At 50.6% G+C, this 230686-nt stretch carries 217 protein-coding genes and 1 tRNA gene (1 of these 218 only partly in view); 124 read left to right on the forward strand and 94 right to left on the reverse strand.

The window, feature by feature from the left end; genetic code table 11:
• The first annotated feature begins 1539 nt into the window (after positions 1-1539).
• The 5 genes from ACYVH9_RS22220 (at position 1540) to ACYVH9_RS22240 (ending at position 12222) form a co-directional block, all read left to right on the forward strand.
• Positions 1540-6870, forward strand: coding sequence for a T9SS type B sorting domain-containing protein (locus ACYVH9_RS22220; RefSeq protein ID WP_460638607.1), 5331 nt, complete (start codon positions 1540-1542; stop codon positions 6868-6870).
• 5 nt (positions 6871-6875) lie between these two features.
• On the forward strand, positions 6876-7865 hold the full coding sequence (locus tag ACYVH9_RS22225; RefSeq protein WP_460638608.1) for a PorP/SprF family type IX secretion system membrane protein: 990 nt from the start codon (positions 6876-6878) through the stop codon (positions 7863-7865).
• Between the two features lie 125 nt (positions 7866-7990).
• Positions 7991-10372: an OmpA family protein gene (locus tag ACYVH9_RS22230; RefSeq protein ID WP_460638609.1), complete on the forward strand. Its 2382-nt coding sequence runs from the start codon at positions 7991-7993 to the stop codon at positions 10370-10372.
• Positions 10373-10411: 39 nt separating this feature from the next.
• Positions 10412-11332: a PorP/SprF family type IX secretion system membrane protein gene (locus ACYVH9_RS22235; RefSeq protein ID WP_460638610.1), complete on the forward strand. Its 921-nt coding sequence runs from the start codon at positions 10412-10414 to the stop codon at positions 11330-11332.
• A gap of 17 nt (positions 11333-11349) precedes the next feature.
• Positions 11350-12222, forward strand: a complete 873-nt coding sequence (locus ACYVH9_RS22240) for a glycosyltransferase family protein (protein WP_460638611.1) — start codon at positions 11350-11352, stop codon at positions 12220-12222.
• Positions 12223-12306: 84 nt separating this feature from the next.
• Here the strand turns inward: ACYVH9_RS22240 and ACYVH9_RS22245 are convergent, their stop codons facing one another.
• Both ACYVH9_RS22245 and ACYVH9_RS22250 read right to left on the reverse strand, forming a co-directional pair.
• Positions 12307-12786 carry a low affinity iron permease family protein gene (locus tag ACYVH9_RS22245; RefSeq protein WP_460638612.1) on the reverse strand — a complete coding sequence of 160 codons (480 nt, stop codon included), beginning with the start codon at positions 12784-12786 and terminating at the stop codon, positions 12307-12309.
• Between the two features lie 163 nt (positions 12787-12949).
• Positions 12950-13168: a hypothetical protein gene (locus ACYVH9_RS22250; RefSeq protein ID WP_460638613.1), complete on the reverse strand. Its 219-nt coding sequence runs from the start codon at positions 13166-13168 to the stop codon at positions 12950-12952.
• 161 nt (positions 13169-13329) lie between these two features.
• On the opposite strand from ACYVH9_RS22250, the gene ACYVH9_RS22255 reads away from it, so the two are divergent.
• Both ACYVH9_RS22255 and ACYVH9_RS22260 read left to right on the forward strand, forming a co-directional pair.
• Positions 13330-14739, forward strand: coding sequence for a DUF1593 domain-containing protein (locus ACYVH9_RS22255; protein WP_460638614.1), 1410 nt, complete (start codon positions 13330-13332; stop codon positions 14737-14739).
• Between the two features lie 85 nt (positions 14740-14824).
• Positions 14825-16687: an ABC transporter ATP-binding protein gene (locus ACYVH9_RS22260; protein ID WP_460638615.1), complete on the forward strand. Its 1863-nt coding sequence runs from the start codon at positions 14825-14827 to the stop codon at positions 16685-16687.
• A gap of 43 nt (positions 16688-16730) precedes the next feature.
• On the opposite strand, the gene ACYVH9_RS22265 is transcribed toward ACYVH9_RS22260, so the two are convergent.
• The 4 genes from ACYVH9_RS22265 to ACYVH9_RS22280 form a co-directional block, all read right to left on the reverse strand.
• The gene (locus ACYVH9_RS22265; RefSeq protein WP_460638616.1) at positions 16731-18122 is read right to left on the reverse strand and encodes a Gfo/Idh/MocA family protein; all 1392 of its coding nucleotides are present in this window, start codon (positions 18120-18122) and stop codon (positions 16731-16733) included.
• Between the two features lie 58 nt (positions 18123-18180).
• Positions 18181-19392, reverse strand: a complete 1212-nt coding sequence (gene chrA, locus ACYVH9_RS22270; protein WP_460638617.1) for a chromate efflux transporter — start codon at positions 19390-19392, stop codon at positions 18181-18183.
• A gap of 254 nt (positions 19393-19646) precedes the next feature.
• Positions 19647-20603, reverse strand: coding sequence for an isopenicillin N synthase family dioxygenase (locus ACYVH9_RS22275; RefSeq protein ID WP_460638618.1), 957 nt, complete (start codon positions 20601-20603; stop codon positions 19647-19649).
• 138 nt (positions 20604-20741) lie between these two features.
• Positions 20742-21452, reverse strand: a complete 711-nt coding sequence (locus ACYVH9_RS22280) for a superoxide dismutase (protein WP_460638619.1) — start codon at positions 21450-21452, stop codon at positions 20742-20744.
• Positions 21453-21651: 199 nt separating this feature from the next.
• On the opposite strand from ACYVH9_RS22280, the gene ACYVH9_RS22285 reads away from it, so the two are divergent.
• On the forward strand, positions 21652-22620 hold the full coding sequence (locus ACYVH9_RS22285; protein WP_460638620.1) for a cytochrome C: 969 nt from the start codon (positions 21652-21654) through the stop codon (positions 22618-22620).
• Between the two features lie 17 nt (positions 22621-22637).
• Here the strand turns inward: ACYVH9_RS22285 and recR are convergent, their stop codons facing one another.
• The 4 genes from recR to ACYVH9_RS22305 all read right to left on the reverse strand — a co-directional run bounded on the left by recR (position 22638) and on the right by ACYVH9_RS22305 (position 26148).
• Complete coding sequence (gene recR, locus ACYVH9_RS22290) at positions 22638-23249, reverse strand: recombination mediator RecR (RefSeq protein ID WP_460638621.1); 612 nt, start codon at positions 23247-23249, stop codon at positions 22638-22640.
• Between the two features lie 80 nt (positions 23250-23329).
• Positions 23330-23608, reverse strand: coding sequence for an ATP-dependent Clp protease adaptor ClpS (locus ACYVH9_RS22295; RefSeq protein ID WP_460638622.1), 279 nt, complete (start codon positions 23606-23608; stop codon positions 23330-23332).
• A gap of 227 nt (positions 23609-23835) precedes the next feature.
• Positions 23836-25140, reverse strand: a complete 1305-nt coding sequence (locus ACYVH9_RS22300; RefSeq protein WP_460638623.1) for a tyrosine-type recombinase/integrase — start codon at positions 25138-25140, stop codon at positions 23836-23838.
• 6 nt (positions 25141-25146) lie between these two features.
• Positions 25147-26148 (reverse strand): helix-turn-helix domain-containing protein, encoded by a 1002-nt coding sequence (locus ACYVH9_RS22305; protein WP_460638624.1) that lies wholly within the window; start codon positions 26146-26148, stop codon positions 25147-25149.
• Between the two features lie 114 nt (positions 26149-26262).
• Between ACYVH9_RS22305 and ACYVH9_RS22310 the strand changes: the two genes are divergently transcribed.
• The 18 genes from ACYVH9_RS22310 (at position 26263) to ACYVH9_RS22395 (ending at position 36506) form a co-directional block, all read left to right on the forward strand.
• Complete coding sequence (locus ACYVH9_RS22310) at positions 26263-26511, forward strand: hypothetical protein (protein ID WP_460638625.1); 249 nt, start codon at positions 26263-26265, stop codon at positions 26509-26511.
• A complete protein-coding gene (locus ACYVH9_RS22315; RefSeq protein ID WP_460638626.1) occupies positions 26481-26840 on the forward strand; it encodes a hypothetical protein in 360 nt (119 codons plus the stop codon). The genes ACYVH9_RS22310 and ACYVH9_RS22315 overlap by 31 nt, the downstream gene beginning before the upstream one ends.
• A 105-nt stretch (positions 26841-26945) precedes the next feature.
• A complete protein-coding gene (locus tag ACYVH9_RS22320) occupies positions 26946-27362 on the forward strand; it encodes a hypothetical protein (RefSeq protein ID WP_460638627.1) in 417 nt (138 codons plus the stop codon).
• 60 nt (positions 27363-27422) lie between these two features.
• Positions 27423-27827, forward strand: a complete 405-nt coding sequence (locus ACYVH9_RS22325) for a hypothetical protein (protein WP_460638628.1) — start codon at positions 27423-27425, stop codon at positions 27825-27827.
• A gap of 1 nt (position 27828) precedes the next feature.
• Positions 27829-28752 carry a hypothetical protein gene (locus ACYVH9_RS22330; protein ID WP_460638629.1) on the forward strand — a complete coding sequence of 308 codons (924 nt, stop codon included), beginning with the start codon at positions 27829-27831 and terminating at the stop codon, positions 28750-28752.
• Between the two features lie 10 nt (positions 28753-28762).
• On the forward strand, positions 28763-29005 hold the full coding sequence (locus ACYVH9_RS22335; protein WP_460638630.1) for a hypothetical protein: 243 nt from the start codon (positions 28763-28765) through the stop codon (positions 29003-29005).
• Between the two features lie 4 nt (positions 29006-29009).
• On the forward strand, positions 29010-29816 hold the full coding sequence (locus tag ACYVH9_RS22340; RefSeq protein WP_460638631.1) for a recombination directionality factor: 807 nt from the start codon (positions 29010-29012) through the stop codon (positions 29814-29816).
• 224 nt (positions 29817-30040) lie between these two features.
• The gene (gene dnaN / locus ACYVH9_RS22345; RefSeq protein ID WP_460638632.1) at positions 30041-31237 is read left to right on the forward strand and encodes a DNA polymerase III subunit beta; all 1197 of its coding nucleotides are present in this window, start codon (positions 30041-30043) and stop codon (positions 31235-31237) included.
• 136 nt (positions 31238-31373) lie between these two features.
• A complete protein-coding gene (locus tag ACYVH9_RS22350; RefSeq protein WP_460638633.1) occupies positions 31374-31652 on the forward strand; it encodes a hypothetical protein in 279 nt (92 codons plus the stop codon).
• Positions 31653-31991: 339 nt separating this feature from the next.
• Positions 31992-32237 carry a hypothetical protein gene (locus tag ACYVH9_RS22355; RefSeq protein ID WP_460638634.1) on the forward strand — a complete coding sequence of 82 codons (246 nt, stop codon included), beginning with the start codon at positions 31992-31994 and terminating at the stop codon, positions 32235-32237.
• Positions 32238-32931: 694 nt separating this feature from the next.
• The gene (locus tag ACYVH9_RS22360) at positions 32932-33327 is read left to right on the forward strand and encodes a hypothetical protein (protein WP_460638635.1); all 396 of its coding nucleotides are present in this window, start codon (positions 32932-32934) and stop codon (positions 33325-33327) included.
• Between the two features lie 9 nt (positions 33328-33336).
• Positions 33337-33621: a hypothetical protein gene (locus tag ACYVH9_RS22365; protein ID WP_460638636.1), complete on the forward strand. Its 285-nt coding sequence runs from the start codon at positions 33337-33339 to the stop codon at positions 33619-33621.
• A gap of 170 nt (positions 33622-33791) precedes the next feature.
• Positions 33792-34034, forward strand: coding sequence for a hypothetical protein (locus tag ACYVH9_RS22370; protein ID WP_460638637.1), 243 nt, complete (start codon positions 33792-33794; stop codon positions 34032-34034).
• Positions 34035-34052: 18 nt separating this feature from the next.
• Positions 34053-34256 (forward strand): hypothetical protein, encoded by a 204-nt coding sequence (locus tag ACYVH9_RS22375; protein WP_460638638.1) that lies wholly within the window; start codon positions 34053-34055, stop codon positions 34254-34256.
• 46 nt (positions 34257-34302) lie between these two features.
• Positions 34303-34497: a hypothetical protein gene (locus ACYVH9_RS22380; RefSeq protein ID WP_460638639.1), complete on the forward strand. Its 195-nt coding sequence runs from the start codon at positions 34303-34305 to the stop codon at positions 34495-34497.
• Between the two features lie 300 nt (positions 34498-34797).
• The gene (locus tag ACYVH9_RS22385; protein WP_460638640.1) at positions 34798-35220 is read left to right on the forward strand and encodes a hypothetical protein; all 423 of its coding nucleotides are present in this window, start codon (positions 34798-34800) and stop codon (positions 35218-35220) included.
• Between the two features lie 128 nt (positions 35221-35348).
• Positions 35349-36287, forward strand: a complete 939-nt coding sequence (locus tag ACYVH9_RS22390; RefSeq protein WP_460638641.1) for a tyrosine-type recombinase/integrase — start codon at positions 35349-35351, stop codon at positions 36285-36287.
• Positions 36288-36326: 39 nt separating this feature from the next.
• The gene (locus ACYVH9_RS22395) at positions 36327-36506 is read left to right on the forward strand and encodes a hypothetical protein (RefSeq protein ID WP_460638642.1); all 180 of its coding nucleotides are present in this window, start codon (positions 36327-36329) and stop codon (positions 36504-36506) included.
• A gap of 113 nt (positions 36507-36619) precedes the next feature.
• On the opposite strand, the gene ACYVH9_RS22400 is transcribed toward ACYVH9_RS22395, so the two are convergent.
• On the reverse strand, positions 36620-37033 hold the full coding sequence (locus ACYVH9_RS22400; protein WP_460638643.1) for a hypothetical protein: 414 nt from the start codon (positions 37031-37033) through the stop codon (positions 36620-36622).
• 272 nt (positions 37034-37305) lie between these two features.
• Here ACYVH9_RS22400 and ACYVH9_RS22405 point away from each other — a divergent pair, with 272 nt between their 5' ends.
• The 12 genes from ACYVH9_RS22405 to ACYVH9_RS22460 all read left to right on the forward strand — a co-directional run bounded on the left by ACYVH9_RS22405 (position 37306) and on the right by ACYVH9_RS22460 (position 43756).
• On the forward strand, positions 37306-38580 hold the full coding sequence (locus ACYVH9_RS22405; RefSeq protein WP_460638644.1) for a hypothetical protein: 1275 nt from the start codon (positions 37306-37308) through the stop codon (positions 38578-38580).
• Complete coding sequence (locus ACYVH9_RS22410; RefSeq protein ID WP_460638645.1) at positions 38561-39325, forward strand: hypothetical protein; 765 nt, start codon at positions 38561-38563, stop codon at positions 39323-39325. Before ACYVH9_RS22405 ends, ACYVH9_RS22410 begins: the two co-directional genes overlap by 20 nt.
• A 20-nt stretch (positions 39326-39345) precedes the next feature.
• Positions 39346-39603 carry a hypothetical protein gene (locus ACYVH9_RS22415; RefSeq protein WP_460638646.1) on the forward strand — a complete coding sequence of 86 codons (258 nt, stop codon included), beginning with the start codon at positions 39346-39348 and terminating at the stop codon, positions 39601-39603.
• A 17-nt stretch (positions 39604-39620) separates the two neighbouring features.
• Positions 39621-40028 (forward strand): hypothetical protein, encoded by a 408-nt coding sequence (locus ACYVH9_RS22420; RefSeq protein WP_460638647.1) that lies wholly within the window; start codon positions 39621-39623, stop codon positions 40026-40028.
• Between the two features lies 1 nt (position 40029).
• The gene (locus tag ACYVH9_RS22425; RefSeq protein WP_460638648.1) at positions 40030-40230 is read left to right on the forward strand and encodes a hypothetical protein; all 201 of its coding nucleotides are present in this window, start codon (positions 40030-40032) and stop codon (positions 40228-40230) included.
• A gap of 9 nt (positions 40231-40239) precedes the next feature.
• On the forward strand, positions 40240-41079 hold the full coding sequence (locus ACYVH9_RS22430) for a nucleoside triphosphate pyrophosphohydrolase family protein (protein ID WP_460638649.1): 840 nt from the start codon (positions 40240-40242) through the stop codon (positions 41077-41079).
• Between the two features lie 33 nt (positions 41080-41112).
• On the forward strand, positions 41113-41862 hold the full coding sequence (locus tag ACYVH9_RS22435; protein WP_460638650.1) for a methyltransferase: 750 nt from the start codon (positions 41113-41115) through the stop codon (positions 41860-41862).
• A 50-nt stretch (positions 41863-41912) separates the two neighbouring features.
• Positions 41913-42305: a hypothetical protein gene (locus ACYVH9_RS22440; RefSeq protein WP_460638651.1), complete on the forward strand. Its 393-nt coding sequence runs from the start codon at positions 41913-41915 to the stop codon at positions 42303-42305.
• The gene (locus ACYVH9_RS22445) at positions 42302-42562 is read left to right on the forward strand and encodes a hypothetical protein (protein WP_460638652.1); all 261 of its coding nucleotides are present in this window, start codon (positions 42302-42304) and stop codon (positions 42560-42562) included. Before ACYVH9_RS22440 ends, ACYVH9_RS22445 begins: the two co-directional genes overlap by 4 nt.
• Positions 42552-42752 carry a hypothetical protein gene (locus ACYVH9_RS22450; protein WP_460638653.1) on the forward strand — a complete coding sequence of 67 codons (201 nt, stop codon included), beginning with the start codon at positions 42552-42554 and terminating at the stop codon, positions 42750-42752. The genes ACYVH9_RS22445 and ACYVH9_RS22450 overlap by 11 nt, the downstream gene beginning before the upstream one ends.
• Before the next feature lie 20 nt (positions 42753-42772).
• A complete protein-coding gene (locus tag ACYVH9_RS22455; protein WP_460638654.1) occupies positions 42773-43144 on the forward strand; it encodes a hypothetical protein in 372 nt (123 codons plus the stop codon).
• Positions 43145-43453: 309 nt separating this feature from the next.
• Positions 43454-43756, forward strand: a complete 303-nt coding sequence (locus ACYVH9_RS22460; protein WP_460638655.1) for a hypothetical protein — start codon at positions 43454-43456, stop codon at positions 43754-43756.
• A 311-nt stretch (positions 43757-44067) separates the two neighbouring features.
• On the opposite strand, the gene ACYVH9_RS22465 is transcribed toward ACYVH9_RS22460, so the two are convergent.
• The 26 genes from ACYVH9_RS22465 to ACYVH9_RS22590 form a co-directional block, all read right to left on the reverse strand.
• Complete coding sequence (locus ACYVH9_RS22465; RefSeq protein WP_460638656.1) at positions 44068-44634, reverse strand: hypothetical protein; 567 nt, start codon at positions 44632-44634, stop codon at positions 44068-44070.
• On the reverse strand, positions 44631-44951 hold the full coding sequence (locus ACYVH9_RS22470; protein ID WP_460638657.1) for a hypothetical protein: 321 nt from the start codon (positions 44949-44951) through the stop codon (positions 44631-44633). Before ACYVH9_RS22470 ends, ACYVH9_RS22465 begins: the two co-directional genes overlap by 4 nt.
• 16 nt (positions 44952-44967) lie before the next feature.
• Positions 44968-45450 carry a hypothetical protein gene (locus ACYVH9_RS22475; RefSeq protein ID WP_460638658.1) on the reverse strand — a complete coding sequence of 161 codons (483 nt, stop codon included), beginning with the start codon at positions 45448-45450 and terminating at the stop codon, positions 44968-44970.
• A 23-nt stretch (positions 45451-45473) separates the two neighbouring features.
• Entirely contained in the window at positions 45474-46169 is a 696-nt protein-coding gene (locus ACYVH9_RS22480; RefSeq protein ID WP_460638659.1) for a hypothetical protein, read from the reverse strand.
• A 57-nt stretch (positions 46170-46226) separates the two neighbouring features.
• Positions 46227-47411, reverse strand: a complete 1185-nt coding sequence (locus tag ACYVH9_RS22485) for a hypothetical protein (protein WP_460638660.1) — start codon at positions 47409-47411, stop codon at positions 46227-46229.
• A 42-nt stretch (positions 47412-47453) separates the two neighbouring features.
• A complete protein-coding gene (locus ACYVH9_RS22490; RefSeq protein WP_460638661.1) occupies positions 47454-48320 on the reverse strand; it encodes a hypothetical protein in 867 nt (288 codons plus the stop codon).
• Positions 48321-48404: 84 nt separating this feature from the next.
• Positions 48405-48875 carry a hypothetical protein gene (locus tag ACYVH9_RS22495; RefSeq protein WP_460638662.1) on the reverse strand — a complete coding sequence of 157 codons (471 nt, stop codon included), beginning with the start codon at positions 48873-48875 and terminating at the stop codon, positions 48405-48407.
• A 57-nt stretch (positions 48876-48932) separates the two neighbouring features.
• Entirely contained in the window at positions 48933-50906 is a 1974-nt protein-coding gene (locus ACYVH9_RS22500) for a hypothetical protein (protein ID WP_460638663.1), read from the reverse strand.
• 81 nt (positions 50907-50987) lie between these two features.
• Entirely contained in the window at positions 50988-51935 is a 948-nt protein-coding gene (locus tag ACYVH9_RS22505; RefSeq protein WP_460638664.1) for a hypothetical protein, read from the reverse strand.
• A gap of 41 nt (positions 51936-51976) precedes the next feature.
• Entirely contained in the window at positions 51977-52552 is a 576-nt protein-coding gene (locus ACYVH9_RS22510; protein WP_460638665.1) for a hypothetical protein, read from the reverse strand.
• A gap of 533 nt (positions 52553-53085) precedes the next feature.
• Positions 53086-54801 (reverse strand): right-handed parallel beta-helix repeat-containing protein, encoded by a 1716-nt coding sequence (locus ACYVH9_RS22515; protein WP_460638666.1) that lies wholly within the window; start codon positions 54799-54801, stop codon positions 53086-53088.
• 214 nt (positions 54802-55015) lie between these two features.
• Positions 55016-57340: a hypothetical protein gene (locus ACYVH9_RS22520; protein WP_460638667.1), complete on the reverse strand. Its 2325-nt coding sequence runs from the start codon at positions 57338-57340 to the stop codon at positions 55016-55018.
• A 5-nt stretch (positions 57341-57345) separates the two neighbouring features.
• Entirely contained in the window at positions 57346-59163 is a 1818-nt protein-coding gene (locus ACYVH9_RS22525; RefSeq protein ID WP_460638668.1) for a hypothetical protein, read from the reverse strand.
• On the reverse strand, positions 59160-64625 hold the full coding sequence (locus ACYVH9_RS22530; RefSeq protein WP_460638669.1) for a tape measure protein: 5466 nt from the start codon (positions 64623-64625) through the stop codon (positions 59160-59162). Before ACYVH9_RS22530 ends, ACYVH9_RS22525 begins: the two co-directional genes overlap by 4 nt.
• A 168-nt stretch (positions 64626-64793) precedes the next feature.
• A complete protein-coding gene (locus tag ACYVH9_RS22535; RefSeq protein WP_460638670.1) occupies positions 64794-65120 on the reverse strand; it encodes a hypothetical protein in 327 nt (108 codons plus the stop codon).
• An 81-nt stretch (positions 65121-65201) separates the two neighbouring features.
• Entirely contained in the window at positions 65202-65939 is a 738-nt protein-coding gene (locus ACYVH9_RS22540; RefSeq protein WP_460638671.1) for a hypothetical protein, read from the reverse strand.
• 12 nt (positions 65940-65951) lie between these two features.
• Complete coding sequence (locus ACYVH9_RS22545) at positions 65952-66485, reverse strand: hypothetical protein (RefSeq protein WP_460638672.1); 534 nt, start codon at positions 66483-66485, stop codon at positions 65952-65954.
• Positions 66482-66952: a hypothetical protein gene (locus ACYVH9_RS22550; protein WP_460638673.1), complete on the reverse strand. Its 471-nt coding sequence runs from the start codon at positions 66950-66952 to the stop codon at positions 66482-66484. Before ACYVH9_RS22550 ends, ACYVH9_RS22545 begins: the two co-directional genes overlap by 4 nt.
• 85 nt (positions 66953-67037) lie before the next feature.
• A complete protein-coding gene (locus tag ACYVH9_RS22555; protein ID WP_460638674.1) occupies positions 67038-68006 on the reverse strand; it encodes a hypothetical protein in 969 nt (322 codons plus the stop codon).
• The gene (locus ACYVH9_RS22560; RefSeq protein WP_460638675.1) at positions 67999-68283 is read right to left on the reverse strand and encodes a hypothetical protein; all 285 of its coding nucleotides are present in this window, start codon (positions 68281-68283) and stop codon (positions 67999-68001) included. The genes ACYVH9_RS22555 and ACYVH9_RS22560 overlap by 8 nt, the downstream gene beginning before the upstream one ends.
• Positions 68235-68528 (reverse strand): hypothetical protein, encoded by a 294-nt coding sequence (locus tag ACYVH9_RS22565; RefSeq protein WP_460638676.1) that lies wholly within the window; start codon positions 68526-68528, stop codon positions 68235-68237. Before ACYVH9_RS22565 ends, ACYVH9_RS22560 begins: the two co-directional genes overlap by 49 nt.
• A gap of 87 nt (positions 68529-68615) precedes the next feature.
• Complete coding sequence (locus ACYVH9_RS22570; protein WP_460638677.1) at positions 68616-69953, reverse strand: PBSX family phage terminase large subunit; 1338 nt, start codon at positions 69951-69953, stop codon at positions 68616-68618.
• The gene (locus ACYVH9_RS22575) at positions 69950-70405 is read right to left on the reverse strand and encodes a hypothetical protein (RefSeq protein ID WP_460638678.1); all 456 of its coding nucleotides are present in this window, start codon (positions 70403-70405) and stop codon (positions 69950-69952) included. Before ACYVH9_RS22575 ends, ACYVH9_RS22570 begins: the two co-directional genes overlap by 4 nt.
• An 8-nt stretch (positions 70406-70413) precedes the next feature.
• Positions 70414-70875, reverse strand: a complete 462-nt coding sequence (locus ACYVH9_RS22580; protein WP_460638873.1) for a GNAT family N-acetyltransferase — start codon at positions 70873-70875, stop codon at positions 70414-70416.
• The gene (locus tag ACYVH9_RS22585; RefSeq protein WP_460638679.1) at positions 70791-71495 is read right to left on the reverse strand and encodes an AAA family ATPase; all 705 of its coding nucleotides are present in this window, start codon (positions 71493-71495) and stop codon (positions 70791-70793) included. The genes ACYVH9_RS22580 and ACYVH9_RS22585 overlap by 85 nt, the downstream gene beginning before the upstream one ends.
• Positions 71474-72055, reverse strand: coding sequence for a hypothetical protein (locus ACYVH9_RS22590; protein WP_460638680.1), 582 nt, complete (start codon positions 72053-72055; stop codon positions 71474-71476). Before ACYVH9_RS22590 ends, ACYVH9_RS22585 begins: the two co-directional genes overlap by 22 nt.
• A gap of 268 nt (positions 72056-72323) precedes the next feature.
• Here ACYVH9_RS22590 and ACYVH9_RS22595 point away from each other — a divergent pair, with 268 nt between their 5' ends.
• From ACYVH9_RS22595 to ACYVH9_RS22705, 23 genes are all read left to right on the forward strand, one after another.
• Entirely contained in the window at positions 72324-73775 is a 1452-nt protein-coding gene (locus ACYVH9_RS22595; protein WP_460638681.1) for an AAA family ATPase, read from the forward strand.
• Between the two features lie 135 nt (positions 73776-73910).
• On the forward strand, positions 73911-74705 hold the full coding sequence (locus tag ACYVH9_RS22600) for a DUF7192 family protein (RefSeq protein WP_460638682.1): 795 nt from the start codon (positions 73911-73913) through the stop codon (positions 74703-74705).
• Positions 74706-74767: 62 nt separating this feature from the next.
• Entirely contained in the window at positions 74768-75343 is a 576-nt protein-coding gene (locus tag ACYVH9_RS22605; protein ID WP_460638683.1) for a hypothetical protein, read from the forward strand.
• A gap of 12 nt (positions 75344-75355) precedes the next feature.
• Positions 75356-75583 carry a hypothetical protein gene (locus tag ACYVH9_RS22610; protein ID WP_460638684.1) on the forward strand — a complete coding sequence of 76 codons (228 nt, stop codon included), beginning with the start codon at positions 75356-75358 and terminating at the stop codon, positions 75581-75583.
• Entirely contained in the window at positions 75580-76191 is a 612-nt protein-coding gene (locus ACYVH9_RS22615; protein ID WP_460638685.1) for a hypothetical protein, read from the forward strand. Before ACYVH9_RS22610 ends, ACYVH9_RS22615 begins: the two co-directional genes overlap by 4 nt.
• Before the next feature lie 525 nt (positions 76192-76716).
• Positions 76717-78180, forward strand: coding sequence for a sodium:solute symporter (locus ACYVH9_RS22620; RefSeq protein WP_460638686.1), 1464 nt, complete (start codon positions 76717-76719; stop codon positions 78178-78180).
• A gap of 24 nt (positions 78181-78204) precedes the next feature.
• Entirely contained in the window at positions 78205-78633 is a 429-nt protein-coding gene (locus tag ACYVH9_RS22625; protein ID WP_460638687.1) for an rRNA adenine methyltransferase, read from the forward strand.
• 13 nt (positions 78634-78646) lie between these two features.
• On the forward strand, positions 78647-79435 hold the full coding sequence (locus ACYVH9_RS22630) for a hypothetical protein (protein WP_460638688.1): 789 nt from the start codon (positions 78647-78649) through the stop codon (positions 79433-79435).
• 100 nt (positions 79436-79535) lie between these two features.
• The gene (locus ACYVH9_RS22635) at positions 79536-80081 is read left to right on the forward strand and encodes a hypothetical protein (RefSeq protein ID WP_460638689.1); all 546 of its coding nucleotides are present in this window, start codon (positions 79536-79538) and stop codon (positions 80079-80081) included.
• Between the two features lie 17 nt (positions 80082-80098).
• Positions 80099-80227 (forward strand): hypothetical protein, encoded by a 129-nt coding sequence (locus tag ACYVH9_RS22640; protein WP_460638690.1) that lies wholly within the window; start codon positions 80099-80101, stop codon positions 80225-80227.
• Between the two features lie 114 nt (positions 80228-80341).
• Entirely contained in the window at positions 80342-81463 is a 1122-nt protein-coding gene (locus ACYVH9_RS22645) for a hypothetical protein (RefSeq protein WP_460638691.1), read from the forward strand.
• A 58-nt stretch (positions 81464-81521) separates the two neighbouring features.
• The gene (locus tag ACYVH9_RS22650) at positions 81522-82424 is read left to right on the forward strand and encodes a hypothetical protein (protein WP_460638692.1); all 903 of its coding nucleotides are present in this window, start codon (positions 81522-81524) and stop codon (positions 82422-82424) included.
• A gap of 49 nt (positions 82425-82473) precedes the next feature.
• Positions 82474-84021, forward strand: coding sequence for a vanadium-dependent haloperoxidase (locus ACYVH9_RS22655; RefSeq protein WP_460638693.1), 1548 nt, complete (start codon positions 82474-82476; stop codon positions 84019-84021).
• A 48-nt stretch (positions 84022-84069) separates the two neighbouring features.
• Positions 84070-86250: a TonB-dependent receptor family protein gene (locus tag ACYVH9_RS22660; protein WP_460638694.1), complete on the forward strand. Its 2181-nt coding sequence runs from the start codon at positions 84070-84072 to the stop codon at positions 86248-86250.
• A 41-nt stretch (positions 86251-86291) separates the two neighbouring features.
• Positions 86292-87347: a cobalamin-independent methionine synthase II family protein gene (locus tag ACYVH9_RS22665; protein ID WP_460638695.1), complete on the forward strand. Its 1056-nt coding sequence runs from the start codon at positions 86292-86294 to the stop codon at positions 87345-87347.
• Between the two features lie 45 nt (positions 87348-87392).
• Positions 87393-87953 carry a carboxymuconolactone decarboxylase family protein gene (locus ACYVH9_RS22670; protein WP_460638696.1) on the forward strand — a complete coding sequence of 187 codons (561 nt, stop codon included), beginning with the start codon at positions 87393-87395 and terminating at the stop codon, positions 87951-87953.
• Positions 87954-88122: 169 nt separating this feature from the next.
• Positions 88123-90921 (forward strand): TonB-dependent receptor, encoded by a 2799-nt coding sequence (locus tag ACYVH9_RS22675; protein WP_460638697.1) that lies wholly within the window; start codon positions 88123-88125, stop codon positions 90919-90921.
• A 1-nt stretch (position 90922) separates the two neighbouring features.
• The gene (locus ACYVH9_RS22680) at positions 90923-92149 is read left to right on the forward strand and encodes an MFS transporter (RefSeq protein ID WP_460638698.1); all 1227 of its coding nucleotides are present in this window, start codon (positions 90923-90925) and stop codon (positions 92147-92149) included.
• Between the two features lie 5 nt (positions 92150-92154).
• Complete coding sequence (locus ACYVH9_RS22685; RefSeq protein ID WP_460638699.1) at positions 92155-92709, forward strand: carboxymuconolactone decarboxylase family protein; 555 nt, start codon at positions 92155-92157, stop codon at positions 92707-92709.
• Positions 92710-92791: 82 nt separating this feature from the next.
• Entirely contained in the window at positions 92792-93349 is a 558-nt protein-coding gene (locus ACYVH9_RS22690; RefSeq protein WP_460638700.1) for a carboxymuconolactone decarboxylase family protein, read from the forward strand.
• A 3-nt stretch (positions 93350-93352) separates the two neighbouring features.
• The gene (locus ACYVH9_RS22695) at positions 93353-94534 is read left to right on the forward strand and encodes a DUF3179 domain-containing (seleno)protein (protein WP_460638701.1); all 1182 of its coding nucleotides are present in this window, start codon (positions 93353-93355) and stop codon (positions 94532-94534) included.
• 289 nt (positions 94535-94823) lie between these two features.
• Positions 94824-96842, forward strand: a complete 2019-nt coding sequence (locus ACYVH9_RS22700) for an alpha-1,4-glucan--maltose-1-phosphate maltosyltransferase (protein WP_460638702.1) — start codon at positions 94824-94826, stop codon at positions 96840-96842.
• Positions 96843-96966: 124 nt separating this feature from the next.
• Positions 96967-97827 carry a response regulator transcription factor gene (locus tag ACYVH9_RS22705; RefSeq protein ID WP_460638703.1) on the forward strand — a complete coding sequence of 287 codons (861 nt, stop codon included), beginning with the start codon at positions 96967-96969 and terminating at the stop codon, positions 97825-97827.
• A 23-nt stretch (positions 97828-97850) separates the two neighbouring features.
• On the opposite strand, the gene ACYVH9_RS22710 is transcribed toward ACYVH9_RS22705, so the two are convergent.
• Positions 97851-98330 (reverse strand): response regulator, encoded by a 480-nt coding sequence (locus ACYVH9_RS22710; protein WP_460638704.1) that lies wholly within the window; start codon positions 98328-98330, stop codon positions 97851-97853.
• 427 nt (positions 98331-98757) lie between these two features.
• Here ACYVH9_RS22710 and ACYVH9_RS22715 point away from each other — a divergent pair, with 427 nt between their 5' ends.
• From ACYVH9_RS22715 to ACYVH9_RS22735, 5 genes are all read left to right on the forward strand, one after another.
• Positions 98758-99135, forward strand: a complete 378-nt coding sequence (locus ACYVH9_RS22715) for a hypothetical protein (RefSeq protein WP_460638705.1) — start codon at positions 98758-98760, stop codon at positions 99133-99135.
• Positions 99136-99207: 72 nt separating this feature from the next.
• The gene (locus tag ACYVH9_RS22720) at positions 99208-99810 is read left to right on the forward strand and encodes a hypothetical protein (RefSeq protein ID WP_460638706.1); all 603 of its coding nucleotides are present in this window, start codon (positions 99208-99210) and stop codon (positions 99808-99810) included.
• 100 nt (positions 99811-99910) lie between these two features.
• A complete protein-coding gene (locus tag ACYVH9_RS22725) occupies positions 99911-101599 on the forward strand; it encodes a maltokinase N-terminal cap-like domain-containing protein (RefSeq protein ID WP_460638707.1) in 1689 nt (562 codons plus the stop codon).
• A gap of 58 nt (positions 101600-101657) precedes the next feature.
• A complete protein-coding gene (gene glgB, locus ACYVH9_RS22730; RefSeq protein WP_460638708.1) occupies positions 101658-103655 on the forward strand; it encodes a 1,4-alpha-glucan branching protein GlgB in 1998 nt (665 codons plus the stop codon).
• A gap of 253 nt (positions 103656-103908) precedes the next feature.
• Positions 103909-104679 carry a hypothetical protein gene (locus ACYVH9_RS22735; protein ID WP_460638709.1) on the forward strand — a complete coding sequence of 257 codons (771 nt, stop codon included), beginning with the start codon at positions 103909-103911 and terminating at the stop codon, positions 104677-104679.
• A gap of 49 nt (positions 104680-104728) precedes the next feature.
• Here the strand turns inward: ACYVH9_RS22735 and ACYVH9_RS22740 are convergent, their stop codons facing one another.
• A complete protein-coding gene (locus ACYVH9_RS22740) occupies positions 104729-105691 on the reverse strand; it encodes an alpha-E domain-containing protein (RefSeq protein WP_460638710.1) in 963 nt (320 codons plus the stop codon).
• A 141-nt stretch (positions 105692-105832) separates the two neighbouring features.
• Between ACYVH9_RS22740 and ACYVH9_RS22745 the strand changes: the two genes are divergently transcribed.
• Positions 105833-106606 (forward strand): NIPSNAP family protein, encoded by a 774-nt coding sequence (locus ACYVH9_RS22745; RefSeq protein ID WP_460638711.1) that lies wholly within the window; start codon positions 105833-105835, stop codon positions 106604-106606.
• A gap of 48 nt (positions 106607-106654) precedes the next feature.
• Here ACYVH9_RS22745 and ACYVH9_RS22750 read toward each other — a convergent pair whose 3' ends face one another.
• The 7 genes from ACYVH9_RS22750 to ACYVH9_RS22780 all read right to left on the reverse strand — a co-directional run bounded on the left by ACYVH9_RS22750 (position 106655) and on the right by ACYVH9_RS22780 (position 112721).
• The gene (locus tag ACYVH9_RS22750; RefSeq protein ID WP_460638712.1) at positions 106655-108073 is read right to left on the reverse strand and encodes a hypothetical protein; all 1419 of its coding nucleotides are present in this window, start codon (positions 108071-108073) and stop codon (positions 106655-106657) included.
• A gap of 14 nt (positions 108074-108087) precedes the next feature.
• A complete protein-coding gene (locus ACYVH9_RS22755; RefSeq protein WP_460638713.1) occupies positions 108088-109050 on the reverse strand; it encodes a hypothetical protein in 963 nt (320 codons plus the stop codon).
• Between the two features lie 101 nt (positions 109051-109151).
• Positions 109152-110510: an ethanolamine permease gene (gene eat / locus ACYVH9_RS22760; protein WP_460638714.1), complete on the reverse strand. Its 1359-nt coding sequence runs from the start codon at positions 110508-110510 to the stop codon at positions 109152-109154.
• Between the two features lie 94 nt (positions 110511-110604).
• A complete protein-coding gene (locus ACYVH9_RS22765; RefSeq protein ID WP_460638715.1) occupies positions 110605-111234 on the reverse strand; it encodes a hypothetical protein in 630 nt (209 codons plus the stop codon).
• Positions 111235-111244: 10 nt separating this feature from the next.
• Entirely contained in the window at positions 111245-111652 is a 408-nt protein-coding gene (locus ACYVH9_RS22770; RefSeq protein WP_460638716.1) for a hypothetical protein, read from the reverse strand.
• Between the two features lie 7 nt (positions 111653-111659).
• Positions 111660-112046 (reverse strand): DUF423 domain-containing protein, encoded by a 387-nt coding sequence (locus ACYVH9_RS22775; RefSeq protein ID WP_460638717.1) that lies wholly within the window; start codon positions 112044-112046, stop codon positions 111660-111662.
• 12 nt (positions 112047-112058) lie between these two features.
• Positions 112059-112721 carry a YggS family pyridoxal phosphate-dependent enzyme gene (locus ACYVH9_RS22780; RefSeq protein ID WP_460638718.1) on the reverse strand — a complete coding sequence of 221 codons (663 nt, stop codon included), beginning with the start codon at positions 112719-112721 and terminating at the stop codon, positions 112059-112061.
• A 163-nt stretch (positions 112722-112884) separates the two neighbouring features.
• On the opposite strand from ACYVH9_RS22780, the gene ACYVH9_RS22785 reads away from it, so the two are divergent.
• From ACYVH9_RS22785 to ACYVH9_RS22825, 9 genes are all read left to right on the forward strand, one after another.
• Entirely contained in the window at positions 112885-113829 is a 945-nt protein-coding gene (locus ACYVH9_RS22785) for a hypothetical protein (protein ID WP_460638719.1), read from the forward strand.
• A gap of 134 nt (positions 113830-113963) precedes the next feature.
• Positions 113964-114344 carry a 30S ribosomal protein S6 gene (gene rpsF, locus ACYVH9_RS22790; RefSeq protein ID WP_460638720.1) on the forward strand — a complete coding sequence of 127 codons (381 nt, stop codon included), beginning with the start codon at positions 113964-113966 and terminating at the stop codon, positions 114342-114344.
• Between the two features lie 2 nt (positions 114345-114346).
• Positions 114347-114598: a 30S ribosomal protein S18 gene (rpsR, locus tag ACYVH9_RS22795; RefSeq protein ID WP_038117645.1), complete on the forward strand. Its 252-nt coding sequence runs from the start codon at positions 114347-114349 to the stop codon at positions 114596-114598.
• Positions 114599-114710: 112 nt separating this feature from the next.
• A complete protein-coding gene (gene rplI / locus ACYVH9_RS22800; RefSeq protein ID WP_460638721.1) occupies positions 114711-115151 on the forward strand; it encodes a 50S ribosomal protein L9 in 441 nt (146 codons plus the stop codon).
• Positions 115152-115233: 82 nt separating this feature from the next.
• Positions 115234-116247 carry a GSCFA domain-containing protein gene (locus ACYVH9_RS22805; protein ID WP_460638722.1) on the forward strand — a complete coding sequence of 338 codons (1014 nt, stop codon included), beginning with the start codon at positions 115234-115236 and terminating at the stop codon, positions 116245-116247.
• A 28-nt stretch (positions 116248-116275) separates the two neighbouring features.
• Positions 116276-117385 (forward strand): Mrp/NBP35 family ATP-binding protein, encoded by a 1110-nt coding sequence (locus tag ACYVH9_RS22810; RefSeq protein ID WP_460638723.1) that lies wholly within the window; start codon positions 116276-116278, stop codon positions 117383-117385.
• Positions 117386-117465: 80 nt separating this feature from the next.
• Complete coding sequence (locus ACYVH9_RS22815) at positions 117466-117732, forward strand: NifU family protein (protein ID WP_460638724.1); 267 nt, start codon at positions 117466-117468, stop codon at positions 117730-117732.
• Between the two features lie 162 nt (positions 117733-117894).
• A complete protein-coding gene (locus tag ACYVH9_RS22820) occupies positions 117895-119580 on the forward strand; it encodes a D-alanine--D-alanine ligase family protein (RefSeq protein ID WP_460638725.1) in 1686 nt (561 codons plus the stop codon).
• A gap of 12 nt (positions 119581-119592) precedes the next feature.
• The gene (locus tag ACYVH9_RS22825) at positions 119593-120387 is read left to right on the forward strand and encodes an SDR family NAD(P)-dependent oxidoreductase (RefSeq protein WP_460638726.1); all 795 of its coding nucleotides are present in this window, start codon (positions 119593-119595) and stop codon (positions 120385-120387) included.
• A gap of 75 nt (positions 120388-120462) precedes the next feature.
• On the opposite strand, the gene pepT is transcribed toward ACYVH9_RS22825, so the two are convergent.
• Positions 120463-121701, reverse strand: coding sequence for a peptidase T (gene pepT / locus ACYVH9_RS22830; RefSeq protein WP_460638727.1), 1239 nt, complete (start codon positions 121699-121701; stop codon positions 120463-120465).
• A 123-nt stretch (positions 121702-121824) separates the two neighbouring features.
• Between pepT and ACYVH9_RS22835 the strand changes: the two genes are divergently transcribed.
• The gene (locus ACYVH9_RS22835) at positions 121825-122364 is read left to right on the forward strand and encodes a hypothetical protein (protein ID WP_460638728.1); all 540 of its coding nucleotides are present in this window, start codon (positions 121825-121827) and stop codon (positions 122362-122364) included.
• A 54-nt stretch (positions 122365-122418) separates the two neighbouring features.
• Here ACYVH9_RS22835 and ACYVH9_RS22840 read toward each other — a convergent pair whose 3' ends face one another.
• The gene (locus ACYVH9_RS22840; RefSeq protein ID WP_460638729.1) at positions 122419-124014 is read right to left on the reverse strand and encodes a peptide chain release factor 3; all 1596 of its coding nucleotides are present in this window, start codon (positions 124012-124014) and stop codon (positions 122419-122421) included.
• Positions 124015-124189: 175 nt separating this feature from the next.
• On the opposite strand from ACYVH9_RS22840, the gene ACYVH9_RS22845 reads away from it, so the two are divergent.
• The 4 genes from ACYVH9_RS22845 (at position 124190) to ACYVH9_RS22860 (ending at position 126158) form a co-directional block, all read left to right on the forward strand.
• Positions 124190-124693 (forward strand): SixA phosphatase family protein, encoded by a 504-nt coding sequence (locus tag ACYVH9_RS22845; RefSeq protein WP_460638730.1) that lies wholly within the window; start codon positions 124190-124192, stop codon positions 124691-124693.
• Positions 124690-124908, forward strand: coding sequence for a hypothetical protein (locus tag ACYVH9_RS22850; RefSeq protein WP_460638731.1), 219 nt, complete (start codon positions 124690-124692; stop codon positions 124906-124908). The genes ACYVH9_RS22845 and ACYVH9_RS22850 overlap by 4 nt, the downstream gene beginning before the upstream one ends.
• 42 nt (positions 124909-124950) lie before the next feature.
• Positions 124951-125541: a class I SAM-dependent methyltransferase gene (locus tag ACYVH9_RS22855; RefSeq protein WP_460638732.1), complete on the forward strand. Its 591-nt coding sequence runs from the start codon at positions 124951-124953 to the stop codon at positions 125539-125541.
• Positions 125542-125624: 83 nt separating this feature from the next.
• Positions 125625-126158: a hypothetical protein gene (locus ACYVH9_RS22860; RefSeq protein ID WP_460638733.1), complete on the forward strand. Its 534-nt coding sequence runs from the start codon at positions 125625-125627 to the stop codon at positions 126156-126158.
• Positions 126159-126248: 90 nt separating this feature from the next.
• Here the strand turns inward: ACYVH9_RS22860 and xerD are convergent, their stop codons facing one another.
• A complete protein-coding gene (gene xerD / locus ACYVH9_RS22865) occupies positions 126249-127145 on the reverse strand; it encodes a site-specific tyrosine recombinase XerD (RefSeq protein WP_460638734.1) in 897 nt (298 codons plus the stop codon).
• Between the two features lie 95 nt (positions 127146-127240).
• On the opposite strand from xerD, the gene aroQ reads away from it, so the two are divergent.
• The 4 genes from aroQ to ACYVH9_RS22885 are packed head-to-tail and all read left to right on the forward strand — an operon-like array spanning position 127241 to position 129710.
• The gene (gene aroQ, locus ACYVH9_RS22870; protein WP_460638735.1) at positions 127241-127681 is read left to right on the forward strand and encodes a type II 3-dehydroquinate dehydratase; all 441 of its coding nucleotides are present in this window, start codon (positions 127241-127243) and stop codon (positions 127679-127681) included.
• Positions 127678-128679 carry an aminotransferase class V-fold PLP-dependent enzyme gene (locus ACYVH9_RS22875; RefSeq protein WP_460638736.1) on the forward strand — a complete coding sequence of 334 codons (1002 nt, stop codon included), beginning with the start codon at positions 127678-127680 and terminating at the stop codon, positions 128677-128679. Before aroQ ends, ACYVH9_RS22875 begins: the two co-directional genes overlap by 4 nt.
• A gap of 3 nt (positions 128680-128682) precedes the next feature.
• Positions 128683-129246, forward strand: a complete 564-nt coding sequence (locus ACYVH9_RS22880) for a MarC family protein (RefSeq protein WP_460638737.1) — start codon at positions 128683-128685, stop codon at positions 129244-129246.
• Positions 129246-129710 carry a pyrophosphohydrolase domain-containing protein gene (locus tag ACYVH9_RS22885; RefSeq protein WP_460638738.1) on the forward strand — a complete coding sequence of 155 codons (465 nt, stop codon included), beginning with the start codon at positions 129246-129248 and terminating at the stop codon, positions 129708-129710. The genes ACYVH9_RS22880 and ACYVH9_RS22885 overlap by 1 nt, the downstream gene beginning before the upstream one ends.
• Before the next feature lie 77 nt (positions 129711-129787).
• Here the strand turns inward: ACYVH9_RS22885 and ACYVH9_RS22890 are convergent, their stop codons facing one another.
• From ACYVH9_RS22890 to ACYVH9_RS22915, 6 genes are all read right to left on the reverse strand, one after another.
• Positions 129788-131473 carry a proton-conducting transporter transmembrane domain-containing protein gene (locus ACYVH9_RS22890; RefSeq protein ID WP_460638739.1) on the reverse strand — a complete coding sequence of 562 codons (1686 nt, stop codon included), beginning with the start codon at positions 131471-131473 and terminating at the stop codon, positions 129788-129790.
• Between the two features lie 96 nt (positions 131474-131569).
• On the reverse strand, positions 131570-132985 hold the full coding sequence (locus ACYVH9_RS22895) for an ATP-binding protein (RefSeq protein ID WP_460638740.1): 1416 nt from the start codon (positions 132983-132985) through the stop codon (positions 131570-131572).
• Positions 132986-133103: 118 nt separating this feature from the next.
• A complete protein-coding gene (locus tag ACYVH9_RS22900) occupies positions 133104-133781 on the reverse strand; it encodes a response regulator (RefSeq protein ID WP_460638741.1) in 678 nt (225 codons plus the stop codon).
• A gap of 751 nt (positions 133782-134532) precedes the next feature.
• On the reverse strand, positions 134533-134862 hold the full coding sequence (locus tag ACYVH9_RS22905; RefSeq protein WP_460638742.1) for a YtxH domain-containing protein: 330 nt from the start codon (positions 134860-134862) through the stop codon (positions 134533-134535).
• A 52-nt stretch (positions 134863-134914) separates the two neighbouring features.
• A complete protein-coding gene (locus ACYVH9_RS22910) occupies positions 134915-135202 on the reverse strand; it encodes a YtxH domain-containing protein (RefSeq protein ID WP_460638743.1) in 288 nt (95 codons plus the stop codon).
• Positions 135203-135637: 435 nt separating this feature from the next.
• Positions 135638-135805 carry a lmo0937 family membrane protein gene (locus tag ACYVH9_RS22915; protein ID WP_460638744.1) on the reverse strand — a complete coding sequence of 56 codons (168 nt, stop codon included), beginning with the start codon at positions 135803-135805 and terminating at the stop codon, positions 135638-135640.
• 487 nt (positions 135806-136292) lie between these two features.
• On the opposite strand from ACYVH9_RS22915, the gene ACYVH9_RS22920 reads away from it, so the two are divergent.
• Both ACYVH9_RS22920 and ACYVH9_RS22925 read left to right on the forward strand, forming a co-directional pair.
• Entirely contained in the window at positions 136293-136658 is a 366-nt protein-coding gene (locus tag ACYVH9_RS22920; RefSeq protein WP_460638745.1) for a response regulator, read from the forward strand.
• A gap of 48 nt (positions 136659-136706) precedes the next feature.
• Entirely contained in the window at positions 136707-138152 is a 1446-nt protein-coding gene (locus ACYVH9_RS22925; RefSeq protein ID WP_460638746.1) for a sigma-54-dependent transcriptional regulator, read from the forward strand.
• A gap of 76 nt (positions 138153-138228) precedes the next feature.
• Here ACYVH9_RS22925 and ACYVH9_RS22930 read toward each other — a convergent pair whose 3' ends face one another.
• Positions 138229-138858 carry a porin family protein gene (locus tag ACYVH9_RS22930; RefSeq protein WP_460638747.1) on the reverse strand — a complete coding sequence of 210 codons (630 nt, stop codon included), beginning with the start codon at positions 138856-138858 and terminating at the stop codon, positions 138229-138231.
• A 311-nt stretch (positions 138859-139169) separates the two neighbouring features.
• On the opposite strand from ACYVH9_RS22930, the gene ACYVH9_RS22935 reads away from it, so the two are divergent.
• The 6 genes from ACYVH9_RS22935 to ACYVH9_RS22960 all read left to right on the forward strand — a co-directional run bounded on the left by ACYVH9_RS22935 (position 139170) and on the right by ACYVH9_RS22960 (position 143648).
• Positions 139170-139619, forward strand: a complete 450-nt coding sequence (locus tag ACYVH9_RS22935; RefSeq protein ID WP_460638748.1) for a response regulator — start codon at positions 139170-139172, stop codon at positions 139617-139619.
• A complete protein-coding gene (locus ACYVH9_RS22940) occupies positions 139603-141066 on the forward strand; it encodes a two-component system sensor histidine kinase NtrB (protein WP_460638749.1) in 1464 nt (487 codons plus the stop codon). The genes ACYVH9_RS22935 and ACYVH9_RS22940 overlap by 17 nt, the downstream gene beginning before the upstream one ends.
• Positions 141067-141336: 270 nt before the next feature.
• Positions 141337-141531 (forward strand): DUF2188 domain-containing protein, encoded by a 195-nt coding sequence (locus tag ACYVH9_RS22945; RefSeq protein ID WP_460638750.1) that lies wholly within the window; start codon positions 141337-141339, stop codon positions 141529-141531.
• A gap of 39 nt (positions 141532-141570) precedes the next feature.
• Entirely contained in the window at positions 141571-141975 is a 405-nt protein-coding gene (locus tag ACYVH9_RS22950; protein ID WP_460638751.1) for a four-helix bundle copper-binding protein, read from the forward strand.
• 364 nt (positions 141976-142339) lie between these two features.
• Entirely contained in the window at positions 142340-142843 is a 504-nt protein-coding gene (locus ACYVH9_RS22955) for a pyridoxamine 5'-phosphate oxidase family protein (protein WP_460638752.1), read from the forward strand.
• Positions 142844-142922: 79 nt separating this feature from the next.
• Positions 142923-143648 (forward strand): DUF3891 family protein, encoded by a 726-nt coding sequence (locus ACYVH9_RS22960; protein ID WP_460638753.1) that lies wholly within the window; start codon positions 142923-142925, stop codon positions 143646-143648.
• 68 nt (positions 143649-143716) lie between these two features.
• Here ACYVH9_RS22960 and glgX read toward each other — a convergent pair whose 3' ends face one another.
• From glgX to ACYVH9_RS22975, 3 genes are all read right to left on the reverse strand, one after another.
• Positions 143717-145813 carry a glycogen debranching protein GlgX gene (gene glgX, locus ACYVH9_RS22965; RefSeq protein WP_460638754.1) on the reverse strand — a complete coding sequence of 699 codons (2097 nt, stop codon included), beginning with the start codon at positions 145811-145813 and terminating at the stop codon, positions 143717-143719.
• Between the two features lie 186 nt (positions 145814-145999).
• Positions 146000-146455, reverse strand: a complete 456-nt coding sequence (locus tag ACYVH9_RS22970) for a ferritin-like domain-containing protein (RefSeq protein ID WP_460638755.1) — start codon at positions 146453-146455, stop codon at positions 146000-146002.
• Positions 146456-146535: 80 nt separating this feature from the next.
• Positions 146536-147222 carry an OmpA family protein gene (locus tag ACYVH9_RS22975; protein WP_460638756.1) on the reverse strand — a complete coding sequence of 229 codons (687 nt, stop codon included), beginning with the start codon at positions 147220-147222 and terminating at the stop codon, positions 146536-146538.
• An 897-nt stretch (positions 147223-148119) separates the two neighbouring features.
• On the opposite strand from ACYVH9_RS22975, the gene ACYVH9_RS22980 reads away from it, so the two are divergent.
• Entirely contained in the window at positions 148120-148317 is a 198-nt protein-coding gene (locus tag ACYVH9_RS22980; protein ID WP_460638757.1) for a hypothetical protein, read from the forward strand.
• Between the two features lie 81 nt (positions 148318-148398).
• Here the strand turns inward: ACYVH9_RS22980 and ACYVH9_RS22985 are convergent, their stop codons facing one another.
• The gene (locus ACYVH9_RS22985; protein WP_460638758.1) at positions 148399-149670 is read right to left on the reverse strand and encodes a lactonase family protein; all 1272 of its coding nucleotides are present in this window, start codon (positions 149668-149670) and stop codon (positions 148399-148401) included.
• Between the two features lie 180 nt (positions 149671-149850).
• Positions 149851-152868: a S9 family peptidase gene (locus ACYVH9_RS22990; protein WP_460638759.1), complete on the reverse strand. Its 3018-nt coding sequence runs from the start codon at positions 152866-152868 to the stop codon at positions 149851-149853.
• Positions 152869-152959: 91 nt separating this feature from the next.
• Here ACYVH9_RS22990 and ACYVH9_RS22995 point away from each other — a divergent pair, with 91 nt between their 5' ends.
• The 4 genes from ACYVH9_RS22995 (at position 152960) to ACYVH9_RS23010 (ending at position 156993) form a co-directional block, all read left to right on the forward strand.
• Complete coding sequence (locus ACYVH9_RS22995) at positions 152960-153637, forward strand: DUF6624 domain-containing protein (protein WP_460638760.1); 678 nt, start codon at positions 152960-152962, stop codon at positions 153635-153637.
• Positions 153638-153722: 85 nt separating this feature from the next.
• Positions 153723-154304, forward strand: coding sequence for a TetR/AcrR family transcriptional regulator (locus ACYVH9_RS23000; RefSeq protein WP_460638761.1), 582 nt, complete (start codon positions 153723-153725; stop codon positions 154302-154304).
• Positions 154305-154311: 7 nt separating this feature from the next.
• Positions 154312-155604, forward strand: a complete 1293-nt coding sequence (locus ACYVH9_RS23005) for an MFS transporter (RefSeq protein ID WP_460638762.1) — start codon at positions 154312-154314, stop codon at positions 155602-155604.
• A 144-nt stretch (positions 155605-155748) separates the two neighbouring features.
• Entirely contained in the window at positions 155749-156993 is a 1245-nt protein-coding gene (locus tag ACYVH9_RS23010) for a lytic transglycosylase domain-containing protein (RefSeq protein WP_460638763.1), read from the forward strand.
• 49 nt (positions 156994-157042) lie between these two features.
• Here ACYVH9_RS23010 and ACYVH9_RS23015 read toward each other — a convergent pair whose 3' ends face one another.
• The gene (locus ACYVH9_RS23015) at positions 157043-158365 is read right to left on the reverse strand and encodes a cryptochrome/photolyase family protein (protein ID WP_460638764.1); all 1323 of its coding nucleotides are present in this window, start codon (positions 158363-158365) and stop codon (positions 157043-157045) included.
• Positions 158366-158551: 186 nt separating this feature from the next.
• Here ACYVH9_RS23015 and ACYVH9_RS23020 point away from each other — a divergent pair, with 186 nt between their 5' ends.
• Positions 158552-159634, forward strand: coding sequence for a complex I subunit 1/NuoH family protein (locus tag ACYVH9_RS23020; protein ID WP_460638765.1), 1083 nt, complete (start codon positions 158552-158554; stop codon positions 159632-159634).
• Positions 159635-159690: 56 nt separating this feature from the next.
• Positions 159691-160965, forward strand: a complete 1275-nt coding sequence (locus ACYVH9_RS23025; protein ID WP_460638766.1) for a DEAD/DEAH box helicase — start codon at positions 159691-159693, stop codon at positions 160963-160965.
• Here ACYVH9_RS23025 and ACYVH9_RS23030 read toward each other — a convergent pair.
• The gene (locus ACYVH9_RS23030; RefSeq protein ID WP_460638767.1) at positions 160962-161897 is read right to left on the reverse strand and encodes a LysR substrate-binding domain-containing protein; all 936 of its coding nucleotides are present in this window, start codon (positions 161895-161897) and stop codon (positions 160962-160964) included. The two genes, ACYVH9_RS23025 and ACYVH9_RS23030, sit on opposite strands and share 4 nt — an antisense overlap.
• A 118-nt stretch (positions 161898-162015) precedes the next feature.
• Here ACYVH9_RS23030 and hemH point away from each other — a divergent pair, with 118 nt between their 5' ends.
• Positions 162016-163089, forward strand: a complete 1074-nt coding sequence (hemH, locus tag ACYVH9_RS23035; protein WP_460638768.1) for a ferrochelatase — start codon at positions 162016-162018, stop codon at positions 163087-163089.
• A gap of 94 nt (positions 163090-163183) precedes the next feature.
• On the opposite strand, the gene ACYVH9_RS23040 is transcribed toward hemH, so the two are convergent.
• The 12 genes from ACYVH9_RS23040 to ACYVH9_RS23095 form a co-directional block, all read right to left on the reverse strand.
• Positions 163184-164188 carry a c-type cytochrome gene (locus tag ACYVH9_RS23040; protein ID WP_460638769.1) on the reverse strand — a complete coding sequence of 335 codons (1005 nt, stop codon included), beginning with the start codon at positions 164186-164188 and terminating at the stop codon, positions 163184-163186.
• Between the two features lie 159 nt (positions 164189-164347).
• On the reverse strand, positions 164348-164938 hold the full coding sequence (locus ACYVH9_RS23045) for a carboxymuconolactone decarboxylase family protein (RefSeq protein ID WP_460638770.1): 591 nt from the start codon (positions 164936-164938) through the stop codon (positions 164348-164350).
• 95 nt (positions 164939-165033) lie between these two features.
• Positions 165034-165588 carry a peroxiredoxin gene (locus ACYVH9_RS23050; RefSeq protein ID WP_460638771.1) on the reverse strand — a complete coding sequence of 185 codons (555 nt, stop codon included), beginning with the start codon at positions 165586-165588 and terminating at the stop codon, positions 165034-165036.
• Between the two features lie 298 nt (positions 165589-165886).
• Entirely contained in the window at positions 165887-168163 is a 2277-nt protein-coding gene (locus tag ACYVH9_RS23055) for an FAD-dependent oxidoreductase (protein ID WP_460638772.1), read from the reverse strand.
• Complete coding sequence (locus tag ACYVH9_RS23060; protein ID WP_460638773.1) at positions 168138-170183, reverse strand: glycoside hydrolase family 2 protein; 2046 nt, start codon at positions 170181-170183, stop codon at positions 168138-168140. Before ACYVH9_RS23060 ends, ACYVH9_RS23055 begins: the two co-directional genes overlap by 26 nt.
• Positions 170184-170214: 31 nt before the next feature.
• The gene (locus ACYVH9_RS23065) at positions 170215-171963 is read right to left on the reverse strand and encodes a sodium:solute symporter family protein (RefSeq protein ID WP_460638774.1); all 1749 of its coding nucleotides are present in this window, start codon (positions 171961-171963) and stop codon (positions 170215-170217) included.
• A gap of 12 nt (positions 171964-171975) precedes the next feature.
• Positions 171976-174483, reverse strand: a complete 2508-nt coding sequence (locus ACYVH9_RS23070) for a glycerophosphoryl diester phosphodiesterase (RefSeq protein WP_460638775.1) — start codon at positions 174481-174483, stop codon at positions 171976-171978.
• 61 nt (positions 174484-174544) lie between these two features.
• Positions 174545-176347 (reverse strand): FAD-dependent oxidoreductase, encoded by a 1803-nt coding sequence (locus ACYVH9_RS23075; protein WP_460638776.1) that lies wholly within the window; start codon positions 176345-176347, stop codon positions 174545-174547.
• A 33-nt stretch (positions 176348-176380) separates the two neighbouring features.
• The gene (locus tag ACYVH9_RS23080) at positions 176381-177547 is read right to left on the reverse strand and encodes a hypothetical protein (protein ID WP_460638777.1); all 1167 of its coding nucleotides are present in this window, start codon (positions 177545-177547) and stop codon (positions 176381-176383) included.
• Between the two features lie 13 nt (positions 177548-177560).
• Positions 177561-178664, reverse strand: a complete 1104-nt coding sequence (locus ACYVH9_RS23085; protein ID WP_460638778.1) for a glycoside hydrolase family protein — start codon at positions 178662-178664, stop codon at positions 177561-177563.
• Complete coding sequence (locus ACYVH9_RS23090) at positions 178661-180136, reverse strand: RagB/SusD family nutrient uptake outer membrane protein (protein ID WP_460638779.1); 1476 nt, start codon at positions 180134-180136, stop codon at positions 178661-178663. The genes ACYVH9_RS23085 and ACYVH9_RS23090 overlap by 4 nt, the downstream gene beginning before the upstream one ends.
• 120 nt (positions 180137-180256) lie before the next feature.
• The gene (locus ACYVH9_RS23095; RefSeq protein WP_460638780.1) at positions 180257-183310 is read right to left on the reverse strand and encodes a SusC/RagA family TonB-linked outer membrane protein; all 3054 of its coding nucleotides are present in this window, start codon (positions 183308-183310) and stop codon (positions 180257-180259) included.
• Between the two features lie 325 nt (positions 183311-183635).
• Between ACYVH9_RS23095 and ACYVH9_RS23100 the strand changes: the two genes are divergently transcribed.
• From ACYVH9_RS23100 to ACYVH9_RS23115, 4 genes are all read left to right on the forward strand, one after another.
• Complete coding sequence (locus ACYVH9_RS23100; RefSeq protein WP_460638781.1) at positions 183636-184655, forward strand: LacI family DNA-binding transcriptional regulator; 1020 nt, start codon at positions 183636-183638, stop codon at positions 184653-184655.
• A 358-nt stretch (positions 184656-185013) separates the two neighbouring features.
• Positions 185014-188337: a SusC/RagA family TonB-linked outer membrane protein gene (locus ACYVH9_RS23105; protein ID WP_460638782.1), complete on the forward strand. Its 3324-nt coding sequence runs from the start codon at positions 185014-185016 to the stop codon at positions 188335-188337.
• 94 nt (positions 188338-188431) lie between these two features.
• A complete protein-coding gene (locus tag ACYVH9_RS23110) occupies positions 188432-189913 on the forward strand; it encodes a SusD/RagB family nutrient-binding outer membrane lipoprotein (protein ID WP_460638783.1) in 1482 nt (493 codons plus the stop codon).
• Between the two features lie 110 nt (positions 189914-190023).
• Positions 190024-190590, forward strand: coding sequence for a phosphonate degradation HD-domain oxygenase (locus tag ACYVH9_RS23115; RefSeq protein WP_460638784.1), 567 nt, complete (start codon positions 190024-190026; stop codon positions 190588-190590).
• Positions 190591-190647: 57 nt separating this feature from the next.
• Here the strand turns inward: ACYVH9_RS23115 and ACYVH9_RS23120 are convergent, their stop codons facing one another.
• Positions 190648-191700, reverse strand: coding sequence for a hypothetical protein (locus ACYVH9_RS23120; RefSeq protein ID WP_460638785.1), 1053 nt, complete (start codon positions 191698-191700; stop codon positions 190648-190650).
• A gap of 275 nt (positions 191701-191975) precedes the next feature.
• Here ACYVH9_RS23120 and ACYVH9_RS23125 point away from each other — a divergent pair, with 275 nt between their 5' ends.
• On the forward strand, positions 191976-192365 hold the full coding sequence (locus tag ACYVH9_RS23125) for a BlaI/MecI/CopY family transcriptional regulator (RefSeq protein ID WP_460638786.1): 390 nt from the start codon (positions 191976-191978) through the stop codon (positions 192363-192365).
• The gene (locus ACYVH9_RS23130; RefSeq protein WP_460638787.1) at positions 192355-193782 is read left to right on the forward strand and encodes a M56 family metallopeptidase; all 1428 of its coding nucleotides are present in this window, start codon (positions 192355-192357) and stop codon (positions 193780-193782) included. The genes ACYVH9_RS23125 and ACYVH9_RS23130 overlap by 11 nt, the downstream gene beginning before the upstream one ends.
• Positions 193783-193786: 4 nt before the next feature.
• Here the strand turns inward: ACYVH9_RS23130 and ACYVH9_RS23135 are convergent, their stop codons facing one another.
• From ACYVH9_RS23135 to ACYVH9_RS23150, 4 genes are all read right to left on the reverse strand, one after another.
• Complete coding sequence (locus ACYVH9_RS23135) at positions 193787-194665, reverse strand: DMT family transporter (RefSeq protein WP_460638788.1); 879 nt, start codon at positions 194663-194665, stop codon at positions 193787-193789.
• A gap of 110 nt (positions 194666-194775) precedes the next feature.
• Complete coding sequence (locus ACYVH9_RS23140) at positions 194776-196338, reverse strand: carbohydrate-binding domain-containing protein (RefSeq protein WP_460638789.1); 1563 nt, start codon at positions 196336-196338, stop codon at positions 194776-194778.
• 147 nt (positions 196339-196485) lie between these two features.
• Positions 196486-198510 (reverse strand): NAD(+) synthase, encoded by a 2025-nt coding sequence (nadE, locus tag ACYVH9_RS23145; RefSeq protein ID WP_460638790.1) that lies wholly within the window; start codon positions 198508-198510, stop codon positions 196486-196488.
• Positions 198511-198632: 122 nt separating this feature from the next.
• A complete protein-coding gene (locus ACYVH9_RS23150; RefSeq protein ID WP_460638791.1) occupies positions 198633-200093 on the reverse strand; it encodes a nicotinate phosphoribosyltransferase in 1461 nt (486 codons plus the stop codon).
• Positions 200094-200408: 315 nt separating this feature from the next.
• Here ACYVH9_RS23150 and ACYVH9_RS23155 point away from each other — a divergent pair, with 315 nt between their 5' ends.
• Entirely contained in the window at positions 200409-202862 is a 2454-nt protein-coding gene (locus ACYVH9_RS23155) for a TonB-dependent receptor (protein WP_460638792.1), read from the forward strand.
• A 331-nt stretch (positions 202863-203193) separates the two neighbouring features.
• Here ACYVH9_RS23155 and ACYVH9_RS23160 read toward each other — a convergent pair whose 3' ends face one another.
• From ACYVH9_RS23160 to ACYVH9_RS23170, 3 genes are all read right to left on the reverse strand, one after another.
• Positions 203194-204381: a phosphoglycerate kinase gene (locus ACYVH9_RS23160; protein WP_460638793.1), complete on the reverse strand. Its 1188-nt coding sequence runs from the start codon at positions 204379-204381 to the stop codon at positions 203194-203196.
• Positions 204382-204590: 209 nt separating this feature from the next.
• The gene (locus ACYVH9_RS23165; protein WP_460638794.1) at positions 204591-205760 is read right to left on the reverse strand and encodes a hypothetical protein; all 1170 of its coding nucleotides are present in this window, start codon (positions 205758-205760) and stop codon (positions 204591-204593) included.
• A 55-nt stretch (positions 205761-205815) separates the two neighbouring features.
• The gene (locus tag ACYVH9_RS23170; protein ID WP_460638874.1) at positions 205816-206805 is read right to left on the reverse strand and encodes a DUF2157 domain-containing protein; all 990 of its coding nucleotides are present in this window, start codon (positions 206803-206805) and stop codon (positions 205816-205818) included.
• Between the two features lie 59 nt (positions 206806-206864).
• Here ACYVH9_RS23170 and ACYVH9_RS23175 point away from each other — a divergent pair, with 59 nt between their 5' ends.
• Positions 206865-208556, forward strand: a complete 1692-nt coding sequence (locus tag ACYVH9_RS23175; protein ID WP_460638795.1) for a VRR-NUC domain-containing protein — start codon at positions 206865-206867, stop codon at positions 208554-208556.
• Between the two features lie 46 nt (positions 208557-208602).
• Here ACYVH9_RS23175 and ACYVH9_RS23180 read toward each other — a convergent pair whose 3' ends face one another.
• Positions 208603-209340: a class I SAM-dependent methyltransferase gene (locus tag ACYVH9_RS23180; RefSeq protein ID WP_460638796.1), complete on the reverse strand. Its 738-nt coding sequence runs from the start codon at positions 209338-209340 to the stop codon at positions 208603-208605.
• A gap of 91 nt (positions 209341-209431) precedes the next feature.
• Here ACYVH9_RS23180 and azu point away from each other — a divergent pair, with 91 nt between their 5' ends.
• The 4 genes from azu to ACYVH9_RS23200 all read left to right on the forward strand — a co-directional run bounded on the left by azu (position 209432) and on the right by ACYVH9_RS23200 (position 213073).
• A complete protein-coding gene (azu, locus tag ACYVH9_RS23185) occupies positions 209432-209902 on the forward strand; it encodes an azurin (RefSeq protein WP_460638797.1) in 471 nt (156 codons plus the stop codon).
• Between the two features lie 283 nt (positions 209903-210185).
• Positions 210186-211211: a Gfo/Idh/MocA family protein gene (locus ACYVH9_RS23190; RefSeq protein WP_460638798.1), complete on the forward strand. Its 1026-nt coding sequence runs from the start codon at positions 210186-210188 to the stop codon at positions 211209-211211.
• A gap of 63 nt (positions 211212-211274) precedes the next feature.
• A complete protein-coding gene (gene nagA, locus ACYVH9_RS23195) occupies positions 211275-212483 on the forward strand; it encodes an N-acetylglucosamine-6-phosphate deacetylase (protein ID WP_460638799.1) in 1209 nt (402 codons plus the stop codon).
• Positions 212484-212701: 218 nt separating this feature from the next.
• Positions 212702-213073: a c-type cytochrome gene (locus ACYVH9_RS23200; protein WP_460638800.1), complete on the forward strand. Its 372-nt coding sequence runs from the start codon at positions 212702-212704 to the stop codon at positions 213071-213073.
• A gap of 59 nt (positions 213074-213132) precedes the next feature.
• Here the strand turns inward: ACYVH9_RS23200 and rlmB are convergent, their stop codons facing one another.
• From rlmB to ACYVH9_RS23220, 4 genes are all read right to left on the reverse strand, one after another.
• Positions 213133-213945: a 23S rRNA (guanosine(2251)-2'-O)-methyltransferase RlmB gene (gene rlmB, locus ACYVH9_RS23205; protein ID WP_460638801.1), complete on the reverse strand. Its 813-nt coding sequence runs from the start codon at positions 213943-213945 to the stop codon at positions 213133-213135.
• On the reverse strand, positions 213918-215306 hold the full coding sequence (locus ACYVH9_RS23210; RefSeq protein WP_460638802.1) for a GWxTD domain-containing protein: 1389 nt from the start codon (positions 215304-215306) through the stop codon (positions 213918-213920). Before ACYVH9_RS23210 ends, rlmB begins: the two co-directional genes overlap by 28 nt.
• A 63-nt stretch (positions 215307-215369) precedes the next feature.
• Positions 215370-216137: a class I SAM-dependent methyltransferase gene (locus ACYVH9_RS23215; protein WP_460638803.1), complete on the reverse strand. Its 768-nt coding sequence runs from the start codon at positions 216135-216137 to the stop codon at positions 215370-215372.
• 161 nt (positions 216138-216298) lie between these two features.
• Positions 216299-217183 (reverse strand): SDR family oxidoreductase, encoded by an 885-nt coding sequence (locus tag ACYVH9_RS23220; protein WP_460638804.1) that lies wholly within the window; start codon positions 217181-217183, stop codon positions 216299-216301.
• Positions 217184-217296: 113 nt separating this feature from the next.
• Here ACYVH9_RS23220 and ACYVH9_RS23225 point away from each other — a divergent pair, with 113 nt between their 5' ends.
• Entirely contained in the window at positions 217297-218430 is a 1134-nt protein-coding gene (locus ACYVH9_RS23225; protein WP_460638805.1) for a trans-sulfuration enzyme family protein, read from the forward strand.
• Here the strand turns inward: ACYVH9_RS23225 and ACYVH9_RS23230 are convergent.
• The 5 genes from ACYVH9_RS23230 to ACYVH9_RS23250 form a co-directional block, all read right to left on the reverse strand.
• On the reverse strand, positions 218427-219287 hold the full coding sequence (locus tag ACYVH9_RS23230; protein WP_460638806.1) for an SDR family oxidoreductase: 861 nt from the start codon (positions 219285-219287) through the stop codon (positions 218427-218429). The two genes, ACYVH9_RS23225 and ACYVH9_RS23230, sit on opposite strands and share 4 nt — an antisense overlap.
• A gap of 142 nt (positions 219288-219429) precedes the next feature.
• Positions 219430-220599: a cysteine desulfurase family protein gene (locus ACYVH9_RS23235; RefSeq protein ID WP_460638807.1), complete on the reverse strand. Its 1170-nt coding sequence runs from the start codon at positions 220597-220599 to the stop codon at positions 219430-219432.
• Between the two features lie 119 nt (positions 220600-220718).
• On the reverse strand, positions 220719-222128 hold the full coding sequence (gene glmM, locus ACYVH9_RS23240; RefSeq protein WP_460638808.1) for a phosphoglucosamine mutase: 1410 nt from the start codon (positions 222126-222128) through the stop codon (positions 220719-220721).
• Between the two features lie 94 nt (positions 222129-222222).
• Entirely contained in the window at positions 222223-223065 is an 843-nt protein-coding gene (locus ACYVH9_RS23245; protein ID WP_460638809.1) for a transglutaminase family protein, read from the reverse strand.
• Between the two features lie 36 nt (positions 223066-223101).
• On the reverse strand, positions 223102-223827 hold the full coding sequence (locus ACYVH9_RS23250; protein ID WP_460638810.1) for a peptidase: 726 nt from the start codon (positions 223825-223827) through the stop codon (positions 223102-223104).
• Between the two features lie 237 nt (positions 223828-224064).
• On the opposite strand from ACYVH9_RS23250, the gene ACYVH9_RS23255 reads away from it, so the two are divergent.
• The 7 genes from ACYVH9_RS23255 to map all read left to right on the forward strand — a co-directional run bounded on the left by ACYVH9_RS23255 (position 224065) and on the right by map (position 227915).
• Complete coding sequence (locus ACYVH9_RS23255; RefSeq protein ID WP_460638811.1) at positions 224065-224739, forward strand: NUDIX hydrolase; 675 nt, start codon at positions 224065-224067, stop codon at positions 224737-224739.
• A gap of 139 nt (positions 224740-224878) precedes the next feature.
• Positions 224879-224950: transfer RNA gene (locus ACYVH9_RS23260), tRNA-Arg, on the forward strand.
• Between the two features lie 262 nt (positions 224951-225212).
• Positions 225213-225536 (forward strand): ArsR/SmtB family transcription factor, encoded by a 324-nt coding sequence (locus ACYVH9_RS23265; protein WP_460638812.1) that lies wholly within the window; start codon positions 225213-225215, stop codon positions 225534-225536.
• 5 nt (positions 225537-225541) lie between these two features.
• The gene (locus ACYVH9_RS23270; protein WP_460638813.1) at positions 225542-226009 is read left to right on the forward strand and encodes an SRPBCC domain-containing protein; all 468 of its coding nucleotides are present in this window, start codon (positions 225542-225544) and stop codon (positions 226007-226009) included.
• Positions 226010-226019: 10 nt separating this feature from the next.
• Positions 226020-226403 (forward strand): DoxX family protein, encoded by a 384-nt coding sequence (locus ACYVH9_RS23275; RefSeq protein ID WP_460638814.1) that lies wholly within the window; start codon positions 226020-226022, stop codon positions 226401-226403.
• A 92-nt stretch (positions 226404-226495) separates the two neighbouring features.
• Positions 226496-227062, forward strand: coding sequence for a DUF4256 domain-containing protein (locus ACYVH9_RS23280; RefSeq protein ID WP_460638815.1), 567 nt, complete (start codon positions 226496-226498; stop codon positions 227060-227062).
• A 91-nt stretch (positions 227063-227153) separates the two neighbouring features.
• On the forward strand, positions 227154-227915 hold the full coding sequence (gene map / locus ACYVH9_RS23285) for a type I methionyl aminopeptidase (RefSeq protein ID WP_460638816.1): 762 nt from the start codon (positions 227154-227156) through the stop codon (positions 227913-227915).
• Positions 227916-227947: 32 nt separating this feature from the next.
• Here the strand turns inward: map and ACYVH9_RS23290 are convergent, their stop codons facing one another.
• The gene (locus ACYVH9_RS23290) at positions 227948-228154 is read right to left on the reverse strand and encodes a hypothetical protein (RefSeq protein ID WP_460638817.1); all 207 of its coding nucleotides are present in this window, start codon (positions 228152-228154) and stop codon (positions 227948-227950) included.
• 286 nt (positions 228155-228440) lie between these two features.
• Here ACYVH9_RS23290 and ACYVH9_RS23295 point away from each other — a divergent pair, with 286 nt between their 5' ends.
• The 3 genes from ACYVH9_RS23295 to ACYVH9_RS23305 form a co-directional block, all read left to right on the forward strand.
• Complete coding sequence (locus ACYVH9_RS23295; RefSeq protein WP_460638818.1) at positions 228441-228821, forward strand: hypothetical protein; 381 nt, start codon at positions 228441-228443, stop codon at positions 228819-228821.
• A gap of 207 nt (positions 228822-229028) precedes the next feature.
• Entirely contained in the window at positions 229029-229781 is a 753-nt protein-coding gene (locus ACYVH9_RS23300) for a carboxypeptidase-like regulatory domain-containing protein (RefSeq protein WP_460638819.1), read from the forward strand.
• A 428-nt stretch (positions 229782-230209) separates the two neighbouring features.
• Positions 230210-230686, forward strand: the start of a protein-coding gene (locus ACYVH9_RS23305; protein WP_460638820.1) for an ABC transporter transmembrane domain-containing protein. 564 nt of this gene lie beyond the right edge of the window; 477 of the gene's 1041 nt are visible here — the first part of the coding sequence; its start codon is at positions 230210-230212; its stop codon lies off the right edge, out of view.

Below are 230686 nucleotides of genomic sequence, written 5' to 3' on the forward strand. Positions count from 1 at the left end.
ACCCTGCAGGCGCGTGTGAGTGGCTCGGTGGGCAGTGTGAGCTACGTGTGGCGGGGCCCTAACGGGTTCAGCGGGACGGGTTCGAGTGTGAATGTAAGCCCTGTAACCAGCAGTGGGAGTTATACGGTGACGGTGAATGATCCTCAGCAGCCGGGCTGTGTAGCCCAGGCGATGGTGGATGTGGTGGTTAACCCGCTGCCGGTGGTGGAGGTAGTTGCAAAAGCAAATCCGAGTTCTTGTATCGATAATAACGATGGAAGCATTACGATTGGAGGACTTGCTGCAAATCAAAATTATCAGATCCGTTATTCGCGCAATAATGGGGAAAGTATATTGCGAACCGGCACTGCGAATAACAATGGACAAGTCACTTTGACCGCACTTGCGGCTGGCTCTTACAGCATAACGATTGTAGCGGGCGAATGCCATACTAATTCGGTAACCGCTTTATTGTCAGCACCCGATTTGCCTGGTAAACCACAAATTTCGGTATCTCCGTCGGTAACAACCTGTATAGGTGAAGCTGTTACCTTAACCGCAACTGGCACTCAAGGAGCAACGTTCCAGTGGACAGGTTTAGGATTGTCTTCATCAACTGGCGCTACCGTATATGTTACTCCGATGATGGCAGGTAATCAATTATATACCGTGACGCAAACTGTTGGTAGTTGTTCAAGCCCAGAAGCTGCTACGGTTACGATAACCGGAATTCAATGTACAACGTGTACGGTAGAGCCACCGGTTATTATCTGTTCAACAACTGATATCTGCCCGGGTGATGCGGTGAAATTATATGCTACAGGTTGTGAAGGGACTGTCGTATGGTCGACACATGAGACTGGGGAGAGTATCGTAGTTACACCCACCGTATCGACTACGTATACGGCCCTATGTAAACTTGCCAATTGCATCAGCGAACCGTCAAAACCGGTCGTTATAAAAGTATCAGATCCACGTCCCCCAACTATTGTTGCCAGCTCGGTTAATGTGTGCATAGGTGGTTCGGTGAGCTTGACGGCAACGGGCTGTGAAGGGAAAGTCATCTGGTCAACGGGAGCAACGGGATCTGTGATTTCGGTAGTTCCAGAAGGTACAACAACCTATTATGCGAACTGCCGGATCCACAATTGTATCAGCGGCCCGTCGCAAAGTATAACCATCCGAACGGGACCGTTGCCAAAACCAATCATTAGCAGTACGCTCAATAGCGTATGTCCTGGCGAAAATAGTACGTTAACGGTGTCGAACTGTACAGGTACGCCAAGATGGTCAACAGGGGAGTCTACGGCGAGCATTGTGGTGTCTCCTCAAGAAACCACTTCTTATTCGGTTGTATGTGTACAAGGGAGCTGCACAAGTCCTCCGTCAGACGCACATGTAATTACGGTGGTGAAGCCTCAGCCCCCTTCGGTTGATATCAGCGCGGATGTAATATGCCTGGGTAGTTCGGTCCAACTGACGGCAATGAACTGTGCTGGAACGGTTGTTTGGTCTCACAATGCTACTGAAGCTAGTGTAAGTGTATCGCCAACGAGTAACATGACATACCGGGCCTATTGTAAAGTGGGTAATTGTACCAGCGAGGCTTCAATACCACTTTCAGTAACAGTAGTTAATCCGGCCGCGCCCATTATCAAATCGGATAAAACGTTGATTTGTGCGGGTGAAACCGTCACGCTGACGGCAGAAGGGTGCGCAAGTGGTCAGGTGATTTGGTCTGATCATTCAACGGGTAACAGTATTACGGTTCGTCCGGGTGCTACGACAAATTATACGGCACAATGCAAAGAGTATGCTTGTGCTAGCACGGCTTCCAACGTAATTACCGTCAATGTTACCAACAGTAACGCGCCGACGCCAACAGTGACCGCTTCGAATGATGTGGTTTGTAGCGGACAAACAGTAACGCTGACCGCAACTGGTTGTGGAACCGGAACGGTGGTCTGGTCGACTAATGCAACTGGAAATACCCTGGTTGTAAATCCGACGCAAACGACGGAGTATCATGCAGCCTGTAGGATGAGCGAGCAATGCAATGGAGCCCCGGCCAAAGTTACGGTTCGGGTCAATACCCCGGAAAAACCGAAGATTCGGGTCTGCAAATGCACCGATGGCCATATCTGTCTGGGTGACGAAATTCTGCTGACGGTTACAGGTTGCTCCGGCGTTCCCCTATGGTCGAATGGAGCGACAACGACGAGTATTCTCGTTTCTCCAAATCAGACAACAGCTTATACCGTAGTTTGCCAAAATCATCCCTGTACCAGTGCGCCTTCGGACGCGTATACGGTAGTAGTGAACACACCAACTTCGCCAGTCGTATGGTCCTCAAAAACAGAAATTGAACCGGGGGAAACGGTAGTACTCTCCGCTTCGGGATGCAGCGGTGGCCAGATCATCTGGTCAACGGGTATGACCGGAAGCAGTATTGAAGTAAGCCCAACCACAACGACAAGCTATTATGCGCACTGTAAAATCAAGGGATGTTTAAGTGATCCTACACCGGTCGTCATTCGAATCAAAGGGGATTGTGATATTCCCGTACCGCAGGTATCCATTTCGACTCCCGTGGTATGTTATGGAGGCTCAGCCACGTTGACCGCAACCGGGTGTACAAACGGTTTGATTGTCTGGTCAACGGGCGAAACCGGTCGTAGCGTTTCGATCCATACTATAATGGCAAATCAGTCCTACTCGGCGATCTGTAAAATGGATCAATGCGAAAGTGGTGCTTCGGCTCCCGTGAGCGTGTCGGTAACCATGCTCAACCCGCCCACCGTTGTTGCTGATAAAACCGTGCTGTGTCCGGGCGAAACCGCAAAACTAACAGCTATTGGTTGTCTGGGTGTCGTTACCTGGTCAACGGGCGCCAGCGGAACCAGCATCGAAATTCAGCCAACAGCTACCACGGGGTACTGGGCAACGTGTGCAATCGGTGATTGCGTCAGTGAGAAGTCGCCATTAAGTACGGTGAAAATCGGAACTCCGGTATCGCCAACGGTTACGGCGAGTAACACGGCAGTTTGTTTCGGAGGAGCGGTAACACTAAGAGCACAGGGGTGCCAGGATGGGTATGTTATCTGGTCCAACAATCAGGTCGGGCCTGAAATAGTCATTACTCCAGCCCTGTCGGCGACGTATTCGGCAGTCTGTTGTTCTTCCAGCGCCTGCAAAAGCGAAAAGTCGAATGATATTGTCGTTAAGGTGTCGCCGAAAGTGGCACGACCAGTAGCCACTAACCTAATTAATCAATGCCCATTGACAACGGCAGATCTGACCAAAGCCGTCAGTGGTACAACGTCTTCAACGGGAGGTATTTTTGAATTCTATACCTCAGCGACACCGGATCCGGCGCAAAAAGTAGCCAATCCAAAATCAGTGGGGGCCGGTACCTATTATGTCGTTGAGAAAACCACAACCGGTTGTTTTAGCCTGTCAAGTCCGATTATGGTGGTGATTATTGACTGCGAGAATGCGGTGTTGTGCACCACCAGCCCAGCTTCCGTGTCGGCGGGGCCAGATGCAACGATCTGTGCTGCAAAAGAGTATAAGCTGAATGGCGCTATAGGAGGTGCTGCTACAAGTGCCGTCTGGACTACCAGCGGTACAGGAACATTCAATAACGCAGCGTTGCTGGATGCAACCTATAGGCCGTCGTTATCGGATGTTCAGGCAGGGTTTGTTAATCTGACATTTACGACCAACGATCCTGACGGTAATGGTCCTTGTCAGGCGGCTCAATCGACCCTGCGACTCACCATTCAGGGGCCAGCTACTCGGCCGACTATTGCGTCGGTAAATACCGTGTTGTGTCATGGTGATTCGGTTGTCCTGAATGCCGCGCCAGACGGTCATAAGTATCTTTGGAATACGCAGGCAACTTCGCAAAGTATTCTGGTCAAAGCCAGTGGAACGTATTCGGTTCAAATTGTCGATGAGAAAGGCTGCACATCGGTTCCTTCCGAAGCGATGGTCATCACGGTCAAAGACCCGATCGAATCGCCGATTGCCCCGATGATGGCGCGTAATACGTGCCCGTCTCATACGGTTAATTTGGCTAAGGTGGTTGAGAATAAGCCATTTACGATGGGTGGTGTTTTTGAATTCCATAGTGGCGAAAATCCAAATTCACCCATTGTGGTGCGGCCCGATTCTGTAGGCCGTGGCGTGTTTTACGCCTTCGAACGAAGCATTTCGGGATGCTACAGTGCCGCGACAATGATTGATGTTTCTATCTTCGATTGTAATACAGATACTTGCCGCTCAGACCTATATGTTACTTATGAGGTAGACAAGCCAGCCCCCAAAGTGGGAGAGATTGTCACTTTTACGGTCAAGCTAGGCAACAAAGGAGCTTGTTCAGCCACCCATAGCGACATCCGGATTATTCTACCAACGGGCTTGGAGCTGGTTTCACCGGGCAATCTAATTGTCGATGCTCACGGGCATCTAGGGGCCTGGGTGTCTGTTCTGTCGGCAAACGAAGAAATAACGTACAAGTATACCGTACGGTTATTGACAAAGGGGCCAATTACAAATCTGGTTGAAATTACGTACCTCGACCAGGTAGATCCAAACCTGGCAGACAACAAGGCGACGGTTACGATCAAAGATGGCACCGCTTCCGAATCAAGAATGGTCGGTGTAGCAAAAGCCCTGAAGGGTGTTCGGCAAAAAGAAGAAACCCTATTCGAGTTTACGTACGAAATCGCGCTTACAAACTTCAGTAACCAGGATGCAACAAAGGTACAGGTGACTGACGATGTACAGTCCGTGTTCGATCCGCATGTAATCGAATCCGTTTCAGTAACCGTTGATAATTCATCAACCCTGAAATTGAATGACAGTTATTCCGGATGGGTTGGCAAGACGCAGCTACTGACTCCCGAAAGTTTTATAAAAGCGGGAACAACGGAACACATTCTATTGAAAGTCAACGTTAGAATGCATCCGGAGGGTAGTCTGACGAAGACTTTCTTCAATCAGGCGTATTTGTTGGCGCAACTGGATGGGACAACCGTCGATGATGCTTCAACGGATGGCGCCTTGGCTGATCCAGATAATGATGGCAACCCGAATAACAACAGCGAGCCAACGCCGGCCCGTTTCGACTCGGCTCCCCTCTCGCAGCTTGGAGTAGCCCTAGCGGTGACGGATGTGAAGCAACAGGCCGATAGCAGTTACAATGTCACCTATAAGATTACCATCAAAAATTACGGTAGCTCGAACCTGACACAAATTCAGTTGTCGGATAGTCTGGTTGCTGGTTTTGAGGACCCGGTTTCTTACAAAGTGGTTGGCCAGCCGATTGTGGGGGTTGGAAGCACGTTAACTCCGAACCCGAATTTCGATGGACGTGGATTATCGTCGCTGCTGGATCGTGAGAAGAGTAGCTTAGCTATTGGTGCTATGGATACGGTACTGGTTACCGTAAACATTCAGCCTAATCAGGCGTCAGGTCCTTTCTATACGCAAATCATTGGGTCTGGCCTCCATGCCGATTCGGTTGTGGTTGATCTGTCGAACAATGGCTTTAACCCTGCACCGTTGGGTAGTATCCCGACCGGCGTTCGGTTTGATCTGCCCCCTTCTTTATTAGGAGCCGCTAAGTTGATTAACAAATTGGAAGATCTCGGTTCGGGCGCTTACAAAATCACCTATACGATAAAAGTCACTAATCTTGGATTTGATGACTTGAACCGGGTGCAGGTGGTTGATAACCTGGCACAGACATTCGGTGATGATGTCCTTATTGGACCTGAGAAGCCCGTCGTGACGGCAGATGCGGGACTGACGGTTGATACAACGTATACAGGCCAAGGAATGTTGACGAATCTGCTGGTCGATTCACTCAGTAGCCTGCCAAGGAATAGTACGCGGAATATCAACCTGACGGTACGCGTTGATGTTCGGAACAGCAAGACGACGAACTACCATAATATCGCCGTGGCAAGCGCTATGGCATTTGATGGCGTGACGATGCTGACGGATACCTCAACGGCTGGTCCGAACGTCGATCCAGACAATGACCTGGATCCGAGGAATAACAGCACGCCCACAACTGTGATACTCTTGGGGCCACCTGTAGCACCAAATATAGGTGTGGCAATGGCGGTAAAAGACACGGCGCGTCAGGCCGACGGCAGCTACAATGTGACTTATCAGATCATTGTTAAGAACTACGGATCGAAGGACTTTACCAATGTTCAGATCAGTGACAACCTGGCGGAGGTATTCAACACAACGACGGGAGCCACTTATCGGGTGCTCGAGTCGCCAAAAGTTGCAATGGGAAGTGAATTGCGAAACCGTGAAGATTTCGATGGAGATGCGCAAACAGAAATGTTAGCATCGGGCAGTAAACTGGGGGCTGGCAAGAGCGATACGTTGCTGCTGGCATTGAATGTAAAAACTGATGGCCGCACCACGCCGTACCTCAATTCGGCCTATGCGATGGCTGTAGCTGGTGCAGATACGCTACGCGATGTATCGACCGACGGTTTTGATCCAGATCCGAACGGAAACAATGATCCGACCGAAAACGAGGAACGTGTTGCAACGCCCCTGATTTTAAATGCCAAACCGGATGAGATCATAATACCCGAAGGGTTCTCGCCCAACAGCGATGGTAAAAATGATTTGTTCGTCATTCGTAATACGGGAGGAGCTACCGTAAGGCTGGAGATTTTCAATCGCTGGGGCCACACAGTTTACCGAAACCTTGATTACAAAAACGACTGGGATGGCACGACAAATACCGGTGTGCGAGTCGGTTCGAGTGGAAAAGGATTACCCGATGGCACGTATTTCTACGTCGTTGAATTGAGTGATGGCCGAAGGTTCATACGGTTTATGACGATTAATCGCTAACAAAAATGATACGCAGTTTTACCAGAAAATTCGGAAAAATAGCACTGCTGCTGGCTTGCACAGTGGGTGCCAAACAGGTTCATGCTCAGCAGGACCACATGTTTTCGCAGTACATGTTCAACATGATGGCTTTAAATCCGGCCTATGCGGGTAGCCGGGAAGTGTTGAGCATGACCGCTCTTTACCGAAACCAGTGGGGAGGGATTGAGGGAGCTCCGCAAACCACAACATTTACCGCCGACATGCCCATCAATCGGGAGCGAATCGGCCTCGGCCTACAATTGTTTAATGACCGGATTGGCGAGTATAGTACTACTGGTGCCTATGCCTCCTATGCTTTTCGGATTAAAGTGGGCAGCCGGTCAACATTGGGGTTGGGTCTTCAGGCCGGGGCCAGCAGCTTTCAGGCCGATTTAACCAAAGTCCGGACGGATCAGGAGGGTGACCAGGCTTTTGCTCAGAACATTTCCAAAATCTTACCCAATTTCGGAACGGGGATTTTCTTAAGCAATGATAAATCATACATCGGCGTTTCGGTGCCGCAGCTAATAAAAAACCGACTGACCGATTATGATTCCGGTTTACAACAAGCGACCCAACGCCGTCACGTCTATGCAATGGCCGGCTTTGTGATTCGACTGAGTCCGGCGCTGAAGTTAAAACCGTCGACGCTGGTGAAATACGTAGAAGGCGCGCCACTGGGTATCGACGGAAACCTGAACCTATGGATTGCTGAACGCGTTGCGGTCGGTGTTTCATATCGCCGAAACCAGTTTAATAGCTACGAAAGCGCACGCATACAAGGTAAGGTCTACGACCAGGATGCGGTTGTTGGTATTGTGGAAGTACAGCTATCGGATCAGCTGCGTTTGGGATACGCTTATGATTACATGCTGAATACCATGCAAACGTTCAAACTACCTTCGCATGAAATTATGCTCCGGTATGAGCTTGGATTTGGAAAAAATAAGATTCTGACTCCCCGTTATTTCTGATACGGTTTTGGTAAATCCATAGTTTGGATTAATCCTCATCCGGCAAGAAAAGATTGTTGTACCATTTTGAAAACGATCCGAATTATGGCCTTTGACAAGCAAGACATGGGCTAATGACTGATTGTATGCGCTGTTTTTACCTGTTGTGTTTTCTGGTATTGGGTTGTTCTAATTTCCTGATGAGTCAGTCGTTATTGAAACAGGCCGACCGCCAGTTTGATCTGTTGGCGTACAACAACGCCATCGGCTTGTATGAGCAGGCGATGAATCGCACAGAATTATCAGAGAATGAACGATTGGCTGCGTTAGCCAAACTCGGGTATAGTTACCGGCAGATTCGGGACATGCCAAATGCTGAACGGGTTTATCGTACACTAACAAATCAGCTTAAGACGCCCGCTGACGAATACATTTCCTGCTATCTCTATTATGCACAGGCGCTGGCTAGCAATGGGAAGTACAAAGAGTCACAGGACGTTTATGAACAGTACAACAAACTCCAGACGGACGATCAACGGGGAAAACGGTTTTCAAAGCTTTACAATGACGTCAGCGTACTGTCGCGCAACGCCGGAAATTACAAAATTGAGTTTCTGCAATTTAATACAACCAAGTCGGAATTCAGTCCGATGTACTACAAGGAAGGCTTGGTTTTTGTTGCGAACAAACGCCAGGGGAATGCGTTAAAACGGGTTTTTAATTGGGACAATTCAACTTTTCTGGACTTATACTACATGCCTGAAGCTCCCGTGGTTCAGGAAACTGTTGCTAGTTTAGGGGGAGGAACAGCCAGTCGCTCTAGAAAAACGTCTCGAACTGAACGGGTTTTGGGCGAAGATGCCTATACGCGTTCGACGGCCAACGACAGCAAAACCTTAGGCTTTTCGATCGGAGCCAATGGGCAGCCTCTTACCATTTCGAACGATGAGGTAACGCCCGGGGCGAGTCGATTCAGCCGGGTCCTCAATACGAAATACCACGAAGGACCAGTTGCGTTTACAAAAGATGGATCCAAAGTTTTTTTTACGCGCAACAATTACAACGATGGGAAATACCGCGAAAGCTCCGACGGTATCAACAAACTGAAGCTATATGTTGCCGAAGAACACAGGGGGACCTGGAGTGGAGCGCAGGAACTGCCCTTTAATAGCGACGAATTTTCGACGGGGCATCCGGCATTGAATCCGAACGATAGACTACTTTATTTTGCCTCTGATCGCCCGGGCGGATTCGGCGGAACGGATATTTATGTGTCCAGACTTGCTGATGGGAAGTGGTCGGAACCGGTCAATTTGGGTGAGAGCATCAATACCAAAGGAAACGAACTGTTTCCATTTGTTGACGATCGGGGCAACCTGTATTTCTCTTCCGACGGGCATCCCGGTTTGGGTGATTTGGACATTTTTTATGCCCAGCTAGTGGGAGGAACGACCCCTAAGTCGGTTGAAAACATCGGAGAACCGTTCAATTCTTCCAAGGATGACTTTGGCATTGTTACCGATGGAGCACGTATGCTGGGCTACATCAGCAGCAACCGGTTGCGAGGAGGGAGCGACGATGATATCTACCGGTTCCGGCGGGAAGGATCCTTGTATACGTGTCGTGAACTCGTTATTCATGTATTCGATGCTTCAACTAAACAACCGCTTGGAAATGCCCGCGTCGATGTTGATCAGCAGGACCTGGAAGACGGGAAGCGGCAGGCACAGGCCGATGCTGAGGGGAATGTCCGGATTTGTCTGGACCCGGAAAGTACTTTTCTGATTTCTACTTCCGTGGACGGCTATCAGTCTAATCGGCTGGGTTTTTCAACCAAAGGATTGTCGGATGATTTGCCGGTTCGGTTGGAAATACCACTCCAGTCCAGTCCGCACGTACCTGGAAAACCGGTAAAAACCGTAGTCCGCGGACGGGTTGTCACTCATTCGGAACGCCAACCTGTCGAAGGTGCTGAAGTGGTGTTACGAAGCCCCTGTGACAGCACGGTTTTGAAAATGATGACCGGTCTGGAAGGAAACTACGAGTTTCTGGTTGATTTAGGATGTGACTATACGATCGAAGCGGTGAAAGAAGGCATGGGAACCGCGGGTGCCCGTATTTTGCCAGGAGAAGAAGCTCCTGCTGAGTTGGTCATGTTTCGTAAAGGTGATGTGATTGAAATCGATCATATTTATTACGATCTCGATAAGTGGGAAATTCGATCGGATGCAGCAGTAGAAATGGATAAATTAGTTGCTTTGATGGCTAGATATCCGGCGATGCGCATCGAGCTGCGATCGCATACCGATAGTCGTGGCTCGGCTGTTTACAACAAAACGTTATCGACAAAACGAGCCAGGGCCGCTGTTGCTTACCTTCAAAAAAACGGTATTTCGTTCCGGCGGATGACAGCGGTAGGGTACGGCGAAAGCCTGCTCCTGAACGAGTGCCGGGATGGAGAGGTGTGCTCCGAAGCCGATCACCAACGCAATCGCCGGACGGAGATAAAAATACTTCAGGTAGAATAGCTTTAATTTGTACCTTCGTACATCCAATCCCCCGTGTGAATGATTCGATCGTTTGTCTGGAAAACCGTCCTTACTCTTGCCTTGATCACGGCTTTTAAACAGACCGCCTGGGCCCAGCGTGAAGTCCTCTATTCGCAATACCTGACGAATCCGTTAACGATCAATCCGGCTTATACCGGCAGTCGCGAAAGCCTGACCATGACGGCCATTTTTCGTCGGAAATGGCTTGCCCTGCGTGGACCGGGTTTTGGGGTTACGCAAAGCTTCGGAGCTGATGGGGCAGTGGGGGGAGGCAAAGTTGGTATTGGACTTCAGGCCCTGAACGATCGGATGGGGCTTTACTCATCGACCGGTTTTTACGGAAGTTTGTCATACCGAATTACCTTACCATCGATGGCGAAGCTATCGTTTGGTGCTTCGGGCGGAATCAATGTATTGCCAATTTATGATCCCGCTACGGCATCCTCGTTTAACCGGGCTATGCCGAGTGTGGGGGCGGGTGTCTATTACGAAGCCGAACGGTTCTGGGCGGGCGTGTCGATGCCCGAATTAGTGACTCGTCCTATTGCTTTGGGGAGTCGGCAAAATCTTCCTGTGCGCTACCAACGCCCACTTTTTATCAACTTCGGGGGACGATTTGACGCGGGCGAAAGTATCGATTTTTTACCATCTATACTGCTAACCCACCAAACAGGCCTTCCGCTCGGGATCGACCTCAACGCTAAAATATGGATTGAAGAGAAGCTTGGGCTTGGGGTGTCGTATCGGGCCAACAACAGCTCCCTCATCAGTACCCTGAACTACTTCGTTCTTCTGGCAGAATACGAGTTGTCGAACAGTATTCGGGTAGGGTATACGTTCAACAGCAACCAGGTCGAGAACCCTTTTTATTTTCAGAAAGGCGTGCACGAACTGGTGTTCCGTTACACCCCGAGTCCGATCAAATTTCAGTATAAATAACCCCAAACGGTCGGTAAATGAAAGTTTCCGGATTTAGCTTCATCCGAAATGCCGTTCGGTATGATTATCCGATTGTTGAAGCGATTCAGTCAGTTTTGCCCCTTTGCGATGAATTTGTGGTGGCAGTCGGGCAGTCTGAAGACGATACCCTGGCGCTTATTCGATCCATTCCTTCAGACAAAATTCGAATTGTGGAAACCATCTGGGACGATTCGTTGCGGGCGGGTGGGCAGGTGCTGGCGGTTGAAACCGATAAAGCCCTGGCGGCTGTAGCACCCGATTCTGATTGGGCGTTTTATATCCAGGGTGACGAGGTGCTGCACGAAAAATATCTTCCTGTTATCCGGGAGGCACTGACAAAATACAAGGAGGACCAGACCGTGGAAGGCCTGTTACTCAATTACCTGCATTTCTACGGATCTTACCGGTACGTCGGCGACTCCCGACGGTGGTACCGTCGGGAAGTTCGCATTGTTCGTAACAACGGTAACATAGCCGCCTACCGTGACGCGCAGGGGTTTCGGACCTATAATAACCGTAAATTAAACGTCAAGCTCATCGATGCGACGCTGTATCACTACGGTTGGGTGAAACCGCCGGATAAGCAAGCCGACAAATTGAGTAATTTTGGCCGGTATTGGCACGACGATGCACACATGGACAGAACACGTCAGGAACTTCAGCACTTCGATTACGGCGAGGTTGATTCGCTGGCGTTATTCGAAGGAACGCACCCCGCAGTGATGCAGCCGCGCATTAAGCGGATGGATTGGCAGTTCGATTTCGATATCCGGCAAAAGAAATTATCCTACAAAAATCGGTTGTTGAAAGCAATCGAAAACCTGATCGGCTGGCGGATTGGTGAGTATCGGAATTACAAACTACTGTAAACAAAAGCTCCTCCGGTTTGGTACCGTACCCTGGGTTTTAAGAAAGCTCAACGGTCTTGGTTGTAAGATAGATAGTGGGGCAGCCTACGCGGCCTTCTTCCGTTTCTTCTCTCGGTGTTTTGTTTCGAGTTTTTCCTGGTGACGCTCCTCAGCTTCTTCTACAGAATGAGAGGCCGTTATTTTCTCGTCTTGTTTTGCTTTTTCTACCAGGATGCAGAAGTAGCGGTGGAGGGCCTGAAGCTCAGCTTCCGAAAGGTCTTCGATATTGAGCAATCGGTTGCTGGCACCGTCGTGGGCTGCAATTAATTCATTTAATTTGAGTTGAATGGCCATGGAATCCTTATTCTGCGATTTCTGGATCAGAAACACCATGAGGAAGGTGATGATGGTGGTGCCGGTGTTGATGATCAACTGCCAGGTGTCGGAATAATGAAAGATAGGACCGGTAACCAGCCAGATGATAATTGTTAGCAGTGCCAGTAAAAAGGCTGCCGAACTGCCGGTAGCTTTGGTGACAACGGTCGAGAAGTGTTCAAATTGGGCAGTGAAGCCTTTCTTTTTCATGGAAAGTTAGTTATGAAGAATAGATGGTAAATACGTCTGAGGGTACCCATATAGCGTGTGTAGGCAACGACACTCGTTCTTAGTCACGTTTGTTTAACAACGTCTAAAATCGGAATTTGGAGCTTCCTCCTCATTAAGATAGCATTAAACTCATTTTGGGACGTCAACGAATCCGGACAGGGCGCGCTGTAGTTGCTGAATCCTGGGATTTTTTGGTGGGTTTGACCGTGGGCGGGACATGGGGTGCTTCGAGCAGATCCGTGGGGCGTCTGGGGGCGGTGGTGGTCTCGTTACGATCCTGCTTATGCTTGCCTTGGCAGGCACTGAGTAGTGTCGAGAGAACAATAAAAGCCGTAAACCAGGAAAAAATAGTGCCTTTCATTAGGGTGAGCCGGAAAGAACTATAGACATAACCGGAACGAAATGGCTTTGTTTCACCGCCAGCGACGGAATTCTGATTTTGTCTGATAAATAAATAATAAGGTAGCTTTTGGATCGCATACACTTTGGTAAGTTTTGAGTCATTATAAACCGTTACTCGGTATGAGATTTTCATTTTACGTTTTTATAACCTCCCTGGTGTTGTTGGCAACTCGAGGCCACGCCCAGCAACCCGCATCGAAATTACGGGTTCTGGTGTTGACTGACATAGAGAATGAACCCGATGATGCCCAGTCGCTGGTCCGTTTTCTGACGTATGTCAATCAGTGGGACGTGGAGGGGTTGGTGGCAACAACTTCTGTGCATCAACGCAGCCGGGTGGCACCAGAACGGATTCGGCGGATTGTAGAGGCTTACGGAAAGGTTCGAAACAACCTGTTGCTGCACGAAAAAGGGTATCCCGAAACCGCTCATCTGTTAAATCTGATCAAATCGGGGGTTCCGAAGTATGGCATGGAAGCAGTTGGCCCGGGCCATGATTCCGAAGGATCGGAACACATCATCGCTGTTGTGGATAAAAAAGACGACCGTCCGGTCTGGGTTCCGGTTTGGGGGGGCGTAAACTGCCTGGCGCAGGCACTCTGGAAAGTACGCCAAACCCGTTCACCGGAGGATGTTGACAAATTTGTGGCCAAGCTGCGGGTGTATACCATTTCTGATCAGGATGATGCCGGGCCCTGGCTTCGGAAAACGTTTCCCAAGCTCTTTTACATCATTAGCCCTGGTTTTCACGCCAGGGGTGGTTATCATTATTCAACCTGGCGGGGCATCAGCGGGGACGGTTTTACGCGAGGGTTTGACGGAGCAGATTCCAACCTGGTTAGTAATGCGTGGCTCGACACGCATATTCGCAAGAACCACGGGCCACTCGGGGCCGAACATCCACATACGGACTTTATCATGGAAGGCGACACGCCAACGTTTCTTTATCTGATTGATAACGGTTTGGGCGATCCCGAACATCCCGACTACGGAAGCTGGGGGGGGCGTTATGAGCTGTACACACCCCGCACGCGGAAGTGGTTTCTTGAACCCGAAACCCGGCCAATCTGGTCGGACACGGAAGATGAGGTACTGGGTCTTGATGGCGCATGGCACAATACGAATAAAGCCACAATCTGGCGCTGGCGAAAAGCCTACCAGCACGATTTTGCGGCCCGGATCGATTGGACCACCAAACCGTACAAGGAAGCCAATCATCCCCCCGTGGCAAAACTGGCTCATGCCCGTCAATTGACGGCAAAAAGTGGGGAAGAGGTCAAGCTGAGTGCTGAAGGGTCCAGCGACCCTGATGGCAACGAATTAACGTACGAATGGATGTACTACCGGGAAGTGGGTACTTACGAAGGCAGCCGGGTTCCGGAGTTGCGGAGTAGCCGCCAGAAGAACGCTCTTTTCAAGGCCCCCAAGGTGGAGAAGCCCGAGACCCTACATTTTATTCTGGCGGTCACCGATACGGGCACGCCCTCGCTAACCCGCTATCAGCGGGTTGTTCTTACGGTCTTGCCTTGAAGTCGGCGATTTTCCGGCAGCGGAGTGAGCTACAACCGGTTACTCAGGGTTAGAACCAATTCGGCGGGGATGGTGTATGTAAAATATGGCCAAATCTTCCATTCCTGATATTCCCGGACGTGCTGCCCGCGAAAGCGCTAAATCCGATTCGCTCTCCTGGAAAGAACGTTTTGTGGCCTTGCGTAACATTCCCGCGTTTTTTCGTATGGTCTGGCAGGCTTCGCCGGGCTTGTTTTTGGGCAATGCGGTTGTCCGGCTGATTCGGGCCGCCATGCCGGCCCTTACATTATACATTGGCAAGCTGATCATTGACGAAGTGGTTCGGCTGTCTGGCCAAAACGGGGGCGATGCGCAGTGGCTCTGGACACTCGTGGCGGTTGAGTTTGGCCTGGCGGTAGTATCAACGGGGTTGGGGCGACTAACGGGTCTCATTGACGGATTGTTGGGCGATCTGGTGACCAATCAAACGTCGATCCGACTCATGGAACACGCGGCAACGCTTGATCTGGAGCAGTTTGAAGATGCGACGTTTTACGATAAGCTCGAACGGGCCCGGCGCCAGACTACGGGTCGGTCGATTTTGTTGTCCGGCGTTTTCGGGCAATTGCAGGAATTGATTTCAATCGGTTTTCTGGCGGCTGGTCTGGCAGTCTACAATCCCTGGTTGCTGATTCTTCTTTTAATCGCCGTAATTCCGGCTTTTATGGGAGACAATTATTTTAACCAGAAAAGCTATTCCCTCTCACGAAGCTGGACCCCCGAACGGCGCGAACTCGATTACCTGCGGTTTGTTGGGGCCAGTGACGAAACCGCTAAGGAGGTAAAAATCTTCGGTTTGTCGAATTTTCTGATCGACCGATTTCGGTACCTTTCGGTGGAGTATTTCCGGAAAAACCGGGTACTGGCCATCCGGCGGGCGGGCTGGGGTACGGTGCTTACCGTGATCGGAACCGTGGGCTATTATGGCGCTTACGTCTGGATTGTGGCCCGGGCCGTCAACGGTACCATCACCATTGGCGATCTGACGTTTATGGCAGGTTCGTTTCGCCAGCTGCGTTCGTCGATGGAAGGTATTCTATTGCAATTCAGTAGCTTAGCTCAGGAAGCTGTTTACTTGCAGGATTTGTTTGATTTCTTCGATATAAAACCGTTGATTCATTCGTCCGAAAAACCGTTGCCCTTTCCGGCGGTGATTCAGAACGGTTTTGCATTTGAAAATGTGGGTTTTAAATACACCAATTCGGATCGTTGGGCACTTCGTAATCTGAGCTTTACGCTGAAGCCTGGTGAAAAACTGGCGCTGGTGGGCGAGAATGGTGCTGGTAAAACGACACTGGTCAAGCTGCTGGCCCGACTTTATGACCCCGCCGAAGGGCGTATATTGCTCGAGGGGCGTGATCTTCGGGAGTATGATCTGATTGATTTGCGTCGAAACATCAGTGTGATTTTTCAGGATTATGTTCGCTTTAAAATGTCGGCAGGAGTCAACATTGCCGTAGGCGATATCGACGAGCGAACCAACCAGCCCCGCATCGAAAACTCGGCACAACGGAGTTTGGCCGATGCGGTTATTGCCAAATTGCCGGGTGGTTACGAGCAGCAACTGGGGCGTAATTTTGGCAAAGGGGTTGAATTGTCAGGTGGGGAATGGCAGAAGGTAGCCTTGGGACGCGCCTATATGCGCGATGCCCAGGTCCTGATTCTGGATGAGCCCACGGCGGCTTTGGACGCCCGGGCCGAATACGAAGTTTTCCAACGGTTTGCCCGGTTGACGGAAGGGAAAACGGCCGTTATTATTTCGCACCGGTTTTCGACGGTCCGGATGGCCGACCGCATTCTGGTGCTGGAAAGCGGTCAACTCCTGGAAATTGGCAGCCATACCGAGTTGCTGGAGAAAGGAGGGCGGTATGCTGAGTTGTTTCAGTTGCAGGCACGGGGCTATCAATAAGCTGAAATTCCTGACAGAGGCTCCTGGTCTATCAGAAATTTCGTTACGCTTCCTTCGGCACAGGACCCCGAAATGTATCTTTGGTCTTAATTTCCGGTAGCTTGACCGGTTTACCTTCCCGGGCCGACTGATAAATGGCCTCCATAATGCGCTGGTCCTGCAAACCTTCTTCACCAGGTGTAAAAGGCTGTTTGTTCTGCATGATGCATTCCGAAAAATGATCCATTTCGGTTGCAAACTGGTTTATTTCGGTGAGTTTAGGGTGTTCCGTGCGCTCAATTTTGCCCTCAGCATGGGAGGTTTGCATCTGAATGCCTTTGTACGGAAAAGCTGGGGATAACTCCATCCAGCCCCGTTCGCCGTAGACGCGATAACGCCGGGCTTCGTGCACACCGTAGTGGGTGGCGCAGTTGGCATATACACCGCTTGGGAACTTCATTTGCCACGACATGAGCTCTTCCACTTCCCGGAAACGTGGATCGTTGGGCGTGCTGTACTGGTAGCCAAACACTTCGATCGGTTCTTCGCCCAGCAAATACCGGATGGTATTCAGGCAGTAAAGTCCGATGTCGGGCAGTGCTCCACCGCCCGCCAGCGCCTTGAGGTGTCGCCAGTGTTGCGGATTGGCCGAATTCTGGTTGTTGACAGCTTCAATAAACTTCACGGTTCCGTATTTCTGCTCCTGCACCATCTGCCGAATCATCCGGTTGTTCGGTTCGTACTGAATCCGGTAGGCCACCATCAGTTTCCGGTCGGCTTTTTTGCAGGCATCGATCATAGCCTGACATTCCTGCACGGAATTAGCCATCGGTTTCTCGCAAAGAATGTGTTTGCCAGCCTGAGCACCCCGGATGGTGTATTCGGCGTGCATGGAATTGGGCAAGACGATGTAAATGGCCTGGACAGCCGGGTTATCTTTCAGCTTATCGTACTCCTGATAGCTGTAGCAATTCTCGGGTTTGATGTCATACTGCTGCGCCACCTTGCGCATTTTCTCGGCACTACCGCTGACCAGCGCTACCACTTTCGATTTTTTGCACTCACCAAAAGCTGGTAAAAGTTCGTCCAGCGATAAATGGCCCAGACCCACGATAGCGTAACCAATGCGCTGATCCTTCGGGAGCGGGGCGGGGGTCTCGGTTTCCCTTTCCGTTTTAGCTTTCCAGGCTTCCAGTTGAATGGGCTCGTCCGCGTTGGCGGGTACTTTTGCGGGCGGTGTTTCCCAGGGCGAAGAGGGTACACGCGCACCATCCGGAGTGTTGTAAACCGTTGTTTGTGATTGGGCGGGCAATTGTCCGGAGCGGCACGAAGCAACCAGACTGCCAACGATTCCGGCGGTGATTCCGCGCCCGGTCCACTGTAAAAATTGCTGACGCGAAACCGCTCCTGCATCATGGCCGTGAAACCATCCCATAAACTGATCAAGTTGTTTCATAAACATAGCGTTGAGAATACGCTACGGGTGAACCGCCTATGTAAGGGCATTGTTCAATTCAGAGTAGAAAGCCGAGAAAAAGGCCGCCAATTATGAGCACGTAGGGCGGAATTCTGGAATATTCCAGCAGCAGGATTGTAGCAACCACCACCAGCACCGATGACCACTGATCAGACATAGGCTGGAAAAGCGAAAAAGCCGCGGCAATGGTAAGTCCGGTGCTGGTTGCGTTAATCCCTTCCAGCGATGCCCGTACGGCGCGGTACCGTTTCAACTGGTTCCAGAAGCGGTATACAAAAAAAATAAAGAAGGTGCCGGGTAGAAAGATACCGGCGGAAGCCATTAACCCGCCCAGGAGCTGACCACTCCAGCCATCGGCGCGGAGGGATAATGCCCCAATATACGAGGCAAAGGAGAATGTAGGGCCGGGAGTGGCCTGAACGATGGCCAAACCTGACAGAAATTCCTGGCGACTGAGGTAGTGTTTGAATTCAACAAATTCGTTGTAAAGGATGGGTGTCAGCACCTGACCGCCCCCAAAAACCAGACTGCCGTTGCGGTAAAAGTTCTCAAAAATCCGGATCGGCATAGACTGCGTAACCGCCCCCAGAATAGCAGCACCGATCAACACGCCCAACCACAGAAAAAAATTAGCCCACTGAATTCGGATGGGTGCTTTTTCCATGATGATTTGCTTTTCGTACGAAAAAGCCGTGGTCAGTCCGCCCACCACCAGCACAACGGGGGTAATGTAAGGCGAAGGAAACGCATAAGCTGTTAAGGTAGAGACAATCGCCAGCACCAGTCCCATTTGGTTATGAATCACTTTTCGGGCAATGCGGTAGCCGGCCACAATCAAAAAGCCGACGGCCATAGGCTGGATAAAGCGGGTGAATGCCAGTGAAATAGAACGTTGCTGTACGTAGTACATCCCGATTGCTACCGAGGTCATAATCAACATGCCCGGCAGCATCCAGACCAGAAGCGTCAGGTAGGCCAGGTTAGGTCCACCGATTTTGAACCCCAGAGCCGTAATGGTTTGGGTAGAAGTGGGACCGGGTAAAATCTGGCAGAGCGCGTTGAGCTCCATGAGTTCTTCCTCTGTCAGGTAACGGCGTTTGGTGACCAGCCGGTCGAGCATCATGGCTAGGTGGACCTGAGGCCCGCCAAACGTAGTACACGCTAGGATCAGAACGTCTTTCAAAAAAATAAGATAGCGTATGCGCCTTACCGGGACGATGGGAGGGTACGTTGGGAGGTAAGAAGCCATACACGAAATTCGTTGTGAACGAGTTATAACAACTCATTCTATATCAGAAAGATGCAATTGCGTTAACTTCCTTTGTTTCGTCGAGTTTAACGATGAGTACTAAACGATTACGTGCTAATAGGATGGCTTACCAAACTGATTGTCTGGTAATTGAAATGAAATTGTCGCTTCGTGAACGGGTGTTTATTGGCTACAAACATCGGTTCATGAAGCGACAAGATAGGACCGTTCAATCGAATTATTGATACCCGTGACTAATTCTTTTTCAGCCCCAATTCACGCAACCGTTCGTCCAGAAAAGCGCCGGCGGTCATATCTTCATAAATTTTAGGGCTTTCAGTCGAAACGCAGCTACCGAGGCAGGTTAGATCCATGTCGGCCCGGGGGTGCATGAAAAACGGAATGGAAAAGCGGGGGCTATTCATTTTTTCGCGGGGCGGATTGACCACGCGGTGGATCGTCGACTTGAGTTTGTGGTTGGTTAGCCGGTCGAGCATATCCCCAACATTGACAATGACCTGGTCGGGCAGGGCCGTGATGGAAATCCACTTGCCGTCGCGTCGCAATACTTCCAGCCCTTCGGCACTAGCGCCCATCAACAGCGTGATCAGGTTAATATCGCCGTGCGCAGCCGCCCGAACAGCTCCTTCCGGAACGAGATTCGGGTCCAGCGGAAAATAGTGAATGGCGCGCAGGATGCTGTCACCGTGATCGACCTTGTCTTCGAAGTAATCTTCTGGCAACTCCAGGTACAGGGCGATGGCCCGCAACAACGTACGGCCGGCCTGTTCGAGGGTGCGGTAGGTAGTCAGCGTATTTTCTTTGAATTGGGGAAATTCGTCGGGAAACACATTATCCGGCATCCCGTTAATGGGTTCTGGCTGTCCAACATGGTAAAACTCCTTCAGATCGGCTACCTTGAAACCTTTGGCGGTTTCCTTGTTTTTGCCGACATACCCCCGCTGACCGTGAAGCTCGGGAAATTCATATTTTTGTTTGATTTCGGTGTCGGCGGCAAAAAACGCTTTTACCGAGTCATACAGCTTGCCGGTCAGCTCATCGGTCAAGCCGTGATTTTTAATGGCAACAAAACCGATGTTGTTGAAAGCTGCTCCCAGATCCCGGACAAACGCTGCTTTCCGCTCCGGATTATCGGAATTAAAATCGGCCAGATCCAGCGACGGAATCTGGTCATATAAGATATCGCTCATGTTGTTGATGGCCTTCGTGTAGTCGACCGCTAAATTACTAAAAAAGGCTTTCAGGTTTACAGCTTTTCGGACGGACGACTGGCTGGTGTGCCTTCTCACCCTGAAAGACTATACGCCTAAAAGCCTGATTTAATGCGTTTACGCCTTCATCGCGGCATTGTATAACTCATTGACTTTGCCCCAATTGACAACGTTCCAAAAAGCCGTTACGTAGTCTGGCCGACGGTTTTGATACTTCAGGTAGTAAGCATGTTCCCACACGTCCAGCCCCAGGATTGGTGTTCCTTTTTTCTCTGCCAAGGCCATGAGCGGGTTGTCCTGATTCGGGGTAGAAACAATTTCGATGTTTTTGCCACTGACGATCAGCCACGCCCAGCCGGAGCCAAACCGTCCGGCAGCGGCCTTGCCGAATTCTTCTTTAAACTTGTCGAAAGAGCCAAATTTCTTATTGATGGCATCCGATAGGTTGCCTGACGGTTGTTTACCACCGCTGGCGCCCAGAATGTTCCAAAAAAACGTGTGATTCCAATGGCCACCACCGTTGTTGCGTACGGCTGCGGGAGTGCTATTGTCGATTTTCTTAACCAGTTCGTCAATCGACAGAGAAGCCATTGAAGAACCCGCAACGGCTTTATTCAGGTTATCGACATACGCCTTGTGGTGTTTGCCGTGGTGAATTTCCATGGTCTGCTTGTCGATGTGCGGTTCCAGCGCCCCAGCGTCAAAAGGAAGTGGGGGAAGCTTGAAGGGCCCCTCTGCCTGGGTAAACCCGGCAAAAGCCGACGATTGTAACGCTTTCAGGGTTAGGACACTGCCAAATGCCATTTTTAAAAACGCAGCGCGATTCATATCCGAATGGTTTGAGGTGAGATACTCGGTTTCTGGGAAAACACGCCCGAAACAGCAATGTTTTCGTTCGGCGCAAAGAAAGCGACTTTTTTGTAACAAATGCTACCCGATCTGGTTTCCGTTCGCTCAAGAGACTGATTTCCGTGAAGGTCAAACCGTTTCGGTTCTTTATTTTTGATTTTCAGTAAACAACAATGAAATGAATCGTTTTGTATTCCTGCTGACCGCAGTCGTTGCGGTTTTTCTGAGTTGCTGCGTGCGTCCGAAAGCATACTCGCCCGTTACGGGTCGAATCCATACCGTCCAGCTTGCTACTTCGCAGGCCCAGCTTGAGCGGGGTCGTTACCTCGCCAATCACGTAGCGGTTTGCATGGATTGCCATTCCAAACGCGATTATAACCGGCTGGCGGGACCAGTGCTGTCTGGAACGTTCGGTGGAGGAGGGGCGGAGTTTGGCAAAAATTACGGATTGCCCGGCACCTACTACGCCCCGAATATTACGCCTTTTGCGCTGAAAGACTGGACCGATACCGAGTTGCTGCTGGCCATAACAGCGGGAGTATCGAAAACGGGGAAACCGTTGTTTCCCCTGATGCCATACGCAAATTACGGACAGATGGCCGAACAGGATGCCACCGCGATTCTGGCCTATCTGCGAACACTCGAACCGGTAGAAAATACTGTGCCTGTCTCCAAAGCCACTGCCCCAATCAAACTGGCTCTGAAAATGATGCCGCACAAAGCCCGTTTACAACCCATGCCTGCGGAAAAGGAGGATGTTTCGTACGGAAAGTACCTGGTCACGATGGCGGGGTGCGCCGACTGCCACACGAAGCGCAGCATGGGCGGTTTAACGAAAAAAGCGGCTTTTGCGGGTGGAACCGAAATAAAGCTATCAGCCGGAACGCTCCGGACAGCCAACATTACGCCCGATGCCGAAACCGGAATTGGCTCCTGGACCAAAAATGATTTTATCCGTCGCTTCAAAACGTACGATCCGGCCACGTTCGATGCTCCTCAAACGGGCGACGGTTTTAATACGGTAATGCCGTGGTCGATGTACGCCGGAATGTCGGAACAGGATCTGGGGGCTATTTATGATTACCTGAAAACCGTTAAGCCCGTTCGGCGCAAAGTGGAGGTCTTTTCGCGTACCCACGGCGATTAACCAGTGGGTACGGAATCTTATTCGTAGCTAATTCGGCTGAGGATACTCCGGCCCAGCGTTACTTCGTCGGCGTATTCGAGGTCACCACCGATGGGTACCCCCCGGGCAATGGTTGAAATTTTAACCGGAAACGCCTTCAGCTTTTTCTGAAGGTAAAAGGCCGTTGTGTCACCTTCCATGGTGGGACTGAGCGCCAGAATGATTTCTTTGATTGTATCGCCGTCCTGATTACGCAGGCGTTCAATCAACGAATCGATTTTTAGATCGCTGGGGCCAACCCCTTCAATGGGCGAAATAATTCCTCCTAAAACGTGGTACATCCCTTTATACTGGGCGGTATTTTCGATCGCCAGCACGTCGCGGGTATCTTCTACAACGCAAAGTAGCGAACGATCGCGTTTATGGCTGGCGCAAATGCTGCAAAGGTCATTGTCGGAAAGGTTATGACATTTCCGACAATGCTTTACCTTCGACCGCATGGCCACGAGTGTATCGGCCAGACTCTGGGTTTGTTCCTCATCCCGCTTCAACAAATGCAGGACGAGTCGAAGGGCGGTTTTTTTTCCAATACCCGGCAATTTCGCCACTTCATTGACCGCGTCTTCAATTAATTTGGAAGGAAATTCCATGCAGGTTTATAATGATGAGTTATGAATTATGAATGATGCATAGGGATCCGCCCATTGTTCATCATTTATAATTCATCATTTTATTTTAAGACTTCGGCGGAAATACCCCGGCGGCATATTTCGTTTCGTTTCGGAACCAGTTCTTCCCACGACCCGTTTTTCACCCGACATTTTCCTTTATAATGAATGATGATCGTGCATTGTTCGGCCTGTTCGGGGGTGTGTTCACAAACATCGATCAGCGTGTCGATGACGTGATCGAATGTATTTACATCATCGTTGAACACCACCAGATTATAGAGTTCAGTATCAATGACTTCTTCCAATACTTCAACGTCGTTTTCTTCGAACGGTTGCATTACACGAATTTTCTTGTTTGATTAGCAAAGATATAACACAAAAAGAGGATGAAACGTCCACTTTCGTTTAAGTTTTTTCGGATCGACGGTTAATAGTCGAATTTTCGCGGTTGTTGATCGAATTTCGAATATTAACTTAGTTTTCATCGAAAAAACTTTATTAACTACTTCTCCGAAAAACGGAAGGTTTACGTCTGTTTGCAACCGAAAATTGTTTCAGTAATGTTTCAGTCGCTGGTACCCGTTTTTTCGGGGCGGTAAATCACATTCGCTTTGTCGGCGTACTGCTGCTTGAACCCGGAGGTGTACCGCTCGGTCGTGCCGATCTTCGAATGCTGGAGCGTGAGCTGAACCAGTCGAATGTCGCCGGTTGCATCCAGAACGTGCTCGGCAAACGTATGGCGTGCCGTGTGAATCGTCATCTTTTCGGAAGGGACTCCGATGTCTTCGGCGATCTTCTTCAGAAGCTTGTTGATGTAGCTGACCTGGGCGCTGGCTTTCTCCTTCAACAGATAGAACGGCATTTCCTTATGCTTCGCCTTCAGGAACGGAAACAGAAAGTCGTCCGGCTGTTTCCCTTCGGTGTACTGGAGCAGCATCGGTAGAATCCGGTCGTCAATGATTACCGTTTTGCCCTTCTCCGACTTGTCGGAAACAAACGAAAACCGGTACTGGTGCTTCGCTACGCCGTCCACCATTTGCCAGCCGCCGTGAAGCTGAGAAACGCGCGCCATGACAATATCACCACCCCGAATGCCGTGGAGGTAATACGAAGCCAGATAGATGTTTCTGACGTGGTAGGGAAGCTTGTCGGGGCGTAGCTCCAGTTCGCCCATGACCCGAAGTTCGGCGGTCGTCAGCCGGAGCCGGTTAGTCGGCACGGATGGCAACGACGTTCCCCGGAGCGGGTCCATGCTGTCGGGCAATTTATTCTGCACAATGAATTCCTGAATGTGCTGATGCAACCGGCGCAGGTACTCCGAAACCGTATTCCGGTGCATGCCTTCGGGGTTTCGTCGGGTCGGTCGGTTCAGCATCCACGTCTCAAGGCTTTCAATGGCCGACCGGGTTAAATCAGCCAAATTAAAATTGTCACGCCCCAGATAGCCGCGCACACACTTCAGAACGGCCTCCGTGTTCCGGGCGGTACCGTTCTGTTTCCGCGCTTTGTAGTGCGCCACCCGGCCAACCAGATAGGCATCGAACGAATCACTGTCGGCGTTTTCGATCCGCCTTTTGATTTGATCGACGGTATAGGGCTCGCCGATCTGAACGAGACTCTTGACGGCATTTTTCCCTTTTTCAAGGTAGGCCGCAATCATGCCGTTGGCGGTTTCGTGGCCGTTGTGGCCGCGCAGAATCCAGTTCTGTTTTTCCGCGCTGGCCTTTTCATTGAAGTATTTCCGGGAAACGTAAACACTCGTTCCGAAGTACTTATGCTTGCGTTGATAGGTAATACGAATCATGACCAGATGCAGACCGGCATCGTTGGCCTTGTCATTCAGAAAGGGAGTAAAAGTAACGTTTGCCATTCGTGATTATATCGGCCCGCCCAGCGACTGGGGAACCCGGAACATAATTTCAATATCCTGCTCGCGAACCTGAATGGTGCCACCCAGGCCGATGTTATAGGACCCTAATTCGAGAATGCCGGTTGTTCGTAGGTTGTTGCTCATAACCTTTTTCAGCAGTAGACTGGGAGCACCCTGAATCTTGATGGCGACCACCCCGGAGGTAATCAGGCCGTACTCTTCGGGTTTCAGCAACAACCCCAACACCTTGAACCCTGCCGGGAGTAACGGCTCCATGTGGTCACTGGCGACCACCTCCAGGCTGTAAGCTTTCTCAAATTCTTCCTCGCTTAGCATATCCTTAACTATATAAGTCGCAGAGTCGGGACGCAACGCCGGAGCGAAGTTCTGCCGTAACTCCGTAATCGCTTCAGCCGAGATTGACCGGCGCATTTCTGCTGTGATGGCGGGGATTCCGCGAAAGTCGGAGCGCTGCAACGGCTCTACCTTCGGCAGTTGAACCGAACTGTCACGATCCCGGCGCGTAGAACCGAATATTTCGGATTCTGTAATGTCCGGGCGAAGCAGCACCCGAAACGCGGCCAGCAGCGAATCGTATACGTTCCGGTGGAACCGTTCGCTGCCGAGGTAGTGGTATACCTGCGTCTTGGAAACCCCCAGCTGATCGGCAAGTCGTTTCTGCGGTATGTCGTTGCGCCGTAAAAAGTTACGGAGCCGTCTTCCTTCGTGCCGCTCACTGCTCGAAATCATATCGTCGGACAGTTTTACGGTTTGAGGAATCTCGTTGTCTGATTCATCCTGCAACCAGTCGATTGTTACACCATCGAGCGTTTTAGCAATCTTATTCAGCGTATCCAGCGAAATCGGCATTCCTTCCTCAATACGCCCCATCGTGCTGGGGGCAATATTTAGGAATTTCGCGAAACGATTTTTATTCATTTTCAGATGTTCGCGAAGAGACACGATTTTTTCATTAACGGTCATAAAGTCAATTAGGTTTTCTGTCATATGCATTTGTCGTTAATAATTATATTAATTTCCTTGCAAGTTATGGAGGGAATATTAATATTCGCAAATATTTTTATTAACGACAATGATAACTTAGCGAACGTTAATGTTTTTATGAAAAAAGTAGCGCAGAATTTTTTGCCACTGGGCAAGATTTTAGGTTTCGGCGTAATTGCTCAACAGGCGGGAGCGAGTTACCAGACGGTTTCGAAGTTCTGCCGGTCGGCCAACAACGAGAAGGCGGCAACGAAGCGCCGGATTTGCGAGGCCATGATTGCCCAGGGGGAACTATTACTCATTGAAATTCAAAACGAGATTAACGAGTTAAAGCAATGGCAGCAGGACTTTCTACCCAAGAATTAAGCACCGCACAGCCGGTTGTGATTGTGCCTTATGAATTGTTTCAGAGGCTTTTAGATCAGGTCGCGGCCCTCGAAAAGGATATTCAGGCAATCCGCACGGAGAATACCCCGCAGTGGCTCACCCGCTCGCAGGCCATGGACTATTTACAATGCGGCCCTACTAAGCTCTGGGCGCTGCACAAAGCAAACGAGATCGAACATTCGACGGTCGGCAGCAAACCGCGTTATAGTCTGCGGTCGTGCGAACGGTATCTACAGGACCGCTCCACCAGCAAAGACGAAATCCACCGCAGGCTCAATTTGTTAATATCATCGAAAAAAAATAGTTAATTTTGTTGCGCCATTGTTAATATTAATATTAACTTTGAAGGGTAATAAAAATACTGACCGCCATGAGACAGCCAGTATTAAGCAATACTCAAACAAAATATAACTATGACAAAGGTAGGCATTTCTCTAGACTCGCGCGAGTACACGGTTTTCTCGCTGCGTCGCGTTCGTGACCTGATCAAATACGCACTGAACGAAGCCAGCGCAGAAGGTATGGAGATCGACTCGGCAGACATTATTGAGTTTACCGACAAGTACGCCGAAATCGCAATTCTTTCCGAAGAAGGGGAGGCAGTCGGCGAGGGAATTGATAGAGCCGTCGTTCACTTCGGCCAGACCGACAAAGAGATTATAGGACGAATCATGGCCGGTTGCCGGACAGCATCGGGCGCTAACGAACGGGCGTTTCGCTCAACGGTTCGCCGGGCCGTACGGAGTTGTAACGAAGAACGCCCGGAGCACTCAGCAGCCGTAATTGAGGCTGCCGGCCGAATTATTCACGGCGCTTTTGCCCGCTCATAAAACACCTCACTGAGCCGCTAATCGGCGGCTCTCACTCACATTCCAAACTTCCTTACCAAGATGGCAACCATGCAATTAGACCGCGAATTGAAGGTCGGCGACCTGATCGAAATCAATCACCCTTCTTTTAACTACAAACGGGGCGTCGTTTGTGAGCTTTACCAGGACTACGAACAACGCGATAAATTCGGGGTGTCGCTCGTTCTGGAAGACTTTACCTTTACGGGCGACTGGACATTCGCTGAACAATGCCGGTGGATGCGGTACATTCGCCCAACGGGTTTGACGTACCACTACAAAAACGAACTGGAGCTGCGTTCGGATATTCGTCGCGGAGTGTTTAACACCTGCTTCAAGGACCCGGAATTTGAGAAGAAAAAGCCGTTCGTTGAGTTTATCGAAAACGTTCTCTTTCCGATCGGAATCCTGCTTTTCCTGTTGTTCACGCTGATTGCCTTCTGCTAAAATGGTCGTTAACGATAAGCCTTTCACGGAGCAGGACGCAATAGATAACCTGCTTTACATCTTCGCCGACGCGGAGGTTCTACTTGTTCAGCCGCGGCTGATCCGCCGAATAGATTCGCTCGACAGTCGGTATTACTACACGGTTGAGCACGGTATGGCGACATTCTACATTTCGACCACCTCGTTCATTAAGAAGGTCATGCCGACATCTCCGCACCTGATCGAGTGGATGAAAAAGCACGGCGAAAAAGCGGATATCCTGCGTGATGAAGCCGCCGACTTCGGAACGCTCATGCACATCTGCTTTGCGGATTACCACCTGAAGGGATTCGATTTCAGCAAAACAACCATTGTTGTTACTGATTACCTGAAAAGCTTGGGATACCAGCTAAAACAGGCCTTAATCGGTGCCTGGGCGAAGCGACTAAACAAAGCAATTGCCAGCTACGCGACGTTTTGCGAAGAGTTCGATATTCAGCCGGTGTTGATCGAAGGAATGTTGGCCAGCGACGAACTCGGAATTGCGGGGTGTCTTGATCTGGTGGCCTATGCGACCGTGAAAGGTGTTCGGAAGCTGGTTAACATCGACTTCAAAAGCGGAGGCATTCACGATTCAGCTAAGTTTCAGCTCGCCATCAATCAGATCCTTTTCGAGGAAAACTTCCCGCATCTGGAAATTGACGAATGCTGGTCGTGGGCGCCGAAGGATTTTAAAGACTCACCAACGTACACGCTGGTCAACCAGTCGAAGAAGAACGTATATACACCAGCGTTGATTGATCATTTCCTTGCCATCTACAACGCACTCTACAAGGGCGAGCTAGAAAACAAGTTAGTTCATCACTTCGACGGAACGATTCGCCCGGGCCGATCAATCGCCGACCACCACCGGGTTTTAGGCATGTCCGATGCCGTAGCCGTCTAATCTCAATTCCATGAAATCCGAACAAACAGACCTCTTTCCGAGATCGGAAAAGCCCACAGTTGTGCCTAAAATCGGAGACATCCACTGGGCATGGACCCGCAATGAGTGGATCGGCTGCAAAATCTACCGCTTCACCGATTCGGGCAAATCCTTCTACTGCTACAACGCCGAGAAGCAGTACGGCAGCTTCCGGGCGATTCCGATCAAAGACTTCCGGCCAGAGCCGAAACATCCAGAACCCCAAAAATTCTAAAGCCATGAGAATTAATCAAGAAGCATTACAGGCACAGGCTAAGACAGACGCAGTAGCACCCGCAAAAAAGCGCACATTGACCGAAGTAGGGCGCATTTCAAACGGCGAGAAAGACCCAGAGCGAGGTTTTCCGCGCTCGACGGATTACTTCATCGTTCGGAGTCGATTCGCGCAAAGAGTAACGGGGTTGTACGGTGAAAAGCCGACCGAACTGCCGATCTTCTTCTATTCGGACGACTTCAACGAGGTATGTTCCGAACGGCTCGAAATCCGTAACGAGCAAGGCAAGCTGTACGGGTACGGCGACGGCGCTACATTCTACATCTGGAACGTCCGGAAAGGTGACTACACGCAAGTAACGACGGCAGAGCGGCCCGATATTATGGCCGCGACGGAAGAGTTCTTAAAATTGAACTTATCGGCTCGGCAGGCCGAAGCCATCAAATGGACGCAGGTGCTGACGATTCGGTTTGTGATCAAAGACATTCCAGTACTGGGCTACTGGCAGTTTACTACCAAAGGCAGCAAAACCAGCATTCCAAACCTGCGGGATATGTTCGACAACTGCCTTCAGACACTTGGTTCGATCCGGTTCTTTCCGCTTCTGTTGACGATCAAGAAGGTCAAATCGAACAATCCGGGGGCCGTGAAGCACTATCCGGTTGTTGACCTGATCCCGCAATTCTCGCTCGAAACCGGCCTGAAAATCTCCGAATACCTGCAACAGCACCCCGAAGTCAATCAGGCCAGGCTAGCGTTGTCAGACCTCTCAAAAGGCACTGGATTGCTCCTGGGCGATGGAACTGAATAGCACCATAGCGGGGGTTGACAGACACGACAAATACCACATTCTCACGCTGCATGCCGACAAGGATCAAACTCTAAAAATAGTCCGTCCGTGGTGTAGCTTGATCTCGTGGAAAGAGCGACAGCTGCCAACGCATAAAGAAAGCAATCAGATGGAGACGCTACTTGAAAAGGCCAGCTCACACCGGGATTTAATCTTTCAAATTTCAAACAATCAACTCAAACAAAATGACGACAACTGAAACAACAATCGACACCTCCGTACTGGTTATTATCAGCAGCCGGGTACTTTCCAACGTTCTGACCGAACTAAAGGCCGTCAAAGCCAGAAATCCGGTTGTTCCGATTCTGGACGACATCTTCTTTATCGTCGGAGAAGCAGATACGGTTACCATTTCGGCGATGGACTTGCAAAACCATTTAGCCATTACGGTTGCGGCCATGACCGACCCCGCCGATGCCGGAAAGAAGTTCCTGATCAACTTCAACTACTTGAATAAAGTAGTAAAAAGCCTGCCAGAACAGCCGATCTCATTGATTATCAAGAACAATCAATTGCAAATCGAGGCACAGCGCGGCAAGTACTTCGTTTACAACCTGAACAACCCAGCGGATTACCCCAAAATTCCAGAACCGAAGGAGGGGGAATTGTCTATTCCAGGGCCGGGCAGATCGGAAAAAGTTGGGCTTTCTTTTAACGCGCAGGATTTGCGTCGAATGCTTGAAATCGCCATTCCGTTCACCACGACGGACGATCTGCGGCCCGCTATGTGCGGAGTGTATATCGGAGCAACCGAGAATAAGCTACAGGTCGTTGCGACTGATGGGCACCGGCTGACCAAACTGGAGGGTGATTATGATGGTAAACCGTTCGGTGTCATTGTGCCGCGAAAAGCCGGAAAACTACTCGCGTCGGTCATTAAGTCGCTAACGATGTGCTACATTGAGTTTCACAAGAATGTGGCCGTGCTCGATACTGGCATGAAACGCCTTGTGTTTCGACTTACGGATGAGCGTTATCCTGACTTCAACAATGCCATTCCGGCGCTGAACCTTTCGACTGCCCGAATTGAGCGAACCGAGTTAATCTATGCGCTCACTCAGGCAACAACCTTCTCCGATTCGGGCAGCATGAATCAGGTGCTTTTCACTTTTTCAACCGATCCCTTGCTCATTATTAGCAGCTCAAACCAGCATATGGGCTATCAGGTCGAGGAATATTTCGAGTACGAGGCGACCGGGGATTTACCTACTCAAATGGCCTTCAATGGGAGGTTTCTATTATCAACCATCAAGGCAATTCGTAGCAAATACATTCAGTTTGATTTGATCCGGAGCAATAGTGCTGCTGTTGTTCGTCCGGTCGAAAAATCCGGTGAAGCATCCGAAAATGAGCTTTATCTGACAATGCCTATTTGTATTTAGACCGGCGTCGAAGCCAGTCTATTAATTCCAGTGCATCATCCGCCGTTTTCCGCACTTTGATAGCTGCACTGAGTTTCAAGCTTTCCGACTAATTCCACATCGATAATTCTTCAACTCTTTTTTAATCACACGTTTTATGAACTTAATCGACCTTCTTAAAAAGAGTCAACTTGAATTGACTCATCTCAATTCTTCCAACGCTGTTTTGATGCGTGACATTAGCCGTGTGTTGACCTCGTACAATTCTGGCGATAAGTACGTCATGTGTATCGACAAGGGCGACGGGCAGTACAATGACGGCCTTACCATCGGGAAAATCTATAAGGTGACTCGCGAAACCGAAACTCAGTTTGCAGTTGGCGACAACTACGCCCGAATCATCCATCATCCGAAAGGCTTATTTCTTGCAGTTTAACAACCGTCCCTTTCTCTATTAGGATACGCTTTTGCCGTATTGGTCACATTTTTTCACAAATATTTTTCACACGTTTTATGGAAACCATATCTAGTCAAGAACCCGAACTTCCCCCAGAGACACGATTCTTCCTAACCTCCTTCGCTCATCCTTCTGGATTTGGCTGTTTTACGACCATGAATGTTCTCGGCAAATTTCCACGACGGACATTTTTACAGGAGCATGCAACAGATGGGCAACTCTACCGACCGAATCAGGTAGTAATTCTGAATATCATGGAATTGTCTAAGGCAGACTACAATTCCTATTCATCTAATCCAGAAAATTAATCGTCCGAAAATGGTAGCACATCACATCCAACGTCAGACAGATCGTCTGTATTTTGAAATTCAGCGACTTCAAATTAAAGTGGCAGGGGGCGAACGTCTTGACGCATACAACGATTTTGAGACACTTATCGGAATCAGAAATAGTTTGGTCTTCCTCAAAGATTTGGTTGCGGAAAACGATTTTGAGCCTACCGACTGCGACATCGCGGTAAGCGAGGAAGGCAATCTATGTCCCGTTCCTAAAACAGTAAACTAATCGTCCGAAAACAAAAAAGCCCGGTATAAGCTACCGGGCCAACGACGCTGCCATTTACGTTTCCATCACAAAAATATCAAATTCAAATCACAAAAACGTCTGAAAAATAGATGTATAATTTTTCAACGTATATAGAACTTTTCAGACGTATAATATGACAAATTCAGTAAATAGCTTGTCTGAAAACAAAAAAGTCAGCATTTCGGCTGACCCTTTGCGGCCAGACTCCCCTGACCTGTGCCTTGCAAGGCGTCGCAAAAATAGGAGAAGAAATCAAATTGACAATTTACCATCTAACAATCGTCCGAATCATGACAATAGCTAGTAAACGACGAAAGATGTATAAGGCCATCGACGCTATGCTTGAACAGATGAAGGTAACTGAGCTTAACAAGCAACCGAAAAACAAACTCAAGGAAAAGGAGCGAATCAACAATCAACGAAAAAGAAGTAAATAAACCGTCCGAAAAACAACATGGGAGCAGTACATCATACTGAGCTTACCGACGTAAGCAAACTGACCAGAAAAGACATTATTCCCTTCTATGTCGATTTGATCTGGCGTGGCACCGATTCCGAGGTGGTCCGAATTAACAACCTAATCCTAACGAAATGGAGTCCAAGTGGCCTTATTTGGATCAAAGAAAAGGCATGGAAAATTGTCGAGAAGCACCAATCTAAATAACGTCCGAAAATGGCAACTAAGAAAGATCGCGAAATGATTTTCAGCAAGTTCGGCGGCAAGTGCGCGTACTGCGGTTGTGACTTGCCGAAAAACTGGCACGTGGACGAGCTATTACCCTGTGTGCGAAATCACCGCTACGACCGCAAGAAGGGGAAATTTGTCCACGACGGCACATTCAGGCACCCTGAACGGCTGAATATCGATAATCAGATGCCAGCCTGCCCATCCTGCAACATCAATAAGCACAGCATGAGCCTTGAAGATTTTCGTCGGCTGATTAGCGGCTTTCTCACCTCCCTGAATCGGGATTCAACACAGTACAAAATCGCAAAGCGGTACGGTTTTATTCAGGAAATTGAAAAGCCGGTTATATTCTACTTCGAACAGTTTCAATCAAGTAACTAATCGTCCGAAATGGAAACTGAAAACAAAAACACCGAAACCCAAAAGGTGAACTCATGCCCGGAATTTCCATATTTCGGCGCATCATACCCAGACGCAACCTGTATCGATGGATGGCTCTGGGACTTAGACCATTGTGACAATAACGGCAACCTGTACGGTGGTGGTGAAGAGCCCTGCCCGTTCTGCAACACCGAAGCGTTCATTGAGCAGAACGAGGATGAAGAAAATACCCGCGAATCGCTTCTGGAGTACATCGAAAAGCTACGGGTTCGATACGACAATCCAAGAAACTAATCGTCCGAATGAAATGGGAAACCAAAAACCGTTCTGGCTATCAATCAAGCCGAAGAATAAATGCTTGTTTAGTCGAAGGAATGGATACATAGGCAAGTTTATTTTCGGCTATTCGGTTTGTCTGCGACTTTTTAACATCACCATCATTTGATAAAACCCTTTAGATACAGATGAAAATAACATTAAGTGATCTAAAAGAGCTTCGTGCTTACTTCGGAGTGCATGATACGACAATGCAAGAGCATATGCTGTACGCAGTTGCAGATAAGCTAGTTAACAAGTTCGAAGAGGTTGAGGATCGAATTGAAGAGCTAAGAACAGAACTCGCCGAAGCTCCACACAATTCGTTTGCACAGGGGCAATTGTCCGGCGAACTAGATTCGCTAAACTGGCTCTTAGATAGAGAACACTAAAAACAAAAACTTCCGAAAATGGAATCAACAGAGCACGTAATTGTAAGCATAAATGATGGGGTTGCCTACGATGTTCGAACGAAATCCTATACCATCCGAGACTACTACTCTTATGTAGGTGATAAAGAAACTCTATGCGACTACGTTGTTGGAATCCTTGATGAATCTGAAGAATATGAAGCCATTCTAAATGATGACGGAACTCTAACCATTCTCAATTAATTCAACGAGTCATTTCATAGCTATGAACCCGTATTCTAACAATCGTATGATATTCATTCAGAAAGGTCAAAAAGCCAGCCAGGTCTACATTCACAATGGAAGTGACGAGGAAAGGCCAGAAAACGAAAAAAAAGTAGTTGTAATTGCGGTTGCAGCTTGGGGAAGCTCTACAATAGAGTTCTCAAAAGAACAAGCTCAGGAATTGGTACAAAAATTAAATAGAGTTATCGAGGAAATGTAGTGTTTTTAACATACAAAAAAGCCCAGTCTACAGCTGGGCTTTTTTGTTCGGCTTTGGATGGGCCAATTTTATGGATTGGGAATTTCAATTCCGGGCGGTACGATTCAAAAACTTCTACAATGAAGCGAGAAAAGTCGAAAAAACATCAATTCGAAAAATATTTTTCTAAAATTATAAGATATGTCTTGCATTATAAAGATATGTCTTATATATTTGTTCATCGGTTAAGCGACCGAACGAGTTGGCAGACTCGTAACGCAAAACCTCTAACGCTGCGCTATCGGCAAAACGGGCTATCCCATGAAATTTACAACTTACTTCTCATCGCATCCGGGCTATGCCATTGAATTGCCCTCAGAAAACCCAGGCATAAACTTTATTGATCGAGTTCGGAGTGAATTAGAGGTGCCTAGTCTATCGGCTGATGTTGTATCGGGCTACATCTCAGGCACTAACTGTGACGCTGACCTTTCTTTAGAAGAAAGTACGGCTCGCGATTCCGGTCATTATTCCGAAAAATCTTCCACCCATGTCAAGGTTCCCAGAGGCTTTTTGAACCAGTTCGTAAAGGTTGAACTTAATACTGTTCGAGACCCCGCAACGGGGGCTATTAATACAGTTAATGGGGTTCAAAAATTGAACAAACAGGCCGTGATAGATGCCTGGGCTGAAGCTGGCTACCCTTTGAGATGGGGATTTGAGGAAACTTCTCAAGATTCTTAAAAAGAGTTGCCCCGGTCGCTGGCAGGCTTCCGGGGCAATAACATGACCGCAAAACCTCTAAATTTTACAATCACCATGAGCAAAGGTATTCTTTTTCTTGATACTGCGCCCGAAATCAATCTCTTCTAATGGAAACGGCATTCTTAGATTATTTTCGTCAGCGCGTTGATGCTATGCAAAACGGAACCATCCTGATCAAAAGAACCGGAAAGCGGTATAGTACCCGGACTCGGGACAGCTACTGGACGGCCTTAAAATGGCTAACGGCCTATCAGCGTTCAACTCAGGTCGTTTTCCCCTCCGACATGGACGAGGCTTGGTTTGATATATTCAAGGGCTATTTGACCCGTCAGGAGTTACGACACAATACGATTTGCACATGCATTAATCGTATCAAATCAATCCTTCGGGCGCAATGCAAAGCCGATAAAATACCCTTCCCAGCTGATGAAGTTCAGATTGCGGAAGAGCTAACTACAAAGGTCTACAACACTGTAGAGGAATTAAAACAGTTGGAGGCAGTTGAGCTTAATAATCGTGCTCTGGAACGAGTTAGGGATGGATACCTGATCCAGTCCGATACCGGTCTGCGCTATAGCGATTTAAGGCGCGTATTAGCCCAGGCCTCTAATTACATCCATGAGGTCGATCAAAGGAAGTTTTTCAGGGTGCGAATGCAAAAAACCGGCGACGAAGTTGTTATTCCGATTTCTGGACGGGCTCAAAAAATTCTGAGTCAGCGTAAATGGAAACTTCAATTGCCTAGTATCCAATACTTCAACCGCCATATCAAGGCTATTGCCGAGGCAGCAAAATTGACAGAGAATGTCGTGGTGAATTTTACGAAGCTAGGGAAACTCCAGCACGAGGAAAAGAAAAAGTGTGAGCTAATGAGTTCACATACCGCTAGACGGTCATTCGCGACGAACGCTTTTTTGGCTGGTTTGCCAGCCATGAAAATTAGACGCATCACCGGGCATCGCACCGAAGAATCATTTTTACGGTACATTCGGGCGAACGGCCTGGAGTCGGCAATTACAATTTCTGATCACCCATTTTTTCGATAAATGCTTATGTTTGTAAGACATAGCAGATAAGCCTAAATTATGACCCCTGAACAGAAGTACAAAATCATTCGGATGCGTCACGAAATCTCAGAGGACGATATGGCCAACTGGTTTGGCTATAAAAACACGACTTCGTTTCGAAACGCAAAACAGGGGAGAAGCCGACTGATTGCGGGGGTGGTAAAGCTTTATGAAAAGCTAAACGGAGAAATAGTGTAGTGAAACTACAACGCAAGAAAATACGACCACCTGAAGGCTTTCACGTTGCACTAATCATGCTCGCCGGAATCGCTCTGGTGGTCGTTCTTATCAAGTTTCTGGGCGGTCACTAGCTACCGCTTCCCCCGAATTTCGGTTACGGTACCGTCCGGCGACGTATCTTTCATCATAATCTCTGTCGCGGTGATCGTGCCGTAATCCGTGCCGTCCTGAATCAGACTGAAGGTATTCGACGTATTCGATGCTGATTTCAGCTCAAGCGTACCTACCTCAATTGTTTCGCTCTCGGTCGGGTCTTTCAGCGTGATCACAAGATCAATGTGATTGTCATCAATACGAGTCGAAACAAACTCGCCGGAATAGCCTTGCGAGGGCAGGTTGATCTCTAACGGCCCCTCTTTGTAATACGTCATCGCGTATTTGCCCGATACGATCTGCGCCGGATTCGTAACGAGGCCGGGTGCGTCTTCTTTCTTACATCCAGCAAACGAAGCGGCCAGAACGAGAACTACGAATATCTTTTTCATAAGGGTATAGTCGTCCAACGTCAAAACTACGAATAAGTAAATCCGCAGGAGAAATAACCTGCAAATTTTTCTTGTCGAAAGTTTGTTAATATTAATGCTAACTATACATTTGCAAAATGGCTGGCAACCATTAATTTGTTTTCGACGTGAACCTGTTAGTACAGCAAGATTCCCCTTGCTGGTGTATAGTGTGCGTCCACGTCCGCACCCCGGAATGCCAACCGGATACACCAGCAAGGGGTTCGTTTTTAACCCTTCAGTAGCAAGTAATAGTGATCATCATCCCCGACATAGTGCGACAAAATCGGCAGCTTTCAGAGAGCGCAAAAGCGTTCTGCGGGGTTTTGATCAACCTGTGCCTGGAAGCGGGCGGGCCGGTCACGCAGTCGAACAACGAACTGGCAAAGCTCGAAAACACTTCGTTTGTGACGGTTTCAAAAAACATCGGTGCACTGGAAGATGCCGGATTTATTCGCACAAGCATCGACAAGGATGCCGGAAACAAACGCTCGATCTGGCTCACCGAAGCACTCGTGAACGCCATCAAAACCGAAAAATTTCCGGCCGCTGGCCTATTAAACAATGCTTTAATAGCCACGCTACCTATTAAAGAAAATATTAACACCCTATTAAAGAAAGTTTTAATAGCTGACGCACCTATTAAAGATAGTTTTAATAGCCTATTAAAGGATTATTTAATAGGTCAAGGTTGTCAATTTGCTGAAAATCAGACCGTTATATTGCCTACTAAAGAAAGCTTTAATAGCCCCACCGAAATTTCAGGGCGAACGCCTATAGAGATATATAAAAAAGAGAATAGAGATAGTATTAATATAAACTCTAAGAATCTTAATGTTAGTATTAATAATAATCTTGGCGTTCAACTCGAAAATGAATCCGACTCGAAACCGGAACCGGCTTCACCGCCTGACCCGATGCGGCCCGGATCACACGCCGTGATTCCGTACATCACGGTCGGACAGCAGCGAATTACTCCCGACGAAATCGGCCTGCTGCTGAAGATTCGAGGTGTGCCGCATGAGCGAACTGCACCGTACGTCGAAGAGAACCGGGGCAAGAACTACAACGACATGGACGAGCTGCGCAATCTGGTTCGCACCTGGCTCCGGGCGCAGAAGCCCGAAAAGTCGAAACCTAAACTCACCATCGAAGAGCAGGTTAAAAATCTTCGCATTGAAATCTCCAAGTACCGACGTGAACATCCGAACCTCTATCCTGACGGATTTTACAAAGACTTTCTCGATTACTGGTCAACGCCCAACAAAGCCGGAACGCTGATCTTACGAGAAACCAAGACCTTCTTCAATATCGGCCAGACGATGGCCTACTCGTACAAAAACATCTACATTCCTAATCTTGAACGCAGTGAAAAACGAAACAACAAATCAGGTGGCAGCAGCAAAGGCGGTGGCGGTGATAAAACCTCAGGACACGTTGACTTTAGCCAGTTCATTACTGGCCGCACAGAAGAAGGGGGTGAACCTGAAGGCGGCATCGTTGACGGAGATGCAGAATTTGTTGAATGAGCTGGTCGATTTACTCGGCATCAAAGTCGCACCGGCCATGAAGCAGCAGCACGACATGAGCCTGTTTAAGCTGGTGGTCTTTATGCAGCAGGAATACCCGACGCTGAAGGTAGAAGAGATATTGCTGGCGTACCGTACCGGCATCAAGGGCGGGCTGCCCGATGGCGACGGTGGTAGCTTCGAGATGTTTGCCGAGTTGAACCCTCGTTCGTTCGGCAAAGTGATGTCGGCTTACAAAAACCTGCTCCGGGAAGAAGCCGAGTCGCTGAGAATTCTGCGGAGCCGGGAAGAGCGCGAGAATCAGAAAGCCTTACCGGAGACGGCTCCCCCGACCCCGGAAGAACAGTACAAAAAGGGGAAATTCCTGTTTGAGAGTGCCTATTACGCGATTAAAGCAGGTAAAGTCTACCGCGACCTGAATAATCTTCTCTATGACTGGCTTTACAGTGCTGGCCGCATTCCGTTTTCGCAGGAACGGAAAGCTGAAATGCTGCAACGAGCGAAGCAGATGGTGCGGAATGAGAAGGCCACAATGGGCGCAACCGGCAACAGCTCTGAACACAAAAAGGCCCGCACACTAGCCGAAATCATCGATACGAACGGAGTTGTCTCTGCTGAGGAAGGCCAAGACCTTTGGAAGCAAATTTACAGCCAGGCGAAGCAAATCGCTTTCGAAACGCTGATCAAGGAATTGATCGAGATGGAGATTACCCCCGAAGAGTTTTTCAGTGAACAAGAACAATAACCAAAAAATGCTCAAACAAAATGGGAATCTATTTGAACATCAAGCAGAGACAAATCCCGGATCAGAAGTTGTACAACTCGATTCGGAACGAGACGTACAAAAAACCGATACCGGATCGGTCTCAGCATTTGCGCTGCGATACGGGGGAAATGCACGATGGAAAGCCCTTCGTCATTCTGGTGGCTCCTGACAAGCTGGAGGCTAAAAAGCTGAAGTATCCCCATCTCAGGGTATTGATTGAAAGCGACGTTCACGATTTTCTTCGGTCAAAACTATGACACTCGGATTCAGAATTATGTTCAAGGGTACTAGCCGCCCGACGAACTTCGAACAGAAGATCCTTTCCGGCTCAAAAATTCACACGATCCGGGAGGATGTAAACAACCGCTGGCGGGTCGGAATGCCGATTCAGTTCGCGGTTGGTGTTCGCACAAAGCATTACCGCAAGTTCATGGATGGCACCTGCAAAGGTCGTCAACTGATCTATATGGAGGCCGTTTCGGGTGGTATTCTCCAAATCGCAATTGCCGACTCTGAAACTTCCGATGCCCGCTGGATGCTGGACGACGAGATTATTGACCTAGCCCGTAACGACGGCTTCGATTCGGTAGAAGAGTTTACGAGCTGGTTTCGGCAGGTTGTCCAGGAGCGGGGCGGTGTGGCCACATTCAAGCTAATTCACTGGACCGATAAACGCTACTGATATGCCGCAACAGCAATACACCATTGATCAGGAGATTCAATGCCTGATCCGCGAAATCGGACTGCGAAAGTCTGTGTACCCCAAGCGTATTGAGTCCGGCAAGCTGAAGCAGGAAAGTGCCGATTACGAGATTGCGGTCATGGAGTCAGCCCTGAACCGTCTGAAAGCTTTACGTTTCCTAATGTCAAATCTTCTTCAATAATCAATTCTAATGGATGCAGTTACACCCATCTTGCCATTGTTTCAAAAGCGTAATGCTTTGAACAAAAAAATGAGGGCTTTAAATCGACTGGCAATTGTCAGGTACGACGAGGCACTGACAGCACTTCGTGAGAAGCTGCTTAAAATGAACTGGGTTCCGATTAAATCTAATGAGTTTTGTGGGCAATACGAGATAGGCAACGACTTCTTGAGTCTACTCGTAGGGATCAAAGCAATTGATCAATCCGAGAGCGCCGGGCGTGGTGGAATGCGACACTATAAATTAAGATCAAAGTTGTTCGACATCACGGGTGAGCATGTGGCATTGTACCGTCGGGGAATGAATGTCGATTCAAATATTCAGAATGAGGCAGAAAATGACCTGGCTCATAAAAATGAAGTCGAAGAATGTAAAACCACAATCGCGCAATTGCGGTCTCAGCTTCAAAGTGCTACAGCAGAAAGGATTCGGGCCTTGAACTTAAATGTATTGTCCGATGAAATTTATGGTATCAATCGAGACAAGGGGTTTTACGATGAAGTACAATCCTTGTCGCATTACATGATGCTGGTGGTTACTGAGGTCAGCGAAGCTGTTGAGGCAGACCGTACGGGCAAATGGGTTGAGGTTGATATTCGATTATTTATGGAGTCAATCAAGAACTTGACAGATAGCCAAAAAATAGAACACTTCAATAACCTTATCAAACACAGGGTAGAGGATGAGATGGCCGATATAATTCTGCGCATCTTGAGCTTCTGCGCTCTGAAGAGTATTGATATTGATGCTCATGTAAGGGCTAAACTCAATTATAACGCCTTGACCGGAAAAAACGGCAAGGCTTACTAGAACCTCAATTTAATTACTCAAACAAAATATCGAATGGAAAAAGTACAGGACGTTTTAGAGGCATGCACCCAGGAGGGGAAGTTGCTCCGACTCCCGGATGTACAACTGGACCCCAAACTTTACCGGAAGTTTGCCAAAGTTTTAGAAGGACTTGGTGGAAAATGGAAAGGCGGTAGTGTGCGGGCGTTTGTTTTCGAACAAGACCCGAGCGATGAATTGAAAAGCCTGCGCGAAGACGGCATTCGTAACATGGCCTCGGAGTATCAGTACTTCCCGACTCCAATGAACATCGCGGCTGAGCTGGTTCAATTGGCCGACATCGAAGCACATCACTCGGTACTGGAGCCATCGGCCGGCACGGGCCATATCTGCAAAGCTGTCTGGAATGTTCACCCAAAAATCAAGATCGACGTTTTCGAACTCTGGGGCCGGAACATCAAAGTAATCCGGGAGCTGATCGAGAAGCGGGCGCCCATGGAGTTTCGTGGTGCTGACTTTCTCAAAAAGGAAGACAACCGACTCTACGACCGAATTATTGCCAATCCACCATTTGCCAAAAATCAGGATATCCTTCACGTTCGCAAAATGTACGCGTGCCTGGCTGACGAAGGCCGACTCGTGGCTATTATGTCTCCGCACTGGAAGTTTGCCAGCGATAAACCGAGTCGGGATTTTCGAAAGTGGATGACTGACGTTGACGGTAATTTCCGTGATCTACCCGAAGGCGCATTTGCAACATCCGGTACAAATGTACGCTCATGCGTCGTCGTAATCGATAATTAGTACCCTTTTCAGTTAGTATTACTATTAATTCCTCAAACAAAATAACTATCATGAAAAAAGTAATCATTGCCATTCTGACCGCTGCCGTTCGCGAAAAGACACCCTGTTCAATCATCGTTAAAGGAAATGGGGGAGTGTTGTACTTGGTCGGGGCTTCAAATGCTAAATCATTGCGATTTGCCACTGAACCAACCGCTGAGTTTACTTCGGTGAGCCTTGATATTATGGAATCGCTCACGTCAGACCCAGCCGGTGCCCTAACGCTCGAATGTGAGGCTGGAGCAATTACGGTTAGTCAGTCTCAGAATGCCTACACAATTACGATCGGTGATACCTCTATCGCTTTTCTGAAGCCGTTTTTGAGTGACCCGTTCACTCCTCCGGCAACGTCAGAGATTCAAAGCAGCCCAGCTGTATCACCACTTTACGCCACCAACCGATGAGGCCCGTAGAATTTCCCGAACAAAATGGAGTTTTGGGACCACCGCAACAGTGGCCGGATGATCAGCCGGAAGTAGTACCACTGCCGGTATTCCGTGATGGCTGGAACGTTATCTCATGCTGGGAGCTAACCGACGACGAAATTGAGGTCATGCGCGTAACGAAGCGTATTTATATTGGGGTTGTTGGGGGACCGTCACAGCCGCCGATCTTTGCTACTGCTCTACCGCCTTTTACGAACGTCGAAGATGGAGAATAACCTGAAAGTTATCCTTATCTACACGGCGGTTCTGCTCACGTTGGCCGCACTTTGCTTTTTCCGTGGACGTCGCCTTGATGTCCACGGAAAGTGGGTAAGAGCCAATTGGTGGTACGATGCTGCGCTGGTGCTCGTCGGAATCTGGATCGCGGCACTTGCATTTTTTGCCTACATTACGTTTTTCTACTGATCCCTCATATGGCTCCATCTATGCAAATCAAGTCCGTCATCGTGAAATACCTCACGGTAAACGGCAAAAGAATAAAGCGGTATTTTTTCGAATGGCACGAACGGAGAAACTTAGGAATGCAGGTGCTCCGGCTGAAGCTCTTCGACTCCGACAGCAATCCGATTGGAAAAGAGCAGAGTGTCAAACTCGAAAAGGTTAAGCAGGTAGGAACGGTCACGGTTGATGGAAAAGAGAGGCCGCACTACGACCGCCCGATCTGGTTCGCGCTGGATATGGATTTCGAGCTACCTGACGCGACATCCTTTGAATACCGAACCGTAAACGTCTTGAAGAAGTCTGACCCGCTGACGGGTATTATTTCGACCGATCGGGAAGACCTACGGGCATTGTGAAAAATTATTTAATAAAAATTATGCGATTATGTTTTGAAAGTTAACTATAATATTAACTTTGTAATCGCTACGCGAATCTCAGTAATGAACATTGGTAAGATTCAGACTGCGTTGCGTGATTTCGTAACGCAGTTTTCTCTACATCGCGGGGAGGTTGTTGGTCACCCTCCGGTCTCATAAGCCGTGACTACGCCGGTTCGATCCCGGCCCCCGCTACAAAAGGTTAAGGGTTTAGGAATAGAAACTGGAAACGCTCCGACGAATTGTTCGGAGCGTTTTTTTGTTATAGATACTTAAACAAAATCTCTTATGAGCACAACAACTACAAATGACATCTGGGAAGGTGTAGATGCAGAAACCGATTTTATCAATGGTGGTGATTTACTGGATTATATGATGAGAGCGCCAGCTCACCGAAGTGTAGATGATATGCGCCAGTTAATAAGCAGAATGGCGATTGAACGTTTTTTTACACTTGAAAAGCCGTGGTATATGATTCCTTCGTTCAGAGCGAACCTGAACAGTAAAGTCGTGGGTGTAACCCATATTAACTCTGATGTAGATCAGAGTACAAAGACCTACACAATGAATCTTTTGCTTGAATTTCTGTAGTCTAAAACAAATTATCTTTACTCATAGTTAAAACGAAAAGCCCCGGCATGACTGTCGGGGCTTTTACATTGAAAAAGGGTGGTATCGTCTGCTGTGCTTATTTCGTTAATGCCGTCGTCGTAGCGGTCACGGCCAGGGTGACAAACAGAATCCTCCAACCCCAGTTTTCAATTCTGGCCCAGTTAAAAGGTGGCTTTGTCGGCGGGGGCGGTGAGTCGTTGGACTTGGAGGCCGTTTTGACGAGCTGTTTTAACTGGAGGTTTGCGCGCCCAAGCTGGGCTATAATGGTGTCTTTCAGAGCGAGGTTCTGCTTATGGAGGTTGATTTCCTGTTCGAGCAGTGCGACCCGGAATTTGGTTTCCAGTGCCAGCCGGGCGCCCTCGGGGGTCAGCGTGACGGAAGCTGGCTTCACTGGCCGTGCCGGGATCAGACGGAATGTATCGATAGACACCTGCTGCGGCTGCTGGTCGATTGAACACTGCGTCGATGTCGCCCTGCAAAGCGTCGTCAGGCAGAGAAATAAGGAAATTATGATACCGAATCGAGTCATTTTGTAGCGATAAGATTTGTGCTTGATGAATCTTGATTTGACGATTCGCGAACGACGTATCCATTTTCAGAAAGACCATTTCGCTATGCAGGGAAATAATCGAGTCCTCCAGATCGGCCTCCCGTTGTGACGTGTAGGCAATTCGGTGGTTGTCGCAACCCCGCAGGGCGTAGAAGATCAGAATGAGCAGGGGGCCGAGGCTGAGCGGAATCGGACTCCAGAACCAGTCCCAGAGGGGCTTTAAAACCATACCGACCCGTTTAGTGATGCCCTGAAAGATGCTGCTCAGGTTCAGGCCGCGAAGAAATGTCCAAATTTTAGTTATCATGGGAAATTGCTGTCGGCCTGATCGCCGGGGGATTTAAGTTTAACCGTGTCTGCAATTCGTTCGGGCTGCCTGGACTCGGGTGTGTCTGGCTCCGGCAGGTCGCCTACATTGTTTTTGCGCTCACGAAGCGACAGCGTTTCCCAGGGGCAGGTTGCGCATTTTTTGTGCTGCGTGTGCAGGCGTGTTGCCCGGTTGTATGCCTTGGCAAACTGGCAGGTGTCGCAACGGTAGATGGCCGTGCTATCGACCTCGGATTTGGCGACCAGTACCGAATCCGACGACCAGTGTTGGTCTTTCGGATCGTGATTGACCTCCACACAGGAGGTCAGCGCACTAATAGATAGGGATGTAATAAGGACGAACGATGCAATAAATGTCCTTCTTGTTCCGAAGCTTTTCATCATAAACTCCTTCTTTGCCGGTGGGCTTTTTGATGGTTGATACTCCCCGGTCGGAGGTGTTTCCTTCGACGGTTTTGCAATACACTGAGCCTTCCTGCCAATCCTCCAGAAGCCCGACGTGCCAACGCGACTGATAATAGAAAACCACGACATCGTTCCGCGTTGGCTTTTTTCCGGGCACCGCCCCGCCAGATCGTGACCAAACGATGTGCTTTTTCTTCCGTGCCCAGTTGCGAGCGAGCGGAGCGTATTCAATGTCCAGTCCCCAGCCTGCCTTTTTAATCGCCCACTCCAGCGACGTGCCGCAGTACGCGGAGTTTGCCGGTAGCTGCTTGTGGTACGTTTGGTTGAACGTTGTAATGCGGGGGTGGTCATTGCGGTTGGTTTTCTCTCGGACGGTGTTTTCGAGCTTCAATACGCCTACAGGATCAAGCCCCTCTACAGGGTCAGGTCTTGTAGGCTGAGCGGAAAGAAATGCAGGAATGCCAAAAAGAAGAGCGTAAACAGAAAGCAGAAAAACATGACGCGACGGGCCGGACCGGGCTGGTCGAGATTCTTCAGGTCGGTATACAGATCGAAGTCTTTGGAGGTCCATCCGTTGAGGTATTTGTAAACTGGTGGAAAAAGCATGAAAAACATTAATACAGAGGCCGCGACGGCTGAAAGGCAGGGGATGACTGCTCCGACAACCTTTTTCAGAAACAGAATCCTGAAATCGCCAATGGCATCAGCCGCTTCCGGGACGTACAGCGACAGGTTGTTGTACCAGGCTGCTGCCATAAACCAAAGCAGTGCGATACTTCCGGCGTACAAAAGCGGCTTCAGGTGGGGGAGGTACCGAATGAGCAATCCGTCGTGCGATTCAACTGCCGGTTCTGGCTTTGCGGGTGTCGCTGCCTCGGTTTTAGGTTCAAGCGCCTGTTCCAGTGCACCCGCCGTTGTTTTGCCGAGCCAGTCGAGCGGATTGAATTCGTTTGCTTTTGCGGCCTGCTGCCGTTCTATTCGCTCCGTGTACCGATCCTGAGGGTGTTTCTCAGGAGCTGGCCAGTAGGCCGCTACCTGTTTTTTTCGACCGAGATAAAGCATCAGCCCCAGAAAGGCCGCGATAGCAAATAGAAATCCACTAAGAAGCATGTTGGTGAAAGATGGGAGCCGGTCAGCTTCGACCGACCGGCTCAGGTGGAGAGTTGATTATTCTTCAGCGTCTGGTTCGACGTTGACGAGTTGCGCCTGAAAAATACCAGTGACCGTCTGCCATCCGCCGTAGGTCTTGTAGTAGCCTGCCGGACGCGTGAACAGACCGAAGCGCGCCGAGGGCGTGAAGACCCATTTCGGGTACTTCGTCGTGTCGTAAGACCGAACCCGAAAGTCAAGGTCAAGCGCGAACGTGTCCGCGTCGTACGGGGCAATCTGGAGGGCTGCGAAGCCGAAGCTGGTCTGAGCGACTTCCTTCTGCTTAACGATGTGAACGTGCTCCAAAATCGTTTGCAAACAAGCCGAGTTCGGACTCATGATCAGGATTTTATCCTGACCCAAGGCGGTGTCAATGGCCGGATCGTAATACCACTCAATCGGCAGCTCGTTGTACATCTTTGCCGCATCGGTGCCCAGGTCATTGATGCCGACGATTTTCTGCTTACGCATGTACGTTACCAGCTTCAGGCCACCAATAACAATCAATTTTCCGTTGATGCCGTGAACGGTTTTGATGTTGCCCAGGAAGTCAAAAAAATCGTCCCGTTTCCGGCCTTCCTTGTCGTACAGGTAAATCTCCGTGGCCGTATTCGTGTTGGTCACGAGGTTGGTACCGATGCCGGAGATGACGGCCGCCAGAGCTGCCGCGTTGATCGGTGACAGCAACCCTTCTTCGACCGAATCCGCGAACTGCGCTCCGATCTGCCCCAGCATTTTGTACTCACCGGCAGACCCGGAAACGTTGTTGTTCAGGCTTTCGAAGTACGATTCGGCTTCGTCCTCCATCGTGGCGAAGTCAATCGTCTTGAACTCGATTTCGTACTCCTTATGAAGCGCGTAATCGACGTTGACGGTTGTGGGGGCTGCCGGACGGTCCAGCCCATTAGCGCCCGGTTGGGTAACCTGACGACTGGATCGCTTGGAGGTCGGCGACCACTGACGGGTGTAATTCAGCGACACCCGGGCGATAATATCTTCTTCGCCCCCGGACCCCTGCACGAACGACATTTTCTGATTCTTGTTCGCGTAGGTGGCACTCATCGCTTCCGTCAGCGTAGCGTTTTGCGGGGAGCGCAGCGCCTGTAACGTACCGATGTTGTTAAACTTGCGGCCATTTTCCATCGTGTGCATGATGGATGCACGAACGATCCGCGCGGGGCCAAGGTTAATGTTGTTTGCCATTTGGCGTTGTGACGGTTAAATGTGAAAAAGTTTGACTAGCTGCTACGCGTCTCCTTTGTCCATTTGTAGATTCCGTCGCTGGGCGGCAGACATTCCAGCTTTTGCAGAGTCGTCGGCGGTAATTACTCCGCCTTTGGGGGTTGGATCGGACTTTTTCGCCCAATCGTACTGGGTAATCGTCAGATCGGCCAGCGTATCGAGTGTGACTGATTTGCCATCCACCAAAAGCGGCTGCTCGGTGCTGTCGGCTCGCATGATCTGGCCGGTAGCGTAATCAATTACCCCTTTCAACTTTTTCTCGCCAACGCCGTTTTTGAGCAGCTCTTCCGCGTCAGCCACGAAGTTGCGCTCGAAGTGACGGTCGCTGGTAACGTCCCGGAGTTTGCCATTCCGAATCGCTTTCGCCAGCAATGACATGTGTACGGCCTGTTGCCGTGCAGTCGTCGCGGCACTTTTCTCTGTTTCGTATACCGACTTTTCGACGTAATCGCCGTTCTGAATTTTGGTTTTCAGGTCGGTAAACTCTTGCTGAAGATCGTTGTAGTTCTTGTCACCGGACTTCGTGCCAAGTTCATCGAAAGCTTTCAGCATGAAAGCGTACTTTTTGTGAGAATCGTTTGCGCCAAACTTGTCGTACTCTTTCTTCTGATCGGCACTTAGCTTCGGAACGAATGTCTTCAGCATCGCATCGATAGGATCGAGGGCTTCGGCTTTCGCGCGACCTTTCACAGTCTTAAAAATCACGTCGTTACCTACGGCTTCGTCGGCGGTGAGCAAACTGGCAAGCAACTTCGTCGCATCCTCATCCGGGTGTTCTTCGTCCAGATTCTCAAAAAGTTTGGTGATCTGGTCGTCGGTCAGGTGGCCGGATTTTTTCAAAAGGTTTTCGAGAAGAATTCTCCGTTTCATTTTGTTTGAGTGTTTCGAGCCGGTGGCTCCAGTAATAAAAAAGTTCGTCAGCTTCGAGTGCACCCGTACCGTCGAACGAAATCGTTATTGGGGGTCTTCGTTGCCCGAATCCTCCTGGGCGGCTTTGATGCGAGCGAGATTGTCCTCGTGCTGCAATTTGGCCTCCTTGTACGCTTTGGAGTTCTTGGCGAGTCCGGAAGTTGCATTCATGAACCGCTCTACTTCAGCCTCTTCCGTTTCCGGCAGCGAATCCTCTTCAACCTCCAATTCGCCCTCTTCCGCAAACGGAATGATGTCGTAATCTTTGCGCTTGCCGGTCGGCGACTTGGGATCGACAACCGTTTTATAGGCGGGCATACCGAGCAATTTAGCCGGGGTGTGGATCGGTTCCCCCGCTTCGTCCCGGTCGATGGATTCCCATCCGGCCACCGTCATGATGACGTTGCGGGGCGGGTCAACTTCCTGAAGTTTCCGGCCCACTTCAACCGTCCGGGGGCCGAACTGAACAACCACCTCATCGTTGGGGAATAGTTGCTCAAAAGTCTTTTTGTCCATAAAAAATCTTATCTAAGTTTATATTAATATTAACTCTCGAAATATATAAAAAACAAATTATTGTTCAACGGTCTGCGTAACATTTTCTAAGTCAACGCCTGGCTGTACTTTCATCTGGGTGGTAGGCGGCATTTCCTCTTTCGCCATCGGCGCGGGACGTAGCTCGCCAATCAAATCTTCGTTGTACCGCTGAAGCGTTTCGTACTGCTGTTTGTCGTCCTTGAGCCAGAAATCGGGATCTTCCCGGAGTGCTCGGCTAACGAGTCCTTCGAAGTTGACCGAGAAGTGGAGTTCAGAAATTGCCAGCCGCGTTTTCGGGTCTTCCGGCTTCATTTTCGTGAAAATCTCGTTCGTCTGGAGTAGCTTTTCCTGATACGTCAGCGTCCGGTGTGGGTCGAACTTCGTCTTCGCCATGTAGCGCCGGTAGTGGTCCGATTGCTCGCCGGTCGTGTACTGAAGCATCTTGATCTCATAGGCGGACACCAGCGCCGAATCGTACTTTTTATCCTTCGCGTTATTCAGCTCTTCACGCGTCAACTCGGCATTTTCGAGGTTAAACCGTACCGGACGTAGTACTTTCGGAATCTGCTCACCGGCCCGACCGGATGGCGCAAACCGAATGGCATCGGCGCACTTATAGCCTTCCTCCAGCAATTCGAGAATGTGATCAGCCTGGGTGTTTAGCTCGCGGTAAAATTCCTCCCGGTCGTACCGTTTCGAGGTACCGGACGTCGCCAGCGGAGTCACGCGAATGAATTGCATGTTCATCGTTGCGTAAGCCTCTTCGGTGTTGCGCTTTAGTTCCTGCACCAATTCTTTAAGCGGCTCAATTGACCGGGGGATGTAGCCACCGGGAGCGCCGTTGGGCGCTTTGCTACCTCCGCCGAAATCCTCGTCTTCGCCACCCGTGACCCAGATCAGTTCCAGTCCGGAACCGGAGCTATTATAACCGGTACCTTTGCACTTGGGGCACTCCTTCACGTCTTTTATGTGGCCGCTTCCGTCGTCTTCGCGCTCCACAATCACACCGGCAGTGCAGCCCGGATAGCCACATCTTCCGGTAGCTCTCCGCCATTCCTGAGATGCAATATGAAAGCTCAGCTCGACAAAAATATCGTTATCGATCTGTTGCGCTTTTCGCACGTAGGGCAGCGAGTCGGAGAGAATGCTGACATGCAGCTCTTCGCCCATATTGTTTTTCTTCGCCCGCTTCTTGCCCAGCTTGAACGCAGGCATCATTTCGCAGTAATGCCGTGGTGGCAGGAAATTACTACCCACGACTCGGCCTAGTTCATCGTAAATATTTTCGTGGCCGAGAACCTGCCAGTTGGCCTCCTTGCGGCCCGAATCGGCATTGACGAAGCGGCCCATTTGCCGGGCAATCGAATAGCTGTCGTGATCGACAAAATACAGCGTAATGCCTTCCTGCTTTTGCACCCCGTTTACATTGATGAAATGCCGCTCGGGACTCATCAGCACGGCAAATTTGCCCTTCCGGTGCATGAAAACGTTTTCGCTGGGAATGACCAAGAACTTCGGCTCCGTATACAGTAGATCAGATTCGGGAAGCTGTTCGGGCAGAATCAGAAAAACCGCGTTCGGATCGTTCACGTAGTCGGGAGCAAACTCCTTGAAAAACCAGTTCACAGCCCCGCCTTCCGGGGAGAATGACGAACTGGTCATGTAGTTTTTCAGCGAATGCTCTTCGTCAATCTCTGTGGTCGGAAACTGGATATCAAAATCGTCCGCCTGACGGATATAATCAAAGGCATTGATGACCTGCGAGCGCAGTCCTAGAAACGGATTCCCCTGCTGCTCGAAAACCTCCTTCCGAAACTTTTTATGTTCTTCGCGTTCTTTCGGACGGTTGATATTCAGGTAGCGCGGGTATTTTTCACCGAATACTTCATTAATCGCTTTTTTGTGCTTGACCGACTCGGGATAGTATTGGTGTAGCAGTGCGCCACCGGGGGCATTGCCACCCGCGCACTGTTGAAGATAGGGGGAAATATCGCGGTTAAATACGAGCATGACAGGGTGAGAATTTGATGCTAAAAGAATGGCATAGTCAATATTAATATTAACTATGCCATGTCAAAAAAAAGGAATCAATTAAGCGGCCTTCTGCACTTCGAAGGTGTAGCTGCCGAAAATGCCGGTTTCGTTCTCGACCGCGACCGTGAATTTGTGGCGACCAGCCGCGAGCGTACTGGCAATGTTCACCTCGCCCGTATTGGTGTCGATGGTCACCGGCAGATTACCGATTGGCTCCTTCGCGTTTTTGAAGATCGAGTACCGGGGCGAGCCCTTTTCCAAGACCGGACGCGTCAACTCGGCAGCCGTGCCGGTAGCGAGCGTAAACCGATTGACGGTACCGGGAACGACGACCGCGCCGGTGACGGTGAACGCGCCAAACGTGTACCGCAATTCTTCCGCTTTTAGCTCGTTGTCTTTGATCCCGAACGTCGGGATCAGCTCGCCCTCTTCGTGGTTCCAGATCAGCGAGAAGCTACCGGCGATGTCGTTACCGAACTCACCCGTCAGCTCGTGACCGATGTTTTTGAAGACGGGATTCTCGGTATCGAAACGAACCACCTGCACAGACTTGTTCGTGAACAGGTACGTGTCGAACGCCTTTTTGCCAGCCCGCAGGGAGTTAAAGAAAGCAATGTTCAGGAACATGTACTTGAAATCAATGTCCACGGTTTCTTTCACTTCGCCGGTTGCGCGTTGCTCCGTACGGGTTCCGTAAGGAATCGGCTCCAGCATTTCTTCCGGCTTCGCTTTCCGACCGTTCACGGTGCCTTCACCGAAGAACCATGCTTTTCCGAGAAAGGTCAGTTCTTTGATCGTTGCCACGAGATTGCTGGCACTGAGCGTGATGGGCGTTTCGCCGGGAATGGTCACTTCTTCGCCAAAATTCGGCAGCGTGTTACGGTCTACCAGTGCCAGCGCGATAAAATTTGATTTGGGGATCATACCCACATTGTCCAACGGAATGCGTACAGACAGTTGTTGCGGGTCGGTGTTTTCAGGCAGAAAGTCAGCCAATGATGACATAAAAAATTGTGGTTTATAAAGTGAAAAAGAAAATACTAAGACTATTTCGTGAACGGGAGCCTGCCCCAGTTTGCCGGATTTAGGTCGCCCGGAAACCGTACCCAGGCGATGTAATTGCCGTTCGGGACATTCTGATAAATATACCGGGTTTCGCCCGCCTGATAGATCATGTTCGGTCGCCACGTCATGTCGAACCCTTCCAGCATGTATTCGACCGGATCATTCGTGTTGTTGATCGTATTGACACTGTTGTTGCCATAATCGATGTGCTTCGTCAGGTAAAACGCCGTCGTGGGCTGTGAATCAACGGCAATAGATTCTTGACGCGAAGTGTATTCGGTGTCGTCTTCGCCCCGAACGTCAATCGTGGCCGTCACGTTTTCGGTGTACGTTTTGGAGGTGGTGCTCGTCCAGCTGCCGCCGTTGTACCTTACCAGTGGATTACCCTTGATTCCCCGAATGTTCCGCACGAAAAGCAGTGTTTCGGCGAATTTCTGAACAATTGTCAGGTCAAACTGAATACCGCCGACAGGGGGAATTTCATATTCCGGGTGGATGATCGCCCCGACACCTTCTGGGTCATAAATAGGGGCTGGCAGGTATCCGTAATTCTTCAAAAATAACTCTGCGGAAACAATTAAGACTTCTCCTTCAGATGTAATAACTGATAGCTCTGTTGGGGTTTTCCACCCCGAAAATCGCACCTTTGAAGCGGAAACAATAACTGGAGTACCCGCTTGATTCCCCTTGGCTGTAATGCAGGCGTAGATCAAATCCCCTGCGGCCAATGGGGATACATTTATGGTGCTGAGTCCAGCAGTGAGCAAGCTCGTTCCAATGAGCTGCTCGCCCCGAAATAGAAGCACCTGCGCGCCATTTGTAAAATTACAAGAGACCTCAACCGATTGAGAATCGGCCCACGCCCCGGATGTAATATGAGCTAGTTGATCCATTTAGATTTTGATGGAATAGGTTCTCCCTAATGGCTTGCCAATGAAAAGCCAGCATTGTCCTGCATTGAACCGAGGCCGGTAAAGTCTCCCGTTGATAGTTACGTTTTTTCGGTAGCCATCCTGAACGTCACCGGCGAGAACAACAATACCATTACCCTCGTCGATTGATTTTATCGTGATTTCCATGTTGCGCTGATTTAATCGCCGATGTCCGTACCTCTGATGTTGAATTTGGTTGCGTTGCCGATCTGGTAGTGGTAGTTATTCTTGACCTGAATGGGGTCAGAGGTGGCGGCTGTCGTATCAATCGCATAGACGGAATAACTGCCGATCCAGTTGGACGATAAGATGCCCCGACCGGAGTTACCCGAAACCGTAATACAGGTTGTTCCGAGCGGAGCCAGCGTAACGGCCTTACGTCCATCCAGTGTGCACCCTTTGATGTTCCAGTTGCGGCAGTCTTGAATCCGCGCGCCGGGCATTCCAAAATCTGCCGTAGCAAGAGTTGTATTGGGAAATGCGTTAGCATTGGTTATCGAAAAGCCCACCACATTAAACATGTAGATACAGGTCATATTACCCTTTTGGTGAGCGATACTGAACTTCGGATTGTTGATTGTTGCCCCGTGGCCCCCGCCGTTGTAGAAAATGGCTCGTTCGCCAGTGTCGTCAAATTTTACGCTGTCAATATCGACCTGAGTGCCTGCCGTAACTTCGAGGCCATAAATGTTTTCGTAGCTGAATACACCGGGAACTGTTTCGACGCCCACGGCATTGCCAATGAATCCCCCTTCTACTTTGATGTTATTGGTCCGCGCCTTGGAGATGCTAATGCCCCGGTTGTCGTAGCCTTTGCCGTGGTTGCCCTTGAATTCTCCATTCTGACAGCCTGCCGCTTCGTAGCAATACTTTACGCCATCACGAACAATGTTGTTGGAAACGATAAAATTGTCGGTGTTATCCATCGAGATCCCCCAAATATGGGCCGAACCCGGCTGTTTACTGCCGGTGATAATGTTGTCGGAGATAATGATGTTTTCGGACTTGCTGTTGGTAAACGCATCACCCCGCCAGACCTCAATGGCCAGGGTGTTATAGGATGTTGGCAAGACAACCCCCGAATAATCGAGGTGATTGCGCTGAACAATGATGTCGCGAGTTTCCCAGTTCGTATTAACACCATCGTGAGCATGGATTTTGATATAATCCCGCAGACAATCTTTGAATTTATTGGAAGTAATCGTCCATCTTTTACAGCCGCCATGCAGGAAGATGGATTCTCCGTTGTTGTTAATAAAACGACAGTTATCGATCACGCCATCAGTACTATTTTTGACGTAAATAGCGTTCCGATTGGCATTGATGAATGTAACATTATCCAGCGTCAGTCCGTTATAGCCAATGTTATACACACAGGCCTTCCCCAATCCGGCCGTCGTGTTCCCCGCTTTATTATAATCCAACACCAGATTCGTGAGTGTCACATTGTGTGCACTAATGTTAAAAATGGAGGAGTTCTGCGAATTGGAAAGCTTGATGGTCGCCCCGTTTCCATCAATATCGCACCGACAAGGTATCTGATTAACCTTATAGGTCTTGAATCGAAATAGCTTAAGCACTCCTTTTCCCTCAACCGCCTGGCTAGCCGCCATTAACTTCGTAGTATCATCCGCAATACCATCGCCAATCAGCCCCGCCCATTCCCCCGAATACACCCCGTCGGAGACAAAGCGTTCGTAGTATTTACCCGTTGGCCCCTGAAAATACAGGAAGTTCTGACCAACGGCTGGTAGTGAACCTGAGCGTTGAACGCAAAGCGACCCGTCCGGATGCAAACAGGCGCTGGCATCCGTGTTGGCAAACTCTGCAATAACCGGCACCTGCGTTACACGCTTGGATAACCCAGCCAGCATGGATGCAGTTGTTTCAGGGTCACTATAAAGGTTTTCGGCCAAATCTTTCCATGTTCCCCGTAGATTACTGGGCTTAATAAGACCTACTGTATTATCAGGAATTTTCTGGTCAACTAAAGCGAAAAACGCTTCTTTTGAAGTCATAATATTAATTTAGTTTATATTAATATTAACTCTCGAAATATATAAAAAATATTACCTTCTGCACTGTCGATCAGGTGAAATCTTCATTAAATGCCGCATCGAATCCTTTTTCCAATGGTTCATTGTAAAATTCGGATACTTCAGTTGGAATTGATTTCAAAACAACGAGTCGCAATCGTTCGCCAGATAATAGACTTAACGATTCTGTACGGTGTAGCATTCGGGCCGTCAGTTCATATCGATTTAAGATTAGATCGTTTTTATAGACTATCAGGTGACGACTTTCGTTTTCGCAACGCACCAGAAGCTCGTAGCTTCCCGGAGTGATTCTTGTCGCGTCACTAATCGGCAGGGTTGTATTGCTATCCTTTAAATAAAAAAGCAAGCCTTCGGCTCCTGAAATCGACTCAATCAAAGCAAATCTCAGTTCGGCACTGAGCGGATAGAAGTCATTCATAGACCGCTCACTTTGCCGCTCTGTTAAGGTTGCTTGTGCCTGTAAAAGCTGCCTGCGACCAATAAACTCCGATTCGGAATATTCCCCGGAGCACAGCAGCGGAATCTCATTGATCGACACGAGGTTGTGTTTTAGTGCTGCCGATAATACCCGGTGAAAGACAGCAGGTTGCGCCGACGTAGTAAGCGTCCGTTGCTGCGTGAACCGGGCCGACTGCCGACGCTCCACCGAATCAATGCCGGTGTAAAGCGTTTCTTGTTGAAACTGCCGGGATTCGCTCAAAAAAGCCGGGATTCGAACTTGCTGCATAAGTCCCGGCTCGCCGTAGTCGTAGCCGAAGATGCTGCGCCCCGACCCCGGAAAATCATCCCCCCAGCGCAGTAATGCCGTATCGCGGGCAAAATCGGTCACCTGGAGGTAATTGCTGACCGCTACGGTCGCTTCGGTTCGCTTATCAGTCAGCAGAAGTTGATACGCTCCGTTTTCCAGAATTTTCGGGATCGATACCGTACAGACAAGCGGCAGCGCCTTCATCCAGACACTACCGTCGATCAGATCGACGGCGGCAATGTTCGCTTCGCTGAGTGCCATGCCGCGCTTGGCGTAGGCTGTCAATTCGCTATTCTGCGGCACCTCGACCGTGAACGGGTGTCCGGTGTAGTCGAGTTTTTCGGCGATGGTCAGCGTGGTATCGTCATCCGTTGCTGTGACGCTCTTGGCTCCGAGAATGAAGACGTTGCCGCGCCGGATCGATGTTCCGATGTACACGCGGTACTGATCCACGGTTGCGGATGGTATAACGACCTTATCGGTCAGTGTGATTCCGGGGGTATTGGTATTGGTGATTGACCGGGAGCCGGGAACGGCTGTCAGAAGCGGTTGTGAGCCTGCCGGAACGGACAGTTTACCCCCGACATTCGCAAAGTAGTTTACGACCGTCGCCACGGTGTCGCCGGGAGCGACCGCATACGAGCGGTTTGTTTGCCCCGGAACGGCAATCTGAAACACGTTTCCGGGTTGGATATCCGCCCCGATGATGACATCGTACAGGTCAGAACCGCCCGAGGTGCTGCTGTAAACAATGGAAATTGTTGGCCGGTTGCGGTTGTTGAGTGCGATGGCCCCCGGCTGTACGCTGTGGATCGGCACGGTTCCCGGCGCAACCTCGATTCGGCCACTAGCGGAAACGCCGAGGCCGGCCAGTACATCGGCGGGAGTCTGCCGGGAGTTGGCCACGTAGGTAACGGCCCCGAGCTTGAAGATATTCCCCGCTTCGATGTCGGTCGAGATCGACACCCGAAAGCTGTCCTTGGCGGCTTTGACCACCGTTCCCGTTTTCTGGGCGCTTACGCTCGGACTGTTGTCGTTGTAGGTACGATTGCGTCCTAGACCGATACCGAGCGGCTGATTGCCCAGACGAAACCGGGGGCCGTGGTACGCCCGGATTAATAGCTCATTGCCGTACCGATCCACCGAAACCGGCGTGTAAGGGTAGTTCTGAAAGTGCTCCTGAATGGCCGCAACGTAGTCGTTCAGGTTAGTTTGTGCGCCGGTAAACGTTCCCAGTACCGGCAGCTTTACCGGCTCGCCGGTGGCCGGATCGGGAGCGGTACCCATAATCGCAAACTGCCGGATTTCCCCCGGCTTCGGAGCGCGGTTGATTCCAATGCGAATACGGCTGCATAGCTCGCCGTCCTGCCGACGCAGAGCACCAGCGTTTTCGGTAACGGCTCCGGTTTTCAGGTTCTTCAGATCGATCCGGGCGAAGTCCAGATCAAGTCCGGCCAGATCAACGCGCGGAACGATGAACTGAAGCATATCCCCCGGCAAAACCGGCATGATGGCGTATTTCTCGGCGGGGGTCAGTCGGTTGGTCGGAAACTCCTTTCCATTCTCCGAAAGGGTAAAGAAGCGGTAAAAATGATCAAACTTTTGCATGGTGGTCAGCAGGCTAAAATGAGTGTTGCAACGGGTCCATCGGCGGTCTGCGACCAACTCGCTTCCATCAATAATCCGGTACAGGTTTGTTCGCCGTCGTGAAATTCGATCCAATCGTTGAGTCGTTCGTATTCAAGCATCGATAGTGACACTGTGACGGTTGCTATCTGATCGCCGATCAAGGGCGGGGCAGGGGCGAAGGTGGTTGATTCGTTGGGAGCGAGTGCTCCCTGAACGGTTTCGAGCGTTAAATTGCCGCAGTAAGTCAAGAACGGCAGCCAGTTCCGCAGGCCATTTTCCGGGCAAAGCTCCGCGTTGTAGTTCGGCGACGTGGTTGCGCGTCCATTCTGATCCACGATGATGATAAACAGATCGTCGTCGTGCGTTTCTTCCTTGCCGGAGCCGGTCGTTTCGGCAAGGAACTGCTTGCGTCGAATTTCTTCAATCAGCGAACCGGATGCTATCAGCGCACTTCTTAGATCAATCGTATTACGAAAGGTCGAATTATCGGTTCGGTAGGAGCGACTGCCGTTGGGTTCAATCGCCGACGTGAGGCCGTTACTCTTCCAGGTACCGAAACCGGTCAAAACTTCTGACGCGACGAATTGCGTATTGACCTTGTAACGCACGTCGGTAATTGACGGCAGAATCGTTGTTCCGGCTTCGTGAAGCATTGTAACCTTGGGTTCGAGCCGGAGCGTTTGCCGGTCTGGGCCGTCGAGTGTTTTTTCGAGGTTAAAGAACCGGTCCAGCTGGTCGAACAGCCACGCAAAATCGATCTTGAACGGACGATTTACGCCCCGCAGATTGGCACCATTCGTTAGGAAAACCGAGCGGCCATCTCCCACCCGGAAGAAATCACTCCGAAAACCGAAACTAGGGCCACAGCGTAACGCAAGTTCTTTCAGGAGATCGTGCGCGTACATTCCGAAACAGGTTGTCTCCGGCAGCGAAACCGGCTCCTGAATGCCCAGGCTTGTCGTTGGTCGGTACGTTGCCGTGAAGGCCGCGTTTGAGCTGGCCGACATCCAGCCAATGGCAACCGACGTGTCGTGTGGCACGGTAATGACGGTATCAACACCCGTAACGATGTGCGACCCCGACTCAATGGCAAACGTTGAAAAGGGTGCCGAGCCGACTACGCGGTTATCTTTCAGGAGTCGGTATCCAAGCGATGCCGAAAACGATACGTCGGTTGTGAAATCGACATCGACCACGCCCGAAATCTGAATCGTTACCGGCTTTCCGGTTTCGTTTTTGTAGATCGGCTCGAACGACAACGGCTGAAGCACCGAGAGCAGCGTTCCGGCAATCGACTGATCTTTATCATCCTTCCGCATCAGTGGTAACGCGTGGGCTACGGGGCCGCTGACGGGGCGGGTTACGGTCGGGCGGCTCAGCACATAGGCAGATTCGGCAGTGATTGGCTGACCGGGCAGCGAAATCGTCTGAGTCGCCGGAACGGAAAACGCGCTCGTAAAGGAAGCCTCCAGTGTTGTGACGGGATTAGAATCTCGAAACGAACAAAAAGCCCGGCCCGGTCGGGATGAATACGTCACAAAGTCTACGTAGGATTCGTAGATCGAACGCCCCTGATCGTCGGCAATGGCAAACGCCACCTCAGCGTTCAGACGGTCACGGCGGTACGCATCCCGCAACGTCCGCACAGACGACGGATCGGAAAACGTCACGTCTCCGAATTTGACATAGCCGATCTTCCGGTAGAAGAACCCCCAGGTGCGGGGGTTCCTGATTTTTTGCAGCGTGAGCGCGTCCAATCCAAGCGGTGGCACCGTTGGGACGGAGTTCAAAAAGACTTTCATCGACTCATTATGTTTGATAAATACATTGTCTGCGACTGCTGGCCTTCGAGGTAGGTGGCGATCCCCTGCTTGTCGATGGTGACATTCAGAAGTTTTTTATTACGCAGTTCACTGGTCAGGCCCGTAAGCAGGTTTTCCACCTGGGATAGATCAATCGTTGTTGTGCCGCCATCGTGCCCGAACAGTTCAGCGGGGGAGGCCATCACCGGCACGGGTCCGAAGCCGCCGAGCAATCCGGGATAGGTTTGCTTCAGACTGTCGATCAGCATCGACCGGCGAACCAGTTCCTCGTTGGTGATTCCACCGAGTTGCTTGTTTTGCTTTTTAGTCATAACCCGTTCTCCTTTATCGAGCCAGGCGGGAACGGTGTCAGTCCCGTTCGGAAAACGGTTTTCGGCATCCACAAACTCGGTACCTTTTGCAAAACCGAGTGAGTTAATATCCCCGATAGCTCCGTTCAGATCATCGATTGCGCTATCGATCTTACCCCGGTTAAATAGATTTCGCTTGCCCCGCAGAATCGCAATCTCAGCCTGCAACTCGGCAACCTTCATGCGTTTCGTTGCTTCGAATATTTCCCGCTGAGCGGCCTTTACGGCTTCTTTGTACTCGGAATTGGCCCCCGACATTTGATTGGTAATCTCACGGTCCTTTTGAGCAATCTGCTCTTTCAGTGCGTTGATGATGGCGGTTGTTTCCTCCTGATTGCGACGGATTAGGTCCTGTGTTTCCTTGTCTTTCTTCGCAATTTCCTCTTTGAGTGCCTTTTGTTCGGCAGCAGCTTCCTTTTCCTTTGCGACGATCTGGTCTTTCAGGATGCTGATTGCATTCGCCGAGTCAGCCTCCAGTTCCTTGATCTTCTTGTTTTCCTCTTCTTTGATTTGCAGGTTCGCGAGGGAAATTTCCTTTGTCTTGTCACCCATCGCGGTCTGATACTCCTTGTGCTTTTCAGCAATGAGCTTATCAAACGCAATGGTAATACGGGCTTTCTCTTCGGCGCTGGCTCCGGCATCGGCGGCTCGCTGCAATTCGCGCTGTTTGGCGGCTTCGAGAGCCGCTACCTCACGAGCTTCACCGGCAGCCAATAATTCCTTCCGGTAAATGTCGTCTTCGGACATCCGAAGAGCTTTGTCGCTGTAAAACTGATCCGTAAGTGCTTTTTGCTTGGCAAGTGATTCGTTGAGAGCCTGAACTTCCGCGTTCTTGGCCTCCTTGAACGCATCCAGTTCATCCCGGACGGCCTGCATTCGCTGCTCGGTAATGTCCTTGAAGACATCGAGATTCTGTTTCAGGATCTTCTCGTGGGCATCACTGGCCGATTTGGCCGCATCGATCTCCTGCTCTTTCGCTGCCTTGAACGCAGCCATCTCTTCCTCTAATGCCTCAATTTTAGCGTCACGAAGCTCCCGCTGCATCTCCAGTTCGCGTTCGATTTTGGCGATGTTCATCGCTTCTTCGCGTTGTAATTTGTCGTACTGGGCTGCAATCATTTCCGAAAGGAACTTCTTGATATTCGTTCCGGCGTTGGCTTGGATTTGGGCAATCTGCTGGGCTGTAGCAAACTCGGCTTCAATCCGATCCCGACCTTCGGCGTACTTCATTTCTTCGGCGTGGTAGGACCGAATCAGGGCTTCTTTCTCGGCATAGGTACCCTTGAAGGTTTCCAGTTCCAGTTGCAGAGCCTCCTGATTCATGCGAATCATGGTGTTGTACATCTGCGCAAACACATCGCGGGTTCGCTGGTAGCCGTCCGCAATCGCCTGGTACGTTTCGGCCACCATTTGATTGTACGCGTCGGCAATCGCTTTCGCGACCTGCGCTACCATGCTGAAAATGCCCATGGTGGCCTCGAACGACTTCATTTTCGTTTCATCAACGACACCCTGCGCTTTGGTAATGTCCAGCTTGGTTTTTTCGATACCAACCCTTGTCTGTTCGATCTGCTCCTGCGAGCGATTCAGACTCGAACTCTGGATGATTTCCAGATGACTAAGTGTCTGCTTCAGTTGATCGACCCGGTTCTGGGCCAGCTGCTCGGTTTTGCCCGAGAGCACATCGACGTTGTTGATGGCCGACAGAATCGCCCCGGCAAACTGCGCCACAATGGGATTGCCTTGCCCGAAGAGATCGAGAATTGATTTGAGTGCGTGTTCCCGGAACTGCCGGTTTTTCTCAATACCCTCGCGTTCGAGTTCTGCGTTCCGCTGCCGGATTTCCTTGACCTTCTGCTCGGTCTGATTGATCAGCTCAACCGTTTTGGTGGCCGTGGCGGTTTCCAACTGCGTCCGGGCCTGTTCGTACTTCAACTGATCCTGATTGCGTTGGTCCAGCGCCTTTTTGTACTCCGCGCTGGATTTCTCCGATGTCAATCGAACCTGATCAAAATACTCCTGCGACTGTTCGTAATTGATCCGCAGTTGCTCCACCGCCTGGGCTTTGATTTCGTCGCTCGCCTTTTTGCCGTACTCCTGAAGCAGTACCAACCGTTCTTCGTGCGTTTTGGCGACTCCGGCTTTTTCCAGAATCTTTTCGGCCTCCAGTCGCTGCACAGTCAGCACTTTGACTTTTTCGTCGTGCTCCAACTGCTTCGCCATCAAATCCTTGAACTTCTCGTCTTCCAGCTTCAGTTGAAGTTCCCGGTGCTGGGGAGCGTATTTATTGATGATTGCCGTAATTTCGTCCTGCTTCTGAGTAACCAGCTTCGAGCTTTTGTTGACGGCTTCGATTTCGGCCTGTTCCTGCTTTTTCAGCAAATCAATTTGCTGCTTGAGCCGCAGCTCGCCCGACTGCGCTTCCAGCTTCTCAATGGCAATATTGGTGGCGCTGACACTTTTGATCTGAAGGTCTGCCTTCAACGCATCGATCTGAGGTTGCGTTTCGGAAATGACCTTTTGAATGCGTCGGGCTTTTTCCTTTTCCGAAAGCTCCAGTTTCTGAATATTGTCGATTCGCTGCTTTTGTTCCAGTTCCAGCAAACGCAGTTGGTCTTCCAGCGTTTTCTCACCCGCCTTGGCTTTGATCTGCATAATCTCGATCTCCGTCTGGCTGATGTGCTTTTTGGTCGTCTCGGCTCCGTCTGCCTGAATCTTGCCAACTTTTTTCTGGGAATTCTCGGTAATCTCCGCGATTTTGTCGGCTTCCTCTTTTTTGAGCTGTTCAATCCGGCTCTTGTTGCCGGCCGATTCCTTGATCTGACGTTCGTAGAAATCTTTCACCTGAGCAACCTGCGCATCTTGCGCGGACTTCTTCGCGTTTGCAATCCGGGTATCGGAGGCCTTCTGCTCTTCTTCGAGCTGTTTCTGGCTCTGCTGATTCGTTCGCAGAACTTCCGCCCCGGCCTTCATCCACTCCGCACTCATGATCGTTGCCAGACCGTGGGGCTGTAGCGTTTTGGAAACCGATGAATGGTAGTCGTGGTACGACTTTTCCAGATGCTTGATGATAGCCGCTGAGTCGTTGCCGTACTGTTTTAACTCCGGCATCTTCTTCACCAGCCGGGCGATTGATTCGGCTTCTTCATCCCACAGCGCCCGTTGTTTGTCAGCGTTTTTCTCGGCGATGTAGCTTTCTTTCGCCAGCGCAATCCGGGTTTTGAACGAATCATTGACCTTGTCGAGAATCCCCTTCAGTTGCTCATTCGTGACCTTCTCCGAGTTGATACCCGTGAAGTATTCGGGGTATTTTGCGACGAGCTGATCAATCGCTTCTTTCCGTCGAACGGTGCCGGTGCGAGCCGCCATTGCGGCCTCGGTAAGCCGATTAAGTTCGGACTGCTCCTTGCGTACCTGAAACTCCTGCTCACTCATTGACTGGGTAACTTCTACCGTAGCAGCATCCAACGTCATAAGTGCGGTAGCAGCTAAACCGACGACGGCCACGATGGCCCCGATCGGGTTGGCAGCCAGTGCCGCCCACAGGGAACGGGCCGCGACCGCCGAAGCGAGTTGAGCGCGGGTAAACCCTTCGGTTGTGCCGGTGATGGCGATGACCGCCAGCCGGTAGGTGCCGGTGGCGAGCGTTCCGGCAGTGGTCAGGCCATTCCAGGCGGTTTGGGCCACCGCTAACGCTTTGGTGGCCACCTCCTGTGCACGAGTTGCGGCTTGCCACGAGATATAGGCCGTCGCGGCGGCTTTGATATAAGCGACGGTGCGCTCAATCGCTTTCTCGGAACCGATAGTGGTATCGATGAGCTGATTCAGCGTCTTGATACCGCTCTTGATCGTATCCTCGTAAAAGTCACCGATCCGTGCTTTGGCAATAAAATACTTATCGGATAAGTTGGCAATTTGCCCGCCGAGCGTTTGAGATTGCAGTGCCATCAAATTGTAATACCGACCGCCGACTTCGCTGGCATCGAATAGCGCCTTTTTCACCATATCGAAGGTGATCGTGTGCGCTTCGGCCATCTTCAGAATTTCCTCGCGCGGCTTCTTCATCGATTCCGCGAGCAGATCGTACAGCGGTACGCCGTTCTCTGCAAACTGGTTAAGCTCCTGCTTCATGAGCTTGCCCTTGCTCTGTACGTCGGTAAACGCCTTTGCAATCCGGGGCAGTCGATCCTCACCCACGACAGCGGCCATGTTCCCGAGCATATTCAGCGTCGGAATCAGCTCTTTCGTTTCAACGCCCAAGCCCTTGAGCATGAACGTGGTTTCGGTCAACGATTCAATCTTGAACGGCGTTGTCTTCGCCAGCTCGATAACGTCCTGATAGACTTTATTTGCTTCCGCTTTCGAGCCGATCATTTGGGTAAGGCCCATGTGGAAGGTATCGAGCTTTGTCTTCGCTTCGATCACTGACTTGCCGAAGTCGATTACCTCATGCACTCCGAAATAGGCGGCTACCAACGTGCGAAACTCCCGCAGAACGTCGCTCTGTTGCCGGATGGCTGTGGCCTGTTCCCGCAGTTCGCCCTTCAACGCCAGCGTCTGCCGGGTCTGTTCACCCCGGATGATGGCGGTTTGCTGCTCCTGCTCCGCCTTTACGGCGATGGTTTGCTGATTGAGAGCCGCCTTCAATTCGGCCAGTGCCTGACTGGCTAACGACCGGGCGAGCGCACTTTGTTCGTTGGCCGATGCCCTAGCGGCAGCGTCACGCTCGGCGGCTCCGGCTTTGGCCGCGGCTGTTTTCTGCGCTTCGGTGGATTTGATTTCGGCAACCTGCTTCTGAGCTTCGGCCTTGATAATGGCCGTTTGACGCTCTTCGTCGGCTTTGACCCGCGCCGTCTGCTGAGCCGATGCATCCTTAACGGTTGTGATGCTGTTTCCGGCCTCTTTCCAGGCACGGTTTAGTCGGTCGAGTGAGGCTTCCTGTTGGGATACGGAATTTTGTAGGCTTGCCGCCTGCTGCTTGATGACCTGTTCCTGTTTCTGGCTCAGTTCGATCAGCGTAAGAAGCTGCTGCTCAACGGTAGGTAGTTCGGAGACGGCTTCGAATCGAAACCGGACGTTTTTGTCTTCCATGCGGGTAGCCTGATAAGTGCCGCCCGCTAAGATAGGGAAATGTTAATATTATTATTTCGACAAAAGCAATAATATTAACTAAGTTTCGATTTGTGAAAAAGTAAGTTAATATTGATATAAAAAAAGGGCGTTATCGCCCTAATTCGATGCTGTATTTTTTGGGTTGATCTAGCTCATGGGTGCCGCAACGGGAATGGAATGGAGTAGGTTTTGGGCTGCGGCCACGAACGCCAGTGATTCGGCATAAGCCAGTGCAGTACGGGGTGACTGCTGACGCTGCGCGAACAGGTCGTACAGCATCGACTTGAAAACACCGTACCATTCCTGATCAGTGTGCGAGTCCGCCAGAAAGATGTAGGACTGCGCAAAGCAATCCAGTGTCAACGTTTCCGGGTCAGCTTGAATGATAGAGATTGCACTAGGGTACTTGAGATTTAAGTAAGAGTTCAGCAAGGCAACGTCACTTTGCTTACGACTGGTAATTTTGGTTTGCATTAATTGGATAGGTTAAATAGCCATTTATTACTTATCTCGATGGGGTGGGGGTATTCTTTTTTCTTTCTAACTCTCTCTTTTTTAACTCGTCACGTCGTCGGGCATCAAGGTAGTTGTGGAACTCTTCGACAGTGAGGTTATCAAATTGTCGAATAAGATTGACGTCTCCTTGCGTGATTGCAAAAGCGAAATCGTATCTCTCCCGAAACCAAGCCTCTCGGACATTAACAGTAGCCTGCTCCAGTCCAATACCTCTTGAAACCGAACCTCGTGGATATAGCTCACGATGTCGTGATTCAACAGCTCGGATAAGGGCACAAACTGCCCCATGGGTGTAGCCAAAAAAAAAGCGTACAATTCGGGGTGCTTGGCGAAGATTCCGATGTTTCGCTTTGTCTTTGCCGGTTCGGGTTTCGCCGGATTTTCGTCTTCGGCAAAATACCAGATCGACGCAATTTCATAAACTTGTTCAATGTCCAGACCGAACGAACGCCGGGCATCAATGCGGTCTTCAATCGTAAGTACTTCCCGTAAGCAATCCTGTGCCGATTCCGGGTCTGCGACCAGATTCAGCATTGCTTTTTTTAGCAAACTTCGCTTCGTCGCCTGGGCGGTATCCATGAGGTCGGTCGTCAGCTTGAGAACGTCATGACTACGCAATAGGTCCGAAAAGGCGTGAAAACGGCCCATGTACAGGTTGATTCCCTGCTGAGTAGCCTGATAGAATTGAACATTGTCACGGATGAAGAATGATCCGTCGGGCAGCTTGGCGGGTTCAATATCCCCCTTCTCCAAAGCGCGTTGAAAGTCTGCTTGCATACTTACTATTTTTCAGACAGAAATATTGAAAAAGGGAGTGCAATTTAGTGAAAATTCTTCTTGCCGTACTCCCATTATTGAGTAATTGAATGAGCGAGCGAACAGGCCGGGGTGCGGGGTGCTGTCTTGGTTGACTGATAATTTCAGGTCGTTTTTTAATACGGAAAGTGTATCATTGTTAAATGACTTCAACTGAGCGCATCTGGCTTGATTAATAGCCATGATTCCGGCACCAAGCTTGTCTGATAATGTAGTCAAAATAATAAGCGTACAATCGACATTAAACGACTGACTGATTGTACTGCCGTACTGGTTAGTAGTGTTGGGGGTTCCGCCCCTGATGACGTGCAGAATCTGAAACTCATAGTCGCTGGTTTCCAGACAGAAAACGCGATCTTCCTCGCCGGGAATAACGAAACCGGCTTTGTTTTCGGATGCGATAAACTTTGATTCGGCAATTCCATTCAACTGAATCCGGGTGTCGGGATTCTGTCGCGTAATGAACCGATCAATCTCTTCAATAGTTTCAAGTAGCATAGCTTTCAATCGTAAAGATTATTAACACTCTCGTAAACGGGTCTGCTGGCACGTTCCCGCTCGTCGGGGGTCATATCGAAGGCGGGGCCGAAATAATCCTCTAAATGCTGGGCAATCTCGGAAGCTCCGTCGTTTTTGAAGCCGACACTAACCCCCTGCGCATCCGAACCAACAATTCCCCAGGCACTCATTAATTCGCCGGTCAGCGTGAAATCGACGTGCTCAACCTGACGCTGTGCTCGCCGACGGCGACGACCGTGAGCGCGGGAGTAGCGCCCTATTCGTTGCCGGGCGCGGGTGGTCATCGTTGTACCCGACGCAGTGCGCCCCGTTGTCTGAATCCGTTCCCGAACCAGATCGGCCCCTAGCTGCGCTGACTGAACCAAGCTGGACTGTGTAGACTGCCGCAGTTGCTGAAGTCGTTCGACTTCCCGACGCAGTGTTTCCAGAAGATTACTTTGTATACCAGTCAGCATATAATTATGATTTACTTATATTATAATTGAGTAATTATAACATTAATTTAACATACAAAACAAATTTTTGTTGAAAATTCACTTATTAAACAAAGCTACCGGAATAGAAACCCGGCTGATCCTGCTCGTTAGCGCATAGACAAACTGACCCGTTGAGTTGCTGAAAAATGAGCTTTGCGGCCTGTGAGACGCGTTTTCGGGCTTCGTCCTTGTACTGCACGATCCGATCTTCGGTATCCATCCGGTTCGTCTGGGTAAACAGGTTAAATTTCGGGCTTGCTATCTTTTCATCGAGCAGCAGCACGGCGCAATAGTAAGCGAACGGCCAGCACAGCTTATCGACAAACCGATCCGCTACGCTCAGAATGTCGCAGGTCAGCGAGGCATCGACGTACACCGCTGCCGGTGATTCGATCAACGACGAACGGGCTTTCAGGCCAGCCAGCGGGAGCATACCCGACTCAATCGTTAGTTCATCGGGAGCACACGACAATTCCAGTTCAAGCAATGTAGTTGCGCTGATGTCAATGCCGATAAACAGATCAAGGCCGCGCCAGTTGACGGAAAACGATTTGTTCACTGCTATGGCATTGTACCCCTCGTTGATCGCCACGGCCTGGCTGAATAATTCCGAACGACCCATCAGGTCGTACACCTTCAGTGTTGAGTTGCCCGACGACTGCGAAAGAAACTCCACGGTGTTGACCCGAATGGCGGCATGACGACCCGAATACGGGGCCGCGATGGCATTGCCCAGATACCGGGCGACTGGCAGCACCGGCAACGCTGATACGGCGGGGCGGGGTTGCTCGGTGGAGCACACGATATGCCGGAAGCTGGCTTGCTTTTGAAGCTCAATTTCAAGGCACGTCGTCAGCCGTTCAAGTGCGACACTCTGAACTTTGGCCCACAACTGCGTAACGGTATCAGCACCTTTGGTGACGGCAGCCGCCAGTTCGGTACTCATTCCGGGCAGCGCATTCACGTACACCTTAGCGGGTTGGTTCTCGGGCGTAACCCCGGACAGGCCGACAGATCGAAGTAATTCACTCATTTTTGGAATACTGTTTAAGGCTTTGAAAACGAATTACTTCTTCTTTGCTCTTGCGCTGAAAATGCGAGCGCAGGTGCCGCTCTGTTTCGTTTAATCCCGGCATACGCTTCTGCCGGTCGGAGTAGGCGTACAGCTGGGTCAGTGAATCATTCAGCAGTCGCAGAGCTTGCAGGCGTTCAGGGGAAGCGTGTACCTGAATCTGCTTGACCAGTAAGATACCGGCCTCAATCAACGTTTTGACGGTTGCGTCGTGCCGTTCGGGATCGAAAACATCCATTCGAATAAGTAGATAAGGCCGTCAGCGAGCAGCGCCAGAAGCTGAATCCACGCCAGCGGAACGACAACGGAAATGATGGGAGCAAGTACCGCCCCGGCCAACAGCATAACCGGGCCGGGGGAGTAACCGGAATCAAGACAGAAAAGGTAGAAGAACAAAGTTTCCAGAGCGCCCATGACAAGGTAGATGCCGATTAAACAGATTAACTCATCGAAACGCCGGAGGAAGGTAAAAAGTTGTTTCATAGAACTTGTTTTGTAAACCGATGGTAATATTAATATTAACTTCGGGTTCTATCAAACATTTCGACCGTAGTTCGGTAAATATTTTTTCTACGCTGCCATTTTCAGGCCCAGACCGTCATAGGTGCTCTTCTCGAACTGGCACAGATCGTAGCGGAACGTATCCCCGGCATGGCCGTAATTGTGCTTGTCGGCATCCTTCTTGTCGAGCGACCCGTTGGAGAGTGCCCGCATCCGTTCGATGTCGTCCAGCAGCAGACCGCACTTTTCTTTGTCGATAATGATCTTCCCTTGGAAGTACGCCAGTAGCGCATTGCAGATAAACCGGCTTGATGCCGTGGACGGGTTCGATTTCGGCACCCGCGAGTAGTTGCAATACTTGTGACCGTACTTGCTGAAGTACGTTTTGATAAGCTCCCAGGCGCTTTTGTTGCCGGTCGTGTAAGCACTGCCGGAGTTGCCCGAACCGTCGCCGGTAAAGTACACCTGATTGTTCTTGAACCGATACGCCAGATCACGACACAGCCCCTCCAGATCGTCGCCACCGTGAATGAGTTGCTGGTATTCGATGCGCTGGCCGTCGAAGTGTTGCGAGATAAGTACCGTGTTCTTGACGTTGAAGTCCCACGACAGGTACACGGGGTAATTCGGGTTGTACTTTGTCTCGCCCTTGTGAATTGTTGGCTTGTAGGCCGTGAAATACGGGTTATCGGGGCGAATGATGCCCCAGCCGCCGAGACCATAAACCCGGTAGTGTTCCGGGTTGTTTTTCTCGTACCACGCCATATCGGCGATGTATTTCGCACCGACGAACGGATTATCCAGAAACGTACTGAAGATGACGGTAACGCGCTCGTCCGGCTTATCATGGAAACGGGCCTTCAACCAATGCCGCTCACTGATCGGGTTGTACGTCAGGTAGATTTGGGGTTGCGACCGAATCCGGTCACTCATGACATTGAACTCGGTTTCTGATAGCTCAGTCGCTTCTTCGACCCAAACCATTGTGATCCCGGCAATGGATTTCATTTTCTCCGGGTTGTCCAGCCCCCGGAAAATAACTACTGAACCGTTGCGGAAGGTGAGCTTCTTCTGCGACTTGTTATAGGTGTAGTCGCGCTTTTCTTTGCGGCCCCAGAACGGAAGCGCCATTTCGAGAAAGAGCGCAACCACCGAGTCGTTCAGTGTTGTTCCGAACTTGCGAATAACGAGTAGCTTCTCCTTTTTCTGCATCAACCGCTTTACGAGATACTGCGCCATCGCGTGAGATTTCCCGGAGCCACCACCACCGAAATTCACCACGTAGTCGGTTTTCGCTCGCTTATCCAGATCGTGGTAAACGCGCAGAAACTTCGCCCGCAACTTGGATACGTCAACGATGGGGCGAATCAGCGTCTGATTCTGATACAGGGGCTTTACGTTGCTCATTGCTCAGGCTGCTCTTCTTCGTCTCCGATTATATCCCAGCCCGGAATTTCGCCACCCTGGCCGCCATTCCCGTTGCCGCTGCTCTCGGTCTGTCCGAGGTACTGCTTACCCAGAAAGATCAGCATCGGCACGGACGGTGCCTGCCGAACGCGTCTTGTCTTGCGCTCAACAACCCGGAAACTACCGTCACGCTGCCGCTCCGACTTCTCATCGGTCAACGTGAACTCGTATCCGTAGGCTTCTTTGAACTGAGCCGCTTTCAGACTGTAATGCGTCTGGGCCTTGATGCTCTGGGCGTAGTCCTGGAACAGTTGCTTCTTTTCGCGTTTGCAGGCTCGGTAAAGCGTTTCCTCATTGAACCCAAGCGCACGAGCAATAGCCGCCCCGGATTCCATGACACGTAGCATCGAATCCACCTTGGCCCAATCTATTTCAATCCGCTTTGCTCCCATGATCGTATTTACTTACCTACATATTTCCAAGACGTGGTAATTCGGTTACTGCTGGTACTGTTGAACTGCGAACTCTTACCCGGTTTGGGGTGCCGCTTCTTGGCCGTGCAGGCCCAGAGCGGGTCTTTTTGCATCTGTCGAATCAGCGCGGGGTGCGTCGTTGTCGTGATCAGCTTCCTACCTTCTCGCGTAATCAAGCTGGCAATGGTGTTGCGAAGTTTGATTCCCAGCCCCAGCCCCTGAAACGAGGGGAGTACCACCGTGCGGTGAATGCGTAAGCAGTTCTTTACGACGGGATGGGGGAACGTCAGCACGGCGGTAAACCCGGCCAGTTGCCCGTTGACGGTCGCGACGAACACCCGCGCCGACTTGTTGAAATCGTGGCTCAGATAGTGATACTTACTAAATGTCGCCCATAGCTCGCCCTTTTGTGCGGGTCGGTCGATCTCGTACAGGTCGATGTCGAACAGAGCTTTCCCGCGCCGTTCACCTCCGGGACGTAAAAGCGCATGGTGTTGGTGTCGAACACCCAATCGGGTTTTAGAAACTCTTCTACGTCGTAATGACAGGTCACGGCGATAAACTGCCGATCGGTCCGGCGAATGGCCTTCTGAACGGCAAACGAACCAGCCTGGGCAACGACGCGGTCAACAACGGACGTAAACTCATCGAAGACGACCAGCTTCTCGGGGCGTAGCAAGGCGTTCGCCAGATCGACCCGCATCTTCTCCCCGTTCGAGAGCACGGAATACGGCTTGAGCCACGACGGGGGAGACGAGAACCCCACGCTGGAAAACATCGTCGTAATGTCCTGCACGGTGCACCCCGTTGGCATATCGTCCAGAATGCTTTTCGCCCGGTACTCGAATGCCGTTACGTAGGCAGCCGGGAACAGTTCTCGGGCTATCGTAGTCTTGCCGGTACCGGATGCGCCGACGATCAAACCAATCTGCCAGCCCGCGGGCGGGTCAATCGTTCCCGTAAATCGTTCGGTAGTCTTGGTGCTCTGTAGATCGAACGTCCCGACGACGGAAGCGACCCGGAACGATTGGCCCGGGTCGGAATACCTTACAATGTCAAAAGCTTGCATGAAATACCGCGTTCAATCAGTTCATTGTACATCTTTTGTTGACTGGCTTCGTCACCCAGTTCAATCTCGATCCGGTACTTGGTTTCGTAGTCGCCACTCCCTTCGTCGCCGTCGTCGTCACCCAAATCCTTAATAGGTCGATCCATCCATTCGTCAAAGGTGGTAGCCTGTTTGATGAAATCGGTGTCGGGCATCGTCGCAATGAACTCATCGAAACCGTCCTTGGTGACTTCGCCGTAATTGGACGAGATTAAGAGAATCATTTTCTTGGCGTGCTCCTGATCGTCGGCCTTTACTTCGACGTAAGGCAGATCAACCCCACCGGGAAACTCCGTGCGCAGCACCCGTAGCCGTTGGTTTCCGTCGAGTGTGTAGGGGTCTCCCGTCTGGGGTTCGAACCAGACGAATAGCGGGAAGAAAAACCCCTCGGTTTCGATGGACTGAACGAGTCTTTTGTAATTCGACTTACTCAGGTCTTTTAGGTTGCCCTGCAAGTCCCAGAGGTCATTCGAACTGATCGTGGGCAATTCCGCGAGTGCGGGGGAAATAGTCAGCTTCATACAATTTTGCGTACCGTTTCGAGTGGTTTTGATTGTCGAAAGATAGGCAATAATAATATTAACTATCGAAAAAAGCCAGCCAGTGCAGATTTAGGAACGAAAATGGCCCAAATCCCGCTGATTTGTCTACAATTCCCGCATTAACAACCGATTGAGTCGAAAAAATAATTTTGGGATTCCCTTGATTTTCCCTTGACATTGTTAATATTGATATTAACTTTGTAGGGTAATCGAAACAATAATATTAACTCAAGCAAAACTAACTGCAATGGAAACTGTAATCACCGCCCCAAAGACTTCAGATGTTCAAATCCTGAACCCAAAAGATTACTCCACGAAAGAAGACTATGCTGTAGCGATGGGATTCCCGAAAGAGACGGGCTGGACTGAAATCTGTGAGACGCTGGGACTGGAACTTGATCCGAAAGGTGGACGTCGGACCCTGTACAATGCCTTCAAAGCTCAGGCGAACATCCCCAACGAAGGAGAAGGTAAAATTGAAAAGAAATCCGTATCCGTTACGGTTCCGGCCAGCACGATTACAGTTATCGACCAACCGCAGCCGGTGAAAGAAGCTGAAGCAACTGAAGAAGTGGCCGAGGTAAAAGGTGAGCCGTTCGAGATTAAGGAGGTAAAGAGAAAGAAGGCGGCTCCGGCTCCGGTTGTTGAAGAAGGAGAGGACGATGAAGTTACCAAAGCCGCCCGGATGTTTGCCGAAGCGTTAGCCAAAGCAAAAGGCAGGTCTCCTGAATTAAACCCAGAGCAGATTCAAAAGATGGTAAACGACAACCTGCGTTCTTTCCGCGAATCGGTGGACGGCCAGATTCAAGAACTCCGCGAGGAAAACGAAGTTGCATTGCCGCACTTGGTAACGAAAATCGTCGAATTGAAGCTTCAAGATGTTGGCGTTACCCGGATTGAGGTAAAACTTGGCGATAAAGAAGCGAAGGAAGTTAAGGGTAAGACCCACAAAGAGTTCAAGAACCTGCTCCAACATGCGGCCATTCGCGATAACGTTATGCTGGTCGGCCCTGCCGGTTCTGGGAAAACTACCGTTTGTCAGCAAGTGGCCGAAGCGTTGGAACTGGCGTTCTATTGCAAGTCGGTTTGTGCCCAGACCTCTAAAGCCGAACTATTAGGCTACTGTGACGCAAACGGCAATTATGTAACCACGGAGTTTCGGAAGGCTTTTGAGGACGGCGGCTTGTTTGTTCTGGATGAAGTAGATGCCGGAAACCCGAACGTGATTGCGGTTCTGAATAGCGCCCTGGCTAATGAGTACTGCGCCTTCGCCGATAAGATGGTGAAGAAACACGAGGATTTTGTTCTGATTGCCTGCGCGAACACCTTCGGCCTGGGTGCGGATCGTCAGTACGTCGGACGCAATCAATTGGATGCCGCAACGCTGGATCGGTTTTCGGTGATTGAGTTTGCTTACGACGAAACGTTAGAACGCGACTTGGCTCCCAATAAATGGTTCTGCAACTTCACCCAGAAACTCCGCAAGGAGCTGGTCGCTGAGCGGGTTGTTATCAGCCCCCGCGCTACGATCTTAGGCGGTCGATTGATCGAAGCCGGTTTTTCTCCCGAATATGCCTTGAAAACCCGCGTTCTGAAAGGTATGCCGGTAGCATTGGCCGAGCGAGTGCAAAAGGTGTTCGGTACATTCTACAACGAACGGGCCGCGAAAGGTTTAGAACTGCCGAATCAGACGAAATGATCCAGACGAAGCCGGGCCAATCAGTCCGGCTTCTTTTCTGATAAATCATTTGGTCGAACGGTTAATATTCACCTTTCATCCTTGTGATTGTTAATATTAATATTAACTTTGTCCTGTACTCAAACAAAGAACAACATGGCAAATATCAAAGACTTCGGCATAGTGACAATTGATGAGATTTGTAATCTTGCCGAAGGCGCGCCCGAGCAGACAAAAGAATTGGGGCGGACCGGAGACCCACGAACGCTGGAGCAATTTTTAAAGCATAGAGATTCCATTAGGCACATTCAGCTTCAAAACGCAACTTCAACCGCTTATGACTATTCAGGAGATTACGTTGATGTTGATCGATACCTTTGTGGTGACCCGGAATGCATGGTAAACTTTAATAGTTACGACGCTCCTAGATTTATTGAGATTGAGGTCATGACCGGAAGGCCGTGGTGGACACCAAACCGGATTGTGTTCGACTACTTCAATTACGTCCTTGATCTGATTGATAAAATTGAGTCAGAAGGTTGTCGATGCCAGATTAATATTACTGGCCATTACATGCTCAATAGCAGAGATAGCCACCAAATCAAATACGCCCTCCCTTATAAAAGCTACGGTGAACCATTGAACATGAGCCAACTGGCCGGACTGCTGCTTAATAATGATTTTTTTACCAATGTAACTGTTCCCGCCCTTGGATTCGGAGACTACTACAATTTTGATTACAGGCTTGTGGCCGGATGCCCGGAATTAATTCAAACCGACGAAAAAATCACCATTCCGTCACTGTATTGGTTCTTGGCAAGTCAAGACACTAAAAGAGAGTTCTTCGCGAATTGGACCCCACAGTATGTGCATAATAAAAGATTTTACCCCGTATTCACGAAGAGTTTTATTTACCGCGAATGGGGCCTCTCTCACCTGCTTTCCGAATAACGACAATACCAGCCCCGGCAGGTCGTCGGGGCTTCTTCTTACCTCAAACAAATATAACTAAGATGTATTTTCACAGTCTAGACTTCATTGTCGGGGAGGTATTCCCGATGCCGAACCCAGCCGGTCTGGGCAATGAGCACTTTATGCTCTGGACGAACACCGAGTTTCTTTCGGTGGCCTATTTCACCCAGAATGCCGATTACGATCTTCCGCTTTGGGATAGCACACCAATGGCGGTCGGCCTTTTCTCGACTCCGCAGACGGTGCCGGTGATTCTCCTGAAAATGGAAGGGGTGGGGGATTTCTGCCACCCGCTGAATATGTACCGACTGATCGGCGACGAACGCGGCCCGTTTCTGAAGCTCGATAAAAAGACCGTCTGTGTGATGCTGGTCGAAGCCGAAACGGGGGTATTGATCAGCATTCGACCGATTGAAATTCACTGGGCGGGTGTTCTTCAGCAGATATGCCGTCACCAGCTCGAAGTCTATGCCAGTGCTGAACAAGTGGAGATCGTCGCGCAGGATTTAATCAACCGGGTTCCGCTTCCTGAAATGTTCCAGGTGGCCGGTCGTCTGAACTGGCTCGATCTTCAGTTTCCGGTAATGAATCCGAAAGTTTCCCCGTCCGACAACTAAACAACAAAGAAAATGCCTAAGATAAAGATAACCTTTCCGGCCATACATTTTGACAGTATTGAAATGGAGGTAACGGATGAACAATGGGAGGATATTCACTATCAGTGGAACCCAGAAGAAAAGGCAAAATTCATTGAAGAACAGAATCAAAAAAGAATAGACCCGGAGATGACCTGGGAGAAATTAATTCTCGATGCTTTTGATGTTGGTTACGCTTCAATAAAGAAGGTAAAGGCGTGAATACGGATGAAAAACTGATTCTTTCGCTATTCGACTATACCGGAGCCTGGGCGCAGCCGTATATCGATGCAGGATATCCGGTTTTGCTCTGGGACAAGCAAATAGAAGGAGACATTCTATTAGAAGATGGCCAGCTTTCGGATACTGCTTGGAAATCATTAATGGGGTATTCTTCAGATGTTTATGGCATTTTAGCCGCCCCGCCCTGCACGTATTTTGCAGCTTCGGGGGCCAGATGGTGGCCACTAATTCCAGAAGAGAGCCTAACGCTCATGATTGCTCTGGCTCAGTTGGTAATGATCTTCGCTGAACACTGTGAAAACCTGAAGTTCTGGGCACTCGAAAACCCAGTTGGACGAATTGAGAAACTAATTCCAGAACTGAAGCCATACCGGCGAATGAGTTTCGATCCGCTTGATTACGGAGACCCCTACACGAAGAAAACAATCCTCTGGGGAAACTTCAACACGAACCTGTACAGTACACCAGCAATTAACCTGTACGGATCAATGATGCACAAGATACCGCCGTCCGTGCCGAACCGCCAGGCTTTGCGGTCTGCAACACCAAAAGGATTCGCCCGGGCATTTTTCAACGCAAACCGATAAAATCTAATGCAAATTGTAATAGGACACGAAATAATAGAGGGGGTTCCCTATATCAATGGCAAAAAAGCAATCTGGGACGAAAGCGAACCGCTTTTTGATTGCTTCAGTCAATGGCGCTGCCCGGAATGCAATGCACACCTTTCGGCCACAAAGCTAATCTGTCTAAATGCCTGCCACCTTTCGGCGGCTGCCTATAGAAGATTTCAAAGAGGCATGGCCGAGGTTTTCAACAGATCGAAATAGAATTTCTTAGTTAGTCTTTGTATTGAGTATATCTGGCAAACCCCGTTGACAAATGTCGGCGGGGTTTCTTACATTTAGAACTCAAAATAGGAGTGTGTTTCAGCAATGTTTCAGTAGAACTTTTGAATACTGCTGAATATCAGTGATATAGGGGCGTATTCCTATTTGATTAGCAAATTTACGAAATTTTGGCTGCTTTTACCACGTTTTTTGCAAGCTGTGGAATAACAGAACTCCCAGAATGATAACCCATCGTTTACCTAAAAAGTTGCCTCCGGCAGTATGAATCCCAACATTGCATTAACCATCCTGATTGCCTATTTTGCCATGCTCATTGTGGTTTCCTGGTATACCGCCAGAGGAGCCGATACGAATACGTTTTTTACCGCTAACCGCCAGACTCCCTGGTACTTGGTGGCATTTGCCATGATCGGTACTTCGCTGTCCGGTGTCACCTTCATTTCGGTGCCGGGCGCGGTGGGTAGCAAAGCGTTTTCCTACTTTCAGGTCATTTTGGGCAATATCGTGGGCTACTACGTCATCGCGATGGTTTTGATGCCACTCTACTACCGGATGAACCTGATTTCCATTTACGGTTACCTGGAAAAACGCTTTGGTTTCTGGTCGTACAAAACCGGTGCCGGGTTCTTTTTGCTGGCCCGAACGGTTGGCTCGGCCATTCGTCTGTACATTGCCGCCGGGGTGCTGCAAATTGCCATTTTCAACAGTTTCGGTATTCCGTTTGAAGTGTCGGTTGCGATTACCATTCTGCTCATTTGGCTGTATACGTTCAAAGGCGGAGTAAAAACCATTATCGTCACCGATACCCTCCAGACCACCTTTCTGGTGACGGCGGTGATACTGACCATTATCCTGATTTCGCGGGAGCTGGGCCTGGGCTTCGGCGAAATGGTTTCTACGATCTCACAAAGTGACTACTCCCAGATTTTTTTCTGGGATGCCAATGATCCGAAAAATTTCTTCAAGCAATTTATTTCCGGAATCTTTATCGCCATCGTTATGACGGGGCTGGATCAGGACCTGATGCAGAAAAACCTGACCTGTAAAAACATCGGTGAAGCTCAGAAGAATATGTTCTGGTTTACGGGTACATTTTCCGTTGTCGTTTTTCTGTTTCTCTCGCTGGGGGCGTTGCTTTACATTTACGCCAATTCGAAAGGCATTGCAATTCCGGCCAAAACCGATAATTTGTATCCCATGCTGGCGCTCGATCATTTCGGCCTGGTCGTCGGCATTACCTTTCTGCTGGGCATTACGGCGGCCACCTACGCCAGTTCCGATTCGGCCCTGACTGCTCTGACTACTTCCTTCTGCGTGGATTTTATGGACGTCGAAAACCGCCCGGAGGTGGAACGGGCCCGGATCAAACATTGGGTGCATATCGGTTTTTCGGTACTGTTTTTTGTGGTCATTATTATCTTCAACCGGCTTAATAGCCAGGATGTCGTAACGGCGGTTTTTGACCTGGCCGGTTATACGTACGGGCCGTTGCTGGGGCTGTATTCGTTCGGGTTGTTCACCAAACGTCCGGTCCGCGATGGCTGGGTGCCGTTGGTGTGTCTGGCTTCGCCGTTGCTGACGCTGTATGTCAATAATCATTCGGCGCAATGGTTCAATGGATACCAATTTGGCTTTGAACGACTGGTGCTCAATGGCGTGTTTACGTTTCTGGGTTTGTGGGCCGTATCACGCAATGCAACTGTTTCAAAAGAAGTGACGGTTTAACCGCTTGATCCGAAAAACCGTTGTATGCAATTTGATCCCGAAAATAATATCGTTCAACTTTGTGGGGCCGGAATGGAGCGGGAAGGTGAAGGAAAGCCGGACGAGGCTTTTCAACTGGTTCAGCGAGCCTGGCGTGAAGCGACCAATGACGTTGAACGATGCATTGCGGCCCATTACATGGCGCGTCACCAAAGTACGGTCATTGATAAATTAGCGTGGGATGAAATTGCGCTCCGGTCGGCTATAAACGTGCAGGAGCAAGACATGCTGGCGGTGTATCCGTCGTTGTATTTGAATATCGGGAAGTGCCATGAAGATCTGAAAGACTTTGACGCGGCCCGCAACAACTATCAGCTGGCCCAGCTTTACGCCGATGAGCTGCCAGATGATGGATACGGAAAAATGATTCGTTCCGGGATTCGGAGCGGTCTGGAACGAACAAGAAATGCATAACAGAAACGAAGCAATGAAACGACTGATCATACTCAGCACGACCCTGGTTTTAGCCGTCAGTTTGGCTTTTGGCCAGAAAACCGTACCTGTAAAAAGCAGCTGGAACAGCACGCCAGCGGCTATCGGAAGCGATTCGCCCGGCGAAGTTTACCTGGACAATTCCAAAATTCACGCTGTGGCAACCAACAACGCCGACAAGCTTTTTCTGACCTTTCAGCTGGACAACGATCAGGACCAGTTCAAGGCCCTGCTGTTTGGCAGCACCATCTGGCTCGATCAGAAGAGTAAGAAAAAATCCCGGCGTGGAATTCAGTTCCCACTGGCGGAAGAAATCGACCCGGCCACGGGCAAGCCATTGGCGTTTGCCGCCCAGACCGGACCGACAGACCGGGGTATGATGATGAAGCAATTAATCAACCGGAAAATTGAAATGAAGCTGATTCACCTGGTGGCCGAGGACGAAATGCTGGTGTCGGCCAGCGGTGATCCCTCCGGTATAACGGGCAAAATTGAAGAGAAAGCCGGGCGGCTGGTTTACCAACTGGCCATCCCCCTGGCGCTGATTGACGGGAAGCCCGGTACGCCACTGGCTATTGCCTTTGAAACAGGGGTACCGGAGCGGCCCAAACAGAAGGCGTCGGATGCCGGTAGCATGACGGGTATGGGAGGAATGTACGGTGGCGGGATGTATGGCGGTGGGATGTACGGTCGGCGCGGGATGTACGGCGGGGGGGGCGGTTTTAGCGGGCCAACCATTTCTTCAACCCGATTTGCATTGTCGGTTGAATTGGCTACTCCGTAAACCCGTGAGCAAGAGGATATCAAGTTCAAAATTTCTACAATAAGTAGAATGTTTTGAAGAATAGTATATATTTGAATAAATTTTTCCAAACTTAAGGGTTGTGAAACGGTTTACATCGCTCGCCTTATTTGTGCTACTGCTCTATCACATGATGGGGCACCTGCTCGTACTGCTTAGTGTGCAGTGGCAGGAGCAGCATGAATTGTCAGAGCGACTGACCGTTTTTTCTTCCGTAGACCACCTGGTTGAGTTCCAGATTCCCCTCCAGAAGCACCCCAACGAGGCCATCCTTACCCAGCAGAAATCCGAAGGGTTTAAATACCGGGGAAGCTATTACGAAATTGTCAATCTCGATGTCTCGGGCGACACCTTACACATTACCGGCTACGTCAACAAGACAAAGTCTTTCTTCCAGCGGGACCTGCTTTCATTCGTAAAAGAACAATTTGCCACCGGTACTTCCGAAACCGCTAAAAAAGCCAATAATCTGCTTAAATTACTTTTAAAGGAATACTCACCCATCAGCCGCGCGCGAACCTGGTTCTTTTTCTACGATTGGACCGAAAAAACCGTGCGTATTCCGTCCTTTGCATCCCTTCTTTTATCCCGGAGTTTGCCGGTTTTTTCTCCTCCCCCTGAAGTGTAGCCTTCTCAGCAGGATGTATGAATCAGTCATGGCCTAAAGCCGTGCGGGTTCGTCGCATACCTACAATTCGCAGTGGATTCCGCAGCTGGTCCAATGCCGCTATTCCTCCGGTGTATTCGCCGGAAGGCTACAGCGATTTGGGTTAGGGAATCCGCTCCGTTACTTGGGCGATTTCGTTGGAGGCTGATGCGATTTTCTCGATCGAATCGGTCATTCACCCTGCGCTTCATTTCAAGGCTATCATCTTTAGAACAGGATCAATGAAAAAACTATACGGTTTTGCGTGGGCATTGCTGTGCCTGTCCATGCTGCATACCCAGGTCGTAGCCCAGGGGTGCGTGGCGGTTCGGCACATGAGCTCGGCCACGCCGGGTACAGCGTCATCAGCTGACTTTTTTAAACAACGCACCGGACACTGGCAGATCAACGCCGGATATCGGTATTTCCGGTCGTTTCGGCACTTTAAAGGCGACGTCGAACAGAAGGAACGGCTGGAACAGAATACGGAAGTAATCAATCTCTCCCACGCGCTCGATCTGGGAATTACCTACCTGGCCACTCCCCGCCTATCGTTTTCGGTTAACCTGCCGATCCAGTACAACGATCGCTCATCGCTCTACGAACATTACGGGAACGCTGTCTCGGCCAATCCTCAACAAAAGCGGTTCCATACGTATTCTCAGGGAATCGGTGATGTTCGGATTTCGGGAAATTACTGGCTGGTTGACCCGCTGAAATACCCTAAAATGAACTTCGCGTTGGGCGCGGGCATCAAACTCCCAACCGGAAATCCGGGCGTAACGGGTGATTTTCACAAGCTGGACAAAGAAAAACGGGATTACGTGATCAACAAACCGGTTGATCAGTCCATTCAGTTGGGCGATGGCGGTGTGGGTTTCAGCCTTGAAGGCCAGGGATACGCACAGATTGCGGGCGGATTGGCGGTTTATGTGAACGGATATTACCTGTTCAATCCCCGCGAAATGAATAAGGTGCTCCGGACCCCCGAAGCCACAACCGTTGATCCCGTAATCGGGTATTTCTCCGTGGCGGATCAATTTGCGGCCCGGTTGGGCTTGAGTCAGACGCTGTCGTTCGTTCCGGGACTGGCCGTCATCCTCGGCGGCCGGGTTGAAGGTGTGCCGTCGTCCGATGTTTTTGGCGGCAGCAGCGGGTACCGCCGACCGGGTTACATTGTATCCGTAGAGCCGGGGCTTACCTACATGCGGGGGAAATTCTCCGCTGCCGCTACGGTTCCGGTGGCACTCTACCGCAACCGGATCAAAAGTTACTACGATAAGCTTGATCCGCAAGGCCTTCGTCATGGTGATGCGGCTTTTGCCGATTATTCGGTTTCAATCTCCTTAAGTCGCTGGTTTTAAGACATTCGAATACGCTTTCCGACATGTATCCACCTGATCTTTCACTTATTTTATAAAAATGAAAAAAATTACTGGTTGCCTGCTGACTATTGCGATGATGGTAGCAGGAAAGTCGATGGCACAAATGCCGCATGATGCAATTTACATGGGAAAAGGGTCGGTTTGTGTGGCGGCTATGTACGGAAAAAGTACTTGGAATGAGTACTGGGAAAACTCGCTCAAACGCTCCAATTCCAATATCGGTACGCATACTACCCAAAATGTCATGTTAATGCCTGCCATCGGGATTGGAAAAGGACTCAACGTGATTCTGAGTTTGCCGTATGTCTGGACCCAGACCAGCGCCGGAAACCTGTTGGGACAGAAAGGATTTCAGGATCTATCAGCCTGGCTGAAATACCGGGTCGTATCAACGCACGGTTTTTCGTTGCACGCGGTAGCCGGGGCGTCGTTGCCGGTCAGCAACTATGTGCCCGACTTCATGCCCATGTCGATTGGGTTACAATGCCGGACATTTTCGGGGCGATTAATTGCCAATTACAAACACCCGGGCACGGGGTTCTACGTGAATGCACACGGGACCTATATGTGGCGCAGTAATATAACCGTTGATCGGGATTCTTACCGGGCCGATAACCGCTTGTATAACACCCATGAAGTTCACGTACCAAATGCGTACGATATGGGATTACGGCTCGGTATTCTGCGAAGAAGCTGGCAAACCGAAGTGTGGGCCGAACGGACCTCCTGTACGCAGGGTGATTTCATCCAGCGGCATGATATGCCATTCCCGACGAACAACATGCAGGCCACCATGGTGGGATGGTACGGTAAGTTTCAACCCAAAAGTATCGGCCTCAACGCCCGGGTGGGCTATGTAACCGAAGGACGGAATGTGGGGCAAAGCACCAGCCTGATGGTGGGCGTTTTGTATCAGTTTAAAGTGTGGAATAAATCATAACAGCTTGTCTAAAACCATCTCAGTCACGAATTCAGTAGCGTAACCTATTATGAAAAAGTATACGAAAAATATCAAATCGGCGGCATTGCTTTTTGGCCTGACAGCCGTGCTGGCGGCCTGTGATAAAACGATTGATGAACCGGTTAGAGATCATTACATTCCGGTTTCCGTGGATGAAAAAGCCGGTAGCTGGAAAACTTACTTGCTTGCCTCATCGTCGGAAATCGCTGTTGCGGCCCCCAAAGCTGTATCTTCTCCGGAATATATTGCTGAATTGGCGAGCTTGAAGCAACAATCTGCCAACCTGACGAAAGAACAACGGGAGGCTGTCGAATACTGGGGCAGCGGGGCCGTTTACCGCTGGAACGAAATTGCCCGCGAACTCGCGGCTCGCTACAACAACCCGCCAGCCTATAACAAAGAAGGAAAATATCCAATTCCCGACGCGAATAATCCGCTGGCAGATCCCAAGTTTCCGTTTGCCAACCCCCCGTACGCATCCCGGGCTCTAGCCTACCTGAGCGTAGCACAGTATGATGCGTTGGTAACGGCTTGGAATTACAAATACAAGTACAATCGGGCTGCTCCTTCTAAAACCGACGCGACGATTCAGACGGCGTTACCGGTTTCGGGGATACCCACCTATCCCTCAGAAGATGCCGTGGTTGCAGCGGCTTCGATGACCATTCTCAAGGCCATGTTTCCGGGCGAAGTCCCTTTTCTGGAGGCTAAACTGAAACAGCACCGCGAAAGCCGCCTGTGGGCCGGTATGAATGTGGAAAGTGATCTGGTAGCTGGTGTCGAACTGGGCAATGCCGTAGCAGCCAAGGTGATGGGCCGGGCCCGAACCGACGGAATGGCGGCCGCCAACAACCAGGCCATGACGGGTGGTATGATCGAGAAAGCAAAAGCACGCGGTTTGCGCGAAGCCTGGGTGAGTCAGGAATTACCGCTCCGTCCGCCCATGCTGCCTACCTATGGAGACGTGTTGCCGTGGAATTTCGACCGGGCCACCGTTGTCGCGCTGCGTGCGGTACCACCGCCAGCGCTCGATAGTCCGGATTTCAAGAAAGACCTTGATGAGCTGAAAAATATTCAGAAGAAACAAACCCGCGAACAGGCACGGATTGCCAACTACTGGGCCGATGGAGCAGGCAGTTACACCCCTCCCGGACACTGGCACCGCACGGCGGCCAATGTAAGTCATGATGCCAAACACAGTGAAGTACGGATGGCGCGGACTTTGGCGCTGCTCGGTACCGCGGAAATGGATGCTGCTATTGTCTGCTGGGAAACGAAATACTATTACTACTATCCGCGTCCTCAGCAATTTGGTGTAAAAACGTCGGTCGGCTTGCCCAACTTTCCATCCTATACGTCGGGGCACTCGACCTTTTCGGGCGCTGCGGCCACCGTTTTAGGCCATTTATTTCCCGACAAAGCCGATACATTCAAGAAGCAGGCTGATGAGGCTTCTGTATCCCGTATTTACGGGCTGATCCACTATCGTTTTGATTGTGAGGTGGGGTTGAAGGCCGGCAACAAAGTGGGTGAGTATGCAATTGCCCGGGCCAAGGCCGATGGGGCCAGTTTTTAACTTAATGGCATTATCATGACGAATTGCCAATACCTTTTGAGTGCATTAATGTGTATCGTTTTTGGAGCGGGCGGGTTACAGACGGTTCGTGGGCAGTCGCAATCCCAGAAACCGTCATCCGATACCCTGCGCAGCCGAACGCTGGAGGAGGTCAATGTGACGGGACTTCGGGAGGGACATACGCAATCGTTGCCGGATGTGCAGGGAACTTACCTGATGGGTGGAAAGCGGAGTGAAGTCATTCGACTGAATGAAACCGACGCCAACATTGCCGAAAAAAATGCCCGGCAGGTGTTTGCCCGGCTTCCAGGATTGTTTGTGTACGACATGGACGGCACGGGTAATCAAATGAACGTAGCCACCCGGGGGCTTGACCCGCACCGGTCGTGGGAGTACAACATTCGTCAGAACGGTATTATCACCAATTCTGATATGTACGGGTATCCGGCCAGTCATTATTCCGCACCGATGGAAAGCATTGATCGCATTGAGCTGGTACGAGGAACGGCTTCGCTGCAATACGGGGCGCAGTTTGGCGGAATGCTCAATTACGTCACCAAAACGGGCGACACCACCCGGCGGTTTGGGTTTGAAACCATTAATTCAGTGGGATCGTACGGTTTGCGAAGCACGTACAACGCCATTGGTGGGCGGATCGGAAAACTGACGTATTACGGTTATTACCACCGGCGGCATTCGGACGGGTATCGTGACAACGCCACGTCCAATGCTCAGGCTCAGTTTGTCAGCCTTCAATATCAGGCCACCCGTCGGCTGCGCCTAAGCGCAGAGCTGGGGCGTTCAGAATACGTCTACCGAATTCCGGGGCCGCTCACGGAAGAAATGTTTGCGCAAAATCCGCGGCAGGCCACCCGAAGCCGGAATTACTTCAACCCCGATATCTGGGTGCCGTCGTTGCGGCTGGATTGGCAGATTACGGACCAGACCCGGCTGATGTGGCTGGCATCGGCCGTACTGGGGTCCCGCAACAGCGTGATGTTTGATGCACTGGCGAACGTGCCGGACACCCTGATTCGGGCTACCGGGCAAGCTCGAAACCGTCAGGTGGATATTGATAAGTTCAATAGCTACACCAGCGAACTGCGGTTGTTACACAATTATGCCATCGGTTCGGTAACTGCTACCGGGGTGGTGGGTGTGCAGGTGATGAACAACGACCTGAATCGGCGGCAGCTGGGACGGGGAACGACGGGTTCTGATTTTGACTTGTCGCTGGTTGCCCCGTTTGGTCGCGATCTGCACATGTACACGAACAACGTAGCGGTTTTTCTCGAAAACCAGTTCCATTTGACCCCGAAACTGACCGTTACGCCGGGAGTTCGGTTCGAAAGTGGACAGACGCGGGTGCGCGGAACCATCAGCTATTACGATCCGCTTCAGTTGCCGAATAACATCGAGCACCGGTTTGCACTCCTGGGCATCAATGCGCAATACCGCTTCAGCCCGGACGTGAAACTCTACGGCGGCTGGTCGCAGGCCTATCGCCCGGTGATATTTAAGGATATTATTCCGACTTCTGTCTATGAGCAGGTGGATAAAAACCTGAAGGATGCGACGGGCTTTAACGCCGAAATTGGCGTGGATGGCTATTGGCAGGGGCTACACGTCAACGTCAGCGCGTTCTATTTGCCGTACCATAACCGGCTGGGAAGCCTGATTCTGACCAACCCGAACGGGCAAAATACCGTGTTCCGGACAAACGTTGGCGATAGCAAAACCAAGGGCGTTGAAGCGCTGGTTGAAACACAATTTGTGAAAACGAGCCAGTTTTCTCTGACGGGGTTCACCTCGACGGCGTATGTAGATGCCCGGTATACGAACGCACGCGTGTCGACAGGAACGGACAACAAAACCATCAACGGAAACCAGGTAGAATCGGCCCCACGCTGGACCAGCCGCAACGGATTGATCGGTCGTTACCGGACGCTCAGCCTGACCGCGCAGTTTAGCTACGTCAGCCAGACATTCTCGGACGCCTTGAACACGCCCGTTGCCTTGCCGAATGGATCAAGAGGGCCAGTTCCGGCCTACGGTATCTGGGATCTGAACGCAACCTGGCGGATCAGCCGACGCTTCAATTTGCGTGGAAGCGTCAATAATCTGTTGAATAAATCGTACTTCACCAAACGTCCGACGTTTTACCCGGGGCCGGGCATCTGGCCATCGGACGGACGGACCGGAGTATTGACGCTTGGAATTAAACTATAAACCGTATGTTGCCGTGTTCGGCGTATTAAACCGTCTCTCGTATGAAACTACAGACCGAATCCGTGGGGAGCATTCCCCGACCTCTTGAACTGATTGCGGCTATTCAGGCTGATCGGCCCGCGTCGGAACTGGATGAATTATACGAAAAAGCCGTTCGGGAGACGTTGCAGGCGCTGGAAAACACCGGTTCGCCCGTCCTTACGGATGGCGAGCAGGCCAAATCCAGCTTTGCAACGTACCCGCTGAATGGCATCGATACGATTGTGCCCGGGGGCATGCGAATCGATTTTGCAGATGGACATTTTCGCCAGTTGCCACTGCTGAAAAAAGCCCCATTCCGCTTTGGGCAATACGCCGATGCATATTTAGCCAAAGCCCAGCAGCTGACGAAACTTCCGGTGAAGCAGGCCGTTATTTCGGCTTCCGCGCTGAGTTTGATCTATCCGCCCGAAGGCATTGATGACTATTCGCAAGCCGAATTTGTGGCTGACCTGCTCGATGAAGCCGAAAAAGACATCCGCCGTTGTCTGGAACAAGGTGCTCACAAGGTTCAGATTGATTTTACGGAAGGCCGGCTGTCACTGAAACTGGACCCGTCAGGCGGTGTTTTGCGGCATTTTATCGCACTCAATAACCAGGTGTTATCCCGGTTTTCGAACGAGGAGAAAGAACGGATTGGGGTTCACGTCTGCCCCGGTGGCGATCATGACTCAACCCACAGCGCCGATGTTGATTACGCCGACTTTTTGCCGGAACTGTTCAACCTGGATGTGCATAATTTCTACCTTCAGCTGGCCAGCGAACCGGATCGGACGAAAGTATTGAAGACAATTCAAACGTATTTGAAACCCAATCAGGTCGTTTTTGTGGGGGTGATCGATGTGCTCAATCCACGGGTTGAAACGCCCGAAGAGGTGAGAGACCGGGTGCTGGAAGCGGCTGAATACATTCCGCTACACCAATTAGGCACCACTGACGATTGCGGTTTTTCGCCTTTCTGCGACGATGTTTCCACAAGCCGGGAAACAGCTTTTGCGAAAATAAAAGCCCGGATTGACGGAACGAGGCTAGCTGAAGAAAAGCTGTTTGCTAATTAAAATTTTGATCACGGTTTCAATCATTCAACTGAAGACGGTACCACCATGCCTCACATTCCGCTTCCTGATCACCTGCCGGGTATTACCGGTTTGCTCGAGTATCGGCTCGATACGGCCATGCCGATCCGGGAACTGACGCAACTCCTGTTGCGCGGTGAATCGACGTTGTCGCCGGGCGAACGCGAGCTGATTGCAACGCTGGTCTCGGCGCGCAATGAAACCCGCTTCTGCACGGCGGCACACACCAAAGCGGCTGATTTGCTGCTGGGTGACGAAGAAACGGCCCGGCAGGTAATACACGATTTTGAAACCGCGCCCATTAGCGAAAAAATGAAAGCGCTACTGGCCATTGCCGCCCTGACCCAGCGGAGCGGTAAAGCCGTAACACCCGAAGCCATCGAACGGGCCAGACAGGCGGGGGCCAACGACCGGGAAATTCACGATACGGTTTTGATCACCGCTCTGTTTTGCCTGTATAACAAATATGTCGATGGAATGGCGACCGTTACCCCAACCGACCCGGCGTATTACCAACGGTTGGGTGAGCGAATCGTTACTGGGTACCGACGGCCGGAAAATGGCTTTCCGACCCCTTTGAAAATGTAAAATTTGAGAGCTTCATAAAATGACAGTCTTTGACAGAGGTATGCCCTGTTCATTCGAAATACGAAGGAGAAAAGAGGCTTCGAACGGAAGCCGCATCTGCATACCCCAAAATAAATCAATCAGCACAGGCATAAAAAGAAGCATTATTAGTTCAGTTTGATCTTATTCCATGAAACATTATATACTATTTTTTACACTGATCGGCTGCTTGCTGACGGTTTTTGCGGGCGATGCTCAGGCGCAGCAAACGCGCTTGGCCGGAACCCTCATCGATGCCGATACCAAAGCTCCGCTGGCCGGGGCCAGTATCATGATCAAAGACCAATTGAGTGGAACCGTTGCCGATGCAAACGGACAATTTTCGTTGCTGACCAACCGGCGCGGTCCCTGGACGCTCGTGGTGACAATGGTGGGGTATGAAAAACAGCAGGTCGCGGTGACGGATGCCGATAAGCCCCTGGCGGTTTCACTGAAAACCAGTACACAGGTCTTGCAGGATGTGGTGGTAGCGGCTTCACGGGTGGAAGAAAGCCTGTTGCAGGCCCCGGTGAGCATTGAGAAAATGGATGCCCGGGCCATTCGGGAAACGCCATCGGCCAGTTTTTACGAAGGAATCAATAACCTGAAAGGGGTTGATATGATCACCAGTGGACTGACCTACAAGCAGATCAATACGCGCGGTTTTGCCAGCACGGGCAACAGCCGGTTTTTGCAACTGATCGATGGCGTCGACAACCAGCCTGCCGGTTTCGGGTTTTCGGTGGGCAACATGTTGGGCCTGTCGGACCTGGATGCGGAAAGCGTGGAGCTGGTTCCGGGCGCAGCATCGGCGCTGTACGGTCCAGCCGCTTTTAATGGAGCGTTGCTGATGCACTCGAAAGATCCTTTTCAGTATCAGGGACTCAGCGCGCAGGCCAAAATGGGCGTCAACCACCTCAACGATCCCAACACCGGTGCCGCTCTGTATCAGGATTACGCCTTCCGGTACGCGAAGGCATTTGCTAACCGGTTGGCATTCAAGGTAAATGTGTCCTATATGCGCGGATTGGACTGGTTTGCTACGGATTATACGGATGTTGATGCTACGACACCTTCGGAACTGAAAGGCCGCAACAATCCGGCCTACAACGGTCTGAATGTGTACGGCGACGAAGTAAACCGGACGATCACCGGCATCGGCAAAGTGGCCCGGACAGGGTATGAAGAACGGTATCTGACCGATTACAATGTTTACAGCCTGAAGCTAAACGGGGCTTTGCATTACCGCATCACACCCAATTTGGAAGCGATTTATTCGTATAATTATTCCAAAGGTACTGCCAATTATACCGGGAGCAACCGGTTTTCGGTCAACGGTTTTTCCTTGCTGCAACACCGGGTCGAACTGCGCGGATCAAACTTTTTCGTTCGCTGGTACACCAACCAGGAAGACTCTCACGACTCGTACAACACCCGTTCGCTGGGGCAGCAAATCAATCGGACGTGGGTGCGCGATTTGAGCGGCAATGTGGTTCCGGCGAATCAGGCCGATGAAATGTGGTTCACCCGCTATACCGCAGCCTACCAGGGCAAAGCACCGGGTGTAACGGCTGCCAGCCACGCAGCCGCCCGCGGCTTTGCCGACCAGGGACGGTATTTGCCGGGTTCGTCGGAGTTTGAACGCGAGAAAGCGCGGCTGGAAGGCATACAGGGATTGGCGGGTGCCGGAATCATGAGCCAGACGAAAATGCACCATACCGACGCGCAGTACAACTTTTCCTCCGCGCTGGAAAAAGCCGGTTTATCGAAAACCGAGGTGCTGGCCGGTGGCAATTTTCGTCAATACAGCCTGTTCACGAACGGTACCTTGTTTGACGACAAAGGCGGTCGAATTCTGTATTATGAATACGGCGCGTTTCTTCAGGCAAGTCAACGGTTTTGGGCCGATAAGCTGAAGCTGACGGTTTCGGGGCGGTACGACAAAAACCAGAACTTTGCCGGTTATTTCACGCCCCGGGCGTCGCTGGTCTTTTCGCCTATGGAGGCCCACAACTTCCGGGCGTCGTTTCAGACCGGTTTTCGGAATCCGACCCCGAGTGATCAGTTCATTAAACTCAACGTCGGACCCATCACAATTCTGGGCGGAGCACCTTCCAACAGCGCAGGCATGAACGTCTACGAAAACTCGATCAACTCGCCAACCGTCGGCGGGTTTGTCAACGGTTTCCTGGCCGATATGCAATCGGGCAAAACGCCCCAGCAGGCGGTGATGGATAACAAAGACAAGCTGCAAAAGTCGAACGTAGCTTACATCAAGCCCGAGAAAGTACAGAGTTACGAGGTGGGTTACCGGGGCCTCATCCATAACCGGCTGGCCGTGGATGCCAACTACTATTTTGGGCAGTACCAGAATTTTATTCTGAACCAGGTCGTTATCCGGCCCGACAGCCCGGTGTTGGGAACCGACGGAAAAATCAACCCGGCGGCTGCTCAGGATATCCTGAATTCGAAGTACCAGGTTTTTCAGCTTTATACCAATGCCAACGATCAGGTGACGGCGCAGGGGGCCACGCTCGGTCTGACCTATTTTGTGCCGGGCGGCTACACTATCGGCGGGAACGGAACCTGGTCTGCTTTCAACCTGAAAGGAGCCAATCCGAACAACATTCCGGCTTTTAACACCCCCCGCTACAAAACCAACGTGACGGTCGGGAACCGGAACATTGCCAAGAACATCGGTTTTAATGTCGCCTGGCACTGGCAGGATTCATTTGACTGGGTGGGCTCGTTCAATGATCTGCGCCCGGGCCGGATTCAGGCCTACCACCTGCTTGATGCGCAGGTAACCTATCGGATGCCAGCGCTGAAAACCGCCCTGAAAGTGGGTGCCAGCAACCTGACCAATCAGTACATTGTGCAGTCCTACGGTTCGCCGGCGGTGGGTGGATTGTATTACATATCGCTGACATTTGATCAAAATATGCGTTGACATGGAAACTGTTCAACACCTTTCTGCCCCGCCAAAAACCGCCTATCGGAACCTGGTTTTTGCGCTCTGTATGCTGGTCTACATCTTCAGCGGTACGGTTTCGACCCTGATGTCGACCTACCTGCCTGTCGTTGTTCGCGAGCTGCTGGGGCAGGCCGATAAAGCCGAACTTGACCGGGTCAGTGCCTATGTGGGAGCTACGTTTCTGTATGGCTGGATGCTGGGGGGCATGAGTTTTGGCTATTTCGGTGACCGGCTCGGGCGCGTTTGCGCGTTGGTGGGGGCGGTGGTGTTGTACGGCGGTTGTACGCTGCTGACGGCACTGGTGTCTAACTGGATGAGCGTTGTTGGGCTGCGGTTTGCGGCAGGTTTCGGAATTGGGGGCGTTCTGGTGCTAACCACCGTCATTGTGGCCGAAATCTGGCCGCAGCGGAACCGGCCCGTAGCACTGGGGATTCTGGCGGTCGCTTTTCCGGTTGGAATCATGCTCTCGGGGCTGGTGAACTATCTACTGCCCAACTGGCGACAGGCTTTCTGGATTGGCGGCCTACCGTTGGTGCTGGGTGGCCTGATCGCGGTGCTTTTGCAGGAACCCGAGCGCTGGCGAAACATTCGCCAGCAACCCGAGACCACGGCCAGTGGTTTGTTTGACCCAGAATACCGTCGGGCGTTGTGGCTGGGTTCGCTGGCGTTCGGGTCCATGCTGGTCGGGTTGTGGGCGGTTTTTTCGTGGGTGCCAACCTGGGTGCAAAGTCTGGTGGTCGGCAATGGGCAGAAGGAGCGCGGATTAGCGATGATGCTGATGGGGGGCGGGGGCGTCGTGGGGGGCATCCTGTCCGGGTTTATCGTCAAAGCCGTTGGCCACCGTCGTACCATGCTGTTTGTATTCGTGGCCTGCTTCGTAATGGTAGCCGTTGTGTTTAAAACCAATACGGAATTTTCACCCGTCGTCTACCTCGAAATTGCCGCGCTGGCTTTGCTTTTCGGAATCAGCCAGGGAACGATGTCTGCTTACTTGCCCGACTTGTTTCCGACTCACCTGCGGGGGCTGGCTACCGGTTTTTGCTTTAACATCGGGCGGTTGGTAACGGCCACAGCGGTCTTTTTTATCGGTACGCTGGTTGCGGTGCTGGGGGGATACGGCTCGGCGATTTTTGCTTTTTCCGGTACGTTTATTCTTGGTTTCATAGCGATTTGGAATAGTCCACAGGAAGTTCATTTTCATTAAAAACGATGGCTCATATACAAGTTCCGGAGGGAGTACCCGGCATTCGCAGTCTGGTGATGTATCGACCGGATACCGGCCAACACCTGTACGCCCTGGTCCAGGCGTTGTTGCGCAACGAGTCGCCGTTGAGCGAAGCCGATCGCGAATTGATGGCCGCCTTCGTTTCGTCCCTGAATGCATGCAATTTTTGCACCCGGAGCCACGCAGCAGCGGCCCGGTTTTTACTTGGGCAGAACGCCGGGCTGGTCGATCAGGTTATCGCCGATTACCAGGCGGCACCCATCAGCGACCAACTGAAAGCCTTGCTGACCATTGCCCGGCATGTTCAGGAGGATGCCCGTACGGTTTCTGATGAACTGGTGGCCGAGGCCCGGCGCCACGGTGCCACCGACCGCGCGATCCACGATACGGTTTTGATTGCGGCCACTTTCTGTCTCTTCAACCGCTACGTGGATGGCCTGGCGACCTGGGCCCCCGATCCGTCGGCTTACGAACTGATGGGGCAGCGCATGGGAACAGTTGGGTACGTGATGCCAGAAAATAGAATTCATAATTCATAATTCATAATAGGTTGGTGATATTCCCTGACTGCGCTGCGGTCAGGGATATATAATTGACAGAATAATTAAACGTACTACCCATATGCCCCATATTCAGTTACCCGAAGGATTGCCCGGTATTCGCGGACCAATGGCGTTTAGTCCTGAAACCGCCAAGCCGCTGAACGATTTGGCCAATGCCTTGCTACAGAGCGACGACGGTTTGACGCGGGCGGAGCGCGAGTTGATTGCTACCTACGTTTCTTCCCAAAACGACTGTTTTTTTTGCCAGACCATCCACGGTGCCGTGGCCAGTCACTATTGGGAAGATGCGGACGGAGAGTTTGTGCAGGCCGTCAAAACTAATTACGAATCGACGGAGATTTCGCCCAAACTGAAGGCCTTGCTGGCCATTGCCGGAAGCGTGCAGAAAGGCGGCAAAAACGTGACGATGGAGCAGGTGCAAACCGCTCGGGAGCGGGGTGCTACTGACAAAGACATTCACGATACGGTTTTGATCGCGGCCGCCTTTTGTATGTTTAACCGTTACGTTGATGGCCTGGCCACCTGGGCCCCCGAGAACCCGGACTTGTACCGGTTTCGGGCCACCAAAATCGCCGAATATGGGTATACGGCGGATGATCACTATATGCCCCAATGAGTTATGATACTTCTGTATATCATCGGAATTTTGCTATTGACGGCGGCTGAGGTTGCAAAGGTTTACTTTATCATGCCCATGCCAGGCAGCCAGGAGGCCAATACAGTTGAGTTGGCGTACTGGATTCACCAGCATATCGGGACGATTCGCGGGCTGGGCTGGCTGCTGCTGGCTTATCCAACGTATCGCCTGCTGTTTGCTTCAAAACCGGTCCGGCCAAAAATTCTGGTAGGGTTGCTGGTTGTGGTCTACGGAACGGTTTATTACCTGTTCAATTTTAAGTTTCTGGCGGAGAAAATGTTTTACCAGCCCAAAGAAACCGTGATGCTGGATCTGAAATCCAGTGTCATTCCGGCGGACAAGGTGGTGCTGGGCCTGGTGGTCAACGGCCAGGCACGGGCGTATCCGATTCAGCTCATTGGGTATCACCATCAGGTTCGGGATACCGTGGGCGGAGAGCAGGTGATGGTCACATATTGCACGGTTTGTCGTACGGGCCGTATTTTTCAACCGCTGGTAGGCAACAAGTCCGAAGACTTCCGGTTGGTGGGCATGGACCATTTTAATGCCATGTTTGAAGACAGAACTACCGGGAGCTGGTGGCGGCAGGTTAGTGGAGAAGCCATTACGGGCCCGCTGAAAGGCGCGGTTTTGCCCAGTTTGCCAACCGAGCAAATGACGCTTCGTGCCTGGGCCGACCTGCATCCCGAAACCCTGGTGCTGCAACCGGATTCGGCGTTCAAAAAACCGTATGAGAACATGGCAACCTATGAACGGGGAAAAAACAAAAGTCAGCTCACCAAGCGCGATAGCCTGGCCTGGCAGCCGAAATCCTGGGTGGTCGGGGTAGAGTGCAATAAGGTGGCCCGGGCGTACGACTGGGGGCAGTTGCAGAAACAAAAAGTTACGAATGATCAGCTGGCAGGTACGCCCCTGCTGCTTATGGTGGCTTCCGACAGCGCCAGTTTCCGGGTCTGGAACCGGCAGGTGGATGGGCAAACGCTGCAATTTGTGACAAACGGGGGGGATGCGCTGCGGGATGTCGAAACCGGGTCCGTCTGGAACCAGCAGGGGATTTGTACGGAAGGAGCGCTGAAAGGAAAACGGTTGGTGCCGGTGCCCGCGTCGCAGGAATACCTGCACTCCTGGGAAACCTTTCATCCCCGATCGTCCCGGTATTTATGACGGACCGAAAAGGTCTTGGAAAAAAGTAGAAACTGACGGGTGTTTGAACCCACCGATAAGTCTTTTTAAAATAGGTGAAATGACCGTAAAGGGCGGGGGCGATGTACCTCCGTCCTTTATTTTTTGCGATTTTAGCGTTCCTGAATAGGAATAACTTTCGAACGAACACTCGTTTGGGAAATTAGGTTATGTTTGTGACGACTTCGTTCATTTATTCATTACAATAGCCTTTTTGACCAGTTTGTCTGCCGGTAGACGACTGTTCACTTCCTAACTATTCAGGTTCTTTATGATCACCCGCACCAAAAAAGCCCGTTCAAACGCTTCGGCTTATAAAGTAGCTAACCTGCCCGCTGATGGCCAGACCCGCGTTGTTATCGAGCGGGTTACCCCCGAACTCGATGGAGGACGTTTCCCGGTCAAAGCCGTTCCCGGCGATACAATTGCCGTAGAAGCTGATATTTTCCTTGATGGGCACGATAAACTGGCGGCCCGGCTGCTGTATAAGCACGCCGACGATTCCGATTGGAGTGAAGTGCCGATGGTTTTTGTGGACAACGACCGGTGGGGAGCTTCATTCCCGGCGGACAAACAAGGTGTCTATTACTACACGATTGAAGGCTGGGCCGATCACATTGCCTCCTGGCAGCACGAGGTTCATCTGAAGGTTGCCGCCGGTCAGCGGCTTTTGAGCGAGCTGAAAGCAGGGGCGGTCTATGTTGAAGGCATGGCGCAACGGGCTGAAGGAGATGATAAGTCGACCCTGGAATGGCTTACCGGCCTGCTAACGGAAGGGGCGGAGGAATACAATGAAATTCAGTACAATCAGGCCATTGAATTTGTACACAGCGAGCAGTTTACAGAGCTGTTCAGCCGGTATCCCGAACGGAAACATCCGTCGCGCTACGGGCGTGAGTTGATTGTTGACGTGGATCGACCCAAAGCGGGTTTTAGTACATGGTACTGTCTTTTTCCGCGTTCGGCGGCACCGGAGCCGGGGCAACACGGTACGTTTCGGGATGTAGAACGGCTTTTGCCACGCATCGAAGCGATGGGTTTTGATGTGCTGTACCTGCCCCCCATTCACCCGATTGGGCACGCCTTTCGGAAGGGGAAAAATAATAATGTGGTAGCCGAACCCGGCGAACCCGGGGTTCCGTACGGGATTGGTTCGGAGCTGGGCGGACACACGGCGATTCACCCCGAGCTCGGTACACTCGATGACTTCAAACACCTCATTGCGATTGCCCGCAACCACGGCATGGAGGTAGCCATGGACCTGGCCATTCAGGTGTCGCCCGATCACCCCTGGGCCAGCGAACATCCGGAATGGTTTAAGAAGCGCCCCGATGGCACGATTCAGTACGCCGAAAATCCGCCGAAAAAGTACCAGGACATTTACCCGGTTTATTTCGAAACCGATGACTGGCGCAGCCTCTGGATCGAAATGAAAGACGTGATGCTGACCTGGGCGTCGTGGGGCGTCCGGATCATCCGGGTTGATAATCCGCACACAAAACCGTTCCAGTTCTGGGAGTGGCTGATTTCGGAAGTGAAGAAGGAATATCCGGATTTGATTTTCCTGTCGGAAGCGTTTACAAAACCGAAGGTAATGCGGCAACTGGCAAAACGCGGTTTTGCGCAATCGTACACCTACTTCACTTGGCGCAACAGCAAATACGAATTGCAGGAATACCTGACGGAGCTGACCCAGAGTGAAATGAAATATTATTACCGACCGAATTTCTGGCCGACCACGCACGACATCAACCCGGGCATTCTCCAGTCGGGTCATGAACCGCAGTTTTTGATCCGGTATCTGCTGGCGGCAACCCTGTCGTCTAATTACGGTATTTACGGGCCTTCGTTTGAATTGATGGAGCACTTGCCGTTTCCGGGCAAGGAGGAATACATCGATTCCGAAAAATACGAGATTCGGCATTGGGACTGGAGCCGGACTAACCGGCTGACGTATCTGATTGGCCTTGTTAACCGGCTTCGGCGGGAAAACCCGGCGTTGCAGCAAACCAATAACCTGACCTTCTGCCGGATCGACGATGACGCGCTGATGGCTTACCTGAAAGTGTCGGGCCAAAACCGGCTACTGATGGTTATTAATACCGACGCTTACAATCGGCGGGCGGGAATGGTACAGGTACCAACCTGGCAATTGGGCATTGGTGACGACCAGGAATATACAGTACATGATTTGCTGACCGGGGCCTATTACACGTGGAAAGGCCAGTGGAATTATGTGGAACTCGATCCGTATTTGCTGCCCATGCATTTACTGAAAATCGAAAGCTAAGCTTTTTTCTCATGGCGTGGAGCAGCCGATGAACGTGTGGGCCGTTGCCTAACTAGTAGGTGTATATTTGCCGGGTGTGATGTTACTTAGAAGTAGAGCCCAAAATCACACATTGGCAAGTAACATGATTCAACAAGCGATTCAATATCCGGAATTAATCAAATACTTAAAGGGATTTAGTAACTATTCGTGGATATATTATTGCGATGGACGCAAAATACTGGTTGCCAAATCCCTCAGCTTTTTTGAGAAAAAACTACCGGATTTTTTTCGAGTCCATAAAACGGCTTTGGTAAATCCGCATTATATTCTGGATTTTGAAGCACCGCCAAGGCATAAAATGTCGGGTGCCATTCATCTGAAAGATGGAGTTACATTACCCGTAAGCCGTCGGCGGTGGCGACAGATCATCGATCCGATCATTCTGGCGATGATGAAGTCGTCGACGGCTTTTCAAGCCGAGAAAAGTGAGGTGCCCCTGCCATCCCTGCCACCGGTTCCTGTCATAGCCGGACCCGTGGAGAAACTTATTTCCAGGAGAGCCGAGCCGAACCAACACATCTGGGTAGTTATGGCCGACGAAATGAAAAGCGGTTTATTACGCCAATTGGTTGGTGAACGGTGGTCTGCGTGGAAGGTACGGCTTTTTGAAACCGGAACCGGATTTCAGAAGGCTTTGTCTGGCCAAAAAGGGGCTGATTTGCCGGCCATGGTTATTCTGGACGGGAGTGATGCCAGGAGCCTGGTAACGCTGCAATCGATTAAGGAGAATCCCCGCTTTCGGTTTATCCCGACGCTTTTGCTAACGGCCTCAGAAAATCATGACCTGACCGAGCAGGGCTACGAATCGGGTGCCAATTCGGTCATAATTCATTCATCGGATCTGAGCCGTTTTTTGCAGGTATTGGAAAAAACGTTCAAGTATTGGCTGTCCATGGTTTCAGGACCTGGTTTTCTGGCAAAAACTAACTCTTCGCTGGCCTGAGATCGAGCGGTCAGGCCGACGGATTAATGCGTGGAATGGGAGTTGGGTAGGGTAGCGGTTTCCCACCAATAATCCTTCAATATTTGAAAATAAGTGACCCATTCCTCAAAGTCCGTCGGTTTAATGATATATGATGTCGCGCCCCGGTCGTACGATTCGGAAATATCTTCGTTGTGGGTTGAATTACTAAAGACAAGAACCGGAATCTGCGCAATCTCCGAATCCTTGCTTTTGATTGTTTTCAACACTTGCCAGCCATTTTCCCGTTCAGGCAGGTACAAATCCAACAAAATAAATTGAGGAAGCCGTAAACCAGCTAGAAGGCATTCATCCAGGTATTGAACAGCCTCGTCTCCGTTGGTTGCCATGATCGGTTCTGCATCCGTGAAGCTCTGCTGAATGGCGTTTCGCATCAGAAACAGGTGGTCTGGGTTGTCCTCAATAATCAATATTCTGGCATTCTTCAGGCGGTTTGCGTTTGCTTTAGGACGAGAAAGGCTCATGCTACACGGATTTACGATTCAAATTGACAGCACCGGAGTTACCCCAATTAGTGTCTTGAAATTAGTCATGACAAGTTACTAATGTAATTTGTGCGAGTGTGATTTGCTGGCAAATAATCGCATAAATCGCTTTAACGGGAAATTCTCTCGAATTATCGCAGCCCACCAAGCCCTGTTGGGTAAATACTACTGCTGCTTGCAAATGAGCTTGTTTCAGAAGTTCACTAACGCCTTTCCACGAATCGCCTTTTTAATTGGTATAGTATGAACCTGATTGGCTCACAATTTTTAACAATACCGCTGCTATTGAGTTAAAGACGTATATGAATTGGGGTGGTTCTGCTGTTTAGAGGAGGGCCAGCCGTGAGGGAGTCAACGCGCCGTATGGGTAGCGTGACGAGGACGAACAAAAAATAATCATAATCGCATGAAAACATTAAAAATAACCGTAGCAACGCTAGTTACGCTGGGAATCCTGTCTTTCCAGGCCCAGGCCCAGACCACTACAAAGGAAGGCAATGCCGCTAACCCGGCCCAAAGCAACACAAGCAATTCGAATGAGTCGACGACGGATGCAGCGAAGACCCGGCCCGGCGTAAGCCGGAAAGTAACCGGCTCGCGCCCACCCGTCAACAGCATGTCGGATAAATCTCAGAATAAAGCACAGATGGATCGGGAAAAACGGGCACCGTCTGATGCCGATGGAAAGGTGAGCACCAATCGTGGCAGACCCAAAGCCGATCCGAAAGCCAAGCAGAAAAAAGGCGAAGGCCGTTCATTTGGTAACACGGCACCCGAAAATTAATTGATTTCCTATAATGTAGTTATTGGATTCGGCACAATGCCCCATCCAATAACTACTTATCTTCTAAACCGTATGAAAGTCACACAGATTGTTGATGCGGTTCTGGATGGCCTTGAATCTCTGAAAGGGGAGAACCCGGAAAACAAAATTTATTGTAGTCAACACGCGCATCCGGACAACGCAACGGCCAGCGAGCGATTCGCTCGGGCCAAAGAAAAACTGTTTGCGGTTGAAAGCTGGTCGTCGATATCAAACCTGACAGCCAGGTTTTTACTGCACGATTCGAACGGAAAGCCAAAACCAGCCGGTCGACCGGCGGTGGGAGATTATATCAAAATCATCCTGCCCGGTCCGACGCCGAAGAATTGGGTTAACGTGGTTCGGGTGATTGATGAAGAACGTAAAGCTGAGTTTACGGCCCGGCCTTGTGCTGATCCGAACGGAAAATCGGAACAGACAGCGCATTTTTTTTCTGCATCGTCAACCAGTACGTTTCGTGTCGAACTGCGGGAGACGACGGTTATTGCCAGTCAAATCGGGCAAAACGAACAGATCAATAACCAGCAGCCGCAAGCGGGCGACCGCGCCGTTGTCAATACCGTGATTGCGGGTACCGGTAGGTTATTTTACCAGCGGATTCAATGGCAAACCCTGACGGACTACTTGGTGGACTAAACCGGACCTGTGAACGATTTAATCGGTTTCAACAGATTTATTTCTCGAATCAGTTTGTATTATTACGGCAAGATGCCTGACCTGGAATCAAATCTTCTCCATGTTCGACTCAACTAGCTCAACCCTGACCAGCCAGCGGTCATGGATTCATCTGGATCAGGATGCTGATGCCATTCGGTGGCTGGAGACAACCATTTTGTCTCCGTACCTGAACACCTGCCGGTGGTTTGCGGGGAAGGCGCGTCAGCAGGGGCAGTTCCGGATTCGTTTTATCCACAGCGTTCCCTTTTTGCCCAAAAATCGTTCGGGCGACGGGGCTTTTCTGGTCATTGTTGAAGCCGGATATGCAGGCGGGGAAACGGAAAATTATCTTCTACCCTTGTCATTTGTCGAAACTGATCAGCCTGATTTATCCGAAATTCCATCAAAGGGAATTGTGGCCAAGGCCGAATTCGACGGGGAAACGGGGCTGATCATCGATGCGATTTACGACGAACGGTTTCGGCAGGTGCTCTATCATAACCTGGCTAAACAGGAAAAACTAGCGCAGCAGGTCGGGCAATTGACATTTCAACGGGGACGGGGACTAGGGGCCGAAGATGAAGATGCCGTGGTTACGAGCCGGGTGCTTCCGGTTGATTCGAGCAATTCAGCACTGGTTTTTGGTGTTCCCGGCCAAGGAGAAAAGTACTTTCTGAAACTATACCGCAAACTCTTTCAGGAAACCAATCCGGAAGTAGAGCTGGTCAGTTTTCTGACGGAAGAAAGCAATTTTACTCACATTCCGGCCTATGCCGGGAGCCTCGTCTGGGAGCAGCAGGGAGTTCCGGATATGACGCTCGGAATGATGCAGCTGATGATCGAAAACCGGCACGATAGCTGGAATCAGACTGGCGACGATCTGAACGATTTCCTGTATGCGGTTCCTAACCGCTTGTTTACCATTCGGGAAGACGTCTTTGATCGGGTTGAGCTGCTGGCGCGCCGAACGGCGCAGATGCACCTGGCTTTGTACAGTCCCAATTCCAATGATCTGGCCTTTGTGCCGGAGGATTTTACCAACGACTACCGGGAGTTTATTATTCATCATCTGGAAGACCTGCTCGAACGACGTTACGCGTTGCTCATCGACAATTATACCAAACTCGATCCGCTGGCCCAGCGATTGGCGTGGGTGTTTATGGAAGCGAAAGAGATGATCGATGATTTTATCGATGATTTTCGTAACCGCCCACTCGAATCGCTTCGCATCCGGATCCACGGTGATTACCACCTCGGGCAAGTGCTGGTGACGGGCAATGATTTCACGATTATTGACTTTGAGGGAGAGCCCGAAAGCAGCATTGCCGAACGGAAAATCAAGCACTCGCCGTTGAAAGATGTGGCCGGTATGATTCGATCGTACCACTACGCCGTTTCGGCCAAGCTTTTCGGCAGTGTTGAAACCGAGCGCATCGATCCGGATCATTTGCAGCGGGTGTCGGGGCGTTGGTTCAAACTCATTCGGGATACTTACATGGATTCGTACCTGGAAACCATCGGTAGTCCACACCCCTTGTTTAAAGATAGCGGAGAGATCAACTTTCTGCTGTTGGTCTATCTGCTGGAAAAAGCCGTGTACGAGCTGGGGTACGAAATCAGTTACCGGCCTTCGTGGGTCAAAATCCCCCTAAAAGGTATTATGGACGTAATTCAGGAGATCGAAAAGATTCGCATTGCGGATCCGGCCCGGAATACCGAAGTACCCCTGTTGCAAATGGGTCTATTGCAGACGGAAAAGAGTACATAACGTAGCAGGCTAATAAAAAAAAACTATATTTCAAGCGCAAAATTGATTGAGCTTTCCTATGGCAAAACGGACGATAAAAACGAGTACCCCTACTTCTGATGCAAAACCCGAAACGCAGCCTTCTACCCAACCTGCGGTTTCGTCGGATCCGGCGACGTACAGCCGGCTGACCGAATTTGACATTTATCTTTTCCGGGCGGGAAAACACACCCGTTTGTACGAAAAGCTGGGTTCGCATGTGGTGGAAGTGAACGGGGTTGTCGGAACGTATTTTGCCGTCTGGGCTCCCTCGGCCCAGTATGTGTCGGTAATCGGAAATTTCAATGGCTGGAACAAGGGAAGCCACCCACTAAACGTTCGCTGGGACAGTTCAGGAATTTGGGAGGGTTTTGTTCCGCACATTGGCCGGGGTGAAGTCTATAAATACGCAATCACCAACGATAGCGGCCGTGAGCTGGAAAAAGGCGATCCGTTTGCACTCTGGTGGGAAACTCCGCCCAAAACGGCCTCGGTTGTCTGGGATACCTGGTACGAGTGGAAAGATGATTACTGGATGCGGAACCGTGGGAAATTCAACGCTCTGAACAAACCCATCTCGGTTTACGAAATTCACCTCAACTCCTGGCGTCGTGATCCGTCGGAGCCCGCGCGGCAATTGTCCTATGGGGAGGTAGCCGATGCGCTCGTGCCGTATATCAAGGAGATGGGCTTTACCCACGTAGAGTTCATGCCGGTGATGGAACACCCGTATGATCCCTCGTGGGGCTACCAGATTACGGGGTATTTTGCTCCCACGAGCCGCTTTGGAACCCCGCAGGATTTCATGCGAATGATTGAACGCTTGCACCAGGAAAACATTGGCGTCTTTCTGGACTGGGTTCCATCGCATTTTCCCGGCGATGCCCACGGCTTGTATGAGTTCGATGGTTCGCACCTGTACGAACATCCGGATCCGCGCAAAGGCTATCATCCAGACTGGAAAAGTTATATTTTCAATTACGGCCGAAATGAAGTTCGGGCATTTTTGCTCAGTAACGCCTTGTTTTGGCTGGATCGCTTCCACGCCGATGGCTTGCGCGTTGATGCCGTGGCTTCCATGCTCTACCTGGATTACTCGCGTAACCACGGGGAGTGGGAACCCAACGTTTTTGGCGGTCGCGAAAATCTGGAGGTTATTTCGTTTTTCAAGGAATTCAATGAAGCGGTTTATCGGGAGTATCCGGACGCCCAAACCATTGCCGAAGAATCAACGGCTTTTCCGGGCGTTACGCGTCCGACCTACACCGGTGGCCTGGGCTTCGGTATGAAGTGGATGATGGGCTGGATGAACGACACCCTGCGTTATTTCCAGCGTGATGCCTATTACCGGCGCTGGCACCAGGATGAGTTGACATTCAGTACGGTATACGCTTTTTCGGAGAATTTTATGCTGCCGTTTTCCCACGATGAGGTGGTCTACGGCAAAAAGTCGCTGATCGGTAAAATGCCCGGCGATGAATGGCAGCGGTTTGCCAATCTACGGCTGTTGTTTACGTACATGTTTACCCACTCTGGTACGAAGCTATTGTTTATGGGTGGGGAGTTCGGGCAAACTTCGGAATGGAAATTTGAAGGAAGCCTCGACTGGCACCTGCTCGATTGCGTTCCGCACCAGGGACTGAAAGAGTGTGTGAAAGCCTTGAATCAGCTGTACCGCAATGAACCGGCGTTGTATGAGCAGAGCTTCGTTGCCGAAGGATTCGAGTGGATCGATACAACAGACCGCGAAAACAGCATTCTAATCTATGCCCGAAAAGGAACTCGGTTAAAAGAGCAGATGGTGGTTGTGCTGAACATGACCCCCATGCCTCGCACCGATTACCGGGTTGGTGTTCTGGCGGCTGGAACCTGGGTCGAGTTGTTTAATAGCGATGACCGGGCTTTTTACGGCAGCGGTTTACTGAATACCGAACCCCTGGTGTCGGTTCCGGAAATGTGGCACGGACGTCCTAATTCCATTGCCCTGACTATTCCGCCCCTGGGTGCTGTGGTGCTGAAGTACCAGAATAACGCCTGATTCTTCTGCCGTTCTGGAAAGAGCCTGAGCCGCCAAGTATCGGCGGGCGGCCTTTTTCAGAACGGTTTTGCCCGCATACGGCTGGCGGTTTGGACCGGATCAAACTGCTGAAAAAACGACCACCTTGGAAATCAGTCGGCGTTTTTTGCTTCTTAATTCACGGGAATTTCAAAAAAGCATAGGGCTACTCCCTAACAAAATAATTGCCTTTCCGTTTATCCGATTAACTTTGCGATACAAAGTAAGTCACCACATGAGAAAAGTAGTAACCCTCGTATTTGTCCTCATCTCTTTTGTCGCTTTTTCACAATCCCCCACCTCCAGTCGTCTTAGTAGCGGAGTTGATGTCGGAGCTGCCTTTAAGAAGGATTATCTGGTTCCTTCGTTAAGCTACTACGAAATGCTGAACCTGGATGCCAATCAAATGTTTTCCATTGGCTGGACGATTCGGGTTGGTGCTTTCTACGGTGACAATCTGAATTATACGACGGCTCCGGCCCGGCTGACGCGTGGCAAAACCGGTTTCGCTGCGTTGGGAGCGCCCTTGCAGGTAGCTAATATTGATACCATGCGATTTGATTGGGTAACAGTTACTTCCGCTAACCTGGGTCTCCGGGCGCAGGTCCGAATCGGGCCGGTAGAAGTGGGAGCCAGCGCAGATATATTGGGTTTTGCCTTCGGTAAAACCCGCGAAGGACGGTATCGATCCTCGACAGGGCGTTTCAAGGTTCCTAATGCTGCCGGAACGGCCGACTCGCTGGTGAGTTTTCGGGGGCATCCCCAGCAATATGCCCAACCCCAGCGGATCAATGCCCGCTTATTGGGCGATAATGACCGGGGTGCGTTGGCAACCGAGGTATATATTCGACTTCGCGTAACCCGGCGGGTGGCACTTAGAGCCGGTTATCAGTGGATCACAACAGAAATGAGAGCCAGTACAAAAAATGAGGACGATAACAACCAGCGGTTTCGCAACCGGGCCGATATGGCTTACGTTGGCCTGACGTTCCCATTCTTCAAATAACCTACAATCCCTGATCTTCGGTACGTACCGAAGATCAGGGATTGTAGGGTCAGGATTCCACCGGCTTCAAGCTGAAATAGGTTTCGTAAACGGCTTGAGCCGCTTCGTTGTTGCGGGTCTGGAACCGATCCAGGTATTGGTGCAAACCGGTTTTGAACAGCTCGGACGTTTCGGTAAATTCAATTTCCGACCGAAGTTTACTTAATTTCTTCTCCGCTTCATTTTTATACCCGTTGGTAATGGGATTTCCCGAAATCTCGTACAAGGACAGTTCGGCCTGGCGGATGCAGTGGGCAACCGAGCGGGGAAAAAGCTTATCCAGAATCAAAAATTCCACAATAGTCGATGAGCTGATCATCCGGTACTGCTGCCGGTACATGTTATAAGCACTTACCGATTTTAGCACGGCGTTCCAAATCATCAAATCCAGGGTGGAACCGACGGCATTGAGATCGGGCAGGAGGGTGAAATACTTAACATCCAGAAAGCGGGAAGTCTTGTCGGCCCGTTCCAGAAAGCGACCAACGCGTCCAAAATGCCAGGCTTCGTTGCGGGTAATGGTGCAATCGATCACGCCGTAATAATGCTGACAGCCGTTTTTTACGTCGTTCAGAAACGTCTGCAACCGGTTGAGGTTCGATTCTCCCTTTGTGGTCGTGTCCCGAACCCGTAAGTACAACTCATTAAGATTCTCCCACATTTCTTTCGAAATACTCTCCCGAATGGTCCGCGCGTTTTCGCGGGCGTTGTTAAGGCAACTGACAATGGAATTCGGATTTCGTTTGTCGAACGTCATAAAATCAATGACATTCTCACGGGTTGGTTCCTGGTAATAGTTGTAAAACAGGTAGTTATCGGCAGTGGCGATCAACAGGGGTTCCCATTGTTCGTCAACGTTGGGCGGAAGGTCCAGGGCTAGGTTAAAATTTACACTCATAAAACGGGAGTAATTATCAGCCCGTTCGATGTAGCGGTTCATCCAGTAAATAGAATTAGCAACGCGACTTAGCATAAAATCAAAATTATATATGGATAGTGAGGACGTAAATATAGGATTTTATCTGAAGAAAGAGACTTTTTCAAAATTATCATGAATTAATCCATTCTTAAAGTTCTGTCTCTATTTTTGTGCTCCATTTAATAACCGCATACGATGAAAAACTTCCTATTAATCTGTATCCTTTTTATGGCAGCATTGAGTTTGTCAGTGGCCGGTCCAACCCCCAAATTGGAGAAAACGAATGAGTCAGGGCGGTTGTACGAAATGCGAATTTATTACCCGACACCCGGAAATTTTGAAAATATCGTTGATCGGTTCCGGAAATACACCTGTCGAATTTTTGAAAAACATGGTATGACTAATGTGGGGTATTGGGTTCCGACCGACGCTTCACAGGAAAAAATAATTTATATTCTTTCTTATCCGAACCGCGAAGCCCGTGATGCGTCCTGGAAAGCATTCGGCAGCGATCCGGAGTGGAAAGAAGTAGTTGCCAAAACGGAAGCCAATGGCAAAATCGTGGCGAAGGTCGATCAGATATTCTTGACGCAGGCCGAAATTTCACCGAAAATCAAAACGGCGAAGGAACCAGGACGGGTCTTTGAATTGCGGACTTACTCACCGGCTCCCGGCAAGCTGAACGACCTGATTGCCCGCTTTAAAAATCACACGATTGACTTGTTCAAGAGTCATGGTATGACCAACATCGGTTATTGGCTGACCACGCAACCCGACGAAACCAATCAGTCAAAGCTGGTGTACATTCTGGCGCACCCGAGCGAGGTCGAGGGAAAGAAACATTTTGATGAATTTCGGGCGGACCCGAAGTGGGTAAAGGCCAAAGCTGCTTCGGAGAAAAACGGACCGCTGACCAACAAGGTAGAATCGGTTTACATGAAACCGACGGATTATTCACCCATTCAATAAACGGAATAGAAAAAAGGGTCCCGGGAATGCATTCCCGGGACCCTTTTTTTACATCTCATCGTCCCGGTCCAGTCCTTCTGCCAGGTGTCGCCGGATGGCCTGATGAGGCCGCAAACCGTTGACCGGCCGCTGGTTCGTGTATTTCTTTTCGGAGGGAACGCGATCCTGGTCTGAGGAAGAACGAGCTTTGGTGGCCAAATTGGAAACCGAGAAAAAACCGTTCCGAAACTGATTGTATTCTTCTTCGCTCATCGCCTGCCGCGCAGCTAATCCTTTCTCATAGCCGTCGTTATAGGAAGCAATCCGGCTGTCGGTGCGGGCGAGTTTTCGGTCTTCGAGCAGCTGGTCAATCTCGTTTGTCAACTGCTGCTTACGCTGGCGTAATTCATCCAGCGACGGCAAAACCGCCAGTTCGTGATCCATGATATTTTTCTGCGTCAGGTGTTTGGCTACTTCCTGCTGGGCCAACTGAAGTTGTTTGTCCAGCCGTTTCCGTCGACGACGCAGCCGCCAGAGCCGGGGGTCGGCTTGTAGCCAGCGAAACCAGAACTTTTGCAGCACTGGTAGACCAATTCCGAGACAGACAGCGCCCGCCAGCGCAAACAAAACACCACTCAAAACGAACGACAGGAGTGCCCAGGGACTGTTAACCAACTGGAGGTTCAGCTCGTCGGACTGTTGCAATTGTTGTTCGATTCGCTGCAAAACCTTCTGATCCGCCACCGGATTGGGGTTGGTCGGGTCCAGGGGCGTTGCATTCAGCTGAATGTTTTTGATGCTTTTGTTGATGGCCTCCTTGAGTTTGTCAGTGCGGTAAGCATCGTAGCGGAACCAGCCCAGAATGACCAGAGTAACTATCGACAGAATGGCCAGCCCCATTTTAAACCAGCCATACCGCTTAACTGCTTCGGGCGACGAGTTGGAAATATACGGTTCTTCCACCAGCCGGTCGTAGGCCGGTTTAAGCAAAATGGACACCATCGCCAGGCCCACGGCAAACATCCAGGCTTCAACATTATTCCGAATGTTCAGGGCGTAAGCGACGATTTCGTGCGAAATGATCAGGTCACCAGCGACAAAGGCGATCCCGGCAGCCACGAAAATAAAACCGGCAAACAGGGAGTACTCCGAAGCCGTATCCTGCCGACGCTCTTTCAGTGTGTCGCGTTCCTCATCGACGGCTTTAATTGCCTCTTCCAGACGATCGTTTTCCTTGCCAGCCAGGGTCGTTTGCATGACGTGTTCCTGGAGCCGGTCATAAGCCGAACGACGCTGAGCCGATGTGTCAGCCACTTGCTGGTCAATCTGCCGGATTTCGTCACGCTTGTTTTCAACCCGTTCATTGATCCATTCGTCACTTACCTGGCTCGACAAATAACCCTCGTACGTCTGGCGGTCGGTGCCTTCGACACCACTCGTATACCCGTGCTGAAAATCCTGGCTATTCCTTGGCTGTTGTTCATTCATATTTTTGTTCGGTTTCATCTACTCATTAACTCGCCAATCAGGTTCTGGCGCTGACGTTCCGATAAACGGTTGCGCAGACTTCGGGCGAGGTTAAATTCATGGTCAAACAGCCGGATCAGCAAATCCCGCCGGGCGTTGATTCGGTGTTGTTCAGCTTCGATGCGATGCAGCGCAGGTACAAGCTCCTGTTTGCTCCGGCGGATTGTATCGATGCTGACTGTTAGTAGATTAACCTCATTTTTCCAGATTTGTGTTTTGGTTTCACGTTCTTTTTTTAACCCTTTCTCCTGATTCCAATACCGTAAATCGTTCCCCAAAGCCGTCAGCAGACCGGGCAAAAGCTTTCCGGCCGTCAGGAAGAGAAAGAAAACAAATAGAAAAAGACCAGCGGATTTGATGACCGTCTGGTGTTGTAACGCCTGGACAAAAACGAAAAAGGATGTCGCCAACGGCAGTCCCAGTTCGAGTAAAAGCGGTCGGAATCCTTCATCGATGCCGGTTGAGCGGTGGTATAACCCGAACAGGCCGGTCAGAAAAACGCCGAGTGTTACCCATTGACTGGCCCGAAAAGCCGGTCGTACGGTTTCTTCAATCAGGAAATAATTGCCAACCAGCAGTAAAACCGTGATGAACAGCCCGATACCGGTACGCATAAACTGCGGTTCGCCATCCGGGCGGGCCTCTTCAAGTTGTACGGTTTTTTGCTGCAACCGAGCGATAGAAATGGTTTTCTGTTCAATTTGCGCATCCAGCTCCCCGATTTGTTCCGCGTAAGACTGCCGCTCCCGATCCAGATAGGCCGTCAGATGCTGAAAGTACGATCGGATCAGGTTCGTTTTATCATCCGGTTTCACATCCGATAGCCCCAGCAGCACCGCTTCGTCACGCAGCAAGTCTTCGTCTTGCAGCCAGTCCGGCAGCGAAGCGTCGAAGTCCGGGAAAGCCACTGGGTGGTTCAAATGCTCTTCAAACGTCATATAAAACGTGCTAATCAGTCGTAAGACGGCTGTATGTAAACCGGTTAGAACGATATAATATTGCCTAACAAACGGCTTTTCTGAAAGGTTCGATACGGGTTCTACGAATTGACGGGCGGAGAATTCGGTACACGAACGCCAATCAGCCGGAACAAAAGTAGCGAAACCGCCAGCAAAACCGCAAAGAGGACGCTGAGCCAAACGTTGTAATAAATAATGGCTATCAGACAGATGACGGACAAAACAAGCGCTACCGCTGGAACATACGGATAGAAAGGTGCCAGAAATGGACGTTCGAGATTCGGTTCTGTTTTGCGCAGCCGAAACAGGCTAACCAGGCTGCTGATGTACATAACCACCGCGCCGAGGGCGGAAAGAATGATGATAGCATCGGTGGTTCCGGAAAGCAGAGCAATAACCCCAACCCCGCCACCGGCGATCAGGGCCCAGTGAGGAGTTTGAAACCTGCGGTTGACCCGGGCTAGAAAACCAGGGAGGTAGCCGCTGCGGGCCAGCGCAAAAACCTGCCGGGAATAGCCTATGGTGATGGAGTGAAACGACGCAATCAGCCCAAACAAGCCCAGGCTGGCAAATAGTTTGGACCACGGCGAGGTACGGCCCAGCGCCAGGGCCAGCGTTTCGGGGAGCGGGTAATCGATGTTGCTCAGAAGCCGCCAGTCGCCGGCCCCAGCCGTGAGCAGCATAGTACCAAGGGCCAGTAGCACCAGGGTTCCGATGCTTAATAAATACCCGCGTGGGATGGTTTTCTTCGGGTTTTTGACTTCTTCGGCCACCATCGCAACGCCTTCAATGGCCAAATAAAACCAGATGGCAAACGGCAAGGCAGCAAACACGCCCCCAGCGCCAAACGATTCGTTGTGGGCAACCACATTTTGGGTTTCGTAGGAAGGGGCGACCAACGCCATGTACACCAGCAACTCGACCACCGCCAGCGCCGTGACAAGCATGGAAAAATTAGCCGACTCTTTAATGCCGAAAATATTGATGCTGATGAAAACCACATACGTGGCCAGCGCCACACCCAGGACCGGGAGTTCGGGATTTAGAAAGTGAGCATAAGCGCCCAGAGCGGCTGCGATGGCGGGAGGAGCCATCAGAAAGTCGACCAGCGTGGCAAAACCGGCGATGAAAGCAGCAGTCGGTCCGAAAGCCCGTTTGGCATAAGAAAAAGGGCCACCCGCGTCGGGGATTGACGTGGTGAGTTCGGTGTAGCTAAAAATGAAGGCCAGATACATAATGGTGACCAGCAAGGTAGCAACCAGAAAACCGATGGTTCCGCCAACGGCCCAACCATAATTCCAGCCGAAATACTCGCCTGAAATGACCATTCCAACGCCAATGGCCCATAATTGCGCCGTGGTGATTACTCTGCGTAAACCCGGTTGGCCCGCCGATTCGCCAGCCCGAATCGGTGCGGAGCCTGTGGAAGATTCGACCATCTGTTAGGTAAAAAAGAAATGGGAAAAGTACCAATTGATGCCCCGAAACGGCCAAAATACGGGATTGTATTCTAAATAAAAGTCATTTTCGGGTTTAATCCAAAAATACTTGCTTTAAAACACCCCACAACTTACGCTTGAGTTTTTGATCCGCTTCGATGGCGGATAAGGGATCCGTCAGCAGGAACGTGATTCCAAAAATCCGGATGGGTTGGTAACGGTCCATCTGAATGTTCAGGTGGATGGTTTTGAACGGAACGCCGAAAGAGATAAAATGATGCAGGGTTTTGTTTTCCAGAACCGCGTGAAAATCGACCAGGCCCGAACCGGCCAGATTCAACATATCAATATCGTTCAGGTCCAGATTGATTGCCTTCAGAATATTTTCCAGGAAAATCAGCTCGCCGGGTGTTAACTCTTCATCGAACAGGAGCAACACTTTCGGTTTTTCGGGTTCTGGTAGTGGAGACGGTTTTTCGATTGCAGGAGCAACAGCAACAATGGGCCCGCTGATAGCAACCGGCGGGGGAATGGCTTCGGGGGGTGAAACCGGTTGTAGGGGTTCGGCGATAGGCGGTTCCGGCTCAATTTCGGCAACGACTTGTTCCACTACGGGCTCCGGCTGAGCGATTGGCGCAACGGGTTTAGGCACAAGCGGTTCTGGATCTACGGCTTGGTAGAGCGTGTCTTGTCCAAAAAGATAGTGGTAAGCGTTCTTTTTCATCATCCGTACCTTACAGTTTATACCAGCTTACCGGCGGTAACGGTCGGCGCCGACCGTCGAACGCTTTTTGTTCGGGGCCGTAATATTTCACCAGGTAATCCAGGATGACCGGTTCGCTCTCGCCCAGATCCCAGAGTTTTTGCGTGCGCTGCATCCAGCGAATTTTTTCTTTCCAGCCGTCGCGTGTAAAGCGGTTTTGCAAAATGAGCTTGCTGGAGTGGCAGGCGGTGCATTGCGCAACCACCAGCGTCAGGTGCTCGTCGGCAACCAAACCCGTTGAGGGGTCACGCTTTAAGGAGTCGGCGGCACTTTCTGAATGGGGCTCCGACAGAACGGGCGCAGGAACCGTCAAAGACGACAAGGCCAGCCATCCCGCCAGCAACACGGCAAATCCGGTGATTGCTTTTTGCTTTTTCATAATCTACTCAGCTTTTCAGGCTTCCCAGCAGGAGCAGAGCCCACCCCGCCAGCATCAGCAGTCCGCCGATAGGGGCCACCGCTCCGAATTTAGTGATTCCGGTAAAACAAATGGTGTAGAGTGAACCACTAAAAATAATAACGCCGAACAGGTATGCATAGCCTGCCCAGCCATAAAATTTTGCCGAAACGCTCGAAGTTGCCGGTAGTTGCAGCAGGATACCGATCGCAACCAGCGCCAGGGCGTGGTAAAACTGGTATTTTACGGCCGTTTCAAAGGTGTCCGTTCGCTTGCCCAGTTCGAGCGTAGCCCGGAGCGCATGAGCGCCAAAAGCGCCGAGCGCTACGCCCAGAAATCCCAAAATAGCCCCGGATTGAATAAAAAATTTAGCCATGATAACGGTTTTTCAGTTTCGCGTTCCAAATATCGCACTTCCGACCCGGACCATCGTGCTTCCTTCTTCAATTGCCAGCAAATAATCACTGCTCATGCCCATCGAAAGCTCCTGAAACTGCACATTGGATCGTTGGATACGGCTCAGTCGGTCATACAATTGTTTCAGGGAACGAAACTCCTGGCGAATCTGCGTTTCGTCGTCGGTATTGGTGGCCATTCCCATCAGGCCCACAATCCGGATGTTCGAAAGTGGTTCCAGTTCCGGGCTATTCAGCAGGGTTTCGGCCTCGGTTTCGTCAAAACCAAATTTGGTTTCTTCCTGGGCAATATGAATTTGGAGCAGGCAAGCGATAACACGGTGATGACGGGCGGCCTGTTTGTTGATTTCCTGGAGTACTTTCAGGCTATCCACCGAGTGAATCAGGCTGACAAACGGCGCAATGTATTTGACTTTGTTGGTTTGCAAATGACCAATCAGGTGCCACTCAAGGTCGGCGGGCAACTGGGGCTGTTTATCGACCATCTCCTGAACCTTGTTTTCCCCAAACCGTCGGCAGCCAGCGTCGTAGGCTTCCTGCAACAACGCAACAGGTTTGGTTTTGGTAACGGCAATGAGCTTGGTAGCATCCGGTAATTGGCTTTCGATACGCTGAATAGTAGTGGAAATTGTCATTTCTACGCAGTTTGACGACAAAGATAAGGGATCCGGCCTAAATACCGGAAAGGAAACAGGAGGCCTTCCAACGAGGGAAAATAATACCCGTTGCTATTGAAATAAGACGATAAACCGTTACTTTACGTTTTATAATACTTACCCAATTCTAGTAACACTATCCATGGAGTCGTATAACCAGGACCGTCGTAACAACCGTAAAAATTACTTATTAGTGGCCTTAGGGATTCTGGCGGCCCTGAATTTACTACTGCTTTATTTTTATTACCAGGAAAGGCAAACCAATAAAAACCAGCAAACTACGCTGGCGGATAGAACGCAGGAAATGTTGATCACCAAAGCGCGGCTCGATTCGATTTCGACGCAGTTGGATGCTAAGATTTCCGAAATTCAATCACTGGGCGGCCAGGTCGATTCGTTATTGAAAGTAAAAGAACAGCTGGAGGCCGATAAGCGAAACCTGCGGAATGTGGCGGCTTTTGATGCCAAAAAATACGAATCTAAAATCAAAAATTACCTGGCTTTGCTGGGTGAAAAAGATAAAGAGATCGGCCAGCTGAAAGAAGAAAACAGTATCCTGACCTCCCAGAACCAGACGTTGACCGAGGAAAATACCAACCTGAAAAATGAACGTCAGGCCCTGGCCGATACCGTCAGCAACTATTCGCAGATAAATCGGGAGTTGAGTGAGAAAGTAACGCTAGGAGCAGCATTGAAGGCCGAGAACCTGGTGGTAAACGCCATAAACCGTCGTGGCAAAGAAAGCGATGGGGGCGAATACCGTTCCCGGCGTATTGAGAAGATAAAAATCTCATTTCGGCTCGCAGCGAACCCATTGACGCAGCAAAACGAAAAAGAAATTTATCTCCGGATTCTGGACCCGAGCGGTTCGGTTATTGCCGACAATGCCACCGGTTCCGGGCAGTTTATCGTTAGTGGGCAGGAGATGGTGTATACGTCAAAGCAAACCGTGCTGTACGAAAACACCGGGCAGCCGGTGACGTTCGTTTACGGCCGGGGCAATATTCCGTTTAAAGAAGGAACGCATCAGATTGAACTCTTCTCGGAAGGTTTCAAGATTGGCCAGGGCGACTTTACGGTCAAATAAATACGGAGCTGGTAGGTGCCGGAAAAAGGGATAGAAGGGAACCACAAAAAACCGTTTATCCCTTTTTTCTTTCTGCCTTTCTTGTTACCTTTGCGTCCTCATTTTGAAATAATTATTCATTTAACACAATTGTCATGCAGTTCACGAAGAACTATGAGACGGTGTTCATTCTAACTCCCGTTTTATCTGAAGCTCAGATAAAGGACACTGTCGACAAGTTCCGCAAAGTTTTGACCGATAACGGCGCGGAAATTGTTAACGAAGAGAACATGGGTTTGCGCAAATTGGCGTACCCGATCCAGCACAAAAACACGGGTTATTATTTCCTGTTTGAATTTACGGCAGAAACGAAAGTTCCTGAAGCCCTGGATATTGAATATCGCCGGGACGAGCGCATCATTCGCTACCTGACTACAGTTCTTGATAAGCACGCTGTGGCTTACAACGAGCGTCGTCGGAAAGGACAACTGGGTAAAAACAAACAAACCGAAAAAGCAGGAGAGGAGGCTAAATAATTATGAGTCTGCAGAACGAACCCGTTAGCAAAAACGAAAACCGCAAAAAATACTGCCGTTTCAAAAAGTCCGGTATCAAGTATATCGACTACAAAGATCCCAACTTCCTGTTGAAGTTGTTGAACGAACAAGGTAAAATCCTTCCCCGGCGGATCACTGGTACGAGCCTGAAATACCAACGTAAAGTGGGTCAGGCCGTTAAGCGTGCCCGTCACTTAGCCTTGTTACCTTACGTAGGCGATTCACTGAAATAAGTTTAGGATTTACGGTTTACGGTTTACAGTTTACGGTTGCTCCGCCTGATGGAAAAACCGAAAACCGTATGCCAGAAACCGTATACTGAAAACTGACAACTCATTTACAATCATGCAAATCATACTCAAAACTGATATTGCCGGACTGGGTTTTAAGAACGATACGGTTGACGTAAAACCCGGCTACGGCCGCAACTACCTGATTCCGCAAGGGTATGCTGTCATGGCAACGGAATCAAACAAGAAAGTAGTAGCCGAAAACATTCGGCAGGCTGCTCACAAAGCCGAAAAAATCAAGAATGACGCGCTGGCTACAGCGGCTGAATTGGAACAGCTGACGCTGACGATTCCGGCCAAAGCCGGTGAAAGCGGCAAAATTTTCGGTCGTGTAACCAACACGCAAGTAGCCGATGCACTGAAAGAAAAAGGCTTTGATATCGATCGGAAAAAAATCACGATTGATGACGTGAAAGTTCTGGGTGCCTACAGCGCCAATGTTAACTTGCACAAGGATGTGAAACAAACGGTTAAGTTTGAAGTAGTAGCCGAGTAAGTTTCTGGTAACCAGTACGTTGCTATAAAAAATAAAGTAAGGCGGTTCGGAGTTTTTCGAACCGCTTTTTTGTTATTATGGTATGGACTTTCGTACTGAACTGACGCCGGAAAAACTCCCTGTTTTGATCCGGCCCGACGCCCGAATCGTAACCCTGGGTTCGTGCTTTGCCGAAGTGCTGGGACGCCAGTTGGCCGATAATAAGATTGAGGTATTGAGCAATCCGTTTGGCACCTTGTTTAATCCGGTTTCGATCGATAAGCTGCTGCGGGTGGCTTTGCTGGATGCGGAGCCAGATCCCGATTTGTACGTCGAACGCGATGGCTTGTGGTTCCATTACGATTTTCATTCCACCTTCTGGGGGGCGAGTCGTGAGGAGCTTCGTCGGCGGCTGGTCGAGTGCCTGAAGCAAACGGGGCAGGCGCTGAAAGAAGCCAACTGGCTGGTGCTGACGCTGGGTACGGCGGTAGTTTACCGGCACCGTGAAGCGGGTAAGGTGGTGGCCAATTGCCATAAAATGCCGGGTTTTTTGTTTGAAAAGTATCTTTACGCGTATGAACACGTTCAAAGTACCTTGAACGGTTTGGTCAAAACCTTGAAATGGGCTAATCCTAACCTGCAACTTTTGCTCACGGTCAGCCCGGTGCGTCATACAAAAGATTCGTTGCCACTCAACCAGGTGAGCAAATCGACCCTGCGAACAATCAGCCACGAGTTAACGGTCTGGCATGAACAGGTCCATTATTTTCCGGCTTACGAGATTATGATGGATGACTTGCGTGATTATCGTTTTTACGAAGCCGATCTGATTCACCCCAATGCTGTGGCTGAAACCTATATTTTTGAAAAATTTGCCGAAAGCGCATTTGATGCCGACCTTTGCGGACTTATCACCGAATGGAAAAGCATTCAAAAGGCGCTGGCGCACCGGCCATTTCACGAAGGAACAGAATCGCACCGACGGTTTCTGGAGAATTTATTGAAGCAATTGGAAACGTTCTCCCGAAGAGCTGATGTTACCCTGGAGAAACAGGAGGTAGAACGGCGGTTGCGGGCTTTCCAGACAATTGACCCGGGGGCGAACCAGGCCGCCTGATTCGCTGTTATCCATCAGACTTGTACTTATGTCAACTTATAGACTCACTAAAGAAGCTGTACTGAACGCCCTCGGGCACGTCGAAGAACCGGACCTAAAGCGTGACTTGGTGACGCTGAATATGGTGAAAGACATTGAGTTAGGTGTTGATCAGGTCCGGTTTACCGTAGTGCTTACTACACCGGCCTGTCCGCTGAAAGAACTCATTCGCAAACGCTGCGTCGATGCCATTCACGCGTACATTGGTCCGGATATTGAAGTAAATGTGAACCTGACGGCCGACGTCAGCTCTACGCGTTTCAATACACCGGTTTTACCGGGTGTTAAGAACATTATTGCGGTGGCTTCGGGTAAAGGGGGCGTGGGGAAATCAACCGTTACGTCAAATCTGGCGGTAGCCTTATACAAATCCGGCGCTAAAGTGGGCATTATCGATGCAGATATTTTTGGACCCTCTATCCCGGTCATGTTTGGGTCGGAAGAGTTGCAACCTTCTGTATCACAGGTGGATGGAAAAAATATGCTGCATCCAATTCAGCAGTTCGGGGTTAAACTCATGTCCATCGGTTTTTTGACGCCCCGCGATAACGCCATCGTCTGGCGGGGTCCAATGGCCAGCCAGGCGCTGCGCCAGTTTTTTGCCGACACAAACTGGGGCGAACTGGATTACCTGCTGATTGATCTGCCGCCGGGTACGAGTGACATTCACCTGACGCTGGTGCAGACCGTGCCGGTAACGGGGGCGGTCATCGTCACGACACCCCAGAAAGTGGCGCTGGCTGATGCAACGAAAGGGCTGGCGATGTTCCGGCAACCGCAGATTAATGTGCCGGTATTAGGCGTCATCGAAAATATGGCGTATTTTACACCGGCTGAGTTACCCGATTCGAAGTACTATATTTTTGGAAAAGGCGGGGGGCAACAACTGGCCGACAAATATGATGTTCCGTTGTTGGGGCAGATTCCGCTGGTGCAAAGCATCCGGGAAGCGGGTGACGAAGGTAAACCGGTGGTGACTGAAAACGATCCGGTGACCTCGGGTGCGTTCCGGTCAGCTGCTGAAGCACTGGCGCAGCAGATCTCGGTTCGCAATGCCACCCTGGACAAAACCCGGCCCGTTGAAATTGTCCGTCAGTAAGCCAAATTGATTGGATAAAAGAAGGAAAAAACGTATTTTTACCGTCAGTCATTTAGACCACTTTTGTTATAACGTTGAGAATGGGACCTGTATCAGATAACGAATTATTAATAGATCGTGTCGAAACGGCACTGAACAGCATTCGGCCCTACCTGGAAGCAGATGGTGGCAACGTGAAAGTGCTGGAAGTGACGAACGACAAAGTTGTTCGTCTGGAACTGGTCGGAGCGTGTGGCTCTTGCCCGATGTCTGCCATGACTTTTAAAGCCGGTCTGGAAGAAGCCATCCTGAAAGCCGTTCCGGAAGTTGCGCGCGTCGAAGCCACGAACCTGACACCAGCCTTTTAAATCCATACGCCTACAAAGCAGGCTTAGAAGAGTTTGGCCGCTAATCCGTCGGATTAGCGGCTTTTTTGTTATTTTGCGCTTCCTCACCCCCGGATTTTCGTCCGGAAAAAGGGTAGTGTTTTGAAAAGTTTAACAACACGGACAACGTCTGTGGTACCTGAAATGAAAATAGGAATCTTCTTCGGTGGCCCGTCGCGCGAACGGGAAGTCTCATTTGCCGGTGGTCGTACGGCACTCACCCACATTGATAAAATATTGTTTCAGCCTGTCATGGTGTTCGTGGACGGTTTGGGCAATTTTATCCTGATTCGGGAAGAGTTTTTGGGTAAAAGCTCCATCCGGGCGTTCTACCCGCAACAGACCGATAGCCGCTTTCGGGTATACATAGAGTCACTGGCGGAACTGTCAGCTGAAGAGCAGGAAGTTCAGATCAATACCATTGGGCAGCGGATTCTGCCGCAGGAATTTAGCCAGCATTTTGATTTTGCCTTTCTGGCCATGCATGGTCCCGATTGCGAAGACGGTAGTATTCAGGGATTACTTGAATGGTATAAAATGCCCTACAGCGGACCCGGTTTGATGGGATCGGCGGTCGGAATCAACAAGATTTTACAAAATGAATTGATTGCGTTGGTCAACCAGCAGGATAAAAAAACATCCACCATCAGCCGACCAGACTGGAACCAGTGCGATAAAGCCAGCGTATTCGAATCGCTGCAAAATCTGCTGAGTTTGCCTATTGTGGTGAAGGCTCCGCATCAGGGCTCGTCCATTGGCGTCGTCATTATTCGGGAAAATAACCTCAGTGCTTTCATCAAAGCCGTCGACCAGTGTTTCTTCCGGCAGACAATCGATCTGATAGCCTGGAAAACGCTTTCGGATGAAGAGAAGGGGACATTTGTACAAGAAATTACCGAACTGGATTCGGGCATTGGTTACCCCGTGGTGATTGAAGAGACCGGCGAAATGATTTATCACCCCAAAACACTGCTGGAAAAAGCGGATGCCTGGGCTGTGTCTGGTTACGACTCGCTGGTCATTGCCGCCGTTAATTCCGAGGATGATGTGTTATTCGAGGAATTCATCAGCGGTCAGGAATTTTCGTGTGGGGTCATTCAGGATGATGACGGCACGGCGGTGGCGTTGCCTCCCACCGAAATCTACAACGTAACCAGTTTCGATTTCAAATCCAAATACCAATCCAATACGACCCGGAAACGGATTCCGGTGGGCACAACGCTGGAACATAACCGCGAAATTCAACTGAACGTGGCTGCGGTCTTTACCAAACTGGGCATGAATGTCTGCGCGCGCATCGACGGTTTTTTAACGCCGGATCAACCCGATGAGCCGGGCCGGGTGCTGCTGCACGATCCGAACACCATTCCCGGTATGTCACCTACTTCGCTTATTTTCAAACAAATGGCTGAGATTGGCCTGAACGTCACGCAGGCCATCACGTATTTTATTCGCCAGTCGCTGCGGGAACGCATTCGGACGGGGAAGGATATGATTCGGTTACGTCAGCAACTGGCCGATTTGGACACGCGCATGGCTGACCGCCAAAACCTGCATGTGCCCACGGAGGAATTCGTGGTCGATGTGTCCGGCGATGCACCCGAAGCCGCCTGGCAGGAAGCGAAAACCTGGTACGGTTTTCAGGCCGCCCAGGGACTGACGCGGCCCGTTGTGGTTTTAAAAACTGGACACGAACAGCACGAATTGCCGCTCAATTTGTTGTTTAAAGACACGGTTAGCGAAGTGCAGGAGGCTCTTTCGCAGCCCGTGCATCCATTGATTCTGGAAACCCGGGAGCGGGCCAGAGCCATTACGGAACGGTATTCTTAACACAACAAGCGTATGGATCTGCAATTGAGCGGGAAAACCGCCTTGGTAACTGGCTCAACGGCCGGTATTGGTTTGGCAATAGCTATAACCCTGGCTCAGGAAGGAGTCGAAGTAATTCTGAATGGTCGGAATAAAGAACGTGTCGATGCGCTGGTTCAGCAGTTGGCAACCGAATTGCCCGGTACCCGGTTTCGGGGTGTTGCGGCTGATTTCAGTAAAATCGAGGAGATCAACGCTCTTCTGACCGAACTGCCTGAGGTTGACATCCTGATCAACAACGTGGGTATTTTCGAACCAAAGGCATTTACGGAGATTCCGGATGACGACTGGTTTAAGTTTTTTGAAGTCAATGTGATGAGCGGGGTCCGGTTGTCGCGGCATTATTTCCCGAAAATGCTGGCCAAAAAATGGGGCCGAATCATTTTCGTTTCCAGCGAATCAGCGCTGCAAATCCCAACGGAAATGATCCACTATGGCACGACGAAGACGGCCCAGCTGGCCGTTTCGCGCGGTTTGGCGGAGCTGACCACGGGTACGGAAGTAACGGTTAATACGGTTTTGCCCGGCCCGACATTCTCGGAAGGAGTCGGGGATTTTATTGGCAATATGGCTGCCATGAATAAGGTTTCGGTGGAAGAAATGGAGAAGGATTTCTTCCAGAATGCCCGTCCAACATCCATCATGAAACGGTTTGCTACCACGCAGGAAGTGGCCAATATGGTGGTTTACCTGGCGAGTAACCTAGCGTCGGCCACAAACGGGGCTGCGGTCCGTGTTGATGGGGGTGTTACCAAGACGATTGCCTGATACACGCCGGAATTGCTCAAAAAACCGTCTGAACAGATTCGTTCAGACGGTTTTTTAATAAGTGTGCTACGCTGGTCAGGCTTTTTCCTCCCAGACCTGGCAGAGATTGACAAGTACTTCCACAGCTTTTTCCATATCCTGAACCGAAACCCATTCCAGCCGCGAATGGAAAGCGTGCTCGCCCGCGAAAATGTTGGGGCAGGGTAAACCCATAAACGACAACCGCGAACCGTCGGTGCCGCCCCGAATGCTCCGGCGTTCGGGATTAAGGCTGCTTCGGCGGATGGCCTCAAGCGCGTTTTCGACCACGTCCGGGTGTTGGTCGAGCACTTCTTTCATGTTACGGTATTGCTCTTTGACCTCAAATGTAGCGCTGGAATTGGGGTAGGACGTCAAAACCGTGTTCAGCAGATTCTGGAGATGCTGCTCTTTTTCGTGCAATCCGCTGAAGCTAAAATCCCGAATGATAAATTCAACCACAGCCTGATCCTGGTTGCCTTCCAGATGTCCCGGGTGGATGAAACCTTCCTTTCCTTCTGTCGTTTCGGGCGAAAGTGTGTCTTTGGGTAATTCGGCCAGTAGATCAGCGGCTATTTTCAGGGCATTTTCCAGCTTGCCTTTGGCAAAACCCGGATGCATACTAACGCCCTGAATGGTAACCTTCACGGCATCCGCCGAAAACGTTTCATCTTCCAGGGTTCCAAGCATTTCGCCGTCGACGGTATAGCCAAAGGCAGCGCCAAGTTTTTCCAGATTTACTTTCTCCGTTCCCCGTCCAACCTCTTCGTCGGGTGTAAACAACAGCCGGATGGTTCCGTGTTTGATGGCGGGTTCTTTGATGAGCAGTTCCGCAGCCGCCATGATTTCGGCGACGCCCGCTTTGTTGTCGGCGCCGAGCAGGGTGGTACCACTGGCAGTGATGATGTCATTCCCAATCTGGGCGTCCAGGTCCGGATGATCGGCCCGCCGGATCACTTGCGTTGGGTCGTCGGGAAGTACAATGTCGGAACCGTCCCAACCGTGGTGCGTGAGCGGTTTTACCCCTTCCCCCGTTACATCGGGCGAGGTATCCATATGGGCACACAGACAAATCACCGGCACGTTGGTCTTCGGGGTATTGGCCGGAATTGTGGCGTATACGTACCCGTAATCGTCCAGTTCGGCGTCCGTAACACCGATTTCGTGCAGTTCTTCGACCAGGAGCCGGCCTAAATCTTTCTGTTTTTCCGTTGATGGGTTGGTCGTGGAACGCGGGTCAGATTGCGTATCGATCTGGACGTACCGCAAAAACCGTTCGGTAGCCGAGGTTTGCATAAGAGTACACAGTTTCAGTTCAAAGCGCATAATTACCATTTTAAAGGATAATTTTAGCACTTTGTAAGAATAACCCTTCAACCATTGATCGTGTTTACGTTTTTTAGCGGTAAAAATGAATGTATGAAAACGTATTCTTATTCATTATCCAAGGTTCTTTTCGCACTCTTAGTACTCGTTGGCTTGGCGTTATCGGGGCATGCCCAGGAAGGTGGCAGAAATAAAGCGATCTATGCGGAAGCCTTAGGAAGCGGGCTAACGCTCAGCCTGAATTATGATTTTCGATTTAAACCAACGCAGAGCGGACTTGGAATGCGGGCTGGCATCGGGGGGGGGAGCTTTTCGGATAATAATTCTGACGTCAGGGCGGGGATCGTAACGGCTCCAATTCTGGTGAATTACCTCATTGGTGAGCGCCGGGTTGCGTTTGAAGCGGGTGCTGGCATTACGATGCTTTATGCTACTGCTTCCGGAACGGATTCTGGGACCGGTGAATTCATTCGGAGAAAGGGGTTTGGAGCGTTTGGATCAATCAATACCGGACTGCGACTACAGCCAATTCGGAATGGTGCTATTTTTCGGCTGACCTGGACGCCGGTGGTCAACGGAGATGGCTTCCGGGCGGGTTGGTTTGGCGTCTCACTGGGCTACGCATTTAAATAACAAAAACGCCGGAACTTGTCAACGTTCCGGCGTTTTTACAGCTTCTGCCAGCGGTCAGGCTTCCACGGCGGTTTTGAATTCCGATGTGAAGTGGAATTTGATTTCCGGGTTGTTCTGCATGTTCATGCGCAGAATCCAGTCGGATTCTGCCAGGAATACCGGGTTGGCGTCTTTATCATAGGCAATGGCCAGGCCTTTCAGACGGATAAATTCATCGAGTTTCTTTTTGTCATCCGACGTCAGCCAGCAGGCTTTGGAAACCGGCAGCGAAACCCAGCGGCACTTGGCGCCGTACTCGTGCTCAAGCCGGTACTGAATAACGTCAAATTGCAGTTCGCCGACGGTTCCGACAATTTTCCGGTTACCGCTGGTCATCGTAAACAACTGCGCAACTCCTTCGTCGGTCAACTGCTGGATTCCTTTTTCCAATTGCTTGGATTTCATCGGATCAGCGTTGATCAGCTCTTTAAAAATTTCCGGAGAGAAACTTGGGATACCGGTGTATTGCAGCTCTTCGCCTTCGGTCAAAGTATCGCCAATCTTGAAAGAACCCGTATCGTACAAGCCCACCACATCGCCCGGAAACCCTTCTTCCACAATGCTTTTGCTGTCGGCCATAAAACTGAACGGGCTTGAAAACCGTACGTCTTTGTCCAGCCGGGTGTGGTGGTAAAACTTGCCCCGTTCGAAAGTTCCCGAGCAGATACGAAGGAACGCAATCCGATCACGGTGACGCGGATCAAGGTTGGCGTGAATTTTAAAGACAAAACCGGTGAATTTCGACTCGTCTGGCTGAACGACACGCTTGTCGGTGGCACGGGCGATGGGTTCGGGTGAAATTGTGCAGAACGTATCGAGCAATTCCTTAACGCCAAAGTTGTTGACGGCCGAACCGAAGAAAACCGGTGCTACTTTCCCTTCCAGATAAGTTTGCCGGTCAAACGGATCGTAAACGCCTTCAATCAGTTCGGCATCTTCCCGAAGTTGCTCGGCATCCCGTTCGCCCACTTTCTGATCCAGCACCGGTGTATTGATGTCGATTTCCAGAATATCCTCTTCCACCTTTGTTTTGTTAACGCGGAAGAAGTTCATGGTTTTGTCGTAGAGACTATAAACACCCTTGAAATCGGAGCCCATGTTAACCGGCCAGGTCAGCGGCCGAACCCGGATGTTGAGTTTAGCCTCCAGCTCGTCCAGCAGATCGAACGGATTCTGGCCTTCGCGGTCGAGCTTGTTGATGAAAATAATCACCGGCGTGTCGCGCATCCGGCATACTTCCATCAATCGTTCGGTTTGCTCCTCGACGCCTTTCACGCAGTCGATTACCAGAATAACGCTGTCGACGGCGGTCAGGGTTCGGTAGGTGTCTTCCGCAAAATCTTTGTGACCCGGCGTGTCGAGAATATTGATTTTGAGGTTACGGTATTCAAACGTCATCACTGAGGTGGCAACCGAAATACCGCGCTGTTTCTCAATTTCCATGAAGTCCGACGTGGCCGACTTCTTAATTTTGTTTGATTTAACCGCTCCGGCGGTCTGAATGGCTCCCCCAAACAGCAGTAGTTTTTCGGTCAGTGTCGTTTTCCCGGCATCCGGGTGACTGATGATCGCAAACGTTCGGCGACGGCTAATTTCCTGTAGCGTACTCATTTATTGGTAAGAGTGGCCTTTGACGGGCCGTTTTCTTCTTTTTTGTGTTGAATTGCAAAGATACGAATTTTCAGGGCGGGGTGAGCAACAATCGGCCAGCACGGTGAGTTGATTCATGGTCTTTTCACCAGAATTAGTAGTTTTGAAAAAAAACGGCTTTACTTAACCTGAGCACATGAAGAAAACACTGTATCTTGTCCGACACGCTAAAGCGGAAGACAGGGCTATTTTCCAGCGGGATCACGATCGTGATCTGGTTACCGAAGGCATTATGGCGGCCGCTCGGGTAGGGCGTCACCTGGCTGATCGGGGAATTAGGCCTGATTGTTTGATTAGCAGCACGGCCAATCGGGCTAAAGATACCGCGAAAGTTATGGCTGAACAGTTGCAGGTCGATCCGGAGGCTATGATTCTGGAACCTAAGCTGTTTGATGGCGGGCCGAAAGCGTATATGGCCGCTATCAATGAAATGGGTCGGCAGTGTCAATCGGTCATGCTTTTTGGCCACAACCCGGACATTTCTTACTTCGCTGAGTTCCTGACGCATGCCGATGTGGGATCCATGAGCAAAGGGGCCGTGGCCATCATTGAGTTTGAGGGGTTGGAGTGGGCTGAAGTATCGGGCCGAACAGGTCAGTTACTGGACTTGATTCAGCCCAAAAAATTGAAAGAATCATGAATCGAAACCGGCGGATTCTGTTTATAGTAGCCATCTTATTCACCATTATCGTCGCACTGTTGGCCATCGACATGGGCCGTCGTACAACGGCCCCCTGGACCAAAAAACGGCAGCTTGAACGGGCGCTGCCGACCGAGCCAGATGGAACCGCGCTGGATTCGTCGGCTCTGAATATAGCGGATACGCTTTTTCTGGAAGATACGACAAGCCGCTAGGGGCCGAAAACCGTTCCCATTGATCAAATTAAACCCAGCCGTATGCAGGCTATCATTTCATTTTTTAAGCGCAAAATTCTCCGTGACAACCGCGATCGCTGGAACTATCAATATGACAAAGGGCTGTGGGAAGGGCTAAGAGGGCTTGATGAGCTGGCCCGATTTAGCGTCATAGTGGGTTATGTGAAATACCTGAAGCCAGGTCAGCCCGAAATTCTGGAAATTGGCTGTGGCGAAGGATTCTTGCAGCAACGACTTCAAACTCAGAACTATGGTCGGTACGTGGGCATGGATATTTCGGATACGGCTATCAAGACTGCCCAGGATCAGGCCGATAAAAAGTGTACGTATCTTGTGGCGGATATGGATAAGTATGAGCCAACCGGCCTGTTTGATATGATCATTTTCAATGAATCGATTTATTACAGCCGCTACCCACTCAAAACGCTCCAGCGGTATGCGACGTATCTCAAAGCCAATGGTTTACTGATTGTAACCATTAATAACCACAAACATAGCGACGAGCTCTGGGCCAGTATCAAAGACGGTTTTAAACTTTTCGACGAAGCCACGACCGTTACTACGAAATCAACCTGCGTTTGTAACGTATTGATGCCTAAAGAAATCGGGTAATAAGACGCCCGGGATGACCCATTAGTATAATTTGGCATATACTTTGTTTGTGTTTTGTGCAAACAATAATGGGTTCTATGGTGATGGATCATATACTAGGAGTTGGGTCGCGGGTTCGCCATGCCGAATTTGGTGAGGGCGTAATAATTAATGTTAAATCCAGCGCTTACACCGTGACTTTTATCGAAACGGGCGTCAAAATAGTGAAGTTGACGACACCAATGGAAGTTGTCGAGCTGATTGAGCTGGACAATGATCTGGTTAGTCTGTTCGATGTCGAGCAAGCGCTTTCCCGAATCCTGCAGAAGTGGGCCGATGTAATGGAAGTAGTGCCGCTGGGTGATAAATGGAAAGGAGGCAAGTTAATTCTGAAACCAGGGCGAACCGATTTGGCATCCAAAGAGATACCGATGGATGTATTTTTTCATAAAATTGTGATGATGCGGGATCGGTTACGGGTACTTGAGCAGCGCGTAAATGCCAGTTCTATTGACGAAGAAGAAAAGATCAATATACAACAATATATTACCCGGATTTATGGAAGCATGACGTCTTTTAATCTATTGTTTAAACAGACAGATCATTACTTCTCCGGAGAAAAGGCAATTGCAGAGTAGTGGAAATAGCGATGCAAGAATGTGATTTGGGTTAGGGTTAACCGACGAAATAAAGTACCCGCTGTTTTTGACGGCGGGTACTTTTGTTTGTTATGAGCGGGGATGAAAGTCCGTAATAATCTGCTGCAGGTAATCGCGGTCGAGGTGGGTATAAATCTCGGTGGTTGTAATGGATTCGTGTCCGAGCATCTGCTGAACTGCCCGTAAGTCGGCCCCCCCCTCGATCAGGTGCGTAGCGAACGAGTGCCGGAAGGTGTGTGGGCTGATTTCTTTGTGGATACCGGCCTCCATCGCCAGTTTTTTTATGGTTTTGAAGACCGAAATACGAGAGAGTGTGCCGCCCCGCAGGTTTAAGAAAACCGTATCTTCGGCTCCTTTCTGAATGTCCAGCTGACTCCGAACGTGGTCGATGTACAACGTGGTATGCTTGATGGCGTCCTTGCCAATTGGCACTAGTCGCATTTTATTTCCTTTCCCGGTGATTCGGATAAAACCGACTTCAAAATAACAACTGGTGAGCCGAAGGTCCAACAGTTCGGAAACCCGTAACCCCGAACTATACAGCATTTCGATCATGGCCCGGTCGCGGGTGCCGCCGGGTGTCGACAGATCAATGACGCTCAGAATGGCTTCGATTTCGGGAAAGCTGAGGGTGTCGGGCAATTTTCGGCTTAATTTAGGCCCTTCAATCAACTGTGTGGGATCAGCCTGTAGTTCATTTTCCAGCAGTAAAAATTTATAAAACGCTTTTAGGCCCGACAGAAACCGGGCCTGCGACGGAGCTGCCAGACCCAGGTCTGTTAGATAAGCCAGAAAGGCGAACAAGTCAGATTCGGTTACCTGCACAGGAGAAGCCGCCGAACCCGACAACTCCAGAAACTCACGCAACTTGTTGACATCGCGCAGATAAGCTTCGACGGAATTTTCGGCGAGCGAACGTTCCAGTTTCAGGTAGTTTTTAAAAGCGTTAATGTAACTTTGCCACACAGCGAAACAGACGGATTAAGGATTACAAAGTACGAATTACCCGTTAATTCCGAAAACCGTAACCCCGCAATCATGTCGATTCTGAACCGAACTCCATGAAGCAGATTCTTATTTTAAACGGCCCGAACCTGAACCTTCTGGGCAAGCGTGAACCCCACATTTATGGTAGCCGCACTTTTGTGGATTACCTGGAAACGATTGAGCAGGCTTTTCCGAATGTGCAGATACGGTATTTTCAGTCCAACCACGAAGGCGAACTGATCGACAAAATTCACGAGCTGGGTTTTACCATCGACGGTATAGTCATCAATGCCGGGGCCTATACGCATACATCGATTGCGCTTGCGGATGCGCTGTCTGCCGTGCCCGCGCCAACGGTGGAAGTCCATATTTCCAACGTGCACGCCCGCGAAACGTTCCGGCACCACAGTTACCTGTCGGCCAAATGCAAAGGCGTTATCGTAGGGCTGGGGCTATTGGGGTATAACCTGGCCGTACAGTATTTGTTGAGCCTGGATCAGGAGCCAACCGCATGATCACGTTTTATCCCGGTCCTTCGAAGGTATATCCGCAGGTAGCCGACTACGCCCAGGAAGCGATTCGATCGGGCGTGGTGAGTCTGAACCACCGCAGCCCCGGTTTTATGGATATTGTGCAGGAAACGCTTCGGCTGTTGCACGAAAAACTGGCAATACCGGCGGACTACCATATTGCGTTTGTTTCATCGGCAACCGAGTGCTGGGAAGTGATAGCACAATCGCTGACGGTGACAACGAGCCTGCATCCGTACGGGGGCGCTTTCGGGAAAAAATGGATGGAATACGCGCACCGGATCAAACCGATGATCCTGCCCGGCGAATCGGATGTGTTGTGCGTTGTGCAGAACGAAACATCAAATGGAACCCAGGTTCGGATGGATACGCTGGCTAAGTTCCGGCAGGAATTCAGTGGTCTGATTGCTGTAGACGCCGTTTCATCGCTGGGGGGGCTGTTGTTCGATTGGACACTGGCCGATGTCTGGTTTGCGTCGGTGCAGAAGTGCCTGGGCTTGCCGGCGGGACTGGCGGTTTTGATTTATTCACCCGCAGCCTTGAAACAGGCCGAAATCATTGCTGATCGGCAGTATTACAACAGCCTGTTATTCGTCCACGAAAACATGGCTAAGTACCAGACACCTTATACTCCAAACGGGTTGGGGATTTACCTGTTGATGCGGGTTTTGCAGCAGGTGCCGCCGATTGCGGAAATAGACGCTCTGGTTCGGGAGCGGGCCGCCGACTGGTACCGGTTTATCGCGGAACAAACCCGGTGGAAATTGTTGATCGAGCAGCCGGAACTCCGGTCGGATACTGTCATTGCCGTTCAGGGAAGCGAAGCCGAAATCAGTGTGGTAAAAACCGCTGCCCGTCAGGCGGGTATCACCTTGGGTAACGGCTACGGTGACTGGAAATCCACGACGTTCCGGATTGCCAATTTTCCGGCCATTGACGTTGCGGAGATTGAAACGCTGAAGACTTTTTTACGGGCCTCGTAGCAAATGCTAAACGTTAAAGAAATCATATCGGTTACGCTGATTCTGTTTTCGGTCATTGATGTGATTGGATCGCTGCCGATTATTATTGATCTGCGCCGGAAGGTGGGCAAAATCGAATCCGAAAAAGCTACCCTGGCATCGGCGTTACTGATGGTTTCGTTTCTGTATGTGGGCGAGTCCATTCTGAAATTGTTTGGGGTCGATGTATCGTCTTTTGCCGTTGCCGGTGCACTGATTATCTTTCTGCTGGGGTTGGAGATGATTCTGGGGCGGAATATCTTCAAGGCCGACGAGCACAGCACCGGAGCTGCCCACATTGTTCCGATTGCTTTTCCGCTGATTGCCGGTGCCGGAACCATGACCACCATTTTGTCACTAAAAGCCGAATACGCCACCGCAAACATTCTGGTTGGCATTCTGATCAACCTGGTCCTGATTTACATCGTTCTGAAGTCGTCGGAATGGATTGAAAACCGCATCGGGCCGGGCGGAACCAACATTTTGCGGAAGGTTTTCGGCATCATTTTACTTGCCATTGCCATTAAACTTTTTAAAAATAATTTCTGATGCAGACCCCCGATTCATTAAATGCCGTTGCCGAATTTCACCGAACATTTCATCATCCGGTTTTGGAGCAGCCGCAAATACCGTCCGAAAACCGTTGCCAACTCCGGGTTGCCCTGCTGGCCGAAGAGCTGAAGGAGCTGGAAGTGGCTATTCTGGAAAAAGATATTGTGGAAGTAGCCGATGCCCTGTGCGATTTGCAGTATGTATTGGCGGGTGCCATTCTGGAGTTTGGGCTGGGCGAAAAATTCAAGACCTTATTTGATGAAGTGCAGCGATCCAACCTGAGCAAAGCCTGCCTGACGGTGGAAGAAGCCGAAGCCACAGTGCAACATTATCAAGAAAAGGGAGTAGATTGTCACTATGTAGAGTCTGACGGTAAATATTTGGTGTATCGGACTGCTGACAATAAAACACTCAAAAATGTCAATTACTCGCCCGCTAATCTGGTCGGTATTCTGAAGTAGTCTACAAAAAGTCAGGCCGGTTGATCAACCGGCCTGAGCTTACAATAACCTAAATAATCACAGAAAAATAGGTTAGCTTATCCGATCCAGTGCTCTCGTTTGGATTTATCGAACGAAGAAGGTCGATGGTATCTCACATTAACCGGTCTGGAAGGACGGCTGTGTAGCCACCAGGTAAAGAGAACCAGCCCAATCAGGAAGGTGCCAATCAGGCCAGCATACACAATGTTGGAATAAAAAGCCTCCAGAGGCTGCAAGTTTGGGGTGTACAAAACCGTTACGTGACTAACGAGCTTGATGAAAAACAAGGGAAAGAGGCCCGTAGCCAAAACACAGCTGCCGAGAACCCCTTTTGCCATAATCATATCGTCCGAAACCTCCGTATTGGGTAAACTGCCTGCCGGATGCTTAGCATTTGGAAAAAGAATTTCCAATGGTTTTCGATACGCAAGCAGGGTGTAGCCGTTGAGGAAGGCCAATCCTGCCATAATTGCCCAGAGAAGGTAGTTCCAGAAACCGCTTTCAGCACCAAGCCCGTCGAATAAACCCATATAGATTATAAGCTGGGAGACAAAACCGCTCAAAGGTGGCAGGCTGCTGAGCGCCACCAACCCCAGTAAGAAAGAGACGGAGGTTTTGGGCATCGTGTTGAACAGGCCGCTAAGTTGTCCAAACTCTCTTGTTTTTGTCGCTTGCTGAATAGACCCGAGACTGTAAGACAGCAGCGGTTTGGCCAGCGCGTAATGAAACAGGTGCAGTATACCGCCGGTAAATCCCAGCACTGACAGCGAAGGGATATTGAACGCACTGCCCAGCAGACCAACGCCCAGGCCAATCCCCGTGATGCCGGTACTGGAAATACTGCTGTATGCTAGTAGTTTGCTGTTATCCTGTTGCCCATATGCTGAGCTGATCCCTACGATACCCGATAGGAGCGAAACAAGCAGAATCAGAAAACTGATGACAATGAGGTCGTTGTGAATGTAGGTTAGCGTGCGTAAAATACCGTAAAAACCCATGGGAATCAGTACACTCGACAGGATACCTGAAACGTGCGCTGGCGCAAATCGCTGGGTAGGTGACAGCCAGGTATGAAACGGAACAAAACCGGCATAGCTGCCAAAGCCCAGGAAAAACAACAGAAAAACCGGTAAAGGCGCGGATTGAAGAAAATACGGGCTAAGCCCCTCAAATCCAAACGTGCGGCCATTTAGAAAGACCAGGAGAAAACCGGCCATAATCAGAACCGAGCCAATCTGTAGCTGTACCAGGTAAGAGAGCCCGACTTCCCGAAACTTACTCCAACCTACTTCGAACAGGACCAGGCTCAAAACCGTCAATGTCATCAGCTCCCAGGCAAGCAGAAACGGGGTGCCTCCTCGCAGGGTACATACCAGCAGAAGAGAAATATGCAGCCAAAGAAGCGCAAAATGGTGCAACGAGAATTGACGATTGGACCGCGTTTGGCGGTATTGTTTCAGCGCACCGTGTGCATACAGCAAGCTGGTTAATAACGTCAGGCTGATGATAATCAGGAAAAAAGCGGATAAACTGTCGATGCTGGCAGACAACGACAGGTTGATCGTCTCAAACAGATTAAATTGCATTACGCCCCTTGACGACAACGCTCGAAATGCCCAGGAAGAAGCGGTAACCACGAGCAGAAAGTGCAGAAAGAGGCTGAGATAGTATTTAGTCTGCCCCCGGAATGCAAACACGCCCAGGCTACTGACGGCAGTAAATAAAATAACAGCTGACTCCATGCTCGCTTTCAATCTAACACTAGCGTCAAAAGTCTTACAGAGCTGTTAAAAGTGAATTAATGTAATGTTAAAAACCAGTTAAATCACCCTGTTTAGCTAAGTGTCCAGCTCAAAAGCCAGCGGTTTTTCAGACGAAACCTGACTGCGAACCGGCATGATGACTTCAACAGTTGTGCCTTTTCCCACTGTGGATTCTACGTTGATCTGCCCCCGATGGATTGTGATAATGCGGTGGGTTAGCGCCAGACCAATCCCGTGTCCAATAATACCCGACGTGTTTTCGGAACGAAAGAAAGGTTCAAACAAATGGGGGAGGTCGTTTGGTGGAATACCGTAGCCGCAGTCTTTAAAAACGAGCTGAATCTGGGCGTTGCCGGCTTTCAGGGCGACTGTGATATGATGGTCTTGGGAATACTTACAGCCGTTTTCCATCAAATTCTGAAAGGCCATTTGGAGGAGTGCTTCTTCACCCATAGTAATCAACTCATCTTCGTTGCCGGGTAGATTTTCGTATTCAATATCAATGCGGTATTCCTGATTTTTCTGGAGTAATTGGCTGCGTCCCTGCCAGAGTATTTCATCAATCCGGACGGGTTTAAACGACAACGTAGCGGCATCAGCATTAACCCGCGCCAACTCGAGCAGGCCGGTAACGAGCTTGTTCATTTTCCTGCCGTCTTCCAGCACGCTTTCCAGCGCCTGTTTATATTCGGCTTCATTGCGGGGCTGCATCAGGGCCACGTCGACCTGGCCCATCATGATAGTCAGGGGGGTGAGCAACTCGTGCGAAGCGTGCGAAACAAAGTTTTTCTGGAGAATAAATGCCTGTTCCAGCCGGTCAAGCATGGCATTGAACGTAATGGATAATTTAGCCATTTCATCTTTGGGCCGGCCCACCCGCAACCGGGCGTAGATATTGGTGGCCGATATGGCGTTGACCTGATCGATAATATCGGAAACCGGCTTGAGGGCATCACCGGCAAAAAACCAACCCGCAATCAGAACGATGCCCATACTAACGAGCCAACTGATCACCAGAATGTCGCGTAACCATTCGATTTTGGTAAAACCGTAGCGATCAATGGCAGTTGCCACTACAACCAGATTTCGGCGATGGTTGTCCGTATACCGCACGCCCAGGGTTTCAATCTCACCAGTGCGTCTGAAAATTTCCTGCCCACTGCGTACTTGTTCCAGAAACTGGGTTGAAACCTTTTCGTAGTTGGAGTCGGTCGAATGCAAGATTTGATTATTGGGGAGATAAATTGTGACATGCCCTTTGTAAAGAGACATGAAATTTAGCTCAATCTGTTGGAGCATCTCATCCGTTATGCCGCTTACTTCTACATTTTCCAGGGACTGAGCGGTGGCAAATGCATTTTGCCGGAGACGTTCATAAAATTCCCGCTCCCGATACTGATCAAATAAATAATAGATTGATAAAGAGAATAGCAGGATGATGGAGCCTACTAATAAGGTAAAAAGAACAGTTAAACGAGCACGAATAGTCATGATGAAGAAGGGGACGGGAACAAAGAATAGGAAGCAAAGAGATACAAAGGTGAAAGGAAAAGGCCTTACTTTCACCTTTGTCCCCCCGCACCCGTTAGCTTCTTTTTCCCTTTCTTCTTTATTCCTCTTTTAGCATATAGCCCATTCCAATTACAGTGTGGATCAGCTTAACGGGAAAATCCTTGTCTACTTTTTTGCGCAGGAAGTTGACATAAACATCAATAACGTTTGTTCCCGTATCGAAATGAATATCCCATACTTTTTCGGCGATATCGATGCGGGAAACGACACGGCTGCGGTTGCGCATGAGGTATTCCAGCAAGGCGAACTCTTTAGCAGTCAGTTCGATGCGTTTGCCGCCCCGACGGGCGATTTTTTCATTCAGGTCGAGCTCCAGGTCGGCCACTTTCAGAGTATTAGCTTGTAGGCTGGTGTCGATCACGCGTTTGCTCAGGGCTCGGAGCCGGGCCAGTAACTCCCGAAACTCAAACGGTTTGACCAGATAATCGTCAGCGCCTGCTTCGAACCCTGCTACTTTATTGTCGAGCGAACCCATCGCTGTTAACATTAGAATGGGCGTTTTGACATTTTCGGAGCGCAGGAATTTCGCTAAATCGTAGCCGTTCATTTTCGGCACGTTTACATCAAGTACAATGACGTCGTAATTGTTACCCATTGCCATGTTTCGGCCAATATGACCATCGTAAGCAATGTCTACCTCAAAAGACTGTTCTTCGAGGCCTTTTTTTACGAACGACGCGAGTTTTGGTTCGTCTTCAACTACCAGAATTTTCATAACTGCTAAGGGCAAACTGACCCGGATGTGGATGGCTCCGGTACAAAAATCTATCAACAACGAAGTAAAACAAAAAAGCTACCCGAAAAACATGTTCAGGCAGCTTTTTTCATCCTATCCACACCATTCAAAGCTAATTGTTACACCAGCTTTGATGTTCAACCTTCCTTTGTGTAAGATACTAGCTGACTTACAGCGGAAATTTGATCGATCAAAAGTAGCCCCGTGAGATTAAACCGAAGTTAAATACAGGTTAAAATCAGGTGAATAGGTTGAAAATAAAGCCAACAAAAAAGCTATCCGAGACTACCCGAATAGCTTTCCGACTATATCCACACCATTTAAAAACAGCCGCCCGTTCAGGCTTAGGCTGCCTTTGTTTGTAGCCCGGCTTACACCGAACTTATATCTTTAAAGTCTTGATTCTAACATTAGTATGCAAATATAATAGTTGTTGCCAGCATCAACATCAAAAATACTTCAAAAAATAAAAGAAAACTACTTAGTTATTTTTTGAGTTCAGGCAAAGACAATGTTCTATTGCTGAAAAACGGCCTATAAAGCCAAAATAATACTGTTTTTGGGTAACAAACAAAAAATATTGCCATTAAAATTGCGCTATTCCGTATTTCAGCGAAATATGTTAAATAAAAAGCGAAACACTTGCCAGCAAGTGTTTCGCTACTTTTTTCATACGTTGAGTAAATCTGTTGTCTGCTTGTCAGACTAATGATGTACTTTTTTAAAGCCTTTACTCGGCCTTAATTGATTGTTTTGCCGAATCTACACCTTCATGTGCTTTATCGGCCAAGTCATCAACTTTGTCGTTATACTTATCTTTCTTCTGCTCGCCTTCATCTTGCAATTTACCAGTCCACTGATTGACCTGTGATTTAACTTGATCAACCTGCGATTTGACTTGCTCAACGCCTTTGTTCCACTGATCCTGCAGATCTTTTGTGCGTTTGTCAGCTTCGTCCTGAATCCATCGACGGCTTTCCTGGCCACTCTTCGGAGCTGTCAAAATACCAGCTACTACGCCTGTAATGAATCCCAGCAGAAAATCTCTTGAACTTCTCATGGTGCTTTTCTGATTTAAGTTTGCGACTCGTGAAGGTAGCAAAAGTATTGAATTAATATTTAGAATTGCGCTCAATCCGCTCAACTGCGCCTTTTGAACGCGAAGCTACCGTATCAACTGCATCGTTGTATTTGGACGCCAGGTTGTCTTTAGCATCATCATACTGATGGCGAATGCTGTTGAAACCGTTCGTAATGGTGTCTTGCAGATCTTTCAGAAATTTGTCGGAATCATTCGAAATTTTCTTGCGAGTATCTTTTCCACTACGAGGAGCTAATAATAAGCCTAAAGCCGCCCCTGTCAAAATGGCAACCACGAGTCCACTGAAATTCGATTTCATAACCTTTAAAACGGTTTAAGTGAATAATAACCGCTCACGGCGGATAACGAGAAGTTTACAGAAAATTTCGTACCACTTTCACTCAATCAGTATTGCATCAGTTGTCAATTGATTGATTTACAGTGCATAATCCACCTTTTGATCGTTTCATTTCTAGCAATGAGCCAAAAGTTTATGAGGAATATTTTCTACAGATTGTAGAACCAAAGTAATCACAAGTGCAGGAATCAACGCTCAAATGTTCTTTGGGTGGAGTGCATGAAAACAAAAAATCCCTGCACTCAAATTTGGTGCAGGGATTCCGTACCCACCGTAACTTGTACTTAACCTAAAATGAAACCACCTAAACCTAAACGTATCGCTTCATAACAATTTCAGCGATGATATTTATCGACCGACCCTAGGGTCAGCGGCATTTTTAAATGATGTGCGTGTTTATACACTTCGACCCCGAATGAGACGAAGTAAAATAGCAACGATTGCAATGACCAGAAGAATGTGAATCAGATTACTACCTGCTAAACCGGTTCCGAGAACACCAAAAAATCCCAGTGCCCAGATGATAACAAGTATGACTGCTACTGTGTAAAGTAAGTTTCCCATATCTGGATTGAAATGTTAATACAATCACTGCTTATGTAGCAATGCATTAGAAAATGTTATGCCAGAAATTTACTGCCCCCCAGGGTTCCATTAAAAAATACAATAATTGAGTTTTAATTAGGAACATTCCTGGAAAAATGATGATGAGTTGATAGGTGTCTGATTAAGTAGATTTGCGTGAGGTGGGGAATTGTTTCTACAGGTGTAGAATATTGTGTGGAAAAAATACATCTCTTCTTATAAGATATGAAATTATTTTCTCCGGTCTAGCCTCCTCATCAAACCGTCTTTTTCGGCGCTGAACAAATCAATAAGCTCTTATTATCGTCTGCCAGGCGGTTTTTTGGGTAATATGAAAAATTAGGCACACTATTATCTATAGGTATATGTTGATGTAGCTTTTTAATAGGATGATAAACGGAAATCAACAGTGGAAAGGATGAGGGGCTGGCAAACCGGGAATCAATTTAAGCCGGTAATAACAAACATGACCAATACAAAGAAGGTACTCATCGTAGATGATGAAGCAGATATTTGTCTTTTATTGTCAGGTTTATTAAAACAAATGGGTTACCAGCCAACCTGCGCGAATTTTCTGGAAGAAGGACGACAACGCCTGGCTCAGCAAGCGTATGATGCCGTATTTCTGGATTTGAGCCTGCCCGACGGAGTAGGTTTTGAGCTTTTATCACACATCCGAATCGTAGAACCCAATACAAAGGTAATAATGATCAGTGCCTTTGATGGGCTTGCGGAACGCAAACGCGCTTCGCAGGAGGGAGCTGATTATTTTATCGGCAAGCCTTTTAATCGGAAGACCATCGAACAAGCTTTACAATATATCCAAGTTTAGTTAACTTTATCCCTTCATTTAGTAATCGGACACTGTAACTGTCCCTGTATGGAAAGAATCTTAATCGTTGACGATAATACGGATATATGCCTGCTTTTAGAACGCTTTTTGTCAAAACAAGGATATAAGACGGCATCTGTTCAACGAGGAGATGACGCCTTAACTCTTCTGCGAAAAGAACCGTTTGAACTGGTTATCTGCGATTTCAAACTGCCAGACATCGACGGTTTGGAAATGCTGCGTCGTATAAAAATCTTTGACCCCACCACGGCGGTGATTATCATCACCGGCTATTCTGATGTACGTATGGCGGTGCAGACGGTAAAACATGGTGCTTATGACTATGTAACCAAGCCGCTGTATCCGGATGAAATTCTGTACACCATCAAGAGTGCGCTCGATCGGCGAAGCCAGCAAAAGGCATCACTTGTGGATAGTCATTCAGAATTTGTTGAGGAGGAAGAACCAGAAGTTAGTCCGGTAAAATCAGCTCCCCGTTCGTCAAAAAATGCTGCCATCACCAGCGGAGGCAAACGCTTTATTTTCGGAAAAAGCCGGGCCGCCGAAATGCTTCAAAAGCACATCGAACTTATTGCGCCAACCAATATGTCGGTTATTATTACCGGCGAAACGGGAACGGGCAAAGAGTTTGTCGCTAACGCCATTCATCAGAAAAGCAAGCGTGCCGGTAAGCCGTTTGTCGCCATTGATTGCGGGGCTTTGACGAAAGAATTGGCTGGCAGTGAGTTGTTTGGGCACACCAAAGGCTCATTTACGGGAGCGACATCCGATAAAATGGGTAGCTTTGAATACGCCAACGGCGGAACGTTGTTTCTGGACGAAATAGGCAATCTTTCGTACGAAAACCAGATTAAGTTGCTGCGTGTTCTACAGGAGCGAAAAATCAGGCGCATTGGTAGCAACACGGATATTCTTGTTGATGTCCGAATTCTGGTAGCTACAAATGAAGATTTGCGCGAAGCCGTGCGCCAGGGCCGTTTTCGGGAAGATATTTTTCACCGTTTGGACGAGTTCCGGATTGAACTCGTGCCACTGCGGGAACGTAAAGCTGACATCATTCTGTTTGCTGAACATTTTCTGGAAATCGCCAATGAGCAACTCGAAAAAAATGTTCAGGAATTTGACGATGAGGTAAAGGACAAGCTGAAGGAATATTATTGGCACGGTAACCTGCGCGAAATTCAGAATGTTGTTAAACGGGCGGTTTTGCTAGCGCAGGGCGATACCATTACATTGGATTGCCTGCCGTATGAAATCATCTCGCCTACTTACGTTATGGAGGAAAGCGGTTCAACGGTTTCGACGGTGACACCGGCTAATAACCTCAAGTCGGTCTCTGAAAACGCCGAACGGGCTGCCATAATAAAAGTGCTTGAGAAGACGGGTTACAACAAAACAAAAGCCGCAGAAGTACTCAATATCGACCGAAAAACGCTTTACAATAAATTGAAAGCGTATGACATCCATCTCTAGATCAAAATATTACTTTTAATCAACAAGGGGTAAGACATACGTTTTACCCCTTGTTGATTAAAAGTAGGCAGAAGCTTTATTTTATGGTAAAACCCAATGAAACCTGCGCGACGGCATTTTTGGCGCGGCCCATCAAAAGCCGGGCAGCTCCGTCGTTGGCGACGGGTTGCAGCCCCTGGCCGTAGCGCAAACCAAGCATGGCTGTGCCGAAGTAAATGTTCAGGCCGCCCGCAATACCGTAGTCAAACTTGTTAAAGTTGTCCCGGTTGAAGTCGCGGTAATCAGAGCCTAGGTCGCCTTCCGTTTTGACTCTTGAATTAATGAGGTACGATGCGTACGGACCGGCTTGCAAATCAACGGCGTTTCCTAGTTTGAACGTTGCCAGCACCGGCAGCTCGACATAATTCAGGTTGAACGAATTTCGGCCCCGGGATCCGAGCAGGTTATAGCGCGCTGAAACACCTTTGGTTGTGTATTGAAGTTCAGGTTGGATGGCAAAGAAACCCGTTACCGGTATTTGCGTAAAGACGCCGACGTGAAAACCAATTCGCTCATTGCGATCATCCACATTATCCAGATAAAGTGTACTGGCATTTAACCCGCCTTTGATACCAGTTCGGGGCGTAGTTTGGGCGGAAGCGTTAAAAACCGTTGCGGATGTGACAATCGCTGAAGCAAGAAGCCATTTAACAATCGGACTTTTCATAAATCAATCTGGATTTGGTCTACCCATTTGTTGATAAATGCGTGCCAAATGGGTGGTTAAACTACTGAAATGTAGAGTAAGGCTTTATTTTATAGGGAGTTAGGGAGAATTTGATGGAAAATTGAAAATCACTTTTTTACGTATTCCCTTTTTATTTTGTGGAAGATAATGCTCAAATTGTGGAAGAGCTTGAATAGAATTTTTGGCTATCATTCAAACACCTGGGAACCAAACGTGTTCCTGTAATGAAGGAGCCAGTTGTTGTGTCGAATGCTATAGGAGCAGGGGATTTTTAATCATACACCATAGGAATGTCAACGAGGGTTTATAGAACCAGTATATTGATTGCTGATGATGATGCTGATGACCGCATGTTGATCGAGCAGGCTTTCCGCGAATGTAATCTGCAATCGGACCTGTATTTTGTGGAAGACGGGGAAGAGTTGCTGGACTTTCTGCACCAGCGCGGTTCTTACGAAACAGCCCTGCGACCTAGTCTGATCATCCTGGATTTGAACATGCCCCGTAAAAATGGCATCCAGGCACTGCGCGAAATCAAGGCCAATGAGCAATTCCGGCAAATTCCGGTCGTTGTATTAACGACATCGACGGCAGAAGAAGATATCCTGCGAACGTACGACCTGGGTGTAAGTTCTTATATCTCCAAACCGTTTGATTTCAGTACATTACTTGATATAACCAACACCATAAAAAAATACTGGATTGACACCGTTTCCTTACCTGATGACTCAACCCGATGAACTGTCGGAGAAGCCTATCCGGGTTCTATTGGTTGAGGACGACGAAGACGATTTTGTGCTGACAAAATCATTGATTTCGACCCGGGATAATGCCAATATCCAACTTGACTGGGTTAGTGATTTCAACGCAGCCTTAGGGCGTATTTACGAAAATTCATACGATGTGTACCTGGTGGATTATCGGCTGGGCGAACGCACCGGGATCGAACTGATACAGGAAGCTTTCAGCGCCGGTTTTCAGACTCCTATGATTCTGCTCACGGGGCAAGATGACCTGGAAGTCGATTATTCGGCGTTGAAACTGGGCGCTGCTGATTATCTGGTCAAAGGCCGCATTGATGCCCAGCTACTTGGTCGGAGCATTCGGTATGCATTGCGCCAGGCATCCGTAATGGGTGAGCTGGCCGAAAAAGAAAACCGGTATCGCTCATTGTTCGAGCGTTCGAGCGACGCTATTTTTATTACCGATCGAAAGTTTGAGTTTCAGGAAATCAACCCGGCCCTGGAGAAGCTGACTGGTTATTCCGACGCGGAATTGCGACAGATCGGCATCCGGGAATTGTTTGAAAAACCGGAAGTATACGATCAGCTGCGCTTACAGGCCGAAGAATACGAGCAGGTCAAAGATACGGAAGTGCTGCTGCTGAACAGGGAAGGGAAAAAAATTGACTGCCTTTTCTCGGTGGTAGCTATTCCAGACAAAGCGGGCGTGCCGACCTGGTATCAGGCTATTGTGCGGGATGTAACTCAACAGAAAAAGGCGCAACGGGATTTGCTAGTGGCCGAAAAGCTGAGTATGACCGGCCAGATAGCCCGCAGTATCGCCCATGAGGTACGCAATCCGTTGACCAACCTGCATCTGGCACTTGAGCAACTGAAGGAAGATCTGCCTGCTGATGATCCGGGATTGTCGCTTTATATCAACATCATCAAGCGAAATGCCGATCGGATTGGCCAGCTCATCACCGAAATGCTGAACTCGTCGAAACCCCGCGAGCTGGAGTTGATACCGTACGATCTGAACGAAGCTGTACGCGAAACACTTCATTTGGTGCATGACCGGTTGCAGTTGAAAGGAATGAAACTGATCACCGATTTTACGCCGGAAGCAAGCGCGGTGCCGCTGGATAAAGAGCAGTTTAAAACGGCTTTGTTGAATATTTTGATCAACGCCGTTGAAGCGATGAAGGAGATGACCGGCGTTCTGACGGTCAGAACGGTTCCGTTGCATGAACGTGCCGTTATGGTTAGTGTACAGGACAACGGCTCCGGTATTTCGGAAGAAAACCGTCAGCGGCTTTTTGATCCCTTTTTTACGGGCAAGCAGGGTGGGATGGGGCTCGGCCTGACCACAACGCAGAATATTATCAACAGCCACCGGGGATCGATTGAAGTGGAAAGCCAAATTGGCGTCGGTACAACTTTTCACCTCATCTTTCCAAAATAGTATCAAATGTTCATCAGAATATTGTGAAGCCCCCGGAACTCCGGGGGCTTTTTTATGCCCACAGCTGTAGATATTCTTACACAATGGGGAGGGGCGATTCTACACTCGTGTTGAAACCATTGGCAATTGGTGTTGTATTTTAAGAAGAATGACGGATGCATATGTGCTGATCGTCAACTGGTTATCATCTGATAAATTGCGAGACTAAAGCAGCATCAAAAATGGCATAATTATCTCAATACAATTGGCATCAACAAGCGATAGATGAAGATGTTCTGGAATCCCACCCATTTTCCCGCAGCGATGCGTTCGCTACCTCCCAGTGTTCGAGCAAAGGCGATTGAAATTGCTAACTCGATGCTGGAAAAAGGAGGACCTGAAAAAAAGGAAGTTATTTCGACCAGTATAAGTGAAGCACGAATGTGGGCGCGCCAGCGATTTATTGAATCCGGCGGTTTTAATTAAGCTAACCATTATTACTCAACCATCAATAATTATAGGGTTATGATCTGGAAAAAAAACATTTACGATACGCTCGTATCCTGTGCAACGGCTTGTGACGAATATGCAACAGAATGTTCACGCCAACAAGATATTGAAGATTTGTACCGCTGCATCTTCCTGAGTCTGGATTGTGCCGATCTCTGTCGTCAGGTTGCGGTTCTGTACGTTCGGGGTTCTGAAAACACAAGATTGTTGGCACGGACCTGCATTGAGGTTTGCGAAAAATGCGCCGAAGAATGCGAGCAGATGAGCGCCGATCGGGCTTGCCAGATTGCGTCTGTTTGCCGCCAATGCATCCGGGTCTGCATGGCCATTCTGGAAATGGGATTGCACCCCGAAAGTGAATCTGAGACATCGAAAACGTTGTTTGTGGCGCTTGGCCGTCAGGAGATGATCTACAACTAATTCGATTGTCTGTTTTAAACGTGTAGAAACTAATAAAAACGGTGCTGGTTTTGTACCGGCTGGGCCATCGGTCGTTGGAAAGTTCTGTCAGTAACGTGTAGCCGAGAAACGTGTATCAGATACCAAAACAATCCGGTTAAGCAACGCTGGAACTAAAACGTAAACTGACTGTGAATTACCTACGTGGAAGATACCTCAGAATCTGACCATAGCTAACTGCATCAGATTGACGGGATGTCGAAACGGATGAAGACCTAAACTGGGTAACTGGCACCGTTTATAGATATTGTACCGGAAAAGGCCGGTTGAGTCTGGTACAACCTTACTCAATCGGCTCTCTACTTTTAGATCAATCATCAACATTATGGAAACAACAGAAGAACGGAATGAAGGCATGGAAAAAGTTAGTAAGCTAATCAACAGTATTCGGATTGGTATGCTGACAACCCAGGATGAAAATGGAAATCTGGTTAGCCGCCCGATGGCCGTTATGCAGGTAGACCCTGATGGAAGTTTATGGTTTTTGACGAAAGAACATTCGCCAAAAACGGAGCAGATCGATAGAAATTACAAAGTTAATGTTGCCTTTTCAGATGTTTCTGATGCATCCTATGTCTCCGTAAGTGGTACGGCGGAAGAGCTCCAGGATCGGGCTAAAATTGAAGAGTTATGGTCGCCAATGGCTAAACCATGGTTTCCGGAAGGAAAAGACGATCCATCGTTGTCAATCTTGAAGGTCCGTACAGAAACCGCCGAGTACTGGGATTCTACGTCCAGCCGGATGGTTCGGTTGTTTGAAATGGCCCGTGCCGCCCTGACGGGCGATACTTACAAAGAAGGTGAAAACAAGCTGGTTGAAAACCGCTAAGACATACTTCGCAATAAACTAAATGTGAAAATGCCGGTCCTACAGATCGGCATTTTTTATAGACTGATCGAGGAAACGTATGATTGTTAAGAGCAAAGATTTTGGCTGGGAACTGATTCACCAGCAGGCACATGGTTTGCTGGCCGTTAAAATTGCCACCCACTGGCAACCGGAAAAAAGAACCTTACGCTGGATTGAAACCTTGGTGGCATTGACAGAACACGACGACGGCCAGGACCCTTGGGAAGGAAAAAACCACCTGACGGAAGCGGGTGCACCAATGGATTTTCGAATTGAAGTATACTCCGTAGGGCAGGCGAAGCGGATGATCGAAATTGCATTGGAAAAAAGTCGTTGGAACGCCCTGATGGTTTCCATGCATGCCACCTTTTTGTATGAAGCGCTGGAAGAAAAAAGCGCCGATATGGCGCAGTTTCTGCAGCAGCAGCAACAGAATCAAAAGACCTGGAGGAGGCAACTTCAGGTTACAAAAGAAGAAGCAACATATGCCTACGGGTTTGTGCAATGGTGCGATGCGTTATCGCTTATTCTTTGCCTGGACCGCCTGCCCGAGAAGGGACGCCGACTCGAAATAAGCCCAGGGCCGGATGGGGTTATTTATTTTATATTTCAGCGACCGGACCAATCAATTGGTGTGGATCCGTGGCCGTTCGATAGCCCTGAATTTTCGCTTCAGGTGGAAGCGTATCAAGTACACCAGCTTAGTTTTAAAAATGATGCCGAGCTGTACGAATTCATCCAGCAGGCGCCTATTGAAGAGAAGATGTGGATATTTAAGCAATAAAGGATAAGGGATGAAGAGACTGACTAGAATCTCTTCACCCCTTATCACTACTTGACCTTAGGAATTCGTTACATTTTCAGCAGGACCATTGAACGGGCCTGAAGCTCGAAGGCATCCCGGGCCGAAACTTCGTTAGGCGTTTCTATATTCTGAGCCGTATTGACCAAGACCTGCCATTTGTGTTTCCGACCAACTTTGGGAATCTTGAACTCCAGCGGTTCCCAGAAAGAGTTGAAAAGAATCAGCAGTCGCGTATTGTCACCAATGGGGTCTCCATTTTCGTCTTGCTCATCCACGTTGCTGCCATCGATTAACAACCCCAGACACCGCGTAATTCCGTCATTCCAGTTCTCATCCGTCATAGGGTGTCCGTCGACACGAAGCCAGGTTACTTCGTTGTCCTGGTAAAATTTCCGCCGACGTAGTAGCGGGATTTCCCGACGCAAATCCGTTAACTGGCGTGTGAAGTCAAACAGCGACTGCTGATCGGCCGTCCATTCCCAGTTAAACCAGCTAATTTCGTTGTCCTGTGCATAGGCGTTGTTGTTGCCTTGTTGTGTCCGGCTGCATTCGTCGCCCATCAGCAGCATGGGGGTTCCCTGGCTCAACAGGAGCGTTGCCAGAAAATTCCGTTTTTGCTGTTCGCGGGCCAGAACAATCGTTTCGTCATCGGTAGGCCCTTCAGCCCCCATGTTCCAACTCCGGTTGTCATTCGCGCCGTCGCGGTTTTCTTCCCCGTTCGCGTCGTTGTGTTTGTCGTTGTAGCTAACCAGGTCGTTAAGTGTAAAACCGTCGTGAGCAGTAATCATGTTTACGCTGTTACCGGGTTGACGGCCATCGTTGTACAGATCCGGGCTCCCCAGAATACGCATTGCCAGTTCCCCCGCTACCGGGTCGCCCTTCCAGAAGGCGCGGACGCAGTCACGGTATTTACCGTTCCATTCCGACCAGTTAACGGGAAAGTTTCCGACCTGGTAGGATTGAATATCCCAGGGTTCGGCAATTAGTTTCACCTGCGACAAAACCGGGTCCTGCTGGATGGTTTCCAGAAATGAGGATAACTGACCGGCCGCTGTCAGGCTCTGGGCCAGTGCCGTGGCCAGGTCAAATCGAAAACCGTCGACGTGCATCTCCGTCACCCAGTACCGTAGGCTGTCCATAACCAGTTGCAGCGTACGGGGGTGATTCATATTCAGCGTGTTGCCGGTTCCGGTATAGTCCATATAAAACGTTTCGTCACCCTCTACCAGCCAGTAATAGGCCGGATTGTCGATGCCCCGGAACGAAAGGGTAGGACCGTGCTGGTTTCCTTCGGCTGTATGGTTATAAACAACGTCCAGAACGACTTCGATCCCTGCTTTGTGCAGCGCCTTAACCATTTCCTTGAATTCGGTTACGGCATGGCCAATCACACCTTTTGATGCGTATTCGCTATGGGGAGCAAAATAGCCTATGGAATTATAGCCCCAATAGCTTTCGCCAGTAAACTGGTGAATAGGCATCAATTCAACCGTTGTTATGCCGAGCGATTGGAGGTAAGCCGTAATCTCCGGGCTGCCCAGTGCAGCGTAGGTTCCACGAATGGTTTCGTCCAGGTCCGGGTGTTGCTTGGTAAAACCCTTTACGTGCATTTCATAGACAACAGTACGGCTGAGCGGAATATCCGGACGTTGGTCGTCTTCCCAATCGAATGCAGAGTCGATGACGACTGATTTAGGCACATACGGCGCGCTATCGTCGTTCTGGGGCTCTGAGTAGCGATTTTCATCCTGATTATTAGGGTCGAATCCTAGCTGAGCCAAATGGCTCTCAATTGGGCCGCTGATGGCCTTAGCGTAAGGGTCCAGCAGTAATTTATTCGGGTTAAAAACCAAGCCCCGGGCTGGTTCAAAGGGGCCTTCAACCCGGTAGCCATACAATTGCCCCGGCTGAACGGCCTCTAAATAAATATGCCAGATCTGCTCGGTGCGTTCAGTCAATGCGATGCGCTGAGTTTCCTTCGTCGGGTCATCAGCATCAAAAAAGCACAAAGTTACGCCCGTTGCATTTTCACTAAAGAGAGCAAAATTAACGCCTTCGCCATCCCAGGTTGCGCCCAAGGGATAAGGTTTACCCGGTCTGGAACGAATTTCTTCCGGGTTTTCTACAGTATTTGTGGAGTCCATGTTTGATAATTAATGACCGGATGGTAAAAAAGGAATTTTGTTACTAAAATGAGGTCTTCCTACACTATATGGTCCCTTTACATCCGGTTAAGCAATCAACTGCTAGTTGATTGGGATTGTTTTGAATCTAAAAAAAAGTCTAGGATTTGGCCAAATCCTAGACTTTTGCAAAAGGTACGCTAAGTACTATACGACACTGGCCAGCCGCGACATTGACGCGTGGGCGGATTCGATCCGCTCTTTCTGACGGAGAAGCAATTCGCGGGTACTGGCCATCAGGCTGGTGCTTTTCAGAATCTCCTGGTAATCATCCAATGCCTGTCCGTCGCCCCGTTTGCATTCCTCCACCACGGCTTTGTCGTCATTGCCCGTAAAGGTTGTTTTAATGTTGATCCAGGCTCGGTGCAAATCCGCGGTTAGGCTGGTGCTGGTTTCCGGATCGCCACCGAGGGTTCTGACTTCGCGATCCAGCTCGGCTGCAAATTCACCCCGCTGCCGCGACTGAGCCAGGAAGAGACTTTTCAGTTCGGTATCTTTGGCATTTTCGGCTGCTTCCTGATAGCCCCTCTCTCCATCGCGGGTACGCATTAGGAGTGTGTTCAAGCGATCCAGAATCTCGCCGTTTGTGATTCCTGTTTCCATAACGTTTTTAACTTTCAAAAAGTGAATAATTTTTTTAGGTATAACTGAAGATGAAGAATTGTGTTTTCCCGTTCGCTCGGTTAGGTGTTAATGCTACCGATGGTACCGCGCTCGGCGGCTTTCCGAAGTTTTTTATCGGCGTAGATGGCCACTTCCACCCGACGGTTTTGCTGGCGACCGGCTACACTTTCGTTATCGGCAACCGGCTGACTTTCGCCGTAGCCTTTCTCAATCAGACGGTTTCCTTTAACGCCCGCTGATTGCAAAATATTCGCTACGGTTTTGGCCCGTCGCTCCGATAGCTTCAGATTGTGTTCTTCCGAGCCTGTGTTGTCAGCATGGCCTTCGATCAGGACTTCGGTGTCTTCGTATTTTTTTAGCGTTTCAGCCAGCTTGGTGATATTGTCCCGGTTAGCTGACTTGAGATTTGCTTTATCTACGTCGAAAAGAAAGTCAGAATCAAAGGTTATTTTGATCCCCTCGCCAATCCGCTCCACGCGGGCATTTTCAAGTCGCCGACGCAACTCTTCGGCTTGTTTGTCCATATGACGCCCAATGAGGGCACCGGCGGCCCCGCCCACTGTGGCACCCAGAATGGCACCAACGGCGGTGTTCCCCGATTTGCGGCCAATTAAACCGCCTGCAACAGCTCCTGCGCCCGCACCGATGACGGCTCCTCGTTGCGTTTTGTTTGTTTTTTCTCTGATTGATTTACATCCAGTCAATGCATCTGTCGCAAGAATGCTTCCAGCTAACACAAGTGCCACTGCTCTGATCTTAATAGTTGTGAAAGATTGGCTGTGCCTGTCCATAGTGATTGTAACTATTGGTTTAACTTAACCGTGCCAAAAGCTGTACCATTTGCAAATTTAATAAGAGAGAGAAGTAGCTAAATGTTATATAAAACTTTGATAATGAGTATATTGATGTGATTTATTGGTGAGGTTAACTAAAAGCAGAAAAAACGAAATAGTGGGGCGGGGAAGAAACAGGATTTTTTTTTTGTGGAGAGCGCTCTACATCTTAGCCAATGAATAGTCGTATAATTATATTTTTTAGTGCCTTATAAATGTTTTGAGAAGGACTGTTCTGAAAATATTCGTATTATTGAGCGTAGAACTCTAAGAATAATGAATTATTATTGCTATATTTTACTAAACGGTTACAAGCAACTATATTTTGGCTTGATTTGTGCACGTGTTTTACCATTTCTGGAATAGTCTACTCTACGTGTATGTACTCTCGAGATTCAACAATTACCTTACGATTAAGGCGGAATCTGGCGTTTCCGCGTTTGGCCGAGATGTTAAAGGAAGCACGCCAATCAGAGTTTAAAACGTTGATGCAGGCTATTGACTGTGCCAACAATCGCTATGTAAAGGGGAATGATCACTGGATTTTGCGTGGAGACAACGGTGTTTACTGGGTAGTTAGGCCCCGCGTGGCTGAATATCTGGTAAGTGCTGGTTACGAGCTGGCTTTTGGAAGGTAATTCACCACACAACAGTAAAAGGGACGAAGTACCGCACGGTTTTCGTCCCTTTTGCATTTTACTATTGATCGATATGGGACAACGCCGGAGCCTATGGGCGTGTTTGGTAAGTGGCTGGCTATTGACCGGATGTATGGCCTCGAATTGCCCGATAAAAAGTTGCCACGTCCGGATGGAACACCCACACGGGGGGCGAACGTACCGCGGAACATTCTTCGGAACGATGCACAGCCCATCGTGGTGGCTGTCGAACCGCAAGGGCGATGGAGCCTCTGCTTCAATGGCCAGCGACCGGAAAGGTCTTAAAAAAGACAAGGGCGATGGCGGCAAGAAAAAAGTTAAGAAGCAATTTCGCTGGGAAAGAGCTTGAGGAATGAAGAGGGAGGAGTTCGCCACATCAGAACGTGGCTTTTGGCGGGCTAACTCATCCCTCTTCATTCATATCTCTTACCTAATAAACCCGTACGGTGTGGCAGCCGCGGGCAACGCTGATTTTTCCCGGCATTTTTTCCAGGGCCGGTTTATCACCTTTCACTACCTTCCAGAATTCAATGGCACCGGTGCGGTCACCATAATCCAGGTATTCGGAAACCGCCACCGCAATAGCGCCACCATCCTTATCAAATTCAATGCTTTGGGGCAAAACGCCATTAAACGGGTATTCGTTGGCCAGCGTTAGTTTTCCTTCTTTGTCCAGGGCGTACACCGAGAGCGAACTTTTGCCTGAACCAGCATTGGTGAAAGGTTGGTATGATTGTCCTGCATTGGCCACCACAACCATCGAGCCATCGGGGCTGACAGTCAGGGCTTCACCACTTTCACCAGCGGCTAATTGCGAAACTACTTTATGCTCGCCCGGCGTGTCTTCGGTGCTGAACTGGAGCACAAAAATCTCGCCTTTGCCAGCGCCCTGCGCATTGGCGCTTTTTTTAATATCAGAAACGATAAAGAATTTGCTGTCGGGCGAGAACCGTCCGGTAGCGGGCAGACCACCTACTTTGATGGGTTTGCCATGCGGAATGATATTCGGCTTTTTGGAAGCATCCAGCGTGTATTTCATCAGGCCCACTTCCTGTGTATCTTCAATCAGGTAAGCAATAAAATCACCCGACGGGCTCCAGACCAGATCCGTAATGCGGGCTCCCGGTACCGGCGACGGAGCCGTGATAACCCGTTTGGGTGTACCCGTATTGTCAATTTCTACCAGGCGCATTTCCTTGCCCGCGTCGCCCGAGGCCACGGCCAGGGTATTGCCTTGCGGATTAATGGTAACCGCCGTGGGCAGGTTACCCACGCTCACTACCTTGGCCGTCGGCTTGGCCGGAGCCAGGTCAACAATGAACATCCGGGCCGCTGCCGGAAGGCTTTTCAATCCTTCCTTGAGCGTTGAAACCGTATCGCCCATTTGTCCGTGGCCTTCCAGTACGAACGCAAACCGTCCGTTGGGAGTTACCACGGCGGCTTTGTCGTACAGGGCCGATGAATTGGAGATGGGAGCGGTAATGATGTTTTGGCCGCTTCGATCAAGCGGAAACTTCACGATGGTCAGAACATCGCGATCGGTTTTACTTTTGTACAAGTTACCATCTGCCAGCGCGGAAGCAGACATATCGGCGTCCGACAGGGCAACAATTCCTTTGGCATTAAATTGAATGGGGTTCTGCTGGGCAAAGGCACCGGTGGTGAGCAGGGTCGCAACGGCAAGCAAACTCGTTTTTTTCATGCAGCGAGTAGAAGGTTAAAGGATGGGAGGTTTTATACAAATATAGACGAAACCGGTTAGCTTAGGTAATAATGGCCCGAATGGTCGTTACTTTCTTCGGTTGCCACTGGTTTCCCGTTGAAGACTCATTGAACCGTTACGGAAAAGAGGACTCTCCGCCGTAACGGTTTTTTCGAATGGTCAATACTTCATAATGCCTAGTTCTTTTTCCACCGCCGAGCGACCTTCTTTCATCCAGGCAGGTTCGGGCGTATCTTTCAGGTAGTAATCGAAAAACTGGTACATCCGAATACTGAGGTCTTTGGAGTTATGGCGTTGTGTCAGGTTATGGTCTTCGCCGTTGTAAACCAGCAGCCAGGCCGGCTTGCGCAGCCGACGAAGGGCCGAATAAAATTCAATGCTCTGGTACCAGGGCACGGCTCCGTCCTGGTCATTGGCCATCAGAAGCAGCGGAGTCTGAATGCGGTTGGCGTAAAACAACGGCGAGCTTTCGATGTAATTCATCGGCTTGTCCCAGAGGGTGCCACCAATCCGGCTCTGCGTTTTTTCATACTGAAACATCCGGCTCATGCCCGTTCCCCAGCGGATTCCGCCGTAGGCACTGGTCATGTTGGCCACGGGTGCCCCCGCCATCGCGGCTTTGAATAGATTGGTTTTTGTAACCAGAAAGGCGGTTTGGTAACCACCCCAACTTTGTCCCTGTAACCCAATGCGGTCATGGTCTACAAACCCCTTTTCAATTAAATTCAAAACGCCGGGAACGATACAGTCGTAAGCGTTCTGACCCGGCATACCGGTGGTATAGACGATATCTGGTACGAAAACCAGGTAGCCGTTGGAAACGCAGTAAGACATGTTGATCGTGGAGCGGCTGGGAGCCGGAGCTTTATAATCGTTTAGTGTTTCGGCGTTGCGCTCGTAGTAATACACCAGCATGGGGTATTTTTTCGTCGGATCGAAATCCTCCGGTTTGTAGAGCAGCCCTTCCAGCCGGACACCATTGTTGCCGATCCAGTTGACCAGCTCAACGCTGCCCCAGCGAATGCTGTCCTGCTGCGGATTGATGCGGGTCAGTTGCCGGGGTGTGGCAAATGTGGTGTCGGTTAGATACAGATTGATTGGCTCCCGGAAGTTGCCTTTATGGAATGTCAGGGTGGGGGCGTTCTTGGCCTTGGATAGGGTAGAAAATCGGTAGTTACCCTGGGTGAGAACAACCGGTTCGGCGGCTGGTTCGCTCATCGATTTCCGGAGAATGCCCGTCGATTTGTCTTTTTCCCAAAAACCGGTCAGCCAGAGCTCGCCGGTCAGGGGAACCACTTTCTCTTCCGGATTCAAATTGGCGCGCCGGAGCCGAATGCGGTTTTTACGGCCAAATCCAGCGGTCAGATTGACGGCTTTTTCCCGGCCTGTCGGGTCGATTCGCCACAGGTCGAAGCGGTCGTAAATCAGCACATACCGATCGTCCGGGGTCCATCCGGCGGCACCGTAGCTACCGGGCAGATCGGGGGTATCGTGTTCTTCGTCAAAAAAACGGACGGCCATGCCGCGCGTCAGATCAATGCGTTTGCTTTCGGCAATGGACCAGGCGCGCCAGAGCGAATCCCGTTCGTCGTACCACCAGGCGTACTTCCCGCCCGGCGACAACTGGGCGTATGAAACCCGGGCGTCGTTGGCAATTAGTTTGTTCTGGCCCGTCTGGGCGTTAATTAAATACACATCCGATTGCCCCGGGTCCCACATGCTGTTGATTTGGTACGGTAAATTACTCGTTCCAACCCAGTAGGGATGATCAAAACGGGTATCAACCTGCACATTGGGGATTTCCCGATTGCCCAGTTGGGTGACCCGACCGGTGGTGAGCTCGCAAACGGCCAGAAAACCGCGTTCCTTTTCCTGTCTCAACTGCCGAAGCTGCATGGGCTGGATAATGGGGTCATTCCATCCCCAGATATCTACTTTTACGCGTTCTTCGTCCAGTTGGGTCGAATCTTTGATAGGCTTGGGCGGTAGGATGGAGGTGGCAAAATAAAGCCGTTTGCCATCTTCGGAAAATGTGGGCGTACGGTATTCGTTTACATTCCAGCCTTTCGGATACGCCGGTGTAAGGGTGTCGGCCAGCACCACCATCTGGCCGCTCAAACCGGCAAAGACGGGAACGGTTTTCCGGTTTCGGGATTTGGGAAGCCCGGCCGGAACCAGTCGTTTGTAGAACAAGGCATACGACCGAACCTCGGCCTCGGCGCTGTCGGCGGTTGCCATCCAGGCCAGTTGCGTGCCGGTTTTATCAATCGCCAGGCCTTTGTATACCCTTCGCTGCGAGCTGGTATCCACCAGCATTTCGTTTTGCTTCTGGGTATCAAACAGGAAAACACCGGCTTTTTTCAGGGTGTCGTTGACGGCGTCTTTGGTGTAAAAAAAGGTGTTGCCGTTGGCCGAAACCGTTACGTAGGTAACGTACGGAAATGATTGAGTCGCGCCCGTTTCCAAATTCAATAAAATTAAATCATCCCCTTTTGGTTTTTTCGTTGACGCGGAGGCCCGGTTGCGACTGGCCGGTTTGGTAGCCGAGGAGTCTTTTTTTAATCCCTTTACTTCCTGATGTTCCTGCAAAATAGCGACCCAGGAGCCGCCGTCTTTCGGTAAAATGTAGGATTTGATATGGGCAAAGCCTATGCGGTTTCCGGTTTCGAGGTTGAAAACCAGCAGGCTGTCTTTGGGCAACAAATCGGCTTTTACTTTTTTCTTTTTGGCTTCGCGGGTGAGCCGATAGGGGGCTTTCAACCGCATGACCAGAAACCGACTGTCGGGGGTAAACTGTGCCAGGTAACCCCGGGCAAAGGTATACCGCCGGGTTGATGGCTGGTCCGCTTTCGCCGGTTGATTTTGGAGCGAGGACGCAATCCGCTGGTCAGGCGATTCGTTGGGTCCACTGGTTTTTGCCTCCAGTTGTCCAGCGGTTTTATCGGTAGCCGGGTTTGGCGCTTTGCCCGAAATTCGGATCAATTCCAGTATGCCGTCGCCTTCCTGCGGATCAATCTGGTAACAAAGCCACTGGCCGTTATTGGCGTGTTTTTCGAAACGAACATTCTGCCAGCGGTCGTAATCAGCGTGGGTCAGCGGTCGTTTAGGCGTTTGGGCGAGCAGCGGAATGGACGCAAAAAATGTACAGAAGAAAATGAAAAAAGCGCAGTTACGCATGACGTGAGTGAATTATTAATCTTACCAATTTACAAAAAATGCGTTACTTAGGCCGTTGACAGGCCGAAAAAGCCTGAAACCATCCCTACGTATGAAACGCTATTTGTTCGGATTATTTTGTGCGCTGCCGTTTGTCGGCTTTGGCCAAATCAACCCCGTGCTCAAAAAAGAGCTGGACAGTATGTACGTTCTGGATCAGCGGTATCGGGCGTATATGATGGAATATTCTAAAAACAAGAAGCTGGCAGACAGTTTAATGACGGCTTTTCAGATTACGGATAATCTAAGCGGAAAGCTTTGGGAATACCAGAATAGGATAGATAGCCTGAACTTGATCCGTGTCAAGGAAATCATCAAAACGTACGGTTACCCGGGAAGTTCGCTGGTTGGCAAACCGACCCATACGGCAGCCTGGTACATTATTCAGCATTCGCCGGAAATTTCTACGTATTTCCCACTCATTGAAAAAGCCGGACAGGCGGGTGAGTTGCCCTTATCGCTGGTTGCCATGATGCAGGACCGCTTGCTGATGGAGCAGCGCAAACCGCAGGTGTACGGAACACAGGCGGCCTGTTACCCACTGCAAACGGATCAGCGCAAACAGGAATGTTTTATCTGGCCGATCGAAAACCCAGCTTCGGTTAATGAACGCCGGAAAAAAGCGGGCTTTACCCAAACTGTGGAGGAAAATGCGAAGCGGCTGGAGGTTGATTACAAAGTGCTGACCATGCAGGAAGCGCAGCAACGCTACCGGCTTGGGAATCCGTGAATATCAGCAGGGGCTTTATTTTTAACGGTATGTTAATTTGTTGTCTTTTTTAAATAAAAGAACATTCGTTTATTTTGCGTTCATTATGAGAATACGGGACGAAGCAAAGGAGTTGGCCATTCGCGAACAGGCAATGGCCATGATTGCCCGCGAAGGGTTCGACGGCTTGAGCATGCAGAAACTGGCAAAAGCAGCGGGCGTTTCTCCGGCCACGATCTACATCTACTTTAAAGACCGTGAGGACCTGATCCGGCAGCTTTATTACGACGAGATGCGGGCAATGAGCACCGAAACACTCAACGGTTTTGACCCTGAGATGCATTTTGAAGAAGGGTTGCGGATTCAGTGGAACAACCGCACCAGGTACTGCCTGAAACACCCGATTCGGATGCACTTCATGGAACAGATGCGTCACTCGCCGTTTCACGAAAAATTCCAGGCTGATGCCAAAAATCCGTTTTCCGAGGTCATGCGTGTTTTTGTCGGAAACGCCATTCAGCGCCACGAGCTGATCCGGTTACCGATTGAGCTTTACTGGTCTATAGCCTACGCCCCGTTGTACCAGCTCATTAAGTTTCATCAGTCGCCGGGTTGGGGCCAATTTGTGTTGGACGAAAAGCACCTGGAAGAAGCGCTACAACTGGTTCTGAAAGCACTGAAACCTTAACCCATCGATGCAAAACGTAGAAACCAAAGCCGGCTTTACAGCCTACGAAAAAGGAATTATCGGGATGTTGGCGTTTATCCAGTTTACGGTTATTCTGGATTTCATGGTGCTCTCCCCGCTGGGTGCCCAGCTCATCGCTGAGCTTAACATCACGACCAGCCAGTTTGGTTGGGTGGTGTCGGCGTATGCGTTCAGCGCCGGTACCGCTGGTTTGCTAACCGCCGGTTTTGCTGACCGTTACGACCGTAAAAAGCTCTTGTTGTTTTTCTACAGCGGCTTTGTGATTGGAACGCTCCTTTGTGGCATTGCCCCCACGTACCAGTTTCTGCTGGGCGCCCGGATTATTACCGGACTGTTCGGCGGGGTGATCGGGTCGATTGGGTTTGCCATCATCACGGATATTTTTGCCTGGCAGGTGCGTGGCCGGGTCATGGGATTTGTGCAGACGGCGTTTGCCGCCAGCCAGGTGCTGGGCATTCCGTTGGGGCTGTACCTGGCCAACAAGCTTGGCTGGCATGCGCCGTTTTTGTTGATAGTAGCCGTCAGCGTTGTTGTCGGACTTGCCATTGTGGTTTACATGAAACCGGTTAATGCCCACTTGCAGCTCAAATCAGAACGAAATCCGTTTCAACACCTGCTGCATACGGTTTCGCGGCCGAGCTACCTGCGCGGATTTGCCAGCACTGCGCTTCTGGCTACCGGCGGTTTTATGCTGATGCCGTTTGGAAGTCCCTTTGCCATTTATAACCTGGGTATTTCCCTGGCCGATCTACCGCTTATTTACATGGTAACCGGCGTTTCGGCCATTATTATCGGCCCATTGGCGGGCCGGCTTAGTGATAAAATTGGCAAATTTCCCCTGTTTTCCTACGCATCGCTGTGGGGAATTCTGGTCGTTATTGTGTATTGCAACCTGGGCACCACGCCCCTCTGGCAGATTATGGTCATCAATGTATTGCTATTTGCCGGTATTTCGGCCCGAATGGTATCATCGGGGGCGCTGGTGTCGGGTGTGCCCGATCCGCAGGACCGGGGCGCTTACATGGGCATCAACTCCTCGGTGCAGCAGATTTCCGGTGGGCTGGCTTCACTGGTGGCTGGTGCAATTGTTGTACAAGCTGCGGATGGAAAATTGGAGCGCTACGATTTGCTGGGATACATCGTTGCGGGAACCATGGTAGTGACCATTGCCATGATGTATATCATTAACCGCGATGTGGCAAAAAAGCAGGCGGATGAAGCCGTGAAAAAAAAGGAAAATCCTGAAATAACCGTTGCTAAGCAGAGTTTTGAATCCTGATTAGCGCTGTCTCGGACTGCGATCTCCACCCGTTTAATCTGCTAAATTTCGCCGTATCCGTAACCTTTTACTAAAAAATGCGTCTAATAGAAACGCAAAAGCATTTGCGGACGTTTTCTGTTTGATAACCAAGGGTATAGGTCTGTGCATCAACGAAGAACCAGTTTTTCAATTGTCCTGTTTAGTCTTCTCTCAATAACCGTCGCGACAACGGCGTTGGCGCAGCGTAAGGCCCGGAGTGGGCCATCTAAAATGCCAGTGCGGACGGTTTCTGCCCCGAAGCCGGCGGGGGTTAATTTCTGTGGAGAACCAGTTCCGTTGGAAAGCGGGGCCGTGGCTCATAACCTGTCGGTGGCGCTCATGCGAAACATCTCCTCCCAGAATTACCTGATCAATTTCCGGCGCCGGGCCATTGCGCAGTATTTCCCGATCATTGAACCCATGCTGAAGAAATACCGCATTCCCGACGATTTCAAATACCTGGCCGTGGTCGAAAGCGGTTTGCAGGCCGATGCGGTGTCACGGAAAGGGGCGCTGGGCTACTGGCAGCTCATGCCCGAAACCGCCAGCGAACTGGGGCTGAAAATGACGGACAAGGTGGATGAGCGTAAGGACCTGCTCAAGTCAACCGACGCGGCTTGCCGCTACCTGCGGATTTTATACCGCAACCTGGGCTCCTGGACGATGGTGGCGGCTGCTTACAACGGTGGCATTGGCCGGATGCAATCGCACATGAAGAAACAGCGCGAGACGAATTATTACTTCCTGTCGATGAACCAGGAAACGAGTGATTACCTGTACAAAATTGTGGCGGTTAAGGAGTTCTTTCAATTTCCGGGTCAATACCTGACCAGTAACCTGATGGCTTCAGCAGGTAATTCCTACGAGCGCGAGCGGGCCGAAGCCATGGCCAAAGGAATTATCCCGACGGAAGAACCGGAGCCCATTGGGTTTGCCATTCAACCCAAAGAAAGCCTGGAACTGCGCTTCGAAAGTGCCTCGGTCGATAGCTTGCTGGGGGCTTTGACCCGACCTCAAACCGCTCCTTCGGTTTTGTTCAAAGGCGATGTACAGGCCGAACTGGTTAAACCGGGCAAAGTCGCCATTGGGCAAACCTGGCAGTTCCGGTTAACAGAAGCCACGCAGATTGGCGACCAGAAGCTGGGTAAGGATGATGTGCTTTACGCCCTGGTGGATGACATCGATCAGCGGTCAGGTCAGGTTTTTCTGCGCTCAACGAAGTTGGTTTCGGCCACGGATCAGCAGGTTTACAAATTGACGCTGATTTGTCTGAACCCACAAACCGGCCTGGCTGGCGTGCCTCTTCCCAAAGCCGATCAATTAAAACCGGGTGGACGGAGCTGGATGGTCAGTTGGAAAGTATTGTAGCGCCATACCGCTCGACAGCAGCAAGCCCTGTTATACGTTGGCTGTGGGGCTATTTTGCGGCTGCTAGCCCTTGTTTGTAGACCTCTATCGCCCGGTTTCGCGCCATTGTGTGCTCCACAAGAGGTTCACGGTAGTCGAGCGAATTCCATTCGGGTACCCACCGACGGATATATTCTCCGTTAGGATCGAATCGCCGGGCCTGCAACGTGGGATTGAATACCCGAAAGTAAGGAGCGGCATCCGTGCCCGAACCGGCGGCCCATTGCCAGCCGCCGTTGTTGGCCGATAAGTCGTAGTCAAGAAGTTTCTGGGCAAAATAGGCTTCGCCCCAGCGCCAGTCGATCAGCAGGTGTTTGCAAAGAAAACTAGCCGTGATCATTCGGACGCGGTTGTGCATCCAGCCGGTTTCGTTGAGCTGGCGCATGCCAGCATCAACAATCGGATACCCCGTTCGGCCTTCACACCAGCATTGAAACTCTTCTTCGTGGTTGCGCCATTGAATGTTGTCGTAAGCGGGTCGGAAAGAAGCCGTTTCGACGTGTGGAAAGTGATCGAGTACCTGGAAATAAAAATCCCGCCAAATCAGTTCGTTGAGAAAAGTAGCACTGTGGGCCTGGGCCTTTCGGGCCAGCTCACGGATGCTGATGGTACCAAATCGAAGGTGAACACTCAGTTCACTCGTTCCCTGAATGGCCGGGAAATCGCGGCTTTGCTGATACTGTTTCAGTACATTCGCGCCAACGGTCTTTTCGGGAAAAGGCTTATTCGATGGGCGAAACCCCAATTCTTCCAGGGATGGAATGGGATACGCATCGGTTTTTAGAAAATTGCGACTATACTTTTCTGTGGGGTAGGACGAAAGGTAAAAGTCATTCAGCTGGTGGCGCCAGTTCCGGCTGTAGGGCGTAAAAACCGTGTAGGACGAGCGATTGGCGGTCAATACTTCATCTCGGTCGAAGATGGTTTGATCCTTATAGGTGTAAAATTCAGCACCGTTTTCGTACAGCAAATCGGCTACAGTTTTGTCGCGCTGTTTGGCGTATACTTCGTAATCATAATTGGTATAAACCGCCTGGATCGCAAATTCTTTCAGGAGTTCCTGGTAAACCTCCAGCGGTTTGCCGTACCGAACCATCAAAGATGTTCCCAATTGCCGAAATCCGTCCTGCATGTCGAGCAGCGTGCGGTGAATGAACTCCAACCGGCGGTCCTGTTTTTCGTCAAGTGCGTCCAGAATGGTCCGGTCAAAAATGAAAAGCGGCAATACGGGCAACCCGCTGCGCAGGGCGTGGTACAGGCCAGCGTTGTCGTGCAGGCGCAAATCCCGGCGGTACCAGAATAAGGCGACGGGTTCTTGGGTGGGGTCGGGCATAGAACGGTTTTTTGTGGGCAACCGCCGGTTTAGCGGAAATGTTTTTCGTTACACCGACTTTAAACCGCGATATTACTTCTGCCTGCCTATCTTTGAACCATCAAACAGATGGATGCCTTTGGCAGAAGCCGGGCAGTCGGAACACTAGAGATCAGACACGAACGGTAGTTCGTGGGTACGTAGGCTATGCTCGCTCTTCCCATATCGTTAATCCTGGCATTGAGTTTTGTAATCGTTGGAGTGTACCTCGAACGAAAAGTATCGGCGTTTATTCAGGACCGCCTGGGGCCGATGGAGGTTGGTAAATATGGGTTGTTGCAGCTCATCGCGGATTTGCTGAAGCTCATGCAAAAAGAAGACATTGTGCCCAAAGCGGCCGATCGACGGCTTTTTCTGCTGGCTCCCATGATCATTTTTGCGTCGGTTTTTGCCGGATACGCCGTTCTGCCATTAACCCCCGATTTGCAGGGATCCGCCACGAGCGTCGGAGTTTTCTACCTGATGGCGATTGTATCGGTCGACGTGATCGGAGTGATGATGGCCGGCTGGGGGTCCAACAACAAATATTCCCTCTTTGGGGCCATGCGTTCGGTGGCTCAGATTGTTTCGTACGAAATACCGCTGGGCCTGACCATCCTGTGCGCCGTCATGATCGGGCAGACGCTGAATTTACAGGAGATGAGTTTTCAGCAGGGCATTTATGCGGAAGAAACCAATTATCTGTTCGGACTGAAGTTTCTAAACGTCGATGTAACCAACTGGGGCGGTATCTTTAGCTGGAATATTTTCCGCAATCCGTTTTTGCTCATTGCTTACGTTATCTTCTTTATCGCAACCCTGGCCGAAAGCAACCGCGCACCTTTTGACCTGCCCGAAGGCGAGTCGGAGCTGGTGGGTGGTTACAACACCGAGTACAGCGGAATGCGGTTTGCGCTGCTGATGCTTTCGGAGTATGCCATGATGCTGCTGGTGTCTTTCCTGGGTGCAATTTTGTTTCTGGGAAGCTGGAACACGCCCTTGCCGAACCTGGGTCCGCTGCGGCTGGCCGACTGGACGAGTGGACTGCCGGGAACAGCCTGGGGAAATATCACAGGCTTTTTCTGGCTTTTTGCCAAAGCCATGCTCGCGGTGCTGGTGCAGATGTGGGTCCGCTGGACGTTTCCCCGGGTACGGGTTGATCAGATGATGTTTCTGTGCTGGAAAGTATTGACCCCCATTGGCCTGATTCTGGTGCTGATTTCCGGGATCTGGCGGTTGTTGATGGTATAATGGCACTTTATTTGTCCCGAAACAGTTAGACAAATACAAGTACCAAAACATACTACATGTCTTTTACGAAATTACCGCTCATTGAGCCCATTTTGAAGGCTCTGAGCGCCGAAGGTTATACTACTCCCACACCCATTCAGGAACAGGCTATTCCCGTTTTATTGGAGCATCAGGACCTGCTGGGTTGTGCCCAGACCGGTACCGGCAAAACCGCAGCCTTCGCCATTCCTATTCTGCAAATTCTTCACAATCAGAAAGCCACCGAACGGGGTCCGAAAACCGTCAAGGCTCTGATTCTGACCCCTACGCGCGAGCTGGCGATCCAGATCGGCGATAGTTTTACGGCTTACGGACGGTTTCTGGAACTGCGTCATACGGTTATTTTTGGGGGTGTTTCGCAGCACGCTCAAACGCAGGCGCTCAAAGCCGGGGTTGATATCCTGATTGCCACACCGGGCCGTCTGCTGGATTTGATGAACCAACGGTTTATTGATCTGCGGCACATCGAATTGTTTGTGCTTGACGAGGCCGACCGGATGCTCGACATGGGTTTCATCCACGACGTTAAAAAGGTGATTGCCAAATTGCCAACGCAACGGCAGTCGCTGTTTTTCTCGGCCACGATGCCGCCGGATGTGGCGAAGCTGGCCGATACCATTCTGAAAAAACCGGTCAAAGTGGAAGTGACGCCGGTTTCGTCTACGGCTGAAACCGTTCGGCAATCAGTTTATTTTGTGGACAAAGCAAACAAAAAGCGTCTGCTGATTCACCTGCTAAACGATCAGTCAATCGGCTCGGTATTGGTGTTTGCCCGCACCAAACACGGTGCCGACCGGGTGGCCAAGGATTTGTCAAAAGCGGGGATTCAGGCCGAAGCCATTCACGGAAATAAATCACAAAACGCCCGGCAACGCGCCCTGAATAACTTCAAGAACCGGCAGACGCGGGTGCTGGTAGCGACCGACATTGCCGCGCGCGGAATTGATGTGGAAGAACTATCGCACGTTATCAACTACGAATTGCCAAACGTTCCGGAAACCTACGTTCACCGGATTGGTCGAACGGGTCGGGCGGGCAACAGCGGTTTTGCTTTTTCATTCTGTGATGCTGAAGAAAAAGAATACTTGCGGGATATCAATAAGTTGATTTCCAAAACAATACCGGTGGTCGATAATCACCCGTATCCGTTGGGGTCTGCACCTGCCGTAGCCGCAGCCGAACCGCCAGCGCGTTCGCAAGCGGGGAACGGTTTGGGCGGAAACCGCAGTGAAACCGTGGGAGCCGGATCAGGTTTCCGCAATGGAAACCGTCGTCGGTTTGGCCGGCGCTAAAGATGAACCACGGTATTTTTCCGTTTGATCGTCAGTTCGGCGGGTAAGTGAGCCAGAATTTCCTGTTTCAGGGCATCAATCAGTTTCCGTTTCAGGAAACTCCGGTGTGTGATCAGGCTTACTTCCCGGACCGGTTGTGGCGCTTCAAAGGGGCGAATCCGTGATTTCCGAACGTCATCCATGTCGAGCGTCGCCAAATACGGCAGTAGGGTAAAACCGTCCTGTTTATCAATCAGTTTGATCAGCGTTTCGAGCGACCCCGTTTCGTAGCGGAGTGGTTGGCTGCCGTTCTGGCGCTTATCCGCTCCGCACAGGCTAACAACCTGATTACGAAAGCAATGACCTTCGGTGAGCAGCCATAAACCGTCGGTCTTCAGATCGGTGGACTCAATCGCGGTTTTTTGGAACAGCGGATGCGAGTTGGCGGCATACAGAACGAAAGGTTCGTAGAACAGCGGAATTTCCATTAAACCGTTCTCATCCAGGGGTGTTACTACAATCCCCACGTCGATGAGACCGTTTTTGAGCCGCTCCAGAATCTGCTCGGTCATCATTTCCTGTATTTGCACCGTTACAGCCGGATACCGTTCAATGAACTGACCGATGAAGAAGGGGAGTAGGTACGGCGCCAGGGTTGGAATGATTCCGAGCCGGAGCTCTCCGCTGAAATCTTCGCGGGATTCTTTCACAATTTCCGGAATTCGCCGGGCCGCACGCAGCACATCACGGGCCTGATTCAGAATGGTTTGGCCAGTTTCGGTTGGAACAACAGGCTGCTTCGAGCGGTCGAATAACAGAATGCCCAGCTCGTCTTCCAGTTTTTGAATTTGCATACTGAGCGTGGGCTGGGTGACATGGCAATGATCGGCCGCGGTGGCAAAATGGCGGTAGGTATCAACGGCAACAATGTATTCTAACTGCGAAAGCGTCATTCTGGGTGTGAAAAAGAAATCGAGTTGATATAGATAAATTTGATGCAAAAATAAAACATATTGATTGGGTTGATGCAGTTTGCGTTGTAATTTTGATGTACCAATTCGCTATTTACGTATGGAAGTACCCAGTTTATCCATTAAAAATCAATCTCCGGACGTTCAAAAACCACTTGGCAAAACGGGCGTCTTGATCGTGAATCTCGGAACACCTGATAGTCCATCGGTGCCGGATGTTCGAAAATACCTTCGGGAGTTCTTGATGGACGGGCGTGTTATCGATATTCCGTATGCCCAACGGTTTTTTCTCGTTAATGGCATTATTGCGCCGTTCCGTGCTCCTAAATCCGCTAAAGTTTACCGCGAACTGTGGACGGTCAATGGCTCGCCGTTGAAATATTACGGTGAAATTGTCGAGCGGGAATTGCAAAATAAACTGGGCAACAACTACGTGGTGAAGCTGGCCATGCGTTACCAGAACCCAAGTATTGACGCTGGACTATTGGCTTTTCAGCAGCTAGGTTTGACTGATATCGTAGTAATTCCGTTTTTTCCGCAATATGCATCAGCCAGTACGGGTTCGGTATACGAAAAAGTAATGGATATTGTAGGGAAGTGGCAGGTTATTCCGCGGATCGAATTCACCAACCGCTTTCTGGATCATCCGAAGTTTATCGAAGGGTTTGCTCAGCGGGCGCGCCAGTACATGGACACCGAAACGTTTGATCACTACCTGTTTAGCTACCACGGGCTTCCTGAACGACAAATTTTGAAAGGAGATGCAACGGGTCATACCTGTAAATTGGGAGCTTGCTGTTCGTCGTTCCACGGAATGAATCAATATTGTTACCGGGCTCAATGTTTCGAAACGACTCGATTGCTGGTTCGTGAACTGGGCATTCCGGAAGGGAAATACACCACTAGCTTTCAGTCGAGGCTAGGAAAAGAACCCTGGATTAAACCCTATACCGACGAGGTGATTCCGGAACTGGCCCAGAAAGGTATCAGGAGCGTGCTGGCTTTTTCTCCCGCTTTTGTGGCCGATTGCCTGGAAACTACAATTGAGGTTGGAGAAGAATACAAAGAATTATTTGAGAAGCACGGCGGTAAGCGCTGGCAGTTGGTCGAGAGCCTCAACGATAGCCCGATCTGGATCGATCTGTTGGTTGATCTTGTGAAAAAGGCGGGATGACCTTTGATTCCAAAACCAATATTAACTTTTTGGATCTTGGTGTTCAGGAAGATGTAGAACAACAAAAGGCCCGCTGAGCAGCGGGCCTTTTGATTTAACGGGCGGCTACCTCCTGCCCTTTGGGGGTAAACTTGACGACGGCGTTCTTGACCGGGGTAACGGTTTTCAAATACGTAAAAATCGCTCCCAGATCCTGTTCACTCATACCCGAATACATAATCCAGGGCATAATGGTATTGAACTCGGCATGTTCAAGCGTCGCCGGATGTTTGTAGCCCTTTTGCTGGGCGTCTTTGAAGCGGGCAACGAAGGCCTGCTTGGTCCAGGAGCCCAGACCGGTTTCCGGATCGGGTGTCAGGTTGGAAGCCCGGACCGTTCCGGCAGGCATCGGAAACGACCGTCCACCCGCGAAAGCCATGCCCGGCAGAGGCTGTCCTTTGTCATCAACCGGCGTATGACAATCTCCGCAGCTGGCGAACGTAACCAGGTATTTGCCATACGCAACCGAGTCGGTAGGAACCGGCCGTTTATTGCCTTCGGCTTTGGCCGGAATGGTATTGATAATCAAGCTCATCGGAAAATCGGATTCGGGTGTCGGAATCGAATTGTTCTCGATGGGTTTCAATGTCCGTATATAAGCAATAATGGACTTAATATCTTCGGGATCGACCTGGCCGAAATTCCCGTAAGGCATAACGGGAAATAACGCTCGTCCATCTTTAGAAACGCCCGCCGTTATGGCGCGGTAAATTTCGCCGTCGCTCCACCCGTTGAGGTGGGCTGGCGTGATGTTTCGGGCGAAATAAAGACCGGGAAATCCCATCTCGCGGGTAAACGCTTCGCCACCTTTGCCTTCAGTTCCGGCCACTACCGGTCCGCTTGAAATCTTCCAGTCCCGCTCGGAGTGACAATCGATACAAACCGCTACGTGAGTGGCCAGGTACTTACCCCGGGCGATCTGGGCGGAATCGGCTTGAACCGTTAATTCGGGAGCAGGGCCTACATCAGGGAGGGCAGTTTTAATGTAAGTGATACCGCCGACGACCAGGAGTATAATAATGCCGAGGATAATGGACAGAATGCGCCAAATTTTTTTCATAGCTATAGTTAAAAAGAGTCGTTATGCAAGGTACTGTAAGGGACCCTGTTAAGGCTAGTACGGGCTGCCCTGCAAATGGCTAACTTATTATTTGGCAACAAAAAAACCGGCAGGGCCCGAAAAGCCCTGCCGGTATGTCGATGAAGTGTAATTTATAACTTATAAAACGGTAATTAAGCCTTTCACGACTGAACCCAGGCGGATGGCATCAAAAACACGGGCTTCTGTTGCTCCGTGCTTCAAAACACTTTCTTCGTGCGAACGAACGCACAATTCACAGCCATTTACGGCAGAAACAACCAGGCTAACCAGCTCGAAAAATTCTTTGCCCAATACCGGGTTCATCATGATGCTCATCCGAATGCCGGGCTGCGTTTGCTGGTAATAATCCTTTCCGGTGAAATGACGGAACCGGTAGAAAACGTTGTTGGTGCTCAAAAGCGACGTACAGGCCAGCGTTTCGGCAATTTCGGCATCCGTAGCACCTTCCTGACGGGCCAGCGTCGAGAAGCTGTCAATCAGCGGCTGGTGCTTCTCATTAACCGCCACCGACAGCGCCAGCAGGCTGGTTTCCTTCTTGGTTAGATGCTGGCTGCTATTCAGGACGTTGCCAACGTTTATTTTGAGATCGCGCAGGTACCGCTGATCAACTTGGCCGAGTGTTTCCAGCACCGGGTAAGAAGCCGTTGTATCCAATCCCAGATTGGTCAGCAGCGACAGGGCGGTTTCGTTTTGAATGGAAGTCGTCATGGTTTGAAAGCGTGAAAGAAGGAGAGAGTGAAAGCGCCGGTTAGTGACTAAATTTTGGCGAAGCTATTTGCTCTCTCATCCTTTCGCAATTAAAATTATGCGTTCAGCGTTTCTTCGCCTTTCACCCAGTTGCAGGGGCACAGCTCGTCGGTTTGCAGTGCGTCCAATACACGGATTACTTCGTTTACGTTCCGGCCAACAGACAGGTCGTTAACCGATACCCAACGTACAATGCCTTGAGGGTCAACAATGTAGGTAACACGGTAAGCAATTTTTTCGTTGGCTTCCAGGATACCCAATTCTTCCGCAAGTGATTTTGACGTATCGGCCAGCATCGGGAATTTCAGCCCACGCAGGTCGTCGTGGTTTTTACGCCATGCCAGGTGAACAAATTCACTGTCCGTTGAAGCACCGATGACGATGGTGTCGCGGTCTGCGAAATCTTCGAATTTGTTATTGAATTCGGCGATTTCAGTCGGGCAAACAAACGTAAAGTCTTTCGGCCACCAGAACATCACCAGCCATTTGCCAGCAGCTTTATGGTCATCGGAAGAGATTTCGTAAAACTCGTTGCCTTTTTCCAGGGATACAACAGCCAGTTTCTTAAATTCCGGGAATTGTGACCCTACGGATACAATATGATTTTTCATAGTTTTAACTATTTGTACAGGTTGTCTGGAAATGATTTCTGTACAAAAGTGGTAAGAAAAACGATGCCACGCACATTGTATTTATTGATTTGATATAGATAAAAATGATGAGAATTATCATTAAATAGCCTAATAGGCGTCATGGAATGGCTGCAAAACCGTAGGTGGTCTGGAATAGGATAAATGAAAATAATAATAGTGCTATTGATTTTTAGTAAATATGAAAATAAAAAGATCGGGTAGTGATTTGTCGGTTCGACAAACTCTACCCGATCTGGGGTTGAAACGAGAATATTACTTAATAAACTCGTATTTCCATCAGGGCTGCTGGGGCGGCTCCGTTCATGGCTTTCAGATGGACGCTTAAACTGCGGGTTTCGATGGGTTGATCAAAACGGACCGTATTGCGCGTCTGGTGATTATGCATTTGCTCAAAAATCCGTTCTTTCCGGTCGTTGCAGAGTGTGTAGTCACGAATGCAGAAGGGAACTTCCGTCTCGGGATGCGTCATGATAACGGTTTCGAGTGGGTGGTCGAAATCGCCATCAAAAAACAATTCTACGCGGCTAATGCGCTGCGTTTCCGCCCAGCTTAGCGTCACCGTCGGGTTCGGATCGGATGGGTCAGCAACGTAACCGTTGGGCTGGTTCGTAGGCCTTTGCACTCCGTTGCGCAGGTTTTCGACGCCGAATAGCGCAATGCCGGGATTAATTTTCATCGCCAGGTTCTGGCCTTTGGGCCGTCGCTCCGGTGTCCAGAACTCAAATGCATCCACGCCAATATCCTCGGTTGGCTCCTGTTTTCCGAAGTTGGAAACAGCCGCGTTCACCTTGTTAAAAACCGACAAAAGACCCGTCACCCGTAATGCACTGTATTGCAGTCGAATGTGCTCATTTTTTATGAACAGGATAAAGACGTAAGCCGGTTCTTCGAGCGTAGCCTCAAAATTCAGCGTAAGTTCCTGCCGACCTTTCGACACCGGAATCGTCAGAATCTGGAGCGGTACGTCGGGTGTATGGTTCTCCGGTTTGCTGCTCCGGCGCAGTTCCACCGTCAGCGTAGTGTCCTGATCGGCACTAGCCCAGACCGTCAGCTGTGGCACTGGCCCGTCGGGTAACGGCAGCATCTGACCCGCCGACGAAGTCAATGGAAGTAACGGACCATCGGCGGGAAGTTCGTTCAGCACCAGTTCGCTGGAAGCCGTTAGACGAGCACTGTGGGCCAGATCAGAACCGTCGAACAGGTGCAGGCCCGGAATGTGCTGCCCGGTTTTGAGCAGTTCCTGCTGCAGCTCGTGCATCCGAACGGGTTCGGTCAAATTGCGGGGCAGCAGGCCGTCGCGCGTACACAGGGCGGCCGCCATACCCACCGCCTGCCCGCCGTGCGCGCTGGTCCCCATCACCCGCGAGGAAGCAAAAGCCACGTGCGAGGCACTGATGATTCGCCCGGCAATGAACAGGTTTTTGATGTTTCGGCTGTATAGACTACGGTACGGAATCTGGTACAGACCTTTGCTATGCCATTGGTTACAGCCCGGTTTTTCGGAGAAAACGCCGTCGGCGGGGTGCAAATCCAGCGACCAGCCACCGAAGGCTACCGCATCGGCGTGCGTCCGTTGCTCGACGACATCCTGCTGTTTCAGCATATAATCGCCTTCAAACCGTCGGCTTTCGCGCTTGCCGGGAATCTGCCCAACCCATTCAAGCGTCATCGTTTCGGCTTCCGGAAACTGGCCGGAGTTTTTGATGTGGTTCCAGACGCCATACACCACTTTCCAGAGTTCCCATTTGATGGTTTCGGTGTCGTGCACGGTATCGAGCCGACCGCCGTATTCGATCCACCACAGTTGGCAACCGAATTCTTTGGCATTGAACCGCCGATAGCGCGGGATTTTAGTAATGTCCTGCAAGGCGTAGGAGGGCGGCACAAACCGCACGGGTTTGCCGGTATCTTTCGTGTAGAAATACAGCGAGTGCCCCAGCAATTCGCCGTATTCAGCCGTAGGTGCAAACTTCTCGCCAAACTCCTCCGCCGATTCGGCCCCCATTCGGAAAGCCGCTCCGGCCTGGAACGCCATCACACCGTCGCCTGAGGCATCGCAGAATAGCGGAGCTGTCAGGTCGTAGGCGGTGCTGTTCTGGGTGCAAAAGGCTTTTACTGCGCTGATGGTTTCCGGTCCCGACTTTTCGATTTCGTACACGGCGGTGTTTAGTAAAAGCGTAATGTTCGGTTCGTTGACCACTTTTTCGAGCAGAATGGTGTCGAAAATCAGCGGGTTACCTTCCGGATTACGGTACAGGTTTTCCAGTAAAACCTCATCGATAAAACCACCTTCGCGGGCCCAGCGGTTGTTGTTGCCCATGTGCGAGGTGGCCCCCAGAACCCACAACCGGACTTCGCTGGAAGAATTTCCTCCTAACACGGGACGATCTTGTACCAGGACCACGCGCGTACCCGCGCGGGCTGCTGTAATCGCACAGCAGGTACCGGAAAGTCCTCCGCCTACCACAATCAAATCAGCTTCGTATCGAACGGTTTTAGGCGCTCGCTTATCGGTTGCTTGTTCGCGTATCATTCGTTAAATCAATCGTTTGTGCAAGTATGGAAAAGCCTGTTGGTTTGATTATTTCTACGGTTAGCGTGTTCTCAAAACCGCTGACCGGCAACGTAAAGTCCGCGGTTTGGCCCGGTTGCAAATCCGGAATAAGCAGGGTTGAGGTGCCCGTCTTTAACCGGTACTGCCGGAGCGTGTAAGCTGGAAAATCGGTGCGGGCCGTGACCCGGAGTTTGAGTTGGTGAACACCTTCCGAGCCGGGTGTCCAGCTGAGCTTCTCGATGGTTACGGGCGCCATCCCGTTGCGGTGGGCGTTGTACAAGGGCCGTTTCGAGCGGTCGTGCCGAACCAGTCCCCAGGGGCGGGTACCGTCCGGGTTCGTACCGTCGTGCCGGCTCAGGTAATCGTTGTACGACCACCACGACGCACCGATCACATAGGGTAGCTGGCGGATGTCGCTCAGAAACTTCTCCAGGTGCGTAACCTGACCCGCTTCGCCGTCTTTGCCATCTGCCCGGGTGCCGTACTCGCTGATGAAAATCGGTTTGTCGGGATACAGCGAATGAATGTGTTTCAGGATCGGCGCGTGGTTGCCGTAGGTGTTGGTCGAGATAAAATCGCAGTACTGACTGGCTTCGTCTTCCGGCTTTTTGGGCAGAATGTTCAGGCGCATCGACGCGAAGGTATACAGCCGCGTGGGGTCGAGTTCGCGGGCGTAAGCAATCATGTCTTTGGTCCAGCGCTGTCCGGCGGGTTGCTCAGAGAGGTATTCATTTCCAACGCTGTAGGCAATGACGCTGGGGTGGTTCCAGTCGCGCTCAGCCATCTCCCTGAACTGCTGCCGGAACTTGGTGCGAATCGTGTCGTTATCCATCTGCCGGGGCGTCAGCTGCCAGTTACCGGCTTCGGTGATGATGAGCATTCCGTTGCGGTCGGCCCAGTCATAGACGGTTTCGGCGGGCGTGTAGTGCGTCAGCCGGTGCAGTTCCATGCCGGCTTCCTTCATCAGCCGCAGGTCTTTTTCCACCAGCCAGTCCGGTTCCAGCGACCCCAGTTTCGGATAATCGACCACCCGGTTTCCACCCGCAACCTTGATCGGCTGGCCGTTGAGCAGCAACTGCGTTCCTTTTACTTCCACTTTCCGAATGCCAAAATGGGTCCGGACAGTATCAGTTGCGGCCACCACCTGAAGGTCGTACAACGTCGGTTGGTCGACGCTCCAGAGCTTCACATCGGCGGCTTTCAGGCCCGTTTCGGCTTCCCAAACCGTGGTCTGATTTGTCGTCTGGCCCGGCTGCTGTTTCCAGCTAACGTTGACGGTTTTACCGTTTTGTTCGAGTCGGAAAGTCAGTTTCGGCGTTGTCGGTTGCCCGGTGGTGTTCCGAATCCGGGTTTTAATTTTGAGCGAGGCCGTTCCTTTCGTCAGATCAGGCGTGGCTTCCACTTTGACATTTTCGACGTACACCGCAGGTTCGACGGTCAGGTAAACCGGACGAATCAGCCCGCCGTAATTGATCCAGCCGGGAAACGGGTCGTTGGGTTGGTTGTAGTCCTTCGAGCCGGGAATGGTACCCGTGCGCCAGGTATTATTATTGACCGAAACGGCGATGGTATTGGTTCCCGCTTTCAGGTGATCGGTAATGTCGAAATGGAAGGGCGTGTAACCGCCTTCGTGCGTGCCGACTTTCTGGTTGTTGAGCCAGACGACGGTTTCGTAATAAGCCGCGTCGAAATGCAGCAAAACCCGTTTGCCGGTGGTTGGTTGCCAGGGAAAGGTCCGGCGGTACCAGGCAGTTCCGGTGTAAAACTGATAGCGCGGATCAACGGAAAAGCAGTGCGGCACGGTGACTTTATTCCAGCGGTTAATCGGGGCATCGTCGCGGTACCATTTGCCGGTTTCTCCCACATCGTTCGGGTCCATCGCAAAAACCCATTCGCCGTTCAGCGGAATGGCTTTCGGATCGCGGAGGGTATACTGCCCAAACGAAACAGAGGTCAGGTGAAGAAGAAAGAAAAGAAGCAGGGGATGAATGAATTTCATAGAAAACAGCGGAAAGGATTTTTTCCTTTGATTATTCGTGACTTGAATTAGCTACGGTGGCAGATTGTGACTGGATTGATGGTATTTGAACGCGCCGGGATGCCCGCCAGGGAATCAGGGATGCCACTAAAACGACGCCCGAAATGGTGGCGGTTATGGCAGCTCCTTTCGTTGTCAGGAAACTCAGCCCCAGCAGCATCACCGCCGTAAAAGCCAGCGATACGGCAATAATCCGTAGTCCAAACCGGTTTTGCTTTTTGACTTCGATGGCTTCTTCCAGACTGATGTTTTCAACGGCTTCAACCCGCTTTTGAGCCTTAGCAAGCTGATAATTTCGTTCTTCGTCAGCGACTTGCTGGCCGGACTGTGCCGAACGTCGGGCCGCCCAAAGTTCGTAAGCCAGCAGGAGCAGCAACGGCAGCCCAACACCGATAATGGTTTCGGCTCCGCGCGTGAGTTTAAAATCCAGTAGCCAGGGCGAAACGGCTTTGAAAAACAGGTTGACCAGCAAACCGATGCTCGTAATCCAGAGGGTTGCCTTTCCGGTCAGGCGTTTGGAAAACAGGGCCCAGAGAGGAGGTGCCAGCAGCGGACCACCGGAGATGGACGAAATGCTCAGCACCACTTCCACAATCCCGCCAGCCGCCGGAACCAGCAACGCAATGACGATCATGCCAAACCCAAAAAACCAGGATGAGCCCCGGGCGATGCGCATCAATTGCCGATCCGACGCATTCGGATTGATCAGCCCTTTGTAAATGTCATTGGTAAAAACCGCCGAAACCACATTCAGGGCCGTGTTGGCGCTGGCCGAGGTCGAGAAATACATGCCCGTCAGCATCAGGCCCAACAGGCCCGGTGGCAGCACCAATTTGCAGATCATCAGGTACGCGTTTTCCGTGTCAAGACCCGTTAGCGACGGATTGATGGCTTTGTAAATCATCGGTGGCAACATCCAGATGACGGGGCTGACGAGGTACAAACCGGCGAACAAAAAGGCCACCTTGCGAGCCGATTTCGGGCTGTCAACGCTGGTATACCGTTGCACAAACGTCCAGTTTCCGCCGATGTAACAGATGTGGTAAATCACAAAAGCTGCCACGAAACCAAAGGTGTATTCGCCATTGAGCAGGTTGAAAAAGTCGTCGGGAACGGCTTTCGTGAAACCGTCAAAACCGCCCACGCGGTCCAGCGAAAGCGGCAGGAGGATAAAAACCGCAGCCGACAATACCACAAACTGCAAAATGTCGGTGACCATCACCGCCCAGAGACCACCTACGGCGGTATAGGCAATCATGAAAATGCCTAGCCCAATCGTGCAGGGCACCAGCGGCAAGTTCAGCGACGAGCTGACCAGTTTGGCGACCGGATACAGTACCGAACCTTTGATAAACAGCGAAACCAGTGTAAAGATGAAAATGTAGGCTTTCTGAACCGTAGTGCCCAGTCGTTCGCGGATGAACTCGGCCGCCGTCAGCGCACCGGTGGCTTTCCAGCGGGGCGCCAGGTACAAGCCCGTGACGAGTGCGCCGATGCACATAGTCCACTGAATCGTGATGGCCACCCAGCCGTGTTTGTAGGCGATGGAGCCCCAGGCCACGAACGTTCCGGCGGAGAAAAAGCTCATAAACAGCGACAAGCCGCCGATGAACCACGGCACGGCTTCACCACCCGCAAAGAACGACTTCAGGTTGCGGCCAGTTCGGGCAAACAGCATCCCGATTCCGAGCACAAAAGCCGAGAATACGAAGATGACAAGGGAATCAATGGTTGTATTCATCCAGATAAGTTATTATTTCTCCAGGGTAATGACTTCAAAGCCAAACGGGGGCAGTTGCTTCCGGGTAGCCGTTTGTCCTTGTGCCGCCATTTGAAAGTCAGATGGGTGAGCACTGTTGTTTAGCAAAATTGCAAATACCTTATTGCTCTTCTCCGATTTCGCCAGAATGCAATCGACCGACGGATTATCAATTTTTACCCGGTTTTCGTCAATCAGCAGCGTTGCTTTTTCACCATTGACGGTGCCGGCGGCAAAACCGTAGGTCTGGTGCGGCCCGACTTTGGGCGTCACAAAACCGCGCGGGAACGTCACTTTTCCGTTCGAGCGCAACTCGGCTTCGGCCAGCAGATAATCCGTCAGCCAGCCGATTTGCCACCAGGCGTGGTGCGGATACGGCCCTGCGCCCCGGTTCATGGCCTGCCAGTAATATGACGCCACGCTGGTTTTGGCATCCACAAACGCATCCCGGCCAATGGCTCCCGCGCGGGCCATATCGGCAAAAATCGGCTCTTGGGTCAGGGCGTACATCCGGATGAATAAACCTGCGTGGCTGCACAACTGAATCGGACCGTGCCGACCCGCCGAGCCGAAAATGCCGCCGTGCTCGAAGCTCAGGCCCGTCTGGCTGATTTCCCAGTCTTCGCGCGGAGTGCCATTAACGGTTTTGGGCTTGTGGCTGGCAATCGGATGGGTGTAAATCGACGTGGTGTAAATCTTGGCGCAGGTGATGGCGGCTTGCTTATACCGTTCGTCTTTGGTCAGGTCGTACAAATCCAGAAAAGCCTGGGCCGACTGACCGGTGGCAAAGTCGGGGGCGTAGCGCGCATCGCCACAGACGCCCAGAAAACTCCCGGTTTCGACGGCGTTCTTGATCAGCCAGTCGGCACCTTTACGGGCCGCTGCGAGGTACTTCGGATCGTTCAGCAGTCGGTGCGCCACAATCATTCCGTAGAACGTCGGTCGAACATCCTGAATGTCCTTGAAAATCTCTTTTTCGGTTTGTTTGTCATAAGCCACCGCCCAGCTACCATCCGGCTTTTGCCAGGTCAGCAGCCGCTCTGCCCCAAACCGAAGCCGCTCTTTCAGCTCGGCATCATTCGGTTCGAACAAGAGCATGTTGCCGATGTCGAGCATGGTATAGTACGTCAGGGCGATGGGTTCTACAACCGCACCCCACTCTTCGACGAACTTCTTCGACTTGGCTAAATAATACTGGCCTTCAACGGCACCTTTAAAAAAGTTATTGGCGGTTTCCTGCTGAACGAGCTTGAAATTTTCGGCGTAAGGCAGCACGTTTTTGGTCAGTGACGAATCACCGGTGGCGGTTGCCAGCATCCACATGGCACCATAATCCGAGTTTTTCATGGCGTCTTTGTTCGAACCGACTACCCCGCCCAGGTAGGACTGGGCACCGATATTTTTCCCTTCAAACTCTTCCACGTTCCAGAGCGACGTTTTCGGATCGATCAGGTAGTGGTGCATTTTCTGGATCCGGTCGGTCAGCGATTGTTTGCTCTTCCGCAGGGCCAGCGTTTCTTTAAACTGGTAGATATCATAAACCGTGTGATTCAGGGCTTTGAACCAGTCACCGTCGGTCAGGCTGTAGCGGAACGTGTAACTGACAGTTTCACCCGGTTTTAGCGCCGACTTCGGTTCCCCCAGAACCGGGAAATACAAGGTTGGCGAAAGCTGCGCTTTACGGTTCATGTGCGACAGACCAATGTTCCAGTCAAGCTGCGTGATTTTGTCGTTCGCCCACGGATCGCGCGCCAGACCGGGCTCGGCAATGACCGAAAGCGTCAGGCCATTCTTTGTGCTGATCATGGGCGAAAGGGTGCTCGCGCAGCGTTCGCGGTACAACACCGGCAGGGTCGGAATGCCGTGCCCGTAGGCGTAGGCCAGCACAAAATTGGGCTGGAGCTTATTGCCCTGAAAATACCCCGGAACCGTTGCCCAGGCTAAACTCTGTTCGGGAATATCGGCCAGCGTGGGCGTTGCCAGCGAGAAAAAACCGCCTTTCTTGGCCGTCAGCGTTTGCTTCACAATCACGTCCTGCGGAAACTTCGGATCGATGGTCCATTCCGTGCTGACTGTGGCTATTTCGGTGTCCTGCCGGAACGTGAGGCTATTTTTGCCGGTTTGCTTCGCTTCTTTCGGAAAGAAATGGAGTGCCTGTCCGGCGGTGTTCAGCGCCACCGGGCTGGTGCATTCGGCCCACTGAACCTGCTGGTAATGGTATTCTTTTTCCGGGAAATCGACGCCGGTAATGGTTTTGAAGGTTTGCTCCGGCTTATCCGACGGTTTTTCGGTCGCATAAAGCAAGGTGTTTTCGCCCGACGGTTTGGCCAGCGTCTGCCACTGTTTGCTTTTCTGCGCGGCTACTTTCTGCAATCGCCAGCCGCTGGCCGTCGACTCCCACACCAATTGAATCCGGTCGTTGGAGAGGCTGACGGTTTTGGACTTCTGGGCAAAACCGCTGATACTGAGCAATCCGAATAGTAAACTAAGGCTGTATTTCATGGTAAAGATTAAGTTGGCAGCCGCCTGTATTTCTGGAGACTACTGGAGTTAGTGAAGCCCATCACGGTTTGGCAGGTGCCGGTTCGTCCTTAATGATCGCCATGAACTCGGGCAAATGTTCCTGATAAACTCCGCGCGGTGACGTATTGTATTTCTTGGCGACATAAGCCGCAAAACCGACTACTTCGCCCATCATGCCGCAAGTCCGCATGACGCGGGTACTGCCAAAAGCAACATGCGTTGTGCTGATGTTCCGGCCAGCCATAAACAGGTTGTTGATGTTCTTGGAGTACAGACAGCGGTAGGGAATGGTGTACGGTGCTACTTTGATGTGCTTGGTACCGGCAAAAAACTCCTGACCCTCAAAATACTTGCTGTTTTTGGCGTCCGGGAAATGGAGGTCGATGGTCCAGGTGGCGGTCACGGTGCCGTCCGAATACTGCTTACCTTCCTGAATGTCCATCTGGTTCAGGATGTAGTCGCCCAGCAGCCGCCGGGATTCGCGTTTGCCACCGATGTAGGCCACCCACGCCAGCTCACGTTTGCTGTATTTATCCTTCTTATTGTTTTTCAGGTACGACCAATTGCCGTAGATCGCCCGCAGGTTATGATCCCGGATTTTCTCGGCATCGGTGATGGTGTTGTAGTTGCCAAAACCAGTTTCCCACTGCCAGTCCGACCGGGCCTCGTCGATGTGGTATTCGTCCGAGAAGGGCAGCGCCCAGGGAACTTCCGGAAATGAAGTAGCGGTGTCGCGCTCCAGCGATGCCCACAGGTTCGAGGTGCCCAGCGTGAAATCGTCGGATTTTTCGGCCGCCAGCGATTCGCCGGTTTCGGTTTTGCTTTCGCGGCCAAACCGATAGTCGGCACCGGCCAGGTGTCCCAGCGTACCGTCGCCGGTGCAGTCGGAGAAATACGTTCCCGTAAACCGCACTTCTTTGTTGGTAGCGATATCACGACCAATGACAGCCGTAATGGCGTTGCCTTTCTTCTCGATTTTATAAACGTGCGTATTCAAATACAGCGTAATATTCCGCTCCCCTTTGACAATTTGAGTTTTCCGGGCGTCGCCGTACTCCAGTCCATCCGGATGGCCGTTTCCCGGATCGCCGTTGTCCATTTCGCGGACAATCCGGCCCAGTTTCGGATAGTGGTTTTTGTCAACATCACCCCGTAAATGCACCCGAACTTCGGAGCTGTTGTTGCCCCCGAGTACCGGACGGTCCTGAACCAAAGCCACTTTCAATCCCATCCGCGACGCCGAAATGGCCGCGCAGGTTCCGGCGATGCCACCACCGACAACCACCAGATCGAAGTTTCCGGCTTCGGTAGGTTTGTCGGTCAGGTTCAGCAATTTGGCCCGGAAAGCCGTCAGGTCAACGGTTTTATCCGGGGGCGTAAATTTCGGCGTGTTGGTAAACAGAATGGCGTCGCAGCGACCGTTGAACCCCGTCAGGTCGTGCAAGGCAAGTTGCACCTGATCGGTTTTGATATCAACTTCACCGCCGGGGTACCATTTCCAGGCATCCGAGCCGCTTTCGCCGAATACTGGTTTCAACGGGGTGCCGTCGATGGTTACCTGAAATTTGCCCGGTCCTTTCGGAAACGGTGCCCAGTCTTTGGTACGAACCCAAAGCTGATATTTCCCTTTTTTGGGGAATTTGACGGTGGTGGTGGCGTCTTTCACCGGTCGGCCCAGGCCGTGCGCCATCAAATAAGAGGAGCCGATGACGACGAACGATTGCTGGTCGATCACCCAGCCGCCTTTGTTTTCAAACGATTCAGTTTCCACAAAAACGTGGTCCTGGGCAATCGCTTGCCATGCCATCAGCAGAATCAGCAGCGTTTTAAAGATAGTTTTCATTGCATCGATCGGTTTATGTAGTTGGATAGGGGTTTAGGGATGATGGATACGGTACGCCTTCATTTTTGCTTGAACCGCCGGACTTCTGGGTTTTAAATCCGTCAGTAATCGGTAAATTTCGGTGGTATAATCGGAATTGTCAGTCGTCAGGTGGTTGGCCAGAATCTGCACGGTTTTATCCGAGAGTTTGGGCTGGGCAGCCAATACGTTCCGCAACAACCGGAACTGCTCGGGATTTGCCCTGATCAGTGCCTGGGCGATTTGCTCGGCCAGCGGAGGACGAAAAGGGATCGTCGGTAATTTCTTCAGAATGGCCATCTGCAAGGGATAGGCTGCCTGTTGGTACGTTTCCCACAACCAGTTTTGCCGCCTGGCATCAGCGAAAAATTGACTGTTTATCTTTTGCAGGGCGTAGCGGGCCGTGAAAACGTTTTTGGCCCGCATGATCTGCATCAGATCCGGGCCGAACGAGTCGGCAACCACTCCATTTTTATCCATCACGCGTTCCATCGCCCAATACTGGTAGTGGTGGTTATCGCTGTTCAGGAACTGGTGCAACAGATCGTCGGTCCGGTAAGTCTCGGTGATTTTCTGCATTTCGTTCACAACCGGCCCGTGGGCCAGGTGCCAGAGGGTATAGCAGGTGTACACCGCGCCGTCGATCACTTCATTTTTGACGGTTTTCAGCGTGGCCCCGGCCTTGGCGTCCACCGAGTCGGCCAGGTTTTCGGTTCCTTTTCCGACCAGATCTTCCATGGCCACATCGTTCAGCAGTGAGTTCGAATTGCTTAGAATTCGCTGAAGTTTTTCGTAGTCTTCCGGTTTGAATTCTTTGTGATCCATTTTGGTCAGTACCTCGCGGGGCGGAAAGTCGAACCGAAGGTAATTGCCCAGCAAATCCCAGTAAAAATTGATGTAAACCGGTTTGCATTCACCCGTTAAGCAGACGGGCGTAAATACGTTTCGGAAGAAATACAACGGTTTTTCGGATGCGTCCAGCGCCAGTTTCAGCACGTAAGTTGTCGTGTCGTTTTCGGTAATGGTAAATTCGCGGATTTTGTTCAGCGGTAAGATGGCATTCGGCTCCGTTTGTGCTGGGCGAGAAAATCCTGGCATACCCGAATTAGAGGCCACTCCGGGGCTTCCAATACCGACCAGCAGCAGGATCATCATTGCCAAGACACCGCCTTTGTTCCGCATCAGGTTCTTTCGGTTAATTCGTTTTCAATGGAATATGAACATTAAACGATTGCGACGGGTCAACGTCAGCCGCCAGAAACAGAACCTGCGGTTTTCCGTCTTTTAACCACAATTGTGGACGTTCCAGGTGGGCTACTTTTTCAATCCGCCCGTCATTCCACTTAATTTCAAGCTTCGATACCAGCGGATTTTTCGCCAGTTGCCAGTCAAACCCGTCGCTGGACTGAAACAACGCGAGCGATCGACCGGCTTTGGTAAACGCGCCGTGCATATCTTTTACAATGGCCCAGTATCGTCCCGACTGATACCAGATAAACGGGTCCTCGGCCGGGAAATCGCTGCCTTTTGCCTCGAAAACCGTACCGGGCTGTTTCGTGAAGGGTCCCAGCGGACTGTCGGCCAGAGCCACTTTATGCACCACCGGGCCTCCAAATGGCAACGGTTTTTTCTTGCCAACCGCTTTGTAAACCATTAAGTAACCACCGTCCGGTCTTCGGGTAATGGATGGATTGTTGACCACTAGAGCGTCGTCGGCCGTCGAATCCGGGCTGACATCAATTAGTGGGGTATCAAACCGTTTCCAGGGGCCATCCGGACTGTCGGCCACTGCCACCCCAATCCGCTGGTTGTTGCGGTGGACGAAGTTCAATCCCTGGGGAGTAACTGTTCCATCGCCGGTATTGCCCATGTAATAAAGATAATACTTCCCGTCAAAGGCGTGTACCGTTGGGTTGTGCGTACAAAGGCCGTCCCAATATTCCTGGCCGCGCGGAGGCAGCGTCACATCCTTAAAAATATACGGACCCAAGGGGTTATCGGCAACGGCATGGGCAACTTCCGAGTGCGTTACCCATGAACTAAAACCCAGTTCACGCTTAAACCGGGAGTAGAACAAATGGTATTGGCCTTGTGGGTCCGCCACCATTGTTCCACACCAGGTAAAATACGCGTCATTTTTCAATACGGCGCGCGCTGGAACCGGCTGGATGAGCTGCGCAAAGTCTAGATCCTCCGAAACCGGCGCTTTGGTTTCCGACTTCTGCCGGACGGCACAGGACAGGAGCCATACCGCCGTCAGGCAAAAGATCGAATACGTATTGAAGAAGCGTTTTATCATCTCCAGTCTGGGTTCTGCTCTAGTTTCAGATTGGCGTTCAGTTCGTCCTGCGGGATCGGGAAGTACTTGTTTTTGGGTTGTACGTTCCGAACGGGATAGACATCGTTAACGGCCTTTGGAATGACCGTCAGGAATTTGCCGGTGCGGGTCAGGTCATACCAGCGGTCGCCTTCGGCAAAGAATTCCCAGGCGCGCTCCTGAATAACGGCGTCAACAAAGGCCGCTTTCGATAAGCCGGTTTTTAGATCGGTCAGTCCGGCCCGTTTCCGAACGGTATTGACAAATTCGTAGGCTTTCGTGCTGGCACCGTTCAACTGGGCTTCGGCTTCGGCGGCAATCAGGTACATATCGGGCAGTCGTAAAATCGGTACGTTCGGAATAAAGCCAATGGTCGACACCGGGTCCTGGTATTTTTTGACCAACACCCCTTTGGGCGTGATGGGCGTAATGTCTTTCTGAGCAACAATTTTTCCGCTTTTGTTCAGGAAGTTGGTATCCAGCAAGGTACGCCGTTTGTCAGCGGGATCGAAGGAGTTGAAGAACGACTGATAGGCAAACATCGAACCGTATGATGTCCGGGCGTATTCAGCACCCGCGCTACCGCTGGGGCCAAACAATCCGACCAGCTGATGGCTGCGACCCGGTGAGATCGGGTCCACCTCGTAGGCCCACATGTTTTCGATGCGTGCTTCGTCTTCTTTGTCGTAGCGGTATACGTCCCGCACATCGGTCATGAGCCGGTACTTGCCGGAGTTGATCACGGCCTGCGCTTTTTCCAGTGCTTTGGCCCAATCTTCGTTGTACAGGGCTGCTTTGGCGTAGAGCGCAGTAGCTACCTCCTTGGCCGGGCGACCTCGTTCAACGGCCGGATAGGAGGGCATCCCAGCTGCTTCGGCCTGGTCCAGATCCGCGTAAATCTGCTTGAACACGTCGGCTTTGGGGCTTTTAGCCAGCGACGCTTCGGCTTCGGTGTAGCTGGGCGTGATTTTGATGGGAACATCCCCGAAGTTTTTTACGAGCAACCAGTGGTAAAAGGCCCGCAGAAAATAGGCTTCCCCAATAATTTGTTTCTTCCGGTTTTCGTCCATCGACGCTTCTGGCACTTTGGCAATGATCCAGTTCGCTTTTTCAATACCGCTGTACGACGACTGCCAGATTTGCTGGGGCGATTCCATCAATCGCCCATTGCTTTTCTGGTTGGTGTAATTGACATCATAGGTGAACAGCGTCAGCGTACTCCGACCCACCACCGAGCGGGGGTACGTCTGGTCGTCGCTCATATCGGCCACCAGCGTCAGGGCTGGCCCATTTCCCAGGTCGCCCAGGGGAGCATAAGCAGCTATCAGCGCTTTCTCGGCATCGGCGGCCGTTTTGTAAAAGGCTTCGGTATAAATGGACGAGTAAATCGTTTCGTCCAGTTCGCAGGAAGTCAGACAGACGGCTGCGAGTATCGGAAGGATTATCTTTTTCATAGGAAGGATTTCTGAACTCGGATTGCACGGATTAAGAGATTAACTAAGATGGTGAAAGCCATAATTTTAGTTTTTATATATCCTACTTAATCCTTTACTCTGTGTAATCTGAGTTCAGGATTATAATGTGATTTGAATACCGCCCAGGAACGATTTGGCCTGCGGATACACCAGGTTGTCGACACCGATCACCGTATTGGAGCCCGCGAAGGTGTTTACTTCCGGATCAAAACCGCTATACTTCGTAAACGTGAGGAGGTTATTGCCACTCACATATACCCGGATGCCCTGGATGCCCTTGATGCGCGGCAGGTTGTAGCCCAGCGTCAGGTTTTTCATGCGCAGGTACGAACCGTCTTCGACGACGTAATCCGAAATGGGCAGGCGACCGGCAACGAAGGCGCTGGCGTACTGATTGCTCGGATTGGTGGCCGACCAGCGATCAACCAGGCCTTTCAGCAGGTTTCGTTGACCCGCCGGATTCTCGAACGACAATCGGCTGGCGTTGTAAATGTCGTTGCCCTGCGAGCCGGAAAAGAACATGCTCAAATCGAAGCCTTTGAACGACAGGTTGGTTGAAAAACCGTAGATGAAATTCGGATTCGGATTGCCGGTAATGACCTGGTCATCAGCAGTAATCTGCCCATCGCCCGTTATGTCTTTTACTTTGTGACCACCCACCCGGCCGTCGTAACCGGGAAGAATGGTTTCGCCCGTTTGGTTGATGCCGTCAAAAACGTAGGTTTTAAATAAGCCGAGGGGTTCGCCCACTTTCAAAACCGTGTACGTGGTGATAAACCGTTCATTGGTTACACCACCGTCGAGGCTCAGCACTTTATTGCGGTTGAACGTCACGTTGGCTGAAACATCCCATTTCAACGGACCGTCCAGAATCCGTCCGTTTGCGGCCAGTTCGAGCCCCTTGTTTTCCAGCGATGCAAAATTTCCGGTGATGGTGCCGTAGCCCGAGCTAAGCGGCAATGCTTTGATATACAGAAGATCATCGGTTTTCTTGTGGTATACGTCGGCAATCAGGCTCACGCGGTTGTTGAACAGGCTCAGGTCGAAACCGATGTTGGTCTGAGCCGAACGTTCCCAGCGCAGATCGGGGTTGGCAATACCGGTGGTACCGATCCCCGTTACGTAGGCGTGGTTCAGGTTATAGTCGAAGTTGAAGTTAGGCGTGGTTGCCGAAACTGTGGCCAGTGATTGGTACGGATTGATCCCGCCCGCGTTTCCGGTGATTCCGTAGCTGGCCCGCAGCTTCAGATCCGACACCCAGGTGACCGATTTCAGGAACGGCTCTTCGATCAGCCGCCAGGCTGCCGATACCGCCGGGAACACCCCGTATTTATGGTTGGCGCCAAACTTGCTCGAACCGTCGACGCGGGCCGTGAAATCCAGGAACAGCTTATCCTTGAAACCGTAGTTGACCCGCGCCATGTACGAATCCAGCCGTTGCCGGTTTCGGCTGCTGCTGACGGTGCGGGTAAGACCCAGTTGAATAGCTTCGTTCTGGGTGGCATCGTTCGGGAAACCCGTAGCCGTGATGTTATTCTCGTTATAAAGTTCCGCCTGGGTGGCAAAAACGGCAGTTCCTTTCAAGGTGTGATCTTTGCCAAACGCGGTATTATACGTCAGGATGCTTTCGTGCAGCAGCGCCATGTAGTTGACGTTGTTTTTGCTGGCTGTACCGGAGTTGTCGTTCAGGTCGGAACGGTTCACGATGGAACGGGGCGAATAACCGTTGTAAAGTTCACCGCGCTGATCGACGTTGAACGAGGCCCGGTAGGTCAGCCCTTTGGCAATATTGGCTTCACCGTACACATTTGCCAGTGTCCGTCTGATGGTCCGTTCGTTCAACTGGGCTGCAAACCCCAGCGGGTTGGCCACTTCCCGGTACTGCGCGGCCTGTTCACCAAAGGGGAAAATTGTGCCGTCCGGACGGTAGGGGAGTAGGGTCGGGGGCGCACCGAGGGCCGCCCCCAGAATGGATCCGGTTACCACGCCCGCGTCGCCGATGGACTGGCTGCCGGTAGTAATGCCGTCATTGATGGAGTAGCTGCCCAGAATGCTGGTTCCGACTTTAAACCGTTCACCGATTTTATGATCCAGATTCAGGCGCAGTGAATACCGTTTGAAGCTGGAGCTGATGATAATGCCGTCCTGGTCGAAATAGTTGAGTGACATCGCCAGTTGCGTCTTTTCGTTTCCGCCGTTGATCGACAACTGGTGGTTCTGAATTGGGGCCTGCTGGAAAATTTCATTTTGCCAGTTGATGCCTTCACCCAGCGACGCCGGATTGGGGTAGTAGCTGTTTTTGAAAACCTCGTTTTCCAGCTGGGCAAATTCTGCCGCGTTCAGAACGGGTAACGTTTTGTTGACTTTTTGTACACCATAGTAGCTGTCGAAGGTGACGCGCGTCGCTCCGCTTTTGCCCCGTTTGGTGGTAATCAGCACTACCCCGTTGGCTGCCCGTGAACCATAAATGGCCGATGCTGAGGCATCTTTCAGGATTTCGACCGATTCGATGTCGTTCGGGTTGATGGTCGACAGCGGGCTGACGTCGGTAATTCCGCCCCCGTTGGAAATCTGAATCCCGTCGATGACGTACAAAGGCTCCGAATTTCCATTAATTGAGTTCGTGCCCCGTACCCGAACGCTGACGTTTCCACCCGGTGCACCCGTGTTCTGGTTGACCTGTACCCCGGCAACCCGGGCCTGCAGGCCCTGCGCTACGTTGGCCACGGGCGTTTGCACCAGCTCATCGGCTTTGATGGACGCAATGGAGCCGGTGGTTTCTACCTTGCGCTGAGTCCCGTATCCAACCACCACAACTTCACTGAGCGACCGCTCATCCGATTGTAGTGAAACATCGATGGTGGTACGGTTTCCAACGGCAACTTCCTGCGAAACGTAACCGATATACGAAAACGAGAGCGTTGCTCCGCTGTTGGGCACCACCAGGCTGTACTGACCGTTGACGTCGGTGGTTGTACCCTGTTGCGTGCCTTTGATAATGACGTTAACCCCCGGGAGGGCTTCGGTGCCGGATGTCACCCGACCGCGAACAGTCAGGCCAGTATTGGTTTGTCCAAAGGAATTGAAGGTGATCGATAACAGGAAGATCCATAACAGATTTCGACCTGACCAAATGGGTTTAGTAGATACCATACATAGAGTGGGACAATGTCCTTGAGGTTAATGGTTGGTAATAGAAAAAGTACAAATACTAGCGTGTTAATTTTGAAGATGGCAAAAATTTAATGATTTACTGCGTTTTGGAAAATGGAGGACTAAAAGCCAGTTAAATCATTGATTTTTGCATATTTTACCTGATATTACTGTTGAATAGTAATTTTGCAAAGAAAAAATTGACTTATATTTTTGGGAATGTTCCCAATTTCTTGGGAACATTCCCAAAAACGAGCTCATTCGTTGGGAAATCTGATGAATAGGTTTTTTAAAACGGAGATTGATATTAAAATAGTACTAATTAATGAGAAGCCATCAGACCACCATTATCGATATTGCCAAAACACTTAATTTATCCAAGTCAACGGTTTCGCGGGCACTAACCGGCCATCCGAACGTCAAAGCAAAAACCCGGGAGATGGTGCTGGAACTAGCCGCTCAACTCGATTACCAGCGCAATCAACTGGCAATTTCGTTGCTGACCAATCGTACACAGATTATCGGCATCATGGTGCCTGAGTTTTTGAGCTATTTTTTTCCCAAGGTGATTATCGGCGCGCAGGAAGTGCTGGCGCAGGCCGGGTATCACGTGATCATCTGCCATTCGAATGAATCGTACGCGACCGAAGTAACCAATACAAAGCTTCTGCTGGCCAGCCGCGTAGACGGAATTCTGGTGTCACATACGAAAGAGACGCGCAATTTTGAGCACTTTAAAATATTTGAACGGAAGGGCATACCGGTGGTCTTTTTCAACCGGATTGTTGATGAACTGACCGTGTCGAAAGTGGCCGTCGACGATTACGAAGGGGCTTACCGGGCGGTTGAGCACCTGATCAAAACCGGCAAACGGCGGATTGCCCACCTGTCGGGGCCGGATTCTTTATTGAATAGCCGTTACCGGCTGAACGGGTATCGGGACGCGTTGACGCACCACCAGCTTCCGATTGATCCGTCGTTGATTATCTCGTACGATCTCACCCTCGACAAGGCCAATATTTACGTCAATCACCTGCTCAATCTGCCCCAGCCTCCCGACGCCCTGTTTGCCATTAACGACCCTACCGCCATCGAAGCCATAAAAGTGATCAAAAGCCGGGGGCTGCGTATTCCCGAAGATATTGCGGTGGTTGGGTTCAGCGACGATCCGATTTCGGCTCTGATTGAACCGGGCCTAACCACGGTGGCTCAACCCGTGGATGAGATTGGCCGGCAAGCCGCCACGCTTCTTTTGAATCAGCTGGCTGCCGAAGACGAGCGCCCGGAGCCGGAGCTAGTGGTCCTTCCCACCGAATTGATTGTCCGCGGGTCGACCAAGGTATAATCGGTATTTTCCAGACGATATAAAAAAAGATTTGTTTTGTGTTAGTTCCTATTTTATAAATACAATTAGCGATAGGAAGCCAGCTTTTTACTCAAATAGTGTAGGTTATTGTATTTGCTTGTGTTTAATAATAACGGTATTTTATTTTGATATAGATTAGTTTGTTTGCATTTTTATTCTGCAGATATGTAGTAGTTGCAAATTTTGTATTATACGCTTTCCTGATAGTATAAAGTTCATATTTCCTTAATAATCACACAATACGTGCCCCATATTTTTGCGGCTTCGCAAATGCCATGTGCCCGTTTTGTGCGCATCGTTAAATCTTCCGAGCAATCGGATCATCCCTAACTATACTATGAAAAAAAAGCTACCTTCTGCTACCGAAACAGGAAGGGTCAGGCATTGCCGGGCCATTTTGGTGCTGCTTCTTTTGGTAGGAAGTGTACCCCTCTGGGCACAAACCATTACCGGCAAGGTAATCTCCGCTGAAGTGGGTGAAGCGCTGCCGGGCGTTTCCATCGTGGTAAAAGGAACGACCACCGGCACAACGACCCGCAACGACGGTACCTACTCGCTGACGGTTCCCAACCCATCGGCCGTCTTGGTTTACTCTTTCATCGGTTTTGAAGCACAGGAAATACCGGTGGGTTCAAGAACGAATATCAATGTTACGCTCGTGGCTTCGAGCCAGGCCCTGAATGAAGTGGTGGTAACGGCCCTGGGTATTTCCAAGCAGCAGCGAAATCTGGGGTATGTCACCCAGAAAATTGACAACTCGGCGCTTTCGCAGGCCCGGGAAACCAACCTGGTCAGCCAACTGGCGGGTAAAATTGCGGGGGTAACGGTGGTAAACAGCCCATCCGGCATCGGCGGTTCGTCGCGCGTGACGATTCGGGGCGAAAAGTCGTTGAATATCAATGCCAATCAACCGTTATTTGTGATCGACGGTTTGCCGATCAACAACAACTTTGTGGGTTCGTCGGGGCGGAATAACCAGGATGCAGATTACGGCAACGGAGCCGGTTTTATCAACCCCGACGATGTCGAAACCATGACGGTTCTGAAAGGGGCCAGTGCTACGGCGCTCTACGGTTCGCGGGCGGCCAACGGGGTGGTGGTTATCACGACGAAAAGCGGGAAAGGAACCAAAGGAATTGGTGTAAGCGTCAATTCCAACCTGTCGTTTGAATCGGTCCTGCGGTTGCCAGATTACCAGAATGTATATGGTCAGGGACTGAACGGTGAGTTTTCATTCAAAGACGGTTCCGGGGGCGGTTTGCGCGACGGGGTCGACGAAAGCTGGGGACCTAAAATGGATGGCCGTCTGCTTGTGCAGCACGACTCACCGACCGATAAAGGCTACCGGGCTGGCGATACCAAAGTGCCGGGTGGACCCGGCGTGGCCACGCCAACGCCGTTCATTGCCCATCCGAACAACATCCGGGATTTTTTCGAAACGGGCCGTATCCTGACCAACAACGTTGCTGTGACGGGGAGCAATGACAAGGGTGATTTCCGATTGTCGTATACCAACCTGGAACAGAAAGGCTTTGTGCCCAACACGGACCTGACCCGTAACACGTTCAACGTCAACGCGGGGTACAAACTGACCGACCGTTTTACGGCCCGTACCAACGTGAGTTATATTCGCAACCACAGCGACAACCGTCCGAATCTGAGCTACGGGACTGAAAACATTATGTACTTGCTCAACTGCTGGTGGGGTCGCCACATCGACATGAAATCGATGCGGAACTTCTGGCAACCGGGTCTGGAAAATATTCAGCAGTTTAACTTTAACTACAACTACCACGATAATCCGTATTTCAACTTGTACGCCAATACCAACGGCCAGGATATAAACCGGGTGATCGGGAACGTGACATTAGCGTACCAGCTGACGGACTGGCTGTCGGTACAGGGACGGACACAGGTGGATTACCAGGATGAATTACGGACCCGGCAACGGGCGTTCAGCACGCAGCGGTATCCGTACGGTTCGTACCGCCGGGAAGCCGTGAAAACGCTGGAGCGCAATACGGATTTGTTGTTTCTGGTCGACAAACGGGTGAACGAGAATTTTACACTGAGCGGTACGGCGGGGGGAAACCAGCGCCTGAATACCTACGATTACGTCGACAACTTTGCGCCCCAGTTGACGGTTCCTGGGGTGTACAGCCTGAACAACAGCCGGGTTCCGCTCGAATATTCACAAAACACGTCGGAGCGCCGGATCAACAGTTTGTTTGCGTCGGGACAACTGACGTACCAGGATAAACTGACGCTGGAGTTGACGGGCCGTAACGACTGGTCGAGTACGCTGACGCTGCCTACGAACGTGGTAGGCGCTGCCGACAATTCGTATTTTTACTGGTCGGGGACATTGAGCGCGGTTTTAAGCGACTGGATGAAAATGCCGTCTTGGGTGTCGTTTGCCAAACTACGGGCGGGCTATGCGCAGGTTGGGAATGATACCGATCCCTACCAGTTTTCGCAACCCTTCAATCCGGGAACACCCTGGGGAACCACACCCACGTTTAGCGAGGGAACGCGTATTCCCAACCTGAGCCTAAAACCGGAAATCAGCAGCTCGCAGGAGTACGGTTTTGATGTTCGCTTCCTGAAAAACCGAATCGGTCTGGACGTGACATATTACAACACAATCAGCCGGAACCAGATCATCTTCCTGCCTTTGTCGGGAACGACGGGTTACAGCCAGATTGTGCAGAATGCGGGCCGGATTCAGAATAGCGGCCTTGAAGTGATGCTGAACCTGACGCCCGTTCGACTGGATAACGTTGGTTTCCGCTGGGATATGAACGTTAACTTCTCGCGTAACCGCAGCAAAGTGCTCGAACTGGCCGATGGCGTTTCAACCTACGAACTGGCCGATCGGTATTTCTCGGTGCAGGCCCGGGTAAACGAACGAATGGGCGATATGTACGGCTATGCCTACGAGCGCGTAAGCAGCGATCCGAAAAGCCCATACTACGATCCAACGGGACAGAACGTGGGCAAAATGGTCATCACCGCTGATGGGCGGCCCATCTCAACTACGGACCTGAAAAAACTCGGTAACTACAACCCGGACTGGTTGGCCGGGATCAACAACTCGCTAACCTATAAAGGTTTCAATCTGAGCTTCCTGTTCGACATCCGGAAGGGGGGCGAAGTGTACTCGCATACATACGTGGTGGGCCGTGAGGCCGGTCAGTTGGCCGAAACCCTGCAAGGGCGTGAAAATGGCTATTACGATAATTCCGTCGATAATACCTTCCAGAATGCACCGGCAGGAACGTACTACGTGGTGCCCGGTGTGGTGAAAACCGGTGAGGGGCAGTTTGCTGAAAACCAGCGCCGGATTTCGGCCCGCGAATGGCATTCGGCCTTCACACTCGGCCGTCGGGTACTGGAAGGCGCTATTTTCGACGCTTCGTTTACCAAACTGCGCGAAGTGAAATTCGGATACAGCATTCCGAACAGCATCATGGGCCGCAAATTGCCATTCCGCAATGTAACCGTTTCGCTGGTAGGTCGCAACCTGTTTCTGTGGACCAAAGTGCCGCATATCGATCCGGAAACCTCGTCGGTGTCGGGCGGAACCGTTATTCCAGGAGCAGAATCAGTGGCCATTCCGTCGGCACGGAATTATGGGGTGAACCTGTCGTTTAATCTGTAAGAGTTTATCGTTTAGAATTTATAACTTGTAGATAATGGGCTGATTGTTAGGTTGCTATAAGTTATGGATCTAAACCAAATAACCAATTAGCATTATGAAAAGAAGATATATCCAGTTGTTCGCTTGCCTGGCGCTCCTGATTGCGGCCAGTACCGCCTGCGACAACAATTTTGAGGAAGTCAATACCAACCCGAATGTGCCTAATTCCGTTACCCCGGATTTGCTATTGCCCAATATCATCCGTTCGACGGTGAACGAAAACATGGGAATGGCGTGGGGCATTGGCAACAGCGTCATGCAGTATACGGCCAAGATTCAGTTTGTGAACGAAGACCGCTACCTGTGGGGAGAGCAGAACGGAATCTGGAACACGACCTATTCGACGCTGCGTGAAGTGCAAAACATGCTCAACATCGCCACCAGTTCCAATCCGGTGCAGAAGAACTACCAGGGTATCGCCCTGATTATGAAGTCGTGGATGATGTCGCTGGTAACGGATGCGTACGGTGATGCACCTTATTCAGAGGCAACCAAAGGCAAAGACAAAACCTACTTTCCCAAATACGATACGCAGGAAGCCATTTACAACGGCATTCTGAACGATCTGATCGAAGCCAACAACCTGTTGGCACCGGAAAACGGGGCCGTTAACGGTGATATTTTGTTCAACGGCGATGTGACGAAATGGAAGAAAATGGCCAATTCGCTGCGGCTGCGGTATTTGATGCGGATTTCGAACAAACGCGATGTGAAGGCCGATATGCAGGCTATCGTGAGTAACCCGACGACAACGCCTATTTTTACGGGTAATGCCGACAACGCAGCCCTGCGGTATTTGCCAACCGTACCCAATCAGTTTCCGCTGTATACGTCACGAGTAGGATCGTTCGACGAGTTTCGCTTGAGCAAAACGCTGGGCGATAAACTAATGCAGCTGAACGATCCGCGTCTGGGAATTTTTGCCCGGCCAACCGTGGCATCAGTAGCTGCTGGAAAACCGGCTTACGTGGGCGTTCCGAACGGGTTGGATGATAACTCGGCCCTGACCTACAACGGCGGTGCTCAGAATGTTTCACGCGTGGGAACAAACTACTACATCGACGGTTTTGGGGCGCCAACAGATGCAAACCTCAACATAGCAAAAGGTATTATTATGACCTACGCTGAGTTGCAATTCATCCTGGCCGAAGCCGCTCAGAAGAAAATGATCACCGGCAACGCCAAAGAGTATTACGAAAAGGGCATCACGGCATCGTTTAACTATTATGCTCTGGAAGTTCCGGCGGGTTATCTGACGCAGCCGAATGTGACTTTTACCGAAGCCAAAGCGCTCGAACTGATTGGAACTCAGAAATGGATTGCGTTATTTTACAACGGTATGGAACCCTGGTTTGACTGGCGCCGGACGGGTATCCCGGCCATCACACCAGGACCGTCGAACCTGAACGGGAACAAAGTGCCGGTGCGGTTTACGTACCCCAGTTCCGAACTGAGCCTGAATAAACCGTCGATCGATGAAGCCGTTCAGCGCCAGGGCCCGAACGACATCAACACACCGGTTTGGTGGGATAAATAATTAATTTTGAGTGAGTGATAGGATGAGTGAATGGTTTCGCCGGAAGCTAACAATTGGCGGATTTTAGCTACTCACTCATCCCATCATTCCATCTTCTCTCATTGAAAACGATGACAACTGAGCAGACGATTTCCGAGATCACCGAGTTGTTTGAGAAACACGGCGGCAACGATTATTACGGCGAACCGGTTTCTCAGCTGGAACATATGGTGCAATCGGCCATGCTGGCCGAGCGGGCCGGGGCCGATGACGAAACCATCATTGCGGCTTTTCTGCACGACATTGGACACCTGTTGCCTTCGGAACTGGCTGAGGATCATATGGATGATTACGGGCGCATCGATCACGAAAAACTGGGTGCCGACTGGCTGCGCGAACGCGGGTTTTCGGAAAAAGTGGCGCAACTGATTGAGCACCACGTAAATGCCAAACGGTATTTGACGTACAAGAATCCGGCATATTTCAACAAGCTTTCCGAAGCCAGTTTGAAAACACTGGAATTTCAGGGTGGACCCATGACGCCGGAAGAAGCGCAGGAATTTGAGCAGAATCCATACTTTCGGGGGATTTTGCAGGTGCGTGGCTGGGACGAACTGGCTAAAGAAACGGATATCGCCTTGGCGCCAGCCCACCAATACCTCGACCTGTGTCGATCCTATCTGGAAAGCCGATCATAAACAAAAGCCCCGACAGCGCTGCCGGGGCTTTTTCGTGTATGAGGAATGCGAACTTGATTAAGCCGCAATGCGAAGGGGTTGCTCGCCCGGTTCCAGCATCGGTTCGATAACCTGATGCAGACGTTCCCGCAGAAAGCCCTCCTGGAGGTACGAAGGCAGTTTTGCAATCAGCTGCTTGTAACCCCGCAGACCCAGTGCTTTGGCAATGTAGGCTTCATGGACGGCATTGATGTGCGACACAATATTGACCAGACTCTCGTGAAACTGCCGGACGTCAATCTCTGATTCCACAAACCGTTCGATCTCGCGATTCGTCGATGAAATGCGCAGGCGGCTCAGGGCGTCAAAATACGTCGTATAACCGATTTGCCGGCCCAGTTGCTTGTATTGTTCCTGCCCAAATTTCTGCAGCACCTTGCCGGTTTTAGCACTGCGCAAAGCCGTTTTCGGATTGTTCTGAATGGCCTGCCGCAACGTTTTGATGCGCTGATCGCGGGAGGTTTTCAAAAACTGGGCAATCTCGATCTGGGCCGCCGACTCGCGCGACGGCAACAGTAGATCCGGTTTGGCAATATCCAGCTTGGCCATCGGGAGCCGCATGGTCCGGTAGTTGTTCAACGGGCCGGAGGCATAAAAGCCAACAGATGCCGGATAATAACCCCGAACAACCATGTTGCCAACGCGACGACGGATGATTTCTTCATTCATGGCAGGTTCGCCCATGGTCTGGAGGAAAGCCCGCACGCTGAACAGAACGCTGTAATAGGCCTGCGGAAACGTCCAGTGTAAGGAGCTTTGCAGGTACTGGTTATCGTTGACAACCGGCGTAATACGCAGCGCATATTCGGCACTCCAGCTATTCAGCAATAACTTCTCTAACGCTTTAATCTGCTCATCGGTCAGCTGGGGCGCAAACTCCTGAAACAGCGGAAAACGAGCCACGTCAAAAAGGTCGTTCTGGCGCTGAATGTGAAAGTCAATCGCGAAAAAGTGATTCAGAAACACCTGGGCCGGAATGGATTTTCGCCAGGTTTCATCCGTGGGTTGACCGGGAGTAAACGGTACCAATTTGCCTTCCTTGTCCATTGTATTTTCTGTGTTCGTGTTCATGTAAATAAAACACGAAAGTTTGGGCTTATGTTCCGAAATGAGAATAAATTATAGGGAATTATATGTCTGTATTTCAGGGGTTTACTATTTATTTTTTTACACTTAAAAATTTCAATAAAAAAGCAGTTGAAAGACCGGTTTTTGGGCTTCTCTAAACGAAAACTAACTCTATTTTAGAAAAGAGGTGAGGACGAACATAGGGCCATAAACGTATTTTAACGTTAATTAACTGTTTTAATAGTTTCATAACTGGATTATACGTTTATATTTGCTTTATGGAAGCACTAACCAAAGCCGAAGAGAAGGTCATGCAAATCCTTTGGGGCATTCGAAAGGGATTTGTTAAAGACGTGATTGATGCGATGCCCGATCCCAAGCCGCCTTACAATACGATTTCGTCCCTGATCCGGATCCTGGAGAAGAAGGGGTTTGTGGAGCATAAGGCGTATGGAAAAAACCACGAATATTTTCCTGCGGTATCCAAACTGGCCTACCGAAAATTCACCTTCAAAAATTTTCTGGCCAATTATTTCGAGGGAGCGCCGGAAAATGTGGTATCGTTCATGGTGAAAGAAGAAAAGCTAAGTCCCGAAGAAGTTCAGCGCATGATGGAATTGCTCGACCAATTCGAAAACAAACCCAAATCCGACGGAAATGCTTCATAATATCTTTTTCTACCTGCTTCAGGGAACCGCACTACTAGCGGTTTTTACCCTGGTCTACCGGCTTTTTTTAGGCAACCTGACGCACTTCCAGTGGAACCGGGTGTATTTGCTGGTCGGCGTAATAGCCAGTAGCCTGGTGCCACTCATTCCGGTGCCTGGTTTGTTCGGCCCGGTGGCTCCGACGGAGCTGGCTTTTCGATTCGGTGCGGTTCCAATCCAGGCAAACGACCTTACCGGAGCATCGACGGAAGTTGCTGTCCAAACCGTCAATAGCTTTCAGTGGGTTGGCTACGCTTTAATGGGGTTTTATCTGTTGGGTGTCTTGTACAAAAGCGCACGGTTTTACCGCAACCTACGGGTGATTTTCCGCTTGAAACAAGCCAGCCAGCTGGTTGATGAGCGAGCGGATTACTCGGTCTATATCCAATCGGAATTGCCCACGTTTTCCTTCGGACGTTCCATTTTTCTGAATCCGGAACATGAATCACTGACGTCGGAAGAACAGGCTCAGGTGTTGTTGCACGAAGAAATTCATGTTCAGCACCGGCACACGCTAGATTTGCTGCTGTTTGAACTGGCGGGCATTGTGTTCTGGTTTAACCCCTTGATTCGTTATCTCCACGTCTCCATCCGCCAGGTCCACGAATACATGGTGGATGCCTCAGTGACCCGGCTTTGCGGAAACGTCCGTCAATACGGCTATCTACTCCTGAAAATGACTTCCGAATCGACCTTGCCGCTGATGGCAACCTTCTCGGACAGGCAGCTTGTCAACCGCATTCAAATGCTCACTCAAAAACCATCTGGTTCCATGCAAAAGCTAAAATTTCTGGTAATAGCGCCCCTGCTGGCGTTCTCCCTCCTGGTTAGTTCGTGTTTTCGCAACAGCGATCAGCCTGTATTTCGGGCGCAAACCGTAAAACCGCAGCATGGCGTTCCCGTCGGAACCATCGTCTGGAAAGGCAACAAGGTGTATACCACGGCGCAGTTGAACGAAGTGCTGGGGTTACGGCCAGGTGACCTGTACGAAAAGGAAGCGTTGGCAAATCGGCTGACCAACCAGGCCGGAACCGATCTGACTTCCTTATACATGGACAAGGGGTATCTGTTTTCCAATGTTGAAGTCAAAGAAAAGCGGGTTGGGGATGCGGTCAACCTGGAACTATCGGTTTACGAAGGACCGCAGATGACGGTCGAAAAGGTGACTTTTAAAGGCAATAAAAAAATTACCGATGCACAAATGCGTACCCTAGTTGCCGTTCGTCCGGGAGAACTTTTCAACCGCTCCAACCTGATCAAGTCGCAGTTGGTGCTGGCGCAGTCGGGTTATTTTAACTCAAAACAAGTGGGCATTAATCCGATCCCGCATACGGAACGAAATACCGTTGATCTGGAATTTACGGTTATTGAAGACTAGGTAGTTAAACGGTTTTGGGGGTTCTTTTGAATTTTTCGCGTTGCCCCAAATACAATCCTGCCAGCACCAGCGCCGTACCCAGGTACGTGTGAATGGTCAGCGGTTCATCGAGCAGAACGGACGAGTAAATAAAACCAAAAATCGGGCACAGAAATAGCCAGAGCGAGGCCTGAACCGCATCTTGCCGAACCAGGTAAAACCAGAGTTGCAACCCGATGATGGAGACCGGTATGATGAGCCAGAAAACCGCCCCCCAAAACTGCCCGTTGTAGTGGGAATTACTGAAGTCGGCAAAAAACAGGGTAAAAGGCAGCAGCAAAAGCCCCCCAATCAACACTTGCCAACCGTTGATGACCAGGTCGGGCAGCCGCCAGGTGAAGCGGCTGTAATAAACCGTTGCGGTGCAGATTGATACCATGCCGACCAGTAAAATTAACAAACCAGGAATGGTGGCAAAACTGTTCTGGAGCAGCGGGTAAGTGGCCAGCATGACGCCCGCCATGCCGAGTACAATGCCCAGGGTTTCGTGCCAGCGAACCGGACGCTGGAGCCACAGAGCGGATATGATGGTAATGAATAAGGGACTGGTGGCGGTGGAAAGGCTGCCAATGCCCGCGGCTACCTGTTTAAGAGCCAGCACAAACGCGCCGAGGTAGATGGTCGTATTCAGGAGCGCAAAAACCGTCAACCGTTTGAATTCCGTTCGGTTGGGCAGCGGGTTTCGCTGAATACCGTAGGCAATAAACAGCATAAGCGGTCCCGCAATCAGGAAACGGGTTTCGGCCAGGAGCAGCGGGTCGGCAGTCAGGACGCCGAATTTGGTTGCAGCCGCAGCCGATGCCCAAAGCATGGCAAAGAGCAAACCGGGAAGAACGGATTTCATGCGGCAAAGGTACGGTGAAGTTCCAGTTGTACCAGCCGACCCGTTTAATTTACCAAAAAAGCCCCAAAAAACCGTATCGAACGGTTTTTTGGGGTGTTGTAAGACGTAGGTTATCGGCCGCCGGGGCCAGTGCTGCCACCTGCCTGCGTAACCATACTGGTGGTTGTAAAGGTGGAAGCCTGGGTGCCGACGGTGTAGGTGCCGCGGGTATACAGCCCGTTGAAATTGCTGCCTCCTGCCACGCTGCCACCGGTAAAAACTTTGTAGGTTTGGCCGGTTTTGAGCTTGGGGCTGGAAAACAGCATCGTTGAGTAAGTTCTCGGAACCTGGAACGTCAGGGCTTCGGAGCCGTCGCTCGACTGAATGTGGACAACCTGGTTGGCCGCGCCACCACCCAGGATAACCGACGGTTGGGTGCTCACAGTGGCCGTGGGCGTGCTGGTTGATCCGCCGATACCCAGCACCACACCACCGGTGATTTTAAACGTGCTACGGTCGCAGTCGATTCCGGCTTCGGGCGAACCCGCGCCGACGGCGACTACCGTTCCGCCCGTTATGGTGAGGGGCCCGTTGGAATCAATACCGTCATTGGCGCTGGCGTAGGCATACATTGTGCCGCCGTTGATGTAAATCATCTTGCCAGCGTTGATGGCGTCGTCGGCAGTTTTGATCATAAAATAGCCATTGTTGATCGTCAGCGTACTTTTGCTTTCGATGCCTTCGCCCGCCGATGAGTTGATGGTAAAGGTTCCGCCGTTGATGGTCATGTACGGGTCGATGGCCGTGTCAGTATCGTACGAAGCCGTAATGCCTTTTCCCGCTACGTTGAGGGTGAACGTGCCGCTGTTGATGACCACGTAGCCTTCTTCGCATTGAATACCATCGTCCGAAGCCGTCAGGTTGAGCGTGCCGCCGTCGACAACAAAGGCGTCATTCGTGTGGATGGCGTCTTTGGCTGCCCCGCTCACGGTAATGTTCCCGCTAATAATCCGGATGTAGTCGTCCGAGACAATGGCGTGTTTATTATTTCCTTGCACAGTTAGGCTTCCATTGCCGCTGAAAATCAGCTGCCCTTCGCTGAAGAAAGCTCCTTTCATGTCTTCGGTTTCGTTCGCTGCGTAGGTGGCACCGTCGGTCAGCGTATTGGTGGTGTTATCAGCCAGCACCACAAAGGCCCGTTTGCCAGACTGGATGTTGATGGCCGGACCGTCGGTATTGGTAATCGTGACGCCGTTGAGCGTCAGCTTGAATTTCTTCTCGCTGTAAATCTTCACCGACCCGTTGGTGGTGGTGCCTGAAAGGACATAAGCCACCTCGGCGACGGTCGAGTTGATTACCACATCACCGTTGGTTTCGGTCACGGTGACGCCATTGTTGGCCAGCGGGTTCGAAATGGCAACGGTACTGCCAAAGGTGATGGTTACCGTGGATGAGAAGGTCGAGTTGGCCAGCAGATCGTCGGCATTGGCCGCCGTTGTGGTGCTGCCTTCAGCTTTGGCCGAAAGGGTGCTGGTGCTATCGATAACGATAGAACTGCCGGTGGTGGTTTCGGAATCGGTATCCGGATTGAGCTCGCTACTTTCTTTGGAACACGAGCAAAGCGTGGCCAAAACCAGGAGGTAGATGATGGGTAATCGGATGGTTCTACTTTTGAGAAACTGGAGGTGATGCATGGTGGTGTCGTGGTTTACCCGGTTTTATACTGGATAATACGCCGATCCACCGGCAAACGTTGCTGTGATGAAGATTTTTGCGGTGAATACCTAAAAAACGTCGGTTAAAAGGTGCGCCCATGAACCAGCGCTCGTGGGCGCACCTTTTTAAAAGCCAATCTTTCCCTTCCGGCCGTGGCCATCTTTGCCATCTACGTATTCCTTCAGTTCCGCCAGTTCTTTCTCAAAACCGCTGCTCAGGATTGGGAACCGACACCAGGTTTTGGGATCTACGTTTTCGTCGTCGACGTGGAAGGAGGGAGCATACCGTTCGCGCTTCCACTGGTTGCGGCTCCAGAGTCGGAAAAACCGGTCGACGGAAACGTAAAGCTGCTCCCGGCTGTACTGCCCATCGAACACCACTTCCATGTGTTGCATTACTTCCTTTGGCGACTGCTTGTCCCGAATGGCAGCTTTTTCGATGGCGTTGAGCACCCCGTACGGCATCAGGTCTTCTTCGTCGGTCTGGTTTTGGTCGAGTGGACGGAGTTCGGCGGTGGGTTGCAGGTTGTTAACGGCTTTCAACCCTTCCACTTTAATGCTGCCGCCGACCCCCTCGATTTCGGCCCAGCGGAGCCAGCTGCGCAGGTAGTGCTTGTCAATCCCGGCAATGGGGGAGATGCTACCCGCCGTATCGCCGTCCATCGTGGCATACCCCACCGACGCTTCCGAACGGTTGGAGGTCGACAGCAGCAGGGCGTTCTGGATATTGGCCAGTAGCCAGGCACTCGGGGCGCGTACCCGGGCCTGAATGTTTTGCAGGGCAATATCGTCGGTGTTCCAGCTCAGTTTCCGGCCAATCTGGTCTTCAATCAATTTGGTGTAGGTTTCGACCAGACCGTTGATGTTGATGTTGTAGAACGTGGCGCCGATGGATGTGGCCAGCGATTCGGCGGAGTTCAAGGTATCCGTCGAACTGTTTTCGGTGCCCTGGTAAATGGTCGTCAGCAAAGCCCCGCAGATTTCCTCGACGGTAGTCAGGTTCTGGATGGCTTTGATGTAGCTCAATTTCTTTTTGAAGGCCTCCAGCCCGATGCTTTCGTCGGCCAGTCGGATCATGAGCGATACCAGAGCCGCAATAGCCGACGAATCGGCGCCACCGCTCAGTGACAACACAAAACCGTGCGAGCGGCTTTTGCGCAGGTAGTCGAACAGGGCCAGCGCTACGGCCCGCGCAAATTCTTCTTCTTTCAGGTAATTGCCCCGTTCCCAGTATTCGAGTTCGGCTTTTTGGACCACGGGCTTGATCGGCGGAAAGTCGAATTGAGCGGCCACGCGCAAATTAGGAAGCAGATACGCCAAATTGACTTTGTTCTGCACCTGACTCAGCCGCGTATCGTCCACGTCGATAACGGCGCAAACCAGCATGTGATCGGCGTAGCTGAAACGCGGCCCCGATACCAGCAATTGACCGTTGGATGCAATCATGGCGTCACCGTCAAAAATAGCGCGCCCCGACTCATTACCCAGCAAGTTGCAGTAAATGTAACTGACCCCAAACGCCCGTGAACCGTCGATCACAAACCGTTCGCGAACCACGGATTTAAAAAACGAAAAGTGGCTGGCGCTCGGATTCAGAATAATATCGGCCCCCCGTTCGTGCAGGCTGCGGCCCGGGCGATTGGCAATCCAGGCATCTTCGCAAATTTCAAAACCGATTTTTACGCCGGATACGTCAAACAGCAGGTCGCCCACCGGATACGTAAATTCGCCGATCTGGATTTCGTCACGGACGCCCGCCGTCCACGGTTGAAACCAGCGGCTTTCGTAGTGAATCCCGTTGTTGGCAACAACCTGTTTGCAGACAAAACCCAGAATTCGCTTGTCGGCAATCAGGCAAGCCGTGTCGTACGTGCGGTTGTTGGCCAGGCGCAGCGGCAGGCTGACGGCCACAATAATTCCGCTGGTATGTGGCACAATTTCCAGCAAACTTTGTTTGGACTGCTCGATGACCTCGTTCGAGAAGAACATATCCTCGCAACCGTAGCCGGTGATGCATAATTCGGGGAGGCATAAAATGCTGACTCCCTGTTTTTTAGCTTCTTCTATGGTGTCGGTAATGGTTCGGCGATTGTGTTCCCAGGCCATCGGAATCTGGTTGACAACGCCAGCGGCTACTTTGATGAGCTTCATGTATGTGGTTTTTCGACTTTACAAAAAGAACAAATATGAACGAGAAATGGATTTCTTGTCAGAAAAAACAACGAAAAATGGGCCGGATGGGTTTAAAAGACCCGATTGGCGGGTTCGACGATTCAGGATTTACGGAGTTTGAGGATTAGGTTGGTTCTCAAATGATATAATTCCTGTTCGAGCCCGACGGGGTAGGTGTGGGGATTGGTAAACCGTTTGATGCCCGGATGCAGTTGAGTCAGTTGAGCCTGAACGCGGCTGCGCACCGCGTGAATATCCGGGATTTCGTAGACAGGCTGTCCGTTCCGGAAGATGGGCACCAGCAGGTCTTCAAAAACCGTTGGGGCAGAAAAATGGCGCTGGCGTGTAAAATCGTACGGATCGATCATGGTAGCTGGACCAACCGGTGGCGTTTCTTCATTATACACCATATCGGAGATAAAACCGTGCTCATCAGAATACCGCCGGACCTGCTGAATGCCCGGGGTCGAAATCTTGATAGCCTGTTCCGAGAGTTTTAGCTTATAGTCCCACTGACCGGCTGGGTTTTGGATGGCGGCCAGCTTGTACACTCCGCCCAGCGCCGGTTGATCGTAGGCCGTTACCAGTTTGGTGCCTATGCCCCAGATGTTGATTTTGGCGCCCTGTTGTTTCAGGCTCGTGATGAGGTATTCATCCAGATCGTTGCTGCCAACGATGGAAGTGTCCTGAAAACCGGCTTCATCCAGCAACCGGCGGGCTTCGATGCTCAGGTAGGCCAGGTCGCCCGAATCCAGCCGGATGGCACTGAGTTGATAGCCTCTTTCTTTCAATTTTTGGCCCGCGTTAATGGCATTTTTGACACCTTGAATGGAATTGTACGTGTCGACCAGCAGGGTAACATTGTTGGGTAACACCTCCGCGTATACGTTAAAGGCTTCCAGCTCGTCATCGAATGACATGACCCAACTATGAGCGTGGGTACCCCGCACCGGAATCCCGTAGAGCTTGCCTGCCAATACGTTGGACGTGGCATCGCAACCGCCTATGTAAGCAGCCCGGCTGGCGGTCAGGCCGCCGTCGATCCCCTGCGCCCGGCGTAGACCGAATTCCAGCAAAATGTCGTTCTGGGCCGCCAGACGCATCCGGGCGGCTTTGGTGGCAATCAGCGATTGAAAGTTGATCAGCGTGAGCAGCGGGGTTTCGAGTAACTGGCACTGTAAAATGGGACCCCGTACCCGAATCAGCGGTTCATTCGGGAACACGACGGTTCCCTCCGGAATAGCGTCGATGTCGCCGGTAAAACGCAAATTCCGGAGGTAATCCAGAAAAGCCGGCTCAAACAAAGGGCGGTTATCGGTGCCGGTCAGCATACTCAAGTAGGCAACATCATCGTCGGAAAACGAAAAAGCATTCAGGTAGTCAACCACGCTGGACAAACCACAGGCCACCGTAAAACCGCCCTGGAACGGGTGCTTACGGAAGTACAGGTTGAAAACGGCCTCTTTGTTGGCCGTTCCGGATTTCCAATATCCGTAGGCCATAGTGATCTGGTAAAGATCGGTGAGCAGGCTGAGCGAAGTAGTATAAAAGGGTTGTCGCATAGTTTTACCGATTCTGTTGGCGGCTTCTTATCTAAACGATCAAAAACCACTTCCGTTTAACACCTTTTAACGACCATTAACATCTTTTTTATTGAAGGATGCAACCTACCTCTTCATCTTTGCATCTGTCAAATGCACCCCGGTACAGAAAAAGCATTCCTCTTGCCAGTCATCATTACAAATCGACCATCTATGTAAGATCAGGTTCTATGTAATGCATACTACTTACTTTTGTCACGTACTCTTTTGGGAGCCGAACAGTAAACAACACTTTTGAACCGAATTCAGTAAACAACAACCTACTAATTACATCTCATGAAAACATTTATCACCACTGTGTGTGCGTGGCTGGTTATGACTGTGGCAATGGCCCAGACGCCCCCGAAAGGCAAAGTACGCGGGGTGGTTATTGACCAGGCCCAGAAACCCTCCGAATTTGTTACCATTTTACTGGTCAAGGCCAGTGACTCTACGCTCGTTAAGGGAACGGTTACGAACGACAAGGGCCACTACGAGATCGACAACGTGGCCGAAGGGCAATACCGCGTGGCAACGTCGCTGGTAGGTTACAAGAAAGTATATTCAGAAGCGTTCAGCCTGAATGCCGCTAATGCAGAAGTGCAGATCAAGACGCTGACAATGGAGGAAGAATCCCGGAGCCTGAACGAAGTAAAGGTGGTGGCGAAAAAACCGTTCATCGAGCAGGAAATCGACCGAACGGTGGTCAACGTCGAAAACAGCATTGTGTCGAGTGGAAACACGGCGCTGGAGGTACTGGAAAAAGCTCCGGGTGTTACCATCGACCGGCAAAGTGAAAGCATTCAACTGAAAGGAAAGGCGGGCGTTATTGTCATGATCGACGGGAAGCAGACGTATCTGTCGGGGCAGGAAGTGGCCAATTTGCTGAAAAATACGCCGAGTGATAACATCGAGAAAATCGAAATCATTACGAATCCTTCCTCCAAATACGATGCCGCCGGAAACGTGGGGATTATCAACATCCGGATGAAGAAAAATAAAAACTTTGGCACCAACGGAACGGCCATTGCCGGTGTAGGCTACGGACGGTACGAGAAAGCCAATGCCAGCCTGAATCTAAACCACCGGGTTGGTAAACTCAACGCTTTTGGAAATTACAGCTACTTTCATAACCGTCGCTTCCAGGAAAATGAACTGCATCGGGTGATCCCTTTCAACGGAACCGTTACGTATTTTGATCAGGCTTCGCACCGGCCCAACCGCTTCGATGGGCATACGTTCCGCACGGGAGTCGACTACTTTATCAATAAGAAAAGCACAATTGGGGTTCTGGCAACGGGGTTCATTAACGACTGGCGGCAGGACAACGGGGTTAATGATGCCGTAATCCGGAATGAATTTGGGCAAATAACGCTGAAGCCCACCACCAACGTTTCGGTGAAAAACAAATGGTCGAACGTGACGGGGAACGTCAACTACAAATACGAGTTCGATGGCAAGGGCCGCGAGCTGACCGCTGACCTCGATTATTCGCACTTTAACGGCGATTCGTACAACCACCTGAATACCAGCTATCGAAACGCCAATGACAGTATTGTACAGCCGAATGCCCTGGTTCGGAACGATATGCCCTCCATTATCAATATCTGGGCGTTCAAAGCGGACTATGTACATCCGTTGAAAAAAGGGGCCAAGTTTGAAGCGGGCGTAAAAAGCAGCTCCGTTCAATCGGATAATAACCTCATCTACGATGATTTTGTGGATGGGCGCTGGGTAATGAACGCCAACCAGAGTAACCAATTCAAGTACACCGAAAACATCAACGCGGCCTACGTCAACTACGCCGGAAAGCTGAATGCAAAAACCAGCGTGCAGCTGGGCTTGCGGTTGGAGCATACGTTTTCGCGCGGAAATTCGGTAACCCTCAACCGCATTGTAGACCGGGATTATACGAACCTGTTCCCAACGGTTTTCGTGTCGCGGCAGCTGGATACCAACAACGTGCTGAATGCATCTTTTAGCCGCCGGATCGACCGGCCGAATTATCAGAACCTGAATCCGTTCCGGTTTTACCTCGATCCTTATACCTACCAGCAGGGTAATCCGTACCTGAGACCGCAGTTCACGAATTCGTTCCAGCTGACGCACGTTTACAAAGGCAAATTCTCTACTTCGTTGGGATACAGCCGGACAACCGATGTCATTGTGCAGGAAGTGCCGGGCCAGATTCCGGAAGAAAATATTACCTACGTTACCACCGACAACCTGGCCACGCAGGACAACGTTAGTCTGACGGTTAGTTTCCCGGTTGCAGTGACCAAATGGTGGAACATGCAGAACAACGTCAACATTTTTTACAATAAATACGATTCTCCGTACCTGGGAACACAGTATAATGTAGACTTCGTTGCCTTTAATATATACACTTCACAAAACTTTGTCCTGCCGAAAGGTTTCTCTGCCGAGGTATTCGGGTGGTATAACTCAAAAAGCATCTACGGTTTTTACACGACACAGCCCCAGGGCGCGTTTGGATTTGGAATCCAGAAATCGTTGATGAATAAAAAAGCGACGCTGAAATTAAACGTCAACGATCCATTTTGGCTGAACAAATTTCAAGGCTATGCCAAATATCAGGATATTGATTTCCGGATTCGGGCGCGTTGGGAAAGCCGGATTGCCCGTTTGACCTTTACGTACCGGTTTGGAAACCAAAACGTGAAAGCGGCCCGCCAGCGCAACACGAGTACGGAGGCTGAACGCAACCGGGCCGGGGGTGGAAATAACTAAAAATAAAATTAAGCAAACGGCGGACAGTTTTGCACCGTTCCGCCGTTACACTTATAGATAATTAGTTTAGGTTAAGAAAGCAGAAAGCCATTTCCATCTTGAGGAGTGGCTTTTTCGTTTTTAAAAATAATGTACCAACAATCAAATTCAAAATATCGTTTGGTGAAACACATATTGACGATTGATAAAGTTGCAGGATTTTAGCGTTTTTGCTTTAAAAATCATAAAAAAAGACCACTCAGCGTGGTCTTTTTTGTGAATATGTGAATGATAATTTTAATTCCAATAAATCCGAATTTCGGTTACATCTTGGCATTCAGGGTCTTCCTGATCAGTCCAAAGCTGCCACACCGGGTAGCGTTTTGCCCTCCATGTACTCCAGCAATGCACCGCCCCCCGTCGAAACATAGCTGACCCGGTCGCCGTAGCCCGCGTTGTTGATGGCCGAAGCCGAATCGCCACCACCAATCAGGGAGAAGGCGTCATTTTCTTCCGTAGCTTTCACCACTACGTCGGCAATGGCGTTGGTGCCGATGGCAAAATTCGGGAACTCGAACACGCCCATCGGCCCATTCCAGAGAATGGTCTTGGAGGCTGCCACTACGTCTGAAAACTGCTTGATGGTTTCCGGACCAATATCCAGTCCTTCCCAGTCGTCGGGGATTTCGCCCGTAGCTACTACCTGGCGGTTGGCGGTATTTGAGAAATCGTCGGCAATTACGTTATCAACCGGCAAATACACGTTCACGCCTTTGGTTTTGGCTTTTTCGATCAGTTCAAGGGCCAGCTCCTGTTTGTCGGCTTCGAGCAGCGATTTGCCGATTTTTCCCCCTTTGGCTTTGGCAAACGTATAGGCCATGCCTCCGCCAATGATCAGGTTATCAACTTTATCCAGCAGTTTCTCGATGATCAGAATTTTATCCGAAATTTTGGCTCCTCCCATGATGGCCGTGAACGGACGATCGGCATTTTCCAGCACCCGCTGGGCATTGTCCAGCTCCGCCTGCATGACATACCCGCAGACTTTGTCTGTAAAAAACTGGGCAATAACCGCCGTGGACGCGTGGGCGCGGTGGGCCGTACCGAACGCATCGTTGACCCAGACATCGCCCAGTTTCGACAGCTTTTCGGCAAAAGCAACGTCCCCTTTTTCCTCTTCTTTGTAAAAACGCAAGTTTTCCAGCAGCAGCACTTCGCCTGGTTGCAGCGCATCAGCCTGTTCTTTGGCTGACTCCCCAATGCAATCGTCGGCAAATTTAACTGAAACACCGAGCATGATCGACAGTGGACCCACGATGTGTTTGAGTGAATATTTATCTTCCGGACCGCCTTTGGGCCGTCCCAGGTGTGACATCAGCACGCATGAACCACCATCTTTCAGGATTTTGTTGATGGTCGGCAAGGTAGCCTTCATGCGGGTGTCGTCTGTAATCTCGAATTTATTGTTCAGTGGAACGTTGAAGTCAACCCGAATCAGGGCGCGTTTACCGGAAAAATTGTAAGCGTCTAAAGTTTTCATACGACAGATTTCCTGTTGGTTAGCAAAATGCGCTCGAACTTAGGAGTTTTTGCTTAAACGGAGGAATTACACGATCAGCTTATTGAATTTGTTATAATTTTAACTGTATTGTTTCAATTAAGCGCTTGTTTTTTCACTAGTTGTACTTCGTTAGAGCTCAGGAGCAGCTTGAAAAAAGCAACTGCCAGATGGGGCTGTACGGGTCAGAATTAATACCGGTCACCACTGCCGCCCCCGCCGAAGTCACCCCCGCCAAACGGCATTCCTTCTTGCGACCCCAGGTGTCCGGAAGTTGTCTGAATCGTCGATACTGTTTCGCTGGTTAGCAGAAACTCTTTGGGGGAGTCGTCGTCGGGCCGGTCAGTAAAACCGTTGTGTGGCACGCGGAGGTAGCGGATCAGAAAAATAGCGACCAGTGCCAGCAACAATCCATTGATAATCAAATACAATTCCAGCGAGAATTGCGGATGGTAATACCGCCAGGTAGCCAGCGCCAGGCCCCAGCCGATGGCACCCATAATCAGGAGCGGCCGTTCTTTTTGCCGGATTCCGAGATAGATTAACACAACCGGAAGTCCAGCGGTCAGTATCCAGTAAAGGACCGATAAACTAATTTCGGGCGCTTCGGCCGGTCGGCGATCGAGCAGCCAGTAGTTGAGTTGCCGAACTGTAAAGTAATTGCAGCTGAGCAGCAGTAAGGTGAGCGACAACCATTCCGACAAAATGAAATTGTCCCGCCAATAGAGCAGGTGATCACGGTTTTCGTACAGCCGGGCCAGCACGTACAGGCCCGTCGATACCCCCATCAAGACAAAAGGTAAAATTTGTTTTCCGAACGAAATATCCAGTAAACCATCGAATAAAATCGTTACGAGCGTTCCAAAAAACGCCATCGTCAACAAAAGGTCGCTGTAATACCAGACGCCCAACAGCACAAGAGGGAGGATGAACAAGCCGTATTGCCAGGTAGGGAGGCTATCCGGTAAAAGCCCGATCAGGCCGGTGATTACCAAGGCCGCCGTGGCGATAATCATGGCATTATCAATCCCGGAGCGGTAATAGTTCCGGGTTTGGATCAGGTGACGGGCCAGTAGACCGACTCCCAGTCCGAAACCCATGTTAAAGAAATCAAAAAATAGGGAAGAGTCCTGAATGCTGGTCAGGAGTGACATCAACAAAAAATAACTGCCACTGATGGCAACAATCGAAAAGACGAACAGACCCACTTCGATAAAACCGTTCGAGGGGCGAAAACCCACCGGAAAGGCTTCCTCAATCTTCCGTATTTTAGCTTCGTCGAGTAGTCCCTGTCGTTTCCAGCGTAGGACGTGCTCAAGAATGTGTTTGTTGCGGACCCAGGTTTCGTTGTATGCTTTCATAGTTGACAGAACGACCGAGTGTTGAATGAACTAAAACAAGTGGAACGCCAGACAGCTATTGCGTTTGTTCCGACTTTTTCTCTTCGGGAACCAAATCGATTTTTCGATTGGCCGACAAATAAACCGTTACAGCGATCCCGGTGACTAGCCAGTACAGATACGTCGCTTCGTCCCGTAGGTGCAGGTAGTGAAAAACCAGGTACGTCGCACCAATGTAACCGTAAAAGGTGCTCATCAGCAAAAAGACAAAGGACCGTTCCCGCCGGGCGTACCAGTCAAAAACCAGACAGGCTACCGCCAGGGCCAAGGCAAACTGAAGGTGAAGATTTTCAAAATTGAACAGCCCCGCTACCAGCGCCACCAGGAGCAGGTTACCGGCAAAACTCAGCGTGGTGATGGTAAAATGCCGCTTGATCCGCTGCCGGTCGAGCACGAGCGCGCCAGTCATCAGCACGATGCTCAGGCCAACCGCCGACAGCAACACCGTCATGTCTTTCAGGTTACCTTTGAAGTAAAACTCCAGTGGTCGTACCGTCACACCAATCCACGAAATGAGGGCCGTCAGCCCCATCGCCAGCACCCCTCGATGATCGAACAGGTAGGCCAGGCCGATAAACAGAATGGCGGGTAGAAACGTTACCAGACCGTAGCGCGTGCCAAATAACGTGTATTGGTACTGCAAATACCCTTCCAGGGTCAAGAAAAGCAGACAGCCCAATAACAAGGCATAGTCGCCAAAGGGCGAACGGCTGTGGCTGCGTCCGGTAGAAAAAGGACCTTTGAATCGAATGGCGAATGCAAAATTGGCCGCACAGATCACGGCGAGGGTGAATATCAGAAAGCTGTGGCCAATCTGGTCGATGTATTTGTAAATAAGCCAGCCCGTTCCGGTGGTAAATAGTAAAATTCCGGCGTAGAGCAGAGCCCGTAATTCCCAATGGATGGAAAAGAGTTTTCGTGCCTCAACCGATTGAATAACAGTTTGTTGTTTCTGGTCGATCAGGTTCTTTTTCGCCAGTTCCTGCAATACCCGTTCCGGGGACATATTCACGAAAAATGGTGTTATAGATATAACGGCAAATATGAACAAATGGATTGAAAAATATGGCGACTGGACCGCAGCAGATTGAACTTCCCCCCAAATATTACCTCGATTATTTTCGCTACCTGCTTGGTTTCGTGCAGCGCCTGTACGGGCATTTGCTGAATGATGCGGAAAAGCAGTTTATCGATCGATTTAACGAACTGACGGAAGATGCACAGTGTATGTATGTGCGGTTCAGCAACCGACGAGGGACCTTTTTTCGCATCCAAAAACTTCAGTATAAAGAAATTGATGATTTGCCGGCGGCCGTGGGCGAGCTGTTGCTCAACGGTTTTATTGAACGGTTGGGGCCGCATCACGAAGCGATGGGGCAGGAGGTGCTGAATACATTTACCAAGCCGGAATTACTGGATCTTTTGCCATTGGAGCCGGAGGAAATTAAGCCGCTGGGTAAGTTGAAGAAAGAGAATATCGTGCGGTATGCCCTTCATGAACTGGCGTTCGAGCGGATTGTAGAGAGCCTGACGAAGCACGAAACCGTGGTGAAACCGAACTTTGATGCCGAAGTGATGCTGCTAAAGTTTCTGTTTTTTGGAAATCGTTCGGCCGACATGACGGAGTTTGTGATTCGTGATCTGGGCAAGGTGACCTTCGAGCGATACGACGAATCGAAGCTAACGGCCCGGTTTGCCAACCGCAAGGAGGTAGAGGACAAGCTGCTGATTTCGCTCACGAGCGAAGAATTCCGGGAACTGCGGGATTCGGTCACTCCGCCGGAAGATGTCTTCAACTGGTTTATGAACTGGGACGAAGTTAAACCCAGCCTGAGCGAGATTGCCCAACCCGGTTATGCCAAACTGGTGACGAATGTTGGCGCGTATCTGGAGCGCCAGAAAATGCCCGAACAGGCCATGCAGGTGTATCAGCTCACCGACCGGGTTCCGGCCCGGGAACGGCGCGTGCGGCTGCTCTTTCGGTCGGGGCTGACGGACGAAGCGCTGGCGCTGTGTGATGAAATTGCGCTGAATCCGCAAAACGCCGACGAACGGTATTTTGCCACTGATTTTCGGGAGAAGATGCTGAGCGCGGGCGAGAAGAAACGCAGCCGAAAAGCTACCACCCGGTTTTTGTCGGATGCCGAAAGTGTGGATATTCCGGCCATTTACCGGCACCACGTCGAAGCGGGCGTGATGAATCATTTTCTGGAATCGGGTTGGGAAGCCGCTTTTACCGAGAATTACCCCTGGCGCGGCTTGTTCGGATTGCTGTTCTGGGACATTATTTACGACGCCAACGTGCAGGCTATTCACCACCCATTGCAGCGGGCTCCGTCGGACTTTTACCTGCCCGGTTTTTACGGCAAGCGGGAGGCACAGCTGAAAAAACGGCTGGCCGATCTGCCAACCCGCGATGATTGGAAGAAGCATCTGGAAACGGTTTTTTTCGAAAAGTACGGAATCACCAATGCATTGGTTGACTGGAGTGAAGAGCTGCTGAACCTGAACCTGCAAATGGTCAACCTGCTCGAACCGGAACAACTGGGACTGATCATGCTCGAAATTTCCCGGAACCTGCGCGAAAACACGCGGGGTTTTCCGGATCTGATGATCTGGAATGAGCAGGGACAATACGAATTTGTGGAGGTGAAATCACCGACCGATCACCTGGGTGCGCAGCAATTACACTGGCTGGAATTTTTCCAGATGATTGGTGTTCACGCGCGGGTATTGCGCGTCATCTGGACAGCCTGATCGTGAGAATTATGAATTCGGTAGAAGAGAGTCTTAGTGCTTAACGCTACACCTCTCCTGACCGGAAAAAAACCGGAAACCGTACTTCCCGTTCGGCATCGCCCCAGAGAGTTTTGAGCTGATCCGCAATCAATAGAACCGGGTCCGTGCCGTGTTGGCGGATGTAAGACTGGACACTGGACCAGGTGCGGAGGTAGTTCAGGAACCGTTCGAGATCCCACTGGCGACGGATCGTGAATTCACGGTGTTCTGGGTTGGCAAACGGAAACGGAAGGTGGGCATAGTGATCTTCGACGTGTTTGCGATTGGGGGCCCAATACGGACCGATGATGTGGTCGTAGAAATGGTAGCAGATGGGGTCGATGCCCGGCGCAATCTGCAACACGGAATACCCCCACTCGGCCAGCACCGCCCCGGGCTTGCCCACGCGCCGAACTTCTTGGTGAAAGGCATCTACATCGAACCAGTGTAAAGCCTGAGCGACGGTAATCAGATCGAATGTCTGGTCGGCGAAGGGCGTCTGTTCAGCAGGGCAAACGGTATACGTAATGTTGGGGTGCTGAACGGCTTTTTCCAACTGTTGCGCGCTGATGTCAGTTGCTTCGACGGTTTCGAAATGCTGCGCTAAGATGTGAGCAACCTGACCATTTCCCGTAGCACAATCCCAGGCCTTCTGACGCGCAGGAACCCGTTCGAAGAGTAAAGAATACAATTCTATGGGATAATCAATACGGTATTGGGCATACAGATCGGCATGTCCGGAGAAAAGATCAATAGTTGACATTGTAGAATTAGTCTAAATAAACAAAAAGATATATTTTTGCAACCGTATCAATGAAGGTACCCAAATCGGTTTAATTTTAATCAATTCGTACATGAAAACCCTCCCATTGCGCTTACTTGCTTTAGTGTTCTGTTTAAGCATTGCCCTAATGCCGGCTTCATTTGTTCAGGCTCAAGCCAAAAAAGGGCTAACGGTTTTGACCCTGAACGGAACGGATGCCATGCAGTTTGATAAAAAAGAATTTAAGGTAAAGGCCGGCCAGAAAATCAAGTTAACCCTGAAGCATACGGGTAAATACGCCAAGCAGGCCATGGGCCATAACTTTGTACTGCTGAAACCCGGAACCGATATTGCCGATTTTTCATCCAAGGCTAATCTGGCGCGGGATAACGAATACATTCCGAAATCGGAAGCAGCTAACATCGTCGCTCATACCAAATTATTGGGCGGAGGAGAATCCGATACAATTGAGTTTACCGTAGCCAGGAAAGGTACATATCCATTTATTTGCAGTTTCCCCGGCCACTATGGGCTGATGCAGGGCAAGTTCATTGTCGAGTAAAAAAGCGGAGAAGTTGAGTCGGTCTGATCCGACAGCGCGTGCCGGTTTCGGAAAGTAGATTCCCGAAACCGGCACGCTTTTTTAAGGAGGTTTAGGCGATTGTAATAAGGCTTTTTTCGGTATTGATGTCGCGCTGCTGTCGGTGAAAAAGATTGGCTGCTGGTGGTATTGGCAGAATTTTATGCGTCCTTTGTTCGAAAAAAGGTGTAGAATCAATAAGTATTGTATATTTACGGGTACGTACCCGTAAATCATTTTACCATTCATAACCCATCTGCCAACAATGAACAAATTCATCCAAAACCGCCGAAAATTCTTACAGAAAGCCGCTCTCGGAAGTGCCGTACTGAGCGTTCCGCACTCATTCTGGCAGCTTGGTAGCCGTATTGAGCAGGGTAAACGGGTTGGAATTATTGGTTTGGATACCTCCCATAGCGTGGCATTTACCAAGGTGCTGAATGCCGCTGATGCCAGTTCCGACTATGCAGGATATAAGATTGTGGCAGCCTATCCATACGGTAGTAAAGATATTGAGAGCAGCACGAAACGGATACCGGGTTACATCGAAGATGTCAAAAAACTAAACGTCGAAATCGTCGACTCAATTGGTGATTTGCTTAAGAAAGTCGATGTAGTTTTATTAGAAACAAATGATGGACGGCTGCACCTCGAGCAGGCTGTTCAAGTGTTGAAAGCGGGTAAACGCGTGTTTATTGACAAACCCATCGCGGCTTCGCTAACCGATGTTCTGGCTATTTTTGACGCATCCCGCAAATACAAAATTCCGGTTTTTTCTGCGTCTTCGCTCCGCTATATCAAAGGGATTGAGGGAATTGACAAAAGCCAGGTTGTGGGCGCAGATGCCTACAGTCCGGCCGTGCTGGAAAAAACGCACCCGGATTTATTCTGGTACGGTATTCACGGGGTCGAAACCCTGTATGCCGCCCTGGGAACCGGCTGTAAGCAGGTGGTTCGGGTCAATACCGAAGGAACCGATGTAGTAATAGGCACCTGGGCCGATGGCAGGGTGGGAACCTTCCGGGGAACGCGAACCGGGAAACACCACTATGGCGGCACAGTTTATACGCAGAATGGTAACATCACTTTAGGGCCTTACCAGGGCTACGAACTCTTGTTGAAAGAGATTATCAAGTACTTCGAAACGGGAAAAGTACCGGTCAGCCCGGAAGAAACCACTGAAATGTTTGCCTTTATGGAAGCCGCCGACGAGAGCAAACGCCGGGGCGGGGCCGTCGTGACATTGGAAAGTGTGCTGGAAAAGGCCCGGAAAAAGGTTGCAAGTAAATAAAAAGACGGGTCAAAAAACCAAACGTGTCGTGTTCATAGCCTTTGTCCGTAACGGTCGGTAAAAATGAGTATACTAAAAATAATCAATGGAAACCTGATTACACCGTTTCGATTCATTCGGGGCGGAACGGTGGTCATTCAGGATGGCCTTATCAAAGGCGTTCATGAACGGGACGTTGAGGTGCCCGGCGCAACTGTGCTGGATGCCGCAGGAAAGTACGTGGCACCCGGTTTTGTTGACATTCATGTTCACGGTGGAGGAGGGTACGACTTCATGGACGGAACGGAAGAAGCGTTCCTGAAAATTGCCGAACTCCACGCCCGGTACGGAACTACTTCGATTGTGCCAACGACCTTGACGGCCGAAAAGGAAGATTTGCTGCAGACCCTGGATGTATATGAACAGGCCAGACTGAACAACCACCGGGGAGCGGATTTTCTGGGTATTCATTTGGAAGGTCCTTACTTTGCCCTGAGTCAGCGGGGGGCGCAGGACCCACGCTACATCCGGAATCCGGACCCGGGCGAGTATGAAGAAATCCTCGCGTATTCATCGTCGATTGTTCGCTGGAGTGCGGCACCGGAGCTGGAAGGGGCCATTTCGTTCGGGCGACGCCTTCGCGAAAAAGGGATATTAGCCGCTATTGCCCATACGGATGCGGTTTATGATGATGTGCTATTGGCGTACGAAAACGGTTATTCGTTGGCAACGCATCTCTATTCTGCCATGTCGGGCGTGACGCGCCGGAATGCGTTTCGGTACGCGGGTGCCATTGAAAGTGCACTGCTGCTGGACATGGATGTTGAAATTATCACGGATGGTGTGCATTTGCCGCCAGCTTTGCTGAAACTGGTCTACAAAATCAAAGGGGCGGATCGCACGGCGTTGATTACCGACGCAATGCGGGCTGCTGGAATGCCCGAAGGGGAGAGCACGCTGGGATCGTTGAAAAATGGGCTGAGAGTGATTGTTGAAGACGGAGTGGCTAAATTACCTGACCGAACTTCGTTCGCCGGAAGCGTGGCCACCACCAATCGGCTGGTGCGCAATATGGTTCAGCTGGCGGATGTTTCTCTACTGGACGCTGTTCGGATGGCGAGTACCACCCCGGCCCGAATCATGGGAGTCGATCATCGTAAAGGCATTCTGGCTCCCGGAAAAGACGCTGATCTGGTTATTTTTGACGACCAGATCGACATTGACGCCACCCTCGTAAAGGGCAAGGTAGTTTACTCCCGGGTACCGAGTTTTGACTCAACTGAAACTAGGTAAGGCTCCTGCTGCTGCGTAGGCTTCGTCGCCCGAGAAGCCAAACCGAACGGTTTTTTCTAATTATTTGGGCGGGAGATTAAACCTTATCCCCGATTTGCTGTCATAGCAGGGAGAGGAGTGGAAAAAGCCGTGCGAGTTTTGGCGTATAGCTTATCGCCTTTTAACTTTGCTAGCCAAGTCCGTTGGTAATCAAAACTCATAGCTTTAATTGTATTTTCATGAAAAAAACGTTTGGACTACTCATTGCGGTTGCCCTGACCGCAATTACCGTCGACAGTAACGCGCAAACCGCGATACCGGACGACATCAAGGGGTTGCTGCAAAAAAACGCCTGTCTGGCCTGTCACAATCCGGATACGCGTTTGGTGGGTCCTCCTTACAAAGAGGTTGCAAAAAAGAAATACACCGACGCTCAGATTGTGGAACTGATTTACGACCCAAAGCCAGAACACTGGCCCGGTTATCCGCCAATGGCCCCGCTGAAAAACGTGCCGAAAGATGAGGCCCTGAAAATGGCCAAGTGGATCAACTCACTGGATGGTGGAGCTAAAGCGCCCGCCAAGAAGCCAGCTGCGAAGAAAAAGTCTTAATGAACAGCAAAAATCCCCGCCGAAAGCGGGGATTTTTATTTTGGAGCAATTGTACCATATCAAAACCCTTCATCAATGGGTGGTTCGCTGAAAATCCGCTGACGAACGGCCTCGTACAGCACAACGCCTGTAGCCACCGACACATTCAGCGATTCGACCTGGCCCACCAGCGGAATGCGGGCGTGGTGATCGGCCAGACGCAGTAGCTCCTCCGAAATACCGTCGTCTTCCGAGCCCATAATGATAGCGGTTGGTCCCGACATATCGACGTCGTAGAGATAATGGTCGGTTTTCTCGGTACAGGCCACCACTTTCACGCCCGAATCTTTCAGGTATTTGATCGTTTCCTCCAGGTGCACCTCCCGGCAAACCGGTAAATGGCTCAGGGCACCCGACGACGTTTTCATGGCGTCGGCATTGATCAGGGCCGCTCCCCGCGCCGGAATAACGATACCCTGCGCACCAGCACATTCGGCCGTCCGGGCAATGGCCCCGAAATTACGCACGTCGGTGATCCGGTCGAGGATGAGTAGGAGCGGTACCTGCCCCTGTTCGTAAACTCCCGTAATGACATTCGAGAGCTTGGCGTAATGGATTGCCGAAACGAAACAGATGGCACCCTGGTGGTTCTTGCGCGTAATTCGGTCCAGCTTTTCGGCCGGAACCCGCTGAATGGTGACGCGACGTTCGAACGCCAGTTGCTGAATTTCGGGGAAGCTGCCTTCCTTGACCAGATAAAGGCGGTCAATGTCTTTGCCCGACCGCAGAATTTCGGTAACGGATTGAATACCAAACACCATCTCCTCGCTGGAGTATTGCTTGGGTTTGTTCTGATGATACGGATTTACTCGCGAATTGCGCCGGTTCTCCATGCTTCGACTACGGGATACCAGATGGGTTGATATTCGACATATCGCACCAGTTCATAGTGATCCTCGACAAATTGATTCGGTTTTCGATTAAATGTAAAATTAATTTCCGACACATTGGCCCGTTGGTTATATACCCAAACCTCGCGGTCGCGGCTGCGCTGAACGCGGTCGGGTGGGCCCAGCACAATGTAAATCATGCCTTTGTCGGTTTTCCACCCTTCTTTGTAGGTGGTAAAAAGTCGGTTGGCTTCTTCCACCCGACCGTAATAGGCTTTAATGGCCCCCCGGGCCAGGCTCTGATCCCCGCCCATCATCGTCAGCCAGTACCGATCCAAGGCTTTTTTGGAGTCGGAAGCGGAATTAAGGCCGTTGATTTCCGTGTTGGTACTGACGTATAAAACCGGTTTGACCAGTTTTTCAGGACGAGTCAGCTTCGGGAATCGGTTGTCAGCTACCACCAGGCCGATGCCGTAAGCGTCGGCGGTGTCTTCCAGAAAATAATACAATCCTTCTTCCGGCAGTGAAAAGGGCTGATTGGTCGTTACCTGCAGGGTTGTGTCGATGTCCAGCGTTTTGGCGGCCGGTCGGGGTGTGGTATTCATCGGCGATTGCGCCGGGTCGAAATCGTGCCGATAGCGATACAGCAGCAACGGTTTGGAAACGGCCCCGGCCACATCCCGGATCACCACCGTATCACCAGCGTTGACATAATGGTGTTGCAGCGGAAGGGTGGTTTTGGGATCGTAGAGGGCAAATCGATCCCCCAGCTTGACGGTTTTAAACCGGATGGGCAGGTCGTTCAGCACTTTTCGACCGGTGCTGATTTCGGTGATTTCGTTCAGCATCACCCCGTTAGGGGCATTGGCCGGTTTTTTTACGTCGAAGAAAACCGTCAGCACATCGCCGGATTCGGGCGAATTTTCCCGGATTACGGATTCGGAGGAGAGAGGAATATTGCCATAGCCCAATCGTTCGCGGCTGTTGTAATCCGGATAAATAACATAATTGTACATAAACTGAGAGGTGAAATCCTCCACAGTGGCATATTCTGCGCCTTTGCGAACCATAAGGGTCATGTACACCCGGATCGTCGACGAATCTTTACCGATAAAACGACCCTTCGTCGACACCACGCGCCAGCTGTTCTGAGCGGGCTGCGGGGCGGTTTGGGCGGGCTCCGAAGCCGCCGGGCGATTGGTAGCCCGTTCTGTAGGACGTTCGGATAGCCGCTCGGTAGCGCGTTCGGCTGGTCGATCATTTCGTTCGATCCGGTTCGTTGCGGTTTCCGTATTTTTGCTGCGTTTACCGGAAGCACAAGCCCCGCATAAAGCTGTACAGAGTAGGATAATGGCTAATCTCATACTGATTTTAGGGTATTCTTCCATACAACGAACAAAACCATCAATCCCGTCAACCTCAGGGCCTTATTTCTTTGCAATGTAAAAGAAATCCAGGCTTCCGGCGGGGGTGTTGGTCAACTGATAGTCGGTATGCCGGATGTCGGCCGCCAGACTATCTGCTTCCAATAACTTATTTCGGTTCAATCGGTTCAGCAAATCGTAAGGGACTTGCAGCATCCAGCGGGGTAGGCGGTGTTGCAGATCGAATACGTCGTAGCGGGTGATCTTCTCGACGGATTTTTTATTCTGTTCGTAATATTCCATCACTTTCCTGTTGCCGTGAATGCCCTGCGTTTCAACCGTCGGGAAATACCGGCCCAGCAATTTTTTCAGTTCGTCCGCCGTATACTCCCGAACGTGCCACGGATTGCGGGTCAGCGAAAACATCCGGTTTACCGTGGTCAGCAGCAGCGTACCGCCGGGTTTCAACACGCGGTACGCTTCTTTTACGAACAAATCGTCATTTTCGATGTGTTCAATGACCTGAAACGTAACGATATAATCGAAGGTGTTGTCGGCCAGCCCGCTCAGGGGAGGAATGTTAGCCTGAATAAAAGTTGATTTGGGGTATTCCTGCCGAAGCGATTGAATCAGGGCATCGTTTTTGTCGATGCCGGTATAATGATTGGCTGCCTGCGTCAGCAATTCCAGCCCGCGCCCCCAGCCACATCCAATTTCCAGTACGTTGCCGCGAACGATCTGGGCCGCTTCGACGTACGGAAACAACAACCGCTGGTGAACGGGGTTGTCGGAAGCAATTTCGGCAGAGGTTATTTCTGTGGTTTTATACATAAGTCTTCAACTCGGATTCCGCGGATTAAAATGATTTACAGGATTTAAAAGCAAAGAATGCCCTAGTTGAAAGGGGTCATCACAACAATCCTGAAAAAACATCTCATCACGGCTCAAAGGTACGGCATTTGCCAGAGCTTTAAAATTCTTTCGGCAGATAGCTACGCCTTGTCGGCTTTGTTGGCCTGTTTGATGGCCTTCCCGATTTCATCCCATTCCTCCGGACGTACCTTTTCCAGGTAATTGAACTCTCCGGCGGCCAGCACTTCTCCACCGTCGAGGGTGATGCATTCGCCGGTCATGTAAGCGGAATAATCCGATAGCAGGTAAGCCGCCAGGTTGGCCAGTTCCTGGTGATCACCCACGCGCCTGAGCGGAATACGGCTGGTAGGGTCCATCATTTTCACGAGCGGTTCCGGGAAAAGTCGGTCCCAGGCTCCTTTGGTCGGAAATGGGCCGGGGGCGATGGCGTTCAGGCGGATGCCGTATTTGGCCCATTCAGCAGCTAATGATTTCACCAGAATGAGCGCTCCACCTTTGGCCACCGCCGACGGAACAACGTAGCCCGAACCCGTGGTGGCATACGTCGTGGAAATGTTTAAAACCGTACCTGGAATCTGGTTTTCAATCCAGTATTTGCCAACGGCCAGCGTGAAGTAGTAGGTGCCACGCAGCACAATATCCACCACCACATCAAAAGCTTTGTACGATAACCGTTCGGTTGGACTGATGAAGTTGCCCGCCGAGTTGTTCAGCAAACCGTCGATTCGTCCAAACCGCTCGACGGTTTGCGCGATGACGTTCTCAATCTCCTGCGGATTTCGGACATCGCAGGCAACTGGCAAAATCTGACCACCGGTTTCGTCCATCAGTTCGGCGGCTGTGGCTTCCAGTACGGGCAGTCGCCGGCTACAGATGACCACGTTGGCCCCCAGTTGCAGAAGATACCGGGCCATCGATTTTCCGAGTCCCGTTCCGCCCCCGGTTACAATAATTGTTTTATCTTTCAAGGCATCCTCCCGGAGCATTCCTTCGGCTTTCATCATCCGTTTTGTAGTCTAAGGTTGATCATCTACTGGGTCCTGGCGTACAAGTCTATTAATCAAAAACTATACACCAAAACCTAAACTAGCTGTATTTTCGCGTAAACAAAAACCGTATGCACCCCGAAACACTTGCTATATACCAAAACCGGGCGGCTGACGCCAACGCCGGGGCCGTTGTGCCACCCATTTCGCTCAGTACAACATTCGAACGGGATGCCGATGGCTCATTTCCGCATGGCCACGTTTACGCCCGTACCAGTAACCCCAACCGCGATGCGCTCGAATCCGCCCTGGCGCAGCTAGAAGGCGGTTTTGCCGGGCTGGCGTTTAGTTCCGGGCAAGCTGCTACCATGACGTTGCTGCTGGGCCTCAGCCCCGGTGATCACGTCGTGATTGGCGATGATGCCTACCACGGAACCCCGGCTTTGCTCGAAGAACTTTTTCATCCGTGGGGTTTAACCTACACCCGCGCTGACTTTACAAATCTGGACGACATTCGGGCATCAATTCACGAAAATACGCGGCTGGTCTGGATCGAAACCCCGTCTAATCCGCTGCTGAAAATTGCCGATATTCGGGCCATTGCCGACCTGGCGCACGAAGCCGGGGCGTGGTGCGCCTGTGACAACACCTGGGCTACGCCTATTCTGCAACGGCCGCTCGAGTTGGGCTGTGATGTAGTCATGCACTCGACGACCAAGTACATCGGCGGTCACAGTGATGTGCTGAGTGGAGCCCTGATTTTTAAAGAAAACGACGCGTTGTACCAGCGCGTTCGGCGGATCCAAGTACTGGGCGGTGCCGTGGCTTCACCCTTCGATTGCTGGATGTTGTTGCGGGGCATCAAAACGCTTACTACCCGCATTCGAGCCCAATCGGAAACGGCTTTGCAACTGGCCGAATTTCTTAGTCGGCATCCGGCTGTTGAAGCGGTGCATTATCCAGGACTGGAAACCCATCCGGGCTATGCCATTGCGCAGCAACAGATGAGTCTATTTGGGGCCATGCTTTCCGTGCAGATTCTGGACGGCGCCGAAGCCGCGATGGCGGTAGCCGGGCACTTACGGCTCTTCACCCGGGCTACGAGCCTCGGCGGAGTGGAAAGCCTGATCGAACACCGGGCCTCCGTGGAAGGCTCGAACACAACAACCCCGCAGAATTTACTGCGCATTTCGGTGGGCCTCGAACATGCCGACGACCTGATTGCGGATCTGGAACAAGCGTTGTTACACGCCAAGCCGCTTTAAACCGTAACCAGACGGTTTTTTAATTGGGTGATTTGCTCACTCAACGTCCAGAGTTCGGTAGCATAATACCGGCTTTGGGCGGCTGCGCTGGGGGTTTTGGGTCGGCATTTGGCAAAGTACAAACCCGTTACTTTTTCCAGCTCCGGCGCTGAAGCCAGGTAAATACTGGTTTCGGCGCCCTTTTCCGGACTGATGAAAAAAGGGCGCATCAAGTTGAAAACCAGTCCCTGGAAACTGCTGGATGTGGTCCCGAAGTTGGTTTTGACGGCTCCCGGATGCAGGCTGTTCGAGGTAATGCCATCGTCGGCCAGGCGGTCGGCCAGCTCCCGGGCAAACAGAATATTGCACAGTTTCGAAGCCCCATAGGCCTTCATGCCGTTGTATTTGCGCGGTTTGGCTAGTTCTTCCAGAATAAAACCCCGATCCCAGCGGTGGGCTTCGGAAGAAACCGTTATCACGCGGGAATACGTTCCTTTCCGCAGCAGGGGCAGCAACAGGTTGGTTAGTAGGAAGGGGCCGAGGTGATTGGTGGCAAACGTCAGTTCAATACCTTCGGGCGAAAATTCTTCTTTTTCGATGTACAAACCGGCATTGTTGAGCAGAACGTCAAGCCGATCGTACCGGTCGGATACCTCGCGGGCCGCCTGGAGTACGGAGGACTGGCTGGCCATATCGCACCAGATTAAGTCGACGTGTCCGGTTTTGCTGACCTTTTTTATTTCCTGACGAACAGGTCGGGCCTTGTCCAGGCTCCGGCACAGCATAATTATATCGAAGCCTTTTTTGGCGAGCTCCAGGGCCGTTATTCTTCCAATGCCAGAATTGGCACCGGTAATCAGACAGGTTCGGGATTGCATGATCCTTTCAGGTTGTTTTTTGGTTGACGACAACAAAAAAGTAACCCGTTGGAGCGGGAGAAGTTTTGGTTAATGATGAATTAGGAACGATGAACGATGGGTTAATTCATTCGTCGTTCATCACCCTTTAATCCATCGTTCATCATTTTATCGCTTCCTGCTCACGTTTGAACAAACCAACCAGCGTATCAACCACGTAGTCAACTTCGTCGGGGGTGTTGTATTTGCTGAAGGAGAAGCGGATTGCCCCACGCTCGGGATCATTGTCGGGGAGGGCGGATAGCACGTGGGAGCCAAGGTTAGAACCGCTGGTGCAGGCACTACCACCCGATGCTGAAATACCCGCAATATCGAGGTTGAACAGCAGCATGTCGCTCATGTCGGAAGCAGGCAGGCTAACGTTCAAAACCGTGTAAAGGCTTTCCGAAAGGTTATCCGAGAGGCCGTTAAATGAAACTCCTTCCAGCTTTTCGCGCAGCTGATCAATCATCCGGCCTTTCAGATTTTCGATGTATTGACGGTGCGTATCCATCTCTGCATAAGCGATTTCCAGCGCTTTTGCCAACCCCACAATACCATAGACATTTTCGGTGCCGCCCCGCATATTGCGCTCCTGCGAACCGCCGTGTACAAACGGATGAATGGCCCCGCGCCCGGCGCGGGTATTGCTGTTGGTATACAGGAAGCCGACACCTTTAGGGCCGTGGAATTTATGGGCTGCCCCAACAATAAAGTCAACCGGTAACTGCTGTAGATCGTGACGGAAATGCCCCATCGTCTGCACCGTATCGGCGTGAAAAATTGCCTGATACTCCCGGCACAGGTTGCCGACGGTGGTCAGGTCGAGGAGGTTGCCAATCTCGTTATTACCGTGCATCAATGACACCAGCGTGTTGGGCTGGGTACGTAGTAATTCTTCGAAATGCGCCAGATTGATGCGCCCTTTTTCGTCTACCTCCAACAGGCTCAGCTTGATTTTGCCCTGTTTGGCCAGATGCTCCAGTGTGTGCAGAACGGCGTGGTGTTCCAGCGGAGACGTGATGGCGTGCGTTAAACCGTACGTTTCGATCGAACTCCGGATGGCGGTATTGTCGGCTTCGGTACCGCCGGAGGTAAAGAAGATTTCGGCCGGTGACGTATTGAGCAGGGTAGCAACGGTTTTTCGGGCCCGTTCAATGGCCGTTCGTACTTTTCGGCCGTGGGAGTGGATGGACGAAGGATTGCCAAAATCCTCGGTCATCAACGGGAGCATGGCTTCCAATACCTGCGGATCAAGTCGGGTAGTGGCTGCATTGTCAAAGTAAGCGCGCATGTGATGTTGTGTAATACAGCGCAAAGGTACAAAATAACGTAAACTCCGGAGCGTCTGGGCGGGCCTGAAAATAAGTCGCTCCGGAATTTACGTTAAGAAAGCTATCCGCAGCCGGTTGGCTATCGTTTCGTGGAAATCACTTCTTTGATGTCTGAAATGATTTTGTTCGCCAGGTAATCGGCGGTCGAGAGGGTGTCAGATTCGGAATAAATCCGGATGATGGGTTCGGTGTTTGATTTCCGCAAATGAACCCATTCTCTATCAAATTCAATTTTGACGCCGTCGATGGTGTTGATGGGGTTTTTCGCGTACTTCGTCTTGATCTGTTCCAGCACGGCATCCACGTCAATATCGGGGGTCAGTTCAATCTTATTTTTGGAAATGTAATAGTTGGGATAAATCCGGCGCAGCATGGACGCTGATTTACCAAATTTCGCCAGATGGGTCAAAAACAGGGCAATGCCAACGAGTGCGTCACGACCCAGGTGCAGATCGGGGTAAATGATCCCACCGTTGCCTTCGCCCCCGATGGCCGCGCCAACGGTTTTCATCATTTCGACCACATTGACTTCGCCAACCGCTGAGGCCGAATGTTTGCCGCCGTATTTCTGCGTCACATCGCGCAGGGCCACCGTCGACGACAGGTTGGAAACCGTATTGCCCGGCCCTTGTTCCGGGTTCCGGTTTTTCAGAATGTAGTCGGCCACAGCCACCAGCGTATATTCTTCCCCAAACGGCGAACCATCTTCGCAGATCAGCGCCAGCCGGTCTACATCCGGGTCGACAACAATGCCGAGATCGTACTCGTTCTTTTCAATCTCGTGGATGATGTCGCGCAGGTTTTCGGGCAGCGGTTCGGGATTGTGGGCGAAATTGCCGGTGGGTTCGCAGTGCAGCCGATGCACGGTTTCAACACCGAGCGCTTCGAGCAGCATCGGAACTGCAATGCCACCGGTGGAGTTGACGGCATCGACAACAATTTTGAAATTCCGGGCGGCAACGGCTTCCCGGTCGACCAGCGGCAGGGCCAGAATGGCATCAATGTGCTTCTGAAGCCAGGTATCGTCGGTCCGGTAGCTGCCCAACTTCCGAACGTCGGCAAAGTCGATGGCTTCCGATTCAGCAATGGCCAGAACCTCCGAGCCGTCTTTTTCGGAAATAAACTCACCCTTTTCGTTCAGGAGTTTGAGGGCATTCCATTGAATCGGGTTGTGGCTGGCTGTCAGGATAATACCGCCCGCAGCTTTCTCACCCGTTACGGCAATCTCGACCGTTGGTGTAGTCGATAAACCCAGATCAATAACGTTCAGACCCAGTCCCTGAAGTGTAGCTGTCACTAATTTCGAGATCATTTCGCCCGATAAGCGGCCGTCGCGCCCAATGACTACCGTGCGGTTGTCAGGGTGTTGCTGCCGTAACCATTGCCCATAGGCAGCTGCAAACTTCACTACATCCAAAGGCGTGAGGCCATCGCCACTGCGCCCACCAATTGTTCCGCGTATGCCGGAGATCGACTTGATTAATGCCACGTTTAGATAGAGATAGGGTTAAGGAGTAAGGAGATTCGTCGGGAAGAGCCCAGCTCCTTAACGCTGGATAGGAAACAAATATAGCTTCTTTTTTCTATTCTGACCCGGTTATTGACACCTTGGCCGTCATTGTTGAGCGAGCGGTCCCTTCGAAAATTCCGGTTAGGGGAGCCAGCCGGTCGTGAAAGAAAGACGCGGCCAGGGAAACGTGGTGGCTGATGACAACCGAGCCGCCTGTCGGATCAAAACCGCGCCATCCCGACCCAGGCAGATAAACTTCCGCCCAGGCGTGGAGTTCATGATCCTGTTGCGGATTGCCGTACAGATACCCGCTAACAAACCGGGCGGCCAGGCCGAGACTTCGGCAGGCGGCAATGTAGAGCACGGCGTAGTCGCGGCAGGTTCCTTTACGGTATATTAAGGTCTCCTCGGCGGAGGCAGCGGGTCCCAGTTCGCGTTTTTCGTAAAAAAACGTGCTGCTAATGGTTCGACAGAGCAGGGATAAAAAGTCTACGGTATTCCATTTGGCTTCCGACGCAAGCTGACGGGCGTATTGCTCAATCAGGGTTGTGACGGCAGATCGTTCCAGATACGGCTCTAATAATTTGCGGTCAGCATCCGAGTAGTTGAACGGTATGCGGTTGGTTTCAAAGGGAAACAACACAAAATCGTAGCCGTTATACGGAGCCGATTCGACCTCCATATCAGCCTTGATCGTGAGCGATTCGGCGAGTCCCTTGAAATAAACAATCTGTTGAACATTGCCCTCAATATCAACATTCATGATCCGTTGATCGGGCAACGGATCAATGTGGAGCTGATAACCGGTTAACCGTTGATGGGGGTAAATTCTGGGGTACAAATACAGCGTATGCGGTTTGAGAATTACCGCGGAGGAATAATCATACCGAAGTTCGTGCCTGACCCGAAGTTTCATGGAGTAAGGAAAGTTTAACCCAATTAGCCGTCCGAATTAAATGATTTTGTCGAATATGGGGTCCATCCAGGCATTCGGGAGTTTGCGAACGGAATTGTTCAGCAGCACACTCCATTGATTGGAAATGGCTTCCACATCTTCTTTCTGAAACCGGTGCTCGACCAGGTGAAAGCTGTCTTTGGAATAAACGGCCACATCGAGCGGATAGTCCACATCGTTGGCGCTGACCCGAGTAGCATCGAATGCCAGAAAACCCATTTTCAGGGCTTCTTGGAGGGACGATTCGTAGGTCAGATTGCGGTAGAGCAACGGTTTGCCGTAGCCCGAATTGCCGATGATCTTGAACGGTGATCCGCGGTCGACCTCCACCCAGTTGCCTTCGGGGTACAGCATATACAGCTTGTGCTCTTCGTCGTCTTCCAGCTGGCCGCCCACAATCGCATTCAGGTTAAAATGGAGCGCAGAAGCCTCCAGAGCGGCTTTGTCTTCCTGAGCAACCCGTCGGACCTGCTCACCGAACGCATTGACGGCTTTGTATAGTTTGTTGAACGAACGGTCTTTTTCGCCGATCACTTCTTTGAAATACGTGATGGCTTTATCGCGTACAGAACGCAGACCGGAGGTCATGATGAACAGCGAATGATTTTCCAGTTCGTGGACCGAAATCTTGCGATTGCTCGAAACTTCGGAGCCGGAAGTAAGTCGGGTGTCGGCAATGGCAACGAGGCCGGAGGCTACTTTGATACCTAAACAATACGTCATTGAATCAGTAAACTACAAGCTATGGCGAGTGACAAATATACAGGTTTCCGAAATTTGACTTCCGTTTTAAACCAGTTTTTGCAAAAACAACTCGCTGAGAAGAAAGCGGGCGGTAGAACGAAGTGATTGAATCGGAATTTGTGTACATCCTAAAAAAGATGTGTTATTTGCGCTGACAACGGCTTTCCGGGTATTTAACACGCATTGCCGACCTCTATTATTTCAATATGAATTTATATGAAAAAAGAATCAGTTGTTGAGGCTCCAAAATACCGTTTCTGGAAACAACAAGCCGAAACGAACGGTCTGATTATTCATAAAGTCGATGAATATTACGTTCGCCGGCGACACAATGGCGAGGTGCTTTTTGCCATGTTGGAAGTCGATGCCGACACGCCGGAGGGCGACAAGATACCACCTGCGCTCTTTTTAAAAGGGCACGCGGTTTCGGTTCTGGTTTGCCTTATTGATCAGGAAACGGGTGAAAAATACGTGGTTCTGGTGCGGCAACGGCGAATTTGCGACGGTTCGCACACGTATGAGCATCCGGCCGGGATGGTCGATGCTTCCGACGATCCGGCGGAGGTGGCGGCCCGTGAAGTAGGCGAGGAGATCGGGCTGACAGTGACGCCGGAAGAACTGACCAAATTGATGAACCGGCTTTGTTTTCCGAGCACCGGCACGAGCGATGAGGCCATGCACTACTATTTTGTGGAGCGTAAAATGCCGCGGGCCGAGATACTGGCGTTTCACCACAAGGACATGGGGGTAGCCTCGGAATTCGAACGCATCACCACCGTTGTTACCACGCTGCCCGAAGCGCACAAACTGATTACGAACATCAACGGCTTGCTGCTGCATTTTTTATACCTGCAAGCGGTAGGCGATTATGACACCATGAAGTTGCTGTAAGTGAGGGTAAAAGCCGTGAACTTGCCCCAGGGACCAGAAAAAAGCGGAACGAAAAAAGAAAAAGAAAAAAAACAGTTTGTGAAAACGAGGGAATAATCCCTATATTTGCAACCCGAAACGGGGCACAGTCCTCGGCAATGGACCCGTAGTTCAATGGATAGAATTTCAGATTCCGGTTCTGAAGATAGGGGTTCGAATCCCTTCGGGTTCACGAAAAGCCTTCTACAGTAATGTGGAGGGCTTTTTACTTTTGAAAGTCTAGCCTGATCCCAAATTCTTCTGCATATCTTCAACAATACGCACGTTTCAGCACTGGAAATCTTGCGCTAAATCACGGGTATAGCCTTGATCCGTGATCGATTCAAGCTCGTTTTACGTTCATCGCGCTTTCATCAAAATCGTCGATTCTGCCTTTATAATAAAGTTGCGTAGTTAAATGACTACGCTTATATTTGTAGTCAAATAGCTACATAATGAATCTGAGAAGAGACGTATTCCAAGCCATTGCCGACCCGACCAGAAGAGCCATCCTGATGCTGGTTGCTACACAATCCATGACGGCCGGGGGCATTGCATCCAACTTTGACACGGCCAGACCCACGGTTTCAAAACATCTGCAAATACTCACTGAGTGCGAATTGCTGAAACAGGAGCAACAGGGCCGGGAAATTTACTATCATCTCAATCCGCATAAGATGAAGGAAATAGCTGACTTCATCGAGCCATTCCGCCAAATGTGGGAGGAACGGTTTACGAAACTGGAAAGCGTCATGAAACAATACCAATCCAAAAAATAGACTGCATGGAACGAAAAACAGAAATCAAGGCCGAGGACGGCAAACAGGATTTAGTGATCACGAGGCAATTTGATCTGCCCCTGGATCTATTGTTCAAAGCGTATGTGGAGCCCGACCTTGTGGCCCAATGGATGGGAACAAAGGTGCTGAAACTGGAATGTAAAAGACACGGCAGCTGGCAATTCGAAACCACCGATGCTGCGGGGAATGTGGTTTTTCAGTCCAATGGAGTCATCCACGAGTTTATACCCAACCTGAAAATTACCCGCACGTTTGAGATGGAGAACACGCCCTTTCCGGTTCAGCTGGAGTTTCTGGAGTTTGAAGCACTACCGGATGACACCAGCAAACTCACCATGCACATCGTCTACAAATCGGTTGCTCACCGGGATCAAATGCTGAAGTTACCCTTTGCTTATGGCTTAAACAGGGCCCATAACCGATTGCAGGAGGTGGTAGAAAAATTCAAATAAGACGTTCGTGATGACAAAGAGGAATACAATCGTCTACTGGGTTGCTACGGCCTGGCTTTCCCTGGGAATGCTGTCCACGGGAATGGTGCAATTGCTCAATATAAAGGAAGAAGTTGATTTGATGACCAGGCTGGGCTATCCGGCCTATATGCTAACCCTATTGGGCGTTTGGAAGCTGTTGGGCGTTGTTGCTTTGCTAATTCCTAAATTCCCTTTACTGAAAGAATGGACGTATGCCGGTTTTTTCTTTGCCATGTCGGGGGCGGTATTTTCGCACCTGGTATCGGGTAATCCTGTAACGGAAATAGCGGGCTCGCTGTTACTTTTGATTTTGACGGTTATATCATGGTACTTCAGACCGGCGAGTCGAAAAGTGAGGACGGCTATTCAGTGAACGTTGTTTTCTGGGATCAGCAGTCCCAAAGCAACAGCAAGAATTTAATTCGTTTCCCGGTAAATCCGTAATCATCTAAAACCAAAAACGCCATGAATCACTCTAAAACCACGTTGTCGGCCCAACAACAGGAAGAACTCTTCAGCATTTTACGCGTCCGTTTTGCGAAAAATAAGAACCGCCATCCTGGGCTGGAATGGACCGACGTGCAGGCAAGAATCGAAGCGAATCCTGAAAAAGCGTGGTCGCTCAATGAAATGGAAATGACGGATGGAGAACCGGATGTAGTCGGGTTCGATAAAGAAACGGGCGAATACATAGTTTATGATTGTTCGGCCGAAAGCCCCAAAGGCCGCCGAAGTGTTTGTTACGATTACGAAGGGCAGGAGTCACGGAAAGAGCATAAACCGGAAAATAACGCCATCGATATGGCGGCTGAAATGGGCATTGAACTTTTAACGGAGGAACAATACCGGGCGTTGCAGCAACTGGGCCAGTTCGATTTAAAAACTTCGAGCTGGATTAAAACACCAGCAGCGATCAGAGAACTCGGTGGGGCACTTTTTGGCGATCGTCGCTACGATCACGTTTTTGTGTACCACAACGGCGCGCAATCGTACTACAGTGCCAGAGCATTTCGGGGCGTTTTGCGGGTTTAACCATCCTATTTTTGCGGCTCCCGAAACAAACTTTGCCCGTAAAATGGTTGTGTAAATAGAATCTACGCGATAACGCAAAACCAATAAAGTTATGTCATTACAATCACAGGAAGACCTGATTGGTATGCAGCAGATTAGCCAGATTGTCGGCTCAACCCTCCGGCTTATGCAGCAATACGCCCGGCCCGGTATGTCGACGCTGGAACTTGATCAGTACGGTCGAAAACTGCTGGAAGAGCAGGGAGCCCGGTCGGCACCCAAACTCACGTACGGTTTTCCGGGCTGGACCTGCATTAGCTTGAATGAGGAAGTTTGCCACGGTATTCCGTCGGCAAAACGATTGATGCTGGAAGGTGATCTGGTCAACATTGATGTGTCCGCCGAACTGAACGGTTATTGGTCAGATAATGGCGGTTCTTTCGTATTGGGCCAGGATATTCATCAGCGAGGGGCGCTGGTGGATGCCTCGAAGCGGATTCTGGCCAAAGCCATCAGTCGCATCAAAGCGGGGGTGCAGATTGCTGAAATCGGGCGTCTGATTGAAACGGAAACCAAGCAGGCTGGTTTCCGGGTGATAAAAAATCTGGCTGGGCACGGCGTTGGTCGCAGTTTGCACGAAGAGCCGCGGGAGATTTTGTGCTATTATGACCGGTCGATCAAAACCCGCTTTCGGAAGAACTCCGTGGTGGCCATCGAAACCTTTTTGTCGACCAATTCATCGTATGCGCACGAGAAAGAAGATGGCTGGACGCTGGCGGTGCGGAACAGCTTTGCGGTGCAACACGAGCATACTATTGTGGTCACGGATCAGCAGCCTATTATTCTGACGGCAGCCAATCAATTGTGGAATTAGAACCGTATTGGGCTTGCAAAGCCTGAAAAAGATTAGATCAATTCCTTAAAACCGGCGTAAGAGCCGGTTTTTTGCTGTTCGGGGAGGGGAAAAATCTTCAACGGTTTAAAAATACGGTTTTTAGCTATGCTGAAATTGACCCACCAGCCAACGTCTTTCTTATATGAGAAATCCGGTTTCGACCGGTTTGGATACCATCTGGAGCGTGTTGGATTTTCGATCCGTCTAGCCTGGTTCATGATTAACGAACATTTGAGTAGGTTTGGCAGTGCTGGGCGCATACGCACCAGGTTTTTGAAACCGGGCAAAAGTGAACGGTCGGGCCAGACACATCATGAAAAAGAAATGACAGTTGAGTGCCGGATTTGCGCAGTTCAGGTAGTTCCGTAGGAGCGAGTTGCGGTTTGATCCCCAATTTTGGCAATCGAATTGCCGGTGGCTTGACGGTTTAGGCATTCTGTTTAAAACCGCTGTCGTCGTTCGATGAAATTGGTTCAAGTAAACAACTTCGTTATGCTAATGCGTATGAAAAAAATCGGTTTGCTGCTGCTTGTTCTGGCCTCTTTCAGCAGCTGTAAAGATCAGGAGGCCAACCCATCCATCAGCGGTACATTCACCGGGCCAGCCACGGTAGAAGATAAAGTGGGCATTGCTTCCTATTCCAATGCGGAGGTAACCGTCGAACAAATCGGCTCAGCGGAGGTGCAGGTGAGCGGCCGCGGTTTTGAGACATTCGTTGTCGAGAATGTCAACCGGAATGGCAGCTCTTACTATTCGGCGGGCGATGGTACGAACGAATTTCGCTACTCGGGGAGTTCGACACCCAACACGTTGCTGATTGACTGGACGGCCGACGTAAAGGGTAAAGTACAAACCGTCCGGTTCGGCGGGAACAAGAAGAAATAAATCACCAGCGACCAGTTGTTTTGAGCTTCCCGAGAGGGAAGCTCTTTTTTTGTCGCAATTGATCCGGCACTTGCCGCAATTCAGGGAACACTTACCACAACTCGGTTCGCAACGGTTTTCAAAATCGCTCTTGCTGCTTTTATTTTTAAGCGATCAAATAACGGGGACAACCCGGATACCTTTACAAACAACAACTTAATGAACGCAATGAAACAAGTTCTGGTCATGATGGCTTTGCTGAGCACAGTGGCCTGCACGGAACCCGGTGTTGACGGGCCGCAAGAATCCGGTAAACCCGAAGAAGGAGTCGTTAAAGGTCGGGTCGTCGACGAGCAGGGCAAACCCGTTGCCAATGCCGTCATTGTTGCCAGCAGCACCGATTACGGCAGTAGAACCAGTACGGGCTATACCGACGCCAACGGGAATTACAGTTTTAGGGTGACAACCGGCATAGCCGCCGGATCCTATACCGCCAGCGGTTCCGTAACGGTCAAGTATCACAACCAGAATTACAGCCTGGCGCTGTATGAGGAAAATACCCGGGTGTTTTCCGCCTACGACGGGGCCGTCCGAAACTTTATATTCCGCCTGACGGGCAAACGAACCGTAGACGCGGACGTAAATGACCGCCCGTTGGGGGCAAAACTGGAAGTTCACCACAACGTTGACGCCATCGAAAAAGAGAACCTGGAAATAATTCTGGAGCCGGTTGGACCCCTGGTGGATGGTAGTACAGGGAAAAAACTGGTTGTAGGCTTGCCGGAAAACCGCTACTACGTTGATGATATTCCGGTTGGGCAGTACAAAATTAGCGCCCGCGATAAAACAACCGGAAAAGCGCTGGGCGTATCTGTCCATAATTCCTTCAAAAAGCACGAACCCTCGGTTACAGCCCTGTTCCAGGAAGAGAACGGAGCCACCACCTTTTACGATTTGGTCATTACGGTGGATACGCTCTAACACCTGACTTGATTTTTCTGCTTCCTCAACGACCCGGCTCGGCCGGGTTTTTTGTTATAGGGGAGTGAAACCAACGCACTCGTTGAGCTAATTAGAAATGTAAGCGGGTTTCTGAGCACCTTCTAACCATCTTCTAATTTTCTTTGCGTGAAGTTACCGTAACTTTGTAATTAATTGGGAAAATGATGCTCTGACCCATAGGGCAAGGTGCAAACGCTGACTGGAAAGTCTTCTTGAAGCTTTTAAGTCGGCGGATTGATCAGGATTTTTCCAGTTATCGGGGTTCTTGCGACAGGTAAATTCTGAACCGCAGGAATTTTTCGGTAACAGACTACCGTTCCCTGATTGGTTTCCTGCATCGCCCTGGTGGCAGGCATCAGTTCGCAAAAACCAAGTTACACCATTTTACAATTTGCATTTTATCCAGTATGGGATCATACAACAATCCAACGATTACCCCTCTTCGGCGTCTGATTCGGCTGTTGGGGACCGAAAAACGGGACATCTGGTATGTTTGCTTATACGCGCTCGTCGCGGGTTTGATCAGTCTGTCGCTCCCGCTGGGGGTTCAGGCGGTTTTCAACCTGGTTTCGGGCGGCATGGTTTTTAGTTCGGTATACGTTTTGATTGGCCTGGTTGTCGTTGGTGTTATCATCAGTGGACTGATTCAGATTGGCCAGCGGGCACTAGTCGAAGTGCTGGAGCAACGGCTGTTTGCAAAAGCGGCTATGGAATTTACGTACCGATTGCCCCGCATCCGGCCCGATTCCTTGCACGGAATGCATCCACCCGAGTTGATGAACCGGTTTTTTGACGTTCTGACCATCCAGAAGGGCCTGCCTAAATTGCTCATTGATTTGATAGCCGCAGCTATCCAGATTCTGTTTGGGATTCTGCTGCTGTCG

The organism is Larkinella harenae (assembly GCF_054780515.1).

Coding starts and splice junctions, on each gene's coding strand:
- ACYVH9_RS22780 (WP_460638718.1), bottom strand. CDS start 112,721: ATGACAATTTCCACTACTATTCAGCGTATCGAAAGCCAATTACCGGAT.
- ACYVH9_RS22995 (WP_460638760.1), top strand. CDS start 152,960: ATGAAACGCTATTTGTTCGGATTATTTTGTGCGCTGCCGTTTGTCGGC.
- ACYVH9_RS22520 (WP_460638667.1), bottom strand. CDS start 57,340: ATGCAAAAGTTTGATCATTTTTACCGCTTCTTTACCCTTTCGGAGAAT.
- ACYVH9_RS22280 (WP_460638619.1), bottom strand. CDS start 21,452: ATGAATCGCGCTGCGTTTTTAAAAATGGCATTTGGCAGTGTCCTAACC.
- ACYVH9_RS22355 (WP_460638634.1), top strand. CDS start 31,992: ATGGTAGCACATCACATCCAACGTCAGACAGATCGTCTGTATTTTGAA.
- ACYVH9_RS22595 (WP_460638681.1), top strand. CDS start 72,324: ATGGAAACTGTAATCACCGCCCCAAAGACTTCAGATGTTCAAATCCTG.
- ACYVH9_RS22585 (WP_460638679.1), bottom strand. CDS start 71,495: ATGCAAGCTTTTGACATTGTAAGGTATTCCGACCCGGGCCAATCGTTC.
- ACYVH9_RS22575 (WP_460638678.1), bottom strand. CDS start 70,405: ATGGGAGCAAAGCGGATTGAAATAGATTGGGCCAAGGTGGATTCGATG.
- ACYVH9_RS23280 (WP_460638815.1), top strand. CDS start 226,496: ATGAATCACTCTAAAACCACGTTGTCGGCCCAACAACAGGAAGAACTC.
- ACYVH9_RS22745 (WP_460638711.1), top strand. CDS start 105,833: ATGAAAAACTTCCTATTAATCTGTATCCTTTTTATGGCAGCATTGAGT.
- ACYVH9_RS23140 (WP_460638789.1), bottom strand. CDS start 196,338: ATGCATCACCTCCAGTTTCTCAAAAGTAGAACCATCCGATTACCCATC.
- ACYVH9_RS22320 (WP_460638627.1), top strand. CDS start 26,946: ATGACAAAGGTAGGCATTTCTCTAGACTCGCGCGAGTACACGGTTTTC.
- ACYVH9_RS22815 (WP_460638724.1), top strand. CDS start 117,466: ATGGGACCTGTATCAGATAACGAATTATTAATAGATCGTGTCGAAACG.
- ACYVH9_RS22710 (WP_460638704.1), bottom strand. CDS start 98,330: ATGAGCCTTTCTCGTCCTAAAGCAAACGCAAACCGCCTGAAGAATGCC.
- ACYVH9_RS23300 (WP_460638819.1), top strand. CDS start 229,029: ATGAAACAAGTTCTGGTCATGATGGCTTTGCTGAGCACAGTGGCCTGC.
- ACYVH9_RS23155 (WP_460638792.1), top strand. CDS start 200,409: ATGAAAACATTTATCACCACTGTGTGTGCGTGGCTGGTTATGACTGTG.
- ACYVH9_RS22835 (WP_460638728.1), top strand. CDS start 121,825: ATGAAAACGTATTCTTATTCATTATCCAAGGTTCTTTTCGCACTCTTA.
- ACYVH9_RS22705 (WP_460638703.1), top strand. CDS start 96,967: ATGATTCAACAAGCGATTCAATATCCGGAATTAATCAAATACTTAAAG.
- ACYVH9_RS22255 (WP_460638614.1), top strand. CDS start 13,330: ATGAGATTTTCATTTTACGTTTTTATAACCTCCCTGGTGTTGTTGGCA.
- dnaN (WP_460638632.1), top strand. CDS start 30,041: ATGACGACAACTGAAACAACAATCGACACCTCCGTACTGGTTATTATC.
- ACYVH9_RS22875 (WP_460638736.1), top strand. CDS start 127,678: ATGATCACGTTTTATCCCGGTCCTTCGAAGGTATATCCGCAGGTAGCC.
- ACYVH9_RS22560 (WP_460638675.1), bottom strand. CDS start 68,283: ATGGATGTTTTCGATCCCGAACGGCACGACGCAACCGTCAAAACGTTG.
- ACYVH9_RS22555 (WP_460638674.1), bottom strand. CDS start 68,006: ATGAGTGAATTACTTCGATCTGTCGGCCTGTCCGGGGTTACGCCCGAG.
- ACYVH9_RS23085 (WP_460638778.1), bottom strand. CDS start 178,664: ATGATAAAACGCTTCTTCAATACGTATTCGATCTTTTGCCTGACGGCG.
- ACYVH9_RS23160 (WP_460638793.1), bottom strand. CDS start 204,381: ATGAAAACTTTAGACGCTTACAATTTTTCCGGTAAACGCGCCCTGATT.
- ACYVH9_RS23295 (WP_460638818.1), top strand. CDS start 228,441: ATGAAAAAAATCGGTTTGCTGCTGCTTGTTCTGGCCTCTTTCAGCAGC.
- ACYVH9_RS22665 (WP_460638695.1), top strand. CDS start 86,292: ATGAAACTACAGACCGAATCCGTGGGGAGCATTCCCCGACCTCTTGAA.
- ACYVH9_RS22300 (WP_460638623.1), bottom strand. CDS start 25,140: ATGGCAAACGTTACTTTTACTCCCTTTCTGAATGACAAGGCCAACGAT.
- ACYVH9_RS22480 (WP_460638659.1), bottom strand. CDS start 46,169: ATGCTTCTTAGTGGATTTCTATTTGCTATCGCGGCCTTTCTGGGGCTG.
- ACYVH9_RS22235 (WP_460638610.1), top strand. CDS start 10,412: ATGATTCGATCGTTTGTCTGGAAAACCGTCCTTACTCTTGCCTTGATC.
- ACYVH9_RS23000 (WP_460638761.1), top strand. CDS start 153,723: ATGAGAATACGGGACGAAGCAAAGGAGTTGGCCATTCGCGAACAGGCA.
- ACYVH9_RS22755 (WP_460638713.1), bottom strand. CDS start 109,050: ATGACGTTTGAAGAGCATTTGAACCACCCAGTGGCTTTCCCGGACTTC.
- ACYVH9_RS22940 (WP_460638749.1), top strand. CDS start 139,603: ATGACTCAACCCGATGAACTGTCGGAGAAGCCTATCCGGGTTCTATTG.
- ACYVH9_RS22785 (WP_460638719.1), top strand. CDS start 112,885: ATGGAGTCGTATAACCAGGACCGTCGTAACAACCGTAAAAATTACTTA.
- ACYVH9_RS22525 (WP_460638668.1), bottom strand. CDS start 59,163: ATGAAAGTCTTTTTGAACTCCGTCCCAACGGTGCCACCGCTTGGATTG.
- ACYVH9_RS23015 (WP_460638764.1), bottom strand. CDS start 158,365: ATGCCCGACCCCACCCAAGAACCCGTCGCCTTATTCTGGTACCGCCGG.
- ACYVH9_RS22420 (WP_460638647.1), top strand. CDS start 39,621: ATGTTCAAGGGTACTAGCCGCCCGACGAACTTCGAACAGAAGATCCTT.
- ACYVH9_RS23005 (WP_460638762.1), top strand. CDS start 154,312: ATGCAAAACGTAGAAACCAAAGCCGGCTTTACAGCCTACGAAAAAGGA.
- ACYVH9_RS23225 (WP_460638805.1), top strand. CDS start 217,297: ATGCACCCCGAAACACTTGCTATATACCAAAACCGGGCGGCTGACGCC.
- ACYVH9_RS22880 (WP_460638737.1), top strand. CDS start 128,683: ATGCTAAACGTTAAAGAAATCATATCGGTTACGCTGATTCTGTTTTCG.
- ACYVH9_RS23110 (WP_460638783.1), top strand. CDS start 188,432: ATGAAAAGAAGATATATCCAGTTGTTCGCTTGCCTGGCGCTCCTGATT.
- ACYVH9_RS22970 (WP_460638755.1), bottom strand. CDS start 146,455: ATGGAAACAGGAATCACAAACGGCGAGATTCTGGATCGCTTGAACACA.
- ACYVH9_RS23210 (WP_460638802.1), bottom strand. CDS start 215,306: ATGAGATTAGCCATTATCCTACTCTGTACAGCTTTATGCGGGGCTTGT.
- ACYVH9_RS22650 (WP_460638692.1), top strand. CDS start 81,522: ATGAAAAAAATTACTGGTTGCCTGCTGACTATTGCGATGATGGTAGCA.
- ACYVH9_RS22735 (WP_460638709.1), top strand. CDS start 103,909: ATGAGAAAAGTAGTAACCCTCGTATTTGTCCTCATCTCTTTTGTCGCT.
- ACYVH9_RS22910 (WP_460638743.1), bottom strand. CDS start 135,202: ATGAAATCGAATTTCAGTGGACTCGTGGTTGCCATTTTGACAGGGGCG.
- ACYVH9_RS22385 (WP_460638640.1), top strand. CDS start 34,798: ATGAAATTTACAACTTACTTCTCATCGCATCCGGGCTATGCCATTGAA.
- ACYVH9_RS23100 (WP_460638781.1), top strand. CDS start 183,636: ATGAGAAGCCATCAGACCACCATTATCGATATTGCCAAAACACTTAAT.
- ACYVH9_RS22675 (WP_460638697.1), top strand. CDS start 88,123: ATGAAACATTATATACTATTTTTTACACTGATCGGCTGCTTGCTGACG.
- ACYVH9_RS23115 (WP_460638784.1), top strand. CDS start 190,024: ATGACAACTGAGCAGACGATTTCCGAGATCACCGAGTTGTTTGAGAAA.
- ACYVH9_RS22550 (WP_460638673.1), bottom strand. CDS start 66,952: ATGCTGACTGGTATACAAAGTAATCTTCTGGAAACACTGCGTCGGGAA.
- ACYVH9_RS23245 (WP_460638809.1), bottom strand. CDS start 223,065: ATGAAACTTCGGGTCAGGCACGAACTTCGGTATGATTATTCCTCCGCG.
- ACYVH9_RS22340 (WP_460638631.1), top strand. CDS start 29,010: ATGAGAATTAATCAAGAAGCATTACAGGCACAGGCTAAGACAGACGCA.
- ACYVH9_RS22435 (WP_460638650.1), top strand. CDS start 41,113: ATGGAAAAAGTACAGGACGTTTTAGAGGCATGCACCCAGGAGGGGAAG.
- ACYVH9_RS22570 (WP_460638677.1), bottom strand. CDS start 69,953: ATGAGCAACGTAAAGCCCCTGTATCAGAATCAGACGCTGATTCGCCCC.
- ACYVH9_RS22625 (WP_460638687.1), top strand. CDS start 78,205: ATGCAATTTGATCCCGAAAATAATATCGTTCAACTTTGTGGGGCCGGA.
- ACYVH9_RS22980 (WP_460638757.1), top strand. CDS start 148,120: ATGGAACACCCACACGGGGGGCGAACGTACCGCGGAACATTCTTCGGA.
- ACYVH9_RS22515 (WP_460638666.1), bottom strand. CDS start 54,801: ATGCTGGCTGGGTTATCCAAGCGTGTAACGCAGGTGCCGGTTATTGCA.
- ACYVH9_RS22740 (WP_460638710.1), bottom strand. CDS start 105,691: ATGCTAAGTCGCGTTGCTAATTCTATTTACTGGATGAACCGCTACATC.
- ACYVH9_RS22725 (WP_460638707.1), top strand. CDS start 99,911: ATGTTCGACTCAACTAGCTCAACCCTGACCAGCCAGCGGTCATGGATT.
- ACYVH9_RS22360 (WP_460638635.1), top strand. CDS start 32,932: ATGGCAACTAAGAAAGATCGCGAAATGATTTTCAGCAAGTTCGGCGGC.
- ACYVH9_RS22540 (WP_460638671.1), bottom strand. CDS start 65,939: ATGCAAGCAGACTTTCAACGCGCTTTGGAGAAGGGGGATATTGAACCC.
- ACYVH9_RS23230 (WP_460638806.1), bottom strand. CDS start 219,287: ATGCAATCCCGAACCTGTCTGATTACCGGTGCCAATTCTGGCATTGGA.
- ACYVH9_RS22930 (WP_460638747.1), bottom strand. CDS start 138,858: ATGAAAAGTCCGATTGTTAAATGGCTTCTTGCTTCAGCGATTGTCACA.
- ACYVH9_RS22750 (WP_460638712.1), bottom strand. CDS start 108,073: ATGAATGAACAACAGCCAAGGAATAGCCAGGATTTTCAGCACGGGTAT.
- ACYVH9_RS22500 (WP_460638663.1), bottom strand. CDS start 50,906: ATGCTCGTATTTAACCGCGATATTTCCCCCTATCTTCAACAGTGCGCG.
- ACYVH9_RS22375 (WP_460638638.1), top strand. CDS start 34,053: ATGGAATCAACAGAGCACGTAATTGTAAGCATAAATGATGGGGTTGCC.
- ACYVH9_RS22695 (WP_460638701.1), top strand. CDS start 93,353: ATGATACTTCTGTATATCATCGGAATTTTGCTATTGACGGCGGCTGAG.
- glgB (WP_460638708.1), top strand. CDS start 101,658: ATGGCAAAACGGACGATAAAAACGAGTACCCCTACTTCTGATGCAAAA.
- ACYVH9_RS22820 (WP_460638725.1), top strand. CDS start 117,895: ATGAAAATAGGAATCTTCTTCGGTGGCCCGTCGCGCGAACGGGAAGTC.
- ACYVH9_RS22850 (WP_460638731.1), top strand. CDS start 124,690: ATGAATCGAAACCGGCGGATTCTGTTTATAGTAGCCATCTTATTCACC.
- ACYVH9_RS22395 (WP_460638642.1), top strand. CDS start 36,327: ATGACCCCTGAACAGAAGTACAAAATCATTCGGATGCGTCACGAAATC.
- ACYVH9_RS23120 (WP_460638785.1), bottom strand. CDS start 191,700: ATGAACACGAACACAGAAAATACAATGGACAAGGAAGGCAAATTGGTA.
- ACYVH9_RS22770 (WP_460638716.1), bottom strand. CDS start 111,652: ATGAAAAAGCAAAAAGCAATCACCGGATTTGCCGTGTTGCTGGCGGGA.
- ACYVH9_RS22680 (WP_460638698.1), top strand. CDS start 90,923: ATGGAAACTGTTCAACACCTTTCTGCCCCGCCAAAAACCGCCTATCGG.
- ACYVH9_RS22250 (WP_460638613.1), bottom strand. CDS start 13,168: ATGAAAGGCACTATTTTTTCCTGGTTTACGGCTTTTATTGTTCTCTCG.
- ACYVH9_RS23170 (WP_460638874.1), bottom strand. CDS start 206,805: ATGTCCCCGGAACGGGTATTGCAGGAACTGGCGAAAAAGAACCTGATC.
- ACYVH9_RS22630 (WP_460638688.1), top strand. CDS start 78,647: ATGAAACGACTGATCATACTCAGCACGACCCTGGTTTTAGCCGTCAGT.
- ACYVH9_RS22565 (WP_460638676.1), bottom strand. CDS start 68,528: ATGAAACAACTTTTTACCTTCCTCCGGCGTTTCGATGAGTTAATCTGT.
- aroQ (WP_460638735.1), top strand. CDS start 127,241: ATGAAGCAGATTCTTATTTTAAACGGCCCGAACCTGAACCTTCTGGGC.
- ACYVH9_RS22605 (WP_460638683.1), top strand. CDS start 74,768: ATGTATTTTCACAGTCTAGACTTCATTGTCGGGGAGGTATTCCCGATG.
- ACYVH9_RS22640 (WP_460638690.1), top strand. CDS start 80,099: ATGAATCAGTCATGGCCTAAAGCCGTGCGGGTTCGTCGCATACCTACA.
- ACYVH9_RS22370 (WP_460638637.1), top strand. CDS start 33,792: ATGAAAATAACATTAAGTGATCTAAAAGAGCTTCGTGCTTACTTCGGA.
- ACYVH9_RS23080 (WP_460638777.1), bottom strand. CDS start 177,547: ATGCGGAACAAAGGCGGTGTCTTGGCAATGATGATCCTGCTGCTGGTC.
- ACYVH9_RS22920 (WP_460638745.1), top strand. CDS start 136,293: ATGACCAATACAAAGAAGGTACTCATCGTAGATGATGAAGCAGATATT.
- ACYVH9_RS22305 (WP_460638624.1), bottom strand. CDS start 26,148: ATGACAGAAAACCTAATTGACTTTATGACCGTTAATGAAAAAATCGTG.
- ACYVH9_RS22465 (WP_460638656.1), bottom strand. CDS start 44,634: ATGATAACTAAAATTTGGACATTTCTTCGCGGCCTGAACCTGAGCAGC.
- ACYVH9_RS22240 (WP_460638611.1), top strand. CDS start 11,350: ATGAAAGTTTCCGGATTTAGCTTCATCCGAAATGCCGTTCGGTATGAT.
- nagA (WP_460638799.1), top strand. CDS start 211,275: ATGAGTATACTAAAAATAATCAATGGAAACCTGATTACACCGTTTCGA.
- recR (WP_460638621.1), bottom strand. CDS start 23,249: ATGGAATTTCCTTCCAAATTAATTGAAGACGCGGTCAATGAAGTGGCG.
- ACYVH9_RS22425 (WP_460638648.1), top strand. CDS start 40,030: ATGCCGCAACAGCAATACACCATTGATCAGGAGATTCAATGCCTGATC.
- ACYVH9_RS22720 (WP_460638706.1), top strand. CDS start 99,208: ATGAAAGTCACACAGATTGTTGATGCGGTTCTGGATGGCCTTGAATCT.
- glgX (WP_460638754.1), bottom strand. CDS start 145,813: ATGGACTCCACAAATACTGTAGAAAACCCGGAAGAAATTCGTTCCAGA.
- ACYVH9_RS23235 (WP_460638807.1), bottom strand. CDS start 220,599: ATGCGCGCTTACTTTGACAATGCAGCCACTACCCGACTTGATCCGCAG.
- ACYVH9_RS23105 (WP_460638782.1), top strand. CDS start 185,014: ATGAAAAAAAAGCTACCTTCTGCTACCGAAACAGGAAGGGTCAGGCAT.
- ACYVH9_RS22860 (WP_460638733.1), top strand. CDS start 125,625: ATGGATCATATACTAGGAGTTGGGTCGCGGGTTCGCCATGCCGAATTT.
- ACYVH9_RS23180 (WP_460638796.1), bottom strand. CDS start 209,340: ATGTCAACTATTGATCTTTTCTCCGGACATGCCGATCTGTATGCCCAA.
- ACYVH9_RS23020 (WP_460638765.1), top strand. CDS start 158,552: ATGCTCGCTCTTCCCATATCGTTAATCCTGGCATTGAGTTTTGTAATC.
- ACYVH9_RS23135 (WP_460638788.1), bottom strand. CDS start 194,665: ATGAAATCCGTTCTTCCCGGTTTGCTCTTTGCCATGCTTTGGGCATCG.
- ACYVH9_RS22765 (WP_460638715.1), bottom strand. CDS start 111,234: ATGAAAAAGAACGCTTACCACTATCTTTTTGGACAAGACACGCTCTAC.
- ACYVH9_RS22365 (WP_460638636.1), top strand. CDS start 33,337: ATGGAAACTGAAAACAAAAACACCGAAACCCAAAAGGTGAACTCATGC.
- ACYVH9_RS23265 (WP_460638812.1), top strand. CDS start 225,213: ATGAATCTGAGAAGAGACGTATTCCAAGCCATTGCCGACCCGACCAGA.
- ACYVH9_RS22915 (WP_460638744.1), bottom strand. CDS start 135,805: ATGGGAAACTTACTTTACACAGTAGCAGTCATACTTGTTATCATCTGG.
- ACYVH9_RS23220 (WP_460638804.1), bottom strand. CDS start 217,183: ATGATGAAAGCCGAAGGAATGCTCCGGGAGGATGCCTTGAAAGATAAA.
- ACYVH9_RS22645 (WP_460638691.1), top strand. CDS start 80,342: ATGAAAAAACTATACGGTTTTGCGTGGGCATTGCTGTGCCTGTCCATG.
- ACYVH9_RS22960 (WP_460638753.1), top strand. CDS start 142,923: ATGATTGTTAAGAGCAAAGATTTTGGCTGGGAACTGATTCACCAGCAG.
- ACYVH9_RS22330 (WP_460638629.1), top strand. CDS start 27,829: ATGGTCGTTAACGATAAGCCTTTCACGGAGCAGGACGCAATAGATAAC.
- ACYVH9_RS22415 (WP_460638646.1), top strand. CDS start 39,346: ATGGGAATCTATTTGAACATCAAGCAGAGACAAATCCCGGATCAGAAG.
- ACYVH9_RS22490 (WP_460638661.1), bottom strand. CDS start 48,320: ATGAAACGGAGAATTCTTCTCGAAAACCTTTTGAAAAAATCCGGCCAC.
- ACYVH9_RS22840 (WP_460638729.1), bottom strand. CDS start 124,014: ATGAGTACGCTACAGGAAATTAGCCGTCGCCGAACGTTTGCGATCATC.
- rplI (WP_460638721.1), top strand. CDS start 114,711: ATGCAAATCATACTCAAAACTGATATTGCCGGACTGGGTTTTAAGAAC.
- ACYVH9_RS23075 (WP_460638776.1), bottom strand. CDS start 176,347: ATGAAAACTATCTTTAAAACGCTGCTGATTCTGCTGATGGCATGGCAA.
- ACYVH9_RS22295 (WP_460638622.1), bottom strand. CDS start 23,608: ATGCAACCGTTCGAAGAAAACGACGTTGAAGTATTGGAAGAAGTCATT.
- ACYVH9_RS22410 (WP_460638645.1), top strand. CDS start 38,561: ATGCAGAATTTGTTGAATGAGCTGGTCGATTTACTCGGCATCAAAGTC.
- ACYVH9_RS22925 (WP_460638746.1), top strand. CDS start 136,707: ATGGAAAGAATCTTAATCGTTGACGATAATACGGATATATGCCTGCTT.
- ACYVH9_RS23270 (WP_460638813.1), top strand. CDS start 225,542: ATGGAACGAAAAACAGAAATCAAGGCCGAGGACGGCAAACAGGATTTA.
- ACYVH9_RS22990 (WP_460638759.1), bottom strand. CDS start 152,868: ATGCGTAACTGCGCTTTTTTCATTTTCTTCTGTACATTTTTTGCGTCC.
- ACYVH9_RS22450 (WP_460638653.1), top strand. CDS start 42,552: ATGGAGAATAACCTGAAAGTTATCCTTATCTACACGGCGGTTCTGCTC.
- chrA (WP_460638617.1), bottom strand. CDS start 19,392: ATGGCTTCTTACCTCCCAACGTACCCTCCCATCGTCCCGGTAAGGCGC.
- ACYVH9_RS22260 (WP_460638615.1), top strand. CDS start 14,825: ATGGCCAAATCTTCCATTCCTGATATTCCCGGACGTGCTGCCCGCGAA.
- ACYVH9_RS22335 (WP_460638630.1), top strand. CDS start 28,763: ATGAAATCCGAACAAACAGACCTCTTTCCGAGATCGGAAAAGCCCACA.
- ACYVH9_RS22600 (WP_460638682.1), top strand. CDS start 73,911: ATGGCAAATATCAAAGACTTCGGCATAGTGACAATTGATGAGATTTGT.
- ACYVH9_RS22685 (WP_460638699.1), top strand. CDS start 92,155: ATGGCTCATATACAAGTTCCGGAGGGAGTACCCGGCATTCGCAGTCTG.
- ACYVH9_RS23095 (WP_460638780.1), bottom strand. CDS start 183,310: ATGGTATCTACTAAACCCATTTGGTCAGGTCGAAATCTGTTATGGATC.
- ACYVH9_RS22775 (WP_460638717.1), bottom strand. CDS start 112,046: ATGGCTAAATTTTTTATTCAATCCGGGGCTATTTTGGGATTTCTGGGC.
- ACYVH9_RS23200 (WP_460638800.1), top strand. CDS start 212,702: ATGAAAAAAACGTTTGGACTACTCATTGCGGTTGCCCTGACCGCAATT.
- rlmB (WP_460638801.1), bottom strand. CDS start 213,945: ATGGAGAACCGGCGCAATTCGCGAGTAAATCCGTATCATCAGAACAAA.
- ACYVH9_RS23290 (WP_460638817.1), bottom strand. CDS start 228,154: ATGAACCAGGCTAGACGGATCGAAAATCCAACACGCTCCAGATGGTAT.
- ACYVH9_RS22380 (WP_460638639.1), top strand. CDS start 34,303: ATGATATTCATTCAGAAAGGTCAAAAAGCCAGCCAGGTCTACATTCAC.
- ACYVH9_RS23030 (WP_460638767.1), bottom strand. CDS start 161,897: ATGACGCTTTCGCAGTTAGAATACATTGTTGCCGTTGATACCTACCGC.
- ACYVH9_RS22845 (WP_460638730.1), top strand. CDS start 124,190: ATGAAGAAAACACTGTATCTTGTCCGACACGCTAAAGCGGAAGACAGG.
- ACYVH9_RS22265 (WP_460638616.1), bottom strand. CDS start 18,122: ATGAAACAACTTGATCAGTTTATGGGATGGTTTCACGGCCATGATGCA.
- ACYVH9_RS23125 (WP_460638786.1), top strand. CDS start 191,976: ATGGAAGCACTAACCAAAGCCGAAGAGAAGGTCATGCAAATCCTTTGG.
- ACYVH9_RS22670 (WP_460638696.1), top strand. CDS start 87,393: ATGCCTCACATTCCGCTTCCTGATCACCTGCCGGGTATTACCGGTTTG.
- ACYVH9_RS22955 (WP_460638752.1), top strand. CDS start 142,340: ATGGAAACAACAGAAGAACGGAATGAAGGCATGGAAAAAGTTAGTAAG.
- ACYVH9_RS22455 (WP_460638654.1), top strand. CDS start 42,773: ATGCAAATCAAGTCCGTCATCGTGAAATACCTCACGGTAAACGGCAAA.
- ACYVH9_RS22440 (WP_460638651.1), top strand. CDS start 41,913: ATGAAAAAAGTAATCATTGCCATTCTGACCGCTGCCGTTCGCGAAAAG.
- ACYVH9_RS22890 (WP_460638739.1), bottom strand. CDS start 131,473: ATGGAGTCAGCTGTTATTTTATTTACTGCCGTCAGTAGCCTGGGCGTG.
- ACYVH9_RS22225 (WP_460638608.1), top strand. CDS start 6,876: ATGATACGCAGTTTTACCAGAAAATTCGGAAAAATAGCACTGCTGCTG.
- ACYVH9_RS23150 (WP_460638791.1), bottom strand. CDS start 200,093: ATGCGACAACCCTTTTATACTACTTCGCTCAGCCTGCTCACCGATCTT.
- ACYVH9_RS22885 (WP_460638738.1), top strand. CDS start 129,246: ATGCAGACCCCCGATTCATTAAATGCCGTTGCCGAATTTCACCGAACA.
- ACYVH9_RS22895 (WP_460638740.1), bottom strand. CDS start 132,985: ATGACTATTCGTGCTCGTTTAACTGTTCTTTTTACCTTATTAGTAGGC.
- ACYVH9_RS22715 (WP_460638705.1), top strand. CDS start 98,758: ATGAAAACATTAAAAATAACCGTAGCAACGCTAGTTACGCTGGGAATC.
- ACYVH9_RS22220 (WP_460638607.1), top strand. CDS start 1,540: ATGACATACCGGGCCTATTGTAAAGTGGGTAATTGTACCAGCGAGGCT.
- ACYVH9_RS22400 (WP_460638643.1), bottom strand. CDS start 37,033: ATGAAAAAGATATTCGTAGTTCTCGTTCTGGCCGCTTCGTTTGCTGGA.
- ACYVH9_RS22855 (WP_460638732.1), top strand. CDS start 124,951: ATGCAGGCTATCATTTCATTTTTTAAGCGCAAAATTCTCCGTGACAAC.
- ACYVH9_RS22620 (WP_460638686.1), top strand. CDS start 76,717: ATGAATCCCAACATTGCATTAACCATCCTGATTGCCTATTTTGCCATG.
- ACYVH9_RS23090 (WP_460638779.1), bottom strand. CDS start 180,136: ATGAAAAAGATAATCCTTCCGATACTCGCAGCCGTCTGTCTGACTTCC.
- ACYVH9_RS22610 (WP_460638684.1), top strand. CDS start 75,356: ATGCCTAAGATAAAGATAACCTTTCCGGCCATACATTTTGACAGTATT.
- nadE (WP_460638790.1), bottom strand. CDS start 198,510: ATGAAGCTCATCAAAGTAGCCGCTGGCGTTGTCAACCAGATTCCGATG.
- ACYVH9_RS22935 (WP_460638748.1), top strand. CDS start 139,170: ATGTCAACGAGGGTTTATAGAACCAGTATATTGATTGCTGATGATGAT.
- eat (WP_460638714.1), bottom strand. CDS start 110,510: ATGGTCGAATCTTCCACAGGCTCCGCACCGATTCGGGCTGGCGAATCG.
- hemH (WP_460638768.1), top strand. CDS start 162,016: ATGGAAGTACCCAGTTTATCCATTAAAAATCAATCTCCGGACGTTCAA.
- ACYVH9_RS23255 (WP_460638811.1), top strand. CDS start 224,065: ATGAAAAAAGAATCAGTTGTTGAGGCTCCAAAATACCGTTTCTGGAAA.
- ACYVH9_RS22285 (WP_460638620.1), top strand. CDS start 21,652: ATGAATCGTTTTGTATTCCTGCTGACCGCAGTCGTTGCGGTTTTTCTG.
- ACYVH9_RS22810 (WP_460638723.1), top strand. CDS start 116,276: ATGTCAACTTATAGACTCACTAAAGAAGCTGTACTGAACGCCCTCGGG.
- ACYVH9_RS22495 (WP_460638662.1), bottom strand. CDS start 48,875: ATGGACAAAAAGACTTTTGAGCAACTATTCCCCAACGATGAGGTGGTT.
- ACYVH9_RS22825 (WP_460638726.1), top strand. CDS start 119,593: ATGGATCTGCAATTGAGCGGGAAAACCGCCTTGGTAACTGGCTCAACG.
- ACYVH9_RS22905 (WP_460638742.1), bottom strand. CDS start 134,862: ATGAGAAGTTCAAGAGATTTTCTGCTGGGATTCATTACAGGCGTAGTA.
- ACYVH9_RS22690 (WP_460638700.1), top strand. CDS start 92,792: ATGCCCCATATTCAGTTACCCGAAGGATTGCCCGGTATTCGCGGACCA.
- ACYVH9_RS22390 (WP_460638641.1), top strand. CDS start 35,349: ATGGAAACGGCATTCTTAGATTATTTTCGTCAGCGCGTTGATGCTATG.
- ACYVH9_RS22430 (WP_460638649.1), top strand. CDS start 40,240: ATGGATGCAGTTACACCCATCTTGCCATTGTTTCAAAAGCGTAATGCT.
- azu (WP_460638797.1), top strand. CDS start 209,432: ATGAAAACCCTCCCATTGCGCTTACTTGCTTTAGTGTTCTGTTTAAGC.
- ACYVH9_RS22315 (WP_460638626.1), top strand. CDS start 26,481: ATGGCAGCAGGACTTTCTACCCAAGAATTAAGCACCGCACAGCCGGTT.
- ACYVH9_RS23190 (WP_460638798.1), top strand. CDS start 210,186: ATGAACAAATTCATCCAAAACCGCCGAAAATTCTTACAGAAAGCCGCT.
- ACYVH9_RS22445 (WP_460638652.1), top strand. CDS start 42,302: ATGAGGCCCGTAGAATTTCCCGAACAAAATGGAGTTTTGGGACCACCG.
- ACYVH9_RS22950 (WP_460638751.1), top strand. CDS start 141,571: ATGATCTGGAAAAAAAACATTTACGATACGCTCGTATCCTGTGCAACG.
- ACYVH9_RS23275 (WP_460638814.1), top strand. CDS start 226,020: ATGACAAAGAGGAATACAATCGTCTACTGGGTTGCTACGGCCTGGCTT.
- rpsF (WP_460638720.1), top strand. CDS start 113,964: ATGCAGTTCACGAAGAACTATGAGACGGTGTTCATTCTAACTCCCGTT.
- ACYVH9_RS23175 (WP_460638795.1), top strand. CDS start 206,865: ATGGCGACTGGACCGCAGCAGATTGAACTTCCCCCCAAATATTACCTC.
- ACYVH9_RS22655 (WP_460638693.1), top strand. CDS start 82,474: ATGAAAAAGTATACGAAAAATATCAAATCGGCGGCATTGCTTTTTGGC.
- ACYVH9_RS22590 (WP_460638680.1), bottom strand. CDS start 72,055: ATGAAGCTGACTATTTCCCCCGCACTCGCGGAATTGCCCACGATCAGT.
- ACYVH9_RS22535 (WP_460638670.1), bottom strand. CDS start 65,120: ATGCAAACCAAAATTACCAGTCGTAAGCAAAGTGACGTTGCCTTGCTG.
- ACYVH9_RS23050 (WP_460638771.1), bottom strand. CDS start 165,588: ATGAAAAATCATATTGTATCCGTAGGGTCACAATTCCCGGAATTTAAG.
- ACYVH9_RS23025 (WP_460638766.1), top strand. CDS start 159,691: ATGTCTTTTACGAAATTACCGCTCATTGAGCCCATTTTGAAGGCTCTG.
- ACYVH9_RS23065 (WP_460638774.1), bottom strand. CDS start 171,963: ATGAATACAACCATTGATTCCCTTGTCATCTTCGTATTCTCGGCTTTT.
- rpsR (WP_038117645.1), top strand. CDS start 114,347: ATGAGTCTGCAGAACGAACCCGTTAGCAAAAACGAAAACCGCAAAAAA.
- ACYVH9_RS23215 (WP_460638803.1), bottom strand. CDS start 216,137: ATGTATAAAACCACAGAAATAACCTCTGCCGAAATTGCTTCCGACAAC.
- map (WP_460638816.1), top strand. CDS start 227,154: ATGTCATTACAATCACAGGAAGACCTGATTGGTATGCAGCAGATTAGC.
- ACYVH9_RS22945 (WP_460638750.1), top strand. CDS start 141,337: ATGTTCTGGAATCCCACCCATTTTCCCGCAGCGATGCGTTCGCTACCT.
- ACYVH9_RS23130 (WP_460638787.1), top strand. CDS start 192,355: ATGCTTCATAATATCTTTTTCTACCTGCTTCAGGGAACCGCACTACTA.
- ACYVH9_RS22460 (WP_460638655.1), top strand. CDS start 43,454: ATGAGCACAACAACTACAAATGACATCTGGGAAGGTGTAGATGCAGAA.
- ACYVH9_RS23165 (WP_460638794.1), bottom strand. CDS start 205,760: ATGAAAGCATACAACGAAACCTGGGTCCGCAACAAACACATTCTTGAG.
- ACYVH9_RS23040 (WP_460638769.1), bottom strand. CDS start 164,188: ATGAAAAAAATTTGGCGCATTCTGTCCATTATCCTCGGCATTATTATA.
- ACYVH9_RS22660 (WP_460638694.1), top strand. CDS start 84,070: ATGTGTATCGTTTTTGGAGCGGGCGGGTTACAGACGGTTCGTGGGCAG.
- ACYVH9_RS22900 (WP_460638741.1), bottom strand. CDS start 133,781: ATGAAAATTCTGGTAGTTGAAGACGAACCAAAACTCGCGTCGTTCGTA.
- ACYVH9_RS23060 (WP_460638773.1), bottom strand. CDS start 170,183: ATGAAATTCATTCATCCCCTGCTTCTTTTCTTTCTTCTTCACCTGACC.
- ACYVH9_RS22230 (WP_460638609.1), top strand. CDS start 7,991: ATGCGCTGTTTTTACCTGTTGTGTTTTCTGGTATTGGGTTGTTCTAAT.
- ACYVH9_RS23250 (WP_460638810.1), bottom strand. CDS start 223,827: ATGACGTATTGTTTAGGTATCAAAGTAGCCTCCGGCCTCGTTGCCATT.
- ACYVH9_RS23045 (WP_460638770.1), bottom strand. CDS start 164,938: ATGACGACTTCCATTCAAAACGAAACCGCCCTGTCGCTGCTGACCAAT.
- ACYVH9_RS22505 (WP_460638664.1), bottom strand. CDS start 51,935: ATGTCATCATTGGCTGACTTTCTGCCTGAAAACACCGACCCGCAACAA.
- ACYVH9_RS22245 (WP_460638612.1), bottom strand. CDS start 12,786: ATGAAAAAGAAAGGCTTCACTGCCCAATTTGAACACTTCTCGACCGTT.
- ACYVH9_RS22350 (WP_460638633.1), top strand. CDS start 31,374: ATGAACTTAATCGACCTTCTTAAAAAGAGTCAACTTGAATTGACTCAT.
- pepT (WP_460638727.1), bottom strand. CDS start 121,701: ATGCAAACCTCGGCTACCGAACGGTTTTTGCGGTACGTCCAGATCGAT.
- ACYVH9_RS22805 (WP_460638722.1), top strand. CDS start 115,234: ATGGACTTTCGTACTGAACTGACGCCGGAAAAACTCCCTGTTTTGATC.
- ACYVH9_RS23070 (WP_460638775.1), bottom strand. CDS start 174,483: ATGAAATACAGCCTTAGTTTACTATTCGGATTGCTCAGTATCAGCGGT.
- ACYVH9_RS23055 (WP_460638772.1), bottom strand. CDS start 168,163: ATGATACGCGAACAAGCAACCGATAAGCGAGCGCCTAAAACCGTTCGA.
- ACYVH9_RS22325 (WP_460638628.1), top strand. CDS start 27,423: ATGGCAACCATGCAATTAGACCGCGAATTGAAGGTCGGCGACCTGATC.
- ACYVH9_RS22700 (WP_460638702.1), top strand. CDS start 94,824: ATGATCACCCGCACCAAAAAAGCCCGTTCAAACGCTTCGGCTTATAAA.
- ACYVH9_RS22530 (WP_460638669.1), bottom strand. CDS start 64,625: ATGGAAGACAAAAACGTCCGGTTTCGATTCGAAGCCGTCTCCGAACTA.
- ACYVH9_RS22485 (WP_460638660.1), bottom strand. CDS start 47,411: ATGGCAAACAACATTAACCTTGGCCCCGCGCGGATCGTTCGTGCATCC.
- ACYVH9_RS22275 (WP_460638618.1), bottom strand. CDS start 20,603: ATGAGCGATATCTTATATGACCAGATTCCGTCGCTGGATCTGGCCGAT.
- ACYVH9_RS22985 (WP_460638758.1), bottom strand. CDS start 149,670: ATGAAAAAAACGAGTTTGCTTGCCGTTGCGACCCTGCTCACCACCGGT.
- ACYVH9_RS22310 (WP_460638625.1), top strand. CDS start 26,263: ATGAAAAAAGTAGCGCAGAATTTTTTGCCACTGGGCAAGATTTTAGGT.